The organism is Kribbella sp. NPDC059898, assembly GCF_042730855.1.
Taxonomy (GTDB): Bacteria; Actinomycetota; Actinomycetes; order Propionibacteriales; family Kribbellaceae; genus Kribbella.
In genome coordinates, this window is sequence record NZ_JBHWKR010000002.1 from 639,993 (window position 1) to 866,145 (window position 226,153).

Here is a 226,153-nt window from a genome sequence, read left to right on the forward strand (position 1 = left end):
GTCGTCGACGTGGAGTTGCCCTAGAAGCCATGCCCTGGAGCAACGAGCACCCATACTTCTCGAACTGTCGGTGCGGCGTTGCAGACTGGGATTGTGACTGTAGCTGTCGAGCCGTACCGGGAGCGTCCCGCGCGCGTCGCCGGGGCTGAGCTGTGGACGCGGACGGCCGAGGGTGGGGAGTTCCGGATCCTGCCCGACGGCTGCATGGACCTGTTGCTGATGGACGACGGCCTGTATGTCGCCGGCCCGGACAACCGGGCGTGGACCGGGAGCGCGCCGCGGGGCACGCGGTACGCCGGGGTCCGGTTCGCGCCGGGTGCCGCGCCGGGGTTCCTCGGCGTACCGGCCCGTGAGCTGCTCAATGAGCGGGTCCTGCTCTCCGACCTGTGGTCGCCGGCCAAGGCGCACCGGCTGCTCGACCGGATCCGCTCGGCGCCCGACCGTGCGGACGCGCTCGACCTGGAAGTGGCCCGGCTCGCCGAGGGACCCGCGGACGGGCTGACCGCGCAGGTATTGAACAGCGTCCGCAGCGGTCTGCTCCGCGGCAGCGCCGGCGTGTCCCGCCTGGCCGGGACGATCGGCCTGAGCGAACGGCAACTGCACCGCCGCTGCCTGGACGCCTTCGGTTACGGTCCGAAGCTCCTCGATCGCGTGCTGTGGATGAACGTCGCCCTCGACCACGCCCGCACCGGCGTCCCGCTCGCCGACGTCGCGATGATCACCGGGTACGCCGACCAGGCGCACCTGACTCGCGATGTGAAAGCCCTGACCGGACTGCCCCCGAAGATCCTGATCGGCTGACACACTGCTCGGCATGACCGAGGTCGGTACGACGGCGTTGCGGCACAACCCGCTGAACGCGGTGACGGCGAACGTCGAGCGGGTGACGTACACCGACGGGCGCACCGCCGTACGGAAGGAACTCAGGCGGCCGGCCGACGAGACCGGTCCGTGGGCGGCGTCGACCGATCCGCGGCACTGGAACTACTGGCGCCGCGAACTCGAGGTCTACCGCGACGACGAACTCCGCGCCCGGCTCGCCGACGCCGGCCTGGTCCTCCCGTACGCCGAGGTGGATGAGCGACCGGACGGCGCCGAGATCCTGATGGAGGACATCGCCGGTACGCCGGGCACGCACTTCAGCCTCGCCGAACACGCCGTACTCGCCAGAGCCTGCGGCCGTTGGCAGGCGCTGCCCGCGACCGAACGCCCGTGGACGTCGACCGGCTTCCTCCGCGACTACTCGACAACCCGCGTCGTCCCGTGGCACCTGATGACCGACGACGACGCCTGGCAGCAGCCGCTCGTCCGCGACAACTGGCCGCCCGAACTCCGGCAGGCCTGGACGGCGCTGCTGGTGCACCGCGACAGCCTGCTGAAGCTCGTCGAGTCGCTCCCCCGCGCCCGCTGTCACCTGGACTTCTGGGTGTCGAACGTGATCCAGCGCCCGACCGGCGAACTCGCGCTGTTCGACTGGTCGTTCGTCGGCGACGGCGCGCTCGGCGAGGACATCGGCAACTACGTCCCGGACGCGGTGTTCGACCTGTTCTGGCCGGCCGAACGGATGCCCGAACTCGCCGAGACCTGCATCACCAACTACCTCGACGGCCTGCACGAGGCGGGCTGGCGCGGCGACCCGGACCAGGTCCGGCTCGCGGTGATGGCGTCCGGCGTGAAGTACGCGTGGCTGCTGCCCGGTCTGCTCGGCCGCGCGTCCGACGCGACCCACAGCGCCTACCACCGGCAGGCCGACAGCCGGCACCTCTTCCAGCAGCGCGGCCAGGCGTTGCTGTTCGTCGCGAACTGGTGCGCCGAGGCGCTCAGCCGAGCACAACGGTGAACCCGCCCGGCGGTACCACCGCCCGCGCCGGATTGCCTTGGGCAACCAATCGCCCGGACGCGTCGTAGCTCCAGGCCTTCCGGCCCGGGACGGTGACGGTGCGGGCGGTGGTGTCCACGCTGACCAGCAGCGTGGCGGTGCCGATCCGCAGACTGCTGATCATCGGGACGAGGAGCAGCGCATCAACGTCGGCGGTTCCGTCGGCCACGAGTGCGGTTGCGCCGGCCGGCAACGGCTTCGGCAGGGTCAGCGGCCGGAGTGCGCCCGGTGCCGCGGAGATGCCTTGCGGACCGCCGCGCGGGTCGAGAGTCCCCAGAGCTGTGCTGCCGGAGCGCCACCCGGTCCGAGTCCGGTTTTCGGTCACGTTGACGACCGGCAGGACGAGGCGCGGCTGGGCGGCCGCTGCCAGTGTCCAGGTCGCGGTCCCGTCGAGGGCCAGGTAGGAACCGTTGCTCCATTGGGATTCACCGGTCCACGCCGACGGCGGCGTGACGACCCGGCCACCGGTCGCCGACTCCGCCTTCACGACCCGGAGACCGTCGTACGACGGGACGCCGGACAGCCGGGCGATGTCCGGAGCAGCGTCGAGGGCGAGCATCGAGAGCTGACCGTGGATCGTGGACTCGGCGCCGGAGTTCCGGTTGATCGCGCCGTCGCCGGAGATGCCGTCGTACGTGCGGCCGGTAGCGGCGTCGTACATCGCTTCGCCGGCGTGGTTCGCGCCGAAGTACCACGCGGCGACGAAGGCGGCCAGGTGGTGCTGCCCGAGGGCGAGGACCGCCTGCAGACGGGCGTCGACGCCGTACGCGATCTGGGAGCGGTCGATCGGGACGGGGAGCCAGCCGTTGTCGGGTCCGCCGGCCGTGAGCAGCAGCGGCGTGAAGCCGGCGACGTCGCCGACCGCGGCGGGCAGCAGATCGGGCCGACCGAGGGCCGCCGCGGCCGCGGCGACCGCGGACGGCATCTGTGCGCCCCACGCGTGCCAGTCCGAGATCGACTCGGCCCACGGCAGCAGCGCGCGGAACGGCCACTCCCGGGTCGAACCCGCGCTCAGCTTCGCGATGCCTTCCGCGAAGCGCGCCAGAGCACGGCGCGCCGACGTCGAGCCGCCGGCCCGCACGTACGCCGCCAGCCCGAGCACCGCCTCCGACGTCGCGTCCGCGCCGTTGACGATCAGCCAGGCCGGGAGGCGGCGTCCGTCGACGATGTTGTAGTCGCCGTACCGCACCAGCACCTGGCGTTCGAGCGCTGCGATCGCCAGCTCGAGCCGCTCGCGCAGGAAGCTCGCGAAAACGCTGTCCGTGTGACGGAAGACGTCGTACCCCTCGCCCAGCGCCCAGGCCGTACGAGCCAGCCAGTACGACGGCCCGGAGTCGGACGGGTCCGGGAGCTCGACCGGCTCGGCGCTTGGGTTGAGCGTCCCGTCCGGCTGCATCCAGAGCACGACGTTGCCGTTCGGCGACTGCAGGAACGTGAGCGCCCGCAGGAGTCCCTGCGCCGCGTCGAGCGACGCCGTACGGCGAAACTGCTGCCAGTGCCGCAGATAGACCACGGCAGCCCGCGCGATGTCGTCCGCGTTGAAGGCGCCCTGTCCGTAGGTGTTCGTCGTGGGGTTGTACGTTCCGCCGCCCACCCGCCGGTACGACCCGTCGGCCTGGTGCTCGGCGTACGTCCACAGCACGCCGATCGGTCCGGAACCGAAGGTGGAGTGACCGGCCGCCGCAGGTGGGGTGACCGTGGCGCGCAGGAAGTCGAGGTGGGCGAGGTTCGAGAGCCGCCCGGCCGCCGCCGCGGGAACGGTCACAGCCGATGCGGCTGCGAGGGCGGCGGCGCCGCCGAGGACGGTGCGGCGGGACGGCTTCATGATGTCCGGTCCAATCTGGCGACGCCGATGGCGGCGTCGGCCATGCCGTAGAAGACGTAGTGCTGACCGTCGATCTCCTCGATCGCCGTCGGGAAGACGACGTTTCCTACCGTTCCGACCTTTTCCGCCTCGGTTTCCGGGACCATCAGCGGCTCGGCGGTCCGGGCCACGACACGCGTGACGTCCGCGGCGTCCAGGATCAGCGCGCCGGCGGCGTACTCGACCTTCTGGGTGGTCGGGTCGAAGCCCTCCGGCTGCTCGCCGGTGACGCCGTGGTGGATGACGAGCCAGCCCTCGGGGATCCGCAGCGGCGCCGGACCGGCGCCGATCTTGAGCTCCTCGAACGGGTACTCCGACATCGCGACCAGCCGGTGGTGCCGCAGGTGGACGAGGTTCCGTACGTCGGCCTCGACATCCGCCACCGGTACGAACGACACCCAGATGCCGGGCCGGTCGTCGGTGATCCCGGCCGGGAGGTGCACGCCCTCGCCTTCGCGGAACCAGCCGAGGTCCCACATCGGCCGATGCAGCATCGCATACGACGGAACGCCGTCCGGACCGGGCACCGGCTCCGGGAAGAAGACGGTGTCCTTGTTCGGAAACAGGTTCAGGTCGGTGTCGAGCTCGGGCTGGTACTCGAAGTGCAACGGGCCCAGCCGCCGCCACTCCCGCAGGTCGGACGACACCGCGAGCGCGGGCTTCGGACCGAGCGGACCGTAGGCGACATACGTCATCACGTGCAGGCCGAGCGACGGTACGTACGTCACGCGAGGATCCTCGACGCCGGCGTTGTTCGTGCCGCGCTCCCACCCCTCGTCCGGTGCGAGCACGACGCCTTCCCGCCGTACGCCGGCCGGCACCCCGTCGTCGAGCACCACGGCGGCCAGCCCGACCCGCGATACGTTGCCGGGAGCAACGAGCCGCGGCAGCAGGTACAGCTGCCCGTCGGGCGTGTGCCCGGTGGCCGGGTTCAGCACCCCTTCCGCCTCGAGTTCGTTGCCCGGCTCCGCCGTCATCAGTACGCCGACGCGGGTGAGGGTGTAGGGAACAGTCACAGGAAGCCCTTCTGGAATTAGCCTTTGACGCCGGAGGACAGGTTCGTGGAGATGAACCGGCGCTGGAACACGATGAACAGCGCGACCGCGGGCGCGGCCAGCACGCACGCACCGGCAAGGACGGCGCCGAACGGGTTCGCCGCCCGCGCCGAAACGGTGGTCAGGTAGTTGGACAGCGAGACCGCGAGCGGTTGCAGATCCTGCTGCTTGGTGATCAGGAACGGCCAGAGGAACTCGTTCCACGGCCCGATGAACGTCAGCAGCACCGCGGTGAGCAGCGCGGGCCGGACGAGCGGTACGGCGACCCGCCAGAGGATGCTCAGCTCCGACGCCCCGTCGATCCGGGCCGCGTCGAACAGCTCGGCCGGCAACTGCAGGAAGTACTGGCGGAAGACGAACACCGCCGTGGAGTTGATCAGGAACGGGAGGATCATCCCGAGGTACGAGTCGGCCAGGCCGTAGCTGCGCACGATCAGCACGTAGAGCGGGATCGTCAGCAACTGGAACGGCACGACCTGGATCAGCAGCATCAGGTTGAACACCATGCCCCGCCCGCGGAACTGCAACCGGGCCAGCGCGTAGCCGGCCAGGACGCCGAACACCAGCGTCCCGAGGATCACGCCGCCGGTGAAGATCCCGGAGTTGATCAACGACCGGCCGAGGTGGATCGAACTGTTGATCTCGGCGTAGTTGTGCCCGGTCAGGTTCGCCGGGTTCGGGAACGCACCGCCCACGGACGGGTCGGGTTCGGCCTGCAGGCTGCCGATGAGCATGTAGTAGAAGGGGAAGAGGAAAACAAAGGCTCCGACCAGCAGCGCGACGAACTTCAGCCTCACGACTCCTCCCTCCCGACGAACCGCCGTTCGAGCAGCGCCAGCAACAGCACACCGATCACCAGCAGCACGCCGATCGCCGCACCCACGTCGGGATGACCCTGCTCGATTCCGCGCTGATACATGATCAGTACTGGGGAAGCAGATGCACCGTCCGGGCCACCACCTCCGGTCAGCAAGTAGGGCTCGGTGAACAAGTTCGCCCCGGTCACCGTCGCCACCAGCACGACCAGCGTCGTCGCCGGCCGCACACCAGGAACCGTCACGTTGAGGAACGATTTCCAGCGGCCGGCGCCGTCCATCGACGCGGCCTCGTACAGGTCTTTGGAGACGTTCTGCAGCGCGGCCAGGTAGAGCAGGATGAAGAAGCCGAGCTGTTTCCAGGTGACATAGATGGCGACTGTCGGCATCGCCAGACCCGAGTTGACCAACCAGGACGGATCGGGAGCGAGCGGGCCCAGGACCGAGTTGATTAGCCCGTTCGAGTTGAAGAGGAAGAGCCAGACGCCGACGACCGCGACGGACGCGGTGACGTAGGGGACGTAGTACGACACGCGGAAGAACGTGCGCCAGCGGATCGCGGCGTTCAGGGCGTTGGCGAGGCCGAGCGACAGCACGACGGTCAGCGGGACGTTGATCACCAGGAAGATCAGCACGTTCCCGAACGCCCGTCGTACGGCGGGATCCGACAACACCGTCACATAGTTGGCGAATCCCACGAACGGCCGCTCCACCACCGCGCCGGGCGCCGCGAAGAAGTAGTCGTGGAACGACATGTACACGGCGAACCCGAGCGGATAGGCGAACACCGCGGCCAGGAACACGACGTACGGCGCGACGAACACCGTCCCGACCGGGTGCGCACCGAGGATCCGGCCGATGAGCCCACGTCTCATGACTGTTTGACGAGCTGATCGACCTTCTGGGCGGCGTCGTCGAGGGCCGCGCCGGGATCCTGCTGGCCGAAGATCACGGACTTGGAGTAGGCGTCGCGGAAGGTCTGCCAGATCGTGATCGAGTTCGGCACGTTCGGCACCTCGACGGTCCGGGAGGCCTGATCGGCGAACAGCTTGTAGTCGGGGTTCTTTGCGAAGTAGTCGGCGTACGTCGACGCGACGTCCTTGCGCAGCGGCATCTGCCCGGTCGCGGCCAGGAACTTGCCGTCCTGCTCCTTGCTGGTGGCGAACTTCAGCACGTCCGCGGCGGTCCCGCGGTTCTTGCACGCGGAGTACATCGCGACGTTCTTCGCGTCGGAGAACGTGTGAATGTCGGAGGCAGGCTTGCCGGACGAGGTCGGCACCGGTACGACACCCCAGTCGACCTTGCCCTTGTACGTCGCGATCGCCCACGGACCGACCACCGCCATCGCCGCGGTCCCGTCGACGAAGGCGTCACCGGTGTACTTCTCCTGCGAGGCGAGCTTGTCCTTGTACATCGTCCGCCAGAAGTCGACGACCTTCTTGCCCTCGTCCGAGGCGAACGTCGCCTTCCCGTCGGCCACCAGCTGCTTGCCACCGGACTCGGCCGCGTACAGCGGGTAGAAGTCGAACCAGGACTGGAAGAACTCGTTGCTCGGCGCCGGGTAGATCGCGAACTTCGCCGCCTTCGACGCGACGACCTTGCGGGACGCGGCGAGGAACTCGTCGTACGTCTGCAGCTTCGGATCCGGGATCCCCGCCTTCGCGAAGATCTTCTTGTTGTAGAAGATCATCACCGGGTTCGACTTCCACGGCAGCTGGTAGTACTTGCCGTCGGGCGACTTGTACTGCTGCGCGACGTCGCCGGACCGCTCCTCGATGTAGGAGGCGTCCAGCGGGACCAGACCGCCCTGCTTCTGGAACTGCGAGACCGACGCCGGCGAGGTGTTGAAGATCAGGCACGGCGCGTTGCCGGCCGTGATCGCGGCGCCGATCACCTCCTCGGAGGACTTCCCGGTCGGGATCTCCTGGGCGGTGATCTTCTGGTCGGCGTGCGCGGCGTTCCAGGCCGCGACCATCTGCTTGCCCCAGGCCACTTCCTCGGCGTTGTTCGAGTACCAGATCTTGATCGGCCCGCGGGCCTTGGCCGCGGCGTCGGCGTCACCAGCGCCGCCACCGCCGCTCCCGCACGCGGCGAGCGAGCCGGCCAGGGCGATGGCCAGCAGTCCAGCTTGCAACTTCATAGGTCCTCCTAGAGCGGGGGTGCTGAAGTGGAGCGTCGGACGACGAGCTCCGCGGGCGGCAGCTCGACGTCGGGTACGTCGGTCTCGCCGTCGACGACCCGGTTCAGGGTCCGGGCGGCGGCGACACCGAACTGGAACGGGTCCGCGCGGACCGTGGTCAGGCCCGGGTGGACGTACTCGGCGAGCTCGCTGTCGTCGAAGCCCGCGATGCTGAGGTCGTCCGGCACGGTCAGGCCGGCGGCCTGGGCGGCACCCAGACCCGCGATCGCCATCCGGTCGTTGGCGTAGACGATCGCGGTCGGCGGCTCCGGCAGCGCGAGCAGCCGCCGGGTCGCCGCGATCCCGCCGGCCGCGGTGAAGTCGCCGGCCTCGACCGCGACCGGTTCCAGTCCCGCGGCGACCAGGGTCTCGACGAGCGCCGTGGACCTTGCGGTCGCGTGCACGAACGCGGGCGGGCCGGCGACGTGCGCGATCCGGGTGTGCCCGAGTCCGAGCAGGTGCTCGACGACCGCGACGGTGCCCGGCCGGTCGTCGAGCACGACGGCCGGGAACGGCGACTCGCCGTCCGGACGGTTCAGCGTCACCGCCGGCAGACCGAGCTCGACCAGCAGGTCGATCCGCGGGTCGTCGTGCCGGAGGTCGGACAGGAACACCCCGTCGACCCGGGCGTCCTGTGCGAGCCGCCGGTACCCGTCCGCCTCCGCGCCGTCGGCGACCACCTGCAGGACCAGGGCCTGCCCGCGGGTCGACAGCACACTCTCGACACCCGCGATGAAGGCCGGGAAGAACGGATCCGAGGACAGCACCGCCGGGTCCCGGGTGATCACCAAGCCGAGCGCGAACGCCTTCGAGACCGACAACGAACGCGCCCGGTTGCTCGGCCGCCAGCCGAGCTCGTCGGCGGCCGCGAGGATCTTGTCCACGGTCGCCTGCGCCAGCCCAGGCCGCCCGTTGAGCGCGAACGAGACCGACCCTTTGGACACCCCGGCCCGCCGGGCAACATCCGCGATCGTCGGTCGTTTCGTCACGCCAGCGCTCCTTTAAACCGGTTTAAACAGCATTCAAACCGGTTTAAAACGACCCTGTCAAGAGGTGAGAGGACAGCAGCGCACAGCCGTCCAGGACGTTTCCGTTCGTGGCGAGTTCGACGATGTCCCCGGACGCGTCAACAGTGCCGACGACACGGCCGCCGCTGACCAGTCGCAGCGCCGGCGCACCCAGCCGCGCCTGGTACGCCGCTCTGACCCAGGCCATGGAGTGCCCCTGGAAGTCCAAGGTGGCGTGACCGTCCGGGTAGGTCGTGATCGTGCCGGGACCTCCGTTGTCGTAGGTGATCGTGGCGCCGGTGTCCAGATTGGTCAGGCTGTTGACGAGCGGCCCGGCCACGCGCGTACTGATCGAGCCGTCCGCGTTGACAGTCCGGTGCACGACGTACTCGCGGTCCTCGACCACGCCGATATGGACCGGGAAGCCGCAGACGTCCGCAGGAATGTCCGCGGGGGTATTGCCGACCGGAACGCGGTGACGACCGCCGGCCGCCTGCGCGGAGCCGGTGGTCAGCGCGATCAGCGTGGTGACGAGAAGGACGAGCTTGGATGATTGTACGAATTTCATATTATATGGATACCATATAGCCAGGCCGACCTGGTTGCGCACAGTCGCGCTGGGGAGCGGGATTCGCGCATTTGTTTGCAGTGTTCCCTTGACCGGACAGTCGGTCCGTCGCTTAACCTGGTCCGCAGTGACGCACCCAGCCGGTAGCAGGCCGATGGTCTGAAATCCGGTTTTCCGGCGCCAGGGTTGGTGAGAGAGCCCGAGGCGGGGTCGCGTCCCCGGGACCGATGGAGCAAATCGTGTCCAAACTCACCCGCCGCCTGCTCGCAGCAGCCGCGGCCATCTTGACGCCGGCCCTCGCTGTCACCGTCCCTCTCCTCAACCGGAACACCGCCGACGCGGCCGTCACGCTGCCGCCGGCCCACGCGAAGTTCGACTACCAGATCGGCGGCGCGTACACCCCGCCCGCCGGTGTCCAGGTGGTCACCCGCGACCGGACCGCCGCCCCGGCGGCCGGCCTCTACAACATCTGCTACGTCAACGCGTTCCAGGTACAGCCGGGCGAACAAGGCCAATGGGCCGCCGACCTGCTGCTCCGGGACGCGGCAGGCAACCTCGTCATCGACCAGGACTGGGGCGAACCCCTGCTCGACCTCCGGACCGCGGACAAGCGGAACCGGGTCGCCGCCAAGGTCAACGGCTGGATCGACGGCTGCGCCGCCAAGGGCTACCAGGCGATCGAGCCGGACAACTACGACAGCTACACCCGTTCGAAGAAGTTGCTCACCGCAACCCAGGCCGAGGCGTACCTGAAACTCCTGGCCACCCACGCACATGGCAAGAACCTCGCCATCGGCCAGAAGAACACGGTCGAGCTGGCCGGTGACCGGCAGACCGTCGGCCTGGACTTCGCCGTCGCCGAGGAATGCGGCCAGTACGACGAGTGCGCCGACTACGTCGATGCCTTCGGCAACAACGTGATCGTGATCGAGTACACCGACAGCGGCCGCCGGAAAGCGTGTTCGCAGTACGGCGGAACGCTGTCGATCGTGCAGCGCGATGTGGACGTGTCGGTCCCGGGCGACTCCGGGTACGTCCGCAAGACCTGCTGAAACTCCTTTTTCCGCTCCCTTTCTGGAGACCGACATGTCTCAGCATGCTCGACACCTGTCCCGTCGCGACGTCCTCCGGGCCGCGGCCGCCGCGGCGGCCGCCGGAACCCTGGCGGCGTGCGGCAAGAACGACGACCAGGGCGCCGACGCCAACGGCGTCGTCACGCTCGATCTGTGGCACGGCCAGGTGGATCTGGGGAAGGCGGCGATCGATTCGCTGATCGCCGCGTTCAACCAGAGCCACCCGAAGATCAAGGTGGTCGGCGGCGGTGGCGGGGTGACCGCGGACAGCATGCTGCAGAAGGTCACCGCGGGGCTGGCGGCGGGGTCCTACCCGGACATCGCGTACATCTTCGGGTCGGACCTCGCCAGCCTGACCAAGAGCCCGAAGGTCGCCGACCTGACCGGGAAGCTGAAGATCGACGACTACTGGCCGGCCGCGAAGGACGCGGTCAGCGTGAAGGGCAAGGTCCGGGCAGCGCCCGCGCTGCTGGACTCGCTCTGCGTGGTCTACAACAAGAAGCTGTTCAAGGCGGCCGGCGTCGCGCCGCCGAAGGACGGCTGGACCTGGGACGATTTCGTGGGCACCGCCAAGCAGTTGACCAATCCGGCGAAGGGCGTCTTCGGCACCGGCTGGCCCGGGGTCGGCGACGAGGACACGGTCTGGCGGATCTGGCCGATGATCTGGGACCTCGGCGGCGACGTGGTCAGCGGCGACGGCAAGAAGGTCGGCTTCGACTCCGTCGGCGCGCAGGCGCTCGGGACGCTGGACAGGCTGCGCACCGACAAGTCGCTGTACGTCGACCCGAAGCCGGGCAGCGAGCAGCTGTACCAGGTGTTCCTCGGCGGGCGGATGGGAATGGTTGCCACCGGCCCCTGGCAGCTCCCGGAGTTGAAGGACGCCGGGGTCGCCTACGGCGTCGTACCGCTGCCGTCGTACTCGGGGAAGCCGATCACGATTTCTGGGCCGGACACCTGGACGGTCTTCGACAACGGGAAGGCGAAGGTGCAGGCGGCGACCGAGTTCGTCAGCTGGCTGGCCGACCCGGCGCAGGACATCCAATGGGACATCAAGGGCGGCAGTCTGCCGATCACCAAAGCGACCGCGGAACTGCCCGCCTGGAAGAAGCACTCCACCGAGACGAACGGGCTCGAGGTGTTCGTGAAGGCCCTCGACACCGCGAAGGTGCGGCCGACGATCACGACGTACCCGAAGATCTCGGAGCAGGTCGGGCAGGCGATCGCGGCCGTACTGCTGGGGAAGCAGAGCCCGGAGGACGCGTTGAAGCAGGCCGTTGACCAGTGCAACCAGTTGCTGGCGGTGCCGAGCTGATGGCCAGTGTGGTCGGGACCTTCACGGTCGATCCGCGGAGCCGGGCGGCGAAGCGGCGCCGGCGCGGTGAGGGCGCGACCGGCTGGGCGTTCGTGAGTCCGTCGGTGGTGATCATCCTCGGGCTCAGCGTCGTACCCGTGCTGTGGTCGTTGCTGCTGTCGTTCCAGGTGAACGACCTGGTCTCCCCGAGCGAGTGGGTCGGGCCGGCGAACTACAAGGCGCTGCTGAAGGACCCGTCGTTCGGGTCGGCGGTCTCGCACACGCTGGTCTACACCGCGTTGTACGTACCGCTGAGTGTGGTCGCGGGGCTGGCGATCGCCATCGCGCTGGACCGGAAGATCGCGTTGATCGGGCTGTACCGGACGCTGGTGTTCGTACCGTTCGTGGTGTCGGCGGCGGCGCAGGGCGTGCTGTTCTCGTTCGTACTTGATCCGGAGTTCGGCGTCGCGAACTCGCTGCTGCACAAGTTCGGGCTGCCCGCGCAAGGGTTCTTCAGCGATCCGGGGCAGGCGTTGTACCTGCTCGTCGCTATCTCCTTGTGGAGCGGCACCGGGTTCTGCGTGATCGTCTATCTTGCCGGTCTGCAAGGGGTTTCGGGCGAGCTGGTCGAGGCCGCACGGATCGACGGCGCCGGTCGTTGGGGCGTACTGCGGCACGTGACGCTACCGGCGTTGACGCCGGTGTCGATCTTCCTGCTGCTGTTCCAGACGATCAACGCATTGCAGGTGTTCGACCTGGTGTTCGTCACCACGAAGGGCGGACCGCTCGGGTCGACGACGGTGATCGTGTACTTCATCTGGGAGAAGGCGTTCAAGACGTTCACGGCCGGGTACAGCGCGGCGGCGGCGTACACCTTGGCGGTCGCGTTGCTCGTGGTCGGGGTCGCGCTGCAGGTCTACCGGCGGCGGGTGGCGGCCCGGTGAAGCGGATCAGCGGGTGGCCCTTCAGTCGATGGCACTTCGTACTTGCGCCGTTGGCGTTGCTGTTCGCGTTGCCGCTCATCTGGCTGCTGGTCAGCTCGGTGATGAGCAACGCGGAGATCAACCGGTTTCCGCCGGCGTTGTGGCCGCACAGCATCAAGTTCGACGGGTACCGGTACGTGCTCGGAAACGCGCTGTTTCCGCGCTGGTTCCTGAATTCCTTCATCGTTTCCGCGGTCGCCGTGACCGCGAACCTGGTGCTCGGGTCGCTCGGCGGGTACGCGTTCGCCCGGATCCGGTTCGCCGGGTCGAAGGTCGTACTCGGGCTGATGCTGGCCACGATGGTGATCCCGTTCCAGCTGACGATGATCCCGACGTTCCTGGTGATGAAGCAGCTCGGGCTGATCGACACGCTCGGCGCGCTGATCGTTCCGTCGCTGGTGACGCCGCTCTCGGTGTTCCTCTTCCGGCAGTTCTTCGTCTCGCTGCCGCGCGAGCTCGAGGAGGCCGCCTGGATCGACGGCTGCGGGCGGCTGCGGATCCTCGTCTCGATCGTGCTGCCGCTGGCCCGTCCGGCGTTGAGCACGGTCGCCGTACTGACGTTCCTCGCCACCTGGAACGACCTGACCTGGCCGCTGATCGCGATCAACAGCGACTCCACGTACACCCTCCAGCTGGGACTCACGACGTTCCAGGGGCAGCACCACACCCAGTGGTCGGCCGTCATGGCCGGCAACGTCATCACGGTGCTGCCTGTCCTGCTGGGGTTCCTCCTGGCCCAGAAGGCGTTCATCCGCTCGCTGGCCTCCACCGGACTCAAAGGCTGACCCATATGAGTTTCGATCTGCTCGTGATCGGTGACGCGAACCCCGACGTGGTCGTCGGGCCCGTCGACCAGCCGATCCTCTTCGGCCAGCGGGAACGACTCGTCCCGCACGGCTCCCTCGTCCTCGGCGGCTCCGCCGCGATCATGGCCTGCGGCGCGGCCCGGCTCGGCCTGCGGGTCGCGTTCGCCGGCCGGGTCGGCGACGATCCGGCGGGCGACTTCGTCCGTACGTCGTTGTCCGATCGCGGGGTGGATGTGGAAGCGTTGGTGGTCGATCCGGCGCTGCCGACCCCGTTGACCACGATTCTCACGTCGGGGGACGATCGCGCGATCCTGACGTCCCCGGGATGTTTGCCCAGTACTGCTGCTGAGGATGTGCCGCGCAGCCTGGTGCGGTCGGTGCGGCATGTGCATGCGGGGTCGTTCTACTTGATGCCTCAGCTGGCCGCCGGGTTGGCGGGGATCTTCAAGGAGGCGAAGGCGGCTAAGGCGAGTACCTCGCTGGATCCGAACGACGATCCGGCCGGCAAGTGGGACCGGATGGTGCTCGACCCGGTGTTGCGGGTGACGGACTACTTCCTGCCCAACGCGGCCGAGGCGCTGGCCCTCACCGGGCACTCTTCGGTGGCGGACGCCGCCGGCATCCTCGCGCGCCGGATGGCCCGTCGCGGAACCCTGGTCGTGGTCAAGAACGGCCCAGACGAAGCACTGGCCCACAACGGGTCCAGGGCCATCACCGCACCGGCGTTGAAGGTCGACACGGTCGACGCCGTCGGAGCAGGTGACAGTTTCGATGCCGGCTGGGTGGCTGCCGTACTCAACGGATCCAAGCCGGACCGCGCGCTGGCGATCGCCGCCGCCTGCGGTTCGCTGTCCACCCGCGCTGCGGGCGGAACAGCCGCTCAACCGACCTGGGAAGAGGTAACAGCATGACGACGATCGTCTTCGTCGGAGCAGGAAGCGTGGTGTTCACCCAGGGGCTGTTGGCGGATCTGTTCGGTCTCGAACTGGGGGCGCTGGAGATCCGGCTGCACGACATCGATCCAGAGCGACTCGAGACGGCGGCGGCCGCAGCGACGTACATCGCTCGCGAGCTTGGTGTGACGCCGCGGATCAGCACGCACCTCGAACGGCGGGCGGCGCTGGACGGCGCGGACTTCGTGATCAACATCGTGCAGGTCGGGATGAATTCTGCCACGCACGTCGACTTCGAGATCCCGGCACGGTACGGGCTGCGGCAGACGATCGGCGACACGCTCGGCGTCGGCGGTGTGTTCCGCGCGCTCCGGACGTTCCCGGTGCTGCGCGGCCTCGCGCACGACATCAACGAGGTCTGCCCGGACGCGTGGCTGCTCAACTACACGAACCCGATGGTGATGAACGTCTGGTACCTGAAGGCGCTCGGCGTCCGGAACGTCGTCGGCCTCTGCCACTCGGTGTACTGGACGATGCAGGGCCTGTCCGAGCTGGTCGGTGTACCGTACGACGACGTCACCTACCTGGCCGCGGGCGTCAACCACCAGTCGTGGGTACTGCGTTTCGAACGCGGCCGGGAGAACCTCTACGACCGGCTGGACGAGGCGATCGCGGCCGACCCGGAACTGCTCCGGCGGGTCCGCGTCGACATGTACCGGCGCCTCGGCTTCTACCCGACCGAGACCAGCGAGCACTCGTCGGAGTACGTGCCCTGGTACCTCGGTCACACCAGCGAGGTCGAACGCCTCCGGCTGCCGGTCGGCGCGTACCTGGACATCGTCGCGGAGAACCTGGCGAGCTACGAACACACCCGGAACGCGCTGAAGTCCGGCGACCCCGTCGAGGTCGAACCCACGATGGAGTACGCCCCGCAAGTCATCCACAGCATCGTCACAGGCACCCCCCGCACCATCTACGCCAACGTCCCCAACACCGGCCTCATCCCCAACCTCCAGTCCAGGGCCATCGTCGAGGTCCCGTCTCTGGTAGATGCTTTGGGCATCCGACCCACAGCTGTCGGCGAGCTACCCGCACAGTGCGCCGCCCTCAACCGCGCGTACCTGAACGTCGCCGAGCTCACCGTCCAAGCAGCCCTCACCGAAGACCCCCGAGCAATCCGCCAGGCCGTCATGGTCGACCCCGCCACCGCCGGAACTCTCACCGTGGAACAGATCTGGGACCTCTGCAACGACCTGGTCCTTGCCCACCACAACTACCTGGACCCGTCGCTGAGAGCCGCCCTCAAGTAGTTGCCGTACGCCGAGAAACCGGTCAGTATCCCGGCCGCCGTCGGCTGACCGGTGAGGGCGCCGACACCCTGGCCCGCGTAGATCGAGGCGCTGGCCGGGTCGGCGGCGCGGGTGCCGTCAACGTAGTCCTGATGCGCCGCGTCCTGGGTCTTCAGTTCGTCCTCGTGTCCTTCCCAGGTGTCGAAGAACGTGTTGCGGAGGGCGCGGCCGCCGAACTCGTCCGGCCACCCGGCGCGGGAGGCGGCGTCGAAGACGGTGCCGTAGACGGTGTCGGTCTCGTCAGCCTCGATGATGCGTTGACGAGCGGGCTCCTTGGTCTGGGCCTCGACGCAGGTCAGGAACGCCGTACCGATCCAGCCGCCGACGGCGCCGGCCGCGAGGACGGCGGCGAGTCCGCGCGGACCGGAGATGCCGCCGCCGGCCAGGACCGGGAGGTCGGTGCGGTCGAGAATCGCCTGCAGCAGCGGCAACGTGGCGACGGCGTTGCGCCCGTGGCCGCCGGCTTCGGCGCCTCGGGCAACGATCACGTCGACGCCCGCGTCCACGGCCGCTCGGGCGTCGGCGACGGTGCCGGCCTGGGTCGCGACGACGATGCCGGCCTGCTGCAGGATGCCGACGTACGGCGCATACTCGCCGAAGCTGAGCGAGACGAGCGCGGGCTGCAACTCGAGCACCGCGTCAAGATGCTCCGGGTGGTCAGCCACCGACCAGGCCATCAGCCCGATCCCATACGGCTTCCCGCCCGCAGCGGCGATCGCACCCTCGGCCCGGATCCACTCCGCCGAAACCGCCGATCCCGCACCAAGCATCCCCAGCCCACCCGCAGCGGAGATCGCCGCCGTCAACACTCCCCCGCTGACGCCGGCCATCGGCGCTCCGACGACCGGCACACTCAGCCCGAACTTCTCCGTCAGCCACATGCACCCAGCGCACCACACGCCGCGCTCCAGACGCCATGGCGCGCGCCACACAACACAGGCGCCGTGGGGCTCCTGTGACTGATGTATGGATCGGACCGCGCGTCTGCGGCGACCCTGGCATGGCACGCCACACGCGTGTCAGAAGAGCCCGGTTCGGTTCTCAGGACAACCAGAACGGCCGGCCCCAGGAGTGGGACCGGGCGTTCGGCAGTTTTCAGAACTTGTAGACGTCCGACTGGGGGTCGCCGTGGCAGCGCTTGTACTTCTTGCCGGAGCCGCAGGGGCACGCGGCGTTCCGCGGGGTGCCGGCGTACTCGAGGGTGCCGTCCTCGACCGCGTCCTGGTGCCTCGCGACCTCGTCGTCGCCGTCGATGGTCGGCGCCGAGTACGTCAGCCGCTGCTGCCGGGGCTCGTTCGTCAGGCCCTTCGCGCGCAGCCGCGGCGCCTGCCGCGGGGTGTCCTGCGGGCGGGTGTCCTGCGGCCGGTCCTCGTCGTCGCCGGACTCACCCTTGCGGGCGAACTCCGCGACCGGCGCGTTCGGCTTCAGGATGTCCTCGATCCGGCGGCCCTCGAGGCTGTCCTCGTCGGCGATCGCGGCCTCGTTCGCGAGCTCCATCTCGGCGCGCATCGCCTCGACGTCCACCTCGACGTTGAAGACGAAGCCGACCGACTCCTCCTTGATCGACTCCATCATCGAGGCGAACATGTCGTAGCCCTCGCGCTGGTACTCGACCAGCGGGTCGCGCTGCGCCATCGCGCGCAGGCCGATGCCCTCGCGCAGGTAGTCCATCTCGTACAGGTGCTCACGCCACTTGCGGTCCAGCACGCTCAGCACGACGCGCCGCTCCAGCTCGCGCATCGCCTCCTCGCCGAGCAGCTCCTCGCGCTCCTCGTACGCCGCGTGTGCCTCGTCCAGGAACCGCTCGACCAGGAAGTCCTGGGTCAGGCCGGCCTTCTCGCCGCCGGCCTCCTCGATCAGGTCCTCCTCGGTGAGCTCGGACTTGTACAGCGTCTTCATCGCGGTGAAGAGCGCGTCCAGGTCCCAGTCCTCGGCGAAGCCGTCCGCGGTCGCGCCCTGCACGTACCCGGTGACGGTCTCGTCGAGCATGTCCTGCACCTGGTCGCGCAGGTCGGCGCCCTCGAGCACCCGGCGGCGCTCGTCGTACACGACGTGCCGCTGCCGGTTCATCACGTCGTCGTACTTGAGGATGTTCTTCCGGGTCTCGAAGTTCTGCGCCTCGACCTGGCCCTGCGCGGAGGCGATCGCCTTGGTGACGACCTTGTTCTCCAGCGGCTGGCTGTCGTCGTTGTTGCGCGACATCGCCCAGTCGACCATCTCGCGCTTGAACAGCCGCATCAGGTCGTCCTCGAGCGACAGGTAGAACCGGGACTTGCCCGGGTCGCCCTGACGGCCGGCGCGACCGCGCAGCTGGTTGTCGATCCGGCGCGACTCGTGCCGCTCGGTGCCGAGCACGTACAGGCCGCCGAGCTCGCGGACCTCGGTCTGCTCCTCCTTGACCTGCTTCTCGAACTGCTCGAGCAGCGACGGGTACTCCGACTCGTACTGCTCGATGTCCTCGGCCGGGTCGATGCCGCGGGCCCGCAGCTCCTTGTCGGCGAGGAACTCCGGGTTGCCGCCGAGGATGATGTCGGTACCACGGCCGGCCATGTTGGTGGCCACCGTGACCGCGCCCTTGCGGCCGGCCTCGGCGACGATCGCGGCCTCGCGCGCGTGCTGCTTCGCGTTCAGCACCTCGTGCTTGATGTTCTCCTTGAGCAGCTGCCGGGACAGCCGCTCGGACTTCTCCACCGACGTCGTACCGACCAGGATCGGCTGCCCGGACTTGTGCACGTCGACGATGTCCTTGACCACCGCGGCGAACTTGGCGTCCTCGGTGCGGTAGATCAGGTCCCGCTCCTCGACCCGGATCATCGGCTTGTTGGTCGGGATCGGCACCACGCCGAGCTTGTAGACCTTGGAGAACTCGTTCGCCTCGGTCATCGCCGTACCGGTCATGCCGGCCAGCTTGTCGTAGAGGCGGAAGTAGTTCTGCAGCGTGATCGTCGCGAGGGTCTGGTACTCCTCCTTGATCTCGACGCCTTCCTTGGCCTCGATCGCCTGGTGCAGGCCCTCGTTGTAGCGGCGGCCGTGCAGCGTCCGGCCGGTGTGCTCGTCGACGATCAGCACCTCGCCGCCGTCGACCACGACGTAGTCCTTGTCCAGGTGGAACAGGTCCTTGGCCTTCAGCGCGTTGTTCAGGTAGCTGATCAGCGGGGTGTTGGCCGACTCGTACAGGTTGTCGATGCCGAGCCGGTCCTCGACCTTCTCGATACCGCGCTCGAGGATCGCGACCGTGCGCTTCTTCTCGTCCACGTCGTAGTCGGCGACCCGGCGCTTGGTCTCGTCGATCTCCAGGTCGGTGACCCGCGGGTTCTTCCTCTTCAGCTCGGCCTCGTCGGCCAGCGTCCAGGCCTTCAGCGAGTTCGCGATCCGGGCCATCTCGACGTACCAGCGCTGCGAGTCCTCGGCCGGGCCGGAGATGATCAGCGGGGTCCGGGCCTCGTCGACCAGGATCGAGTCCACCTCGTCCACGATCGCGTAGTTGTGCTCGCGCTGGACGCAGTCCTCGATGCTGCCCGCCATGTTGTCGCGCAGGTAGTCGAAGCCAAACTCGTTGTTGGTGCCGTAGGTGATGTCCTTGCTGTACGCGATCCGGCGCTCGGCCGGCGACATCTCCGGCAGGATCACGCCGTAGTCGAGGCCGAGGAAGTGGTACACCCGGCCCATCCACTCGGCCTGGTACTTGGCCAGGTAGTCGTTCACCGTGACCACGTGCACGCCCTTGCCGGAGAGCGCGTTCAGGTACGTCGGCAGCGTGCCGACCAGGGTCTTGCCCTCACCGGTCTTCATCTCGGCGATGTTGCCGAGGTGCAGCGCCGCGCCGCCCATGATCTGGACGTCGTAGTGCCGCTGGTGCAGGGTCCGCTTGGCCGCCTCCCGGACCACCGCGAAGGCCTCCGGGAGCAACTGGTCGAGGGACTCCCCGTTCTTGTGCCGCTCCTTGAACTCCGCGGTCTGATCGCGCAGCTCTTCGTCGGTCATGTTGACGAAGTCGTCCTCGATGGAGTTGACCATCTTCGCGATGCCCTGCAGCTGGCGGAGGATCTTGCCCTCGCCGATCCGCAGGACCTTGTCGACAACCTTCATGGTGGGGAGTTCACTCCTTGCTGCTGAAGCCTGGGTACGGCCGAACGCCGACAGGGCACGACCGACCCCCGCGGGAGGGCGTGCGTCCCCCATCGTACGGGGCCCGGTGTGCCAAGCCACGCCCGCAGCGTGCCTTCAGCCCCACCGGACCCACGCTCGAGCGGGGCGGAAAGTTCCCAGCATGCTCTCAGTATCGGATGCGAACCCGCACCAACGCCCCGGTCAGGATCCGCGGAGAGCGTCACTCAGCGCGGGCGACAGGTCACCGCCGCCGGCCACCCGGACCTGCTCCAGCCCCAGCCAGCCGGCCAGCTGGACGAGCTCGGCGGCCAGCTCGGCGGCCGCCTCCACCGGCGCCTTCGGCTCCGCGTGTGCCGACTGGACCAGCAGTACGCCGGCCGCGCGGTCCGCCTTCAGGTCGACCCGCCCGACCAGCCGGTCGCCGAGCAGGAACGGGAGCACGTAGTACCCGTGCACGCGTTTCTCGGCCGGGACGTAGATCTCGATCCGGTACCGGAAGTCGAACAGGACCTCGGTCCGGGTGCGCTCGAACACCAGCGAGTCGAACGGGCTGACCAGGGCGCGGGTGTTCACCCGGCGCGGCAGCCGGGCGTCCTTGTGCAGGTACGCCGGGCGCTTCCAGCCCTGGATCTGCACCGGGAGCAGTTCCCCGGCCGAGACCAGGTCGTCGATCGCCCGCAAGGTCGGCTCGACCCCGGTCCGGAAGTAGTCCCGCAGGCATTGCGCGGTCGCCACTCCGTGCGCCCGGGCCGCGATCGACACCAGCCCGCGGTGCGCCTCGTCGAGCGACGGCGTCGGCGTGTCGACCACCGACCGGGGCAGCACCCGCTCGGGTACGTCGTACAGCCGCTCGAACTGCTGGTTGCGCCGGGCGACGGTGATGTCCCCGGCGAAGAACAGGAACTCGAGGGCACGCTTCACGTCGGACCAGTTCCAGCCCCAGTTGTTCCGCTCGCGCTCGACGTCGTCGTCGATCTCCCGGGCGGTCAGCGGGCCGTGCTCGCGGACGTCGGCGAGCACCTGCTTGACCAGGTCGGGACGCTCCTTCGCGATCGACCGCGGGCCGCCCCAGGCCTCCTGGGTCGCGCGGGCCATCCGCCAGCGCATCAGCGGATGCGTCTCGACCGGGATCAGCGAGGCCTCGTGCGCCCAGTACTCGACCAGGCGGCGCGGGGCCTTGCCGGCGGCGCGGTCCAGCAGATCGCGCGGGTACGGCCCGAGGCGGGAGTAGAGCGGCAGGTACTGCGTCCGGGACAGGACGTTGACCGAGTCGATCTGGATCAGCCCGATCCGGCCGAGCACCCGGGCCAGCGCCCGCGCGTCCGGCACCCCCTTCGGCCGCGGGTCCATGAACCCCTGCGCCGCGAGCGCGATCCTGCGCGCCTGCGCCGTGGAGAGTACCTGAGTCGTCATGCCGCGCATTGTGCCTGGGCGTACCGACATAACTTGAAAGTTACCCAAAGTGGGAGGTGCGCCACGGATGGTGTTCGGGGGAACCTGCCAGCAGGCCGTCCGCCCGTGCGGCCCCTATCACCCTGGAGTGAGGCATGACAGGAAAGAAGTCTGTGGTCCGCGCTGCCCTCGCGGCCGGTGTCCTGACCGCGGCGTCCCTCGGAGCGGTGGCCGTGGCCGGCACCGCGTCGGCCGCGCAGACACCCGGTGGACCCGTCAACCGGATCGTCGGCGGCACCATCGCCCATACCGCCGACGCCCCCTGGGCCATCCAGCTGTCCAACAGCGGCTCGCCCGACGCCACCGGCGAGTGGTGCGGCTCGACGCTCGTGAAGGCGAACAAGATCGTCACCGCGGCGCACTGCGCTCAGGAAGCGATGTCGACCTACACCGCGATCCAGGGTCGCGACGTGCTCACCCAGACCAGTGGCAAGACGTCGAAGATCGCGAGCATCTGGGTGGACCCGGAGTACGGCAAGTCGCCGGCGCACGACGTCGCGGTGATGACGCTGGCCACCCCGTTCGACGGGGTCGACACGCTCGCGCTGGAGACCGACAAGGCCGCGGACAAGGCCGGCGCGGCGTCGGTCGTGTACGGCTGGGGCTCGACCGAGGGCACCGGCCCGGAGGACACCTTCCAGAAGGTCGACGTACCGGTCCTGGGTGACGACTACTGCGCCAAGGCCTACGCGAGCCAGGGCTACACCCCGGACGGCGAGATCTGCGCCGGTTACGAGCAGGGCGGCAAGGACTCCTGCCAGGGCGACTCCGGCGGCCCGCTGGTCCTGAACGGCCGCCTGTTCGGCGTCGTCTCGTGGGGCGTCGGCTGCGCGGACGCCGGCAACCCGGGCGTCTACGCCGAGGTGGCGACGTACGCCGGCGAACTCCAGCAACAGATCGACAGCTGACAGCGGCGGTGCGAAGGGCCCGGGCGGGATCCGCCCGGGCCCGTTCTGTTGTGCTCCTCCCGAAGGCTCAGACGGACAGCCGGATCACGCCGTAGTCGTAACCGCGACGGCGGTAGACCACGCTCGGCTGGTTCTCGTCGGCGTCGACGAACAGGTAGAAGTCGTGCCCGACCAGTTCGAGCTCGTAGAGCGCCTGGTCCAGGGTCATCGGCTTGGCGGAGTGGGTCTTCTCGCGCATCACCAGCGGACCGTCGCCGGTGACCGTGAGGGATCCGTACTTGTGCGTCGCCACCTCGTCCTCGGCGACTGGTTCCTCCACTACGGATGTGCCGTTGAGCGGCTGCTTCGCGTTCACGTGCCGGAGGCCTTCCGGCGTCCTGCCACCGTGCACCCGGCGCCGGTCGGCCGCCTTGCGGACCTGGGTCCGCAGCCGGTCCAGACAGACGTCGAAGGCCGCCGACTTGGTCTCGCCGCACGCCTCTGCGCGGACCACCGGCCCCTTGGTGTACATGGTGAGCTCGACACGCATCGCCCGATCGTGCTGTCGCGGGTTCTTCTCCTGACTGACTTCCACCTCGCAACGCAGTACCCGGTGATCGACTTTCTCGATCCGCTCGAGTTTTTCCTCGACGTACTGCCGGAAGCGGTCACTGACCTCGCAGTGATGACCCTTGACAACGACGTCCACGGAAACCTCCATCGATCGGCGACTCTTTTACGTGTTCGGACCCCCGTACTCGTGGTGACGGGTCCCGAAACGAGAACACCCGCTGTCGAACCCGTCGGACCCCGTGGCGAGGAATCCGGCTGATCCGGACCTCCACCACTCCACTGCCCGACAAGCCCTAGCGGGTGTCATGGGCCAACGCTAGTCGGCTTCGGCGAAAACCGGTAGAGAAGTTCTCATGAACCAGACGTCCGATGCCGTGCGGTGGCGGCCAGTACGGCGCAGCCGAGCACCCGGACACCCGCCGTTTCCAAGGCTCGGGACGCTTCGGTGAGCGTGGAACCGGTGGTGATCACGTCGTCGACCAGCAGGACCGGCTGATCGATCAGCGTTTCAGCCCACGGCGAACGCGCCGCGAAAGCCCCGTCCAGGTTGGCGGTACGGCGTTCCGCGGACAGCCCGGCCTGATCGTCGGGGCGCCTGACGATCCGCAGCGCCGGCGCCGTCCGGGCGTCGATCCCCTGCCTGCACAGGGATCTGACGGCAGCCTTCGTAATCCGCCCGAGCGGGTCGTGCCCGCGCTGCCGGACCGTTGCCCGGGGCGACGGAACCGGGCACAGCCACACCGCCGTACGCTCCCCCAGCGCGGTCCGGACGGCGTCCGCGAGCAGCCGTCCGAGCGGCCGGGCGAGCGCGTACCGGGCGTGTTCCTTGTGCGCGAGCACCAGTTTCCGGAGCTGATCGGCGTACGGCGCGGCCGCGGTCGGCGGCGGCAGCCCGGCGGGTCGTGGGTCCGGCCAAGCACGGAACGGAGTCACCCCCGTCAGTAGCCTCCGGCAACCACCACAGAGAGTGACGCCGGGCCGGTCGCAGCCCGCGCAGCGCCCGCCCAGCAGCAGATCGACGAACGCGTCCCGCACCGGCACCCCACCACGGTCCGGGACCCACCGCTGCGCCCGCAAGTCCGCCGTACGGCGCCTGTGGACAACCGCGCGAGGTCAGCCCGGGTACGTCGGGGTGAAGGCCGGGTGGTCGCCGTTCACGTCGAAGTCGACCCAGAGCAGGTCCTTGGTCAGCCAGTGGATCCGGTCGTTGTCGTCCTGGATCACCGGCAGGGTGTCCTTGTTGACGTTCGAGACGACGTGCTCGGGCGCGAAGTTCGGCGACGAGCCGGGCAGCGGCTGCATTCCGGAGCCGTCGACGTTGACCGACCAGATCTGGCGGCGCGCCGTACCGCTGGCCCCGATGACGATGAAGCCCGCCTTGCTCCAGGCGGCGTCGGAGATGTTGGTGAGCTCCAGCTGCAGCGGCCGGAACGCCCCCAGCACGAGGTCCTTGCCGCCGTTCGTGGTCTGCACGGTCGCGGTCTCGACGTAGTTCTGCTTGCTGGCGGCGCTCTGCATCACCAGCAGCATCCGGACCCCGTCCGGCGCGATCCGCAGGGTGACCGGGGTGTCACCCTTGAAGTCGGTCTGCACCGGGCTGAAGGTGCCGTCCTGGTTCCGGACGCGGAGCCGCGGGTGGTCGCCGTCGGCCCGGTCCAGCACCCAGAGGTTGCCCTCCTTGTCGAAGGTCGGCGGCAGGGTCTTCCCGTCGACCTTGAAACTGGACTTCTTCTTGTCGTCCTTGCCGGGCGGGTCAAGCGAGCCGTACACGACGTCGTGCCCGTCCGCGGTGACGATCGCCCCGGCGTCCCCGAGCAGCGTGACGGCGAAGGACTGGGCCTTCGACAGCGACAACGGGCTGTTGTTCAGCGGCTGCGCGGACACGTCCGTCGAGCCGTCCTGGCCGGTGATCCGCTGCGGCAGCCCCTTGAGCAGGCCGTACAGCTTGGTCATCGCCGCGCCCGGCACCTGCGGGTCGAACGTGTTGAAGGTGGGGAACGGCAGCACCTCGGGCTCGTCGGGGAGCAGCGGTGCGCCGCCGACGGTGATCTTGGCCCGCAGGTTGAGCTGGTTCAGCGTCCAGACGATCTGTGCCGCCAGCAGCTGCCGGTCCTGGTCGCGCAGCGAGCCGGCCGTGTCGTTCAGCGCCACGTTGGCGACACCCAGGTCGACCGGGACCGACACCTGGACCTCGGTGCCGGGCGGCGCAGCGGAGACCACCCCGTTGCCGAGCCGGCTCGTCGGGCCCTTCAGCAGCTCCTGGATGATCTGGGTCGCGGCCTGTCCGGAGGGCAGGTTCTGCGGCAGGTAGACCGGATCCGGGACCAGCACGTCCTTGGTCTGGTTGAAGAAGTACAGGTTGCGGGCGGCCAGTTTCAGGTCCACCTGGTTGCTCCCCAGGTAGGCGCCCGGCGGGACCGAGTCGACGCGCAGCTGGTCGCTGACCTTCTTCAGCTTGAAGAAGAAGTCGGCCTTGGCGCCCGCCGGTGCCGGGATCCACTCGCCGCGGTCGTTGATCGTGGCGATCTTCTTCGCGGTCAGCTGGATGCCGTCGCCCTTGCGGGTGAGCGAGTCGGGCTGCTGGTCGTACACGACGGTCTGCGACTCGGGCTTCCAGCTGCCGGCCGCGGCCGGGGTCATGTACTGGCGGGCCACGTCGTACGCCTGGGAGTCCGACATCGCCTCCAGGAAGCCGCTGACGATCGACATGTCGCCGACGTTCGCCCGCGGCGGCTTCGCCTCGACGCCGACGCCGCCCAGATCGGGGGCGGACCCGGCACGCTCGCCCTGCCTGATCGTGCCCTTGGTCGGCACGGTCGCGCAGCCGCCGAGCAGAGTGACCGCCAGCAGCAGCACGAGCAGCCTGCGCCTCACCGGTCGTCACCGCCGTTCAGTTTCTGGTACGGCGCGCCCACGTCGACCAGCTCCGCGATCACCCGGCTGGCGTCCGGCGGGCGGGGCGGCAGCGGCGACCCGGTCAGCGCCACGTCGGGCCGGCGCGGCAGGGTCAGCCGGAAGTACGCGCCTTCGCCCGGCGAGCCCCACGCGTCCAGCCGGCCGCCGTGCAGCCGGGCGTCCTCGAGTGCGATCGACAGGCCGAGGCCGGTGCCGCCGGTGGTCCGGGCCCGCGCCGGGTCGGCCCGCCAGAACCGGCTGAACACCATCTCCGCCTCCTCGGCCCGGAACCCGACCCCGTGGTCGCGGACGGCCACCGCCGCGGCGTCGTCGTCGTACGCCGTGCTGATCCTGATCGGCAGGCCCTCGCTGTGCTCGATGGCGTTGCCGATCAGGTTCCTGAGGATCCGCTCGATCCGGCGGGAGTCGACGTTGGCCCGGCACGGCGCCTTCATGTCCAGCTCGACCGGGCAGCCCTTGCGTTCGAGCAGGGTCTCGTGGTTCTCCAGGACGCGGTTGACGATGTCGCGCAGGTCCACGTCCTCCAGGTCCAGCGCGGCCGCGCCGGCGTCGAACCTGCTGATCTCCAGCAGGTCGGCCAGCAGCTCCTCGAACCGGTTGAGCTCGTTCTGCAGCAGCTCCACCGAGCGGCGGCTGATCGGGTCGAACTGGTCGCGACTCTCGTGCAGCAGGTCGGCGGCCATCCGGACCGTGGTGAGCGGGGTGCGCAGCTCGTGCGACACGTCCGACACGAACCGGCGCTGCAGCCGGGACAGCTCCTCCAGGCGGCGGATCTGCCGCTGCAGGTTGGACGCCATCTTGTTGAACGAGACCGCCAGCCGGGCCAGGTCGTCCGTACCGCGGACCTGCATCCGCTCTTCGAGCTTGCCGGCCGCCAGCCGCTCGGCGATCCGCCGGGCCATCCGAACCGGCGTAACGACCTGCCGGGTGACCAGCCAGGCGATAGCACCGAGCAGAACGATCAGCAGCAGGCCCGCGGTCACAAGAGCGCGCTGCACGACGTCCAAGGTCTCCTGCTGCGCCGTGAGCGGGAAGAGGAAGTAGATGGAGTACTTGTCACCGGTGGAGTCGATCCGGATCTGGGAACCGATCACCAGGCCCGGAACGCTCGGGCTGTCCCGGTAGTTGATCTGCGTGTACGTGTCCCACAGCTTGTCGCCGTCGCTGACCACGGACGACGCCAGCGCCGGCGGAATCGAGTCACTGTCGACCAGGCCGGTGTAGCGGATCGCGTTCGACGCGGCCTGGTCGGTCGGGACCAGGAGTACGTCGTACAGGCCCGGGCGGTTGGAGCCGAGGACCAGCTCGGACAGCTGCTGGTTGACGGTGTTCCGGTTCGCGGCGTCGATCGAGGCGGACAGCTGCTGCAGCTGCGCCCGTACCTCTGCCTGCGCGCTGTCCCGGCGGGACTCCAGGACACCGTCGGTGACCTGGCTCATCATCACCCAGCCGACCAGGATCAGGACCAGCGTCGACATCAGCAGGGTGCCGGTGACGATCCGGGCCTGGATCGAGCGGCGCCAGATGTCCGGCCAGTGCTTCGGGTGGGTACGCCAGAGCGGCTGCGGCTGGGCAGACCAATCCGCCGCGGCGACCGGGAGCTCCAGCTCGGTCCCGCGGGACTCGGCCACCTCTGGCTCGGCCGGGGCCTGCTGCCCGGTGCCCGGTCCGGTGCTCTGCCCGGACTCGGTCACCGCGGCGGCCACCGGCTCGTCGGGGGCCGTCTGCGACTCTTGGCCGCGACCGTACTCGATCAGTCCGCACCAGCCTTGTATCCGACACCGCGGACCGTGACCACGATCTCCGGGTGCTCAGGGTCCTTCTCGATCTTGGAGCGCAGCCGCTGCACGTGCACGTTCACCAGCCGGGTGTCGGCGGCGTGCCGGTACCCCCAGACCTGCTCCAGCAGCACCTCGCGGGTGAACACCTGCCAGGGCTTCGACGCCAGGCAGACCAGCAGGTCGAACTCCAGCGGCGTCAGCTGGATCGTCTCGCCGGCCCGCTTCACCGAGTGGCCGGCGACGTCGATGGTCAGGTCGCCGATCGCCAGCGACTCCGGGCCGGGCTCGTCCATCCGGCGCAGCCGGGCCCGGATCCGGGCCACCAGCTCCTTCGGCTTGAACGGCTTCACCACGTAGTCGTCGGCACCCGACTCCAGCCCGAGCACCACGTCCACGGTGTCGCTCTTCGCGGTCAGCATCACGATCGGTACGCCGGACTCGGCCCGGATCGCCCGGCAGACGTCGATCCCGTCCATCCCGGGCAGCATCAGGTCGAGCAGCAGCAGGTCCGGTTTGAACTCGCGGAACGCCGGTACCGCTTTGTCACCGGTCGCGCACAGATAGGTGTCGTAGCCCTCGTTGCGCAGCACGATGCTGAGCATCTCCGACAACGCGGTGTCGTCGTCGACGATGAGGACCCGGCCTCGCATCGTCCGGTTACCGTCTGCCACGCCCATAGCTCCTTGCCGTCCGCTTGCCGACCGATCGGAATGCGCGCGGCGGGTGCCAGGCCGTACGCACTACGGATAGTGTCCCATTCCCGCGGTAGTGCACACGCCGGATCGCCGTGTGACCCCGAGTTGGGCTGTGATCATCCGGGATCATGGTGCACGTTCGGGGTCCACCACAACTCGTCAGGCAGGGAGGAGGGTCCGCCGATGGCCGATCAGAACATGACTCTGCACGACGACGTGGCCTCGGAACCGCTGCGGCCCTGGCTGCCCGCGGACCTGCTGGACAACGCGGCGCGGACCATTTCCGACAACAAGACGATCATGCTGGGCCTGCCGGTGCTGGCCGGGATCGCGTTGCTGGCGTTGCAGGCCGTGCTGACCGAGGTCGCCGTACCAGGAGGCCTGGCCGGGTTCTTCCGGGCGAACGACCCGTTCGGACAGGCCGGTGCGGCGTTGCTGCTGACGTACGGCGTCCAGGTGGTGCTGTTCTCGGTGGTGTCGAGCATGCTGGCCGGGATCATCGCCCTGGCCGCCGTACGGAGCCAGCTGGCGCACCGAGCCGGGCCACGGGAGCTGATGCGGCTGGTGCGGCCTGCGCTGCCTGCACTCGCCGCTGTCGGTCTGATGCAGTCCCTGTCGTTCGTCCTGCTCATCGGCGGCTGGGGCCTCGCGGTGCTCGGTATCGGCTCCGGTGCGGACGCGGCGATCTCTTCCGACGTCGCGGGCGCCGTGGCGTTGGTGATGATGCTGGTGGGCGGGGTGCTGGTGCTGATCTTCGGTATCCGGCTGGTGCTGGCCGGGACCGTCGTACTGATGGAGGGGCGGCACTCACCGGACATCGGGCTCTACATTCCCGAACGGGTGGGTGTCTGGGGTGCGCTGCGGCGGTCGTGGCGGCTGGTGCGCGGGAAGTTCTGGCGGGTGTTCGGGATCCTGCTGTTCGGCGGGCTGGTGGTGAACATCATCAGTTACGCCCTGCAGTTCGGGGTCACCTCGTTGACGCTCACGGTCGGCAACTGGGCCGGGCCGGACGGCAGTACCGGCGCCACGGTGGTGACGATCGTGCTCGGCGTCGCGGTCGGTACGGCGTCGCTGATGGCGGTGATCGCGAGCCTCGCGTTCATGTCCGCCGTCCAGGCGCTGATCTACCTGGACCTGCGGGTCCGGCGGGAAGGCCTCGACCTGTGGATGCGTCCGGCGCTGCGATCCGGGGAGAGCGTGTGATCCTCTTCCCGCTGGAACCGCCGGTCGACGTCGACCGGGACCAGGCCGCCCGCGAGGCGGCCGAGGAGCTGTCAAAGTCGACGTACCGGGATTCGAGTTCGTTGATCAGCAAGGCACTCGGCAAGGTCGTCGACTGGATCAAGGACCTGCTGGACAGCCTCAACGGCACCTCTCCGAACGGCCACGCCGGTCTGGCCGTCCTGATCTGTCTGCTGCTCCTTGTGGTCGTTGTGGTGCTCTGGCGAGCCGGTGTGCTGCGGACCAGCAAGAAGGTGAAGTCGCAGGCCGTTTTCGACACGGCCAGGCCGCAGACCGCGGCGGAGTACCGTGCCCAGGCCGAACGGGAGGCCGCGGCCGGTGACCTCGCGTTGGCGATCCGCAGCCGGTTCCGGGCGTGTGTGGCCGAGCTGACCGAGCGGACCGTCCTCGACGAGCGGGCCGGACGTACGGCGTACGAGGTGGTCACGGACGCGGCCAAGGCAGCGCCCGTACTGCGGGACGTGCTGCAGCCGGCCGCACAGGTGTTCACGGAGGTTGTCTACGGCAACCGTCCTGGCACACCGGAGCGGTACGCCGCTGTCGTGACGGCTGACAACGCCGCACGGACCGCACGGGTGGCCGTATGAGTACGTCGGAGGCACGGGGCGTCGTTGAGAGCTGGCGGGCGTTGCGGACGCCCTTGCTGGTGACAGGTCTCATCGTGCTGGCCGCGATCGTCGTACTGATCGCCACCTCGTCGCAGACCACAGGAACGTTCAGCCCGGACTCCACGAAGACTGACGGAGCACGTGCGCTGTCGGCGTTGCTGAAGAAGCACAACGTCGACGTACACGGCACTGAGTCACTGGACGACGCCACGCAGCCAGGTGATGGCAAGACGCTGCTGGTGGGGCCGTCCGGGTTCCTGGATCCTTCTGACTGGCAGCGGATCGCTCAGGCGGAGTGGAGCCATGTCGTGCTGATCCGGCCCAGCAGCCAGGCATTGCAGGCACTCGCACCAGGTGTTCAGCTGAGCGGCGACTCGATCTCGTCCGGTAGCCGCCAGCCCGGCTGCAGCCTGCCGGCCGCGGTCAAGGCCGGTACGGCGACGGTCAGCGGGCCGACGTACAGCGCGCCGGACGCGGCGACCGGCTGCTACGGCGACGGTATCTACAACACGGTGGTGCGGTTGCAGCTCGGCGACCGGATCATCGACGTGGTTGGTACGGCGCAGTCGTTCACCAACGACCAGCTGGCCGACGACGGCAACGCGGCGCTGGCGCTCAACCTGATCGGCACCCACAAGGACCTGACGTGGTACTTGCCGCAGTACCAGTCCCACGGCGTCACGCCAGGACAGGGCGGTCCGCCGGTGATTCCGCCGTATGTCCGCTACATCGGCTGGGCGTTGGCGCTCACTGTGCTGGTGGTGGCGATCTGGCGCGGGCGGCGGCTCGGCCCTGTCGTGGCTGAGCGGCTGCCGGTGATCGTGCACGCAGCCGAGACCACGGAGGGCCGGGCGCGGCTCTACCGGCGTTCAAGAGCCCGTGACCGTGCTGCGGCCGCTCTTCGCGAGTCAGCGCTCGGCCAACTGCACAAGGCGCACGGCATCCCCCGGCGGGCCGATCCGTCGGCTGTGGTCGCCACGGTCTCCGCACGGACCAACCGGGATCCGGCCATGCTGTACGAACTGCTCTACGGCCTCCCGCCGCTCACCGACGCCGCTCTGATGTCCTTGTCCCAGGAACTCGACGTACTGACGCAGGAGGTACGACACCCGTGACGACTACCGAGGTCACCGCTGACCAGGCCCGGCAGGCGCTGGTCGCGCTCCGGACCGAGATCGGCAAGGCGGTGGTCGGACAGGACACCGCAGTGACCGCACTGGTGCTCGCCCTGCTCTGCCGCGGCCACGTGCTGCTGGAAGGCGTTCCTGGTACGGCAAAGACGCTGATGGTGCGGGCTCTGTCGACAGCGATGCGCCTGGAAACCAAGCGTGTGCAGTTCACTCCCGACCTGATGCCGGGTGACGTGACCGGCTCGCTGGTGTACGACGCGAAGACGTCGGAGTTCGAGTTCCGCCGCGGCCCGGTGTTCACGAACATCCTGCTGGCCGACGAGATCAACCGGACGCCACCGAAGACCCAGGCCGCGCTGTTGGAGGCCATGGAGGAGCGGCAGGTCACCGTGGACGGCGAACCGCGCAAGCTGCCGGTCCCGTTCGTCGTGGCCGCCACCCAGAACCCTGTGGAGTACGAGGGCACCTACCCGCTGCCGGAGGCGCAGCTGGACCGGTTCCTGCTCAAGGTGACGCTGGACATCCCGCCCCGCGACGCGGAGATCGCCGTACTCGCTCGGCACGCGCAAGGCTTCGACCCGCGCGATCTTGAAGGCGCAGGCCTCCGTCCGGTCGCAGGACCGGAGGACCTGCTGGCCGGTCAGAACGCCGTACGCCAGGTTGCGGTCCGGCAGGACGTCCTGGCGTACGTCGTGGACCTGTGCCGCGCAACGCGTCAGTCACCGTCCCTGCAGCTCGGGGTGTCGCCGCGTGGAGCCACCGCGCTGCTGGCGGTCTCCCGTGCGTGGGCTTGGCTGTCCGGCCGGGACTACGTGATTCCTGATGACGTGAAGGCGATGGCGCGTCCTTGTCTGCGGCACCGGGTGCAGGTGCGCCCGGAGGCTGAACTGGAGGGTGTCAGCGCCGACGCCGTCCTTGAGAGCGTCCTGGCAACAGTCCCGGTCCCACGCTGATGGTTCTTACCGGCCGGGCCGCCCTGTTGGCAGCAGCTGGGGTTGTGTTTGTCGCCCTGGTGATGCCGTCGTGGGCCGGGATCGGTGTGGTCGTCGGAGCCGTGCTTCTGGTGTGTCTTGTGGACATCTTGCTGGCCGGGTCTCCCCGGCGGCTGCAGTTCAGCCGGGACGGCGACAACGCCGTACGGCTGGGTGAGCAGGCTGTCGTGACCATGCTGGTCACCAACCCGGGCCGCCGGGTGCGGGGGCTCCTGCGGGACGCGTGGCCGCCGTCTGCGGGCGTACTGGATCCGCCGCACAAGCTGGACCTGCCGTCGGGTGAACGGCGTCGCGTGACGACCCACCTGGTGCCGACACGGCGCGGCGACCGGCAGGCGAGCCGGGTGACGGTGCGAGCCATCGGACCATTGGGGTTCGCGGGACGGCAGGGGTCGCACCAGGTGCCGTGGACGGTGCGGGCGTTGCCGCCGTTCAAGAGTCGTAAGCACCTGCCGTCGCGGCTGGCACGGTTGCGGGAGCTGGACGGGCGTACGGCGTTGCTCGTGCGCGGGCAGGGGACGGAGTTCGACTCGCTGCGGGACTACGTACCGGGTGACGACGTACGCAGCATCGACTGGCGGGCCACGGCGCGGCGCGGGAACGTCGTACTGCGGACCTGGCGGCCGGAACGGGACCGGCAGGTCGCGATCGTGATCGACTCCGGCCGGCTGTCCGCGGGCCGGGTCGGCGACGCGCCGCGGCTGGACCACGCGATGGACGCCGCCCTCCTGCTGGCCGCACTCGCCACCCGCGCGGGCGACCGGGTCTCCTTGCTGGCCTGCGATTCCGCCGTACGGGCGGACGTACGCCGGCCCGCCCCGGAGGACGTGCTGCCGTCGTTCGTGAACGCGCTGGCGAACGTCGAGGCCGAACTCGTCCAGACCGACTTCCGGATCGTCGTCTCGCAGGTCCTCGAACGTCTCGGCCAGCGCTCGCTGGTCGTGCTGCTGACCGGGCTCGACCCAGCCGCGATCGAGGAGTCGCTGCTGCCGGTCATCGGCCCGCTGCTGCGGCGGCACGTCGTACTGCTCGCGTCCGTCGCCGACCCGCGGCTGACCGAACTGGAGTCGACCCGCGGGGACCTTGTCGAGGTGTACGGCGCCGCGTCCGCGGCCCGCACCCGGCTGGACCGAGAGCGGCTGACGGCCACGCTCACCCGCGCCGGCGTCACCGTGCTGGACGAACCACCAGAAAAGATCGCCCCGGCCCTGGCCGACACCTACCTAACCCTCAAGAAGGCCGGCCGGCTGTGAGGGTTGCCTCGAAGACGGCGCGGTTGGCTGTGACAAAAGCGTGTTCGCTGTAGGACCAGGCGATGCGTTCTGGTCCGGCGTCGCACGGTCTGTCCAGCCAGAACTGCACGTTGTCCAGTTGGCTCTGTAGAACTGCGTCGATGAGTTGGGTGGTGTCGTCCAAGCCGTAGGCGTTCGCCAGGACGGCGACCTGGTGGGCTTGGCGGGTGGGGTCGGCGTGTTTGGAGGCGATGCACCAGGTCCAGGCGGCGTAGCCGAGGTCTTCGAGTGGGTTGCCGGGGGCGGCCAGGTCGAAGTCGAACAAGGCCGTGGGCAGGCCGTCGGTGAAGACGAAGTTGGTGGGTGCGGGGTCGTGGTGGCAGACGACCTGGTGGTCGCCGGCCAGGTGCGAGTCTCGGGTGGCGTCGTGGAAGGCGCGCAGGATCGCGGCGGCCGCGGCTATTTGTTGGTCGTCCCACCGTTGATACCTGGACGGTACGTCGCCCTCGAGGTAGGTGAGGATGTCGCGGCCGTGCTCGTCCTGGCCGAGGTAGTTCGGCGTGAAATCCTTGTCCGCAAGGAGTTCCAGGAGCTCGGCGGTGAAGGATGAGCGCTCCGACGCGGGCCGGCGTACCGTGTCGCCGACCCGCACCACGCCGGGCGTCAGACGGCCGCCCGCGAGAGGTTGCTCGATCACTGCATCGTCGGCCGAGCCTGGAGGAAGGTCCAGCGGTGCCCTTCGAGATCCTCCGCCTCGTAGCAGCGGTACCCGTGCTGATGGATCTCCGAGAGGATCTTTGCGCCACTCTCCTGACTGTGCGCGAAGTGCGCATCCAGGTCGTCGACATACACCCAGATCCCGTGATCCAGCTGGGCCGTCCGCTTCTCGGTCAGCTTGAACAGCAGGATCCCGCGGCTGCCGACCTGCAGCTCGATCCAGGCCGGATCCGTCCCCTCGGCCGGGATCCGGTCCCACGAGTCGAGGTCGAACACGGTGTGCAGCCAGCGCGCCGCGGCGGCCGGATCCTCGTAGTACAAGGCGATCGCGAGCCGGTCCAGCTCCCGCGGAACGCTCGGCGCGGTGTCCCGCCGGGCGACCCACGCGGGCAGCCAGGAGATGACGTTCGGCCAGAAGTAGAACGCCTTCTCGCCACCCTGGACCAGTGACTGTACGACGGTGACGCGGCAGCCCTCGGCGCTCTCCGCGAAGTCGATCCGGATCTCGGTGTCGTCGACCGAGCTGCGGTACGCGAACAGCTCGCCGGGCTCCCAGTCGGTGATCCGGCCCAGCTCGAGGACGTCGTCCGGCGGCGCGTAGACCTCGAGGATGCGGCCGCCGACACCGGGCTCGATCCGCATCGCGGTGGCGCGCGCGGCGTCGAAGAAGTTGATCGGGCCGCGGACCCACCACAGGTCGATCTCTTCGGTGAACACCTTGAACGCGGTCGCGGGATCGACGGGGACCTCGACGGCGACGGTTGCGGATGGTTCAGTCATCGGACTTCTCCTTCTGCTCGACGTGTCGTTTGAAGGCGCCCAGCTGGTCGCGCCAGTGCGCCTGGACCTGGTCGAGCCAGGCCTGTACGGCGACGACGGGCTCGGGGTTGAGCCGGAACACGCGGACCCGCGCATCGTCGGGGACGCGCTCGTCGGCGACCAGGCCGGCGGCCAGCAGGATCTTCAGATGCCGGCTCATCGCCGGCGAGGAGGTCCCGGTCGCGGCAGCCAGCTGGCCGGCGCGTTGCGGGCCATCGCCCAGCAGTTGCACCACGTGCCGTCGCGTCGGATCAGCCAGTACCTCGAAGAACCGATCCACCTGATCTTGCGCCATACGGCAATAGTTCTATCAGCTGTTAACTATTGTCAACTGCTGGAACCAAATGACAGGCGACCTGAGTGTCCGTGGTGGTCGGGAGGATCGGGAGAGGGGTGGTGGTGCAGGCAGCTGAGCCGGTGCCGGCGGCGACCAGTTGGCAGCGGGGGTGGAAGCGGCAGCCGGTGGGGATGCGGGTGGGGTCGGGCGGTTCGCCGGTGAGGACGATGCGGGCCGGGGACTCCGGGAGGACGCTCAGCAAGGCCTTCGTGTACGGGTGCTGCGGGTTGGTGAGGACGTCTTCGGTACGGCCAGACTCGACGATCCGGCCGAGGTACATGACGGCGACCCGGTCGGCGATGTTCCAGGCCAGCCCGAGGTCGTGCGTCACGACCAGCGCGGACAGCCCGAGCTCGTCCCGCAGCTTCAGCAGCAACGCCAGGATCTCACCGCGCACCGAGGCGTCCAGCGACGCGACCGGCTCGTCCGCGATCAGCACCTTCGGCTCCAACGCCAACGCCCCCGCAATCACCACCCGTTGCCGCTGCCCACCCGACAACTCGTGCGGATACCGCTGAAAGAACCGCTCAGGCGGCCGCAATCCAGCCTGCGCCAGCGCGGAGGTCACGACGGATTCCTCGTCAGACAAGCCGTGGATACGAGGCCCTTCGGCTACTGCTTCATAGACGGTATGGCGGGGGTTGAGGGAACCCATGGGGTCTTGGAGAACGAGCTGGACCTGCCGGCGGAAGGCGCGGAGGGCGCGGGTGGAGTAGTTGAGGGGCGTGCCGTCGTACGTGATGTGGCCGGTGGTGGGGCGTTCGAGGCCGAGGAGGGTGCGGGCGAGGGTGGTCTTGCCGCACCCGGACTCGCCGACCAGCGCGACGATCTCGCCCGCACCGACGGACAGGTTCACACCGTCGACGGCCCGCGCCCGGCGCCCGCCGCGACCGGGGAACTCGACCTGCAGATCAGTTGCCTCGAGCAAGAGTCACTCCCCCACCAGGACACAGGCGGCCGCCCGGTCACCCGACACCAGCAGTTGTACGTCGGTACTCGCGCACTCCTCGACCGCGACCGGGCAGCGCGGATGGAACGCACACCCGCCCGGCAGCCGCTGCGGATCCGGCGGATCACCGGCCAGCCCGCGCGGGGCCAGCCGCGACGCCGGATCCCCGACCGTCGGGAACGCGGCCGCCAGCGCCTGGCTGTACGGATGCCTGAACTCCCCTTCCGCCGGCCCCACCTCGACCAGGCGGCCGGCGTACATCACCGCCAACCGGTCGCAGACGTCGGCGAGCACCGAGAGGTCGTGCGAGATCATCAGCAGCGAGATCCCGTGTTCGGCGATCAGCTGCCGGATCAGCGTCAGCACCTGCGCCTGCACCATCAGGTCGAGCGCGGTCGTCGGCTCGTCCGCGATGATCAGCTGCGGCGCACAGGCCAGCGCCATCGCGATCATCACGCGTTGCCGCTGGCCGCCGCTCAACTCGTGCGGGTAACTGCGCGCCCGCCAGGACGGCAGGCCGACCTGACCGAGCAGTTCCTTCACGCGGGCGTCGGCCGCCGCGCCGGAGGCCAGCTTGTGTACCAGCAGCGGTTCGGCGATCTGGTCGCCGATCCGGCGTACCGGGTTGAGGCCGTGTTGTGCGCCCTGGAACACGATCGACGCGGACGACCAGCGGACCGCGCGCAGCAGGCCCCATTTCATCGTGAATACGTCCTCGCCGTCGAGCAGCACCCGTCCGCCGACGACCGCCGACCGCGGCAGCAGCCGGAGCAGAGCCAATGCCACGGAGGATTTCCCGGAGCCCGACTCGCCTGCCAGTCCGAGGGCTTCTCCGGCGGCCAAATCCAAGGAAACCCCACGCACCGCGGGAACCTCACCGAGTGCGCCGCCTGATTCGGCACGCCCCGTTCGCCCAGAACTGATTCGGTAGGTGACGGAGAGCTCGTCAAGTGTGAGCATCAGGCGGCTCCGGTGCGTAGGCGTGGGTTGAGCACGGTCTCCAGAGCTCTTCCACACAAGGTGAAGGCCATCACCACGGTGACGATGCACAGGCCTGGCACGAGGATGTACCACCACGCACCGGCGGTCGCGGCGCCCCAGTCGTAGGAGCCGCGCAGCATCGTGCCCCACGAGGTCTTGTTCGCGCTGACGCCGAGGAACGCCAGCGTCGACTCGGTGACGATCGCGCTCGCGACCTCCAGCGTGGTGCTTGCCAGCAGCAACGGTGCGACGTTCGGCAGCACGTGCCGGGTCGCGATGTGCCAGTGCCCGGCCCCGAGCGCCAGTGACCTCTCGATGTACGGGCGGGCCTCGACGGCCAGCGTCTGCGCCCGGATCAGCCGCGCGGTCGACGGCCACGAGGTGACGCCGATCGCCACGATGATCGTCGCGGTCGAGCCGCCGAGGATCGCCGCGAGGACCAGCGCCGTCACCAGCGACGGCAGTACCAGGAACCAGTCCGTTACGCGCAGGATCACCGCGCCGGTCCAGCCGCGGAAATGCCCGGCCGCGATCCCGAGCACGGTCCCGATCACCATGCTCAGCAGCGCCGCGAGGAACCCGATCAGCAGCGACGTCCGCGAACCCCACCAGATCATCAGCAGCACCGAGCGCCCCGACTCGTCGGTGCCGAGCGGATGGTCGAGGCTCGGCGGCGCCAGCTTCGCGCCGGTCCCGCTGACGACGTTCGTCACGCCGGCGTCGATGAACAGCGGCGCGACCAGCGCCAGCAGGACCGCCGCGCCGAGGATCACCAGCCCGGCAACCCCGGCGCGGCGTTTCCGGAAGTCGTTCCAGAAGTTTCCGAAAGCCCGTCTCCGCCGTACCCACGCGACGCTAGTCATGCGGACCGCACCCTCGGGTCGAGGACGTGATAGACCACGTCGGCCAGCGTGTTCATCACGATCACGGAAACGGTGATGAGCAGGAAAGTGCCCTGCATCAAGGTGAAGTCCGGCACCCGGATCGCCTCGTAGAACAGCTGCCCGAGCCCCGGCCAGCTGAAGATCGCCTCCACCGTCACGGCACCTCCGACGACGAAACCGATCCGCAGGAACACCAGCGTCACGGTCGGCAGCAGCGCGTTCGGAACGGCGTGTTTCCGGCGTACGTCGTCATCGCGCAACCCCTTCGCCCGCGCCGTGGTGATGTAGTCCTGGCCGACCTCGTCGATCACCGACGACCGCATCACCAGCAGGTACTGCGCGTACACCACCGCGACCAGCGTGAGGCACGGCAAGACCATGTGCTGCCCGACGTCCAGCACGCCGGCGAACCCGTCCGGCTTGTCCACGCTCGAACTGCCGCGGGTCGGGAAGATCCCCGGGATCGGGCCGATGCCGGCGGCGAACACCATCAGCAGCAACAGCCCGAGCCAGAACGTCGGCACCGACCACAGCACCAGGGAAATCGCTGTCGAGATCTTGTCGAAACGGCTTCCCGGCTTCCAGCCGGCGCGGGCACCCTGCCACAGGCCGAGGCTGACCGCGATCACCAGCGCCGTACCGGCGAGCAGCAGCGTCGAGCCGAGCCGCTCGCCGATCAGATCGAGGACCGGGCGCTTGTACTCGTACGAAACGCCCAGGTCCAGGCGCAGTGTCTGCCCGATGAAGTGCAGGAACTGCTCCGGCACCGGCTTGTCCAGGCCGAGTCGCGCACGCTCCAGGTCCAGCTGCTCGGGCGTCATGTTCCGGCCCTGCGCGAGCGCGCGCACCGGGTCGCCCGGCAGCAGCCGGAACAGGAAGAACGTCGCGACGATCACCATCGCGATACTGAGCAGCGCCCCACCCGCCTTGGTCGCCGCGTACCGCAGCAGACCGTGGCGGGCCGGTGACTGCTCCAACTCCTCCGCAACAGTCGTCATTCGCGCTCGTCGGCCGCGCCACGGCGGCGCATCAGGAAGAACCCGGCGGCCGCGAGTACGACGATCCCGCCGGCGATGCCCGCGATCAGCCCGGCGTTCGATCCGCCGCCGGACTTGGCGTCCGTCGACACCGCCTCCAGCGTGTAGAACGGCCAGTACCCGGAGCCGCCGTACAGCAGGCCCTTGTCCTCGGGGATCGGCGTGATACTGGCGATCCGGTCCTTGCGGTAGCCCTCGAGGTCGTTCGGGTAGTACAGCGCGATCACCGGCGCGTCGACGTACAGCCGCTCCTCCATCTTCTTGATGATGCCGGCGCGTTTCGTCCGGTCGAGTTCCTTCTGCTGCTGGAGGTACAGGCTCTCGTACGTCGGGTCGCAGTAGAACGACTCGGTCCCGCCGCCCTCACCGGTCGCGGTCGGCCGCCGGCTGCACAGGTGCGTGGCGAGCACCTCCTCCGGGTCCGGGTTCACCGACCAGCCGCTGATCGCGATGTCGAACAGCGCGGTCGTCCCGGTCTCCTCGGTGAACTTGCTGGAGTCCAGGCGCTTCGTGGTCAGTGTGATGCCGATGTCCTTGAACCAGCCGGTCAGGTACTCGGCGAGCTTGTCCTCGATCGGGGTATCGGTGTGGATGCTGAACCGGAACTGCAGTTTCCGTGACCCGTCCGGCATCGTCCGGACGCCGTCCGGGCCCTTCTTGTAGCCGGCGTCGTCGAGGATCTTGTTCGCCTTGGCGGGGTCGAACGTGACCTTCTCGGCGCCGCTCGCCTCCCAGAAGAAGTCCTTGTACAGCGGCGGGATGATCGACCCGTCGGCCGGTTTCGCCAGCCCGCCCTGCACCTCGTCGACCAGTTTCTGCTTGTCGATCGCGTAGTGCAGCGCGGTCCGGACCCGCGGGTCCTTCAGCGCCGGATGCCCGTCGCCGATCGGCTTGTTGTCGCTGGTGGTCGCACCGTGATTGATCTGCAGGTACGCCGCCCGCCGGCCCTGGGTGTTCCACTGGACGATGTTGTCGTCGCCCTTCAGCGACTCGAAGTCCGGCGGGTTCAGCCGGCCGATCAGGTCGATGTCGCCCTTCTTCAGACCGACGATCGACGCGGCCGGGTTGTCGTAGAAGATGATCTGCAGCTCGTCGATCTTCGGCCGCCCGCGCCAGTAGTCCGGGTTCGCCTCCAGCCGGACGAACTGGTCCTTCTTGTGCTCGACCGCGACGTACGGCCCGCTCCCGACGGTCGGGTACGTCTCCCCGTCGTACTTCGAGATGTCCTTGATCTTCTCCCACACGTGCTTCGGCATGATCGGCACCGGGTTGTCGAGCATCGACGCCTGCGGGGTCTTGAGCTTGATGGTCAGCTCCTGGCCGTTCGCGGTGACGCTCCGGAAGTTCTCCACCGCCGGCCCGTTCCCGGTCTTCGCGCCGTCGTCGGTCATCATCTTGTTGAACGTCCAGGCCGCGTCGTCCGCCGTGATCGGCTGCCCGTCCGACCACTTCGCCTCGCGGATCTTGAAGGTCCAGGTGAGCCCGTCCGGCGACGTCGTCCAGGACTCCGCGAGATCCGGGCTCGGCTGCAGCGTCTTCGAGTCCGGCACCGTCAGGAACCCGTAGATCAGCCGCTGGATCGACCCGGTCACCAGCCGCACGGCCAGGAACGGGTTCATCGAGTCGACCGACTGGGTCACGCCGATCTTGATCACTGTCTTCTGCCCGGGCTCGGCCGCAACCGCCGTACCCGGTCCTACCGCCAGCAGACACAACGCCGCCAGCACCGCCAGCCACTTCCGCATTCGGGCCACCCACCTTCCCCAGCCGGTGTTGGTGTTTGGGGAAGAACTCTCACCAGCAAGCGCTGTCCTGTCAACGAGATACCAATCTTTGTCACACGTAAGTAATCTTCTTTCCACTTGACTACACGATCGTGTAGTAGTTTGCTGTTGTGTGTAGGGAGAGGAGCTGGGATGGATCGGCGGGCTGAGGACCTGACGGCGCGGGCCAGGATTCGGGACGCGGCGATCAGGCTGTTCGGGGAACGCGGGATCGAGGGCGCGTCGATCCGCGACATCGCGGCCGCGGCGGGCGTCTCGTCGGGGCTGGTGCGGCACCACTTCGGGTCGAAGGAGTCGTTGCGCGCGGCCTGCGACCGGTACGCGAAGGAGCGGATGCTGCAGATCGGGGCCGAGCTCACGCAGGACCACGATCTGAGCGGACTCGATCCGCTGGCGCTGCACCCGGTCGCGTTCCCGCTGCAGCTGTACATCGTCCGGTCGATGATGGACGGCTCCGAGACGGCGACCGCGCTGTTCCTCGAGGGGGTGGACGCGGTCGAGGAATGGACCATGGCGTACGGGATCGAACCGAAGGACCGCCGCGGGTACGCCGCGGCGCTGGCGGCGATCAAGCTCAGCGTGTTCGTGTTCCGCGACCACGTCTCGAAGGCGATCGGCGAGGACATCACCACGCTGGACGGTTACAACCGGATCGGGCAGGCCCTGATGGAGGTCTTCACGATCCCCCTGCTCACCCAGGAACAAGTCGACACCATGCGGAAACAGGAGAAGTGATCATGCCGGCTGCGATCAGCACGGAAGGTCTGGTCAAGCGGTTCGGGCGGACCCACGCCCTGGACGGTCTCGATCTCACGGTGCGAACCGGTGAGGTGCACGGATTCCTCGGCCCGAACGGCGCGGGGAAGACCACCACCATTCGCATCCTGCTCGGAATGACCCGTGCCGACGGCGGTACGGCGACGGTCCTGGACGGCGACCCGTGGTCGGACGCGACCGCCCTGCACCGGCGGCTCGCGTACGTACCTGGCGACGTGACGCTGTGGCCGAACCTGTCCGGCGGCGAGGCGATCGACCTGCTCGGCCGGATGCGCGGCGGGGTGGACAAGAAGCGCAAGGCCGAGCTGCTCGAACGGTTCGACCTGGACCCGCGGAAGAGGGCGCGCGCGTACTCGAAGGGCAACCGGCAGAAGGTCGCGCTGGTCGCCGCGTTCGCCTCGGACGTCGAGCTGCTGCTGCTCGACGAGCCGACCTCCGGCCTGGATCCGCTGATGGAGGAGGTGTTCCGCGAGGTCGTGCAGGAGCTCAGCGACCGCGAGGGCCGCACCGTGCTGCTGTCCAGCCACATCCTGTCCGAGGTCGAGGCGCTGTGCGACCGGGTGACGATCATCCGCGCCGGGCGGGCCGTCGAGAGCGGCACGCTCAACGAGCTGCGGCACCTCACCCGGACGTCGATCCAGGCGGAGCTGGCCGGCCCGATGGACGGTCTCGCGCAGCTCAGCGGCGTCCACGACCTGCAGGTGGACGACGGGCGGGTCCGGTTCGACGTCGACACCGACGAGATCAACCCGGTCCTGCGCCGGCTGACCGAGATCGGCGTACGGAGTCTGGTCAGTCAACCGCCGTCGCTCGAGGAGCTGTTCCTCAGGCTGTACGAACCCGAGGCCGTGAAATGACGTCGCTCGCGGGAACCGGCGGCCTGATCCGGCTGATCCTGCGGCGCGACCGGATCGTGCTGCCGCTGTGGATCGTGCTGCTGGTCGCGATCTCGGTCAGCTACGTGAAGCAGTACGGCGACCTGTTCCCGACGCCGGACGGGCGGATCAAGTACGCGAGCAACGCGGGCTTCATCACCTTGTACGGCGAGCTTTCCGGGCCGTCGCTCGGCGAGTTCGTCACCTGGCGGCTCGGGTTCGTGCCGGTGATGGTCGGGCTGATCAGCCTGCTGACGATCATCCGGCACACCCGCGTCGAGGAGGAGACCGGGCGCCGCGAGTTGCTCGGGGCAACCGTTGTCGGACGGCACGCGCAGCTCGCGGCCGCGCTGGCCGTGGTCCTCGGCGCGAACGTCGCGCTCGCCGTACTGCTTGCCCTCGGCATGCACAGCCAGCACCTGCCGCTCGCCGGATCGGTTGCCATCGGCATCGAGTACGCCGGCACCGGGTGGCTGTTCGCGGGCGTCGGCGCGGTCGCGGCACAGCTGACCGCGAGCGCGGGAACGGCCCGTGGGATTGCGATCGGTGTGCTCGGGGCGGCCTATGTGCTCCGGGCCGCGGGTGATACCAGTGCGCATACGGACGGTCCGCTCGCGTGGTTGTCGTACATTTCAGCGATCGGTTGGGCACAGCAGATTCATCCGTACGCCCAGAACCGCTGGTGGTTGGGGGCCGTCATCGCGGCCGTGACCGTACTGCTGGTGGCTGTGGCGGTGAGTCTTGCCGTACGGCGGGATGTCGGCGCGGGGCTGTTCCCGGATCGGCTCGGTCCGGCGGACGGGACGATCGGGTCACCGCTCGGGCTGGCCTGGCGGCTGCACCGCGGGCTGCTGGTGGCGTGGACGGCCGGATTCGCCTTGCTGGGCCTGCTGTTCGGCGGGGTCGCCAAGGGTGTCGGCGACATGATGCGCGACGATCCGACCATCCAGGAGATGTTCCGGCGGATGGGCGGCGCGGCCGGGCTGATCGACTCGTTCCTGGCCGGCGTGATGGTGCTGGTCGGCCTGATCGCGTCGGCGTACGCCGTTCAGGCCACGCTGCGGATGCGGGTCGAGGAGAGCGGCGGGCGGGTCGAGCCGCTGGTGGCGACCGCGACCAGCCGCTGGCAGTGGGCCGCGAGCCACCTCGTCTTCAGCCTGCTCGGTCCGGCCGTCGCGCTGCTCGCGGCGGGGGTCATGCAGGGACTGGCGTACGGCCTCGCGATCGGCGACGTCGGCGGGCAATTGCCGCGGATGATCGGTGCCGCGCTCGTCCAGTTGCCGGCGGTGTGGGTGCTGGCCGCGATCACGATCGCGATCTTCGGGTTCTTCCCGCAGGCGTCGATGGCGTCCTGGGCCGGCCCGGCGGTGTGCATCCTGATCGGGCTGGTCAGCGCCGGTGTCGCGACCGCGCAGTGGATCCGCGACCTCTCGCCGTTCAGCCACCTCCCGTCGCTACCAGGCGGATCGGTCTCGGCCGGCCCCCTCGTCGTACTGCTGGCGATCGCCCTCCTGGTCAGCCTCGCGGGCCTGATCGGCCTACGCCGCCGCGACCTACCTGCCTGACCTTGTCGAGAACGCCCGGCCGACTCCGACGTACCGACATGAAGCGAGCTATCCACGACAGCACAGCCCTCCCGCCGGTCGTCGACCGTACGACGTTCACCGCGGACCTCGAAGAACTGCGCGTCCGCGAGAAGGCACACACTCGCGCAGCAGACGAAATCGCCGCGCACCGACGGCGGCTCCCGATGGTCGAGGTCGACGCGAACCTCACCGTGACCGGTCCGGACGGGCCGGTCACCCTGCTCGACGCGTTCGACGGCCGCAAGCAGCTGCTCGCGTACTACTACATGTGGCACACCGGCCACCGGGCCGCCGAACAGTGCCCGGGCTGCACGTGGTGTGCCGGCCAGATCCAGGAGATTTCGTACCTGCAGTCCCGCGACATCACGTTCGCCGTCTTCTGCCAGGGTCCGTACACCGAGAGCCGTGCGTACTACGACTTCATGGGTTGGAAGATGCCCTGGTACTCCGCCCTCGGCTCCCTGGAGCAGCTACTCGTCGGCCGCACCATCGGGCAGATGTACCTGACCGCCTACGTCCGCCAGGGCGACCGCGTCTACGAGACGTACTGGACGACGATGCGTGGCGTCGAGGTGATGGACAACAACTACGCCCTGATGGATCTGACGATCTACGGCCGCCAGGAACCGTACGAGGACTCGCCGGCCGGCTGGCCGAAGCAGTGGGCCGAACCGCCGCAGTCCCCGAAGGTGATCGACGGCCGTCCGATCGCCCAGTGGTCCCGGATCGCGGCCGGCCGCTCGGACGACCTGACCTGAGTCAGGCGGAGACCGGGGCGGTTGCTTCGCGGTCGGACTCGTCGATGTCGCCGTACTCGCCGTGGTGGTGGGCGTGGCGGCCGAAGGTCCAGACGTACGCGAAGAACGCGAGTTCGACGACGATGCCGATCGTGACGCGGACCGGGGCGGGGAGGAACGGGGTGACGAACGCTTCGATCAGGCCGGTGACCAGGAGGACTGCGGCGAGGCCGATCGCCATGCCGACGGTGGCGCGGCCGGTCTGGGCGACGGACTGCATGCGGGTGCGCGGACCGGGGACGATCCAGGACCAGCCGAGGCGCAGGCCGGCGGCTGTCGCGATGAAGACCGCTGTCAGCTCCAGCAGGCCGTGCGGCGTGATCAGGCTGAAGAACAGGCCGCCCTTGTCGTTCGCGATCATCAGCCCGGCGCTCAGGCCGAGGTTCATCGCGTTGTCCCACAGGATGAAGACAGATGGGACGAGGAGGATGCCAAGGGCCAGTACGGCGGCGCTGATGGTCGCGTTGTTGATCCACACGCGCAAGGCGAAGTCCTGCGCGGGGTTGTCCGAGTAGTACGACTGGAAGTCGTGGTTAACGAGCTGCTTGATCTCTTCCGGCGTAGCGATCGAGCTGACCACCTCCGGATGTGCCAGCACCCGCCAGGCCGTCCAGGCTGCTACCAGGTAGAAGAGCAGGCCAATGGTGATCCACCAGCGTCTGGACGCATACAGCGCAGCCGGGAAGCTCACGAGGAAGTACTTCGAAATGTCCCGCCAGACGGGAGCCTGTGCTCCGGTCACCGCACCACGGGCGTCCGCTATGAGCCCGGACAGGCGGCCGATCGACACAGGGTCCGCACCGGCTGCTCTGAGCGCGGCCAGGTGCGTGCCGACGCGTTGGTAGAGCACTACGAGCTCTTCGGCCTCAGCACCGGTCAGACGGCGCTGGCGACGGGTCAGGAGCGCGAGTCGGTCCCATTGCGGCTGATGCACCGACACAAACGCTTCTACGTCCACAGCCACCTCCTCCACCCGTCTGATGGCAGACTAACCGGACCGAGTGTCTACGCAGGAGGGGGGCGACGTACGTGTCTCAGCTGGTCACCGGTGAAGCCGTCGTCCTCCAGGTGCGGATCGCCCGGATGCCGACGCGGGCGCTGGCGTGCGCGATCGACGTACTGCTCCAGGGCATCGTGCTCGTCGTACTGGTCGGTCTGCTGGCCGGGTTCCTGTTCGGTACGCGCACCAGTGAGGCGCTGGCGGTCGCGCTGATCTTCATCACCGTGCTGCTGGTGCTGATCGGCTACCGGGTCGTGATGGAGACCCTGACCCGCGGGCGGACGATCGGGAAGATGGTGCTGGGGCTGAAGGTGGTCCGCGACGACGGCAGCTCGATCCGCTTCCGGCACGCGCTGGTACGGACTCTGATGTGGCTGTTCGTGGACTTCGCGCCGTGGTTCGCGGCGAGTCCCGGGATCGTCGCGAGCCTGATGAACAAGCAGGGCAAGCGGATCGGGGACATGGTCGCCGGTACGGTCGTGATCCGCGAACGGCAACAGCCGATGGCGTCACCGCCGCTGTTCGTCCCGGGTCCACTGGTGCAGTGGGCGCAGTCGCTCGAGTTGTCGCGGCTGTCCGACGACCTGGCGAACACGGCCCGCGACTACCTCGCGCGGTACACCGAGCTCCTCCCCGGCCCGCAGTACGCCCTCGGCGAGGCCTTGGCCGCCCGGGTAGCCGCCGCGACCGCGCCCCAGCCCCCACACCCGATCATCGCGCCCGCCTACCTGTCCGCCGTACTGGCCGAACGCCGCCGCCGCGAACTCCACCGCCTCTCGACCCAACGCACCGGCCCCTTCACCACGTACGCCGTCCCGCCAGGGCCGTTCGCGCCCCCGAACCCGTACGGGCTGATGCCGCCACCAGCTCCGCCTGGGCTGTTCGCGCCGCCCGCTCCCCCCGCACATTCCCGGCCTGCCGCGGTGAACGCGCAGGGCTGGGCTGCGCCGGGCAGCAACGAGAACTGAAAAACACCCCCGCACCAAGCAAAGGCACGGGGGTGTTTCAGGATCTCAGTAGCGGTAGGCCTCCGCCTTGTACGGGCCCTCGATCGGTACGCCGAGGTACGCGGACTGCTCCTTCGTCAGCTCGGTCAGCTTCACGCCGAGCGCGTCGAGGTGCAGCCGGGCGACCATCTCGTCGAGGTGCTTCGGCAGCACGTACACCTCGGTCGGGTAGTCGGCCGTCTTCACGAACAGCTCGATCTGCGCGAGCACCTGGTTGGTGAACGAGTTCGACATCACGAACGACGGGTGCCCGGTCGCGTTGCCCAGGTTCAGCAGCCGCCCCTCGGACAGCACGATGATCGTGTGACCGTCGGCGAACCGGAACTCGTCGACCTGCGGCTTGATGTTGACCCGCTCGATCCCCGGCACCTTGTACAGCCCGGCCATGTCGATCTCGTTGTCGAAGTGGCCGATGTTGCCGACGATCGCCTGGTGCTTCATCGCGGCCATGTGGTCGGCGGTGATGACGTCCTTGTTGCCGGTCGTGGTGACGAAGAAGTCGGCGATCCCGACCACGTCCTCGACCGTCGTCACCTCGTACCCGTCCATCGCGGCCTGCAGCGCGCAGATCGGGTCGATCTCGGTGACGATCACCCGGGCGCCCTGACCGCGCAGCGACTCGGCGCAGCCCTTGCCGACGTCGCCGTACCCGCAGACGACCGCGACCTTGCCGCCGATCAGGACGTCGGTGGCGCGGTTGATGCCGTCGATCAGCGAGTGCCGGACGCCGTATTTGTTGTCGAACTTCGACTTGGTGACCGAGTCGTTGACGTTGATCGCCGGGAACAGCAGCGCGCCGGCCTTGTGCATCTCGTACAGCCGGTGCACGCCGGTGGTGGTCTCCTCGGTGACACCCTTGATGCCCTGGCCGATGGTCGTCCACTTCGACGGCGACTCGGCGAGCGTGCGGGTGAGCAGCTTCAGGACGACGCCGTACTCCTCGGAGTCCGCGGTCGCCGGGTCCGGTACGGCGCCCGCCTTCTCGAACTCGGTGCCCTTGTGGACGAGCATGGTGGCGTCGCCGCCGTCGTCGAGGATCATGTTCGGACCTTCACCGCCCGGCCAGGTCAGCGCCTGCTCGGTGCACCACCAGTACTCCTCCAGCGTCTCGCCCTTCCAGGCGAACACCGGGACACCGGCCGGGGACTCCGCGGTCCCGCTGCCGACGACGACCGCGGCGGCCGCGTGGTCCTGGGTGGAGAAGATGTTGCACGAGACCCAGCGCACCTCGGCGCCGAGCGCGGTCAGCGTCTCGATCAGCACCGCGGTCTGGATCGTCATGTGCAGCGAGCCCATGATCCGCGCGCCGGCCAGCGGCTTGCTGTCGCCGTACTGCTGGCGCATCGCCATCAGGCCGGGCATCTCGTGCTCGGCCAGCCGGATCTCCTTGCGCCCGAACTCGGCGAGCCCGAGGTCCGCCACCTTGTAGTCGAAGGTCATGCCGCTCCCCTGATGCTGTGGTTGATACCTGCCCGAGCCTAGAGGGCCGAGGCGCGCGGTTTGATCGCTCGCAGCGCGTTTTTGACACCGAAATGTCAGGATTGATGCTATGCGCATCACCGAGGCCGCTCGCCAGTTGGGTACCACTCCGCGCATGCTGCGCTACCGGGAGGCCCTCGGGCTGCTCCCGCGCTCGCGATCCGAGCACACCGCGCAGCGCCAGTACGACGACCGTGACCTGGCCGCCGTACAACTCGCGCTCGATCTCGAACGCCGGTACGACGTGACGCCGGCGGCGCTCGCGTTCGCGCTGAGAGCGCTCGCGGAACCGTCCGTGGCCGCGGACATCCGCAACCTCGGCTACCGCACCGGCCGGCTCAGCGCCCCGCCCAGCCAGGCCGAGATCGACCGCGAACGCGCCCTCAGATGGCTCGGCCGCAGCGGAGTCCTGCCGCCCAGGCCCCGCTAGCCGAACGTCAGTGCGAAGGGGCTTCCGGTACGGCGGGGCGGGGGTCGGTGACGTGGTTCTCGACGTACACGTCGGGCTCGAGGTAGATGTGCACCGCCATCGGCTCGGCGGCCCGGACGGCGCGCTCGGCGGCGTCGATGGTCTCGGCGACGACGGCCGCGTCGGAGGTCGGCTCGACGCCGAGCTTCGCGGCGACCAGCACCTCCTCCGGGCCGAGGTGCAGGGTCTTGATGTGGATCAGCCGCTGCACGCCGGGGGTGTTCTCGATCGCGTCGACGATCCGCTGCTGGGCCTCGCGGGTCGCGGACTCGCCGAGCAGCAGCGACTTCATCTCGACCGCCAGGAAGATCGCCACGCAGACCAGCAGCGCGCCGATCGCCATCGACCCCAGGCCGTCGAACACACCGTTGCCGGTGGCAAGCGTCAGGATGACGCCGAGCAGCGCCAGCACCAGGCCGGTGAGCGCGGCGAAGTCCTCGAGCAGGATCACCGGCAGCTCCGGCGCCCGCGCGTTCCGGATGAACCGGACCCAGGACACCTTCCCGCGCAGCTTGTTCGACTCACGCACCGCGGTCCGGAACGACAGCCCTTCCATCACGATGCCGAGCAGCAGCACGACCACCGGGACCCACTGCCAGCTGTCGATCCCGTGCGGATCGTGGACCTTGTGGTACCCCTCGTACAGCGCGAACAGACCGCCGACGCTGAACAGCACGATCGACACCACGAACGAGTAGACGTAGCGCTCCCGGCCGAAGCCGAACTGGTGCAGCTCGTCTGCGGCCCGCCTGGCCCGCTTGCTGCCGAGCAGCAACAGGCCCTGGTTGCCGGAGTCGGCCAGCGAGTGGATCGCTTCGGCGAGCATCGAGGCCGACTGGGTCAGCGCCCAGGCGGCGAACTTCGTCACCGCGATGCCGAGGTTGGCCGCCAGAGCCGCGACAACGGCCTTGTTCCCGCCACCAGCCATGGTTGTTCAGATCCTCCGTCAATCAGGATGCGGACACGACGAACGCCGTGCCGGAACCACGCAGGGTACAGGGTCCTTCGGGTCCGGAAAGGAACGCGGACTGACCTGCGGACAACGTCACAGCAGATTCTTTGCCGGCAGCATCGACGGTGCCGTCCACACAGCAGACGATCCGCGGCCCGGCGCCGTCCACCGTCCGCTCGTCGGCGTCCAGGTCGATCCGGCGGACCGCGAAATACGGACATCCGGTCTCGTACCGACCGTCGGTCGTCGCGGTCAGCACCGGGTCGGCCAGCGGCTCGAAGTCCACCACCGAGACCAGCTCCGGTACGTCGATGTGCTTGGGCGTGAGGCCGCCGCGCAACACGTTGTCGGAGTTCGCCATCACCTCGAACCCGAGGCCGTTCAGGTACGCGTGCACGTTGCCGGCCGGCAGGTACACCGCGTCGAACCGCTGCAGGCGCACCCGGTTCAGCAACAGGGCCGCGAGTACGCCGGGGTCGTCCGGGAAGTCCGCGCACAACTTGGCGAGCGTCTCTCGCTCCAGGGCAAAGTCGCCCGGTCGTGCAACAGCCGCACCGAGCGCCGTGACCAGCGGACGGATCGCGTCCCGGTCGCGGCTCATGAAATCGGTGAACGCCGCGCGCAGCTTGCCGTTCCGCAGCAGGTCGGTGAGCTCCCCGAATCCTTCGGGTGCCAATGCGTCGAGCAGTGCGACGGTCCGCTCCAGCGGCCGGAAACCGACCAGTGCGTCGAATGGCTCGAGCGCGATCAGGATCTCCGGCTTCGGCCAGGCGTCCTTGTAGTTGCGGTCCGCGGCGTCCCGCGGGATCCCCGCCGCCTCGTCCCGCTGGTACCCGTCGATCGCCTGCTCCCGCGAGGGATGCGCCTGGATCGACAGCGGCCGCGCGGCCGCGAGCAGCTTCGCCAAGAACGGGAACCGGCCGTCGAACCGCTCGGCCGTCTCCTCCCCCAGCACCGCCGCCGGGTCGAACGACACCGCGTCGTACAGCGTGTCCCCGGACGGGAGCACCGACGGAGCGGACTCGTGCGCACCCATCCACAGCTCGGCCTGCGGCTCGCCGGTCGGCGCGACGCCGAGCAGCTTCGGCAACGCGGTCGGCGAACCCCACGCGTAGTCGCGGATCGTGTTCTGCAGCGGGACTACCACGCCGGGTCCTCCGAGGGGATTCCCGGCTCGGCCGGATCGTCCACGGTCGCCGTCCCGTAGCGGCCGAGGCCGATCCCGAGGTACGCCGCGGCGTACCGGCCCTGCTGGGTCAGAGCGGCGTACCGCGCGACGTCCGTACCGTTGGCCTGCGTGATCGTGTGCACGCGGACGTCGTGCGCCTGCGCCTTCGACTCCAGCTTGCGGCGATGCTCGGCAACGCCCGCCTCTTCGATCCCGTCGTCCAGGATGATCAGCGCCGGCCGCAGCTCGGCCGGCTTGTCGAACGGATCCGCGAACAGGTCACGCGGCGGCTGGTTGAGCACCGGCAGCAGGTGTCCCGCGTCGGCAGCGAGCGCGGGCCGGCCACTCGCCAGCCGGAGCGCCTCGACCACACGTCGAGCTGCCCGGGCCGCGAGGACCGAACCACCCCAGACCAGCGGCAGCGCGTCCGCCAGCACCAGCGCGAGGTCCTTCGCCGGATTCGACGACACGTCGTTGTTGGGCGAGCTCTCGATCGCGACGTCGTCCAGCAACGCCGCCACAGCCTTGTGGTCCACCTCGGGGCCAAGCTCCATCTGGTGCAGGGCCTGCAGCACCGCGACCGCGGCGGCCAACTGGTCGTCCGACTGGGACGGCAGCCGGATCGCATGGCGCAGGCCGGCCGAGGCGATCGCTACCGGAGAGTCCTCCGGCGCAGCCACCATCAACCCGCAACCACGTCGGACTGCCTCGCCCGCGGCCGACACCGCGTCCGTGTCCTCGGCCGCACCGCCGAGAACGATCACCAGGTCCAGCGGACCTGCCCAGCCGGGCAGCCCCGGTCCGGGCCAGGCAAGGAACGGAACCGGGCAGACCGGCTCCAGGACGGCCCGGACCAGCCGGGCGTCCCGTCCCGCCGCGACCACGGCCCGCGGCCGGAAGCCGTCGGACTCCACGGTGGACAGCACGTCCGCGGACGCTTCCAGCTCGGCCCGGATCCGCGCACCGGCCATGGCCAGCCGGCGCAGCAGGTGGTCCGCCGCCGCGAGTGCGGCCGGATCGTCCAGCCGGGTGTCGTCGAAGATGCTCATCAGTTGCTCGCGGGCTCGGTCTCCGCACGGGTGTCCCGGGCCTCGTCGATGAGCAGCACCGGGATGTCGTCACGCACCGGGTACGCCAGCGCGCAGGCCGCGTTGGTGCAGATCAGCTCGTTCGCCTCGTCGTCCACCCGGAACTCCGAGCGGCACTTCGGGCAGACCAGGATGCTCAGCAGGTCCGGGTCCAGATTGACTGCCATTCAGTTCTCCCTCGAACCGGTGATCAGGGCCAGTACTTCGTCGCGGACGCGCTCCATGCCGGCGCGGTCCGCGGCCTCGACGTTCAGCCGCAGCAACGGCTCCGTGTTCGACGCACGGACGTTGAACCACCACTGTCCCGCCGACACCGTCAACCCGTCCAGATGGTCGACGGTCACGCCGTCGACGCCAGAATACGTATCCTCGATCGCCGCGACCGTCTCCGCCGCGTCCGCGACCTTGTTGTTGATCTCGCCGGAGGCGACGTACCGCTCGTACTCCGCGAACAACTCGCTGGCGGGCTGGTCCTGCTCACCCACAGCGGCGAGGACGTGGAGGGCGGCCAGCATGCCGGTGTCGGCGCGCCAGAAGTCGCGGAAGTAGTAGTGCGCGGAGTGCTCGCCGCCGAACACCGCGTCGGTCTCGGCCATCTTCTGCTTGATGTTCGAGTGCCCGACCCGGGTGCGGACCGGGACGCCGCCGTGCTCGGCGATCAGCTCCGGAACCGCCTTCGAGGTGATCAGGTTGTGCAGGATCGTCGCGCCGGGGTGCTTCGCGAGCTCCCGGACAGCGACCGCGGCGGTGATCGCGCTCGGCGAGATCGGGTCGCCCTTCTCGTCCACCACGAAGCAGCGGTCCGCGTCGCCGTCGAACGCGAGGCCGAGGTCGGCGCCGGTCTCCCGGACCTTCGCCTGCAGGTCGACCAGGTTCTTCGGGTCCAGCGGGTTGGCCTCGTGGTTCGGGAAGTTGCCGTCGAGCTCGAAGTACATCGGGATGATCGTCACGGGGCCGTTCGCGAAGACCGCCGGAACGGTGTGGCCGCCCATGCCGTTGCCGGCGTCGACGACCACGGTCAGCGGGCGGATGCCGCTCAGGTTCACCAGGTCGTGCAGGTGGTCGGCGTACGCGGTGAGCAGGTCCCTGTGCCTGACGTGCCCGGGGGTCGCGCCGGTCGCCGGGGGCTCGGTGAGGGCCTTCGCGACCAGGTCGGCGATGTCCCGCAGCCCCGAGTCGCTGCCCACCGGGGCGGCGCCGGCGCGGCACATCTTGATGCCGTTGTACTGCGCCGGGTTGTGGCTCGCGGTGAACATCGCGCCGGGCAGGTCGAGCCGCCCGGACGCGAAGTACAGCTGGTCGGTGGACGCGAGGCCGATGTCGATCACGTCCGCCCCGGTCGATGTCACCCCTTCGGCGAACGCCGCCGCCAGCGCCGGGCTGGACGGCCGCATGTCGTACCCGATCACCACGGCCCCGGGCCCCGCGAGCACATCCAGCACCTCGACGAACGCAGCCCCCGCGGCCCGGGCAACCGCCTCGTCCAGCTGCTCGGGCACAACCCCCCGCACGTCATAAGCCTTGAAGATCCCCGCAACATCAACCATGCACGGACCCTATCCGGCCCACCGACCAAGCTGTAGTTCAGGCCTTCTCGAACCAGCCGGGGGTCCCGCGGTGGTGGACCGTCGGGAGCTGGCGTGGGACCACCGGGGCGGCCCATTGGGTGGCGTTGGCGAGGATCTGCTGAACCTCCGGCTGGTGGTACGTCGGGTACTCCTGGTCGCCGGGGCGGAAGTAGAAGACCCGGCCCTGGCCGCGGCGGTAGCAGCAGCCGGAGCGGAAGACCTCGCCGCCGGAGAACGAGCTGACGAAGACCAGCTCGTCCGGCTGCGGGATGTCGAACAGCTCGCCGTACATCTCCTCGCGCTCGATCACCAGCGGGTGCGGGACACCCTGCGCGATCGGGTGCCCGGCGGCGACCGTCCAGATCAGCTCGCGGTCGTTCTCCGCGCGCCAGTCCAGCGAGCACGTCGTACCCATCAGCTTGATGAAGATCTTCGAGAAGTGCGCGGAGTGCAGCGCGATCAGGCCCATCCCGGACAGCACGTGCTGCTGGACACGGTCCACGATCGCGTCGTCGACGTCGCCGTGCGCCGCGTGACCCCACCAGGTGAGTACGTCGGTGTCGGCGAGCACCTCCTCGGTCAGACCGTGCTCCGGGTCCTGCAGCGTGGCCGTGCGTACGACGACCTCGGCACCCAGCCGTTCGCGCAGCGCCGCCGCGATCGTCCCGTGCATGGTGTCCGGGTAGATCTTCCGGACGGTCTCGTCGCGGCCCTCGTGGACGTTCTCGCCCCAGACGGTGACGCGAATCGGGTCAGTCATGGAGAACCACCTCTCGGCCCGCCTTCGCGGACGCGTAGCAAGCGTCGATGATCTCGGTCCGGAGCAGCGCCTCGGACCCGTTCTGGCCTTCCCACTCACCGCTGCGCACGATCCGGACGAACTCCCGCACCACCGCGCGGTGCCCCAGCCCGGCCCCGGTCGCCGGCTTCACCTCGGCCGGTACGCCGGCCACATCGGTGAAGATCCGCAGCGTGTCCTCGGTGGTGTAGTTCTTCACCTCGATCTTCGCGCCGCCCTCGGTGCCGAACAGCTCGATCCCGAAGTTGTCGCCCGGCGCCCGGTAGGTCGCCCAGCTGGTCTCCAGCTGCAGCGCGCCGCCGCCCTTCAGCCGCAGGTACGCCGTGGCCAGGTCCTCGACCTCGAACTTCGACCCGAGGGTGTCGACGGTCGGGCGGTCCGGCGTACTCGCGCTGCCCTTCCCGCGCGGCCCGAGCTCCGCGAACGTGTCCGCGGACACCGTGGTGATCTCGGGCTCGCCGAGCAGGTGCAGCGCCATGTCGAGGATGTGGACGCCGAGGTCGATCAGCGGCCCGCCGCCGGACAGCTCCCGGTTCGTGAACCAGCCGCCCATGCCGGGGATGCCGTTGCGGCGCATCCAGTGCGCCTTCGCGTAGTAGATCCGGCCGAGCTGACCCTCGTCGATCTGGTGCTTGAGCGCCGCCACGTCACCGCGCTCGCGGTGGTTGAACACCACCTTCAGCACCCGGCCGGCCTGCTTCGAGGCCTCGACCATCGCGGAGCCTTCGGCGACCGTCCGCGCGAGCGGCTTCTCGGACAGCACGTGCAGACCCTTGGCGAGCGCGGCCAGCGCGATCGGGGCATGCAGCTGCGTCGGCGTACCGATGCTGACCGCCTCCAGCCCCGGCGTCTCCAGCAGGTCTTCCCACTTCTCGTACAGGTGCGGTACGGCGTGTTTCTCGCCGAGGCTGGTCAGCGTGTCCTTCTCCAGGCCCGCCAGCGCAATCACCTCGACGTCCGGCAACTCGGAGAACGCCTCCAGCGCGGTCCGGCCGGCGAAACCCAGTCCGACGACCCCGACCCGCAGTTTTTGATCGTTCACACCCACGATCCTCTCCCGATGACAACGAAGGACACAACTGCTTCCCACACTACGGAACAGGTTTCAACACCGGTCAACCCGGTTGTTCTAACGGACAGGTAACGGACTCAGTCGCCGTCGGGGTCGAAGTCCGGGTCGATCTGCTCGGGAGACAGCGCCAGTACGTCGGCCAGCTCCAGCACCAGCGCCGACCGGACCAGCCAGGACAGGCTGCTGCCGGACCGTTCCGCGCGGAGCTCGATCGGGCGCCGGAACACCACGATCCGGTACGGCTCGTGCGACGTACCGCCGGTGGCGTGGGTGAGCGGGATCTCGGTGGCGTCGAGCTCCAGGTTCGGGACGTCCTCGATCGCGAACTCGACCCGGGCGATCACCTGCGGCAGCCGCTTCTCCAGCCGGGTCACCTCGATCGCGACCACCTCGTCGAACTGGGCGGCGGCGGACCGCTGCAGCGGCAGGCCACGCGGCGCGAACTTGCTCGGCCGGCTGATCGGGCCGAGCATTCCGCGGCCGTGGCGGTCTATGTGCCTGCGATGACGGCGAGCCTCGGTCACGCGCTCAGCCTAGTGGGCGTAATGTCTGGTCGTGAGCATCGCCAGGATCTGTTCGCGCGCCGGATGTCGGAAGCCGGCCGTGTCGACGCTCACCTACGTGTACGCCGACTCGACCTGTGTCCTCGGTCCGCTGGCCACGTACGCCGAGCCGCACTGCTACGACCTGTGCGCCGACCACGCCGACCGCCTCACCGCGCCGAACGGGTGGGAGGTCATCCGGCTCGCTCCGGACCCGGCCGCGGCCGGCCCGTCATCGGACGACCTCGAGGCGCTCGCGAACGCGGTCCGCGAGGCGGCCCGCCCACTCCCGCCGCGCGGCGAACCCCGCGCCGGCACTCCCGGCGCCCCGGTCGAGATCGCCCGCCGCGGCCACCTCCGAATGCTCCAGGACCCCGGCGCCAACACCACCGAAGGCTGACCGCGCCGGCTCGCTAGCGGAGCGCGGCGCTCACGTCCGGTTGGGCGCCGAGCTGGGCCCGGAACACCAGTGACGTCGACAACGGCCATGCGGCCACCTGCGGTACGTCGTCCTTCGCGGGCTTCGGCGCCGGCATCAGCGTGACGCCCGCGACCACGGTCCCCCGGGTCTGCTGCACCATCAGGTACGTCGGCCGCGGCTGCGCCGGGAACGAGATCGGCGTGGTCGCCCCGTTCAGCACGTCGAGCGCCCGCGTGACCAGCGCCCGCCCGGCCGCATCCCGCAGCTCGAACTTCACGCTCCCGGTCTTCCCCGGCGCGGTCACCTGCAGCACGACCGGCTGCTTGTGCGCCGGCAGCACCAGGTACGCCGGACCCGTCAGCGCCTCGGCGGACCCGATCGACGAGAACTCGGTCTGGCTCGCGTCGGTGGCCCGCATCGCCGCGGTCACCGGCTGGTCGGACGTGATCGTGATCGCGCTCGCGTCGCCGTTCAGCACCTTGTCGAGCGAGATCGACCGGACCGAACCGGCGGGCACCGAGACGGTCTCCAGACCGGCCGGCTTGAACGGGCCGTTCGGGCCGTTGATCGTCAGGCCGGCGGTCGCCTGCAGGTCGGTCGGGTTCGCGATCGAGAGGATCCGGCCGCCGCCACCGGGCGCGACCGCGGGCACGAACACCATGGTCGCGGGCGCGGCCGAGGTGTTCAGCCAGTCGACACCGACCGGTGTGTTCCCGGCCGAGGCGTTCGACCGGACCGCGGCGGCGACCCGGCCGCCGGTCGACTCGACGTGCAGCGCGATGTCGCGGAGGTTCGCCGCGATCTGCCGGAGGTAGAGCGTCGCCGTACCGCGGGCCGGTACCACGATGCCGCGGGCGGCGGGCAGGTCGGCGGCACCGGACCGGGAGTACACGCTGACGTTGACCTCGGCGTTGATGCTGTCCAGGTTCGTCATCACGAGCGCGTCGCGGCGATCGCTCGCCCCGGAGGCGCCGACGAACCAGAAGTCCGATCCGGGCAGCTGGCACGGCACGCTCGCCATGCCGCGGTTGACCTCGCCGTCCGGCGCGGTCGTCGTACTCGTGCCAACCGTCCCGGCGGCCAGCGGACCGGTGCCCTTGATCGACAGCGGCGCCGGGCTGACCGCCACCGGGCTCGAGCCGATGGTGCCGCGTTTGAGCAGCGATCCGACCGGGTCGGAGGTGGCCGGCAGCGGCGCGATCGACAACGGCGCAGCGGTCCCGGGCGCGGTCGCCGTACCTTCGGGCAACGTCGGGGAGACCGCGTTCACGACGCTGGTCATCTTGCCGCCGGGCGCGAGCGCCGGGCAGGCGAGCGCCGTCCGGTTCACGACGGCCCGCGCGGGCTCCGCGGCGGCCGCCTCCACGCGGGTGTCGGCCTTCCCCGGGTGCGTGACGACTCCGAGCCCGGCCAGCACGGCCATGGCGGCGACGACGGCCGCGATCCGGAGGCGCGGGTCGGACAGCAACCGGCTCACCGGGGGTCCCTCCTCGCGTGCGTGCCTTGCGGTACGGCGACGGTCCGGCGGACCGTCGGCAGGCAGAAGATCAGCGCGATGATCCAGCCGATCAGCCCGAGGATGCGCCACAGCGAATGCGTCTGGTCGACGATCGGCGTCTTGCCCTCGATCTTCGAGCGGTCCACCAGCCAGGAGGCGTCGCCGTCGTTCGCGCTGGCCCGGGTCAGGCCGGGCAGCGAGTCGAGCGTCGACTGCAGCGTCGGGTCCACCGGGCCCGGCAGGTACACGTAGTCGATCGCGAGGCCGGCCAACTGGCGGCCTTCCTCGCCGCTACCGCCGCCGCCGAGGGTCGCGAGCACGTCGGTGATCGGCTTGGTCTGCGCCGGGGTCGGCGCCGCCTCGAGCGCGCCCATCCGCGGGCCACCGTTCTTGACCAGCGAGAACCGCATCTGACCGCCGGCCGCCTTGCGCACCACCAGGATCGACTGGTTGTTCGGCGGTGCCTGCGAATCAGCCAGGTACGCCGGGAGGTCCTGGGCGGGGCCGCGCCACAGCGGACCGTCCGCACCGCGCACCAGCCAGAAGCCCGCGGTCACGATCGTCGTCACCAGCGCGAGCCCGAGCACGCCCCGGACGATGAGCTCCCGCGACTTCCCGACCGAGTCCCAGGCGACTGTGACCGAGACGATCCAGCCGGCCGTCATCAGGAACATCAACGGCCCGCTGCCGCCACCGAGCCGGCTCGCGACCAGCGTCCCGGCCAGACCGGCCAGCGCGGCGAACCAGCCGAGCAGCTCGTACCGCTGGCGGGACTCCCGCAGCAGGCCGACCAGCGCGACCACGATCAGCGGCACGGCGAACCACCACGGCGTCGGCGCACCGATCGGCGTGCCGGTCAGCAGGTGCGGCAGGCTGTCGCCCGGGCCGATCGCGGCGGTCGGCGGACCGCCCGCCTCCTGACCGAGCTTCGACGGGTGCCGCACCAGGTCGATCGTCCACGGCAGCACGAGCAGCAGCCCGAGCACGACCGAGAACACCAACTGCCGGCCCTGCCGCCGCCAGCCGAGGCCGAGCACCGCGCCCAACACCAGCACGACCGCGATCAGCAGACCGAGCGCCGGCGTGAACGCGAACAACACGGCGAGACAAGCGCCGGCGAACCAAGCGGCCCGCCAACTGCCCTGCACAACCACGCGCCGCCGCCGGGCGACGGTGTGCACAGCGGCACCGAGCAGCGGCAGCACGATCGCCGCCACACACGTCCCGAGCCGCCCCTGCGAGATCGCGCCGTTCGTGAAAACAGCCAGCCCGTACGCCGATGCGCCCCACGCGCGGGCCACGCGGTCGACGACGAAGGACCGCAGCAACGCCCACGCCGCGAGACCGGCCAGCGGAACCGCGCCGAGCAGCAAGATGTTCGTCGCGCCGCCCGGGCCGAACAGGACCGTGGAGAATGCCCACATCTGCCCCAGCCACGCCGGCGGGGTGACGCCGGGCGGGGCGGACGCGGCCGCGTGCCACAGCGCCGCCAGGTTGTCCTGCGCCGGGAGCAGCAGGTGCGAACGGAGGGCACCGCCACCGATCAGCCCGCGCGCCGCGACGATCGCACCGAGCGCGAGCACCACCCACGCGACCAGGAACGGCCGCCGGATCAGCTGCCGGCGCCAGCGCGGCTGGTCGACCGCGACGCGCGCGGTCGACTTCGCCCGGCGGGCCGTGGTGACGACCTGTTCCTCGGGCTCGTCCGCCCAGGCCTCGCGGATCCGCTCGGAGATCGTGCTGGTGGTCTCCTCCAGGTTGTGCCGCAGTGCGTGCACGGACCGGGAGAACAGGCCCTTGATGTCGTCGTACGGGACCTGGTTGAGATTGCGGCGGCTCTTGCGGGCGCTGGTCCAGCCGCCGGCGAGCAAGGTGCCGAGTAGGGCGGTCCATTCGTCGACCGCGCCGGAAGGCGTCTTGCCGACGACGAACCAGATCGACCGCAGCACGGTGCCGAACAGGAAGCGCAGGATCAGCAGCGGAAGCAGCTTGCCAGGGGCGTTCGCGAGAACGGTGTAGTACGCATGGGCACGGTCGAGCTGGTACGCGTGCCGCCGGGTGCCGGCCAGAGCCCGCTCGCCGGTGGCCGCGGCCTGGGCGTGGTAGACGACCGCGTCCGGCGCGACGCCGACCTGGTACCCGGCGCGGCTCGCACGCCAGCCGAAGTCGATGTCGTCGCGGAACATCGGCAGCCGCGGGTCGAACCCGTGCAGCGCCTCCCAGACGTCGCGGCGGACCAGCATGCCGGCCGAGCTGACCGCGAGCACGTTCCGCGGCTGGTCGTGCTGGCCCTGGTCGAGCTCGCCGTTCTCGATGCCGGTGTCGCGGCGGCCGCCGAGCGACGTGGTGACGCCGACCTCGAGCAGCTCACGGTCCCGCGGCCAGAGCCGCAGTTTCGGGCCCCAGACTCCGGTCTCCGGCGAGATAGTGGCCTGGAGCAACAACTTCTCCAGGGCCTTCGGGGCCGGCGCACAGTCGTCGTGCAGCAGCCACAGCCACTCCACCACGGGCACCTGGCCGTCGTCGCCGTACGGACCGACCGCGCTCGGGATCGGCGCGAAACCGTGCGTTTCCAGGCCGCGCGCGACCGCGACGCCGAAACCGGTCCGCGCGGACACGCTGACCACGGGCTCGACGCCGGGCATCGCGGCCAGCAGTTCGGCGGTCTCGTCGGTGGAGCCGGTGTCGACCGCGATCAGCCGGTCCGGACGCGGGTTCAGCGCCCACAGCGACTCGGACAGGCGCGGCAGCCAGGCCGCGCCCTCATGCCCGACCACCACCGCGGTGACGACATGCCGGACCCGCGGACGGCGCATGTGGCCACCAGTGTGATCGGTCGGGAAGTCGACGGAGTCGAAGAATTCCCAACCGGCCGGAGCTTCTTGTTCCATGCGGAGCTGTGACACCTCGATGCTTGCGGACGGTCACCGCGACCGCAGGTCCCGGCGAGGACTCACCATACAGCCGCTCTCGGAGTGTCGGGAAAGCCGCAGCTACAGCCTGTGGAAAAGCCGCGGGCCCCGGACGACGATCGTCCAGGGCCTCGCGGAAGTCTCTGCTGTTGCTGTTGTCCTCAGCCGCCGCTCAGACGGCCTTCTTCTTCAGCTTGCGGCGCTCCCGCTCCGACAGACCGCCCCAGATTCCGAAGCGCTCGTCGTTCTGCAGCGCGTACTCGAGGCATTCGCCCCGGACGTCGCAGCCGAGGCACACCTTCTTGGCCTCGCGGGTGGAACCGCCCTTCTCCGGGAAGAAAGCCTCTGGATCAGTCTGGGCGCACAGCGCCCGTTCCTGCCAGTTCGGCTCCTCCTCGATCGCCTCACCGTCGACAATCGCCATCAGGCCCTCTGTCACGGTACGACCTCCTCGACCCTGTTCGTTCCCCTGTACATGTGGGTTTGCGGTCCACATGCCTGACCTCGTCCGTCCTGCGCTCTGCAACGGTCCCCGATACCGAGTGTCCTAACGAACGACACGGTTGAAATTACATTCCTGCAATGCACGAAAGTCAAGCCGTGCTCTGCTATTGGGATCATCCGCAACACGCCCGCAAAAGAACGAGAGGCCTGCAGATACAGGCCTCTCGCGCCGGGTACCCCCGGTCGAACCACGTCATACCGCAATTTTCCGGGCAGCACCGGTAAGGGCTTGCTGCGCTGATCGGCTGACCGATCAGGAAGGCTGCGACCACCAGCCCTGCTGACCCTGACCAGGCTGGTTCGGGTCGTTCTTGTCACCCTCGACGCGCTGGTCGACGCGGGTCTCGTCGGCCGATTCGGCCGGCTGCGCGGGCTCTGCGGCCGCCGGCTGCTCGGCCGGCTTGTCGTCGGCCTGCCAGGACTGCTCCTGCTGCCAGGCCTGCTGACCCTGCTTGGCTTCGGGCTGTGCGTCCGTGCCCTCGGCCGCCTGACCCCACTCCTGCGCGGGCTGGGCCTGCTGGCCGTAGTCCTGGCCGCTCCACTGCTGGCCGTGCTGCTGACCGGCGTCGGCGCCCCACTGCTGCTGCTGCTCCTGCGGCCACTGCTGGCCCTGCTCCTGGCCGCTCCACTGCTGCTGGCCTTCGGAGTTCCATGCCTGCGTGGGCTCGGCAGCTGCCTGGCCCTCGGCCGGCCACGCCTGCTCCGGCTGGCCGGAGTGCTGTGCGGCGTGCTGACCGGCCTGCGGGTCAGTGTGCTGACCGTGCTGCGCCTCGGCCTCGCCGGCGGACCAGGCCTGCGGCTGCTCGCCTTGGTTCCAGCCCTGCTCCTGCGGCCACTGCTGCTGGTCGCCCTGACCGGCCGCGTAACCACCAGCGGCACCGGCCGCCGCGTAACCGCCGTACTGCTGCTGGCCCTGGTCGTACTGCTGACCGCCGTACTGGCCCTGCTGGTCCTGACCGTAGCCCTGCTGCTGTGCGTAGCCCTGCTGGCCGTACTGCGCCTGCTGCCCGCCGAACTGCGGCTGGCCCGGCTGCTGCTGGAACTGACCCGCCTTGGGCGCCTTCACCGGCGCCGGCAGCGCCTGGAACGTCTTCAGGGCGTAGAGCCCGACACCGCCGTACAGCGCGAGACCGCCGAGCGACGCGATGAAGCCGACGATCTTCTCGCCGGCCGTGCCGCCGCCGTTGAACTGCGCGAACGTCGCGATCAGTCCGATCAGCAGGAACAGGCCGGTGATGACCAGCGCCGCCAGCGTGACGATCCGGGCGTTCGGCGTGCGCTCACCCTCGTTGACCAGCCAGACCGCGGCGACCAGCGCCGGGATCAGCGCGATCGTGGTGACCGACGGCGGGACGATGAAGCTGTGCACGCCCGCGGACGCGGCCACGAAGCCGATGCCGCCGACGAACAGCTGGAAGAGCGCTGCCACTGCGAGCAGGCCGGTGAATGCGAGCAGGATGTACGCGACCGGCTCTCTGAGCTTCTTGGTTGCGTCGGTGACCACGAGGGGCTCCTCGGATGTTGGGGGGCCGTACAACTGAGCTGTGCGGATCTGATGACTCACCGCAGCATAGTCGTGCGGTGGGCCGACGCATTGACGACTCGGGCAGACTCTTCCCATGCAAGTTCGCACCCACATGCCCAAGCGATACACCGTGCTGGCCGGTGGCATCGGCGGTTCCGCCTTCCTGCGCGGTCTGCTCACCGCCCGTCCCGACGCGGAGATCACCGTCGTCGGGAACACCGCGGACGACATCACCCTGTTCGGCCTGCGGGTCTGTCCCGACCTCGACACCGTCATGTACACCCTCGGCGGCGGCATCTCGGAGGAGCGCAAGTGGGGTCGTGAGGACGAGACCTGGGTGATCAAGGAGGAGCTCGCGGCGTACGGCGTGGAGCCCACCTGGTTCGGGCTCGGCGACCGCGACATCGCGACCCACCTGGTGCGGACGCAGATGCTGGACGCCGGGTACAGCCTGACCGCGGTGACCGAGGCGCTCTGCGCCCGCTGGAAGCTCCCGGTCCGGCTGCTGCCGATGAGCGACGACCGGATCGAGACCCACGTGGTCGTCGACGACCCGGAGCAGCCCGGACGCCGCAAGGCCATCCACTTCCAGGAGTACTGGGTCCGCTACCAGGCAGGCATCCCGGCGCACCAGATCGTTGCCGTCGGCCAGGACAAGGCGAAGCCCGCGCCCGGCGTACTCGACGCGATCGCGGACTGCGACGTACTGATCGTGCCGCCGTCCAACCCGGTCGTCTCGGTCGGCACGATCCTCGGCGTACCGGGGATCCGGGAGGCCGTGCGGGCGACCGCCGCGCCGGTCATCGGGCTGTCGCCGATCATCGGTACCGGCCCGGTTCGCGGGATGGCCGACAAGGTGCTGGCCACGGTCGGCGTCGCGGCCACCGCGTCGGCGGTCGCCCGGTACTACGGCTCCCGCGCGTCCGGCGGCGTACTCGACGGCTGGCTGATCGACACCTCGGACGCGATCCAGGCGGATTCGATCGCCGGAGCCGGAATTCACGTCCAGGCAGTGCCGTTGTGGATGACGGACGAGACCACCACCGCCGCGATGGCTGACGCGGCACTGACCCTCGCGGAGGCCGTACGGCGATGAGGAAGCACCTGGAGATCTTCCCGGTGACCGGACTGCCGGAGGTGGCGGCCGGGGCGGACCTGGCGGCCCTGATCGCGGAAGGCACCGACCTGCGCGACGGCGACGTGGTCTCGGTGACGTCGAAGATCGTCAGCAAGGCGGAGGGCCGGCTCACGTACGGCACCCGGCGCGAGGCGGTCGACGCCGAGCTGGTCCGGGTGGTCGCGCAACGCGGCGACACCCGGATCGTGCAGACCCGGCACGGCCTGGTGATGGCGGCGGCCGGCACGGATACGTCCAACACGGCCCCCGGCACGGTTCTGCTGCTGCCGGTCGACCCGGACGCGTCGGCCCGGGTTCTGCGGTCGGCCTTGAAGGAGCGGTTCGACGTCAATGTCGGCATCGTCGTCACGGACACCCTCGGCCGCCCCTGGCGGAACGGGCAGACCGACGTGGCCATCGGCGCCGCCGGGGTGCGCGTGGTCGAGGACCTCCGCGGTACGACGGACAGCCACGGCAACGTCCTCGCGGTCACCGAGCCCGCCCTCGCGGACGAGATCGCCGGCGCCAGCGAGCTGGTGAAAGGCAAGGCCGACGGCGTACCGGTCGCCGTACTGCGTGGACTCGAGGACGCCGTACTGCCGGTAGGCGAGGACGGGCCCGGGGCGCGGGCGCTGGTGCGGGACGCGGAGCACGACATGTTCAGCCTTGGGACCCGGGAGGCGGCCCGGGCCGCCGTACTCGACCGGCGACCGCCTGCCGGGCCGCGGGAGCTTGATCCGGTGCTGTTGTCGGACCTGGTCGTTGACGGCGTGGAGTTGACGGCGGGTGACAACGCTGTCACGGTGTCCGGCGCGGACCCGGTCACGGTCGGAGTCGTCGCCGAGCGGGTCGCCGTACTGCTGCATGCCGAGGGCTACGGGGTCGCGGTGCAGACCGGGCCGGGCGCCGCGGCGACGGTCACGTTCGGCTCACGGTCGAAGTAGTTTTCTAGGCAACTTCTTAGGGTCACCTCGTACACTGCCATCGCACGGCGGCGCGGTGGCCGCCCTTAGCCGGGAAGACCAACACTGTGGGTAAAGCGTCGTCGCAGAAACAGTCGCGCCGCCAGATGATCGAGAAGATGCAGCGCGAGCAGGCCGCCTCGGACCGCCGCCGCACCATCATCATCGTGATCTGCTCGATCGTCGTCGGACTCGCCATCATCGCCTACCCGGCGATCAAGCTCGTCCAGGACTCCCGGACCAAGAACCAGGCCCTCACCGACTTCGGCGTCGCGGCCGGCTCCGCCTCGTGCGACCCGGCCACCAACGACACCGCCGGCGGCACCCAGGACCACCGCCCCGACGGCGAGAAGATCGCGTACTCCGTCTCCCCGCCGTCCTCCGGCCCGCACTACGCGGTCTGGGCGCCGTTCGACAAGAAGTTCTACTCGATGAGCGACCGCCCGCCGGTGGAGAACCTGGTGCACAACCTGGAGCACGGGTACACGATCCTCTGGTACCGCGACACCCTGCCGAAGGACCAGATCGACAAGATCGAGAAGATCGCCAAGTCGAAGCTGCCTGACGCCTCGCTGAACAAGTTCATCGCGGCGCCCTACAAGCAGTCCGAGGGCAAGGGCTGGCCGGACGGCAAGAACCTGGCCTTCGCCCACTGGAGCGGCCCCGGCACCGACCAAAAGTCCTTCGGCCACCGCCAGTTCTGCGGCTCCGTCAGCGGCGAGGCCCTCAAACAGTTCATCGAAAAATACCCAGCCACCGACGCCCAAGAACCCAACGGCGGCTGAGGATCCACAGCTCGCCGAACGCCCCCGAGAGACTCCTTCTCTCGGGGGCGTTCACGTTGGACAAAATTTGCAACAAGCTGCAAATACAGTCGCCCGCACCCAAGGGGAGATCGGTCCCCCAGGGGCGAAATGTTGACGTATACACGTCTGCATCCCCGACAATCCATTCCTGAACACCGCTCTCGCCGGCCGCTTCAGGCGTTCTTCGGCGAGGTGATCATCGTGATTGCGCCACCCAACCTCCTCGGTCAGCCCCAGCGAGGCGTTGCCGACTACCAGGCCGAGGAAGGGCACCTCACCCTCGCACCGGGCTGGAAATGGCCCACGGCAGTCGCCTACGCGACCGTCGGGCCCGATGGGCGAAGCATGGTGTACCAGTCCGGGTTCGCAACAACGCAAGCCGACCACTATTGGTACTGTTCATGGGAAACTGATTGGTTACGTCAGCGACTGAGCCGCACGGAACGAGTTGACGTGCGAAAGCAACTGGAGTCCGTCCGGCGGACTCACATGTATGTCAATGACATCATCGCCGTCGACCGCCCACTGTTCGATCACTAGTTGAAACCGTGTCCCGGGGAAGACCGGCAATCGATGACGTTTTCTGGACAGGAGTGATTGAAATATCCGCCGGGAGTCAGTTCGATGATCTCGTATCTTTGGAGTAATGGCGCCGGCGTGCTCGCCGGTTGTGTCGTCGTTCTCGCCGGGGCCATTGCGGCTTCGGTGGGACGGCGACGTGGGCGCGCGGAGGGGGTGTGGGCCGGAGGAATCGCGGTGAGCGTCCTCGGGATTCTGGCCGTCACACTCGGGCGTTACGGGCTGCCTTCCGGTGTCTGCCTCGCTTGCGGGTTCCGCTGGACGCCTGGGGGCTGGAACCGGTTCTCGACGGACTTCGGGTTCAGCGAGGAGATCTGGCTCAACGTCGCGCTTTTCGTACCTGCCGGCGTTCTGCTGTCGCTGCGCCTCCGGCAGGTCGTGGTTGTGGCGGTCGGACTGACCGCGCTCAGCGCGGCAATCGAGGCAGTGCAGGGCGTCCTGGGTCTGGGAACGGCCGACGTCTCAGATCTGTGTGCCAACTCGTTGGGCGCCTATCTGGGTGTGCTGGTAGGCAGCATCGCCGGCCTCGCAATGTCGAGGGCCTGGCGCCGGCGACAGCTCGTCGTTCAGGTTGGCCTGCTCGTGGTCCTGGCCGGCTTCTTCGCCGCAACGATCCCAGGTCAGGCCGCATCCCGGCAGCACGACGAGATCGCCAGCCTGGAGAGGATGTTCGCACAGACAACGCTGACCGACTATGAACACTGGTCGACAGCCAACCGTCTCGGTCCGATGGTCTTCAACATCGGAAGCCGCTACAGCGACGGCGCCTCGACGACTGCCACAACGGCGATAGTTCGGTATCCGACTTCCTTCATGGGAGTTCGTCAGTGCGTGTTCTCAACCTGGACGGCACATGACTTCAGCGTACGAAGCGCGCACGGTTCCTCGTGCACGACTTTCATGGGGTAGCCGGCACTCCTGCGCCGACCTCCGATGATGTCACTGCGGAGGCCGCGTCCCAGACCGCGGGCGTGTTTCGAGTGGATCGCCCGATCATCGCGCTGTGGAATCAGAACTCCCGGACTCCCTGGAGCTCTGCCCACCGGCCTGACGCGCAGCCCCCCGCGGGCGCGGACCCATTCGATCTCGCATCCAGTCTGGCCAAGGTATCTGCCTCGACAGGCAAGCCCTCCCCGCCACTTCTCCGCGAGGTGGTCATCCGGTGCCTCGACGGTGTGCTACCTATCGAACAGATCGCCAGGTCATCACGTCGTCGTATCAGGGCTCCCGGACTCGAGTTGCGCCTGCTTGTCAGCATGCCCAGCGCGTTCAGCCGCCGCCCGTGCCCGGCTCTTCTCCAGTTGGACCCGATCCTTGTCGTCCAACGTAGCCAGTATCTCGGCATCGATCGGTATCGGCTCCTGGGCCAGCCGGAACTCGAGGCTCCCATACGTCACACCGGCGATGGGAAGCTCGATCCCGCTCTGCCCCTGCCAGAACTCGCCGCCCCGCTCGAATACCTCCACCATCGGCTCGTACGGGTCATCCAGCTCGGGGAACCGCTCCCTCGGACGGTCGCCCAGGGAAACCCAGCGGAACATGTCGGTCACCACGTCACGGACCACCAGTTGTAACTTGTGCCCGACCGCTGTCTCCAACTCCTCAAGCCAGACCGGATCGGTTTCCACGGACGGATCGAACAGCAGCGCGAGATTGGCGAACGGCCACCGCTCGGTCACGCCCAACGAGTTCGCCCACACGGCCTTGCGCCGGAAAAACTCACTCGCCAGATGCCGACGTGACGTCTCGTGTAGCTTCTCGGCTTCGTCGTCATCCCACCTAGCAGCCTTCAACCGAGCCAGAAGCCGCTCACACGCCGCCCTGTCTGTCACAACCCCAGTCCTTCCTTGGCCAAGCGAACCACCGCGTCGAGGTTCGACAAGTCGTCTGCCACCCGCACATCACCTCTCGGTATCAACAGTTTCTCCCAGTGCGCCAGCAGGTCCTTCTTTATCGACTGCAGACTCCGTGGTGCGACGGTGTGCGCCGCCGGATACTCCCGCGCGACCTTGTGCCCGCACGCGTCCCACGCGTCCGGATCAGCAAGCAGGTAAGGCAACCCGGCCTCCATCAGTTTCGCCTCCACATACTCGTGCGCCAGCAGGGACCACATCTCTGCCCTTTCGTCGGCGGCCAGTGCCGCGCCTGACGCGACTCGTTCCCACAGCGGAGCGACCTGCCGGAGCGGCGTGAAGTGACCGTGTCTGACGACACCGGGGTTTACCGCGACGTCATGTGTACGGACGAACAAGTTCTCCTTGGCCACCTCGACCACCTCGCGAGGAAATCCGCTGTTGTCGGCGACGGCGTCCACGTCGTCGGTCTCTCGGATCCGGCGGTACGTCTCCATGTCCTGTGGATCGGCATCCTCGACGAACTCATGCTCGCGCGCCTCGCCGCCTTCGATGGAACGATCCGGCTCAGACTCGCTAGCCGGCGGCTCGGTGTGGCGGTCGCCGCTGTCGCCGCCGGCGCCCCTGTCCGCGACCATCTCAGCCTCGACAGTCCGTCGTCCGTCATGAGAAGTATCTGTCCGTTCGTCGTGCAGCGAGCGCGACTTGGCGGCGTCCGGATCGGTCGGAGGGTCTTGTCCGGCGTCCGCGGGCTGGTCCGGCTCAGGGTCGCCGATGTGATCGCGGCGGCCCGACGGAGTGTTGGCGTCGTCCACCGGCTTCGGCTTCGTGGGCGGCTCCTCGATCGGATTGACAGACTGGCTCGCCGCGTCCGGATCAGAGTCGTCCAGTGGCGGTTGGTCGTCTGGGTCCTCGTCCCGCGCGCTGGTGTCTTCGCGGCCCCAGCCGGCGCGCGCGAAGACCGGATCGTCGAGCATCTTCTGGCGCAGTTTGGCTGGTACGTGGGGGAGTTCCTCGGACATCGGGTCTACCGCGGTATCGACGGCATCGGAATCGGCGCGGCGCGTCTCGTCGTCTTCGGGCTTCGCGTCTCGGTGCCCTGATTTGTTCAGTCGGCCCGGTTCCGGGTCGCGTGGTGAGGTGTACGGCAGCCTTGCGATGGTGTCGTCGGCTGCGAGTTGGCGGCGTACTTCCAAGGGATATCGGTCTGCCCAGTCCGGCAACGGCTCGTCCGTCGAGTGGTCCGACGACGAGTCGCCTACCTGACGGTCAGCTCGATCCACTCCGCGTTCCGCACCAGAACCCGGACGCTGCTCGGAATCCGAGCGGTCCGATGAAGGGGTGGGGTCCGAGCGTGCATCCACAGGAGGGGTGGGATCGTTGCGAGAGTCCGCGTGCCGGTCGCGATCTGACCGGGAATCCGAGGCCCTGTCGCGATCCGGATGGGAGTCGGCGAAGCGGCCGGGATCCGGGCTGGAGTCCACCGGCCGGGCGGAATTGGCTTCGGAGTCCGCGGGTCTGACCGCGTCCGGGCGGCTGTGTTCGCGATTGGGTTCGCGGCCTCGCAGTTCGCCCACGATCCGTCCTCCCCGAAACGACCGGCACCAGGCAGCACGGTACTGCACACCGTGACGGAGCAGACACAGTTCGTCGCGGATGGGAGGAGATGATGCGGGTCGCGCTTGCACAAGGTCGTGGGCACCGGGGGCGAACGGCGTGCCGTCGCAACCCAAAGACCGGTCGTACGGCCGCCATGGGTGGTCCGGGCATGTGTCGGTGAACACCCTATGGTGACTGGCGACAGGGTATGACTTGTTCCTAGTCCCCATAGCTTGTGCTCTGTCCCCCCGAGGTATCGCCAGTTCGCGGGATGACCAACCTCGCGCGCAGAAGCTGCAGTTCGCGATCGACGCGGACCGCCCGCCGCCGCGTGCCGCCGGGCGGATGTTCCTAGACGCCACCTGCGCCGCCCCCCAGCATGACGAACCACGCCCGCCAGGCAGTCAATCGCGAGCGGCCGCTCGCAACTCGCCCGCGGCAGCGGGCAACACGCCGGCGCTAAGCCGGTGGGGTGGGTGGGAGCGCGCGTAGCGGGTGCAGGAGGGAGCGGCAGCGACCGGAGCACCTGCGGAGCACGCCGGGGGGGATCACCTCCCCTAGTCACCTCACCCGCCCGTCGGGCGCACCGCATCCGCCACCCACCACCACTGGGCTCAGGCAACACCCGCGCCAAGCAGTCGCCTGCGAGCGGCAGCTCGCAATCCGGCCGCGGCGGCGGGCAACAAGCCGGCGCTAAGCCGGTGGGGTGGATGGGAGCGCGCCTAGCGGGTGCGGGAGGAGGCGGAGCGACCGGAGCAGCTGCGGAGCACGCGTGGGGCGAACCACATCCCCTGTCAGCCCTTCAACCCCACGAACCACAGCCCCTGTCAGCCCTTCAACCCCACGAACCACAGCCCCTGTCAGCCCTTCAACCCCACGAACCACAGCCCCTGTCAGCTCTACAACCCCACGAATCACGGCGCCTGTCGGCTCTTTAACTCAGATGTAGTTGGCGTGGTCTGATTGGACTTGGGCTACTAGTTCCTTGACGCGTTCGCCGTCGGAGAGGGGGCAGACCATGGTCACGTCCTGGGTGTGGACGATGATGTGGCTGCGGAGGCCGACCGTGGCGACCAGGTGGTCGGGGTCGTCGGTGACGATGATGTTGTCGTGGGAGTCGAGGAGGCAGCTGAGGGTGGTGCTGTCGGTGCGGTTGCCGTTGGGGTCGGCGTCGTACGTGTCGGCCAGCGCCGCCCACGACCCGACGTCCAGCCAGTGCACGGGCATCGGTACGACGACCACGTCCGCGTCGACCTTGCCCTGGGAGGCGGGCTCCATCACGGCGTAGTCGACGCTGATCTTGCGCAGGTTCGGGTAGACCTCGGCGAGAGTGGACTCGCGGGCCGGGGTGTCCCACACCGCGGCGACGTCGCGGAGCCGGGCGGCTGATTCCGGCAGCAGGGTGTCGAGCACGTTCAGGACCGTCGACGCGCGCCACACGAACATCCCGGAGTTCCACCAGAACCGTCCGGTGGCGAGGTATTGCTCGGCGGTCGCGCGGTCCGGCTTCTCGCGGAAGCGGTCGACGACGTACGCCGCGGTGCCTTCGATCGGCTCGCCGCGTTCGATGTAGCCGAGGCCGGTGTGCGGGTGGGTGGGCTCGATGCCGAACGTGACCAGCGACCGGGCGCGTGCCTCGACGACCTCGAAGCCCTGCTCGATCGCGGTGCGGAACTGGTCCTCGGGGCTGATCAGGTGGTCGGAGCCGACGAACGCGACGATCGCGTCCGGGTCGTTCCGGGCGACGACGGCGGAGGCGAGGCCGATCGCGTTCGCGGTGTCGCGGCGGGCGGGTTCGCCGATGATGTTGTGCGGGCCGAGCTCGGGGAGTTCCTTGCGTACGACGTCAGTGATCGCGCCCACCGTACACACGTAGATGTTCTCCGGAGCGACCAGCCCGAGCAGACGGTTGTACGCCACCCGCAGCAGCGACTGCCCGGCCGCCAGCGGCAGCACCTGCTTCGGCCTGTCGTCTCTGGACATCGGCCACAACCGTGTCCCTGAACCACCCGCCAGGATCACCACGTTTCGCATGCAGAGACCCTACCGGTCGTCACCAGGCGGCAGACGCAGGTGCTGGAGGTCCGGCGGGACGGGCGTACCGGCGGGCTGCCAGAACAGTTCGGCCTCCCCGTCGATCCCGGTCGCTGGCGCGTCGGTGAGGCGGAAGCGGTCGCGCAACCGCCCGTAGAAATCGGTCGGCCGCAGCCGCACCAGCCGCAACCGCCGCGGTGATCCGTACACCCCGATCCAGTCCCCCGGGTCGAGTACGCCGCGCAGCTGCCCGTCGATGCTCACCGCCGCCTGCCCGGAGTGCGGCAGCACCCGCAGCGCGATCGGCTCGTCCGGTGCGGCGACGACCGTACGGTTGAACGTCATGTGCGGCGCGACCGGGGTGAACACGATCGCGTCGGTGTTCGGCGACAGGATCGGCCCGCCGGCCGCGAAGCTGTACGCCGTGGACCCGGTCGGTGTCGCCACGATCACCGCGTCCGCGGAGTACGACGCCAGCAACCGCCCGGACAGGTACACGCCCAACGCAACCTGGTGGTCCCGCGCGAGCTTCTCCACCACGACGTCGTTCAGCGCGGTGACGTCGAGCGCCATCCCCCAGCCGTCGCCCTCGGCGACCTCGTGCCGGACCGGGGGCGGCGGCAGCGCCGGGCCGTGGCCGTACCGGAGCAGCGACTCGATGCCGTGCGGGATCTCCAACGGCCGCGACGCCCGCATCGTCAGCGTCATCCGTTCCTCGTACGTCGCTCCGCCGTGGTGCACCGCTTCGAGCGCGGCCTCCACGTCCTTGCAGGCGACCTCGGTCAGGAACCCGACCTTGCCCAGGTCGACCCCGAGTACGGCGGCGTTGTTCTTCGCCGCGATCCGCGCGCCGCGCAGGAACGTGCCGTCGCCGCCGAGCGTGACGACCAGGTCCGGGTCACCGGCGTGGTGCAGTTCCTCGGTCCCGGACCGGCGTTCCTCGTGGTCCTTCCAGACGTCGATGTCGGTACAGCCGATGCCGTGCGCGGTCGCCCAGCGCCGCACCGTCTCCGCGGTCTGCACCGCGACCGGCCGACCCTGGTGAACCACCAACCCAAGCCGCGAAATCGCCACACCACACGGTAACCCGGCTATTCGGCGGCCCTGACAATCGGATCGGTCTCGTCGTCGAACTCGCCGATCACCTCCTCGAGCAGGTCCTCCAGTGCGACCACGCCGATCGCCTGCTCGCCGCCGCAGACCACCGCGAGCTGCGAACGCGCGTCGCGCATGGTCCGGATCGCCTTCGCCACCGGGGTGTTGTCGCCGAGTTCGAGCGCCGCCATCATCAGGTCCGACGCCCGGCTCCCGGTGTCGCCGGCGGTGGTCGCGCGGGCCGCGTCGCGGACGTGCACGATGCCGCAGATGGACGTACCGGAAACGACAGCCAGGCGGGAGTGGCCTTCGCGGCGGCTGGTCAGTTCGACCTCGCGGGCGGACGCGGTCGCCGGGACCGTGGACAGCTCCGCGATCGGCGTCATCACCTGGCCGACCGTGGTGTTCTGCAACGCGAGCATCGCGGTCAGCAGTTCGTGTTCGGGTTCCTCGAGCGTCCCGTGTTCGCGGGAGGACTCGATCAGCAGCCGCAGCTCGTCCGGCCCGTGCGCGTTGGCGATCTCGTTCTGCGGAGTGACGCCGACCAGCCGGACGCACAGGTTCGCGATCCAGTTCAGCACGCTGAGCAGCGGCCGAAACACGTACGTGAACCCGCGGAACGGCAGCGCCAGGATCAGCGCGGACCGCTCCGGGTCGCTGATCGCCCACGACTTCGGCGCCATCTCGCCGAGCAGCACGTGCAGCAGGCCGATCCCGCCGACCGCGATGATCAGCGCGACCACATGCCCGACACCCTCCGGAATGTGGGCCAGCTCGAACAGCGGATGCAGCAGGTGCGCCACCGCCGGCTCACTCAGCGAACCGAGCCCCAGCGTGCACAACGTGATCCCGAGCTGCGCGCCCGCGAGCATCAACGACAACTCGCTGACCCCGGCGATCGCGGCCCGGGCCGACCGGCTGCCGGACGCCGCCGCTTCCTCGAGCCGGTGCCGCTTCGACGCCACCAACGCGAACTCGGCCGCGACGAAGAACCCGTTCAACGCCAGCAGTACGGCGGAAATGACGAGCGCCCACGTCGTACTCATGCCACCCGCTCCATCAGCACGATGCCCGGCACCCGGCGCTCGATCGTCTGCACAGTAAGCCGTACGGACTCGATCGGCAGCGGCTTCCCGTCGTGGTCGATCCGCTGCGGCAGCTCCACGACCAGCGAGTCACCGACGTCCGGGATCCGGCCGAGCCGCGCCATCACCAGCCCGGACACGGTCTCGTAGTCGTCGCTCTCCGGCAGCGGTACGCCGGTGGCCTCCGCGACCTCGTCGAGCCGCCAGCGCGCCGGCACCACCCACGAGCCGTCGCCGCCCTGCACCAGCCCGGTCTCCGGCAGGTCGTCCTCGTCGCGGATCTCGCCGACCAGTTCCTCCGCGATGTCCTCCAGCGACACGATGCCCGCGAACCCGCCGTACTCGTCGACGACGATCGCCAGCTGCCGGCGCGCGGTCCGGAGCCGCTCCAGTACGGCGGGCAGCGGCAAGGTCGTCGGTACGGCGACCGGCTGGGTGGCCAGCGAGCCGACCCCGATCGTGGCGCGATCGGCCGGTTCGAGCTCGACCACGTCGCCGATCGCGACCACGCCGATCACCTCGTCGACCGACTCGCCGACCACCGGGAACCGGCTGTGCCCGGTGTCCTGCAGCTCCACCACCCGGGTCAGCGGCTCGTCGCGGTGCACGGTGACGACGTCGACCCGCGGCACCATCGCCTCGCCGGCGGTCCGGCCGCGGAAGTCCAGGCCGCGGTCCAGCAGCCGCATGGTGTCCTCGTCCAGCAGGCCCTGCTCGTACGACGTCTCGATGATCCGGTCCAGCTCCTGCGGGGTCGCGCCCTGCGGCAGCTCCTCGACCGGCTCGATCCCGACCCGGCGGAGGATCCGGTTCGACGCCGAGTCGAACAGGTGGATCACCGGCCCGGCGACCGCCAGGTACAGCAGCGTCGAACGGGACAGCCGCAGCGCGATCGCCTCCGCGCGGGCGATCGCCAGGTTCTTCGGGGCCAGCTCGCCCAGCACCATCTGGATGACCGTTGCCAGCAGCAACGCCAGGATCACCGAGACGGACAGGCTGACGGACTCCGGTACGCCGGCCGCGCCGAGCAGGTGCTCGAGCCCCGCACCGAGGTACGGCTCCGCGAAGTACCCGGCGAGCAGCGCGGTGATCGTGATCCCGACCTGCGCGCCGGACAGCACGAACGACAACCGCGCGGTGACCTTCAGCGCCCGGGCGGCCGCCGGGTCACCGCCGTCGGCCAGCGTCTTCAGGCGGCTCCGGTCGACGGCGACGTACGCGAACTCCTGGGACACGAAGTAGCCCGTGGCAACGGTCAGCACCAGGATCAGGCCCAGGCCGGCCAGGATCAACATGACAGAACAATATGAGAACTCGAGCGGCCGCAGTACTGCGGGGTCGGTGAATGAGCCGTTACCGAGGGGTGGACGGTTTCCACGGGACGACTTCACCGTCGCGGACGAGTTCGCCGTACTGGCTGGGGGTCACGTGGTCGGCGAGGATCAGGTCGGCCAGTGGACGGACTGCTTCGGCCGGGGACTTTGCCTGGCTGAAGTCCTCGAACCAGGGGCGGGAGGCGCGGGTGTCGACCAGGCCCGGGCAGACCGAGGCGACCAGGGTGCCGGAGGCTAGGTCGTCCTCGCGGCGTTCGGCGGCGACGGCGCGGACCGCGGCGACCTGGGCGACCTTGGACGGGAGGTTGATCCATTCCGGCCAGCCGTGCGCGGTCGCCGTACCGTCGTGGACCGCCGTCCGCCATTCCTCGACGACCTTCTCGATGTCGTCGAGCGACGCGCCGTCGAAGCGTTCCCAGAGGTGCTCGGGGAGCTGCTCCAGGGTCGCGAGCGAGCTGGCGACCACGATCAGTCGTCCGCCCGGACGCAGGATCGGCCCGAACGACCGCAGCATGTACTGCGCACCCAGGTTCGCCACGTCCACGAACTCGTCGACCTGCTCGACCGGCGCCTTCCCCGGCTCCAACGGCCCGACCGCGTTGGACACCACGATGTCGACCGCCCCGAGCTCGTCCGCCAACCGCTGCACGGCGTCCCCGTCGGTCACGTCGAGCACCCGCCCCTCGACCCGGGCCTTCCCTTCCACTTGTGCAGCCGCGGCCGCGACTCTTTCCGAATTCCTTCCGGTGAGGAGGACGAGGTCCTCCGGGTTCATCCGGTGGGCGAGTTCTTCTACAAGTGCGTAGCCGATGCCTTGGTTGGCGCCGGTGACCAGTGCGATTCTCATGCGGCCACCGTAGGTCCGCGGGAGGTATGACTCCAGCGAAAGTTCGGCACAGGTGGTATGCGTAGATGTCATGGACTTCACCGATGTCTCGCCGGTCGCGTTGCGGGTGTTCCGGGAGGTGGCGGAGCGGGGTACGTTCACCGCCGCCGCGGTCGCGCTCGGGTACACCCAGTCGGCCGTGTCGCGGCAGATCGCCACCCTCGAGCGCGCCGCGGGCAACCAACTGCTGGAACGGCGGCGGGAAGGCGTCGTACTGACGGCGGCCGGGCAGGTGGTGCTGCGGAGCGGTGCGGTCGTGCTCGACCAGCTGGACGCGGCGGCGCGGGAGCTGGCCGGGTTGCCGGTCGCGGGCGGGACGGTGCGGCTCGGGTGGTTCCCGAGCGCCGGGGCGGTTTTGTTGCCGCGGGCAATCAGCGCGGTACGGCGTACGCATCCGGCGGTGACCGTGACGACGCGGGAGGGGTCCACGCCGGCGCTGGTCCGGGCGTTGCGGGCCGGGACCATCGACCTCGCCGTGATCGCGTCGGCGCCGCCGTTCCGGCCGCCGGACGCGGAGACACCGGCGCTGAAGCTGGAGACGCTGGCCGAGCGGAGCCTGATGCTGGCGGTGCCGACCGGGCATCCGCTGGCCGCGTACGACGGGGTCGACGTCGGCGAGTTGCGCGGTCAGCGGTGGATCGCGGGGCCGGCGTCGAGCGGGGAGTTGCTGATGGGGGTGTGGCCGGGGCTGGACGAGCGGCCGGTGGTCGCGCATACGGTGCGGGACTGGTTCGCGAAGCTGCAACTGGTGGCTGCCGGGGCGGGCATCACCACGATCTCCGCGTCGATGGCGCCCGCGGTGCCATCAGGTGTTCGGGTGCTCACAGTCCGCGGCGGGCCTCAAGAACTCCGCAGAACGATCCTCGCCCGCCTCCCCGGCCGCATGACGGAGCCGGTCGCCCTGCTAGCGGGCGCTCTCCGAGCCGCCACCGCCGAGCTCACCCTCAGCTGAATCCACAGGTTGAGCAGGAGCCGGGGCGGGAGCCGCTGCCTGCGGCTGCGCCGGAGCGGGCGCCTGAGTGGCTGGCTGGGTTTGCACAGGTACCTGTGGCTGGGCTGAGTTCTGAGTGACCTGGGCGGGGGTTTCGTCGTCGCCTTGGCGGGCCTTTTCGAACTCCTTCATCGCCTTGGCGGCGTTCCGCGTCAGCTCCGGCAGCTTCTTCGCGCCGAACAGCAGTACGACGATGACCAGGATGACGATCCATTCGCCGCCTTCCGGCAGCGCGAGCACTGGCACCATGACGAACCCTTCTCTCCGCTCATTCACTTCCAACGTACGCCGGTCCGCGAACCGTAGGGTGGGCCATATGTCACAAGTCCTGCCCGAGCTGTTCGCGGCCGCGGTCCGCCGGGACGGCGCCCGGCCGTTCCTCACCTACTACGACGACGTGTCCGGCGAGCGGATCGAGCTCAGCGCGGTGACCACCGCGAACTGGGTCGCGAAGACCGCGAACCTGCTTACCGACGAGTACGACGCCGAGTCCGGCGACACCGTCGCGATCGGCCTCCCGCCGCACTGGCTCGGCGTGGTCTGGGCGCTGTCCACCTGGTCCGCCGGCGCCGCCCTCACCAGCGGCACCGGAACGATCGCGATCACCGGCCCCGACCTCACGATCCGCGGCGAGCGCGAGACCGTGGCGTCGGCCCTCCTCCCCCTCGGCGGCCGCTTCCGCGAACCGTTGCCGGACGGCGTGCACGACTACGGCGCCGAGGTCTACAACCACCCCGACGTCTTCTCCCCGTACGACGCCCCCACGCCCGCGTCCCCGGCGTACGACGACCTCACCCACGAGCAGCTCATCGGTACGGCGGACCCGGTCGCGGACCGGATCCTCGTCACGCGGACGCTCACGGACCGGGACGGTCTGGGCCTGCTGGTCGGGGTGATCGCCGGAGGTGGTTCGATCGTGCTCTGCCGCAACCTGGACGCCGCGAAACTCCAGCGCCGGGTCGCGGACGAGAAGGTCGACCGAATCCTGGAGGGGTAGTGCGACGGTTCGAGGGCAAGGTAGCGCTGGTCACGGCGGCGGCGCAGGGGATCGGGTCGGCGGTCGCGCGCCGGCTGGCCGACGAGGGGGCGTCGGTGGTGGTCACCGACCTCCAGGAGGACAAGATCGCCGAGGTCGCGGACAGCATCGGCGAGCAGGCGCTGCCGGTGCGCGTCGACGTCACGAATCGCGACGACGTCGACGCGGCGGTCGCGGCCGCGGTGGCGAAGTTCGGCCGGCTGGACGTCGTGGTGAACAACGCGGGCGGCTGCATCGTCCGCTCCGTCCCGGAGGACGCGACCGCCGAGGAGTTCCACGCGCAGCTGGACCTGACGCTGGTCGGTGCCTCGCGCTGCATCCAGGCCGCGCTCCCGCAGCTGGTGAAGCACCGCGGCAACGTGGTCACGATCAGCTCGGTCAACGGCCTCGCCGCGTTCGGCAACATCGAGTACGCGGCCGCGAAGGCGGGCCAGATCGCGCTGAGCGTCAACTACGCCGCGCGGTACGGCGAGCTCGGCGTCCGCTTCAATGTCGTTGCCCCCGGCACCATCCGGACGCCGAACTGGGACAGCCAGCCGGACACCCTGGAGCGGTTCAGCAAGATGTACCCACTGGGCCGGGTCGGCGAGCCGGAGGACATCGCCGCCGCCGTCGCGTTCCTGGCCTCCGACGACGCCTCCTGGATCACCGGCCACACCCTCCCGGTGGAGGGCGGGGTCCTGACCGGCCCGGGCGGGATGAACCTGGGCCCCTCAGGATTCTTCAAGAAGGAGTACTAGCGCGGCCAGGCTTCCCACGCGGTCGCGAACATCTGGTCGACCGTGTAGGTGTTCTGCCAGCCGAGGTCGCGCGCCGCGAGGTCGCCGTTCGCCACCACGCGGGATGGGTCGCCGGGCCGGCGCGGGCCTTCGGACGGGGTGAAGTCGATCCCGGTCACGCGGCGGGCGGCGTCCATGATCTGGCGGACCGACGTACCGGTGCCGCTGCCCAGGTTGTAGACGCGTTCGAGGGTCTTGCCGGCCTCGAGCGCGCGGGCGGCCGCGACGTGGGCGCGCGCCAGGTCGGCGACGTGCACGTAGTCCTTCACCGACGTACCGTCCGGGGTCGGGTGGTCGGTGCCGTAGATCTGCGGCGTCTTGCCCTGGGTCAGCAGGTCGCAGACGATCGGGAACAGGTTGTACGGGCTGGCGTCGTAGACCGTCGGGTCCCCGGAGCCGACCACGTTGAAGTACCGCAGCGAGGTGTGCCGCAGGTCGGTGGCGGCCGCCTGGTCGCGGAGCAGCCACTCGCCGATCAGCTTCGACTCGCCGTACGGCGACTGCGGATCCGGCGCGGTGTCCTCGGTGACCACCTCGTCGCGCGGCGTCCCGTACACGCCGGCGCTGGACGAGAACACGAGGTTGCGCACGGACTTCTCCGCCATCGCCTCGAGCAGCGACACCATCGCGGTCACGTTCTGTGTATACGTATGCAACGGCCGTTCCACCGACACCCCGGCGTACTTGAACCCGGCCAGGTGGACGACGCCCTCGACGCCGTCCAGCGCCTCCCGGACCGCCGTACCGTCGAGCAGGTTCGCCCGGACGAACCGCACGCCGTCCGGGACGAACTCGGCCTTCCCGCTCGACAGGTCGTCGATCACGACCACGTCGATCCCGTCGTCGCGGAACGCCCGCACCACATGCGCTCCGATGTACCCAGCACCACCAGTCACGAGCCACGTCATGTCTCAGATCCTGCCACCCGTACCCCGGCAGGCCCCGCGAAACGGGCCGAACCTGTACCAACTAGCAGACAACTGCCAGCCAGAAGTAAGCCAGCTCGGTCCATTCCACCGACCGCCCGACGTCGGCGGCGAGCTGTTCCCGGGTCGGGAAGTTCTTCAGCACCTCGAAGGTCCGCCCGTCGGACAGCTGCCGTGTCTGGTACGTGTCCCCGTGCGCGGTCGTCCGCGTGATCGGATGGTTGCTGCCTTCCACGTACCGGTTGTCCGCGAGGATCACCACCCCGCCCGGCTCGACCCGGTCCAGCAGGCCGTGCGCGAACCGCCGTACGTCGGCCCGCGGCACGTGCGACCAGAAGAACCCGGCGAAGATCGCGTCGAACCGCCCCTCGACCGCGCCGAGGTCGTAGGCGTCCGCCGTCCGGAACCGTACGTCGGCGTCGCCGTACGACCGGGCCCGCGCCCGCTCCAGTGGCTCGGAGTTGAAGTCCGTCGCGACCACGGACCGTGCCGTGGTCGCGAGCGCGGTCGTCCAGTAACCGGTGCCGGCGGCAACTTCCAGCACCGAACGGCCTTCGACGAGCGGGGGCAGGAGGGCCCGCAACCGGGCGATGTCCTCCTGCCGTTCCGGCTTCTCGTACACCGCGTCGTACTCGCCGGCCCGCTCGCGGTAGTACTCGGTCAGGTCATCCACGGATGCGGAGTTTCGGGGTCAGCAGGAACGCACCGGCGTACAGCAGCGCGGCGATGATCAGCAGGCCGTGGAACCCGATCACCAGCGCGGCGTACTCGAGACAGCCGCCGAGCATCGCGCCGAGCAGATTCGCGCCGAACGACGCGGTGCCGTCCGCGGTGTCGGTGAACCGCTTCGCGAAGATCACGTTCGCCGCGAAGATCGGGAGGAACGCGATCAGGACGGCGACCAGTGCGCGCAGCCCGACCGGCATCCCGAGCAGCCAGCTGTCCGGGAACACCCAGGACAGCGCGAGCCCGCCGAACAGCACCGCGAACATCACCTTCACCGGTGGCGTCTTGAACCGCCTCGTCACTTCGACCGCGGCGAGCACCGCCACCAGCACACCGGCGAACACGATCGCGTTCACGACCCACGTCGTACCGAACAGCAACGCGAACCCGGTGATGCTCTTCGTCTCCAGCAACATGAAGCCGGCGCCGAGCAGGAACAGGTCCGCGTACGGACGCATCCGCCTGAACGACGACCCGCCGCCGGCGATGCCCACGCCGACGAGGCCGGCGATCAGGATCAGCCCGAGCGTGACGAGGTACAGCGACGGGATCCGGTCCGTGAACAGGTACAGGAACGGGCGGTTGTCGGTCGCGGGCGGCGGCGTCGTCGAGGTCGCGCCGGCCCACTCGGAGCCGCACGTCTGGTCCTGCTCGGTGAGGCCGACCGTGACCACCGCCTGCTGCAGACCGTCGCCGATCTTGTCCACACACGGCTTGTGCCCGAACGCCGTCTGCGCGGTCAAGGCGAGCCGGTCGATCAGCCAGGTCTCGCGGTAGTAGTTGTACATCGCGAACGCGCCGCCCGGGTTCAGGTGGTCGCGCGCCGACTCGAACGCCTGCTTGGTGAACAGGTAGCTCTCCAGCCGCAGCGAGCTCGCCCCGTTGACCAGGGTCAGCGAGTCCGGCAGCGCCAGCAGGATCAGGTCGTACTTCTTGTTGGTCCGGGACAGGTACGCGCGCCCGTCGTCGATGTGCGACGTCACCCGCGGGTCCTGGTAGGGGCGGTCCGGGTTCAGCTGCTTGCCGAGGTCACGGATCCGCGGGTCGATCTCGACCGCGTCCACGTGCGCCGCGCCCTTCTTCAGCGCGATCGCGACGTCCGACCCGGAGCCGGCGCCGATGATCAGCACGTTGTTCGGCTTCTTGCCGGCGGTCGCGCGCTCGTACGGCAGGCCGTACTGCGGCTCCCACTGCAGCCGGGCGTCCGCGGGGATCGCCTGCTGGTGCGGTACACCGTTCACCGTGATGGTGAGCAGCGGGACGTTCTCCCACGTGTACTGCTTGGTCTTCACCTTGTAGTACGGCGACCAGCTGAGGTCGGGCCGCGTCGACTCGTGGAACAGCACACCGAGCATCACGAGCAGCGGCGCCAGCACGAGCCCGGCGCTCACGGCGGTGGCGACGAGCCGCGTGCCGGACGCGGTCCGCGGGATCATCAGCGCGGCGAACACGATCGTGACGATCAGGCCCCACCAGATCGGCGGCGCGCCCAGGAACGACAGCGCGGTGAACGAGACGATCCCGACCAGACTGCCGACCAGGTCGAAGCGGTACGCCGTCAACCGCGGCAGCTCGGCGAAACAGCGGCCGACGAGCTCGGCCGGACCGGCCAGCACCACGGCGGCCGCGATGAAGATGATCGGCAGGATCACCCAGACCGGCGGGCCGGTGGTGTTCAGGCTGGTGAAGTAGATGACGCTGGACGAGCTGCCCCGGTCGACCGTGACGGGCTTCCAGGCGATCACCAGGACCAGCAGGCCGAGCATGATCGGCGAGTAGTACGGGAGCCGCTTCGCGCGGCTGGAGCGCAGTACGCCGATCCCGATGCCGAGGAACGAGCCGAGCAGGACGAAGTTCGAGAAGTAGCTCAGGTGGACGACGTTCGAGCCCGTCCAGCGGATCAGCGCGAGCTCGGTGAACAGCATCAGCGCACTGGACGCGACCAGCCGCGTCCGTACTCCGAGCGGGCTCGGCCAACGGGGCGGGGACACGTGGTCGGTTGCGGAGTCGACAGCCATGCGGGGCGACGTTACCGGATATCGAAGTGGCGTGCGTCACCCCGCAGGCAAACTTTTACCGACGCCTGGCCGGCTTCGGCAGTTCACACCCGGACTTGTTCAGGTCGATCGCCCGGTCGGCGGTCAGGCAGGTGTACAGCCACCAGGTCTGCTCGCCGTACGCCGCGCCCTGGTCGACGGTGACGTTTCCGTTCGCGTCCACCTCGCACGGGTTGTTCACCGTGCAGCGCTCGCCGTCCTCGTTGCCGGTGTTGTTGATGCCGATCATCTCGCCGGTGGTGGTGCTCACCACGGGCGATCCCGACGTACCGCCGATGGTCTCGCAGCCGGGCTGCTGGTACTTGATCGAGTTCTGCCAGGTCCAGTCGCCCTCGCGGAGCTGCGGGATCGTGGCCTGCACCGAGCAGGTGTAGATCCGCTTCCAGTAACCGGACACGACCGCCATCCCGGCGCCGTCGGCCGGGGCCTGCTTGGCGAGGGTCAGCGGGGTGACGTTCAGCCGGCTCTTGATCGAGGCGTAGGTCTCGTTGACCTGGTACACGATCAGGTCGGTCTTGGTCATCGTGCCGAACAGGATCTTGTCGGCGCGGACCGTGCCGGCCCGGCTGGAGTCCGGGTTCAGCAGCGTGATCGAACGGGTCGAGGCCTTGTTCACCAGGACCTGGCCGGGCTGCAGGAACCCGCCTTCGTAGCAGTGCCCGTTGGTGAGTACGAGGGCCTTGTCTGTGTCGACGGACTCGGCGTACCGGACGAGCGAGGCGGAGCAGTTGCTCAGCGCGGCGATGCCGGAGAAGTCGGCGCCAGGGGCGGCGGCTTGGGCCGCGCTGGTACCGAGGACGGTGGTGGTCAGGACCGCGGTAGCGGCCAGGACTGTGCGGAAGAGTTTCATGGGGGCGGTTTCCTCACTGTTTGTGCTTAGAGGACTTCGTAACGCATCGATCGGCCGCCGACCATCACAGCTGTGTGAAGCAGGGTGAGAACACGGGTTTTCCTGCGCTGTGTGAGGAGACTGCTACTCTTCGTCTCCGGATCCGCCCGGGTGCGAACCATCACAGCCACCGGCACGTCGTACCAAGTGATGAGAAGCAACCAGGTACCGTCGGGAAAAGTGTAAGACCGCCCGAACTGCGTTGAATTTTTTGGGAACGGAAGGACGTCATGCCGCAGGAGAAGCCAGACCTGCGCAGTCTCCGCGAGCCGGTCCGGTTCAAGCGGGCGCTGACACTGCTGTTGATGACGCTGATCCTGCCGGGATCGGCCCAGATCGTCGCGGGGTCGAAGAAGGCCGGCCGCTGGGCCTGGCGAGTGGTCGCCGGGCTGATCGCGATCATCGTGTTCCTGGTCGTGCTGGCGCTGATCTGGCGGTCGGGGACGATCAACATCCTGGCCAGACCGGGCACGCTCCGGCTGGTGCAGATCCTGCTGATCCTGCTCGCCCTCGGCTGGGCCGCGCTGTTCGTGGACGCCTACCGGATCAGCCAGCCGCTGATGCTGGAGCGCAACCACCGGCTGATCACCAGCATCCTCGACGGCGCGCTGATCTTCGTCGTGGTCGGTGCGCTGATCTACGCGAGTGTGATCGTGAACACCCAGCGCGACTTCGTCGCCAGCGTGTTCGGCAACACCAAGTCCTCGAAGGCCGACAAGGGCCGCTACAACGTGCTGCTGATGGGCGGCGACTCCGGCGCGGACCGGGTCGGCACCCGGCCGGACAGCATGACCGTGGCGAGCGTCGACGCGAACACCGGCCGGACCGTCCTGATCGGCCTGCCGCGGAACCTCGCGAAGGTGCCGTTCCCGGCCGGTACGCCGCTGGCCAAGCAGTTCCCGGACGGTTTCCACTGGAAGAACTGCGGTATCGAGTGCCTGCTGAACGGCGTCTACACGTACGCCGCCAACCACAAGGACCTGTTCCCCGGCAACCCCAACCCCGGTGAGACCGCGACCGCGCAGGCGGTCGAGGCGGTCACCGGGCTGAAGATCAACTACTACGTGCTGATCGACCTGACCGGTTTCCGCGACCTGATCAACGCGGTCGGCGGGATCACCCTGGACATCGGCAAGCGGGTGCCGATCGGCGGCGAGACGTCCCCGATCAAGGGCTACATCGAGCCGGGCAAGAACGTCCACCTGGACGGCTACCACGCGCTCTGGTTCGCCCGCTCGCGCGCCGAGTCCTCGGACTACGACCGGATGGCGCGGCAGAAGTGCGTGATGTCCGCGATGCTGAATCAGCTGTCGCCGCAGACCGTGCTGACCAAGTTCCAGAGCATCGCGTCGGCCAGTAAGGAAGTCGTCAAGACCAGCATCCCGGCCGGCGAACTCGGAACCTTCATGGATCTCGCGCTGGACGCGAAGAAGCTCCCGGTGTCAAGCTTCTCCGCGGTCCCGCCGTTGATCACGACGAGTAACCCGGACTTCGCGGTGATCCGGACCAAGGTCGCGGAGGCGATCGCGAAGTCCGAATCGCTGGACAACGACGGCCCAGGAGGAGACGGTAAGACTTCGACCACTCCGCGTAGTACCGCCACCACGACTCCGAGCCACACCAGCACCAAGAAGCCGAGCAAGAAGCCCACAAGCTCACCGACTACACCCGCCGCCGGCGTCGACGACGTCGCATCGATCTGTAAGGCCTGACCTGATATGCCGCTGTCCCACTGGCCACCCGTGTCCGTCGTGATGCCCGTGCTGAACGAGGAACGCCATCTTGAGGAGGCGGTCGGCCGCGTCCTCGACCAGGACTACCCGGGTGAGCTCGAGGTCGTCCTCGCGATCGGCCCGAGCAAGGACCGGACCGAGGAGATCGCGGACAAGCTGGCTGAGAAGGACAAGCGGATCAGCATCGTGCCGAACCCGACCGGCAAGACGCCGGCCGCGCTGAACGTCGGGATCGCGCACGCCAAGCACGACATCCTGGTCCGGGTCGACGGCCACGGCGCGCTCACCGACGGGTACATCACCCGCGCGGTCGAGGTGCTGGACGAGAGCGGCGCGGACAACGTCGGCGGCGTGATGGCCGCCGAGGGCCGGACCCCGACCGAGATGGCGGTCGCCTGCGCGTACCGCTCCCGGCTCGGCCTGGGCGCCTCGACGTTCCACCAGGGCGGCAAGGCCGGCCCGGCCGACACCGTGTACCTCGGGGTGTTCCGGCGGGGCGCGCTGGAGCGGGTCGGCGGCTTCGACGAGACCATGCACCGCGCCCAGGACTGGGAGCTGAACTACCGGATCCGGAAGACCGGCGGGCTGATCTGGTTCAGCCCGGACCTGTCGGTGACGTACCGGCCGCGGTCCTCGCTGTCCGCGGTCGCGCAGCAGTTCTTCCACACCGGCCAGTGGCGCCGCGAGGTGATCCGCCGGCACCCGGAGACCGCCAGCAAGCGGTACCTGGCGCCGCCGGTCGCCGTGATCGGCCTGGTCGTCGGCACGATCCTCGGCATCATCGGCCTGGCCACCGGTGTCAGCTGGCTCGACATCGGCTTCCTGGCCCCGCTGGGGTACGCGCTGCTGCTGATCTTCGGCTCGGCGATGGAGGGCCGCTACCTGCCCTGGAAGGCGCTGTTCTGGATGCCGCTGGTCTGCGCGACCATGCACGTCTCCTGGGGTCTCGGCTTCCTGGTCGGCCTCCGCGAACGCCCGAAGGCCGCCTAACCCGCCCTGGTGGACTTGATGTAGGCGGCGACGACCTCGTCGACCGGACCGTCGAGCTTCAGTACGCCGGCATCCAGCCACAGCGCCCGGTTGCAGGTCTCCTGCACCACGTCCAGGCTGTGGCTGACCAGGAACACCGTGCCGGCCTGGTCGCGGAGCTCCTTGATCTTGCGCTCCGACCGGACCCGGAACTCGGCGTCGCCGGTGGCCAGCGCCTCGTCGACGAGCAGGATGTCGTGCGTCTTCGCGGACGCGATCGCGAACTTCAGCCGCGCCTGCATACCGGTCGAGTACGTCGACATCGGCAGGTCGATGAAGTCGCCGATCCCGGAGAAGTCCACGATCTCGGCGTACCGGCGTTGGGTCTCGGCCGGGGACATGCCCATCGCGAGGCAGCCGAGCACCACGTTCCGCTCGCCGGTGAGGTCGTTCATCATCGCCGCGTTGACGCCGAGCAGCGACGGCTGCCCGCCGGTGTAGACGACGCCGGACGCGGGCGGCAGCAGGCCCGCGATCGCGCGCAGCATCGTCGACTTGCCGGAGCCGTTGCGGCCGATCACGCCGATCGCGTCGCCCTTGTACGCGGTGAAGCTGACGTTCTTGACCGCGTGCACCTCGCGGATCGTCGGCCGGTCCTGGCGGTTGACGATCCGCCGCAGCGCGGTCGCCGCCGTACCCTTGCCGCCCTGGCCGGCGATCACCTTGTAGATGATGTCGACCCGGTCGGCGATGACCGTCGGTGCAGTCCCTGAATCAGCCACGGCCATAACGGTCCTCCGCCCGCCAGAAGTACCAGAGCCCGCCGGCCAGCATCACGAACGCCCAGACGATCGCGATCGTCCACGCGTTCGGCAGCTGGTTGCGCTGGTGCTCCTGGAGCAGCGATCGCCGGACGATGTCGATGTACGCCGAGATCGGGTTGAACGCCAGCACCTGGACCACCCAGCTCGGGGCGTGCAGCTGGGACAGCTTGTACGGCAGCGAGAAGAAGATCCCGGACGCGTACAGCCAGGTGCGGGTGATGAACGGCAGCAGCTGGCTGATGTCGGTCACGAACGTCCCGATCCGCGCGAACACCAGCGTGATGCCGATGTTGAACATCACCTGCAGCAGCATCGCCGGGACGATCAGGAACCAGCGCCACGCGGGACCGTCGGTGAAACCCACGACCACGAACAGCAGGCCCAGTGAGATGAGCATCTGGTTCAGCTCGTTCAGCACGTAGGCGAGCGGCAACGTGGCGCGCGGGAAGTGCAGGGTGCGGATCAGTGACAGGTTCAGCGCCAGCGAGCGGGACCCTTCGGTCATGCAGCGCTGGGTGAACGTGAACACGAAGACACCGCTGAGCAGGAACGCGACGTAGTTCTGGATCCCGTTCCTCGTCCCGAGCAGCACACCGAAGGCGAGGTAGTACACGCCGGCGTTGAGCAGCGGGGTGAGGATCTGCCAGATCGAGCCGAGGCGGGCCCCGGCGTACATGGCGTAGGTGCGTGCGGTGGCGTAACTGACGACGAACTTACGACGGCTCCACAGCTCGCGCAGGTACGAGCGAAGTGGCGGGCGAACAGAGCTCTTGGTGAGTCCGTAGCGTTCGGCGAGCGCTGCCGGGTCGGTCACCCCGGGCTGCCCTGTCGGCACTGCGGTTGGCATTGCGCCAATGTACTGCGGTCCGTGACGGGGTCGTGACGCAGGTCAGCCGACTAAGCGGGCTTTCAGCTTGCTGAGGTCGTTTTCAGTAAGACCACCGTGCCGCAGGTATGCCTCCGGCCCGCCGTACCGGGTGTCCAGATGGCGCAGAATCGCGACGATCGACTCCGCCCGGGTGTCCCGGAACTCGATCATTTCCGGGTGTTTCGAGGCATCCGGCTCGTCCGCCAACTGCTCCTCCAGCCACCCCGCGAGCCGCGACTGGGTGAGGTAGTAGTCGGCGACGATCTCGTCCTCCGGCACGCCGGCGACGCTCAGCGCCAGCGCGACCACCATGCCGGTGCGGTCCTTGCCGCCGTGGCAGTGCACGACGACCGCGCCGTCCGGCTCGTCCGCGATCGCCCGCACCGCGGCCGCGAACAACTCGGGCCGCTGGTCGAGCATCCAGATGCAGGCCTCGACGATGGTCGGCTGCCCGTGCTCCGGGTCCGCCGGATCCTGCAGCGACTGCCGCACCGCGAGCGGCGTACCGGTGAACGGCGTCGGGAACGCCGCCACTTCACCGTCACCACGGAGATCCAGGATCCGCCGTACGCCGGACCGCCGTACCGCCTCGACACCGTTCGCGGTCAGGTACTGCAGGCTGTCGGAGCGGATCAGTACGCCGGCCTTCACCACGCGCCCGTCAGCCGTCGGCAACCCGCCGACGTCGCGGACGTTCCGGCAACCGGGCCAGTCGAGGTCCATGGTCAGCGGTCCTGGGGGCGGTCCGGGTTCTGACCGGGGTTGTAGGGCGGCGGTGCCGGGAAGGTGTGGGACTGCGGCGGCTGCTGCGGGTAGTTCCCGGGCGGCGGGTAGTTGCCGGGGGCACCTGGTTGGGTCGGGAAGGTGTTGGTGGGGCGGCGGCTGCGGTTCTTGCGGACCAGACCGATGGCGAGGAACGTCGCGCCGAGCCCGATGAAGATCAGCAGCGAGAAGACCGTGCCGAAGATCGACAGCACGAAGGCACCGATCGACGACTTCGGCCCGGCGGCGTACGTCGCACTGGTCTCACTGTCCGTGCACGAGATGCTGTAGTCACCCGCCGGTACGGTCGACGTCGACCGCGCCACGACGTACCAGGTGTCGCCGTTGATCGTGATCGTCTCGGACCCGCCCGGCTTCTTCGTCGGTACGTCGTTGCCGTTCGCGTCCTTCACCGTGCACGGCGGGGCCAGCACCGGGACGGACGAGTAGATCGTCAGCCCCTCCTTCTTCAGGTGCACCGTGCCGCCCTCGATCGGCTGCGGCGAATGCGGCGCGGTGACGACGATCCGCCAGACGAAGAACGCGGTCAGCGCCGCGCCGACCACGAAGCACACGATCGCGAGCGTGGGCAGGATCGACTTCTTCGGCGCCGCGGACATCCCGGGTTGGGTCATGGCTGCACGGTATCGGGTCTCAGGGCACACCGAGCAAGCGAAGACCCGCCGCCGTCGCGGCCGCGGCCACCACGACCAGGACGAACGGCGCCTTCCGCCAGGCGAGCACCCCGCCGACCAGCACCCCGGCGGGCCGGGCGATCCCGGCCGGGCCGTGCCCCTGGGTGAGCGCCGCGGTCGCGACCAGCGCGGTCAGCAGCACGATCGCCGCGGCGGCGAGCAGTTGCTGCGCCTTCTCCGGGATCTCGAACCGGCTCCGCAGCGCCGGCCCGGCGAACCGCAGCGAAAAGGTGCCCACGGCAAGTACTCCGATACCCACCAGCAGCAACGGTGTGTTCGTCATCGGGCCACCTCCAGTGCGGGCTTGTCCGCGCGGTAGAACAACAGGCCCACGAGCGCGAGCAGAACGGGCAGACCGGCGGGCAGGAACGGCGTCGCCGCGAGCGCGACCACCCCGCCGACGAGGGCAGCGGTCCGGGTACGGCGATCGCGCAAGGCGGGCAGCACCAGCGCCAGCAGTACCGCCGGGAACGCCGCATCCAGCCCGAACACGTCGGTGTCGGTGATCACCGAACCGGCCAGCCCGCCGATCACCACGCCGACGTTCCAGCAGACGAAGATCCCGAGCCCGCCCGCCCAGTACGCCGCACGGCGCTGGGCCGGCTCGTCCTGCCCCATCGCGAACGCGACGTTCTCGTCGGTCATCACGTGGCTGCCCGGCCAGCGCCGCCAGCCGCCGCCGATCACGTCGCTGACCGCCAGACCGAACGCGACGTGCCGGCTGTTCACCAGCAGGCCGGCGATCATCGCGGCGATCGGGCTGCCGCCGGCCGCCACGATCCCGACGAACAGGAACTGCGACGCACCGGCGAACACCACGATCGACAGCAGGATCGGTACCCACAACGGCAGCCCCCCGCCGACGCTGATCGCGCCGTACGAGAGCCCCACCACACCGTCGGCCAGACAGACCAGCGCGATGTCGCGGGCAAGTCCCTGATCGAGTGTTCGCCAAATCGAACGCATGGGCATTATGGTGAACACCGCGCCGCCCGTTCGTCAAGCCGAACAAACTGACCGATGGAGCGAACATCGATGGACAGCAAGGCACCACTGGACGTGATCGCCGCCTCCCTGCGCCGGCACCGGGCCCGGGCCGGCCTGTCACTGACCGAGGTCGCCAAGCGGGCCGGCGTCGCCAAGTCCACGCTGTCCCAGCTGGAGTCCGGCACCGGCAACCCGAGCGTGGAGACGCTGTGGGCGCTGGCGGTCGCGCTGGACACCCCGTTCGCCGCGCTGCTCGACCCGCCGCGCCCCAAGGTCCAGATCATCCGGGCCGGCGAAGGCCCGGCGATCTACTCCGACCACGCCGACTACAGCGCCACCCTGGTCGCCTCCAGCCCACCGCACGCACGCCGCGACCTGTACCGGATCGTCGCCTCCCCCGGCCCCGGCCGCCGGTCCGACCCGCACATGCCCGGCGTCGTCGAACACGTCATCCTCGGCTCCGGCCGGGCCCTCGTCGGCCCCACCGACGACCCGGTCGAACTGCTCCCCGGCGACTACGTCGCCTACCCGGGCGACCTCCCGCACATCTTCCAGGCCCTCGAGCCCAACACCGCCGCCACCCTGGTCTCGGAGCACGTCTAGAGACGCTCATTTACGAGCAGCTGGAACGTTAACCGCTCATCTCTGGACATCCGTCTGCATCTCTGCGCATCATCGTCGCGAGAGCTCTCTGTTCGAAGTCCCGCCCCACTTCGCATGGAGGTAGCACCCCGATGAGACTCAAGACCTTGCTCACGTGCGCCCTGCTCGGCCTGGCCGCGGCCGTCGTACCGGCCTCGCAGGCTGCCGCGACCGGCGTCACCCCGGGCACCTATGTCAACTACACGTTCGACACCGCGTCGCTCACCTCGACCGAGTTCCGGATGACGGTCGACAGCTCCCCCGGCCGCGCGAACGTCTACTGGGCCAACCAGTTCGGGTTCACCGGCGGCAGCGTCAGCGGGTACACCGGCATGCAACTGCACCGCGACGGCGGCGGCATGTTCCTGTACTCGCTCTGGAACTCGACCGCCTGGAAGGCCGGTGACACCGGCACCTACTGCATCAAGTTCCAGGAGGACGGCACGGGTGGAAGCTGCCGCCTCGACAAGGCACCGACGTCCGGCCACACCTACGCCTTCGCAGTCGCGAGCGAGGGCAGCGGCTGGTACGGCGTGACCGTCCGCGACCTGACCGCCGGGACGTCGTTCAAGCTCGGCAGCCTGCAGACCGGCGCCAGCAACACGATCAGTACGTCGGGAATGGTCAGCTGGACCGAGTACTTCGACTGGAACAACGACAAGGCCACCTGCGGCGACGAGCCGTACTCGAAGCTGACGATGAGCGCACCGACCAGTGGCAGCCTGACCGCGCACTTCACCGGCTCGTCGGAGAGCAGCGGCTGCGCGGCCGACAGCCAGGTCACGCTGAACGGCTCGACCGCCGTCCAGGAGAACGGCATCGGCAACTCCGCGTCCGGCGACATCCGTGGCAGCGGCGGCTGCCTGGACGTGTCGGGATCCGACGGTACGACGATCCTGCTGTACAGCTGCACCGGCGGCGACAACCAGAACTGGGTGCATGCCGAGAACACCACGTTTCACGCACAGTTCGGCTGCCTGGACGCGAGTGCCACACAAGCCGGTGCCGTCATCCTCTACGGCTGCCACGGCGGGACCAACCAGCAGTGGACGCAGCCCGGCGATGGCACGATCCGCACCGGTGGCCGCTGCCTGACCGCACCGGTTGCCCTGGGCAATCCGGTGACTGTTGCCACCTGCAACAACTCGGCCGGTCAGCGCTGGACGTTCTGAGAACGGGAACGGGGCGCCCTGCACCAGGGCGCCCCGTCGTACCGACTCGACTCAGAGTTTGCGGCCGACCGCGCCGACGATGCACTCCTCGACCTGGTTCAGCGGCTTCATCCGCGGGCCGTCCGGCCACCAGTTGTCGCAGAGCACCAGCCCCGGCTCGACCAGCTCCTGGCCCGGGAAGAACGTCATCAGCTCCGCGCGGGTGCGGAACCGGCCACTGCCCATCGGGCTGTGGATGAACTTGTCCTCCATCCGCTGGGCGACCTCGGTGTGCTCGGGAGTCTCCGGGTCGTAGAAGTGCGAAATCACCGTGTACGACCCGGGCACCACCGCGTCGACGTACTTCTGCATGATCTGCGCGCCCTCGTCGCCGATGTAGTGGTGCAGCGTGCCGGCCTGCATCACCGCGATCGGCTGGGAGAAGTCGAGGAACTTGCGGACCTCGGGGTTGCTGAGCACCTCGTCCGGGTCGAAGATGTCCGCGCTGACGAACAGGGTGTTCTCATTCTCCTCGAGCAGCGCGCGGCCGTGCGCCAGCACCACCGGGTCGTTGTCGATGTAGAGCACCTTGGCCTCGGGCTGGATCCGCTGCACGACCTGATGGGTGTTCTCGGCGGTCGGCAGACCGGATCCGCAGTCCAGGTACTGCGTGATACCCGCCTGGCCGGCCAGGAACCGGCACGAGCGGATCAGGAAGCTCCGGTTCGACCAGGCCAGGTCCTGGGCCTGCGGCGCGGCGGCCTGGACCCCGCGCAGCACCTCGCGGTCGACCTCGAAGTTGTCCTTGCCGCCCAGGAAGGCGTCGTACACCCGGGCGATGCTGGCCCGGCTGGTGTCGACGCCGACCGGGATCGAACTTGGCGCTTTGGTGGCATCAACCATCGGTTGAACCTCGCAGAGAGTGATCGGGAAGTCTGTGCGACAGACTCTACCGAGAGTACGGCGCGCTGAACACATCGTGTCGGCGCGTGCGTATGGACATAGTCACGACCCGTTATGAAATGATCAACTGCTGCACACCGAATCACTGCTGCTGGGAGGCGAGAGGTGACCGAGCCGGCGGCGTACGGCGGACCGACCGCCCTGCGCATCATGCTCGGCGCGTACCTGCGCCGGCTGCGTGAGGCCGCGGGTGTGACGCGGACCGACGCCGGCTGGGCGATCCGCGGGTCGGAGTCCAAGATCAGCCGCCTGGAGCTCGGCCGGGTCGGCTTCAAGGTCCGCGACGTCGACGACCTGCTGTCGCTGTACAAACTCGACGACCCGGAGGAGCGCGAGCGGCTGCTGACGCTCGCCCGGGAGGCGAACAACCCCGGCTGGTGGCAGCGGTACGACGACCTGACGCCGCAGTGGTTCCACTCGTACCTCGGCCTGGAGATGGCGGCCGACCTGATCCGTACGTTCGAGCTGCAGTTCGTGCCCGGACTGCTGCAGACGCCGGACTACGCGCGGGCCGTGATCCAGATGGCCCGGAAGGACCTGCCGTTGCCGAAGGCCGAGGTCGATCGCCTGGTGTCGTTGCGGATGAGCCGCCAGGACGTGCTGACGCGGCAACGACCCGCGCGGCTGTGGGCGGTCCTGGACGAAGGCGTACTGCGGCGCCCGATCGGCGGGAAGGACGTGCTGCGGACACAACTGGAGTACCTGCTGGACGCGTCCCGGCGGCACAACGTGACGCTGCAGATCATCCCGTTCGAGCGGGGCGGGTACACGGCGACCGGCGGCGCGTTCACGCTGCTGCGGTACAACGACGCCGACCTGCCGGACATCGTCTACATCGAGCACCTGAGCAGCGCGGTCTACCTGGACAAGCGCGAGGAGCTGGACACGTACGCCGTCACGATGGACGCCGTATCGATCACCGCCGCCCAGCCCCGTGAGACCGAACGCCTGCTCCGGCGCGCGATCGAGCAGGTCGACGACCTCTAACAGGGTTGCGCGCTCTAACGGGGTTGCGCGCCGGGGCCGGCGCGGAAGGCGACCTCGCGCGGGGTCGGATGGTGGCCGCCCTCGCATTGCAGTACGACGTTGACGCGTTCGCCGCAGTCGCCGCGGTGCCGGGGCTCGATCGGCGGGCCGGCGTCCAGCGGGAGGTACTGGTCGGCCCACTGCACCATCGCGACCAGCACCGGGTAAAGGTCCATGCCGGCCTGGGTCAGCCGGTACTCCGAGCGTTCGCGCTGGCCGGGCAGGCGGTACGGGTGGCGGCGGATCAGGCCGCGCTCGATCAGTGCGGCGAGGCGTTCGGTCAGCATCTGCCGCGGGATGCCCGCGCGGGCCCGGATGTCCTCGAACCGGCGGACGCCGACGAAGAGCTCCCGCAGGACGTGAAAAGTCCACTTGTCGCCGAGGATGTCCATCGTCCGGGAGATCGTGCAGTTCTCCGTGGACCAGTTCATCGCCTCCGGCATCTGTTCGTTCACCGCCGTGTCCATGTGACCGATGATAAGTCCGCTTGACAGACTCAGCCAAGCCAGCAACGCTGAATCCGTGAACCAGACTCAGACGAGACCGCCGCTCGTCCGCCGCGCCGGCGAACCCGACGCGGACGAGCTGGCCAGGATGCTGACCGGGCTGACCGACCTCAGCCGCTACTTCCGCTTCCAGACCGCGATCGGCTCGCCACCGCGATCCGCCTTACTGCTGCGGATGCTCTGCCCCGCCGGCGCCGCGTTCGTCGCGACCCGCGGTCCGGCGATCGTCGGGCACGCCATGTGGGCCTGGGCCCCGGGCGCGACGACCGCGGAGCTCGCGGCGGTGATCGCGGAGGACGAGCAGCGCCGCGGGCTCGGCGTACGGATGCTGTCGATCGCCGCCGCGGACGCGATCGCTTCGGGAGCGACGCATTTCCTCTTCGTGGTCAGCGCCGCCAACGAGCGCTCGGTGCGGATGGTACGGCGGCGCTGGCCGGACGCGACGGTCGAACGGGACGGGTCGTTGCTGAGCTTCGTCGCGCCGGCCCGGCTACCGGACCAGCCGGAAGAACGCGCGGATGTCGTCCACCAGCAGGTCGGGAGCCTCGAGCGCGGCGAAGTGCCCGCCGCGGGCGAACTCCGACCAGTGGACGATGTTGTGCCGGCGGTCTAGCACGCGGCGAATCGCCGGATCGGTCGGAAACACGGCGATTCCGGTCGGTACGCCCGGCCGGAGGTCGTCGACGGCGCCACGATTCTCGTAGTACAGGTTGGCCGACGTCGCGCTCGTGTTGGTGAACCAGTAGATCGACACATCGGTCAGCAGATGATCGAGGTCGACCGCGTCCTCGGGCAGTGCGCGGACCGGGTCGGTCCACTCCCAGAACTTCTCCAGGATCCACGCGAGCTGCCCGACCGGTGAGTCGCTCAGTCCGAAGGACACAGTTTGCGGACGGGTTCCCTGCAGGTCGGCGTACCCGGTGCCGACCGCGCGCAGGCGCTCCGCGGCCGCGAGCCGTTCGCGTTCGGCGTCGGTCACCACGTCGCCCGGCCGCACCTCCGGGAAGGCCAGTCCGCCGTTGATGTGCACGCCGGCCACGTGATCCGGATCGAGTTGCCCGACGAGCGGCGACACCACCGACCCGGTGTCACCCCCTTGCGCGCCGTACCGCTCGTACCCGAGCCGCTGCATCAGCCGCACCCACGCCTGGGCGATCCGCTTGTGGTCCCACCCGTCCGTCAACGGCACCGAGAACCCGTGCCCCGGGACGGACGGCGCCACCACGTGGAACGCGTCCCGCGGATCCCCGCCGTACGTCGCTGGATCGGTGAGCGGCCCGAGTACGTCGAGGAACTCCGCGACCGATCCGGGCCAGCCGTGCGTCAGCAGCAACGGCAGCGCGTCCGGCTCGGGCGATCGCACGTGCAGGAAGTGCACGGTCTGCCCGTCGAGCTCGGTCATGTACTGCGGAAACGCGTTCAGCCGCGCCTCCCACACCCGCCAGTCGTACGCCGCCCACCGCTCGGCCACGCGGCGCACGTACTCGACCGGCACCCCGCGCTCCCAGCTACCGGGTAGTTGCCGAGGCCAACGAACCCGGGCCAGCCGCTCCCGCAGCCCGGCTACCTCGTCGTCCGGCACCGCGATCCGGAACTCAGAGATCATGCGCCCGCTCGTGCAACGGCTCGTACAGCCCGACCTCGCCCCCACCCGGCAACCGGAACGCCGTCAGCACACCCCACCGCTGCCGCTCCACCGGGCGGACGAACTCCACACCCCGAGCTGTCAGCTCACTCATCGTCTCCTCGAGGTCGTCGCACATCAGCAGCAACTCATGCGCCGCCGCCTCCGCCGGATGCACCGCGACCTCGGCAGGCGGCAGCTTGAAGATCAGCCAGCCGTGACCGGCGTCGACGGACGGATACTCCAGCACATCCCGGAAGAACGCGCGATCCGCGTCCGCGTCAGTGCTGTAGACAATCACATGCGCACCGTTGATCATCTACAGCACTGTAGTCGCGTACTCAGTCCTCGACGACGATGGCGAGCGCCGGGCAGACCGCGGCGGCCTGGTGGATGTCGGCGGCGAGGTCCGTCGGCGGGTTCTCGTTCAGCAGTACGACGATGCCGTCCTCGTCGCGCTGGTCGAACACGTCGGCGGCGGCCGTCACGCACTGGCCGGAGGCGACGCACTTGTCCTGGTCGATGATGACCTTCATCGGGGTTCTCCCTGAGAATTGTTAACTGCACCACGTCACGGGAAGCGAGTAGACGCCGTACACGGCGCCGTCGTGCTTGAACGGGATCTCCTCCAGCCCGACCGCCCGGCGCAACGTCGGGATCCGGCGGTACAGCGTGCTGTACACGACCTGCAGCTCCAGCCGCGCCAACGGTTGCCCGAGGCATTGATGTACGCCGAACCCGAACGCCACATGCCGCCGCGCGTCCCGGCTCAGGTCCAGCGCGTCCGGGTCCGTGAACACCGACGGGTCCCGGTTGCCGATGTCGTTCGGCAGGATCACGCCGTCGCCGGCCTTCAGCACCTGACCGTGCAGCTCGATGTCCTCGAGCACCGCGCGCCGGCGCCCGTTGTGGGTGATGTTCAGGTAGCGCAGCAGCTCCTCGACCGCGCCCGCCACCACCTTCGGGTCGTCGGTCTCCCGCAGTACGGCGAGCTGGTCCGGGTGCTCCAGCAGCGCGAGGGTGCCGAGGGCAATCATGTTCGCGGTCGTCTCGTGCCCGGCGAGCAGCAGCAGGACACCCATGCCGGCCGCGTCCTGCCGGGTCAGCTCGCCCGCCTTCACCCGCTCGGTCAGCCCGGACAGGAGGTCGTCGGCCGGGTTCTCCAGCTTCTCGCCGACCAGGTTGTCCAGGTACTTCGCCAGGTTGCCGTGCGCGGCCGCCCGTTCCTCCGGGGTCGCGGACATCCGGATCAGGTTCTTGCTGTTCTGCTGGAAGAAGTCGTGGTCGGCGTACGGGACGCCGAGCAACCGGCAGATCACCAGCGACGGCACCGGCAGCGCGAACGCCTCCACCAGGTCGACCGGGTTCGGTCCGGCCAGCAGCTCGTCGATCAGGCCGTCGACGATCTGCTGGACGCCGGGACGCATCGCCTCGATCCGCTTGATCATGAACGGCGCGGTCACCATCCGGCGCAGCCGCGCGTGCTCCGGGTCGTCCATCAGGATGAACCCGATGCCGACCCCGTCGTCGTTGCGCGGCGGCGCACCGGTCGGGCTCGGGTAGCCGGGTTGCCGGATGTCGGAGCTCAGTCGCGGATCGGAGAGCAGCGTGCGCTGGTCGTCGTACCGCGTCACCAGCCACGCGTCCTTGCCGAAGATGTTCACCTTGGTGAGCGGTGCTTCCTGTTGCAGCTCACGCAGTCGCGGCGGCGGATCGAACGGACAACCTGTTGCCCGGGTCATCGGATAGACAGGTGTGGTCATATGCGTCCTTCCCTAGCGAGGTTTCGGTCGCGGTGCGCACGGGTCTGTTTCGGTGCGTTCCAGCCGAGGACGCCGACGATCCGGCCGGCGTCGCGGTAGTGCGCGACGAACCGTTCGCCGATGGTGCCCTCGGCAACTGTCAGGTCCGCGGACGGGCGTCCGTGGACCTGGAGCTTGGTGCCGAACTGGTCGGTCCAGAAGTACGGGATCGGGCGGTACGCCTGATGTTCGCCGAGGATGTTGGCGGCTACGCAGAGCGCCTGTTCGGTGGCGTTCGTCCGGTTCTCCAGGCGCACGAGCGCGTCGTCGTGGCGCCAGCGCGCGACATCACCCGCGGCAAACACCCCGTCCGCGGCACGGCAGTACTCGTCACACACGACACCGTTCTCGAGCGTCAGCCCACTACCTTCCAGCCACCCGGTGGCCGGCGTCGCCCCCAACGCAACCACCACCACATCGGCCGGCAACACCTCCCCACCCACCAGCCGTACGCCGCTCACCCGCCCGTCCACGTCTTCCAACCCGTCCACCGCACACCCCAGCCGAAGCTCAACCCCTTCAGCCGTGTGCAGCTCCCCCAACACCTTCCCGACCACTACACCGAGCTGCGCCCCCATCAACACACCCTGCGGCCCAGCCAACGTCACAGCGAGCCCAAGCCTGCAAACAGTCGCCGCAACCTCCGCCCCCAACACCCCATCCCCCACCACCACAACCCGCAACCCCACGCCGTCTCCACCCACACCACCCAGGCGCAGGTCCCTCCTCCAACCGCCGCTTGGGGTGAGTGCTTTGCGCAGGGCGGCTGCGTCGTCGAGGGTGCGTAGTACATGGACCCCTTCGAGGGGTGGGTCTGGGAGGTGACGGGGTTGCAGGCCGGTGGCGATCACCACGTGGTCGGCTGTCAGCGAGCGGCCGGTGGTGGTGTGGACCGTGTGGTCGGACAACGAGACCGCGGGGTCGCCGAGGACGAACTCCGCGTCGAGGGCGGTGAGCATCGTGCCGGGGCGCAACCAAGTGCGGCTCTCGTCCCAGTCCCCCAGCAGGAACTGCTTCGACAACGGAGGGCGGTCGTACGGCGGGTGGTACTCGGCGCCCAGCACCGTGATCCGGTCCCGGAAACCCTTGCGCCGCAGGGCTTCCACGGTCGTCAGCCCGGCCGCGGAAGCACCCACCACGAGCACGCTCACGAAGTCACCGGCGCCGTCAGCAGCCCGACGATCCCGTCGATCAACCCGCCGGCCATCTCCTCCCACGTCGCCCGCGCCGTCGGCCGTCCCTCGGCGCGCGCCAGCTCGAACTCCGCGGTCATCTGGATGATCAGGTGCCGCGCCATGTCGCCGCGCTCGATCCGCACCGCCGGCGGCAGGTCCGCGAGATGCTCGGCCAGCCCGTCGATCACCCGCGTCAGCGACGGCGAGTTCCGCGACTCCAGCAGCTGGATCTCCCGCAGCGCAGGGTCGTTCATCAGCTGCGCGCTGAACCGCGCCAGCCAGCTCTGCGTCCCCAGGCTCGCCATGTGGTCGGTCGCCGACCGCACCAGGATCGTCACCCAGTCCCGGACGTCGGGTTCCGCGCCGAGCTCCGCGAGCAGTTCCCGCCGCCGCTCCTCGACCGGCTCGGCGTGCTTGCGCACGATCGCCCGGACCAGGTCGGTCTTGGTCCCGAAGTGGTACCCGACCGCGGTGTTGTTGCCCTGCCCGGCCGCCTCGCTGATCTGCCGGTTCGACACCTCGTGGACGCCGCGCTCGGCGAACATCCGCTCCGCCGTCACCAGGATCAGCTCCCGGGTCGCGTTCACCCGCGCCGCCCGGACCTCTTTCGCCATCATCACCAAATCACCCTTACCTCCCGCAGCCCGCCGACGAGCAGCCCCTCGACCAGGGGCAGTTCCGCGGACGGCACAGCCAGCGCCAACGTCGGCAACCGACGCAACAACACTTCCAGTACGACCTGCAACTCGGTCCGCGCCAGCGACTGCCCGATGCAGGAGTGCGGCCCGGCGCCGAACGCGAGATGCACGTTCGGGCTCCGGGTCAGGTCCATGCCCGCGGCGTCGGCGAAGATCCGCTCGTCCCGGTTCGCCGACGCCATGCTGCACACCGCGGTGGTCCCCGCGGGCAGCACGCCGTGGGACAGTTCGAGCTCCTCGCTGACGTACCGGATCATCCCGAACCCGGCGTTCGCGTCGTACCGCAACGCTTCCTCGACCGCCGTCCGGACGAGGGCCGGGTCGGCGAGCAGCTGCTCCCAGCGGGTGCGGTCGGCGAGCAGCATCGCCAGCATCTTGCCGATCATGTTCGTGGTGGTCTCGTGCCCGGCGATCAGCAGGCCCATCCCGGTGGAGACGAGCGCGTCGTCGGTCAGCTTCTCGCCGGCCGCGTCGGTGCCGGTGATCAGATCGCTGAGCAGGTCGGTGCCCGGCGCGGCGCGCTTCGCCTCGATGTGCCCGGTCAGGTACGCCGCGAACTCGGTGTGCGCGGCCTCCATGTCGGCGGCCGAGTACCGGCTGAGGTTCAGGAACGTGTCGGACCAGTACGAGAACCGCTCCCGGTCGGACGCCGGTACGCCGAGCAGCTCGCAGATCACCCACACCGGCAGCGGGAACCCGAGCGCGGCCTTGAGATCCGCGGGCTGTCCGCCCGCGACCATGCCGTCGACGAGCTGGTCGGCCATCGCCTCGATCGACGGCCGGAGCGCCGCCATCCGCTTGGCGGTGAACCACTTGGTGATCATCCGCCGCCAGCGCTGATGCCCGTCCCCGGACTGCGGTACGCCGGGACGCCGCCGGTCGAACACGCCCGTACCTTCCGCGGAGACCCGCGCGGAACCCTCCGCCGTCCGGCTGAACCGGGCATCCGACAGCACCTGGCGGACGTCGTCGTACCGGGTGAGCAGGGCCGCCTCGTCACCGCTCGGCAGCTGGACGTGCGCGACCGGGCGCTGCTGCCGGAGCCGCTCCCATTCGGGCGGCGGTTCGATCGCGTCGACGGGCGGGATCGGGTACTGGACGAGCTGCTCACGGTCGGTCACAGGCCATCACCTCCGAGTGGTTGTTCCTCCAGCTTGCCTCGCCGGCTTGTTTAAGTCAACTGCCTGACTTAGTCTATTGGTTGCAGAAACCAACTATCTAGTTCCAGCCTCAGGAGGCTGCTGATGTCCGCTGCTCCATCCGTGCGCACCGGGGCCGTCGTGCCGGTGCTCGCCTCGGCCGGTATCACGGTCGCGCTGATGCAGACCCTGGTGATCCCGCTGGTCCCCGAGCTGCCGCGGCTGCTGCACGCCTCGGCCGCCGGGACCGCGTGGGCGATCACCGCAACGCTGCTCGCGGCCGCGGTCGCGACGCCGATCATGGGCCGGCTCGGCGACATGTACGGCAAGCGCCGGATGCTGCTGATCAGCGTCGGCATGCTGGTCCTCGGCTCGGTCGTCGCCGCGCTGAGCAGCTCGCTGGTCCCGATGATCGCCGGCCGGGCGCTGCAGGGCCTGGCGGCCGGCGTGATCCCGCTCGGCATCAGCATCATGCGCGACGAGCTGCCGGCCGAGAAGGTCGGTACGGCGGTCGCGCAGATGAGCGCCTCGCTCGGTGTCGGCGGTGCGCTCGGCCTGCCTGCGGCCGCGCTGCTGGCCGAGAACTTCAACTGGCACACGCTGTTCTGGGTGTCGGCCGGTCTCGGCGTGATCGTCTTCGGGCTGGTGCTGCGCTTCGTCCCGGAGTCGTCGGTCCGCTCGGGCGGGCGGTTCGACCTGCTCGGCGGGCTGGGGTTGTCGACCGGCCTGATCTCGTTGCTGCTGGCCATCTCCCAGGGATCGAGCTGGGGCTGGACCGGTGGCCGGACGCTCGGCCTGTTCGCGCTCGCGGTCGTGGCGCTGCTCGCCTGGGGCTGGTGGGAACGCCGTACCGCCGAGCCGCTCGTCGACCTGCGGACCACCGCGCGGCCGCAGGTGCTGCTGACCAACCTGGCGTCGATGGTGTTCGGGTTCGCGATGTTCGCGATGTCGCTGGTCCTGCCGCAGCTGCTGCAGATGCCGAAGGCCACCGGTTTCGGGCTCGGTCAGTCGATGCTCGCGTCCGGTCTGGTGATGGGCCCGTCCGGCCTGGTCATGCTGGTCGCGGCGCCGTTCTCGGCGAAGATCTCCAGCACCCGCGGCCCGAAGGTGACGCTGATGCTGGGCGCGCTCGTGGTCGCCGCCGGGTACGGCGTGGGCAGCGTGCTGATGAGCTCCGTCTGGGAGCTCGTCCTGGTGTCGCTGCTGATCGGCGCCGGGATCGGCCTGGCGTACGGCGCGATGCCCGCGCTGATCATGTCCGCCGTACCGGTCTCGGAGACCGCGGCGGCGAACAGCTTCAACACGCTGATGCGGTCGATCGGTACGTCGGTGTCCAGTGCGGTGGCCGGCGTGATCCTGGCCAACCTGACGATCAGCCTGGGCGGCTACACCCTGCCTTCGCAGAGTGGCTTCCGGGTCGTCCTGCTGATCGGCGCCGGCGCCGCGCTCACCGCACTGGTCGTCGCGTCCTTCATCCCCGCCCGCCGCGCCGCTGAGCAGACCACAGCCCCGGCGCCGGCCGTCGCGGAGCGGTCAGTCGAGGACCGGGTCGGGCTCGCGGACAGCTGACGCGTGGACGGCGGCGTGGTCGACGTCGCTGTGCGTCAGCGCCAGGTAGGCGACGAGCACAGCGAACAGCAGCAACCCGACCAGGGTGACGGGGCCAAGACCCCAGCCGACGCCGCCGTACCGGCTGTCCTTGCCGAGCCAGTCGGCGATCGACGCACCCAGCGGCCGGGTCAGCACGTACGACGCCCAGAACGCGATCGTGACGTTGAGCCCCAGCTTCCACAGCCCGAACGGTACGACGATGAGCACCCCGAACAGCACGATCGACCAGGTGAACCCGAGCCCAAAGTCGATCGCGGTGGCGTCGCCGACGGCCGTACCGAGACCGAACGTGAGCAGGACGACGCCCCAGTAGAAGCGCTCGCGCCGGGCGGTGGTGATCGAGTGCACCGAGATGGTGCCCTCGCTCCGCCGCCACCAGGTCAGCAGGCCGCAGAGCAGCCCGAGGTAGACGATCGAGTCGAACCAGTACGGCGTACCGAGCGCGACGTGCGGCCCGTCCGCGATCATCGTGCCGAACAGTGCGACGCCGAGCACGGTGACCCAGTAGCGCACGGGATGGTAGGCGTTGGCCTTCAGCTGCAGGTAGATGGCGGTGGAGAAGGTACCGAGCCCGATGACGGCGGCCAGCGGGATGCTGACGGTGCCGAGGTAGTCCGACGCGGTCTCGCCGATTCCGGTGGTCAGCAGCTTGACCACCCAGAACATCACGAACACCGCGGGGACCTTCGGGGCCGGGAAAACTCGTGGTCGCATGGCCCCGAAGGCTAGGCGGAACTCGCTGAGAGCTAGCTGATTCCGGCGAGGAAGTCGAGCGTGCGCTGCATCAGCAGCTTGGCCGCGTCCGCGTCGTACCCGGGCAGTGAGGAGTCCGCGAACAGGTGCTCCTTGCCGGGGTAGAGGAACAGCTCGACGGTCTCGACGGAGGCAGTGAGCGCGCGGGCCGCGTCGATGTCACCGCCCTCCTCGGCGAAGAACGGGTCCTCCTCCATCGCGTGGATCTGCGCCGGCACGCCCTGCGGCCAGGCGCCGAACTCCTCGGCCGGCAGGCACGAGTAGTAGAACAGTCCGCCCACCGCGCCGGCGCGGGTCTGGGTGAGTTGCTGGGCGGGCACCACGCCGAGCGAGAACCCGGCGTACACGACGTTCGCCGGGAGGTCCTGTGCGGCTGCGACGCCGCGCTCCGCGATCACGCCGAAGCCCGTTGTCCGGGCGTAGTCCATGCCCTCGTCGAGGGTGGCGTAGGTGTTGCCCTCGTAGAGGTCCGGCGTGTGGACGGTGTGCCCCGCCTGCCGGAGCTCTTCGGCGAACGCCTTCACCCCGTCGGTCAGCCCCTGCGAGTGGTGGTAAAGCACGACCTCGGCCATCATCAGCTCCAATGATCCAAATATCTCGAACAATCGGCGATGCTAGTCTATTCGAACCATGTCAAGCAATAAGCCGGTCCCCGACTACGAGCTGGCGGACACCGTCGAGCTGACAACCGCGGAGCAGGTGCGGGCGATCAGCGACCCGCTGCGGACCACGATCCTGGGGCTGTTGCACGAGCGGGCGGCGACCGTGACCGAGCTGGCCACGGCGGTCGGCCGGCCGAAGAGTACGGTCGCGCACCATGTGAAGGTGCTGACCGACGCGGGCATCCTGCGCGTGGTCCGGACCCGGCGGGTGCGGGCGATCGAGGAACGGTTCTACGGGCGCGCGGCGCGGATGTTCTTCGTCGGACTCGGCCGGCAGGGCGCGGACGGGCAGCTGCCGCACGACTTCAACGACTTCGAGGTCGCGGCCCAGGAGTCCAAACCGGCGTACGACGCGGGCGAGCTGCGCTCGTTCATCCGGCACGCCCGGATCCCGGACGAGCGGGCCGCCGAGTTCTGGCAGCAGGTGGACGCGTTGATCCACACGTTCGACCAGCTCCCGCGGGCGGGCGGTACGACGTATGGCTTCACCGTCGGGCTCTACCCGATCGGCGACTACCCGACGCTGCCGCCGGCCGAGGGCGAGGACTGACCTTCCGCAGCGATCCGGTCGAGCAGGCCGATCAGCCGGTCGAGCACGTCCCGGACGACGGCGTACTCCTCCGCGCCGAACTCCTGCTCGAACCGCTCCTCGAGGTCCGCCAGGTACTCGAAACCGTCCCAGGCAACGTCCATCCCGTGGTCGGAGTAGGTCACAACCTTCGCCCTGCCGTCGTCCGGGTCGGCCTTCATCTCCAGCAGGTCGAGCGCGACCATGTCGCGGATCACCTCGCCCATCGACTGCCGGGTGATCCCGGCCCGCGCCGCCATGTCCGCCGCCCGGGCACCCTCGCCGTGCAGGGTGCCGAACACCGAGTTGTGCGCCATCTTGACCTCGTCGTGCCCGTCGGCGTGCGCCTTCCGCACCATCTCCGCCTGCAGGGCGCGATTGGCCCGGTCGACCAGCGCGATCAGCGGCTTGTGCTTCGGACGGCGCCTCTGAGCTCTTGACATACCGTAAGGATACCTTCCAATATTTTGACAGGAATCCTTACGGTATCAGGGAGGGTCCGATGGATCCCAGGGAGCTTCACCCAGTGGTGGCCCGGCTGTTCGCGCGGGGGCGCGGGCGGTCGACGCGGGTCGCGATCGAGCAGGAGTACGTCGTCGCGGCGGCCGACGGCTCCGTGCCGCCGATTGCCAGGGTGCGGCGGGCGACGGAGGGAGCGCCCGCCGCGCCGTACGTCAGCTTCGAACCCGGCGGGCAGCTCGAACTGAGCCTGCCGCCGGCGCTCGACCCGGTCCGCGACCTGCGCCTGCTGACCGCCGGCCTGCGGCGCCGGCTGGGCGGGATCACGCTGCGGCCGATCCCGGTCGATCCGCGCGAGGACGTGCCGCTGCAGCTGACCTCGCCGCGGTACGTCGCGATGCAGCGGCACTTCGACCGCATCGGGCCGGCCGGTCGCGTGATGATGCGCCGGACGGCGTCCACGCAGTTCTGCCTGGACTGGTGGCCGGGTCGCGCCGGCCTCGAGCAGTGGCGGGTCCTCAATCTGGTCGGCCCGTCGTTGGCCGCACGTTTCAACCGCAGCTCGCGGCTCGCCGTCTGGCAGGCGGTCGATCCGGCGCGGACGGCGTTCGACGACCGGCTGCTGTACGGCGACGACCCGGTGGCGGCGTACACGGCCTTCGCCGCGGGCGCCACGGCCTTCGTCGACGGCCCGGCCGCGCATCTCAGCACGTTGTTCCCGCCGGTCCGTCCGCGCGGGACCTACCTCGAGGTCCGCTACCTCGACGCGCAGGAACCGCACATGGTCGAGCAGATCGTCGGAACTCTCCGGAAACTCATGTACGACGACGTTCTCCGGCGCGATGTACTCCGCGGAACCCCTTGCACAGAAGGGATGTGGCGCGATGAACGGCGTACTGTTCGTCACCGATCCGCTACCCGGCTTGCAGGCTGAGATCGACGCGAGCATCGGCCTGATGGCCGCGACCCAGGACCTCGACCTCGACGTCTGGTGCTGCGAGCCGGAGGACCTCGAGTTCACGGACGGGCGGCTGCGTGTGCGGGGCCGCCGGATCCGGCTGCGCCCCCGGGTGCCGGGCGACGACCACCGGTGGATCGTCGACCCGCAGTGGTACGACGACCTCGGTACGGCGGTCGTCGACGTCGCGTCGTTCGCGGTCGTGCACCTCCGGATCGACCCGCCCGTCGACGCCCGCTACCTGCACACGACGTACCTGCTGGACCTCGCCGAGACCCACGTCGTGAACCGCCCGGCAGGCATCCGCGCGCTGCACGAGAAGCTGATCGCGCTGCATCACCCCGAACTCTGCCCGCCGACCGACGTCGGCGCGGATCCGCAAGCCCTGCGGGCGTTCGTGACGCGGGTCGGTACGGCGGTCGTGAAGCCGGTCGACGGGTTCGCGGGGAACGGGGTCTGGCTGGTCCGCGACGACCACAGCGCGATCGCGCTGCTCGAGTCGGCGACGTACGGCGGCCGCCGCCAGGTGATCGCGCAGCAGTACCTGCCTGCGGTTGCGCAGGGCAACAAACGGCTGTTCCTGCTGGACGGCGAGCTCGTCGGCGCGGTCCTGCGCCGCCCGGCCGCCGGCGACTTCCGGATCGGCCCGCCGGTGGCCACGGCCGAGGCCGACGAGCACGACCGCGCGATCGTCGCCGCCCTCGGACCGGAACTTCGCGAGCACGGCCTGGTCATCGCGGGCGTCGACGTGATCGACGGCCGGCTGATCGAGGTCAACGTCACCTGTCCCGGCGGCATGCACAAGACCGACGCGCTGCTCGGGACGAGTCTGAGTCACACCATCGTGAGCCACCTGTTCGAAGGAGCACTGTTATGAGCACCATCACCGTGATCTGCGTTGCCCTGCTGGGCATCCTGCTGTTCCTGCTCGGCGCCAACGTGACCCGCAACCGCGCGCTCCGTGGCGCCGGCAACCAGCTGCCGACCGACCCCGCCGACCGGTTGCTGATCGCGGTCCGCGCGCACGGCAACGCGGCCGAGTACATCCCCACCATCATCGTGCTCCTGCTGGTCTGCTCGACGCTCTCGCACAGTTGGGTGATCGACGCCCTGGCGATCGCGGCGGTCTTCGTCCGGTTCACGCACGCGCTGGGCATGCTGCGCTCGCCGACGCTCGCGAACCACGGCCCGCTCCGCGATATCGGTGCCATGGGCACCTATCTGGTCGGGCTCGCGCTCGGTGTCACCGTGCTCGTGACGCTCTGACCGCGGTCGGCGTACTGCCGGTGAGCTGCCGGAACACCCGCGCGAAGTGCTGGCTGGAGCTGAAGCCGAGGCTCAGTGCGAGCGCGGTGACCGTGACGTCGCTCGACTCCAGCAACTGGCGGGCGCGGTCGATACGGCGTTCGTTGAGGTAGCGGTGCGGCGGCTGGCCGAGCTCGGCCGCGAACAGCTCGGCCAGGTACGCCGGCGCGAGCCCGGCACGGTCCGCCAGCTCCGTCAACGTCCAGCGTTCGTGGAACTCCTGGTCCAGCAGCCGTTTCACCGTCCGTACGGCGGGATGCATCGGCAGCTGCGGTCCGGCGGACGGCGCGAGCGACCGGGAGAACGCGAGCACCAGGTGATCGACGGCGAGCGTCAGCCCGGTGTCGGCGTACTCGTACCGGGTCGTGAGCTCCCGAACCAGCTGCGCGAACGCGTACGTGAGCTCGCCGGCTTCCCGATGGACGACGCCTGACGGCATCGCGAGACCGGGATGCCGGCGGCGTACGACCTCGAGGTCGACGGCGGCGAAGAAGAAGTGGTGATTCCCGGAGCGGCCGGCGAGGTGGTGCGTGACCCCGGGCGGTACGGCGAACAGGTGGCCCGGGTGCAGCGCGTAGCTTTCACCGCCCGCGACCCAGTGCGTCGTGCCGTGCTGCTGCAAGTAGATCTCCCAGACGGGATGCTCGTGCGGCTCGATCAGGAACTGCTCGGGCACCCACTGCTCACCCGCGTGCAGCAGGCCGCTGGCCGGGGCGAAGCCTTCGGCGTGGAAGCCGGCGCGGAGCCCGTCGGGGCGGAACAGGGACACCTGAAGATTGTGTCCATCCAGCTGAACATCGGCAACGCCTATCCGGTGTGCTCCTTCCTACCGTGGTGTCCATGGACGCTGACGACATTGCCTTCTATCAGGAGCACGGGTACTGGATCTCGCCGGTGATCGTGCCACCCGACGTACTGGACGCGGCCGAGCGCGGGATGGAGCGGTTCTACGCGAACGACCACGACCACGTGCTGCCCCGGATCAGGGCGACGCGGGGCTGGCAGCCGGAGGACGGCGACGTACTGCGGAAGAACGACTACTCGTCGCTGCGTGTCGACGAGCTGGCCGCGCTGGTGCACCATCCGGCGATCGCGGAGGCGGCCGCCGCGTTGTCCGGGGCGGACGGGATCCGGCTGTGGCACGACCAGCTGCTGTACAAGCCGCCAGGCGGGTCGGCGGCGAAGGTGGGGTGGCACACGGACCGGCAGTACTGGCAGTCGTGTACGTCGGACAACATGCTGACGGCGTGGGTCGGGTTCCACGACGTCGACGAGGTGAACGGGGCGGTCGCGTTCATGCCGGGCAGCCACCGCTGGTCGGTGACCGGGCTGGACTTCTTCTCGCAGGACGCCGCCGGACTGGAGGCGTCGATCGTCGAGCAGGGCTTCGACCCGGCTCCCGTCGTACCGCGGATGAAGCGTGGCCAGGTCAGCTTCCACCACTGCCGGACGGTGCACGGCAGCTCGGCGAACCTCAGTACGGCGCCGCGCCGGTCGATCGCGATCCACCTGCAGCCGTCGGACAACCGCTGGCGCCCCGGCTCCGGGCATCCGAACGACGACCTCGTCCGCCGGAACCCGGACCCCGACTACTCGGACCCCGCGATCCAGCCGCAGCTCTGGCCGCTGGTCTAGCTCCAGGACCGGGCACTCCCGGTGACCGGCGTGCAGGCGGTGCACGTCCCGTCTGGGCCTCATTGGCTGCGGATTCCGGGAATTTCCGGAATCTGGCGTCATGGATCGGCGGGGCGAGCGTCTCAGGGCGTACGGGTCACCTATCGGCCAGGTAGGCGACCACGATCGGTAGCCAAACGGGGATCTGCCATGTTGATCGACAAGCTGCGTAAACCGCTGCCCGCACCGACCGCTCCGGAACCGGAGCAGCCGGTATCAGATCCGGTCCCCGGACGCGGGCGACATCGGCTGAGCGGGCCCAGCAACGACACCGTTTTCCGGCCGCTGCTGCAGTCGCTGGCCGCCGGATCCGACCCGGTTCCCCACGCGGCCGCGGCGGGACGGCGGCTCGCCGAGAGGGAGGTCCCGCTGACGGTGGCCCTCGACGTACTGCGGACGACGTACCGGACGATCGGCGAGGATCCGTCGTTCGAGGCGATCCGGATCCTCTGCCAGAGCTGGACCGAGTGCACGCTGACGTACCTGCACGCGTCGTCCTGCGAGGACCACGGCACCGGGCTCGCCACCACGCCGCACCTGCGGACCCGGCTGACCGAGCTGTACCGGATCGCCGAGCGCCAGGGCTGGTACCTCCCCGACACCCACATCCTGGTGCTCGCCGAACCGGTCGCCGCACAGCCGTGCGACTCCCAGCTCGCGAACCTCGGCGGCGCGATCCGTACCGCGTTCCGCGACCCCGAGGTGGTCGCCCGGCTGGGCGCCGTCCGGGTCGCCGCGATCGTGAACGTCGACGACCACTTCACCGAACACCTCGGCACCCTGCGCTCGCTGATCGGCTACTGGCCGGACAACGGCGAGCCGAGCACGGCCGGCACACCCCGGACCAAGGTCTGGTCCGAACGGCTCCCCACGCTGTCGGACTGGTCCGACAGCTTCGTCAACGACCTCGCACTGGGCTGACCACTGGACCGCCCGCACCGGCGGCGGGCGGGTCCAGTGGTGTCGCTCAGCGCGAAGGGGCGAAAGCCGTGCCCCGGTAGACGTCACCCGCGGCGGCGGACCGCAGTACGCGGTAGGTCTGCCCGCCCGGCTGCGTCGTGGCGCCGAGCTGGTCGGTGACGGTGACGACCTTGTTCGGATTCGCGCCCGGGTCGGTCACGCCGCCCACAGTGCTGGTGACGCCGTACAGGCTGACGCTCCCGTCGGCGTTGACCTTGCCGGTGATGTTGCGGACGCCGTCGACGGCCGGCTGCCAAGGCAGGCCAGTCGCTGCGTTCGTACCTGCCGGCAGGCCCGCGACGGAGTACGGCCGTCCGAGACCAAGGCCGTTCTGCAGCGTGTAGTCGTAGGTCCAGGTCCCGTTGACGAGTGACCACTTCTGGATGCCGGCAAGGGTCTGGGCGGCCGCACCGGTGTAGACGCCGTTCGAGTACGTGTCGTCACCGTTGCCGGCGTCCGCGACGTACAGCGTGGTGTCGTTCGCGAACCACATCGCGCCGAACGCGGTCGTGTTCTCCGGGCCGCCGACCTCAGGCGTGGCGACCGACTTGGCGAGCGCCGTCGGGAAGCCCTTGAGGATGCACATGTTCGGAGCGATCTCACCGGTCGCGGCGTTGTACTGCCGCGCGGCAGTCGGTGCGGGGGCACCCGGTACCGGTACTCCGGCGCCGTTCGGGCACGCGGAGCCCGTCGTGTCGACGAAGTACACCGTGTCGACGCCGTTGGAGCCGGAACCCTTGGTGTAGTAGACGACCCCGTTGTGTACGGCGACAGCGCCGAAGTTGGTGTCCTTGCCGAGCTTGTCGGCCTTCTTCACGCCGGGCAGCTGCAGCACGCTGAACCCGCCGAGCGGCGTCGGCTGACCCACCGTCTGCTCGGCCTCGGACTCGCGGGCCGGTGTGACCAGCTGCGCCCCGGTGCCGTAGATCGTGCCCGGCACGCTCGTGCCCTCGCCGTTGTTGGAGTTGCCGGCCGCGTAGTACAGGCCGGTCGCGGCGTCGTAGATCGCGGCCCTGCCGTTGTCACCGGAGTAGGCGTTGGTCTGGGTGACGAAGAACTGTCCCTTGGCGTTGACCTCGCCGATGCCGCGATACACGGACTGGGCGTCGGGATTGGTCGGGTCGATCACGCCGGGTGTGTTGCCGTTCGACGCGTCGAGCGTGTTCGGCGCGGCGACGTATCCCATGACGGTCAGCCGCGAGCCGTCGGTCGACAGGTTCAGCGCGCCCTCGGACTTCGAGGAGAAGCTGCCGGTCAGTACGTCGTGGCCGCGGCTGCTCGGGCCGGGCCGGCCGGTCGGCGCCTCGACGGACGCGACCGTCGTACCGGCGGCGTCGAGCTGGTCGAGGGAGATCGGCGCGGTGACGCCGAAGTTGCCGTCAACGGTGACGTTGTCCCACACCTGCGCGAACGAGCCGTCAGCGATGGCGGTCGCGCCGGTAGGCAGTACCTGGCCCGGCGCGAGCATGCCGGGGGTGCCGACGTAGTGGAGCCGGCTGACCACCAGGGCGCCCGGAGTGAAGCCGGTGCGAGGCGCGGCGTCGGCCGGTCGGGCAGCGCACAGCAGGCCGGCCAGCGCGAGTGTGGAGACTGCCAAGGCGGTCCGGCGACCGCGCAACGTGGGTCGGGGCATCGATCCTCATCTCGTCCTGAGGAACCCCACCGGTCCCTCGACAGCACGCCACCCACCACCGGCCAATACCACGGACCACCTGAACGACCCGCGGGTGAACGCTCCCCCAACAGCCAGGACCGGTCCCTCAGGAATGCGTTTTCTAAGGGAGCTCTAAAGCTGGCCGAAACCACAGCTGAAGCCAACTTGGTCCTCTTGTCCCCACGGTGCCGGTTCTCGTCCGGCACGCTCGGTGACGAAAGGAAATCACGATGATGAAACGCACCCGGCTGATCGCGGCCGCGGTAACGCTGGCCGCACTGGCCACCACCGGTACCGCGTCGGCAGCGACGTCCGGATCCGGCGCCGCACCCGGGGCCGCGAAATCCGATACGACGACCAAGGTCGAGGGCAAGGCCAAGCCGGCTTCGGACGCCGACTTCGCCGCGATGGCCGCGAAGCTCGGCGTGACGACCGACCGGCTCACCGCCGCGCTGATCGCGGCCAAGCGGTCGCTGGCCAACGCGCAAAACGTCACGCCGCAGGCCTTCGTCGCGGCCGTCGCGACCAACCTGGGGATCCCGGCCTCGCGGGTCAAAACCGTCCTGGAACCGATGCTCCTCAAGCCCGGCGACAGCAACCGCGACAAGGGCAAGAAGGGTGCGGACGACCCGCGCAAGTCGCCGTTCACGACCGACGCCGCGGCGGCACGGTTGGCCGCCACGCTCGGGTGCAGCAAGGCCAAGGCCAAGGCCGCCCTGCTGAAGCTGGTATCGGCTCAGCGCGGCATCGAACCGGCGTCGCAGGCCTTCCGGGACATCGCCAAGTCGCTGGGGGTGAGCGCCGAGCGGCTTGACAACGCGTTGAGAGATCTGAAGCAATCGATGGCCAAACGCTGACAACTGCCGGCGTCCTCATCACAACCTCATGACCGACGGCGAGGATGGCTGACCATGCGGATACTTGTCGTGGACGACGACCCGGCCGTGCGCCGGTCCTTGGAGCACGCGCTCGGCCGCGACGGGTACGACGTGGCATCCGCGGTCGACGGGGTGTCAGCCCTTGCCCAGCACGGCGTGTTCCGCCCGGACGCGGTGGTGCTCGACGTTCTCATGCCCGAACCGAACGGGCTCGAGGTATGCCGGACACTGCGTTCGGGCGGGTACGACACACCGATCCTGATGCTCACCGCCCGGGACCTGGTCACCGACCGGGTCGCCGGGCTCGACGCGGGCGCCGACGACTACCTGGCCAAGCCGTTCGCCCTGGACGAATTGCGGGCGCGGCTTCGAGCCCTGTTGCGGCGCAGTGGCGCCAAGGCCGAGGTACTGCACTTCAGTGACGTCTCCTTGGACTTGAGCGGCCGCCGCGCCGCCAGAGCCGGCCGGTGGCTGGAGCTGACCAAGACAGAGCTGTCCCTGCTGGAGCTCTTCCTGCGCAATCCCCACAAGGTGCTGAGCCGGACCCAGATCTTCGAGTCCGTCTGGGGCTACGACTTCGGCCCGGAGTCGAACGCGCTGTGGGTCTACATCAGCTACCTGCGCGGCAAGCTCGAGGCCGGCGATGCCAGCAGACTGATCCAGACGGTGCGCGGCCTGGGGTACGTCCTGCGCGAGGAGCCATGAACCTACGCACGCGGCTGGCCATCGCCGGAGGAGCCATCGTCGCGGGTGCCTTGGTACTCGTGTCGACGGTCCTGTACCCAGCCGTGGAATCCAGCCTCCGCGGCCAGATCGACAACTCCCTGGTCACGGCGGCGGGCCAGGCACCGGAGGTGGCGAGAGCCATCAAGGAGAAGTACCGGGACAAGTCGGGCGTCGAGCCGGAGTTCCCGGCCGTTCCGCTCGGGATCGGGAGCACCCAACTGCAAATCGTGCCGCCCCCGGTCCAGGCCGGGCCGTCGACGAAGTTCGTCGACGTCACCGCCCACGACGTCGCGGTCGCCAACGGAACCGCTCCCGCCTACTTCCGGAACGCGGTCTACGACGGCATCGCGTACCGCATCTATACCGCCCCGATGGCAGACTCAGGCGGCGCGCTGGTGCGGACGGCGATCCCGCAGTCCGACCCGGCGCCGACCCTGCGCGAACTCGCCTGGCTGCTCGCCGCGTCGACGGTCGGCGCCGCACTCCTGGCAGCGCTTGCCGCCCGCCTGGTCGCACGCCGCGTACTACGCCCCGTACGCCGGCTCACCGAGACCGTCGAGCTGATCCGCACGACCGGCGACCTGGCCATCCCGATCCCCGCCGAGAGCCAGGACGAGATCGGCCGGCTCGGCTCCGCCTTCGCCGGGATGACCGCCGCCCTGGACGCGTCCGTCGGCGCCCAGCGCCGCCTGGTGGCCGACGCCTCGCACGAACTGCGCACACCGCTCACGAGTCTGACGGTCAACCTCGCGCTGCTGGCGGAGGACGTGTCCGACCGGCAGGCCCCACTCCTGGCTGCCGAAGCACTCGAACAGGCCGGCGAACTCAAGCGGCTGACCAACGACCTGGTCGACCTGGCGCGCTACGGTCAGCCGGCCTTTCATACCGAAGACGTCCGTCTGGATCTCGTCGCCGAGAGCGTCGCGGCGCGCGCGGCACGTCGGGCGGCACACCTTGAATTCGGACTTACCTGCGCGCCGACCGTGGTTCACGGCGACCCTGACGCCCTGGAACGCGCCGTCGCGAACCTGGTCGACAACGCCGTGAAATGGAGCCCCCCGGGCGCCCGCGTCCAGATCACCGTCAAGGACGGCGTTCTCGACGTCGCGGACGGCGGGCCGGGGATCCCGGACAGCGACCTGGAATTCGTGTTCGATCGCTTCTACCGTTCACCCGCCGCCCGCGCACATCCCGGATCCGGACTCGGCCTGGCCATCGTCCGGCAGGTCGCCGAAGCCCACGGTGGAACAGCCGAAGTCGTCCCGTGCCCTCGCGGTGCACTGCTGCGCCTCACCCTCCCGACGTGCGGCGAACAGACTGTCCGCTAGTCCGACAGCTTCGTCAACGACCTCGCGATGGGCTGAGCCCGCTCACCAGCGCGGTCAGCCCGACCGCGAACTCGTGGTCCGGCCCAAGCGCCTGAACCTCCGCGGCAAGCCTGAACAGGCGCTCGGCCCCCGGCGGCACGTCGGCCGGCTTCGGGAAGGTGATCTCGTTGCCGTTGGCGGCGGTCTGCTGCTCCAGGGTGGCGCCGATCGTGTAGCGCGAGACCGCGACGTACGCCAGGATCGCGTCGGCGCCGGTGAAGCCGTGCTGCTCCAGGAACGACACCTGGGCGATCGCGTTGCCGAGCTTCGGTGCGCGTGGACCGGCGACGGCGAGCAGCCGGGCGCCGTCGCGGACGCCGAGCATCGCCCGGCGCAGGCTGTGCGCGTTGCGGATCAGGAACGCCCGCCAGTCCTCGTCCGCGCGCGGGAGCCGGTCGGTGTGCCCGCGTTCCAGGACCTCGGCGGCGACCGCGCTGAGCAGTGCGTTCTTGTCCTCGAAGTGGTGGTACAGCGCCGGCTGCCGGACGCCGAGCCGGGCCGCGATCGCGTGCAGCGACAACTTGTCCAGCCCGCGCTCGTCCAGCACCGCGATCGCAGCCGCCACGATCGCGGCCCGGTCCGTCCGTCGCTGCTGAGGCACCACCGCACCGTACCCGCGCGAACGCCCGGGACGCGAAACTTATCAGTGATAAGCTTCAGCCGCCCACGTACCGTGACGAAGGAGTGACCGATGGCCGACGGGGACGCCTGGACCGGAGTCGTCGTGAAGAAGTCCCGCGCGATGTACGACGGCGCGAACCTCTACCGCAAACTCGAAGTACAGCTGGACGGCGGCGAGGTCCGCGACGTCAAGGTGAAGCGCGACCTGTGGAAGTCCCTCGAGGTCGGCGACCGGGTCACGAAGGCGTCCGGCGCCGACCCCGAACGCGGCTGACCGTCGTGTCCTGCCCGCGGGCGGGTCGGGCAGGACACGACGACAGCATCAGTGCTTGACTCTGCGCTTCCGGCTGATCAGCAGGAACGCACCGCCGGCGGCCAGCAGGACCCCGGCCAGGATGAACACCAGCGGTGACACCTCGGCCCCGGTCGAGGCCAGCGGCCCGCCCGGCTTCTGCGGCGGCTGACTCGGCGACGGCACCACGGTGGGCGTCGCACTCGGCGTGGCCGACGGGCTCGGCGACGGCGACACGGTCGGAGTCACGGTCGGAGTCACCGTCGGGGTCGGTGTCGGGGTGGGCGTAGGTGTCGTCGGCGGCACCGGCGCCGGGATGTAGACCCCGGCGTCGATCGTGTGGTCGACCCCGCCCGGCGTACTCGGCGCCGTCACCTCGGTGGACGCCTTGCAGAGCTGCCCGCTCGTCGGCGGCGTGGGGTTCGAGTCGTGCGCCCGATCGGTCCCCGCGACCGGCAGCGTGAACCGCAGGTCCGTCGCCGGTGGTTGCTTCGGCACGTTGCTCGTGTCCGCCGTACACACGTCGAACTCCACGGTGTACTTCGCTCCCGGCGTCAGCTCGTACTCCGCCCCGACCCCGCCGAAGTAGAACTCGCCGGCCGGGTCGGTCTTCGTGGTCGCGACCCGCTTCCCGGACGCGTCCAGCAGGTTCACGGTCGCGCCCGCGAGCGGCACTTCGTCCTCGTGGTACGGGTCCTGGATGCCGTTGTGGTCGCCGTCGAACCAGACGATGTTGCCGATCTGGATCGGCGCGTTCGCCGCGGCGTACGCGACGTCACCAAGACCGCCGGCCTTGCCGAAGCTGTTGGTCGGACCCACGAACTGGTACCCGTGCGCCGGGTTCTCCTGCCCCGGGCCGACGCCCGTGTCCACGTTGTAGAAACCGGCCCCGTTCGAGCTGACGTCCCGCGCCGGGTCGAGCTCGGTGCTGATCACCCACTGTTGCTGCGGGATGTACGCCACCGAACCCTGCGACGCCTCCTGGTGCAACCCGTTGCCCGAGCGGTTCGGGTCGTAGAAGTCGCCGTGGAAGTACTCCTTGACGTCACCCGTCTCCCGGCCGTTGGTCTCGAAGGTGCCGTGGTTCGGGCAGATTCCGGTGCCCTCCCAGTCGTACCCGCCGCCCGGCTTCGCGCAGGCCATGTTGATGTCGCCGCCGGACATGCCGGCCTCGATCGTGTCGTTCAGCGGCCGCGGGTCCATCCCGCTACCGATAACGTCCATGAACCGGTCGCGGAAGCCGAGGATCATCGACCCGTTCCGGGTGAAGGCCAGCGTGGCCAGCTCCGGCTGCGGGTTGACGTACAGGCTGGCGTTGATCGAGCGGCTCTCCCAGTTCAGCAGGCTGGTGTCCCACGGGTTCCAGTGGTTCGTGGTCGGCGTGGTCCATCCCTGCAGGACCTGGCCGCGCTCGAATCCGAGACCCTGCGTGAGGACCGGCGTGAACGTCGTACCGTCGTAGCTGTAGACGACCGCCTTCAGGTCATCCCGCTGCTTGGTGCTCTCCGCCGAGCACACGCCACCGACGTACAGCTCGGCGTCGTGGGTGGTCAGCGCGAACGGGCGCCAATCGGTCGCGGAGGCACAGCCCGGGTCGGGAATCCGTACGGACTTCGCCGGCAGCGGCGCGTCCGCACCGGTGGCGTCGAAGCTGACGAGTTGCCGGCTGCGCAGGTTCACGGCGTACAGCGTCTTGCCGTCCTCGGACAGCGCGAGGCCGCCGATGCTCTCCTTGCCCGGCGCGTCCGTGAACAGCGGGTCCTTGCGCATGTCGCCCGGGCCGTGCGGCGTCAGCGCGGCGCCGGTGACCTTTGCGAACAGGGTCGGCGTACCGGAGCCGTCGAGCGGGGTTGTGTAGATCGCGTCGCCGCCCTCCGGGCCGTACTCGGTGTAGCGCTTCGCGAACGCGGCCTGGAACATCCGCTTGCGGTACTTGTCGTACGCCAGGCCCCACGTGGTGCCGACCTGGGACTGCGTGTTGACCACCTTCGGACAGGCCAGTTGGTCGGGGCAGGTGCCGCGCGCGTCCTGGCCGAACGACACCAGCGCGCGGGCGTTCGGGTCCGGTGCGCTGCCGTCGGCGTTCACGGCAGGACTCTGGACCGGCACGTAGTACTTCGCGTCCGGCAGCGTGTAGTCCGCCGGGTTCCAGACCGCGGTGATCACCGCGTCCGCCTTGCCGTTCCGGACGTCCACGAACGACGTGAAGCTGTCGAAGTGGTTGTCCTTCGTCGACGCGGGCGCCGCCCGCAGGTACCCGTCGTACGACGCCGGGATCGACACGTCCACGCGGTACTGACCACCGGCCAGCGTGGACGACGGCGGTACGACGACCTTGCCGGTCGCGTCCGTCGTACCCCGGACGTGGTGTCCCGCGGTGTCGGTGACCTCGACGGCCATGCCCTGCTGTGGTGTGTCCATCGCGGCGTTGATCACGCCGGTCCCGAAGAAGTCCCGCAGCACCTGGACGGTCAGTGTGCCGTCGTCCTGCTGCACGGCGGCGGCACCTGCCGCACCGCTCGCCGAAACCATCGCGCCTGCAGCGCCGCCGGCCAGTAGGAGGCCGGACAGCCCTGCACGCAACAGCCGTCTTGTCATAGTTGTTGCTGTCCCCTTTTGGTTGGTGCACTCAAATCGACTCAGCCAACCAGAACACCGCGCGCCGTGACCGTCCGTATCGGGTGAATTACTGGGTGAATCTGCCGGGCTGTTAGCGTCCGGCACCATGCACATCCTGCGAAGCCGCGTCCTGATCGCGGCAGCTGCCGTCGCCTGCGCCGCGGTGGCCACCGTCCTGGTCGTCGTCAGCTCGAAGTCAGACGCGTCGGCGCCGCGGGCGCTCACCGCGGACGAGGCGAACCGGCTCGCCATCACCCGATTCCGCAACTACGAGACCGGCGGGCGCGCGGTCCGGATCACCGTGCCGGACACCGCCGGCGGGCTCACCGTGACGGCGTCGGTCGACTTCCGGTCGAAGCGCGCGTACGGCGAACTCCGCGGGGCGGGCCGCAACTCGTCCAGCGACGGCGTGATCCGCTGGACACCGACGCAGTTGTCCGCCGCGTCCAAGACCGTGGGGTGGACCAACCGTCCGCTGCAGACGACGGGCAGCACCCTCGACACCGCGCTCCGGATCACGCTGGGCCTCGCGTCCGACCGCCCCGACAACGCTCAACTGCTTCCACAGAACGGCGCCCGCCAACTGGGCCAGGAAACGATCAACGGCCATCGAACCGACGTGATGCTCGGCCCGGCCGCCCGCGACCGCCCCGACACCGAGGGCACCGTGAAGTACTGGATCGCCGAAGACGGCACGATGTACCGCGTCCAGCTGGCCGTCGCCTCCGAACCACAACCAGTAGTCATCGACTTCGACACCCAGCCGTACACCCCACCCAAGTAGTCAACTGACCTGGGTCAGGGTGCGGTCGGCGAGGAGGGTTGATGCCGGGGCTGTGATCCGGGTGAGGTCCGGTAGGGGTGGGGTGGATGGGACGGTTGTGGAGCCGGTGGTTGTGGGGTTGGGGAGTTGGGGTTGGGTGGGCGGGGGTGCGACTTCGCTGAACGGGATGCCGCTTGGTGGGGTTGGGGCGGTCCAGGTGCCGGATGGGGATGTGCGGCCGGGGTGTGGGCAGGGGGCGGTTGTTGTCAGGCCGGCGGGGATTGTGTGGGCGGTGGGGGCGGTCAGGCAGTTGTCGTGGCCCTTGGTGGCGGTGGGGAAGGTCCAGCCGACGTCCACGGTGTTGCCCGCGAGGATGTTTCCGGTGATTTGGTTGGCGTTCGCGGGGATGTCCTGGGTTGCGGTGAGAATGACGCCGGCGTTGATGTTGCCGGTGATTCGGTTGTGCACAAGCTGGTTGTTGCTGCCGCCGTCGATGCCGACGCCGATGCCCCAGCCGCCGTCCGCCTGCTCCGGCGTGGCCGGCTGTTGATTGGCCGCGATCAGGTTGCCAGCGACAACAGCACCCTGCTGCGGGAGCAGCTTCTCCTGGTGATCGGACCCGGTCGTGAGCCCGACCCGGTTACCGACGATGCGATTGCGGACGAAGTACATCTCGCCGCTCGCGTTCGTCCCCTCGATCCCGACCGCGTTGTACTCCGCGACGTTGTCCTGCACCACGACCTGGCACGGCTTGCACTGCCCCACGTAGATCCCGGAGTCAGCCCCGCCGGACGTGTACGAGTCGCGGATCACGCCGTTCCGCGCCGAGAACGCGTAGATCCCGTACAGACCGTTCCGCGTCGACGTCACATGCGACACGAGGAACGAGTCCAGGAACCGCACCGGCTCGTCCCCCGTGTCGTACCCGCCCTGCCCCGGCTGTGCATCCGCCGCCTTCACCGAACCGGTCACGAGTACGCCGTTCTGCGTGTTGCCGCGGACCGTCAGATTCTCGACCGCGACGCCGGGCGCGGTGACCACGATGCCGTTCGGCTGCCGCAGTTCGCCGTCGATGACGACCTTGTCCCGCGACTCCCCGCGCAGCGTGACGTGCGCGGTCGTGATCCGTACCGACTCGTGGTACGTGCCGGGCGCGACCAGGACCAGATCCCCTTGCTGTGCGACCGATACCGCGGCCGAGATCGTCGGCGCGTCGGCCGGCACCCGGATCGTCACGTGCTCGCCCGCGGGCCGCCGTACCTGATCTGCTTCTGCTCCGCTGCACCCCGCGAGGGCCAGGACTCCCGCAACGACGACCACCGCACGCAACATGGCCGAAAGTGTGACACGAAGGACCGATTCGCGAGTACTCCGGGTGATGTGGCACTCTCGCTCCGTGACCCGAGCCGACGACCGCCCGTCACGCCGCACGCTCCTCGGCGCCGCCTCCGCCGCCGTCCTCACCGCCGGCTGCTCCACAACCACCGACCAGCCGACTCCCGCACAGGCCGCCGCAACGGCAGCCGCGCCGGTGCCGCCGACCGGCAAGCACCAGGCAGGCATCACCACACCCCAGACCGCCCAACCCCACCTGCTGGCGGTCGTCGCCGACGTCGTCCCCTCCGTGGCAATCGTCCGGTTGCTTGCGGAGCTCGGCGAGACGATCGTCGCGCTGACCACCGGCACCGCACCCCGCCTGCTCGGCCTCCCGCCGGGCGATCTCACCGTGACGGTCGGCATCGGCCCACGCCTGGTGCGAATGGCCGGCCGCACCCTCCCCGGCGCCACCGACCTGCCACCCTTCGCCCACGAACAGATCCCCGCACCAGCACGCGGCGGCGACGTACTCCTGCAACTCTGCGCCACCGACCCCCTCGTCCTCTCGGTAGCAGCGGCCGCCCTGCTGGAAACGACCGGCCTCCGCGAACGCTGGCGCCAGTCCGCCCACCGCGGCCCCGCGGTCAAGGTGACCGACAACCTCACCGCACCCCGCAACCAACTCGGCTTCATCGACGGCATCGTCGGCCCCCACACCGACCCCGAGCAGAGCCTCAACCTCTGGCTCGACGAACCCCGGGTAGCCGGCGGCACCATCGCCGTACTCCGCCGAATGGAACTCGACCTGCCCCGCTTCGCAGGGCTGTCGACCGCCGACCAGGAAGCGGTCATGGGCCGCCACCGCGACACCGGCGTCCCGCTGTCCGGCGGAGTTATTGCCGACGGCCCCGATCTCGGCGCGAAGACCCCCGACGGCCGCTACCTCGTGCCGGCCAACGCCCACGCCCGCCGCGCGCACGCAGCCGTCGTCGGCGTACGCATGATGCTCCGTCGTTCGTACAGCATCGACGATCCGGCGCCCGGCCTGCTCTTCATCAGCTTCCAGAACGACCTGCGCACCTTCACCGCAACCCTCACCCACATGCAGAACGGCGACGCCCTGCTGCCGTTCACCAAAACGACCGCCAGCGGTACTTTCCTGATCCTCCCCGGCTTCGATCAACAACACCCACTGGGCAGCACCTTGTTCTAGCCAGAAGCCATCAACCGCTAACAGGTGCTGCGGCTGTGAAGGAGGAGCTAACAGGTGCTGCGGCTGTGAAGGGAAGAGCTGACACGTACTGCCGCTGTGGGAGAAGAGCTGTCAGGTGCTCGGCCGTGAAAGGAAGAGCTGACACGTACTGCCGCTGTGGGAGAAGAGCTGTCAGGTGCTCGGCCGTGAAGGGAAGAGCTGACAGGTGGCACTGGTCGTAGTCGTAGCGGTGTAGGTGAAGGCGCCGGCGTCACCGCGAATCCTGTCCCGCATCAACTTCCGCGACCTCGCCCATCTCGGCGAACTTCCGACACCACCCAGCGACCCGACTGGACGGATCTTTCTAGATTCTCCTTGAAAACAAGGGAAACCACTTTGAAAACTGTCGGAGGTCGTGGCTAGAGTTGTCGGCATGGACATTCTCGGCGGACGCACGGTGGTTGCTATAGGCAACCACGAGGTGATGCCTGCCCTCGACGACGTCAACGCCGAGATCATCCGCCTGCAAGCCGTCCGCCTCCAACTCATCGCCCGCGCTGAGACCGACGGTCTGGCCCAGGAGCTCGGCGCCCGCGACACCGTCGAACTCCTCACCCTCCGCCACCGCCGCGACCGCACCGAGGCCTGGCGCGACGTCCACCTCGCCCGCGCGCTGCCCAAATACCGCGCCGTCGACGCCGCCCTCACCGACGGCATCCAGTGCGCCGACGGCACCGTCCACCAGATGCAGACCGGCCACGCGGCCGCGATCATCACCGAACTCGAACGCGTCCGCGGTCGCGTCCCGACCGAAGACCTGGACGTCGCCGAGCAGCAACTGGTCGGCCTCACGGCCCACCTCACCCCCAAGGAACTGCGCACCGCCGCCAAACAGCTGTGCGACCGGATCGACGCCGACGGCCCCGAACCCGAAGAACACAAAGCCAACGCCCGCGAATCGTTGACGTTGACCACCGCCGAGAACGGCGTCAAGTTCCGCGGCTACCTCGCCAACGACAACGCCGAGCTGCTGCGGGCGATCGTCCACGCCGGTGCCCGCCCGCACAAGACCGTCGACGGCGAACACGACCCCCGGCCGCGGGACAAGCGTCAGGCCGACGCCTTGACGACCGCGCTGACGGTGGCCGCGAATGCCTGGGACACCGACACCGCCGGCCACGGCGCGAAGGCGAACATCACGGTGACGATCGACCTCGACGACCTCCGCTCAGCGACCGCGACCGCGCACGCGACGGGCCAGACGGTGTACGGCGACGACCTGTCCGCCGCCACCATCCGGCGCCTGGCGTGCGACGCGAACATCATCCCGCTGGTCCTGGGCTCGAACTCCCAGCCGCTGGACGTCGGCCGCAGCGAACGCCTCGTCACCAGACCCATCCGGCACGCCCTGATCGCCCGGGACCGGGGCTGTGTGGTGTGTGCGGCGCCGCCGGTGATGTGTGACGCCCATCATCTGACGCACTGGGTCGACGGCGGAGCGACCGCTGTCGACAACATGGCGTTGCTGTGCCGACGGCACCACGTGGATCTGCACAACGACCGCTGGACCATCACCATCACCAACGGCAAGGTCCACGTAGCCCGCCCCGCCTGGGCCGACCCGATCTCTGCACAGCCCGGCACACCCTCCACCTGCGACGCCACAGGCGCCACGCAAGGCCTAACCCGCCCCGCCTGGGCAAGCCCAACCTCACCACAACCCGCCTCGGCCGCGTCTGCCGCGTTTGCCGCGTCTGCCGCGTCTGCGTGTCCTAACCCGCCGCCACCCACCCAGCCGCCACCCACCGAACCGCCGCCCACCGAACCGCCGGCCGAGATTTCCGCCGCGCCCGCACCACCGGGCGCCGGATCAGCGTCCCCGGCGCGCCCCGCCTGTAGCTCTTCACCAACCGACCCGGCCGAGCCATCCGGCGACCCCCAGGGCGACACAGCCCTGCCCATCGCACGGACCAGCCGCTGGAAAGCCGACGAAGCAACCCTGTCCGCCGCAGCCCGCTTCGCCGTATGGGGCGAGCACACCACCGAGCACACCACCGAGCCCGCCACCGGCCCACCACTCTTCGTCAACGCGTGAGCTACCAACCCATTCACCGCGCCGGACCATGCGGCGAACGCTGGCGAGGTACGGGAACGCGGCGTCCGGTACGACGTTCAGCATCGCCAGCATCGCCAGCAACGGCGCCGTACGGCGCCGCACCTGACTCGCGTCCCTGGCTTCCACAGTTCGCCCAGCTCCAGTGGCCACTGCCACACGGCCCGAACCAGCCGCCGCTTACACCGACCACATGAACGAAGCGCTGGCCGCACTCTCCCGCCCAAGGCCGCAGGAAGTGCAGGCAGGACGCTCCCCGGCCGGCTGGAGGAAAGCGCGGCGCGGACGCTCCCTGCGAGCGGGACAGAGTGGTGGTTGCGTGCTCGTCTGCGGGGCCTGGCGAGGACGTTGGTCAAATGCGTCCCTGTGGGGGCTGGCGGGGGCGTTGGATGTGGTGGGCCCCCGGCTCCTGCTACGCCCACCTCCAGCACCTCCAGTGCTGGCGCCTCCGGAGAGCAGCCGCACTCGCCTCGATCGATGCGCGGACCTGCTGAGTCGCGGACGATGCTCGGGGTATCGTCGCCTGCCCAGCGGGGTGGCGGACTCCGCAGGCAGTATCTCGTCCAGAACCATTGGGGCTAGAGCAGGCCGAGCGAGTACGCGCGCAACACCGCATCCTCCCGGCTCGACGCGCCGAGCTTGCGATACACGCTCTTCACCTGTGACCGCACCGTGTTCACCGAAACCACCAGTTTCCCGGCGATTTCCGGCGTACTGCCGCCTGCGTCCAGCTCGCCGAGTACGGCGTGTTCCCGACTGGTCAGCTCCACCAGGTCGAGCCGCTCCGGGAACACCCCTGGCGCCCGCGCGAGCCGGTCCCGGGCCGCATCGGTCAACGGGAAGTCCTTGATTTCCTGGACTTCCGCGCGATCCGCCGGCGACAGCGACGCCAGCGACAACACCTCGTCCGGCGTCCGCAGCCGATCGGTCAGCTCCGCCGCCGCCCGCGCCTCCCGCACATCCCCGGTCCGCAACGCCGCGATCGCCTTCAGCAACAGCAGTTGCCGAAGATCCCGGTACGACGTGACGTTGCCCCACGACAACCGCGACGCCAGCGCGCGGACGGCGGCGTACTCGCCGTTGAGGAACCGGATCCGCGCGGCCGAAAGCGTCAGCCATGGTTCGTGAAGACCCGTTTCCTTGATCAGCCGCAACGCCCGGGTCCCCTGGCCGGTCGCGATCAGCAGGTCGATCCACGCGCGCCGCAGGACCTGCGCGGCCGCGGTCAGTTCGGTGAGTTCCGGTGCGTGGCTGAGGCGGAGCGTGCCGAGATGCGCGAGGGTCGCCGCCTGGTCGCCACGGTGCAGCCCGTGCGCGAACACCAGCGCCGCCACGAACGGCCAGACCTCGATCCGGCGCGTGCCGTCGCCGACGATCTCGAGAAGGCCGGCCAGTGCGCCGTCGTCGTATCGGTCCAGCGCGTCCCAGCCCTCGGCGATCGAACCGCCAATGGTGAGCAGGTACCGGACCCGCTGGGACGGCGCCTCGAACTCCCGCATCCGCCCCAACCACTGCTGCGCGGGACCGGTGTGGCCGAGATTCGCGAAGATCATCGCGAGGTTCGCGGACGCGTTCAGCGCGGTGGCAGCCGTCGCGGGTTCGAGCGTGGCGAGCTCGTACGCGTGCCGGTACAGCTCGACCGCGGCCGGCAGGTCGTCCATCAACGTCCGGGTCAGCCCACGCTGCAGCGGCAACCACCCCGGCCGCCACGAACCGTCGGCCCCCGGCAGCGGACTGAGCTGCGCGGCGCGCGCACTGAGCCGCTGCCCGAGTTCCTCCGCCTCGACGCACCGCCCCTGCTCCCGCAGCGCGATCATCGCCGCGACCCCGACCGTCGTCAGCGTCGCCGCCGACGTCTCCCGGTCGATGTCCATCGACGCCGCCAGCCGCGTCCCGAGCTCCGTGTAGTGCCGCAGGTACGGCCGCAACTCGAGAGCATCCGGCTGCGTCGCCGCGTAGTAGACGCTCAACCACGACAGCATCAGCCGAGGCCGAGCCCGCAACTCGTCGTCGGGAACCAACGTCAGCACGCCGAGCAGCCGCGCCGCCAGTTCCCCGTCCACCGAGAGCAGATGCTGGTCACAAACGACCTGCAACGCGTCCCAGTCCCGTTCCTCCCCGATCCTTGCCAACTCCCCCAGAGCAATCACCGAGGGATCATATTCGCTCTCAGGGAGTAGTCGCCTAGCTGATGCCCTTCAGCAGTTGGCGGGCCATCACGATGCGCTGGACCTGGTTGGTGCCTTCGTAGATTTGGGTGATCTTGGCGTCGCGCATCATGCGTTCGACCGGGTAGTCGTGGGTGTAGCCGTAGCCGCCGAGGAGTTGGACGGCGTCGGTGGTGACGGCCATCGCGGTGTCGGAGGCGAAGCACTTGGCGGCGGCGCCGAAGTAGGTGAGGTCCTTGTCGTTGCGCTCGGACCTGGCGGCCGCGGCGTACGTGAGCTGGCGGGCCGCCTCGATCTTCATACCCATGTCGGCGAGCATGAACTGCAGGCCCTGGAACTCCGAGATCGCCTTGCCGAACTGCTTGCGCTCCTGGACGTAGCCGAGCGCGTAGTCGAGCGCGCCCTGCGCGATGCCGAGCGCCTGCGCGGCGATCGTCACCCGGGTGTGGTCCAGGGTCTGCATCGCGGTCGCGAAGCCGGTGCCCTCGGCGCCAATCAGCCGGGAGGCCGGGATCCGGACGTTGTCGAAGTACACCTCGCGGGTCGGCGAGCCCTTGATGCCGAGCTTCTTCTCCGGTGCGCCGAACGACACGCCCTCGTCGGCCTTCTCGACCACGAACGCGCTGATGCCCTTTGAGCGGGCGGACGGATCCGTCACCGCGAACACCGTGTAGAAGTCGGAGACGCCGGCGTTGGTGATCCAGCGCTTGACGCCGTTCAGGACGTACGCGTCGCCGTCGCGGACCGCGCGGGTCTTCATCGAGGCCGCGTCCGAGCCGGCCTCCGGTTCCGACAGGCAGTACGAGAACATCGAGTCGCCGGCGGCCACCGGCGGCAGGTAGCGCTGCTTCACCTCGTCCGAGGCGGACAGCAGCAGCGGCAGCGAGCCGAGCTTGTTCACGGCCGGGATCAGCGACGTCGACGCGCACGCGCGGGCGACCTCCTCGATCACGATCACCGTGGCGAGTGCGTCCGCGCCGGCCCCGCCGTACTGCTCCGGGATGTGCGGCGCGTGGAAGTCGGACGCCTTCAGCGCGTCGTACGACGCCTTCGGGAACTCGGCCAGCTCGTCCACGTCCCCGGCGTGCGGGGCGACCTTGGCGTCGCAGACGTCGCGGACGGCCTCGCGGATCGCCTGGTGCTCCTCGGACAGCGCGTACAGCTCGAATGAGTTACTCACGAGTTGCACTGTACGACGAACAACCCGGGCGTGGGGTGCGTCGTACGCCGAAAGTGAGCAAGTACGCACTCTGCAGACATGAGCCGGTCACCGGCTGATAACCAGGATGGGTAGAGTCCCGGACATGAGTGAAGCGACCTCCCGCCCCCTGCGGATCGCCGTGATCGGCACCAACTACCTCGGCGCGAACACCGCCGCCGGGATGGCCGAGTTCGGTTTCGACGTGATCGGGGTCGAGATCGACGAGCACCGGCTGAAGCTGCTGAACGACGGCAAGGCCCCGCTGTACGAACCCGGTCTGGACCCGCTGCTGAAGAAGCACGTGGACTCCGGCCGGCTGCGGTTCACCAAGGACTACAGCGAGATCGCCGACTGGGCCGACGTGCACTTCGTCTGTGTCGGTACGCCGCAACTCGAGGGCAGCGAGGCGGCCGACCTGGCCCAGGTGCACTCGGTCGTCGACATGCTCGCGCCGCTGCTGACCCGGCCGGCGCTGGTGGTCGGCCGCTCCACGGTCCCGGTCGGTACGTCGAAGATCGTCGAGACCCGCTTCCACGCCGAGGCCCCGGCCGGTCGCGGGGTCGAGATCGCCTGGCAGCCGGAGTTCCTCCGCGAGGCGCACGGCGTCGAGGACACGCTGCACCCGGACCGGCTGGTCTTCGGTGTGCAATCAGCCGCGGCCGAAACGAAGCTGCGCGAGGTGTTCGCGACGCCGATCGGCGAAGGTTCACCGGTGGTCGTCTGCAATCTGCCGACCGCGGAGCTGGTGAAGGCGGGCGCGAACGCGTTCCTGGCCACGAAGATCTCGTTCATCAACGCGCTCGCCGAGATGGCCGACGCGACCGGCGCCGACGTCACCCAGCTGGCCGACGCGCTCGGGTACGACAAGCGGATCGGCCGCGGCATGCTGAACGCCGGCCCCGGGTACGGCGGCGGCTGCCTGCCGAAGGACCTGCGCGCGTTCATGCACCGGGCCGGTGAGCTCGGCGTCGAGGAGGTCATCACGCTGCTCCGCGAGGTCGACGACATCAACCAGCACCGGCGCGCCCGGATCGTTGACCTGACCCACGAGATGCTCGGCGGCGAGTGGTCCGGCAAGAACGTCACGGTGCTCGGCGCCGCGTTCAAGGCCGGTACCGACGACGTCCGCGACTCGCCCGCGCTCGACGTGGCCGGCCGGATCCAGCTGCACGGCGCGAACGTCACGGTCTACGACCCGGAGGCGATGGAGAACGCCCGCCGCGTCCGCCCGACCCTGCGCTACGCCCAGTCCGCCGTCGACGCCTGCCGTGACGCCCACGCCGTACTGCACCTGACCGAGTGGCCCGAGTTCCGCGAACTCGACCCGGCCACCCTGAAGGACGTCGTCAGCACCCCGGTCGTCGTCGACGCCCGCCTCAACCTGAACGCCGAAGCCTGGCGCACCGCCGGCTGGACCTACCGAGCCCCCGGCAAGCCCTAGGCGACAGTCGCCGCGCGGACGACTGGGCGGGTCACCACGACCAGGCCGGTGATGGCTGCCAGCACCGAGATCCCCAGGCAGACACCGGTGATGCCCAGGCCGCGTACGTCGGCCAGGCCGCCCAGCAGCGGGTTCATCACCATCAGCGCGACGCTCTGGATGAGTACGACGATGGACTGCAGCCGGGACTGGAACTCACGCTCCACCGAGTTCATCAGCAACGGCAGGACGTGGCCGGTGAACGTCCCGACACCAACACCGCTGACAACACCCGCGGCGAACGTCAGCGGCAACGGATCGAACACCGACAGGCCGAGCAGCCCGACAGCCGCGAGCAACAGGCCGCACGCCGCGACGATGCCCGGCCGCGGGAACGCGCCCCGCATCAGGATCCGGAGCGCGATGACCCCGACGCCGAGACTGCGGCTGGCGATCAGCAGGCCGGCGGTCGCGGCGTTCCAGCCGTGGGCCCGTGCGAGCAGTGGAAACAAGAGGGCATCGAGCGGCATCAGCAGACCGGCCGCGACGAACATCGTGATCAGCAACGCGCGGGTCAACGGCCGCCCGAAGGCCACCCGGATCCCGGCGCCGATCGAGTGCAGCATCCCGGTCGGTACCCGGCCCGTCGGCGCGATCGTCTTCCGCAGCACGAGCAGTACGACGCACATCACGCCGAACGTCAACGCGTCGAAGCCGCCGGCCGCCTTCAGCCCCGACCAGCTGACCAGCAGACCGCCGACCGCCGTACCCGTGACCGCGAACACCACACCCGTCACCTGGAAGCTCGCGAGCGCGCGCGGCACCTGCTGCGGCGGGACGAGCAGCCGCGGCATCGCCCGGGACGACGGCAGGAAGAACGCGTCGATGGATCCCACCACCAGCGCCAGGATCACCAGCAGCCAGACCGGTTCGCCCACGGCCGCCGACGCCGGAACGAGCGCGGCCGTCACCAGGAACATCGCCGTACAACTGGCGAGGAGGACCCGGGGTGCGCCGTAGCGGTCGCCGACGGCGCCGCCGATCAGCAGGAGGGCGGCACGGGGGGCGGCGGCGAGCAGCAGGATGAGGCCGGCGACGCTGCCGCCGTGCCGGGTGGCGGACCAGCCGATGCCGAAGCTCATCGTCAGGTCACCGAGGAGGGACACGGCAGCGCCGAACAGCCAGATCCAGTAGCGGACCGGAATGCGCTGCGTGTCCGATTCAGTGGGCGGAGTCACGATCGACGACCTTAGACGACAACCAATGGGATCTCACGACTACCCGCCCCCGACCTGTGGAAACCAGTCCAGACCTCAACCTTTACGCAGCTCTGCCGCCCCGTCACGCACCGTACTGCCCTTCCCCCGTGCCAGCTCCGCGAGCGACTCCTGGAACGCGATCATCCGGTCCCGCAGCACCTCGTCGGAGGCGGCCAGGATCCGGACCGCCAGCAGCCCCGCATTCCGAGCGTTCCCGATCGAGACGGTCGCAACCGGAACTCCGGCCGGCATCTGCACGATCGACAGCAGCGAGTCCATCCCGTCCAGGTACTTCAGCGGCACCGGTACGCCGATCACCGGCAACGGAGTCACCGACGCGAGCATCCCCGGCAGGTGCGCCGCACCGCCCGCACCGGCGATCAGCACCTTGAGGCCGCGCTCGTGGGCTGACCGTCCGTAGTCGATCATCTCGGTCGGCATCCGGTGCGCCGAGATCACGTCTGCCTCAAAGGGCACATCGAACTCGGCGCACACCTCGGCCGCCGCCTTCATCGTCGGCCAGTCGCTGTCCGACCCCATCACGATCCCGATCATGTACGTCCTCTACTCGTCGATGGTTCCGGTCAGGTACGCCGCGGCGTGCCGGGCGCGTTCCAGGGTCTCGTCGAGGTCGTCGCCGTACGCCGTGACGTGGCCGACCTTGCGGCCCGGCTGCACCGACTTCCCGTAGAAGTGCACCTTCAGCCCCGGGTCGCGGGCCAGGCAGTGCAGCAGCCCGCGGTGCATGTCCTCGACGTCGCCGCCGAGCACGTTGACCATCACCGTGTACGGCGCCCGCGCGGCCGGCGAGCCGAGCGGCAGGTCGAGCACCGCCCGCAGGTGGTTCTCGAACTGGGAGGTGACCGCGCCGTCGATCGACCAGTGCCCGGTGTTGTGCGGGCGCATCGCGAGCTCGTTGACCAGCAGCCGGCCGTCGCGGGCCTCGAACATCTCGACCGCGAGGACGCCGACGACGCCGAGCTCGCCGGCGATCCGGAGCGCGGTCTGCTGCGCCTGCGCGGCCTTCGCCGGGTCCAGCCCGGGGGCCGGCGCGGTGACCTCGACGCAGATCCCGTCGCGCTGCACGGACTCGACGATCGGGTACGCGACCGCCTGGCCGTGCGGCGAGCGGGCCACGATCGCGGACAGTTCGCGGACGAAGTCCACCTTCTCCTCGGCGAGGATCGGTACGCCGCTGCCGAACGCGGTCGCGACCTGCGGGTCGTCCGGCCCGTCGACGAACCAGACGCCCTTGCCGTCGTACCCGCCGCGGGTGGTCTTCAGGATGATCGGGAACCCGCCGACCCGTTTCGCGAAGTCCGCGACGTCGGCCGCCGTCGCGACCACCTGGTGCGCGGGCGCCGGCGCGTCGAACGTGTCCAGCCGGGCGCGCATCACGGCCTTGTCCTGGGCGTGCACGAGCGCGTCCGGGCCGGGGTACACCTTCATGCCGTCCGCTTCGAGCGCGTGCAGCAGGTCGGTCGGCACATGTTCGTGGTCGAACGTCACCACGTCGCACTCGGCCGCGAACCGGCGTACCGTCTCGGGGTCCTTGTAGTCGCCGACCGGCGCGTCCGCGACGGCCTGGGCGGCCGAGACGGCGGGGCCTTCGGCGAGCACGCGGAGCTGGATACCGAGCGCGACGGCCGTTTCCTGGGTCATCCGGGCCAGCTGGCCGCCGCCGATCATGCCGACCACGGGTGTACCGACGGGGAGATCCTTGCGATCGAACTTCACGGTTGTGAGCCTAACCCGGCCGATTTCGGCCTCGCCCCCTGGCCGGGTACCGTGGGAAGCTGCCCTGCCGTCGCGGTGTGATCACAGAAGGTTCCGAACCCCGTTGAAGCTCGTCACCAAGCTGTACCACCAGTTCCAGCACCTGGTGCACGAAGTGGCCAAGTTCGGTCTGGTCGGCGTGCTCGGTCTGGTCGTGGACCTGCCGATCTACAACTGGCTCGTGTTCGACAACCCGACGGTCCTCGGGGCCTCCGGGATCGGCATGCTGCACCACAAGCCGCTGACCGCGAAGCTGATCTCGACCACGGTGGCCACGGTCGCGACGTACTTCGGGAACCGGTACTGGACGTGGCGGCACCGCGAGCGCTCCGGTCTGCACCGGGAGTACGTGCTGTTCTTCGTGCTGAACGGGATCGGCCTGCTGATCGCGGCCGGCTGTCTGGCCTTCTCGCGGTACGCGCTCGACCTGCACAGCTGGCTGTCGGACAACATCGCCGCGAACTTCGTCGGTCTCGGACTCGGCACGCTGTTCCGGTTCTGGTCGTACCGGAAGTTCGTCTTCAAGGAAGAGATCGCGCTCGAAGAGGTCGAGCACACCCCGGCACCGGACTCCCCGGCGGAGCTCGACGGGGAGTCCACGGGCGACCTGCCCGTCGTGCGCTGAGCTACTCCCCGTTCAGGGGCGCGCCCGGGTCCTTCAGCCGGGCGTAGATGGTGTCGGCGAAGGTCGCGGGGACCTTGCCGAGCGACTGGATCACGGTGGTCGTCCCGGTGAAGCGGCCGACGGCGTAGAGGTAGGCCGAGTCGGTGTCCTTGTCGATCCCGAGCAGGACCGTGCCGTAGACGCCGCACTTCTGCGTGAGCAGCGTCTCGAAGCCCTGCCAGGTCCTGCTCCGGACCTGCTTGACGACCGGTTTCATCGGTGCGCTGGTCGGGATGTGGATCGTGTAGAGCGCGCCGCCCCGCGTGTTGGCGACGAACGTGTCGTACGTCGCGGCCTTGCTGACCAGCGCCATCGACTTCACCGCCGCGAACCCGGGCGCGGAGCCGGCGCTCCGCCAGACGCCCTTCGAGCTGACGGTCCAGCGGAACAGCACGCCGTCGCTTCGCAGGCCGTAGACGGTCCACCGGGAGATATTGCCCTGGTTCGGGGCCTGGTACTCGGCTTCCTCCACCATCGTGAACTTCCCCCAGCCGCCGCCGATCCGCCGCAATCCCGCCGGCGGACTGTTGACGACTCCGTCGCCGTGCGCGCTGTAGACCGCCTGGTAGAGCGCGTCACCGACGATGACGTAGCCGTAGACGTCGTATTCGGAGCCGTCCGGGCCTTGGTCGATCAGGATCGACATCGTCGAGGCCATCACCTTCACCTGGCCGGGCGCGAACGCACCCCTGCCGAGCGCCGCCGAGGTGGCGCGCGGCGGCGTGGTCGACACGACCGCCACGGAGTTGTGGTCCCCCGCGGCCGTGATCGACGAGGCGCTCAGCCCGCAGCTGGCCGCCGTCGTGGCAGCGGCGGTCGCCGGCACCAGCGTTGCGGTGACCAGGACGGCCGCCGCGATCGTTCCGAGTGGTTTGATCATTGACCCACCCCCTTTATCTGCCTTGATGATCGCGCGAGGGCGATGGTTGTATGCGGGCATGAGTGAGATCGAGGTGCGGACGGCCGTCGCGGCCGAGATGGATGCGGTACGGGCGATCTTCGGTGGGGCGATGATGTTCGACCCCGGGGCCGAGAGCGACCTCGACCGGCAGTTGTCCGAGGTCGAGCGGACGCTGGTGGCGACCGACGGTACGGAGGTCGTCGGGACGGTGACCGCGCGGACCCGGGACCTCTCGGTGCCCGGTGCGGTGGTCGGCGCCGCGCACGTGACCGGCGTCGGCGTCCGGGCGACGCACCGGCGGCGCGGCGTGATGTCCCGGCTGATCGGGCAGCAGCTGCGCGACGTACCGGAGGCGATCGCTGCGCTGTGGGCGAGCGAGTCGGCGATCTACGGGCGGTTCGGGTACGCCGCGACCGCCCGCGAGGTGGGCTACGAGATCGACCTGCATCGTGTTGGTCCCACCAACGACCGGATCCGGCCGGGCGCGCTCGGCGTACTGACCGTCGACGAGGCGCTGAAGGAGCTTCCGGCGGTCCTGCGCCGGCTGCAGGAGCAGCGGCCCGGCATCTCCGGGCGCTCGGAAGCGCGGTGGCAGAAACGCCTGCTGGACAAGCCGGAGGAGCGCAACGGGCGGACAGCGCGGCAGATCCTGGTGCACCGCGACGAGACCGGCGCGATCGACGGGTACGCCTTGTACCGCGGCAAGATGAACTGGCTCCCGGTCGGCCCGGCGAACGAGGTCCTGCTCGAGGAGCTCGTCGCGCCGGACGCCACGGCGTACCGGGAACTCTGGCAGTACCTGCTGACGATGGACCTGAGCGCGAAGCTCATGTACGGGCACGCCGCGCTGGACGAGCCGGTCCAGCAGCTCGTCACCACGCCGACCGCGCTCGACCGGCGGGTGAGCGAGTCGCTGTGGCTGCGGGTGACCGACGTACCGCGGGCCCTGCAGCAGCGGCAGTACGCCGTACCGGTCGACGTCGTGCTCGACGTACGGGACGAGCTGATCGAGGCGAACACCGGGCGGTTCCGGCTGACCGCCGACGGGTCCTCGGTGACCTGCGAGCGGACCGACGACCCGGCCGACCTCAGCCTGTCGGTGACCGAGCTCGGCGCGGTCTACCTCGGCGACCGTGCGCTGGCCGAGTTCGCCGCCACCGGACGCGTCGTCGAGCACACGCCGGGCGCATTGCATCGGACGACCGCGGCGTTCCGCTGGCCGGTCGCGCCGGTGAGCCTGGAGATCTTCTAGCGGTCGTCGTCGGAGCTGAAGATCGTGTCGCTGTCGTCCGCGCGGGCCTGCTTCGGCGGCTGCACCGGCGGACGGCGGCGCATATGCTCCGGCGGCTCCTCGTCGTCCAGGATGCCGTCGCCCATCTTGCCGTCCGGCCCGCCGAACAGCAGGTCGGACATCTGCAGGTGGACGTGCTCGACGTGCGGTACGTCGGGCAGGACCACCTGACCGCGCTCGCCGGCCGACTCGATGTGCAGCGTGCCGCAGCCGAGCATCCGGTCGATCAGGCCGTGCTCGTAGGACACGTCGTTGATCCGCATCAGCGGGATGTCCCGCCCGGTCCGGGTGAGCACGCCGTGCCGGGTGATCAGCCGCCGGTTCGTGATTGTGTACGTCGAGAAGAACCAGTCCAGGAACGGCCGGACCGTGAACGCGGCGACGATCACCACACCGACCGCCAGGATCGCGATCCGGGCCGGCTGCTGCAGCGACCCGTTCGGCACGATCGCGGCCAGGAAGCCGCCGAGCCCGGCCACCACCAGCAGCAGGAAGACCGGCCCGATCAGCGCCTTCCAGTGCGTCCGGGTGCTGACGACGACGTACTCGTCCTCACCCAACAACTTCGCCGAGATCGCCATACCCCCAGTCTCACAGGTCGCGGGTTCGGTTGTCCCGTCCCGACACGATCGGCTTCCAAAGATGGTTCAACACTTCACAAGATGCATACTGTGAGCCAGTATGCGCGAGGGGTTATCAGCTGGGGGGACGAGAGGAAGCCGTGATGGCAGTCTTGTCGATACTCGACCGGGAGCACACCGTCGCACCGCCGGGGTACAGCCGCTGGCTGATCCCGCCGGCCGCACTGGCCGTTCATCTCTGTATCGGTCAGGCGTACGCGACCAGCGTCTACAAGACCTCGATGGTCAAACATTTCGGCAGCAGTCAGACGGCGGTCGGCGTGGTGTTCAGCATCGCGATCGTGATGCTCGGGCTGTCCGCCGCGGTCGGCGGCACATGGGTGGAGCGCAACGGCCCGCGGAAGGCGATGTTCGTCGCGGCCTGCTTCTGGGCGTCCGGCTTCCTGGTCGGCGCGCTCGGCATCGGCACCGGCCAGCTCTGGCTGGTCTACCTCGGGTACGGCGTGATCGGCGGCATCGGCCTCGGGATCGGGTACATCTCCCCCGTCTCCACGCTGATCAAGTGGTTCCCGGATCGGCCCGGGCTGGCGACCGGCCTGGCGATCATGGGCTTCGGCGGCGGTGCCCTGGTGGCCAGCCCGCTGTCCCGGCAACTGCTCAGCCTCTACGACTCCAGCTACGACCCGAACGTCAGTACGTCGGTCGCGGGCGGCGGTGCGCTCGTCGGGCTGTTCCTGACGCTGGGCGCCGGGTACTTCGTGATCATGATGTTCGGCGTCTTCAACATCCGGGTGCCGGCCGACGGCTGGGCGCCGGACGGGTTCGACGCGACCGCCGTGCAGCAGAAGGCGCTCGTGACCAGCGGGAACGTGTCGGCGGCGAACGCGATCAGGACGCCGCAGTTCTGGTTCCTGTGGGTGGTGCTGTTCTGCAACGTCACCGCGGGGATCGGCATCCTCGAGCAGGCCAGCCCGATGATCCAGGACTTCTTCCGCGGCACCGGCGGCAAGTCGACGGTCGCCGTGGCGGCAGCGGCCGGGTTCGTCGGGTTGCTCTCGATCTTCAACATGGGCGGCCGGTTCGGCTGGTCGACGACGTCGGACGTGATCGGGCGGAAGCCGATCTACGCGCTGTACCTCGGCGCCGGGATCATCGCGTACCTCCTGCTCGGGACGGTCGGGCACACCAGCACCGTGGTCTTCGTGCTGCTCGCCGCGATCATCATCTCCTTCTACGGCGGCGGTTTCGCGACCGCGCCGGCGTACCTGCGGGATCTCTTCGGGACGTACCAGGTCGGCGCGATCCACGGGCGGCTGCTGACCGCGTGGTCCGCGGCCGGGATCGCCGGGCCGCTGATCGTCAACGGTTTCCTCGACCACGAGGGCAAACCCGGCACGCTGACCGCGTCGGCGTACCGGCCCGCGCTGTTCACGATGGTCGGCGTACTCGCGCTCGGCTTCGTCGCGAACCTGCTGATCCGCCCGGTCGCCGAACGGTTCCACGAGAAGTCCTCGTCCAGGGTAGAGGCGGCATCATGAACCAGAGCGCACGCCTGGTGGTCTCCTGGCTCCTAGTCGCAGTACTCCTCGGCTACGGCATCATCGAGACCCTCATCACCGCGGTGAAGATCTTCAAGTAGAGCGAAAACGATCAAGTAGTACAACGCGAGCGGCGGCACGATAGGTGGCATGACCACCGACGTGCTCGCCGCTTTCGTCTCGGTCCTGGCCGACGTCCTGGAGGACCAGGACGCGACACCACCCGAGCTGGCGGCGCGGATGCGGTTGTCGCGGTCGCACCTGGACCGGATGGTTCAGGCGGCCGCGGGCGAGCGGCCGGCGCGCTTGCGGCGCCGGATCCTGCTCGAGCGGGCGGCGTACCGGCTGCTGACCGGCGGCGGGAGCATCCTCGACGTCGCGGTCGAGGCAGGGTACGGGTCGCACGAGGCGTTCACGCGAGCCTTCGCCCGGGCGTACGGCGTGCCGCCGGCGCACTGGCGTGGGCGGCCGGACCGGATCCGGCTGGCGGCGCCGAGCGGTCTCCACTTCCACCCGCCGAACGGGTTGCGGGTGCCGGCCAGGGACGAGGTGAGTTCGATGGATCTGGTGTGCTCGATGATCGACCACCATGTGTGGCTGCTCGGGCAGATGCTCAGCCAGGCAGCGCGGCTGGAGGACGAGCAGCTGGACCGGCCGATCGAGATCTCGGTCGAGGGCATCGACGCCGAGCCGACGCTGCGGTCGTTGCTGTCCCGGCTGGTCGGGCAGCTCGGGATGTGGCACGCGAACCTGGCGGGGCAGGAGTACGACTTCGCCGTCGAGCAGGGCGAGAGCGTGCAGAGCATGCGCCGACGGCTGGACGTGGTGGGGCCCGCGTTCGCGGGTGAGGTCGGAGAGCTGTGTACGGCGAACCGGCTGGACGAGCTGATTGTCTGCCCGGGCGACAGCGTCGAGGTGTACACGGCGGGCGGGATGATCGCGCACGTGCTGACGTTCGCGGCGTACCGCCGGACGCTGGTCGCCGGCGCACTGCACGACGCCGGCTGCGACGACCTGGACAGCGGCGACCCGATCCGGTGGATCAGCTGATGACCGGCGTGCTGGTGGCGGTCAACGTGGTGCACGAACTGATCCGCGGGCCGACGCGCTGGACCGCGATCGACAAGCGGCCGGTGGACGGGCCGGTTTCCGTTGGTGTGCTGGGTCTGGACGGCGACCGGCAGTGCGACACGCGGTACCACGGCGGCCCGGACAAGGCGCTCTACGCGTACGCCGCGGAGGACGCGGAGTGGTGGGCCGCGGAACTCGGGCGGGAGATTCCGCCGGGCTTGTTCGGGGAGAACCTCACGACCCGGGGCCTGGACATCACCGGCGCGGCGATCGGTGAGCGCTGGCGGATCGGCGAGGTGCTGGTGGAGGTGCGGTCACCTCGGACACCGTGCGGAAACCTGTCCGGGCGGATGGGCATCAAACGCTTCCACCAACGCTTTGCTCGCGTCGGCCGGGTCGGCGTCTACCTGAAGGTGCTGGAGACCGGCTCCGTCCAAGCCGGTGACCCCATCAAGCTCGACGCAAGTGCGTGACATCCCCCGCAGCCAACGGTCGAGGGCCATCAGCTGTGTCGACTATGAGCCGACCATCGTCCGCCAGGTCGCGCGCCGTTCCTTCGAGGAAGGTGCCGTCGGGGAGTTCTACGCGTACTGGTTGTCCGAGGGTGGCGGAGAGTTCGCGGTATTCAGGAAGCACTACGGCGGGGTCCCCGGCCGCGTTGACCCATGACTGGTAGCGGGAGGCGAGTTCTCGTAGTACTGCGGCCAGGATGGTGGCTCGGTCGGTTGTGGTGGCGTGTTCTAGGGCTAGGGACGTGGCGGCCGCTTGGGGCTTCTCGTCTTCGCGGAGGGTGACGTTCAGACCGATGCCTACTACGGCAGCCGGGCCTTCGATGCGTTCGAGCAGGATGCCCGCCAGTTTGCGGTTCTCCACCAGTACGTCGTTGGGCCACTTCACCTGGGCAGGCACCTCAGCAACCCGCCGTACGGCGGCCGCGACCGCAAGAGGTACCAGCAGGCCCAGCCACGGCCACCGTGCCGCGTCAACACTCGTTGGGCGCAGCAGGGCCGACATCAGCAAGGCAGAACGCGGCGGTGTGGTCCACGTACGGCCCAGCCGCCCGCGACCGGACGACTGGTACTCGGCAGCGACAACCAGCCCCTCAGGCTGACCACTTGCGGCAGCAGCCGCCACAACAGCGTTCGTTGACGGTGTCTCGGCGACAACGTCGATCTGCGTCCAGAACGAACCAGGACGCACCAACCGCCCCCGCAGGAACTTCTCGTCCAGCGGGGGCCGCTCCAGGTCGCTGAAACTCATCCGGTGTTCTGCAGACCTGCGGCAACACCGGAAACGGTCAGCAACAGCAGCCGTCGGGTCCGGACGATCTGCTGCTCGTCCAGCGAGTCATCGGTCCGCAGCGTCCGCAACGCCCGCAACTGCAGGTAGCTGAGCGCGTCGACGTACGGGTTGCGCAGCTCGACCGCACGGCCCAGCACGCGCCGCCCTTGCAGCAGGCGCTCCTGGTCGAGCACCTTGAGCACCCACTCGGTGGTCAACGCGTGCTCGTCCAGCATCTGCTGGGTCAGCTCAGGCCGGTCGCCCAGCTCCAGATAGCGGCCGAGGATGCGCCGGTCCGTCTTGGCCAGCGACATCTCCGCGTTCTCCAGCATCACCTGGAACAACGGCCAGTTCTGGTTCGCGTCCCGCAGCAGATCCACGTCGCCGACCGCCGCCAGCGCCGTACCGAGGCCGTACCAGCCGGGCGCGTTCACCCGGGCCTGCGACCATGCGAACACCCACGGGATCGCCCGCAGGTCCTCCAGCGACGACACCGCGACACCACGCCGCGCCGGCCGCGAACCCAACGGCAGCTGCCCCAGCTCCTCCAGCGGGGTCACGGTGCTGAACCACTCCGCGAAGCCGTCCGCCTTCACCAGCCGGTGGTACGCCGTCCGCGCCGCCTCGTCGAGCGTCTTCTCGACCACCGCGAACCGGTCGGCCGCCGCCGCGGCCCGCTCCTCGACGGCCGGCGTCGACGCCAGCAGGGTCGCCGCGGTCACCTGCTCGATGTGCCGCTGCGCGATCGGCGCGTTGCCGTACCGCGCCGGGATCGCCTCGCCCTGCTCGGTGAGCTTGAACCGCCCTGCCACCGACCCGGGAGCCTGCGCGAGTACGGCGCGGTTCGCGGGGCCGCCGCCCCGCCCGAGGGCGCCGCCGCGGCCGTGGAACAGGGTCAGCCGGATCGCGTTCCGCTGCGCCCACGCGGTGATCCGCGCCTGCGCGTCGTACAGCGCCAGCGTCGCCGACACGGGGCCGACGTCCTTCGCGGAGTCGGAGTACCCGAGCATCACCTCGAAGCGCCGGTCGTTCGCGGTCAGCCGGTGGCGTACCCGGGTCAGCTGGATCGCGTTGTCCAGCACCTCGACCGAGTTCTGCAAGTCCTCACCGGTCTCGAACAGCGGTACGACGTCCAGCTCGATCGGGCGCCCGTCGAGCGCGGCGTCGGCCAGCTCGTACACGGCCGCCAGGTCCCCGGCGTTCCGCGTGAACGACACGACGTACCGTCGGCAGGCCTCCGGACCGAAGCGCTGCTGGATCTGCGCGATCACCCGGAGGGTGGCGAGCACCTCCTCGGTCTGGTCGGACAGCTCGCCGCCGCCGAGGACCTCCTCGAGCGCCTTCGCGTGCACCGAGGAGTGCTGGCGGATCTCCAGCTCGGCCAGGTGGAAGCCGAACGAGTTCACCTGCCAGATGAGCTGCTGCAATTCGCCGAACGCCTGCCGCGGCGCGCCGGCCGTCACCAGCGAGTCCTGCAGGACCTTGAGCTCGTGCAGGAAGTCGGCGGACCGCGGGTACCCGAAGTCGGCGTCGCGGGAACGCGTCGCGGCCAGGCGGCGGGCGGCGAGCAGTAGCAGCTGCCGGTGCGGCTCGGCCGGCGAACGGGTCTCGATGTCCGCGATCAGCTCCGGGTTGACGGCGCGGGCGTCCTCCAGGATCCGGCGTACCGGCGCGGACGGCGGCGTGGTCGCGGCGTCCAGCGTCAGCGACCGGCCGAGCGCCTCGGTGGCCCGCTCCAGCGCCTGCAGCACGTGGTCGGCCTGGATCTGCATCGCCTCGCGGGTGATCGCGGCGGTGACGTTCGGGTTGCCGTCCCGGTCGCCGCCGATCCACGAACCCAGGTGGACGAACGGCGCCACCACCGGGGTCCGGGTCCCGGCCGCGTCACCGGCCAGTGCGTCGTCCAGGCGGCGGTACACGTTGCCGACGACGTCGAACAGGGTCTCCTCGAAGACCGCCATCGCCGACCGGACCTCGTCCAGCGGCGTGGGCCGGCTGGTGCGGAGTTGCGACGTACGCCAGAGGATGTCGACCTGCTCGACCAGCCGGCGCCGGTTCTCCGCCAGATCGCTGTCACCGGCGCGCGGGTCGTGGCGCTCGTCCAGCAGCGACGTGATCCGGCGGATCGTCGCCAGTACGGCGCGGCGCCGGGCCTCGGTCGGGTGCGCGGTCAGCACCGGGCGGAACTCCAGCCCGTTCAGCAACGCCCGCGCCTGCTGCTCGCCGCTGTCGCGGGTGATCTGCTCGACGGCCTGCGCCAGCTCGGACACCACGGCCTCGCTGCCGGCCCGGTCCCGCTCGCGGAGCACCCGGGCGCGGTGCAGCTCCTCGCTCAGGTTCGTCAGGTGGAAGTAGCAGGTGAACGCCCGGGCCACGTCCTCGGCCCGCTCGTGCGGCCACGACGCGACCAGCTCCTCGGCGGCGGCGCCGTCACCGGCGATGGTCAGCTCACGCAGCTTCTCGACGTCGTCGAGCAGCGGCTGACCGGCGTACTCGACGAGCACCTTGCCGAGGATCTCGCCGAGCAGGCGGACGTCGGCCCTGAGTTCTTCAGGCACCTCGAACCGCGCGCGGGTACGGGTCTCACTACCGGTCTCGGTCACGTTCGCCCACCCTATCGGCGGACGCCCGTCCATGCTGCCGAGTCCGCCCACTGGAAGCCGATCGTGACCGTGTGTTCAGCTACTTCACAGTATGTCGATCAAACGTTGGGGAAACCGCCCGCGACGACGCGGGAAACGGTCTCGGCAAGTTCGGCCGGGGTGCGGTCGGTGGCGTCGTTGACGAGCATCCGGGCGCAGGTCTCGGTCATCGCGGCGAGCAGTTCGGCGAGCACCGGCAGCTCCGCGTCGGGGTCGGAGATGTCCGGGAGCGACTTCGTCAACGTCAGCCGGAGACTCTCGACCAGGAACGCGCGGGCCGCCCGGACCCGCTCCGCGACGACGGGCGCGGCGCCGTACTGCGCCCCGAACACGATCCGCCAGGACTGCGGCTGCTTCGCGACCGCGGTCAGGAACGCCGTCAGGCCGTCGCGGACGTGCTGCTCCGGCGTACCGACGCTGGGGTCCGGGGGCAGCGCGCCGACGATCGTGATCACCAGGTGCTGCTCCTCGCGAGCGAGCAGCGCCAGGAGGAGCTCGTCACGGTTCGCGAAGGAGTCGTACACGACGGGCTTGGTGACACCCGCGGCATCGGCGACGGCCTGCATCGACGTACCGGAATATCCCTTGGCCGCGAACACCTCCAGCGCCGCGTCCAGGATCAGGGGCCGCCGCCGCTCCGGCCCGAGGTGCGGCGCCCGCCGGCGTTTCTCGACCTCCCCGACCACTTGACAAAGCTACAACACCGTAGGAAATTCCTACAGTCTGGTAGGGAAGCGCGCCGGACACGCTTCCGGCGACCGCGCCGAAGGGCGTCCGGAGAGCTTCCCGTACGAACTGCCGCGGGGGTGGTCGATGACCGAACGAGGCAGTGCCCGCTGGCTCGAGTCCGAGGGTGTGACCGCCCTGGACGCGAGCGAGCTCGCTCGACTGGTCGACCGGACGTCGGAGCGGGAGCTCCGGCATCGACTCATCGGGGGAGTACGAGAGATCGCGTTGCGCGAGATCTTTCGGCGGATGCCGGAGTACCTCCGACCCGCCCGGGCCGCCGGATTCGACGCTGTCATCAGCTGGCAGATCACCGGCGCGGGCGGGGCCGGCCGCCAGGTCGACGAATACTGGCTCCACGTCCACGACGGCCGCTGCACCCCGGTCCCCCCGCAACCCACTCCCCCCGACATCGCGATCCGCACCGACCCCACCACCCTGCTCCGCATCGTCACCGGCAACGAGGACCCCGTCCTCGCCCTCCTCAAACAACGCCTCTCGGTCCGCGGCGACCTCGCCCAAGCCGCCCGCCTCCCCAAACTCTTCACCACCGGCCCCACCTGAGCCGGCTACGGCTCCCAGAGTTCCCCGCCGTCGAGCATGTCGATGATCGACATCAACAGCCCGCTCAGCTCGAGCGCCGCATCCCGCTCGTCCACCGTCGGCGCGGCGTAGGCGATCCGGCTCATCTCCTCGATCCCGGCCTCCGCCCGGGCCCGCCGCTCGGCGGGCGTACCTTCCAGCCTGGAGGCTCGCAGCATCACGTCGGACGCCTGCTGCACCGGAACGCTTTCCGGTGTCCGAGCCGCCAGGACGAGGTCGTCCATCACCGTCAGGTGGCGGATCGCCTTGGCCCGCTGTGCCTCGCCATCAACGGTCGCGGCCTGCTCCCGCAACTGGTCGACAGCCTGCGCGAGCGCCTCGGGGTCGGTGATCGATCGGCCCCAGGCGTGGACGATGCGGCGGCGTTCAGCGTCGAACTCGGCGTACTCCACGGGTCGATCCTTGCAGTTGGCCGGTCCGCGCGGGTCAGCTTCCGGAGTGCGGCCTGTCTATCTGCTCGGAGTGTCGGTGGCACGTCCGGCCGACTGCTCGGTCCCCTGGGGACCACCACGCCGCGCCGAGGTCGCCTGCCCCTGAGGCACCCGCGTTGCTCCAGCCGCCGGCGCCTGATGGTCAAGCACCGCCCGCAACGCAGCCACATCCTGCCCCGGAGCCGCCGAACCCCCACCAGCCCCGGCAGCCCCCGCCGGCCCTCCCCACGAACCACCCTGCTGCCCTTGCTGCCACCCCTGCCCCTGCGGCTGCTGGTACTGCGCCTGCGGCGGTTGCTGGTACTGCGCCTGCGGCTGGTGGGACTGCGGCCACTGCTGCTGAGCCTGTGGCTGCTGGTACTGCGCCTGCGCCTGCGCCTGCGCCTGCGCCTGCGGCTGCTGCGGCTGCGGCCACTGCTGCCGACCGTGCGCCTGCTGCGCCTGCGGTTGCTGCCACTGTTGTTGAGCCTGTGGCTGCTGGTACTGCGCCTGCGGCGGCTGGGGCCGCTGCCATTGCTGCTGGGCCTGTGGCTGAGCAGGCTGTTGGTATTGCGGCTGAGGTTGCTGTGGCTGTGGTTGCGCGGACTGTTGCCACCATTGCTGGGCCTGCGGGGTCTGGCCAGCAGTCGGCTGTTGGCGAGGCTGACCCTGCTGTGAGTACGGCGACTGCTGCGGCTGTGCCTGACCGTGGGGCTGTTGCGGACGCGGTGCGGTTTGTGGCTGTTGCTGCCACTGCCCAGGCTGCGAGTACTGCTGAGGCTGTTGGTACTGCGGCTGCGCCGACTGCTGGTGCTGCGGCTGAGCCTGTGGCTGGGCGGGCTGCTGCCACCACTGCTGCCCCTGCGGACTCTGCCCTGCACCCGGCTGTTGGTTTGCCTGACCCTGCTGTGTGTACGGCGACTGCTGCGGCTGCTGCCACTGCGCAGGCTGCTGCGGCTGAGTCGGCTGCTGGTACTGCGGTTGGGTCGGCTGCTGGTACTGCGGCTGAGTCGGCTGTTGATGCTGTGCTTGGGGTTGGGTTTGGGGTGGTTGGTTCCACCACTGGGCCTGAGGGGGCTGCCCGGCGCTGGGCCGCTGCGGTTGTGCCTGCATGGGCGCCTGTTGTGGTTGCGGCTGCTGCGAGTACGGCGATTGCCGCGGCTGCTGCCACTGGGCAGGTTGCTGCGGCACTGGCTGCTGGTACTGCGGCTGCACCGGCTGCTGGTGCTGACCCGGCTGCTGGTGCTGGCCCGGCTGCTGGTGCTGACCCGGCTGCTGGTGCTGGCCCGGCTGTTGGTGCTGGCCCGGCTGTTGGGGCTGGGTCGGCTGTTGGGGCTGCGCTTGCGGCTGAGTATTGGGGGACTGGTGCCACCACTGGCCTTGCGGCGACTGCCCTGCGCTTGGCCGCTGCGGTTGGGTCTGCCCGGGCCCTTGCTGCGGATACGGAGACTGCTGCGGCTGCTGCCACTGCGCAGGCTGCTGCGGCTGCTGATACTGCGACTGGCCCGGCTGTTGGGGATGGGGCGGTTGTTGTTGCGGTGTCTGTGGCTGTGGCTGGACAGGCTGGTTCCACCACTGTGCCTGCTGGGTTTGTCCAGGACCTTGTTGCTGCTGATGCTGGCCAGGGGTCTGCTGCGGTGGGCGCGGTGGTGTCTGCGGTTGCTGGTGGGCTTGGAATGGTGGGTATTGCGGCCTCGGTGGAATCTGCGGCTGAGCTTGCTGGTTCGGTGGTTGAAGCGGTCTCGGCGGCAACGGCTGAAGCCTCGGGAACTGCTGCTGAGGCTGCTGCTGGGCCTGCTGCTGGACGCGGGGGATTTCTACCGTGGGGTGTTCGCGGTTGGCCGTTTGTTGGAGTTGCTGGGTTTGTTGCTGGGCCAACTGGTTGCGGTACTGCGTTTCCGTGGCGTGGACCGTGGCGACGGCCGAGTCGGCGATGTCGAGGCCCCGGGCGCGGGAGAGCGTGCGGAGGTTGGGGGCGGTGCTGCCGTTGAGGTCGCGGAGGGCGCCGAAGTCCTTGTCGATCTGTTCTGCCAACTGTCGGCGTACCGCTTCCTGCTCGTTGGCGGGTACGAGGTTGGGCAGGTCCGAGCTGTCGAACAGGGCGTCGGCGGCGGCGCGCCCCTTCGACATCGGTGGCTGACTCGCCATCCGGCGCAGCACCTCGTCGCCGGAGAGGTTCGCCTCGCTCCCGAGCTGGTCGGCGAATGCCCGGGCAGCAGGCTCGTACGCCGGGTACGAGTGCGGCGCCCGCACGGCTTTGACCTGCGTGGCCAGGTCGGGCGGCAGGGTCCGGTCGGCGATCGTGTCGAGCTGCGCCTGGCTCCAGGCCTCGGTGACGCCCTCCTCCAGCGGCCGGTACTCCATCGGTCCGAGGTCGGCCGTCCACCGGGCGTGCGTGAAGTCCTCCGGCCCGGCCAGGTGGTTGAACTCGTGGGCGACCGTCTTGAGCGCGTTCCGCCGATCGCTCCACTGCTCTGGGGTGGCGGGCTCACCACGGGTGGCGTACATCTCCTGCAGTGGCTGGACCACCAGCGTGCGGTTGAGTTCGATCGTGCCGTTGCTGTACGCCGCACCGCGAAGCCCCGGATCGTCGGTGAAGTTCAGCCGTCCGTTCCACAACGACGTACGCGAGCCTGACTCGACGGCCACCGCGTCCCGGACGCGCTCCCACAGCCCATTGTCGAGGTCCGGGATCTGACTGTCCGCGCTGCGGACGACCCGCTCAGCCATCTAGTCCCCCAGCAGTCCGCGATCAGCCATCTCGATGATCTGCGCGAGGGTCTCGTTCATCTCGAGCGCCGCGTCCCGCTCGCCGACGGTCGGGGCGGCGTACGCGATCCGGGCGATCTCGGCCATCCCGGCCGCGGCGCGGGCCCGCCGCTCGGCGGCCGTACCCTCCGGAGCTGAGGCCCGGATCATCAAGTTGGACGCCTCTCGCACCGGAATGCTCTCGGGGGTGCGGGCCTCGTGCACGAGGTCGTCCATCGGCTTCAGGTAGCGGATCGCTTTCGCGCGGTCGGCCTCGCCGTCGACGGTCGGCGCCAACTCCCGCAGCCGGTCGACGGCCGCGGCCAGCTCCTCCGGGTCCGTGATCTCGGCTCCCCAGGCGCGCACGATACGACGGCGCTCGGCGTCGAAGTCCCCGTACTCCATCCGGTCATCATCGCATGCTCATCGATCCCGGACCTGCGCCTCGGGCCCGCCCGACCCGGTGGAGCGGGCCGCGGGCGCGGACGACGGAGCAGTGATCCGGCCCGGCGGCACCACCGCCCGGTCGACGGCGAACCTGGCCACGTCTTCGTGTCCGGGTCCCCGGTCGTCGCCGACCGGCGCCGCACGCTCGTCGTACGTTCTGACGATCACGGCCAGTGGCTCGTTCATCTCCAGTACTGCGTCGCGGTCGCCGCGGGTCGGCGCCGAGGCCGCGATCCGGGTGATCTCGGCCATGCCGGCCGCGGCCCGGGTGCGCTGCTCGGCAGGCGTACCCTCCGGGGCGGTTGAGCGCTGCAGTATCTCGGAGGCCCGCCGGACGTACTCGTTCTCCGGCTCCGCGGCCTCGGCGAGTAGGCCGTCCAGGGCGGTCAGCTGTTCCGAGGCCCGGGTGCGGTCGGCGTCGGCGGAGAGTGTCGCCGCCTGTTCCCGCAGGCGCTCGACAGCCGCCTCCAGTTGCGCAGCGTCGGTGATCTCCCGCCCTACCGAGCGAATGATCCGTCGGCGTTCCGTGTCGAACTCGGCATACTCCACGCCTCAATCCTGACAGCCGAAGGGTCAGCGCTCGTAGGACTGCGCGGGTTTGACCGGAACCTGGGATCCTGCCGACATCCGCGGCTGGGTTGCGCTGGGGACGGCCTGGGGCTGTGGGAGGGCGGGGTCGGTGGCGAAGCGGGTGGTGCTGAGGTCCGGCGCGGGTGCGGGTGGGTGGTGTTCGAAGGTGCGGATGGCGGCGAGGGTGCGGTCGCCGAGGGCGGCGCCGTAGGAGGTGGCTTCGCGGGGGATGTCGCGGGTGGTGGATTGCCAGGTAGCCAGGTGGTCGGGGAGTTCGTCGAAGGCCTCGGTGAGCACTGTGGTGGTGGCCTGTACGGCGGCGGGGCGGCTGGCGGTGGGGATGGTGGAGCTTGCCACCATCGTTTCCGCGGCGGAGGCCGACACGGTGGCGGGGGACGTCAGGTCGGCGTCGGTGAGGGAGGTGTCGATGCGCGTGTGGTGTTCGACCCTCATGACCAGCCGCTCAGCCACCACCACCCGAACCTCGGCAAGCCCCGGCGCGGTGCCCGCGGCCCGGCCGGCAACACTCGCTGCCGGTTCGCGTAGTTGCCGGACCGCGTCCGCCAACTGTTCGGGTTCGGTGATCTCGGTGCCCCAGGCACGGATGATCCGTCGGCGTTCCGCGTCGAAGTCGGCGTACTCCACGCCGCAATCGTGTCACCCGAGGGGTTCGCGTCAGCGGTCCAGTGCGGGGCGCTTCTGGTCGGGGGTGGTGGTGGGACGGTTGGTGGTGGTAGCCGGGTCGGACTGCCGGCCGTGCGGATGGCTGAGGGCGGGGTCCGCGGAGGCGAAGCGCGACATCGGGTCCTGCTGGGCGGCGACCACTTCGGCCTGTGCCATGCCCGGGTTCTCCGCGTAGGTTCCGGCCATCGACACGGCGACCTTGCCGATGGTGGTGCCGTAGTCCGATGCCGCCGTACCGTGCTCCAGAACCGTCGGCAGGTCCGCGAACTGGAGGTTGGCCTCGTCGGCGACGCGGCGGATCGCGAACGGGCGTTCGGCCTGCGGTACGCCGGCCGCCGCCATCAGCTGCCCCGCAGCCGCGTCGGCCATCCGGACCGGGTTCTCACCGGCCATCTGGCGAAGCGTCTCGCCCTTCTCGAGGCCGGCCTGGTCGTCGATCACGGCCGCGAACGCGCGGGCCGCCGGGGCGAGGCGCTGATCCGGTGCGGGCGGTTGCGCCTGCCGTACCTGGGTCGCCAGCTCGTACGGCAGCACCCGGTCGGCGACCGCGGACAGCTCGTCCTCGGCGAACGCCGTACCGACGGCCTCCTCGAGAGTCGCGTACCGCGGCGCGACCTGTGCGGCGGCGAGCTCGTGCCGCGCGTCGTAGTCCTCCGGAACGGCCCAGCGCGCGTACGACGACGCCGCCGCCTGCAGCCCAGCCCGGGCGACCGCCGCATCAGCCTTGCCGAGCGGATGGAGGTGGCTGCTCTCGAGCAGCTCACCGAGCGCCACCGCCTGTTCGCGGGTGAGGCGCAGAGTGGTGTCGGGGGTCTGTCCGAGCTCCGGCTCGAGCCGGCCGTCCCACCGGGAGTTGGGTGCGTCGGTGAGCTCGCCGACAGCGGTCTGGACCTGGCGGCACAGATCGTGGACCGACTCCGGGCGCGGCACCGTGGCCGGCCGCCCGACCTCGTCGAAGAACCGCTGCAGGTGGGCGATCTCCTCGGTCGCGTCCCGGCTGGCCGTCGTGATCGCGGCCGAGCCGAACTCCGCCGTCCGCTGCCGGTCGGCGAGTACGGCGGCGATCTCCGGGCCGGGCCGCTGCCGCTCGTGGTTCTCGAACTGGGCCTCGAGGTGATCGGCGATCCCCAGGGTGAGCGCGTTGCGCTCCGGCGCGGGCAGCGCGGCGAAGCCGGGCCTGGACTGCAACAGCATCCGCGCCGCCGCGGTCGCGTGGGCGCCGCGGCCGGCGGCGACCAGCTCGGCCACCACGGCGCGCGCCGGCCGTCCGGTCCGCGCGCTGATCGCCACCGCGGCCGCGTGGGCGGCGAGCAGGTCGCCCTCGAGCGCCGGCGGCGGGAAGATGCCGAGATCGTCGGGCCGCCCGCCCGGCCGGAGCCCGGCGACGAACCCCGGCACCTCGTACCGCGCGTACAGCCGGCTGTTGGCGGTCTCGTACCGCGCCTGGCCGTAGGAGTACAGCGGCTCCTGGACCGGCTCCCGCGGCTGCAGCACACCGGCACAGCTCGCGATCGTCTCGGTCACCGCCGCCCGGATCTCGGCCCGCTGGTCCGCCTCGCCGGCCCGCGGCGTGAGCCGGACCGGGAGGTCGAGGTTGGCCGCGAGCGCCCGTAGCCGCCGCTGGTCGGACCGGATCACCCGCCGCGTGATCTGGTCGCCGACCGCGATCGACCGGCTGCCGGTGTCCGCCTCGACGAGCTCGTTGATTTTCCGGATCAGAGCACTGACCTGCGCGTCCGCCACGCCGGAAACCTACCGGCCGGACGGGTTCAGCTCACGGCTGCGGCGGAGGTCACAGGCGGTACGGCGTACTGGCGCGTAGGCTGCCCGTTCATGGGAGAGACCGTGAACATCCACACCACCGCCGGGAAGATCGCGGACCTCGAGCACCGGCTCGACGAGGCCGTGCACGCCGGGTCGGAGCGGGCGGTGGAGAAGCAGCACGCGCGCGGGAAGAAGACGGCCCGCGAGCGGATCGAGCTGCTGTTGGACGAGGGCTCCTTCTCCGAGCTGGACGAGTTCGCGCGGCACCGGTCGACGAGCTTCGGGCTGGAGTCGAACCGGCCGTACGGCGACGGCGTGGTGACCGGGTTCGGCACCATCGACGGGCGCCAGGTGTGCGTGTTCGCGCAGGACTTCACCGTGTTCGGCGGCAGCCTGGGCGAGGTCTTCGGCGAGAAGATCGTCAAGGTGATGGATCTCGCGATGAAGATCGGCTGCCCGCTGATCGGCATCAACGACTCGGGCGGCGCCCGGATCCAGGAGGGCGTGGTCTCCCTCGGCCTGTACGGCGAGATCTTCCGTCGCAACGTCCGCGCCTCCGGGGTGATCCCGCAGATCAGCCTGATCATGGGCCCGTGCGCGGGCGGCGCGGTGTACTCCCCCGCGGTCACCGACTTCACCGTGATGGTCGACGAGTCGTCGTACATGTTCATCACCGGCCCGGACGTGATCAAGACCGTCACCGGCGAGGACGTCACCCAGGAGGAGCTCGGCGGCGCCCGGACCCACAACACCAAGTCCGGCAACGCGCACTACCTCGGCTCCGACGAGGAGGACGCGATCGAGTGGGTGAAGGCACTCGTCGGCCACCTCCCGCAGAACAACCTCGAGGATCCCCCGGTGTACGACGCGCCCGCGGACCTCGAGCTCTCCGACACCGACCGTGCCCTCGACACGCTCGTACCCGATTCGCCGAACCAGCCGTACGACATGCACACCGCGATCGAGGCGGTCGTCGACGACGGCGACTTCCTCGAGGTGCAGACCCTGTTCGCGCCGAACCTGATCGTCGGCTTCGGCCGGGTCGAAGGCCGCCCGGTCGGTGTGGTCGCGAACCAGCCGATGCAGTTCGCCGGCACGCTCGACATCGACGCGTCCGAGAAGGCGGCCCGGTTCGTCCGGACCTGCGACGCGTTCAACCTGCCGATCCTCACGTTCGTCGACGTACCGGGGTTCCTGCCCGGCACCGACCAGGAGTGGAACGGCATCATCCGCCGCGGCGCCAAGCTGATCTACGCGTACGCCGAGGCGACCGTGCCGATGATCACCGTGATCACCCGGAAGGCCTACGGCGGCGCGTACGACGTGATGGGGTCGAAGCATCTCGGCGCCGACATGAACATCGCCTGGCCGACCGCGCAGATCGCGGTGATGGGCGCCCAGGGCGCGGTGAACATCCTGCACCGCCGCGAACTGGCCGCCGCCGACGACGTCGAGACCCGCCGCCAGGAGCTGATCACCGAGTACGAGGACCACCTGGCGAATCCGTACATCGCGGCCGAACGCGGCTACATCGACGCCGTGATCAAGCCGAGCGAGACCCGCGCCGAGATCATCCGCGCCCTCCGCCTGCTGCGCACCAAACGCGACACCCTGCCCCCGAAGAAGCATGGGAACATCCCGCTGTGAAGGTACTCAAAGGAAACCCGACACCCGAGGAACTGGCCGCGCTCGTCACCGTGATCGCGGCCCGCGCCGCGGCCCCACAACCCGCGCCCGGCACCGACCGCGCGAGCAACTGGGCGACGTACTGGCGCAACACCCGCACCCCGTTCCACCCCGGCCCCGGCCAGTGGCGGGCGTCCGCGCACCCCTGAGCCGTCAGCGTCGGCGGAAGCGGACCACGGGGTACGTCGGGGCGTTGCCGGTGTTGCGGACCGGGCCGGGGAAGGCGGTGGCGCCGTCGAGGACGAGGCCGTGGCGGGCGGCGACCGCGGTCAGGTGGGCGAGGGAGTCCTGGGAGCGGGTGCCGTCGGGGCCGCGGGTGTCGGCGTACCGGCTGGCGTCGGACTTCTCGGTGGTGGTGATGAAGACGCCGTCGGTGCGCAGCACGCGGGCGACCTCGGCGATCACCGGTTCGCTGTCGTCGAGCAGATGCAGGAGCCAGACCGCGACGACGGCGTCGCACCGGCGGTCGGCGACCGGCAGTCGGGCGGCGTCCGCGGCGGCGACGTGCCCCGGCAGGCGGACGTTCGCACGCCTCAGCATCGCGGTGGACAGGTCGAACCCGTGCACCAGGTTGCCAAGAGCAACAAGCTCAGCGCCGACAATCCCAGTCCCCACAGCAAGTTCCAGCACGCGGCTGCCCTTCGGCAGCAGCTCGTCGATCGCGTACGCCGCGGCCTGGGCGCGTGTGGTTCCGCCTCGGGTTTCGTCGTAGGTGGAGGCGACGGATTCGTCGTACGTGTAGGGCTGCTGGGCGTTCCAGAGGGCCGGCCAGGAGATGCCTACCTGGATCAGGAGTTCGCGGAGCAGTGGCAGGGAGAGGCCGACGACGTTGTGGTAGTCGCCCTCGATCGCGGTCACGAACGGTCCGCCGAGGCCGTCGACGGTGAACGCGCCGGCCACCACGAGCGGTTCGCCGGTGGCGACGTACGCGTCGATCTCCTCGTCGGTGAGGTCCGCGAACCGGACCGTCGTCGAGGACAGTTCGCGCAGCTCCTGCTTGGACGTCGTGTCGATCAGGCAGTGCCCGGTGTGCAGTACGCCGCTCCGCCCGCGCATCATCCGCCAGCGCTCGCGGGCCACCTCCGGCGTCTCGGGCTTCCCGTACGGCGTACCGTCGAACTCCAGCACCGAGTCGCACCCGAGCACCGTCGCGTGGTCGGTCAGCCCGGCGACCACCGCACGCGCCTTCAGCGTCGCGAGCAGGCGTGCGAGTTCGCCCGGGTTCTCCGCGGTGATGTGGTCCTCGTCGACACCGGAGACGATCACCTCCGGCTCGATCCCCGCGCTGCGCAGCGTCTTCAGCCGGGCCGGCGAGGCCGACGCCAGCACGAACCGGATGCTCACAGCTTCGCCAGCGCCCGGCGCAGCGGGTCGAGGCCGATCGACCCGAGGTTCAGCGCGTCCCGGTGGAACTCACGCAGGTCGAACGCGGCACCCTTGCGCTGCTTGGCCTCCTCGCGCGCCTGCAGCCACATCCGCTCGCCGACCTTGTACGACGGGGCCTGTCCCGGCCAGCCGAGGTACCGGTTCAGCTCGGCCTGCAGGAACTCGGTCTCCATCCGGCAGTGCGCGCGCAGGAACTCGAACCCGAGCGCGGCGTTCCAGCGCTCTCCAGGCCGCCAGCCGAACGGGTTGTCCCGCGGCACCTCCAGCTCCAGGTGCATGCCGATGTCGACGATCACCCGCGCGGCCCGGAAGCCCTGCGCGTCCAGCATCCCGAACCGGGCACCGGCGTCCTCGAGGTACCCGAGCTCCTCCATCAGCCGCTCGGCGTACAGCGCCCAGCCCTCGCCGTGCCCGGAGACCCAGCAGGCGATCCGCTGCCAGCGGTTCAGCAGGTCGGTCCGCAGCATGGTCTGCGCGACCTGGAGGTGATGCCCCGGCACGCCCTCGTGGTAGACGGTGGTGACCTCGCGCCAGGTGGCGAACTTCTCGACGCCGTTCGGCACCGCCCACCACATCCGGCCCGGCCGGGTGGTCAGGTCCTCGCTCGGCTGCGTGTAGTAGATCGAGCCGTCCGAGGTCGGCGCGATCATGCACTGCAGCGTGCGGATCTCGTCGGCGATGTCGAAGTGCGTGCCGCCGAGCTCCGCGACGGCCGCGTCGGACAGCTGCTGCATCCAGTCCCGGAACGCGTCCTTGCCCTGGATGGTCCGCGCCGGGTCGTTGTCCAGCAGCGCGGCGGTGGCCTCGATGTTGCGCTCGCCGCCGTTCAGCCCGGCGGCGATGTCCTGCATGTCGTTCTCGATCCGGGCCAGCTCCTGCCAGCCCCACGCGTACGTCTCCTCGAGGTCGACCTTCGCGCCGAGGAAGTTGCGCGAGGCCAGCTCGTACACCTCACGCCCGCAGGCGTCCCGCTCCGGCGCCCGCGGCGCGAGCTCGGCGGTCAGCCAGGCGCCGAACTGCTCGAACGCCTTCCGCGCCGAGGCGGCCGCGGCCTCGACCGTCGGCTTGACGGGACCGGACGGCGCCTGCGCGGCGAGGCCGGCGAAGAAGTCGTCGCCGTCGGCACCGGTCCAGCTGGCGATCCGGTCGGCCAGGCCGGTCACTTGGCGGACCGCGGACACCCGGCCCTGGTCGGCCTGCTCGAGCAGCGTGTCGCGGTACCCGTCGAGCGTCGTACCGATCTGGTTCAGCCGGATCGCGACCACCTCCCAGTCCTGCTGGGTTGCCGTCGGCATCAGGTCGAACACCTGCCGGAGCGCGGCCGGCACCGACGAGATCGCGTTCAGCTGGTGCTGCGGTACGCCGGCCTCGTACGTCTCGAGCTGCAGCCCGAACCGCTCCACGAACGCGTCCTTGGCGACCTCCTCGCGCGGGCTCGACGGCTCGAGCGCGCGGGCCTCGGCGAGCGACCGCCGGGTCAGGTCGATCCGGGCGGCGAACCCGTCCGGGGTGAAGTCCGGCAGCTCGTGGTCGTGGCCGGCGATGCCCATCTCGGTGGCGCCGATCGGGTCGAGTACGACGTCCTGCTCGAGGTGCCGCTCGGCCAGCTGGTCGATCGGGCTGTTCGGTGTGCTCACAGGCCGACCCTACCCGTCAGGGGTCGCTCGAACTGACCCGTTTACCGGCGGATACTGTGGCGGTCGCACTGCCTGCACGAGGGACGAGAGGAACGGCGCGTTGAGCCAGCCACCCTATGGGCCGCCGGGCCAGAACCCGCCGTACCAGCAGAACCCGCAGTACCAGCAGCCAGGCCCGCCGCCTCCGCCGCCGGGCCAGTACGGACCGCCGGGTCAATACGGACAGCCGGGTCAGTACGGACAGCCGCCGCAGTACGGCGCTCCGCAGTACACGCCGCAGTACGGACAGCCGCAGCAGGGCCCCGGCTTCGGCTGGGGACCGAACCTCGGGCCCGGCCCGGGGCCCGGCTGGCAGCCGCCGCGGCGGAAGAAGTCCAAGGCCCCGCTGATCGCGATCCTCGCGCTGGTGGCCGTGGGCATCGTCGGCGGAACGCTGATCAGCCTGCTGCGGCAGGCGTCCCACGACGTCACCACGCCGCCGGTGACGCCCAGCCGCTACACCCCGAAGCCGACCGCCTCCCCGACCGGGCGGCCGACCTCGACCTCGACCGGGTCACCCACGCAGGCGTCCAACGCGACCATCGTCGCGAAGAACGCGATCTACACCGTCGGCCAGATGGCGTCGGTGGGCTGCACGGAGCCGAAGGTCCGGCCGACGAACGCGAAGAACGCGGCCGCCTACTGGACCGCGGTCAAGCCGTGCCTGGACAAGTCCTGGAAGCCGCTGGTCGAGAAGGCCGGGTACACGTTCGAGTCGCCGACGATGGCGTTCTGGTCCGGGACGACGGTGACGAACCCGTGCGGTGACGGCGCGATCAACGTGCCGTTCTACTGCTCGGCGAACAACATCCTGTACATGAAGGTCGACGTGTTCGTGCAGGCCTACACCGAGTACCCCGGTGATCCGATCGCGCAGGCGTACGCGCGGATGTGGTACACCCGGTCGATCGCCCACGAGTTCGGGCACGGCGTACAGAACATGACCGGCATCCTGCAGGCCGCCAGCAAGCTGCGGTACGAGCAGACCGACTACGCCGGCCAGACCCGGATGACCCGGCGGATGGAGCTGCAGGCGAACTGCTTCGCCGGCGTGTTCCTGGCGGTGAACAAGGCCAGCTACCCGATCAACGGCAACATGCTGTACGTCTGGAACAAGTACGTCGTCACCGCCGGCGACAAGCCCGAGGAAGGCGACCACGGCAGCGTGGCCAGTCAGGGCCGGTTCATGGGCCAGTCGTTCAAGACCGGGAACCCGGCCAGCTGCAACACATTCTCGGCGTCACCGGCGAACGTCAGCTGACAGCTCCGGCGGCGCTACCTGCTGCCAGGAGTCGAGCAGGATGTCGTGCAGCTCGCCGGCATCCTCCAGCGCGGCGAGGCGGGCTCGAACCCAGTTCGAGCCCGCTTCGTGTTTCGGCACCCAGAACTTCTCCGGCTCCGCGGCGATCAGCTCGTCCCGCTCCAGCCGCGGGCAGCGGACCGCGAACGACGACCGGTCGTCCGGGACCGTGACGAACATCCGCCCCGCGACGTCGAACGTCGGGTGCCCCCAGCGCTGCTTCTCCACGGTCTCCGGGAAGGACAGCGCGATCCGTCGTACGTCGTCTGCGTCGAGCACGGTCACACTGTAGAACGCCGGCGGCCCGGGAGCAGGAGGCCGATGACCGCACCGGCCGCGACCACCGCGGCGCCGGTCCAGACCGCGGGGACGAGCCCGTCGACGTACTGCGCCGGCGACCCGTACGAACCGGCCGACGCGAACACCGACGCGAGTACGGCGACCCCCATCGCGACCCCGACCTCGCGGATGGTGTTGTTCGTCCCGGAGGCCACGCCCCGGTCCGCCTCGGACGCGCTGTCCATCACCACGCTCGCCGACGGCGCGAACGTCAGCCCCATGCCGACCCCGGCCAGCACGAACGGCGCCACCATGTCGCCGTACTGCGTGGTCGCCGTGGTGATCAGTGCGATCCAGCCAAGCGCCGTCGCGAGCAGGAACTGCCCGGTCACGATCAGCGTCCGCGCGCCGACCCGGTCGACGATCAGGCCCGCGATCGGCGCGACCACGAGCGGCGCCGCGGTCCACGGCAACGTCCGTACGCCGGACTGGAACGGCGTGAACCCCTGCACGACCTGGAAGTACTGCGCCAGCAGGAACACCGACCCGAACACCCCGACCGCGAACGTGAACGCCAGGACGTTCACCACGCTGAACGCCCGCACCGAGAACAACCGCAGCGGCAGCATCGGGGCCGCCGTACGACGCTCCCAGCCGAGGAACGCCGCGAGCAGGACGCCACCCGCGATCAACGTGCCGAGGACGCCGGCCGAGGTCCATCCGTCGTCGGCTCCGTGCACGACGCCCCAGACGACGGACAGTACGCCGGCCGTCGCCAGGACCAGCCCGAGCGGGTCGAGGCGTCGCGACGTACCGGTGGACTCGGTCAGGACGCGGGCCGCGAGCAGTACGGCGACGACGCCGACCGGGACGTTCAGCCAGAAGATCCACTGCCAGTTCAGGCCGTCCACGACCGCGCCGCCGACGACCGGGCCGACGGCCACGCCGAGTCCGGAGATGCCGCCCCAGATGCCGATCGCGGCACTGCGCTGCCGCTCCGGTACGGCGTCCGCGAGCAACGTCAGCGACAGCGGCATCACGGCCGCGGCGCCGATGCCCTGGATCGCCCGCGCGCCGGTCAGCATCCACGGCTCGGTGGCCAGCGCGCAGACCGCCGACGCCAGCGTGAACAGCGTGATCCCGGCCAGGAACATCCGCCGCCGGCCGAGCCGGTCGCCGATGGCGGCCGCGGTCAGCAGCAACGCGGCGAACGCCAGCGTGTAGGCGTTCACGAACCACTGAAGGTCGGACAGCGACGCGTTCAGTTCGTGCTTGATCACCGGGAGTGCGTTGGTCACCACCAGGTTGTCCAGCGTGACCATGAACGTCGGGATCCCCACCGCCGCGAGCACCCAACCGAACCCGCGGGCCGTTCGCACCTCTTGCCTCTCACCGAGAGCGGTCGATGTCATCTCGTACCCCTTGTTGTAATTGACTGATAACAAGCTTGATCACGAGAGTATGCATTGACTGATAACATGTCAACCGACGAGAGGGGAACGGGTGACTCCGAAGGTGCGGCTGACGGCGAAGGAACGCGGCGACGAGGTCCTGCGGGCGGCGGTGCGGGCGTTCGCCGCGTCCGGGTACGAAGGCACCAAGACCGACGAGATCGCCCGGCTGGCGGGGGTCTCCCAGCCGTATGTGATCCGGCTGTTCGGGACCAAGCAGCAGCTGTTCCTGGCCGCAGTCCGTTCGGTGTGCGACCGGATCGAGGAGATCTTCCGCGAGGCCGCCGCCGACTCACCGGAGTTGGGCGCGCTGGGCCGCAACTACGGACGCCTGCTGGCCGAACGCGAACTCCTGCTGGTCCTCCTGCACGGCTTCTCCGCCAGCGGCGACCCTGCCATCGGCGACTGCGTCCGCGAACGCTTCGGCAGCATCTACACGCTGATCCGCGACCTCACCGGCGCCACCCCACAACAGGCCCGCGAGTTCCTCTCCGCGGGCATGCTGATGACCGTCATGTCCGCCATGCAGGTCCTCGGCCCCGACTCGATCCCGATGCCCTGGGCAGCCGAGCTCGCGCGGACCTTCGACTAGTCGCGGTTGAGTTTCTGGCCGGCGGTGAGCCAGATGGTGGCGGCGGTCAGGGCGATGGCGGCGGACGTGACGGCGAGCGAGCCGGAGAGGTTGGCGTGGTGGATGAGCGCGGCGATGCCGGCGATCAGCCCGGTCAGCACGACGGCTGTTGCCGCGGGCAACCACCAGCGTTGCAGGGCGGAGCGGTGGACGCGGGCGTACGACGGGAGCTGGGCGGCGAACGCGGACGCCAGGTGCAGGATCACTAGGGCGGCCGCGGTGAGGACCAGGCTCCAGCTGACCGTGGCCGGTGCGCGCATCAGCCAGCCGAGCGCGATCACCAGCATGAACGTCAGCCCGGCGAACGAGTCCGGTACGACGACGGCGAGGAGCAGTAGCGGTACGCCGACGTACGGAACGATGTCCAGCTGGTCCCACGGTTGCACCGCCGGCACTACCAAGGCAATCGCCCCGGTCAGCGCGATCACCAACCGAGTGAGCAGCACGGTACGTCCGGCCGCGCGCAGTTGCGCGAGCCAGAGGCTGATCCGCTCGTCCGCACTCATGAGCGGATCCTCGGTGCGGCCGACAGTCGCGCGGCGTCCCGCAGTACCTCGTCCAGCGTCCCGGACCCCTGCCACGGAACGGTCGGTACGCCGAGGTCGCTGAGCCGGTCGAGGTCGCGTCGCCGTTCGAGCAGCCGCAGGCGCCACGCGAGCGGCCAGGACCGTATGTCGTGGGCGTCGACGTCGATGATCGACGCGACGTCCGGCGGCAGCGTGTCGATCGCGATCACCGTGCAGCCGGAGTGCACGAGCGTGACGATGTAGCCGAGCATGGTCTGGCGCAGCAGCGGGCTGAGCACCAGGACGAGGCTGTCCGAGCGCACCCGGTTCCGCCGGGCGAGCTGTTCCTCGTCCTGCTGCCGGCCGCGCCGGTCCGCGTGCACCAGGGTGTCCAGGATCCGCCGCAGATGACCACGCCCGCTGCCGGACCGGACGCCGCGGAACAGGCTGCCGGTGTCGATCAGCCGCACCCGGTCGCCGTTGCGCAGGTAGTGCTCGGCGATCGCGGCGGCCGCCCGGACGGCGGTGTCCAGGCTCGACGACCGCCCGTCGATCCCTTCGCTGATCCCGATCTCGCCGCCGGTGTCGACCATGATCACGACCTCGGTGTCCCGGTCCGACCAGGTCGACGTGACGTGCAGCTCCTGCGTCCGCGCCGACACCGCCCAGTTGATCCGGCGCAACCGGTCACCGGTCCGGAACGGCCGTACGCCGGACAGCTCCGTCCCCTCGCCCGGCCGCCGCGACCGGTGCAGCCCGACCAGCCCGGCCGGCCGCGGTACGGCGTCCACCGCCTCGAACCCTTCCCGCAACGGCAGCGTCGTCACCGCCTGCGGCTCCGCCGAGGTCACCTGCACCCGGTACGCCCCGAGCACCGACGTCGCGGTCACCGTTGGCCGCTCCAACGACCGCAGCCCCCAGCGCTTCGACCGGACGCCGACCTCCAGCGTCACCTCGCCGTTCGCGACGGGTTCCGCGATCGCGGCTTGCGGGGGGTCGTACCGGAACCACAACGTCCGCGGCAGCGCCGCCACCACCAGGTCGATGTCCGGATCAACGTCCTCCGGGACCCGCAGCCGGTACGTCGTACCCTGCCCTTCGAACAGCACCTCCGCGTCCAGCTCGGTGTGGACGTCGGGGCTCGCGTGCGGCCGGAAATACCGCCCCCAGCCGGCCAGGAACGCGATCGGCAACCCGAACACGGCCGCGTCGGGACGCCGCAGCAGCACCGCGACACCGAGCAGCACCGCGGCGACACAGACCGCCCGGATCTGCGCGTGGGTAGGACGCCACCTCATCGCACTACGGCGACGGTGGGCGGCGCGGGCACCGATCCCAGCACGGTCCGTACGACGGTCGCGCCGGTCACCTCGTGCAGCCAGAGCTCCGGCCGTACGGTGATCCGGTGCGCCAGCGCGGCCACGGCGACCGCCTTCACGTCCTCCGGTACGACGTAGTCCCGGCCCTGGATCACAGCGTACGCGCGTGCCGTCAGCAGCAGCGCCAACGATCCACGCGGCGATGCCCCGACCAGGACCTGCGAGTCACGACGGGTCGCGGTCGCGAGGTCCACGCAGTACTGGCCGACCGTGTCGTCGACCGTCACGGTCTCGACGGCCTGTTGCGCGGCGAGCAGCCCCGCCGCGTCGGTGACCGCGTCGACGGACTGGTCCTCGCGACGGCGGCTCATCCGGCGGCGCAGTACCTCCCACTCCTCCGCCGGGCTCGGATACCCGAAGCCGATCCGGAGCATGAACCGGTCGAGCTGCGCCTCGGGCAGCGGGTACGTGCCCTCGTACTCCACCGGGTTCGCGGTCGCGAGCACGTGGAACGGCGTCGGCAGCGGGAACGTCTGGCCCTCGACGGTGACCTGGTGCTCCTGCATCGACTCCAGCAGCGCGGCCTGCGTCTTCGGCGGCGTCCGGTTGATCTCGTCGGCGAGCAGCAGGCCGGTGAAGATCGGGCCCGGCCGGAAGACGAACTCGGACTCCTTCTGGTCGTACACGAACGCGCCGGTCACGTCCGACGGCAGCAGGTCCGGCGTGAACTGCACCCGCCGGAACTCCAGCCCGAGCGCCTGCGCGAACGACCGCGCGGCCAGCGTCTTCGCCAGGCCCGGGTAGTCCTCGAGCAGCACGTGCCCGCCGGCCAGAATGCCCGCCAGCACCAGCTCGAGCGCCTCGCCCTTGCCGACCACAGCCTGGCCGACCCGGTCCAGCACCTGCCGGCTCAGCGCGGAAACCTCTCCGAGCGTCAGCTCCTCAGTCACTATCCCTCACAGGTTCTCGATGGTGTGGATCGCGCCCTCGATCTCGTCGAGGGACGCGGTGCGTTTGTCGTCGCCGGTGATCAGCACCCAGAGCCGGTCGCCGAGCAACTCGCGGGCCCGGTCCGGCTCGAGCCCGGGGTCGATGCCGTGCCGGTGCACCAGGCGGTCGGTGGCCAGCTCGAGCAGCAGCGGGCGGATCCGGCGGGCGAAGGTCTGCGAGCCTTCACCGGCCCGCCGTTCGCGGCTCGACTCCTGCAGCCAGGTGGCGAGGAACTGGGTCCGGTTGTCGCTGTTCCGGATCCGGAGCGCGGCCAGCCGGTCGTCGTGCCGGCCGGGCCAGCTGGTCTCTACGACCTCCGGCATCAGCAGGCGGATCGCGAGCGTGACCAGCCCGACGCCGAGCGCCGCCACCACGAACCACAGCGGGCGGGGCGCCATCCCCGCGGCGCCGAAGATCCCGACGAGGATCAGGCTCGCCAGCACGGCGATGCCGAGGTGCTGGATCAGCATCTTGTTCGGCAGCCGCCGCTTCTTGACCTCGGGCGGCGGACCTTTCTCCTCCAGCGCAGACCAGCGGTAGGTCACGGGGCCTCCGCGGGGTCGCTCGGAGCGTGGGCGAGTTCTTCGCGGAGCCGGAGCAGGGCGGCGCGGGCGGTCGTGCGGGCCTCCTCGGTCGAGCCGTGGGTGGAGTACCGCGCCTCGCGGTACAGCCGCCCGAGCCGGATCAGCTCCGGCTCGGAGATCCCGCCGACGCCGAGCACCCGGACGGTGAACTCGGCCGGTGTCTCCGACGGTTCCCGCGCCGCGCCCGCCGACGCGGCCGCCTCCTCGAGCGCGACCCAGCACGCGATCACCGCGTCGGACGCCGTACCGCTGTCGATCTGCGCGAGACCGGTGTCGACCGCCTCGGCCAGCCGCTCGGCCTTGACCCGCTCCCAGTTCTCGTCCGCGGGCTCCGCCTTCGGCAACCGGATCCGGCGGACCACGCGGACGATCACCAGCACGATGAACACCAGCACCGCCGCGATGATCAGGTACACGATCGCCTGCCAGAGTCCGAGCAGCCATCCGGGTGTCTCGTGCTGCGGCAGCATCCGCGGCGACGGCGTGCCCTGGGACGGCGGCGTCTGGGTGACGATCCGGGTCGGCAGCGGACGCGGGCTGGACTTCAGCGTGCTCTGACTGACCGGACGCACCGGCCCGCTCGCCGACGCCAGCACGACGAACCCCGCCACCACGATCCCTACGAACACCACGACAGCCGCCGCGAGCGCACCCCTACGCTGCGTCTGCATCTGGGCAGGTTACCCCTTCAGAAGCCCGTGTCGAGGAACGGAAGCCAGGTTGTGGAAAACGCTTGCGAGGTTGCGGCCAGTGCGCCCGGGGTGTGTTCGGCGACCAGGCCCGCACGGCCGAGTCGTTCGAGTGACGGCCGGCCGAGGTACACAGCACCCAGATCGCGTACGTCGAGCGTGAGGTCGGCGTCCCGCTGCACCTGCTCGCAGGACGCGCCGTCCGTACCGCCGGACAGGTACCAGCGGCCCGCGTTCCACGGCAGGAACTCGTCGACCACCTCGATCACCACGTCGAGGTCCCGCGCGTACGTCCGCCCTGCCAGCGCGCGGCCGACGTCGACCGGCCGCAGCCACAGCCCGTCCCGGGTGATCGCGCCCGGCGCCCGCGGGTCGAGCAGCAGGTCCAGCAGCGGGTCGTCCGACGCGAGCAGCTCGCAGTGCGTCTCGCTGAGCAGGTCCGGCTCGAGCAGGTAGCGCCAGAGCGCGGCGTGCGCCGCCAAGTCGACAGCGTGCACCCGCAGTACGTCGACGTACCCCTTCTGCGCGCGCTTCGTCCGGTAGTGCGCGTAGCCGACGAGCTCACCGTCCCGCTCGGCGACGACGCACCGGATCCTCGATGCGTTCGCGATGTCGCTGACCACGGTCGGGCTGATCGTGTACTGCTGCCACTTCTCGTTGTGCTGGAACATCCCGGGCCGCTCGAGCGCGAGCTTGTTCCGCAGCTCCGCGCAGCGCGCCAGGCTCTCGTGCGCGTCGACGTACCGGATCCGTACGTCGTCGATGCCCGCCACCGGGCGCAGCCCACGGGACGCCTTCGGTACGACGATCTCCTGGTGGTCGGACGCCAGCCCGTACCCGAACCGCGGGTAGATCACCGGCTCGCTCGCGGTCAGCGTCGCCAGCGGCTCGCCTGCCTCGTGTACGTCGGTCAGCTGCGCGCGCATCAGGTCCCGCAGGATCCCGCGCCGCCGGTGCGTCGGCCGTACGCCCACCATCGTCACGCCCGCGGACGGCAACTGCCCACCCGGCACCGTCATCAGCTGCGAGAACGTCCCGGTATGCCCGACCAGCTGACCGTCCTCACTCGCGACGATGCTCCGCTCCTGCTCCCAAATTCCCCGCTCGGACTCGTACTGCTCGTCCGTCCACGGCGCGGAGAACGCCATGTCCAGCAGCTCCAGCAACTCGGCCCACTCGCCCGTGAACTTCCCGATCTCGATCGCCATGTTCCTTGCCTACCAGAAGATCGCGGCCCGCGGCCTGTTGTTTTCGGACACGCCGTACCGATGGACTGATGAAAACCGTTTTCATATAATGTGTCCATGACCGCCCGAGCGAAGACTCCGTTGTCCTTGTTGGTGGGGCTTTCCGCGACCCTGCGGGAGCCTGTCCTGGAGGCGATGACCGACGCGACCACCGTGGTCGTGGAGGTGGACCAGGACGAGCTCCCCGGTCGCGGCGTGCTGGCCTGGCAAGTGCGTGACCGGTCCGGGCCGATCGACGCGGGTGAGTTCAGCGTCGGCGACGACTGCGGGGCGTGCCAACTGATCGAGTCGCTGGTGCCGTTGCTGGAGACGCTCGTCGAGCGCGCGCACTGGGACCACATCGTGCTCTCGGCGCCGCCGGCGATGGAGGCGCGGCCGCTGGTCAGCACGCTCGTCTCCGTGCTGCCGGAGATCGTCGTCGACACGGTCACCTGCGTGGTTGACGCCGTACTGCTGGTCGCGCAACTCTCCGGCGACGAGTTGCTCGCCGAGCGCGGCCTGGCGCTCGGGCTGCCGGATCGGCGCAACGTCGCGGAGCTGACCGCCCGCCAGATCGAGTACGCCGACGTGTGCGTGCTGGCGAACGCGCATCGCAGTACGGCGCCCGAACGGCTGGAGCATCTGCTCGGGCATCTGAACCCGCGGACGGAGGTCGTGACGGCGGGCGCTTCCGGCGTACCGGACGGTCCGGTCGCGCGGACCGGGCGGTTCGACTTCGACGCCGCCGAGGCGTGGGCCGGTGAGCTGGCGACGTCGGACCGGGTGCAGCCGAGCGACGACGGCGTGACGACGGTGCTGTGGCGGTCGACGCGGCCGCTGCATCCGGCCCGGCTGAACGACGCGCTCGAGGACATCGTCGACGGCGTCGTCCGCAGCCGCGGCGTGGTCTGGCTGGCGAACCGCCCGACGCAGCGGGTGCGCTGGGAGTCGGCCGGCTACAGCGCGTCGCTCGGGATGCTCGGCGAATGGTCGGACACCGAGCACCTGGCCGAATGCACGGTGGTCGCCACCGGCATGGGCCTCGACCCGGCCCGGCTGCAGGCCGTCCTCGACGCCTGCCTGCTCACCGAGTCCGAGCTCGCCAGCCTCGACTGGAGCGACCTCGAGGACCCGTTCGACGGAGTGTTCTAACCGAGCAGCGGGAGGCGCTTGGCGTGCGGGCCGAGCATGTCGTGGTCGGACTCGTCCAACGGCACCCGGCCGGTGGCCTTCAGCACGTACGTCGTCGTGTCCCAGGCGATCACGTCCCACGCCTCCGGGCCGAACAGCCCGTCCAGCGTGCGCGCGGTGACCTGCAGCGCCTCGGGGTCCGGCTCCGGCGCGGCCGGCAGGCCGACGGTCAGGTCGAGATGATGGACCGTTGCCTCAAGCACCAATGTGGCGACGAAGTCGGTGGCGCGCAGGACGTGGCCCTGGGTCTCCACCCGGTGGCCCTTCGTCGCCAGCCCGACGGACGCCGCGCGGACGGCCGCCTCGGACAGCTCCCGCCAGTGCTGCACGAGCATCGCAGGCTTCCGGTACGCCGATGCGACGGTCCGCACGAAACTCGTGTCGCCCTGCTGTGGTACGTCGGTCCAGTAGCTGACGAAGTCCCGGTCCGGCTCGGCCACGGCCGGGCTGGCGAACGCCGTCAGCGCCCGCTCGGCGTCGTACAGCAGATGGACCAGCAGCGGACCGACGGGCATCCCCGGGCAGCGGGTCTCACGCGCGAAGTCCGCGTCGTTCAGCCCCTGCACGGTCTCGGTCAGCCGCCCGTACGCCCGCCCGAGCGTCGCCGCCAGCCCCAGCGGCAACGCGCCGCGCTCGGGTGCCCTCATCCCGCCCTCCTCGATGTGCTCTGTCAGAACTTAACCCGAGAAGCCACCGAGGTGTTCCGAACCTGCCCCACTCACCCGCGCAGGCAGCCGATCGCCGCGACCGGCGGATCGCCAGGCCATCACAATCGCGGCTTCGCCGCGGCCGTGAGCGGGAACCGCCAGGGTTTGGTGGATTGTGATGGCGTGGAGATCCGCCTGCTACGACCGGGCCGTCTCCAGGTGTGCCGCGGCGATCGCCTCGAGGTGGCTGAGGTCGGACGCCACCGTGGCGAAGGTGTACCCCTGGGCCAGGCGCCGCTTGGCCGACTCGCCGTCGAAGGTGTGGATGCCGGCCGCGACACCTGCCTCGCGGGCCGTCCGCGCGATCAGCTCGAGCGCCTCCTCGAACGGCCCGTCCACGTCGGGGTCCCCCGGGAACCGCGCGCCCAGGGCGAGGCTCAGGTCCGACGGCCCGACGTACACGCCGTCCAGACCGGGCGTCGCGCAGATCTCCGCGACGTTCTCCAGCCCCAGCGCCGTCTCGATCATCGCCAGTACGACGGTCGCGTCGTTGCTGTCCGCCGGCACCGGACCGATCCGCAGTGCGGCCCGCATCGGCCCGAACGACCGCGCCCCGGCCGGCGGGTACTTCGCCGCCCGGACCGCCCGTGCCACGTCCGCCGCGGTGTCGATCAGCGGCACGATCACCCCGATCGCCCCGGCGTCCAGCGCGCGCCCGATCGGCGTCGGGTCGTTCGCCTCCACCCGGACCAGCCCGACCGACGGCCGCGGCCCGATCGACGACCCCGCGTCGATCGCGAGCAGCCCGGTCACCAGGCCCTGGTACCCGATCAGCCCGTGCTGCGCGTCGAGCACCACGTAGTCGTACCCGAGCCGCCCGATCCGCTCGGCGGCGGCCGGCGAGTCCAACGTGATCCAGTACCCCACCAGCTGCTCACGCGCCCGGACCTTCAACGCGAAATCGTTTGCACTCATGCTCCGGACACTATCTACACCGGCGGTACGCCGTGCCTGCGGTGCGAGAACGTCCGGTCCTTGGACTGGGCCGCGGCGAGCCGGGCGATCAGGTCGGCGCGCAGGTTCTCCGGCTCGACGATCGCGTCGATCACCAGGTCCGCGGCCAGCCGCAGGATGTCGATGTCGGTCTCGTACTCCTCGCGGAGCTTCGCGACGTACTCGACCCGTTCGCCCTCGTCCGCGATCTCCTGGATCTTGTTGTAGTACACGGCGTTGATCGCCGCCTCCGGACCCATCACCGCGATCTTCGCCGTCGGCAGCGCGATGCAGGCGTCCGGCGAGAAGCCCGGCCCACACATCGCGTACAACCCGGCGCCGTACGCCTTCCGGACGATCACCGACACCGTCGGCACGGTCGCCTCGGACACCGCGGTGATCATCTTCGCGCCGTGCCGGATGATCCCGGCCCGCTCCACTTCGCTGCCGATCATGAACCCCGGTACGTCGCACAGGTACACCAGCGGCACGTTGAACGCGTCGCACAGCCAGATGAACCGCGCGGCCTTGTCGGCGGAGTCGACGAACAGTACGCCGCCCTTCACCGCCGGCTGGTTCGCGACGATCCCGACCACCTGCCCCGCGAGCAGCCCGAACCCGACCACCAGCTCCGGCGCGTACGCCGGCTTGATCTCGAAGAACGTGTCCGCGTCGAGGACCGCGTCGATCACGTCGTGGATGTCGAACCCGATGCTCTCCTCGGCCGGCACCAGGTCCCGGGTGAAGTCGCGGCCCGCGTCCGAGGCGTCGTACGACGGTGGCCGCGAGCGCCACGAGCCCGGCAGGTAGGAGAAGTACTGCTTGGCGAGCTCGATCGCCTCGGTGTCGTCGGACGCGAGCAGGTCGCCGCAGCCGGAGACGCTGGTGTGCATCCGGGCGCCGCCCATCTCCTCCAGCGTCACCTTCTCGCCGACGACCATCTCGGCCATCCGGGGCGAGCCGAGGTACATCGACGCGTTGCCGTCGACCATGATCACGATGTCGCAGAACGCCGGGATGTACGCGCCACCGGCCGCGGACGGGCCGAACAGGCAGCAGATCTGCGGCACCTTGCCGGACAGCGCGACCTGGTTGTGGAAGATCCGCCCGGCGCCGCGGCGGCCCGGGAACAGCTCGACCTGGTCGGTGATCCGGGCGCCGGCCGAGTCGATCAGCCAGAAGATCGGCAGCTCGTCGCGGAGCGCGACCTCGGTGACCCGGACGATCTTCTCGACCGTCCGGGCGCCCCACGAGCCGGCCTTGACCGTCGGGTCGTTGGCGACCAGCAGCGCGGGCCGGCCGTCGACGAGCGCGCGGCCGGTGACCACGCCGTCCGCGGGCAGGCCCGGGTTCAGCGCGTTCGCGAGCTGCGCGTCCTCGACGAAGCTGCCCTCGTCGACGAGCAGCGCGATCCGGTCGCGGACGTACAGCTTGTGCTGGCTCTTGAGTTTCGCCGCCGCCTTCTCGGGCGGCGCCAGGGTTGCCTCGCGGGCGACCTTGACCTCGGTCCAGTGATCGTGGGTCATGCGGCCATCATTCCACCGGGAGCCCGAGGCCCCGGGCGATCAGCATCCGCTGGACCTCCGACGTACCCTCGCCGATCTCCAGGATCTTGGCGTCGCGGTAGAACCGGGTGACCGGGTACTCCTCCATGAAGCCGTAGCCGCCGAAGACCTGGGTCGCGATCCGGGTCGCGGTGACCGCGGACTCGGTCGCGTACAGCTTCGCGACGGCGGCGGCCTGCTTGAACTCGGCCATCGGGGCGCCGGCGTCCTTCAGCGCGGCCGCCCGGTAGACCAGCAGCGCGGCGGCGTCGGCCATCACCTTGAGGTCGGCGATCTGGAACGCGACCCCTTGCTTGCGGCCGATCGGTACGCCGAACGTCTGCCGCTCACCGGCGTACTGCGTGGACATCTCCAGGCAGGCCCGGATACAGCCGAGCGCGACCGCGCCGATCGCCACCCGCCCGTCGTCGAGCGTCGCGAGGAACTGGCCGAACCCCTTGCCGCGCCGGCCGAGCAGGTTCGCCTCGGGGACGCGGCAGTTCACGAACGACAGCGGGTGCGTGTCGGACGCGTGCCAGCCGAGCTTGTCGTACGCCGCCTCCGCGGTGAACCCCGGCGTACCGGCCGGAACGATGATCGTGGAGATCTCCGGCTTGCCGTCCACGCGCTCACCGGTGCGGGCGGTGACCGTGACGACGGACGTGATGGACGAGCCGGAGTTCGTGATGAACTGCTTCGAGCCGTCGATCACCCACTCGCCGTTGTCGAGCACGGCGCGGGTCTTGGTCGCGCCGGCGTCCGACCCGGACTCCGGCTCGGTCAGCCCGAACCCGGCCAGCTTGTCGCCCGCGACCAGGTCCGGCAGCCAGGTCGCCTTCTGCTCGTCGGTGCCGAACGTCAGGATCGGGTTGATCCCGAGCCCGACCGCGGCCTCCAGCGTGATCCCCATCGACTGGTCGACCCGGGAGATCTCCTCGATCGCCACACACAGACTGGTGAAGTCGCCGCCGGCCCCGCCGTACTCCTCCGGCGCCGTCAGCCCGAACAGCCCGAGCTTTCCCATCCTGTGCACGACCTCGACCGGAAAGTAGTGCTTCCGGTCCCACTCGGCCGCGTGCGGCGCGATCTCCGCCTCGGCGAAGTCACGAACGCTGCGCCGGAACTCCTGATGCTCCGCGGACAACTCGTACATGCGGCACTCCTTCGTGCTTGACGCTTACGTAAACGTAAAGCACGCTAGGCAGCATGCACAATAGCCGGGTGCCCGAGACCTGGTCGATCGCGGAACTGGCGGCCGAGTACGACGTCACCCTGCGCACGATCCGCTTCTACGAGGACCGCGGCCTGCTCACCCCCGAACGCCGCGGCACCACCCGCGTCTACCACCCCCGCGACCGCATCCGCCTCGCCCTCATCCTGCGCGGCAAACGCCTCGGCTTCTCCCTCGACGAGATCGCCAAGATCGTCGACATGTACGACGCCGAACCCGGCGAGGAAGGCCAACTCGTCTACCTCCTCGACCAAATCACCCACCGCCGCCAAGAACTCGAACAACGCCGCCGCGACATCGAAGAAACCCTCCAAGACCTAGCCGAAGTAGAAGCCCGCTGCCACACCGACCTACAGGCTCTTCGCAACGGCAAGCCCTGACCTACCGCTCGAGCCGTACCAGCCCCGTGCGGTCAGCCTCGCCTCGCGAGCAGTCGAACGCAGCGCGGTCGACAAAGAACTGCGCCGGATCCTCGGCAGCAGTCCGGCGGAGCGTCCAGGGCTCACCCGGCGAGGCGTGGACCAGCGTCGCCACCCGGGACCGGTACTGCTGCTCGAAGCCGGCAATCATGAGCTCGGCGGCGGCCGCAGGCTCCTCGTCCGACTCCGAGAACGGGTAGCCCATCGGGTCGTCGAACCACGGCGCCAACTCGTCGCCACCCGCCGCACGCCACCGCGCGACCAGCCCCCGGAACGCAGCCTCCCGACGTACCGCGGACCCGGCCGCGAGAACGTCCGATCCCGCGCCCGAGAACACCCGAGCGAACGACCGGACCGGGACCAGGTGCGTCTCGCTGAGCGCCCACACCGACCGGGTCAGCAGCAACGCGGCGCGTAGCAGGTCCGCCGCCTCGAGCGCCGCCCCGCGCAGCATCGGCCCCGGCCACCGCGACCGCTCGGTCGGCGCCAGCTGCCCCGTCTCACCCCGCGGCCACGCGCGATGGTCGACCCAGAACCTGATCTCCGGGCCAACTACGTACCCTCCGACACCGATCGAGATCCTGGGCGCCCCGCGCTCCCCGGAGAACTCGATCCCGTGGCGATCCCTGGCATCCAACCGGAGCGCCTCGACCCCGGAGCACCGGACGTAGATGTCGGGCAGGGCGTACGAGATCTCGGTCCACTCCGTGACGATCGACATCCGGCATTCCAGCCGTCCTCCGAGCGCTCGATCGTCAGCCCGGACACCTCGGCCGAGGCCAGGTTGAACCGGGCGGACAGCCCCTCGGCGAGCTCCGGTGTCAGGCGCGGCAGTTCGACAGGCTGCGACCGCCAGTTGCGGTACGCCGTGCCGTCGCGAGCGATGGCCGTCCGAACCCAAGGGCGCCGAGCGCAGGCAGCGCGGACGAAGGAGCGGATGGTGTTGTCCCAGCTGTCCGCGATCCGGTTCAGCCGCAGCCGATCGAACGTGCGCGCATCGGCCGCGATCTCGCCGATCTCGACGAACGACTGGTCGAGCTGCGCCGCCCAGGCCGCACATACCTCAGCCAAGGCCGGGCAGGCGGCGGCGCCAGCTGAGGGGGCCGACCTGGACGCGCTGTTCCGACGAGCCGCTCCACGTCACCGGAAGGGCGTGCGCCTGCAGCACCCCAGCCACTTGATGGCCGACAGCGGTGACGCGGTCGTTCCATTCGGGCTCTGGGGCGTCAAACGCGCCGTACGCCAGGAGCAGGTGCGCGGCGTCCTCGGCGAGGCGTTCGGCGTCCTGGGAGTGGAAGAAGACGTAGCCGACGGAAGGGCGATCGGACGGACGCTCGTCGTGGATCTCAGTGGAGCCGCAGGTCTGGCAGCAGGTGAAGTTCATCCGCGCGACGACGCCCGCGGCGTCGAGTTCGGCGAACGCCGCGGCGACGCTGTCGGCGTCGGTTCGCTCCGGCCAGTCTTCCTGCTCAGCCAGCCGCGCACGCCACAGCTCGTCGACGAGTTGCTCGACCTGTCGGCCCGTCAGCAGTTCCTCGTCCTCGACGTACTCCGTCGCCGCTTCGATCACCTCGGCGCGGCTCATGAACCCAGGCACGATCCAGGCCCGAATCTGCTCCCGAGCACCCTCCAGGCTCTCCGGGTCGCCGGTCGCCTTCAGCAAGTCGTCATAGATCCCCACCCGTGCAGACTAGCTGTCAGAAGGCGTCTTTCAGCTTTCCAGGATCTGTTTTGCGCGGTCGAGGGCGGCTACTTCGGAGTTCATGGATTGTTGGACGGGTTTGGTCATCAGGAGTTTCTTCAGGCCGGTCAGTTCGGCTGAGAGTTTGAAGGTGACTTCGGTGCCTTCGTCGACGGGGGCGAAGTGGTAGTCGCCGGTGGGGCGGACTGGGCCGGCGGTTACTTCGAAGGCCAGGTGGGTGTCTGGTTCGTACGCCGTGACGCGGTAGTCGGACGGGATGGCGCGGCCGCCGGGGCCGGTGATGCGCTGGTGGTAGGTCATGCCGGGGCCGATCGGGCCGGTGCGGGTGATCTCCTTGACGGCGGGGCGCCACTGGGGGTCGTTCTCGCCGTCGGCGAAGTACGCGAACACGTCTGCCGGTTGCCGGTTGATCCGGACCGTGTGGACAGCCTCAGGCATCATGCCCCCCAAAGAACGCTAGTCGGCCTTGCGCCGTCCGAACAACCAGTAGGCGATCGGTGCCGCGCCGACCGAGTTGAACACCGTCAGGAACACCGCCCACACGGGCTTCGGTCCCCGTACCTGAGCGGACGGGCGGCGGGCCAGGTCCGCCAGCGCGACGGCCTTGAGCACCGTCTCAGCCACCGCCCCGACCACGATCAGCCGCTGCTTCCCGGGGCTCAGCTCGTCCCACTTCGGTCTCCCGTTCACCCCTCCACGATGCTCCCCCGGCACCCGACAAGCAAGCACTGTCACACCCTCAGGCAGTCGTCGTGCCGTACCTGTCCGACGGCCGCGGTGGCTTCGTCGTACCGGAGCAGGGCGAGAGTTGCCAGGCGGGGATCGGGGGCCAGCGGCGGGGTGACTGGACGGAGGCCGGCGTGGCGGTGGACGAGGGTGTTGAAGAAGCCGGGGGCCAGGAGGTACGTCGCGATCGCGACGCGGCCGCGTGTTCGGTCCAGTACGGCGGGGAGGCGGTCGCCGGAGCCGGAGATGTACCCGACGTGGACCGGGCGGTCGACGCGGTGGGCGAGCAGGGCGGCGGTGGTATCGCAGTCCGCGTGGGCGCGCGGGTCGGACGAACCTGCAGCGGCCAGGACGATCTGGTCGACGTTCGAGAGGTCGCCGAGGCGGTCGGCCAGGATTTCCACGAGCACGGGGTCAGGCCCGAGGGCGGCGGCCGCGTGGACGCGTCCCGGGTAGCGCCGGGCCTCGGCGGCGACGTCGACGTACACGTGGTAGCCGGAGCTGAGGAGGAGCGGTACGACGACCGCCTCGTCCACGTCCCTGGTGATGCGGTGGACAAGCGCCGGCAGCGCGGGCGTGACGAGGTCGACGAAGCCGAGCGAGACCGGAAGCCCCGGGCGCTGCCGCGCCAACTGCCGCACCAACTCGTGGACAACCGCAATCCCTGCAGGATCAGCCGTTCCGTGCGCAACCGCGACAAGGTCCGTCATGTGGGGACTCCGGCTGGCTCGACGGCCAGGCGGTAGCCGCGGCGGACGACCGTGCGGACGAGCTCGGGGCGGCCTATCGCGGTGCGGAGGCGGTTGACGGTGACTTCCACCGCGTGCACGTCCTCCGCACCTGGCAGCACCGCCAGCAGCTCCGGTCGCGACACCACGTCCCCACCAGCGGCCACCAACGCGGCAAGCACAGCCCGCGGCCCGGGACCCAACGGCAGTACGACGCCGTCCAGCACCGCCGCCCCGCCGCGAATCACCAACTGACCGAACTCCGTCTCGATCGACCGCAGGTTGTCGTCCGTGAGCCGATCCGTGACGATCCGGATCAACGCCCCCAACCGGAACCGGTCAGGCACCAACGGCTCCAGCCCCAGCGCCACGAATGGCCCCGCCGTCACCGGCCCCACGCACGCGTTGAGCACCCGCCCGGTCCGCAGCGCCGCCACCAACTCGTCGTACTGCCCGTTCAGCGCCGCCGCATCCAGCATCGCCTGCGCACCTGGCGCCGACGTGTGGACGACGGCATCGACGGTCCCCCCGCACACCTGCGAGATCATCCGCTCGACCACCACCGGATCCGGCGCCGGCCCCCACCGGTAAACCTCCAGTCCGCGCACCGAGGCACCCGCCGACCGCAGCGCGTCCTGCAGGGCGGGATCCGACAGCCCGTGCAGCTGTACGACGATCTTCCGCCCGCCGACGCCCTGCGCCCGGAGCCATTCGACGACCTCGGCCGTGGTCTCGGACCGCGCCGACCAGTGCTCGACCAGCCCGGCCGCCCGGATCGCGCCGCGCGCCTTCGGGCCGCGGGCCAGGATCCGCGCCTGCTCCAGCGTGCCGAGCAGCTCCGCCGCGAGCCCCGCGGTGTCGGCCGCCTCGACCCACCCGCGGAAGCCGACCGCGGTGGTGACGACCACGTCGTGCGGCGGGTTCGCGATCACCCGCCGGGTCGCCTCGAGCAGCGCGCGGTCGTCGGCGACCGGCACGATCTGCAGCGTCGGCGCGTGCAGCACCTTCGCGCCGCGCCGCTCGAACGACGCGATCAGGTCCTCCGCGCGCCGGTGCGCGGTGACCGCGATCGCGCAGCCGTTCAGCGGCCCGGTCCGAACGCTCACCGCGACCGTACCAAACCGTTTGGTACGGTCTCCTCGCCGCCGCGGACGACGACCTGGCCGTCGACGACGTCCACCGGATACACCGGCAGCGACACGTCCGGGTCGTCCAGGCAGCCGCCGGTGCGCAGGTCGAAGACCTGCTTGAACATCGGCGACGCCACCGTCGGTACGTCGCCGCGGCTGCCGACGATGCCCCGCGACATCACGTTCGCCCCGCTGTACGGGTCCTGGTTGCCGATGGCAAACACCTTCCCGTCGTGGGTGCGGAACAGCGCGATCTGTACGTCGCCGAGCAGGGCGGCGACGCCGCGCTCCGGCAACAGTACGTCGAAGGCGCAGATTCTCATCGGCGTACCTCCAATCGGGGGCCGGCCAGCAGCACCGGCTCCAGTTGCCCGCGTTCGGCCGGGGTGGCCGGACGCGGCTGGTTGCGCTCGACGACGTACCGCAGGTCCGCGTCGGGCTGGTCGGGTGCGTTCACGAACGACACGAACCGGGCGAGCTTGTCCGGGTCGTCCAGCGTCGCGCGCCACTCGTCGACGTACGAGTCGACGTGCCGCGCCATCGCGGCGTCCAGGTCGGCGGCGATGCCGAGGCTGTCGTTCAGGACCACGTCCCGTACCTGGTCGAGGCCGATCTCCCGCATCCACACCGCCGTGCGCTGCAAGCGGTCCCCGGTCCGGATGTAGTACATGAGGAAACGGTCCACGGTCCGGAACAGCTCCTCGTCGGTCAGGTCGGAGGCGAGCAGCTCCGCGTGCCGGGGCGTCATCCCGCCGTTGCCGCCGACGTACAGGTTCCAGCCCTTCTCGGTCGCGATCACGCCGACGTCCTTGCCGCGCGCCTCGGCGCATTCGCGGGCACAGCCGGAGACGCCGAGCTTGAGCTTGTGCGGCGAGCGCAGCCCGCGGTACCGGAGCTCCAGCGCGATCGCCATCCCGACGGAGTCCTGGACGCCGTACCGGCACCAGGTCGAGCCGACGCACGACTTCACGGTCCGCAACGCCTTGCCGTACGCGTGCCCGGACTCGAAGCCCGCGTCCACCAGCCGCTTCCAGATCGCCGGCAACTGCTCGATCCGGGCCCCGAACAGGTCGACCCGCTGCCCACCGGTGATCTTCGTGTACAGCCCGAAGTCACGCGCCACCTCGCCGATCGTGATCAGCCCCTCCGGTGTGATCTCGCCACCGGGGATCCGCGGTACGACGGAGTACGTGCCGTCCTTCTGCATGTTCGCCATCACGTGGTCGTTGGTGTCCTGCAGCGTCGCGCGCTCGCCGTCCAGGACGTGTCCGGCCGGGTCGATGCTGGCCAGGATCGACGCCACCACAGGCTTGCAGATGTCGCAGCCTCGACCGGTGCCGTGCCGCTCGACGATCTCGCTGAACGTGCGCAGCTCGGTAATGCGGACCGCGTCGAACAGCTCGGCACGAGACAGCGCGAAGTGTTCGCACAGCGCCTTGCTGACCTCGACGCCGGCCTTCGTCAGCTCGGTGTTCAGGAGGTTCTTGACGATCGGCAGGCAGGATCCACACGACGTCCCGGCCTTGGTCTTGCCGCACACGGACTTGATGTCGGTGCAGCCCTCGTCCTTCACCGCACAACGGATCGTGCCCGCGGACACGTTGTTGCACGAGCAGACCGGTGCGTCGTCGGGCAGCTCGAGCTGAGCCGGTGCGGCGCCTTCGGGGAGCAGGAACGCGGCCGGGTCGGCGCCGAGCTCGCGACCGACCATCGGGCGGAGTCCGGAGTACGCCGACGCGTCGCCGACCAGGATGCCGCCGAGCAGCGTACGGGCGTCGTCGGACAGCACGAGCTTCTTGTACACACCGGCCACCGGGTCGGCGTACACGATGTCCAGCGCGCCTTCCGTCGTACCGAAGGCGTCGCCGAAGCTCGCGACGTCGACGCCGAGCAGCTTCAGCTTCGTGGACGTGTCGGCGCCGGGGAACGTCGCCGCGCCGCCGAGCAACCGGTCCGCGACGATCTCGGCCATCGTGTACCCGGGCGCGATCAGGCCCCACACGCGGCCCTCGATGCACGCGACCTCGCCGATCGCCCAGACGCCCGGGACCGACGTACGGCAGGCCTCGTCGACGACCACGCCGCCGCGCTCGCCGATCTCCAGGCCGGCCTCCCGGCCGAGCTCGTCGCGCGGGCGGACGCCGGTCGCGAACACCACCACGTCCGCCGGCAGATCGGGGCCGTCGGCAACAGCCATCGCGCGGGCCGCACCCTGGGAGGTGAGTTTCACCCGCTGGCAGGCGGTTTCGGTGAGTACTTCGACGTCGAGACCGGCGATCAACCGGGACAGCGCGGCACCGCCGCCTTCGTCGACCTGCAACGGCATCAGCCGCGGCGCGAACTCGACCACCTTCGTCGCCGCGCCCAGCGCCCGGAGCGCGCCGGCCGCTTCGAGGCCGAGGAGACCGCCACCTACGACGACGCCGCTGACCTGTTTTCCTTCGGCCTTCAGGCGCTCGACGTAGACGCGGAGGGCGGCGACGTCGTCGATCGTGCGGTAGACGAAACAGCCCTGGGCGTCGTTGTTCTTCACCGGCGGGACGAAGGCGGACGAACCGGTCGCCAGGACGAGTTCGTCGTACGCCACCTGCTCGCCGCGGGCCGTGGTGACGGTCTTCGCGGTGGTGTCGATCGCAGTGATCCGTACGCCCTTGCGGAGGTTCACCGCCGGGTCGTCCCACAGGTCCGGGTCGCCGAGCGACAGGTCGTGCGGGTCGCGGCCGGAGAAGTAGCTGGTGAGGGCGACCCGGTCGTACGGGAGCCGCGGCTCCTCGGCGTACACGGTGATCCGGTACTCGACGTCGGTGTCGCGCTGCCGGAGCGCCTCGACCAGGCGGTGCGCGACCATCCCCCCGCCGACCACCACCACATGCTTGGCCTTGTTCAGCTCTGCCATCGTCGCCCTCCTGCTCGGGACTGGTTCGGTCTCGCCGCGCCGGAAGCGGTCGAGCAGTTCGCCGACGGCGCCGGTGCAGCTCCCGCACCCGGTCGTCGCCCGCGTGGTGGCGGCGATGCCGGCGACACTGTCGGCACCCCCACGCCAGGCCGCCTCGATCGCGACCCTGGTGACGCCGTTGCACCTGCACACGGTCGGCACCCGCTTCTTCGGTACTTCGTTGGCCCCACCAAGCAACCCGTCCGCCACAACGGGCGTCCCCCGATCCGCCAGCAACACCAACTCGGCGGCCACCTCCGGAGCCCCCACCACCACCGCAGCCCGCACCACCCCGTCCCGCAGCACGGCCCGCACATACCGCGCCTCATCCTCCAGACGCACCACCTCCCCCACCGCGTCCTTGTCCCCCATCACAAGCACGTCCAACCCACCAGCAGTAACCCTCACAACCTCAACTCCAGATGAGTGCGGGGACGCCGCCGACACACCCCCCGCCGCGGGGGCGGCTGCGGCCGCGCGCAGGTGGATCGCCAGGAGTTCTGCGTGTTCCCACGCGGACGCGACCGTTCCTGTCACGCCGTGTGGCGGTTCGGCGCAGTCGCCGATGGCGTGGGTGGTGGGGTCATTCGGGGCGGTGAAGGTTTCGTCTACGACGATGCCGGTGCGGACGGTCAAGCCGGTGGCCAGTTCGGTGCGCGGCTGGACGCCGCAGGCGACCACGAGCAGGTCGCCGAAAATCTGGCGGCCGTTCTCCAGCTGCAAGGCGTGGAAACGGTCGTCCTTCAGCTGAGTCCGGGCGAGCTGTGTGTTGAGCAGCACCTCCACACCGAGCCGGCGTACCGCCCGCGTCAGCCGCCGACCGGCGGACGGGCGGATCGTCTTGTCCAGCAGGGTTTCACCGTCGTGGACCAACGTGACCGCGACCCCGCGCTCCCGCAATGCACAGGCGGTCTCCACGCCCAGCACCCCACCGCCGACCACAACAGCCCGCCGCGCCGCACCAGCCGCCGCGACCACCGCGCGCGCGTCCTCCACGGACCGCAACACCAGCCCGCCCTCGACCCCGGCAGGCACCACCGGCACCGCCCCGGTCGCGAACACCACCCGGTCGTACGCGTACTCCACACCGTCATCCCCGACAACAACCCGCCGTACCCGATCGACGGCGACCGCACTTACCACAGGCTCGTTGCCAACAGCAACCTCAGCCCGCCCGGCCACGTACTCCGTCAGCCGCGACCGGTTGTACGACGGCTCGTCCCCCAGCACGGTCACGTCGTACGACGGCAACAACTCCGCCAGCCGCCGCCCCGCCATCCCGCCGCCGATGATCACTACCCTCATGCCGGCACCCCCGTAGCGCCGAGCTCGGCCGCCGTCAGCCGCACCGCGCACGCCTTGAACTCCGGCATCCGCGACACCGGGTCCAACGCGTCGTTCGTGAGCTCGTTGACCGCCTCCGCCCCACCGAAATGGAACGGTACGAAAACAGTATCCGGCCGTACGTCGGACGTGATCCGGGCGGGCAGCACCATCGACCCACGCGCGGTCCGCAACCGCACCGGACGCCCATCACCGATCCCAAGCTGCGCCGCCACCCGCGGATGGATCTCCGCGAACACCTCCGGCTCGGCGGCCGCCAACTCCGGCACCCGCCGCGTCTGCGCCCCGCTCTGGTAGTGCTGCAACAACCGCCCGGTCACCAGATACAGCGGCGCGTCTCCGTTGAGGTCATCCGCGACCGGCCGGTGGTCGACCGGTACGACGTGCGCCCGCCCGTCCGGCGTCGCGAACCCGTCGGCGAACAACCGCGGCGTCCCCGGATGCCCCTCGGCCGGCACCGGCCAGAACAGCTCCTCGCCCGCGTCCAGCCGCTCCCAGGTGATCCCCGAGTAGTCGGCCTTCCCGCCCGCACTCGCCCGCCGCAACTCCTCGAACACCTCGGCCGGATCCGTCGAAAACCCCGCTACACCAAGCCTTTCGGCGATCCCCGCGAACACCGCCAGATCACTCCGCACCTCCCCCGGCGCAGCCACCGCGGCCCGCCGCCGCAGTACCCGCCCCTCCAACGACGTCATCGTCCCGTCCTCCTCAGCCCACTGGGTGACGGGAAACACCACGTCCGCCAGCAACGCAGTCTCGGACGGCACCACATCCGCCACCACCAGCAGTTCCAGAGAGGTCAGCCGGTCCCGCACCGAGGAGAGATTCGGCGCCGACACCAGCAGATTGCTGCCATGTACGAACAACGCCCGCGGCCCACCCGCCGTACCGAGCGAGTCGATCAGCTCAACCGCACTCTGCCCGGCCCGAGGCAAATCCTCCTCAGCAATACCCCAGACCTCAGCAACATGCGTACGCGCGGCCAGGTCCTCAATGCTCCGATAGCCAGGCAGCTGATCCGCCTTCTGCCCGTGCTCCCGCCCACCCTGTCCGTTCCCCTGCCCGGTAATACACCCGTACCCACTCCCCACCCGTCCAGGCAGCCCGAGCGCCAACGCAAGGTTGATACAAGCGGTCACCGTGTCCGTGCCCTTACTGTGCTGCTCGGCCCCACGCCCCGTCAGGATGAACGCACCCGCGCCACCGTGCACCGGGGCAGCCGCCGCCAGCACCCGTGCTGCCCGCCGGATCGTGGCGGCGGGTACACCAGTTACCCGCTCGGCCCGCTCAGGCCACCAAGAAGCGGTCGAACGAATCAACAAGTCGGGGTCATCGACCCGAGCGCCCAGGAATGTGGTGTCTGCGAGGTTCTCCTGTAGGACTACATGGGTTAGGGCGAGGAGCAGGGCTAGGTCTGTGCCGGGGGTTGGCTGTAGGTGGATGCCGTTGCTGTTGTCGGTCAGGCCTGCGGTGGCTGAGTGGCGCGGGTCGACGACCAGAAGTCCACCCGCGTCCCTCGCGCCCTGCAGGTGGGCGACCGCCGGCGGCATCGTTTCCGCGAGGTTGCTGCCCACCAGCAGTACGGCGCCCGCGCCGCCGAGATCCGCGAGCGGGAACGGCAGGCCCCGGTCGATCCCGAACGCCCGGTTCGTCGCGGCCGCCGCGGACGACATACAGAACCGTCCGTTGTAGTCCACGTTCGCCGTCCGCAGCGCGACCCGTGCGAACTTCCCGAGCGCGTACGCCTTCTCGTTGGTCAGACCACCGCCGCCGAACACCGCCACCGAGTCGGAACCGTGCGCGGCCTGCAACACCTTGATCCGATCAGCCACGAAATCCAGCGCGGCAGACCAAGTGGTCTCTTCCAGTTCGCCAGCGGCATTGCGGACGAGGGGCACGGTGAGCCGGTCCGGCACCGTGAGTACGTCGGGAGCCGTCCACCCCTTGCGGCACAGCCCGCCCCGATTGGTGGGGAAGTCGCGCGGCCGCACCTCCACCGCACCCGGCCGGTCGACCGGGTGCAGCGTGGTCGCGCACTGCAGCGCGCAGTACGGGCAGTGGGTCGGGACTGCTGTCATACACGCTCCTGGCTGAGCGGGCCGCCCTTGCGCAGGTAGCAGAAGTACGTCACGACCAGGCACACCACGTAGAACCCGCAGAACACGTAGAGCGCCGGGATCAGCGACCCGAAGTGGCTCGTCGACGTCGCGAAGCCCCGCGGTACCAGGAACCCGCCGTACGCACCGACCGCCGACGCGATCCCGATGCACGCGGCCGCCTCGCGCCGCGCCCGGCCCGGGTCGCCGGCCGTGGTCAGCCGGAACACCGCCGGAATCATCCGGTACGTCGACCCGTTCGCGATCCCGCTGGCCACGAACAGCACCAGGAAACTCGCGAGGAACGCCGCAAAGCTCTCCGCCTTGAGAGCGAAGATCGCGGAGACGATGCCCAACCCCATCACCACGAACGAGCAGACGGTCACCCACGCGCCGCCGACCCGGTCGGCCAGCTTGCCGCCGAACGGCCGCGCGACCGACCCGACCAGCGCGCCCAGGAACGCGTAGTGCGCCGGCGTGACCTCCGGGAACGTGGTCTTGATCAGCAGCGGGAACGCCGCCCCGAACCCGATGAACGACCCGAAGGTCCCGATGTAGAGGAACGAGATCACCCAGGTGTGCGGCCGCTTCGCCGCGGCGACCGACGTACGGAACGACGAGTTCGCCACCGACAGGTTGGCCATCGCTTTCCAGGCCCAGACCGCGGCCAGCACGATCAGCGGCAGCCACATCAGGCCGGAGCGGTTCAGCGTCAGGCCGGCCCCGGCGACGATCACGATCGGCACCACGAGCTGGACGACCGCGACGCCGAGGTTCCCGCCGGCCGCGTTCACGCCGAGTGCGAAACCCTTCTCCTTCTCCGGGTAGAAGAAGGAAATGTTCGTCATGCTGCTGGCAAAGTTCCCGCCGCCGACACCCGCGGTGGCCGCGACCAGCGCCATCAGCCAGAACGGCGTGTCGGGCCGCGTCATGAAGTACGACAACCCGGCAGTCGGGATCAGCAGCAGCAGCGCCGACACCGTGGTCCAGTTCCGCCCGCCGAACCGCGGTACGGCGAACGTGTACGGCAGCCGCAGCGTCGCGCCGACCAGGCTCGGCAGCGCGACCAGCCAGAACAGCTGGTCCGTGCTGTAGCTGAAACCGGCCTTCGGCATCGACACCACGACGATGCTCCAGAGCTGCCACACCGAGAAGCCGAGAAACTCGGCGAAGATCGAGGGCCAGAGGTTCCGGCGGGCGACCGCACGGCCCTTCCCGGCCCAGAACTTGGCGTCCTCAGGATCCCAGACATCGATCCAGCGCCCGCGCCGCGGGGCCTCGACCGTGCCGACCGCGCCACTTGCCTCGCGGGTGGCGACAGCCGCTTGTCCTGCCTCGAGCGTCATCGCAAGTCTCCGATCATCCGACCTCATCGATTAGGCCTGGACGTTATGACCGGGGTGTTTCCGCGTAGTCATCTTGTTGTTACGCCGCCGAAACGGCTCCCGCACACCTCTCGGTGGGGACTGAGAGATCCCGGTACTGTGCCGGGTGTGAAGCAGCGGTGGATGTGGAGGGCGGGGATCGCCGCCGTACTGATCGTCTGGCTCGTGCTGGGCGCCGTCGGCGGGCCTGCCGTCGGCAAGCTCAGCGAGGTCCAGCAGAACGACAACGCCAACTTCCTCCCGAAGAAGGCCGAGTCCACCCAGGTCGCGAACGAGGCGGCCAAGTTCGTCGACTCCAAGGCCTTGCCGTACTTCGTCCTGATCGAGCGCGACACCCCGATCACGACCGCGGACCAGGCCAAGGTGACCGCGTTCGTGGCCGGTATCCCGGCGCTCGGCCTCGGGGACGGCAAGAAGCTCGGCGACTACCTGGTCGCCCCGGTCGGGACCGCGCGGCCGTCCGACGACCACAAGGCGCTGCTGCTCACCGTGCAGGTGGACGGCAACCGCGCCGACGAGGTCGTCGGCCAGGGCGAGACCGTGCTGTACGCCGTGGCGAAGGCGCTCCGGGCCGAGATCAAGGACTCGCTGACGCCGACCGGGCTGCAGGTGTACGTCACCGGCCCGGGCGGGGTGTTCGCGGACTTCGTGGTCGCGTTCAGCGGGATCGACGGGATCCTGCTCGGCGTCGCGCTCGCGGTCGTGTTCGTGATCCTGCTGATCGTGTACCGCAGCCCGATCCTGCCGATCGCCGTCCTGCTGACCGCGGTGTTCGGGCTCGCCCTGGCCGCCTCGGTCGTGTACCCGCTGGCGAAGCACGGCGTACTGCAGCTGAACGGGCAGAGCCAGGGCATCCTGTTCATCCTGGTCGTCGGCGCGTCGACGGACTACGCGCTGCTGCTCGTCTCCCGTTACAAAGAGGAACTGCACGACTACGAGAGCAAGTACCAGGCGATGCGGGTGGCGTGGCGGGCGGCGATCGAGCCGATCGCGGCCAGCGCGGCGACCGTCATCCTCGGGCTGCTCTGCCTGCTGCTGTCGCGGCTCGGCAGCACGAAGGGGCTCGGCCCGGTCGGTGCGTTCGGGATCGCCGGTGCGTTCATCGCGGCGATGACGTTCCTGCCGGCGATCCTGCTCGCGTTCGGGCGGCGGATCTTCTGGCCGTCGATCCCGCGCGTCGATCACGTGCACTCCCGCGACCAGGTCGGCGGGCGCCGGCTCTGGGGCCGGGTGTCCGGGCTGGTCGGGCGGCGGTCGCGGCGGGTGTGGGCGATCAGTGCGCTGGCGCTGCTCGCCTGCGCGGCGTTCCTGCCCACGTTCAAGGCGAGCGGTACGTCGCAGGAGGACCTGTTCCTGAACAAGGTCGAGTCGGTCACCGGCCAGCAGCAGCTCGCCAAGCACTTCGACGCCGGCGCCGGCACGCCGGTCGAGATCCTGACCCCGGTCGCGCTGGCGGACCGGGTGGTCCGGGCCGCGATGAAGGTCGACGGTGTCGGCGCCGCCTCCGCCTCGGTCGCTCCCGGCGTACCGCCGAAGGTTGTCGACGGCAAGGTCATGGTCCAGGCGACGCTGAAGATCCCGGCCGACTCGCCGGACGCCACCAAGATCGTGAAGCACCTGCGGGCGGACCTCGACTCGATCAGCCCGGAGATTCTGGTCGGCGGCAACACCGCGATCAACCTGGATGTCCTGGACGCGGCGCAGCGCGACCTCAAGGTGATCATCCCGACGATCCTCGCGGTGATCTTCGTCGTCCTGATGCTGCTGCTCCGCTCGCTGGTCGCCGCCGTCCTGCTGGTGATCGCGAACGTGCTGTCGTTCGGCGCCACGGTCGGGGTCAGCGCGCTGATGTTCAACCACGTGTTCAAGTTCCCGGGCGCGGATCCGGGGATCCCGCTGTACGCGTTCGTGTTCCTGGTTGCCCTGGGCATCGACTACTCGATCTTCTTGATGACCCGGGTCCGCGAGGAGTCCCAGGAACAGGGCACCAGACCTGGCATCCTGGTCGGCCTCGCCGTCACCGGCGGCGTGATCACCTCGGCCGGCGTGGTCCTGGCGGCGACGTTCTCGGCGCTGGCGGTGCTGCCGATCCTGTTCCTGGTCCAGATCGCGTTCATGGTCGCGTTCGGCGTACTCCTCGACACCACCGTCGTACGCTCGCTGCTCGTCCCGTCCCTGGCCCACGACATCGGCAAGAAGGTCTGGTGGCCCAGCAAACTCGCGTCCTAGGCTGCTGGGCATGGAGACGTTCGAGGGCAGCATCCAGGTGAACGACGGCGGCGGCGCCTGGCTGGAAGTCCCGGCAGCCGTCGTCACCGCGTTGGGCGGCGGCGGCCGGATTCCGGTGCGGGCGACGTTCGACGGGGTCGCTTATCGCGGGTCGATCGCGTCGATGGGCGGGTGTATGGCGCTGGGGATCCTGAAGACCATCCGCGCGGAGCTGGGCAAGGGCGACGGGGATCGGGTGACCGTGACCGTCGAGCGCGACGCCGGCGAGCGGACGGTCGAGGTACCGGAGGATCTCGCGGCGGCGCTCGCCGAGGCCGGGGTGCGGGAGGCGTTCGACGGGTTGAGCTTCAGCCATCGGCGGGAGCACGTGAACGCGATCAACGACGCGAAGAAGCCCGAGACCCGGCAACGCCGGATCGCCAAGGCGGTGGAGATGGTCACGCCTTCCTGAGCGACGCCAGTTCGGTGCGGTTGGCGACGCCGAGTTTGGTGTAGACGTGGGCCAGGTGGGTCTTGACGGTGCCGCGGCTCATGAACAGGCGTTCGCCGATCTCCGGGTTGCTGAGGCCCTCGACCGCCAGCGCGACGACCTGCTCCTCGGTCGGGGTGAGGCTGGCCCAGCCCGACGACGGCCGGCCGCGGGTTCCTCTGGTACGGCGGGCATACGCGACGGCCTCGTCCACCGTGAGTGCCGCCTCGTCCGACAGCGGCAGCTCAGGATGATCGGCCGGTACGCCGAGGCCGATCTGCTCGCGCGCCGCCGCCGCAGCGCGCGCCAGGCGGGCGCCGTCCGCCGGGCGGTTGGTGTGATTCGCCAGCAGGGCAAGGGATTCCAGGCTGTCGATGACGTACGTCCGCAGACCGTGGTCGACGCGGATCGTCAACGCCTGATGGATCAGCTCGGCCGCCTTGTCCGGGTGCTCGGCGATCGTGTTCCGGCCGAGCTGGTCCAACGCGTCGGACAGCGGACGCGGGAGGTCGTACGAGCGCGCCAGGTCAACGGCCCGTTCGAGCAGCTCGGTCGGGTCCTGCCCCAGGGCACGCTGAGCGGCGGCAACCGTCGGCAGCAGCATCGCGGGCGCGAACGTCCCGGCGAGCGGGCTGTCCGGCGCGGTCTCCCGGCCGAGCCACCGTACGGCAGCGTCGTACTCGCCGGTCCAGAGCGAGATCAGACTCATCACCTGTCCGAGATTCGGTACGACGGACCCCGCGGTCTCGGCCAGTTCGAGCAGCGGCCGCATCAACGCGCGCGCCTCGTCGGCCCGGTCCACCCGTACCAGCACGGAGGCCAGCTGCGCGCGGGCCGAGCCGACGCGGTGGAAGTCGGCCAGCGGTTCGGCTGCCGCGAGAGCGCGTTCGGCGAGCTCGACGGCCTTGAGCGGTTCGCCCGTCGACATCAGGCTCTCGGACCAGGTGGTGAGGACGGTCGACGCGATGCCGCGTTCGCCGCTGCTGATCAGCCCGGCGGCCGCACGATCCAGCAACGGATGGAGGTCCTCGTGGCGGTCCCACAACGCGAGCAGCACACACTGCAGGCCGACGTTCGCGTTCCGGGCGTGCTCGTTGCCGATGCCGTCGGCCAACCGCACGCCCTCGACCGTCAGGTCCCACGCCTTCTGCAGGTCGGTGAAGAACTCGCCGACGGCAACCATCGCGAGGAACAGCGAGCGCAACCGGTCGTCACCCAACTCGGTCGCCAGGTCGAGCCCGCGCCCGGCCGCGTCGTACCCGAACGGATCGACGGTGTCGGCAACGGTCGCGTACCCGTAGTACAAGCGGGCCTGCAGCAATGTCCGGTCGTCCGGGGCGCGGTCGATCGCGCGCCGGAGGTAGCCGATGCCCTCAGTGCCGGTCGCCTGCAGGTTCCACAGCCAACGGAGCGCCGCGGCGAGCCGGCGGCCGCGGTCCGGGTCGTCGGCGGCCAACCCGTGTTCGAGCGCCGTACGGAAGTTCTCCCGGTCGGGCTCGATCAGCGCCCGCCAGGCGTCCCGATCGCTGTCCAGCAAGGGTTCCGCGGCCTCGGCGACCTGCAGGTAGTGGTCGAGATGCCGATCCCGTACGTCGTCAGTCTCCCGAGCGGCGGCGTACTCGCGGATCGTCTCGAGCAAGCGGTACCGCCCGTCCTCCGCAACGACAAGCGATTTGTCGACAAGCCGCGCGAGGACACTCGGTACGGCGCCACTCACCGCCGCCGCGGCCTCGAGCGTGAACCCGCCCGCGAACGCCGCCAGCCGCCGGAACACCTGCCGGTCGTCCTCGGCCAGCAAGTCGTAGCTCCAGTCGATCGACGCCGCCAGCGTTCGCTGCCGCGCCGCGACGCCCCGGACGTTCTTGGTCAACAGCCCGAACCGGTCCTCCAGCCCGGCCTCGATCTGCATCGGCATCAACGTCCGGCCCCACGCGGCGGCGAGCTCCAGCGCCAGCGGAATCCCGTCCAGCCGTTCACAGATCGCCCGTACGGCGCGCTCGACCTCCGGCGTACCCGCTGCCGCGTCCGAGCGTTCCAGGAAGAGGACTCGGGCTTCCTCAGGTGAGAGGGCGGGGACCCGCCAGACGGCTTCGCCCGGGAGATCGAGGGGTTCGCGGCTCGTGGCGAGGATCGTGAGTTCAGGACAACCGGTCTGCAGCGCGGTGACGAACTCGGCCACGCCGTCGATGATCTGCTCACAGTTGTCCAGACAGATCAGCGCCTGCCTGTGCCGCAACTGACCGATCAGCAGCCGATCACCCGGCTCGACCAGCAGACCGACCGCTGCCGCGACCGCCTCGGGGATCTGAGCGCTGTCGGTCACGGCCGACAGGTCGACCCACCAGACGCCGTCCGCCCACCGTTCTGCCAACTGCGCGGCGGTCTGAGCGGCCAGGCGGGTCTTCCCGCTGCCACCCGGCCCGGTGAGTGTGACGAGCCGGCTCCCGGCAAGCTGCGTCCTGAGTGCGGCGACCTGCGTCGTACGGCCGACGAAGCTGGTGAACATCACCGGCAGGTTGTTCGGTACGAGGTCGAGCGACCGCAGCGGCTCCGCGGTCGACGTGAGCTCGAAGATCCGCTCGGCCGACCCCAGATCCCGCAAGCGATGGATCCCGAGATCGATGACGCCGTCGACCAGCGCCGCAGTTGTTGCGGTGAGCAACGTTTGACCGGGGTTGGCGATCGCCAGCAGCTGCTCGGCATGCCGGACGGCCGGTCCGACCGCGGTCGCTGTGTGGACGGCGATCCGGAGCAGGTCGCCCGCCGGCACCAGCGCGGCCGCTTCGCGCAGTGCCCCGGCGGCCTCGATCGCGTCATCCACGGCGTCGTACACGAGCACCGGCCACCCGGCGTCCCGCCGTACCAGCTGCTCCCCCGGCAGTTCGGCGGCCAGCCCCGCCAGCCGGGCGTACGCCGGTGCGCTGGCGGCACCGGCGTACGACGCGGTCAGTACTGTTACCCCACCCATGCGCGCCAGTCTGCCATCGGACGGTTTCGGGTCGCCGTTGTCGACTGTATACGTTACCCTCCGGAAGCAGGGGGGTCGACAGAGTGAGGAGCCTGATGACGGACACCGCACCCACCGACCACGGACACTTCGCGCTACCGACCAAGAACCTGCCCGCACCCCAGGTCCGCGATCTTCCCGAACCGCCCGCGAACACCTGGAAGATCATCGGCCCCGGCATGGTCGGCGCCGGCGTCGGGCTGGCCTCCGGCGAGTTCATCCTCTGGCCGTACATCTCCAGCCAGGTCGGCCTGGTGTTCCTCTGGGGCGCCGTCGTCGGCGTGGTCGTGCAGTGGTTCCTGAACATGGAGATCGAGCGGTACACGCTGGCCACTGGTGAGACAGCGTTGACCGGCTTCAACCGGTACGGCAAGCACTGGGGCCTGTTCTTCGCGATCATGACGTACTTCGCGAACCTCTGGCCGGGCTGGGCGACCAGCTCCGCGAGCATGCTCACGTACCTGTTCGGCGGCGGCGACCCGCGCTGGATCGCGATCGTGATGCTGCTGGTGATCGGCGCGATCCTGACCTTCGCGCCGGTCGTCTACGTGATGCTGGAACGGCTGATCGCGGTGAAGATCGCGGCCGTCGCGCTGCTCGTCGTGCTCGCGCTGGTGTTCGCGATCCGCGGGAAGACGTACTCCGCGCTAGGGCACGCGGTCACCCAGCCGCAGTTCCCGGCCGAGCAGCTCGGGTTCGCGCTCGTGATGGGCGCGATCGCGTACGCCGGGGCCGGCGGCGGGCAGAACCTCGTGCAGAGCAACTGGATCCGCGACAAGGGCTTCGGGATGGGCGTACACGTCCCGCGGCTGACGTCACCGGTGACCGGAGCGACCGAGGCCGACCCGAACGCCAACGGCTACACGTTCCCGCCCGACGACGCGAACCTCGCCCGCTGGCGGCGCTGGTGGCGGTTCGCGAACATCGAGCAGGCCTCGACGTTCGTGGCCATCACCGTGGTCACGATCGCGTTCACGTCGATGCTCGCGCACGCCACGCTCTTCGGCAACGCCGGCGTACAGAACAGCATCAGCTTCCTGAAGATCGAGGGTACGACGCTGCAGACGGTCGTCGGCGGCTGGTTCGGGTACCTGTTCTGGGCGGTCGGCGCGTTCTCGCTGTTCGCCGCGGCGGCCGGGATCGTCGACTACACGTCCCGGCTCGCCTCCGACATGATCAAGGCCCGGTACCTGCGGACGTCGACGATCACCGAGTCCAAGCTCTACTTCTGGCTGGTCTGGGGACTCGTTGCCTTCGGCATCATCGTGCTGCTGGCCGGCCTCACCCAGCCATTGGTTCTGCTGGTCATCTCGGCCTGCACCGCGGGCACCATGATGTTCGTCTATTCCGGCCTGCTCTGGTGGATGAACTCCAGGGCACTCCCCGACGCCATCCGCATCACCACGTCCCGGACCGCCGTACTCCTCTTCTCGTTCCTGGCCTTCGGTTTCCTGGCGGTCTTCACCGCCATCGACCAGCTCAAGAAGCTCTGAGGAACGCGACGACAGCTTCCTCCGCGGCGGTCCGCCGTACCATCGGCACGCCCTCGCGGACCTTCCGGTAGACGTCGACGGCTGCCTCCAGCGCGCGCAGGCAGTCGTCGGCGTCGGCGGTCGCGATCGTGGCGCGGAGCTCCGGCACCAGTTCGGGCGCCAGCGTCTCGAAGCGCCGTACGCCGGCGGGCCGCGACGTACGGCCCCACGTCGCCAGCGGCGCGATCGCCAGCCCGCGCAGCGCGCCGAGGGCCTCGATCGCCTCGAACAGTTCGCCGCGGGCGATCTTCACCGCCGTGTAGTGCACCCACGGCCAGAACCGGTCCTCGATCCACTGCGGATCCGGCTGCGGCCACGCGGCCTCGGAGTCCGCCCGCACCTTGTCCACGGTGTCGTCCCGCTGCCACAACACCACGCCGTCCTCGACCCGCGTCCGCAGCCCGTCCGGCGTGACGAACTTGAGGTCCACATGCACCAACGGCGGCCCGAACAGCGCGATCAGCAGCCGCGGCTCACCGACATGCTCACCGCTGAAGCTCGACAGCAACGGCCCGACCCGCGCCGCGAACTCCTTCGCCTCGGCGAGGCACGCCGGCTGCCCTTCCGCCGTACACACGAGCACCAGATCAAGATCCGAGTACTCGTCACTGATGCCCGAGGCAACCGACCCGCCGGCAACCACCGCCAGCACCCGCGGATCCTTCGCCGCCTCACGCAGTACGCCGTCCGCCACTTGCCGGAGATGCTCCGGAATCATGCCCACCAGTCCTCCCAGGATCAGGTCAGCAGACCACCATCCCACGCCACCCGGATCCCGGGCGAACGAATTACCCTTCGAGCAGAGCGCGGACCTCCGCGGCCTGCTTGAGGCCGTGCCGGGTGTAGAGCCGCAACGCCAGCCGCCATTGCTCCCGAGCGGACGCGCGCTCGTCGAGGCCGTCCAGTGCGCTCCCCAGCACGTGGCGGATCCGGGCCTCCAGCTCCCAACTGCTGCCTACCAGCTCCAGCGCGGCTTCGAGGTCCGTGACGGCCGCCGCGAACTCCCCGGTCTGTACCTCGGTCGATCCGAGCTGCCACAGCAGGTCGACCATCGCGAACGGCACGGCTTCCCTCCGGAGCGGCTCGATGGCGTCTCTGAGCCAGCGAGCGGCCTCGGTCGCGCGACCGCTGTCCCGCAGCGACCGGGCGACCGTGCCGGAGACCCAGTACAGCTCTTCCGGCGCGGCCTTCCGGATCAACGTGTCGGCGAGTTCGAACTGCCGGTCCTGCTCGCCCGGATCGTTGCCGCGGCCTGCCAGCACCCCGAGTCCGAGCCGCGCCTCCGATTCGCCGAAGACATCACCGAGCTCGACGGCCAACCGGAGACCCGCCTCGGTCCGGGCGCGGCTCTCGTCGAGCCGGCCGACGCGTTCCAGGAAGGATCCGAGCCCGGTCAGGCTGAACAGCAGATGCTGCTGATAGCCGTGTGCCGCGGCCTCGGTCACCGAGGTCGTCATCGCCTCGATCGCCGCACCGAACTCGGACAACGTGCCGTAGTGATGCGCCAGGTCGTGACTGAGCATGGCAACGGCCTGCGGCGGAGCGAGCTCCGGCGACGCCGCCAGCAGCTTCATCGCGAGTTCTCCCGTCCGGACACCGTCCAGGTCCCGCCGGCGGTTGTTCCAGAAGCCGACCATCCCGACGGCGATGCGGATCAGCAGGACCAGTTCCTCCCGGATCCCCCGCTGGACGACGCGGTCGGCGGCTGTGATGATCTCGTCCGCCTCCAGATCCAGCCAGCGCAGGGCGGCCGGGCTGTCGAGATCTTCGGTCCCTTCGGTCCAGCTCTGTTCGAACCAGTCGGCCGACAGTGCGCCGACGCCGTTGCGCGTCCTGGCGCGCCAGGCGAAGCCGGCATACAACGACAGCACCCGGAGCCTGGCCGCCCGGCGCTCCGCTTCCGGTACGTCGGCAGCCATCTCGCGGGCGTACGCCCGGACCAGATCGTGGAACCGGTAGCGGAACACGTCGACGGTCTCCAGCAGATGCAGATCGACCAGCGTCTCCAGTACCACACCGATCTCGGCGACCGGCCGGCCGGCGATCCGGGCCGCGACCCGGACGTCGAACTCGTCACCGTCGTACAGACCGAGCAGCCGGAACACGTCGGCCGCCTCCCGGTCGCGCACAGCCAGCGCGGACAACGACATCGCGATACTCGCCCGAACCCCAGCACGGGCGGCGGCCCCGCCGGCCGGAGCGGCGGTTGCGGCGGTTGCGTCGGTTGCGGCGGTTGCGTCGGTTGCGTCGGTTGCGTCGGTTGCGTCGGTGAGGATGTCGAGCCGGCTGGTCTCGTCGGTCAACCGCCGGCGCAGCAGCCCGACCGTCCAGTCCGGCTCGTTCGCGAGCCGGGTCCCGGCGATCCGCAGCGCCAGTGGCAATGCCCCACAGAGCTTGACGACGTCGGCGGCCGCCACGGGATCGGCGGCGATCCGCTCCGGTCCGGCGACGGCCGCCAGCAGAGCCAGCGCCTCAGCCTCCGGCAGCACGTCGAGGAGCAAGTGCCGTGCTCCGGGCACGGCGGTCAGGACCCGGCGGCTGGTGATCACGACGGCACAGGTCGACGTACCCGGCAGCAGGCCGACGATCTGCTCGGTACCGGCGACGTTGTCCAGCACCAGCAGCAGGCGCCGGCCGGCGCAGGCCGACCGGAAGAGCGCCGCGGCGTCGTCGACCGACCCGGGGACGTGGTCGAGCCGCACATCCAGCGCCTGCAGCAGTGCGGTGACCGCCTCGAGCGGCCGCATCGGCTCGCCCGGCCCGAAGCCGCGCAGATTCAGATAGAGCAGGCCGTCCGGGAAGCGTTCGGCCACTGCGTGTGCCGCGTGGACCGCGAGGGCTGTCTTGCCGACACCGCCCATGCCCGCGATCGCCGAAATCACCAGCACCCCAGGTGCGTCCCCACCCCCGGACAGCAGCTCGGTGACCGACGTGACCTGCTCGGTCCGCCCGACGAAATCGGCGACGTCGTCGGGCATCCGGTACGGCGACTCGCCGGCCGCCTTGTTCGGCCGCGGAACGGCTGCCGACAGCTCGGCGACCTGCTCTGCGTCGAGCCCCAGACCGCGGGACAGGAGTTGGACCGTGAACTGGCGAGGACGTTTGCGGCGCCCGGCTTCCAGAGTCTTGACCGCTTCGACACTGACCCCGGACGCCTCGGCCAGCTTCTCCTGGGAAAGGCCGGCGGCCCGGCGGAAGTCCCGCAGTACGGCTCCGAACTCAGACACGGGGTCCGTAGGCCTCCGGGGCGCCGTTGGCGGTGGTGAAGAGGGAGTAGACGGAGGTGGTCGCGGTGAGGAACAGGCGGTTGCGTTTCGGGCCGCCCCAGGTGAGGTTGCTGACGGTTTCGGGGACCAGGAGTTTGCCGAGCAGGGTGCCGTCGGAGTGGTAGACGTGGACGCCGTCGGCGGCCGAGGCCCAGATCCGGCCCTGGGTGTCGAGGCGGATGCCGTCGAAAACGCCGTTGCCGCACTCGGCGAACAGTTCACCGCCGCTCAGCTTGTCGCCGTCGACGGCGAAGACGCGGATCGTCGCCTCCTCGGAGTCGGTGATGTACAGCAACGACTCGTCGAGCGAGAAGGCCAGGCCGTTCGGGCGGTCGAAGTCGTCGGCGACGCGGGTCAGGGCGCCGTCCGGCGAGACCCGGTAGACGTGACAGCCGCCGGTCTCGATCTCGCCCTTGTACCCCTCGTAGTCGGAGTCGATGCCGTACGCCGGGTCCGTGAACCAGACGGATCCGTCGCGCTTCACGACGACGTCGTTCGGGCTGTTCAGGCGCTTGCCGTCGTACTCGTGGGCGAGCACGGTGATGCCGCCGTGGTGCTCGGTGCGGGTCACCCGCCGGTTGCCGTGCTCGCAGCTCACCAGCCGGCCCTCGGTGTCGCGGGTGTGGCCGTTGGTGTTGCCGGCCGGCTGCCGGAAGACGGAGACCTGGTACGACGTCTCGTCCCAGCGCAGGATGCGGTCGTTCGGGATGTCGCTCCAGAGCAGGTAGCGGCCGGCCGCGGAGTACACCGGGCCCTCCAGCCAGCGGCCGCCGGTCCACAACCGTTCGAGCCGGCTGTCGCCGCGGATGCACGCGAACCGGTCGTCCAGCTTCTCCCAGACCGCCGGAGCGGTGCCTGCCAACGGCTCGAGAATTCCGGTCATCTCGTCTCCTCCTGGTTGGACCTCTGGGACGGAAGGATATGCGTGGCGCCGCATGCGGGGGCTTCAGGTCCGGTGCCGCCCAAGTGACCGTGGAGACATCCTCTTGAAGCTTGACACCGTGCGTGAAGAGAAGGCGATCGAGAACCTGACCAGCAGGCTCGCCTCGACCTTCGCCGACATCCATACTCCCGAAGACATCGAGACCGCGATCCGCACCGCCCGCGAGTCCTTCGCCGGCGACCCGGTCCGCGACTATGTACCGATCCTGATCGAACGAATGGTCAAGGAAGAGCTCACCCCCAGGCCCGAGGCCGAGCCGGAGACCGACGGCCCCTCGAAGTGGACCAGACCGCCCTCCGGTACGCCGGTTGCCGCCGGTACTCCGCGCCGCCGGATCCCGATCGCCCTCCCGGCCGCCGTCGCCGGCGTGCTCGTCGTGGCGACGGTCGCGACCGTGATCGTGGTCCGCAACGGGAACGACGCGCAGGCGAACTCCGGTCTCATCACGGTCAGCGGCGTGATCGGCTCCGAGAAGCGCGCGTACTTCGAGGACCCCGACGTCAAGGCCGCGCTCGCCAAGCACGGGTTCGAGGTGCAGGTCGACACCGCCGGGTCGCGGGAGATCGCCACCTCGGTCGACCTCGGCAAGTACGACTTCGCCTTCCCGTCCAGCAGTACGGCGGCGGAGCGGATCCTGCAGCCGACGGCCGGCCGCCCGGCCGTGAGCGGCAAGAAGTACTCGGTGTTCTCGTCGCCGATGGCGATCGCGACGTTCCAGCCGATCGTCGACCTGCTGTGGGCCAGCGGGATCGCCCGCAAGGTCAACGGCACCTGGTACTTCGACGTCCGCAAGTACGTCGACCTCGCGAAGGCGAACTGGCGCTGGACGAACATCCGCGGCAACACGACGTACCCGGTGAACAAGCGGATCCTGATCACCACCACCGATCCGCGCACCTCGAACTCGGCGGCGATGTTCCTGTCGATCGTCAGTTACGTTGCCAACCACAACACTGTGGTCGCGACCGAGGCGGACGAGAAGAAGGTACTGCCGCTGGTCGCGCCGTTGTTCGTGAACCAGGGCTACACCGACAACTCCAGCGAAGGCCCGTTCGACGACTACCTGTCGCTCGGCATGGGCAAGTCGCCGATGGTGAACATCTACGAGGCGCAGTTCGTCGAGGCCGCGGTGGAACACAAGCTCAAGCCGGGCATGGTGCTGATGTACCCGTCGCCGACCGTGCAGTCCAAGCACACGCTCGTCTCACTGAACGCGAACGGCGAGAAGCTCGGCGAACTGCTCTCCACCGACCCCGACCTGCAGCAGCTCGCGGCCGGGCACGGTTTCCGGACCGCGGACGAGACCCAGTTCGCGAACGTCGTCAACCAGCGCAACATCCCGGTCGCGAGCGACGTGATCGACGTCGCGGACACCCCGACGTACGACACCCTCGAGCGGCTGCTGGACGCGGTGTCGAAGTCCTACCGCTGAACGTTCGTCAGCCAGGACCACAGCGTCGTGGTCGCGGTGACGAACAACCGGTTGCCCTTCGGGCCGCCGAACGTCAGGTTGGACACGACATCCGGTAGCAGCAGCTTGCCGATCAGCGTGCCGTCCGGGTCGAAGCAGTGCACGCCTTCGTGCGTCGCCGCCCAGACCCGGCCGGCGCTGTCCAGCCGGATGCCGTCGAACATGCCCGCCGTACAGGGTGCGAACACCTCGCCGCCGGTCAGCTTGTCCCCGTCGACGTCGAAGCGGCGGATGTGCTTGCCCGGTGTGTCCACGACGTACAGCTGCGATTCGTCGCGGGAGAAGGCGAGACCGTTCGGCCGGATGAAGTCGTCCGCGACCACGGTCAGCGTGCCGTCCGGGTCGATCCGGTAGACGTGGCAGCCGTCGAGCTCCTGCGTGGCGGCGTACCCCTCGTAGTTCGACGTGATCCCGTACGGCGGGTCCGTGAACCAGATCGACCCGTCGCTGCGCTCGACCACGTCGTTCGGGCTGTTGAGCCGGCGACCCTCGAAGTGCGAGGCGAGGACGGTCAGACTGCCGTCGTACTCCGTCCGGACGACGTGACGGTCGCCCTGCGAGCAGCTGATCAGCCGTCCGGCGCGGTCGATGGTGTTGCCGTTCACGTAGCCGGACGGCTGCCGGAACACGCTGACCTGCCCGGACAGCTCGTCCCAGCGGAGCATCCGGTCGTTCGGGATGTCACTGAACACCAGGCAGCGCCAGGCAGCGGAGTACGCCGGCCCTTCGAGCCAGCGGCCGCCGTCGTACAGGCATTCGAGGTACTCGTCACCCGCGACGGTCCGGAAACGGTCGTCGAGAACCACCAGCTCGGCCCGGAGCCGCGGCGGCGCGGCGTTGATCGTGACAGTCATGTTCCGAATGTAGTCTTGTCGATGACCGGTTGAACAGAACGAGATTTGGTTTGTGACGCAGATGACCATAGATGATGTTGACCGCCGGCTGATCGCGGCGCTGCAGGAGGATGCCGGACAGTCGTACGCCGCACTCGGCGAAGCGGTCGGGCTGTCGGCCGGGTCCGCGCACGAGCGGGTCCGGAAACTGAAGACCGCGGGCGTGATCCGGCGGACGACCGTCGACGTCGACCCGGCCGCGGTCGGCCTCGGCGTGCTGGCGTTCGTCCTGCTGGAATCCGGCGCCTGGATGGGCGACGAGCCGACGATGGCCGCGTTGCGGAAGATCCCGGCGGTCGAGGAGGCACACGTCATCGCCGGTCCGGCGTCGGTGCTGGTGAAGGTGCGAACGGCAACCACCGAGGACCTGCAGGCGACCCTCCGCGCGCTCCACCAGGTGGACGGCGTGACCAGTACGCAGACAGTTGTGGTGCTGGAGACGTTCTTCGAGAAACGACCCAGCGTGGTGTGACCAACACCCTGCACCCCTGACGGCTGGTTGACCCTAGACTCGGGCCAGCCGAAGGGAGTCAGCTGTGTCCGACAGCAAGCAGATCACCAAGGTGCTGGTCGCGAACCGGGGCGAGATCGCCGTCCGGGTCGTCCGGGCCGCCGCCGACGCGGGGATCGCCAGCGTCGCCGTGTACGCCGACCAGGACCGGGACGCACTGTTCGTCCGGCTCGCCGACGAGGCGTACGCGCTCGACGGGTCGACGCCGGCCGACTCCTACCTGAACATCGGCAAGATCCTGGACGTCGCGGCCCGCTCCGGCGCGGACGCGGTGCACCCGGGCTACGGCTTCCTGGCCGAGAACGCCGGCTTCGCGCAGGCGGTCCTGGACGCCGGCCTGATCTGGATCGGCCCGCCGCCGTCGGCGATCGACTCGCTCGGCGACAAGGTCAAGGCCCGGCACATCGCGGAACGCGTCGGCGCCCCGCAGGTCCCCGGTACGCCGGACCCGGTCGCGGACGCGTCCGAGGTGGTCGCGTTCGCGGAGCAGTACGGCCTGCCGATCGCGATCAAGGCGGCGTACGGCGGTGGCGGCCGCGGCATGAAGGTCGCCCGCGGCATGGACGAGATCCCGGAGTTGTTCGAGTCGGCCACCCGCGAGGCGGTGAGCGCCTTCGGCCGTGGCGAGTGCTTCGTCGAGCGGTACCTGGACAAGCCGCGGCACGTCGAGACGCAGTGCCTGGCCGATGCCCACGGCAACGTTGTGGTGGTGTCGACGCGGGACTGCTCGCTCCAGCGCCGCTACCAGAAGCTGGTCGAGGAAGCTCCCGCACCCTTCCTCACCGACGACCAACTGTCGGTGCTGTACTCGTCGTCGAAGAAGATCCTGCGCGAGGCCGGGTACGTCGGCGCCGGGACGTGCGAGTTCCTGGTCGGGCAGGACGGGCTGATCTCGTTCCTCGAGGTGAACACCCGGCTGCAGGTCGAGCACCCGGTCTCCGAGGAGGTCACCGGCCTGGACCTGGTGCGGGAGATGTTCCGGATCGCGCAGGGCGAGGCCTTGGGGTACGACGACCCCGAGGTGTCGGGGCACTCGATCGAGTTCCGGATCAACGCCGAGGACGGCGGGCGCGGGTTCCTCCCGGCGCCGGGTACGTTGCTGCGCTGGCATGCCCCGTCGGGTCCCGGCGTACGGCTGGACGGCGGGTACGACCAGGGCGAGACCGTGCCGGGTGCGTTCGACTCGCTGGTCGCGAAGCTGATCGTCACCGGGCGGGACCGGACGCAGGCGCTGGAGCGGTCGCGGCGGGCGCTGCGCGAGTTCGTGGTCGAGGGCATGCCGACGGTGATCCCGTTCCACGCCTCGGTGGTGTCCGATCCGGCGTTCGTCGGTACGGACGGGTTCCAGGTGCACACGCGGTGGATCGAGACCGAGTACGACAACCAGCTCACGCCGTACGACGGCCCGACGGCCGAGGCGCCGGAGGACGCCGAGCGGGAGAAGGTGACGGTCGAGGTCGGCGGCAAGCGGATCGAGGTCGTCCTGCCGGGCGGCCTCGGTGGGATCGCCCCCGCGGCCGCGGCCGGGAAGAAGAAGCCGGCCCGGCGGGTGGGCGGTACGAAGAGCTCCGCGGCGTCGGGTGATTCGCTGACGTCACCGATGCAGGGCACGATCGTGAAGATCGCCGTCGACGAGGGCGCGACCGTCGCCGAGGGCGACCTGATCGTGGTCCTCGAGGCGATGAAGATGGAACAACCCCTGAACGCCCACAAATCCGGCACCATCACCGGCCTGACCGCCGAGGTAGGCGCCACCGTCGCAGCCGGCGCCACCATCTGCGAAATCAAGGACTGACCCGGACCCGGCCCAGGACGGCTCTGGTGACGGCTCTGATGACGCCGTGGGTGACGGGCGTGGGCGACGCCGTGGGTGACGCCGCCGGTGCTGCGGCGTCCGGTCCGGTGCCGAGATCGACGCGGTCGCGTTCGCCTGTGAGGATCCGGACGGGCTCGGCCAGGGCCTGATCATCAAGCAGCAGGGTCGGGGCTCGTACGTGCGGTCGCTCCATCCCCCGACCCGACGCGTGATCGGCCACCTCTACAACGAACGTCCGCAGTCCTCACCGTTCGCTGCTGTCACGGCAGCCGGTGGGCAGCGGCCGGAGTGGGACTACACCTCCCGCAAGACCACCGCCACGAAGGTGATCGCCGACCGGCTGGGCATCGCGCCGGGCGATCCGGTGATGCGCACGTTCTACCGGTTCATGGCCGACGACGAGACGGTGAGCTATCCACGTCGTTCGAGCCGTTGGCGATCACCGAGGGCACCGAGATCGAGCAGCCGGAGTCCGGGCCGATGACCGGCGTGGTGCCGCGCTTCGACTTGATCGGGCTGCACATCACGCACGTGAAGGAAGACGTGACCGGCCGGGCCGCCCGGCCGTACGAGGCAGAGACCCTGTCGGTGCCGCAGGGCGTGCCGGTGCTGGTGATCGAACGTACCTACTACGTTGAGGACCGGCCGGTGGAGACGGCCGACATTGTGGTGTCTTCGGCGCGGTACCTACTGTCGTACCGGCTGGAGATCCCGGGCCGGGCGTGACCTAATGCTGAGCTGCGACGTAGTCGCTGCAAGCCATCTCGTCGGCGTGACCAACATCGAGGTCCGCACGCACGGCACGACCCTCTACAACAGCATTTACAGAGTCGACAACGACATGCTGGTGAACACCCACATATGGGGCGTCAACGCATTCAGCCCACCGATCTGGCACCTACGGCAGAACACAGCCGAGGCAATGGGGCTCTTCGCAGTTGCGGGTGTGGTGCCGGATAGCGGTTTCGGCTGCGCTGATCTGTTCACGTTCTGCCGGCTCGACATGCTCGGCCTCGGGGGCAGCGGGTAGCGGGCAGTTGCCAAGTCGTTCGGCGCGGTGTCGCCTTCGCGATCAGCACAAGGACCGTGGACACACCAGGCTGCCGTCCGCCGGGGCTCAGGTCAGATGGTGATGAAGGCCGGCGGATCGGTTGCGGGGGTGGTCGGTGCGTGCTCGCCCCAGACCGCGAAGCGAGCCGCGGCGGTCAGGGTCGCGTCGTCGGCCTTCCAGCGGCTGGTCCGGGCGGCGGGCACGGGTGTAGTGCCGCAGGGGTCGTCTGGCGGCTGGTTGGGTCCGGCCTGTCGGGGTCTGCTGTCGGGTGTGGTGTCGGGTCTGCTGTCGGGTCTGCTGTCGGGGTGCTCAGGCGAGGCAGCCACCGCACCTGGTGGCTCGGGTGCGGGAGTGATGCCGCCGGATGGCTGATCAGCTCGGACGGTGGTTGCAGCGGCTGGCCAGGCTGAGCGGGCATCGGTACATCGCACGGGATAGGCGCCCGTAGGTTGGGCAGGCTCCGCCCTGCGGGTCGCGCGAGGAAGTCGCCCATAGATGGGGTGGGCTTCGCGCTTGCTGGTTGCGGTGGGTATGTGGCCGCGGGTCGGGTGGGGTCGGCGGCTGCGGGTCGGATTTGTGTGGCGGCGGGTTGGGCGAGGTGAGGGGCTGGCGGCTGGGCGGCGCATACGGCGGTGGGGTCGGCCCAGGCTGGGCGGGCCACGTGGACCTTGCCGTCGGTGATGGAGATGCGCCAGCGGCCGTTGTGCAGGTCCACGTGATGACGACGGCACAAGAGGGTCAGGTTGTTGAGGGCTGTGGGTCCGCCGTCCAGCCAGGACGTCAAATGGTGGGCGTCACACATCACCGGCGGCGCCGCACACACCACACAGCCCCGGTCCCGGGCCACCAGCGCGTGCCGGATGTGCCTGGTGACCAGACGTTCACGGCGCCCGACGTCCAGCGGTTCGGAGTTCGACCCGAGGACGAGCGGGATGACGTTCGCGTCGCAGGCCAGGCGCCGGATGGTGGCCGCGGACAGATCGTCGCCATACACCGTCTGACCGGTCGCGTGGGCGGTGGCTGACTTCAGGTCGTCGAGGTCGATCGTGACGGTGAGGTTGGCCTTCGCGCCGTGGCCCGCGGTGTCGGTGTCCCACGCGTTCGACGCGACCGTCAACGCGGCGGTCAGGGCGTCGGCCTGACGCTTGTCCCGCGGACGGGGGTCATGCTCACCGTCGACGGTCTTGTGCGGGCGGGCACCGGCATGCACGATCGCGCGGAGCAGTTCGGCGTTCTCGTTGGCGAGGTAGCCGCGGATCTTCACCCCGTTCTCCGCGGTGCTCAGGGTGAGGGATTCGCGGTCGTAGGCTTTGTGTTCTTCGGGTTCGGGGCCGTCGGCGTCGATCCGGTCGCACAGGTGCTTGGCGGCGGCCCGCAGCTCCTGGGGAGTGTGGGTGGGAACGAGCCCGACCAGTTGCTGCTCGGTGACGTCGAGAGTTTCGACCGGGACGCGGTCACGGACGCGTTCGAGTTCGGTGATGATCGCGGCCGCGTGGCCGGTCTGCATCTGGTGGAACGTGCCGTCGGCCGACTCGATGCCGTCGGTGAGGGCGGTGTTCACGGCCTGGTACTTGGGCAGGGCGCGGGCCACGCGGAGGTCGCGCGAGACCTCGGCACGGTCACGGCGGTGGCGGACGGTGAGGAGTTCGACGGTGTCGCGGGCACCGACTTCCTCGGCCAGGCCGTCGGTCTCGGAGCGGGCGATGAGTTGCAACTCGACGGATCGCAGGCGGGCGATCTCGGCACGGACCTTGTCCAGGGCAGGCAGCACCTCGTGGTTGCCGATAGCAACCACTATGCGTCCGCCGAGTATGTCCATGCCGATGACTGTAGCTGGCGGGCCGGACAGTTTCAAAGCCGGGATGCCCTTATTTTTAAGGAGAATTTGTTATCCACAGATATGCGACCAGCTGGCGGTTGTGGTCCTCGGTCGGCTGTGGAAATCTCTGGCTACCGGGCCAGGAGGTCGGATGCGGGTCTCCGATGCCAGGAGTTCTCACCCCGCCCGTCCAGAAGACCTCTACCCTGTCTCGACACCAGCACGCTAACGGGCACTACACCCTCAACTGCGAAGCCGGCAATGGCCGCGACCTACCGCGAGTCGTTCGACGCCGTGTGGGACCAAGCCACCCCGGTAGCGTGAGTAGCGTGGGACGCACCGACTATTACGACGACCCCGACGCGCCAGAGCCGGACTCCCTGGTCGTTGCAGCATCCGCGGTCATCACCGACGACGACGGACGGATTCTCCTGATCCGTCGAGCCGACTCCGGAAACTGGGCCTTGCCCGGTGGCGCACTCGATCTCGGAGAGTCCATCAGCGACTGCGCCGTGCGCGAGGTTCGTGAGGAGACCGGACTCGATGTTGAGGTCACCGGAATGGTCGGCATCTACACCGATCCACGCCACGTCATCGCATACTCCGATGGCGAGGTCAGGCAGCAGTTCAACGGCTGCCTCACCGCACGCACCGTCGGCGGATCGCTCATGCGCTCAGACGAGTCCACCGACATCGATTACATCGATCCAGCTCGGTTGACTGCTTTGCCGATCCACCCCACGCAGTTCCTGCGGCTGACGCACTTTCTCGGACCCAGTCGCAGGCAGCCGTATCTCGGCTGACTCCCCCACGCTGGCTCGGCCCGCGTCTTCGCGCCCTTCCTCGGCCCTGTCCGCGGTACGTCGACGGCCGCGCAGCACACGGGAGAGCAGACCTCCGCACAACGACCGCCGGGCGTCGGACGCCCGCTGGCGGTCCACTGCAGGCTTGAAACAGCCGCCGCGACACGGCGACCTTTCCACCCACACCACGCACCACGCTCCGCCGGCACCCCCGCCCGGCAACCATCCGACGCGCACCCGCCGAAGGCGGTGACGGGCAGCCGGCGCGAAGGGGTGTCCATTTGCGGTGTTCTTTCACCTTGGGCGTGGCATAGTGCGCTGGTTGGGTTGGACGTGAGGAGCGGGGTATGTGGCGGGATCGGGCTCGGTACTGGTTCGACAGCACCATGTCGCGGGGCACGCCGGCGTTGATTGCCTGGTTGGGGCTTGCGTCGGCGGTGCTGGTGCTGGTGATGTCGCTGCTGGCGATCTGGCTGGTGCCGAGGGACGTCGTTCAGCACGGGGGCTGGGCGGACATGTTCTGGGTGACGCTGATGCGGGCGATCGACACGGGTACGGTCGCCGGCGACAGTGGGAGCCCGCTGTTCCTGTTCCTGATGCTGCTGATCACGATCGGCGGGATCTTCGTCGTGAGTGCGTTCATCGGAGTCATCACCACCGGCTTGGACGCGAAGATCGAGGATCTGCGGAAGGGGCGATCGCGGGTCGTCGAACGCGGGCACACGGTTGTGCTCGGGTGGTCGGAGCAGGTGTTCACGGTGGTCGCCGAGCTGGTGCAGGCGAACCAGGACCAGCGCCGTACCTGTGTCGCGATCCTTGCCGACAAAGACAAGGTGGAGATGGAGGACGAGCTCCGCGCGCGGATCGGTGACCACGGAAAGACCGTGGTGGTGTGCCGGACCGGGAATCCGTTGCGCCCGGCCGATCTCGATCTGGTGAACCTGTCCGCGGCCAGTTCGGTGATGGTGTTGCCGCCGGCCACGGAGGACGCGGACATTCAGGTGATCAAGATCCTGCTGGCGCTCGGTGAACGCGCCCGGCAGGCCGACGGGCCCCATGTGGTGGCGGCCTTGCGGGAGTCCGACAACCTGGCGGCGGCGCAGCTCGCCGGTGGGCCGCGGGCGGAGCTGATCGGCGCGGACGACCTCGCCGTCCGGCTGATCGTGCAGGCGCATCGGCAGTCCGGGTTGTCGGCGGTGTGCATGGAGTTGCTGTCGTTCAGCGGCAACGAGTTCTACCTGCGCTGCGATCCGGCCGCCGTCGGGCTGCCGTTCGGGGAGGTCAGCCGGACGTACGACCGGGGCGTCCTGGTGGGCATCCGGTACGTCGACGGGCGCGTCGTACTGAACCCGTCCGTCGACCTCGTGATCGCGGCCGACGACGAACTGGTCCTGCTCGCCGAGGACGAGGCGATGATCCGCCGCTCCACGGCGCCGGCGCGGATCGTCGAGGACGCGATCGCGGTCTGCACCGAACCCGAGTCGTGCCCCGCCCGGACCCTGATGATCGGCTGGAACAAGCGCGCCCCGAAGATCCTCGACCTGCTCGACGACTTCGCCACCTGCGGCTCGCACCTGCAGATCGCCGGCACCGACGAGCCCCGGCCCGCGACGTACCGGAACCTGACGATCGGTACGACGACCTGCGACCCGACGAACCGCGCCGCTCTGGAAGCGCTGGACGTCGGCAGCTACCAGCACGTGATCATCCTGGCCGCGGACAACCTCGACGAGCAGCAGGCGGACGCCCGGACGTTGCTGACCCTGCTGCACATCCGCGACCTCGAGCAGCGGCTGAACGCGCCGTACTCGATCGTCAGCGAGATCAACGACGACGCGAACCGGGAGATCGCGCAGGTCACCGAGGCCGACGACTTCGTGGTCAGCGAGAAGCTCATCAGCCTGCTGCTCACCCAGCTCAGCCAGAACCTGCACCTCGCCGAGATCTTCACCGAGTTGCTCGGGCCGGAGGGCGCGGAGATCTACCTGAAGCCGGCCGCGGACTACGTCGTACCGGGGGCCGTCGCGAACTTCGCGACCGTGGCGGAGGCCGCCCGCCGCCGGGGCGAGACGGCGATCGGGTATCGGGTCGCGAGCGGGTTCCACCGGCCGCCGACGTACGGCGTCGCGCTGAACCCGCCGCGGGACGCCGAGCTGACGCTGACAGCTAACGATCGGGTAATCGTGCTCGCAGACCTCGGATTGACAGACAGTTCTCAGGTTGACGCTGTAGGTTCCGTCCAGGCATCCGGTTGAGGAGGGTTACTGCATGTCCAAGAAGACCCACCAGCAGCAGCTGGCGGCGCGCAAGGCGAAGCGGCAGGCCGAGCGGGACGCGGAGCACCGGCGGCAACGCCGGAACCTCGCGGTCACCGTGGCGGCGGTCGTGACGGTGGTCGTGGTCGTCGTCGGGGCGTTCGTGGTCTTCGGAGGCGGTGACGACAAGCCGGCGGCCACGCCGTCGGTGGCCGCGGAGAACAAGCCGGCCAGTATCCCGACCGCGATGTTCCCGGCGCCGAAGCGGGCCAAGCCGCTGGCCGCCGAGGTGAACTGCCAGTACAAGAAGAGCGCCGAGCCGGCCGCGAAGAAGGTGAACCTGCCGGCCGACGGCAAGACGAAGGCGTCCGGTACGTCGAAGGTCAGCCTGGACACGTCGATCGGCGACCTGCAGCTGACCCTGGACAGCGCGCTCGCGCCGTGCGCGGTGAAGAACTTCTTGAGCCTGGTCGGGCAGAAGTACTTCGACAACACGAAGTGCCACCGGCTGACCGTCGGCGAAGGACTGCAGGTGCTGCAGTGCGGCGACCCGACCGGGACCGGCTCCGGCGGGCCGGGGTACAGCTTCGCCGACGAGGTCTACCCGACGTTGAAGTACGGCCGCGGGATGCTGGCGATGGCGAACTCCGGGCCGAACACCAACGGCAGCCAGTTCTTCATCGTGTACGGCGACGCCTCCGGGCTGACCGCGCAGTACACGGCGTTCGGGACGATCGACGAGCCGAGCCTGAAGCTGATCGACAAGGTCGCGGAGGCCGGCGTCACGCCCCAGAACAGCCCGCAGGACGGGACGCCGGTCACTCCGGTCGACATCAAGACCGCGACGGCCGCTGCCTAGGCGAGCAGGCCGTAACGGGACCTGGGCCACGCCAGCAGGGCGTGGACCTGGGTGATACCGGACTGCTGCAGGAGCTCCACCGTGCCCACGCGGAACTTGTACAGGTTGGTCGCGGGGTCACGGGTGGTGTTCCAGTTGTCGTCGGCGTACGACTGCATCGCCTTGCGGTACCGCGGATCGGGGCTGACCGAGTCCAGGATCAGCAGGTTCTTGAACCAGATCGAGTTGAACGCGGCGCCTTGTTTCGCGAGCATCTCGGGCGTGTTGTAGAACGCCAGCGAAGCGTTCGCGACCGACTTCGCGTCGCGCAGGTACCGCGCGTCACCCGTTGCCTTGAACAACAGCACCCCGGCGCCGAGCATCACACCCTGGTTGTAGCTCCACTGCGTCTTCTCGACGTTCCCGGCCAGGTCGATGTGGTCCCAGTACAGGCCGTTCGGCGCCAGCATGCAGGTCTGCGCCCACTGGTACATCTTCTTGGCCCACGTCAGGTACGACGCGTCGTGGGTCAGCAGGTACAGGTGCGCGCCGAGCTCCGCGCCCGGTCCGTTCGACACCGTGTTGCGGTCCTGGCTCCACGGCGCCTGCGTCCAGTACACGCCGCCCGCGCACGGGTGCGACGGGTCCGTGTCCCAGCCGTGCACGACCAGCGCGAAGATGTCCTTGGCACGCGCGAGCGCGGCAGCGTCGCCGGTCCGCTTGTACCGCTGGATCATGTTCAGGCCGATCCACTCGTTGTCGTCGTAGAACTTGTCGCCGCCCTGCCCGTTCGGCGGCCGGACGTACGAGTCGTAGCCGGTCGGCGTGGTCCCCGAGTTCCAGTAGAACTCGTATGCCGCGACCCGGCGGTCCGCCTCCGCGGCACCGGCACGGCCCGCGCCGGGCACCCCGGCCAGGTCCTCGGCCGCGATCGCCGCCTGCGAGTACGGCCAGACGTACGAGTACGCGTTGGACTGGGTGTTCGGGTACTCCTCGAGCAGCAGCCCGCGGCCGGCGTCGAAGTACGTGTTGATGGCGTCGTACGACGCCCTGGCCCGCGCGGCGGCGACGGGATCGGTCCCGAGCGCGTCCCCGGCACTGGCCGTGGACATGTTCAGCGCTCCGAGCGTCGCGACCGCGAGCACTCCTGCGGCCAGCCGTGTTGATATACCAAGCTTTCTGCGCATCGACCTGCTCCTCCTGGGCGGTGGTTGACAGCGATGTCACGTTCTAACCGGCGCATGGAGGGCCCGTCAATGGTTCAGCCACCGGCTCTTCGGCCGGCGTAGTTGGCATATCAGGTCAGCGGGCCGGGAAGCTGATCCAGGACGAGCGCAGGTGCAGGCCGATCCGGACCTGGTCGGCGGTCAGTACCCGGGACCCGCGGGACCCGACGGCTTGCACGGTGAGCGCCCGCCCGCCGCCCGGGCCGACCCCGGTCCGCTTCAGCACCCGGACGTACCGGATCGACCCGACGTCGAACACCGCCTGCAGCTCGGCCGCGCTCCGGGTCACCCGCCAGGTGACGTTCGGGTTCCCGTTCCGCGGGTACGCGTCCCAGCCGTCCACCTTGGTCACCTGGTACGGCGCGTCGCCGGCCGCCGTGGCCCCGCCGTTCGACGACGAGAACTCCGCGATGATCGGCTTGCCGCCGTAGAGCCGGATCTGCCCGGCGGTGGCCGCGATCGCGTTGTTCGTCGACGTCACCTCGTCGTCGTACCCGCCGTAGACCTGGCAGGAGATGGTGTCGCACAGGTCGTACGCCCTCGAGCTCGCGCGGCTCCGGTGGTAGACCGAATAGGTGCGCGCGGCAACGGCCTGGGCCTGGAGCGCGGCCGGTCGCCAGCTGGTCACGGCTTCCCGCGGTACGACGCCGCGCAGGTAATACTCGAGCGGCAACACGTTCACGGTGTCCAGGTGCGGCCCGGACACGTCGATCGCCCGCAGCGCGCCGCGGTACCGTCGTACCGCGCCGCTCGGCAGCACCAGCCCGATCACCGAGGCGCCCTCGAACTGCGCCATCCCGGTGAACGTCTTGTACAGCGTCCATTTCTTGGTCGTCGCGTCGTACGAGCTGAGCTTGGTGCCGTGCTCGCCGTTCGGGTCGATCGACCACTCGTCGATGGTCGATGCCTTAGGCAACGGATAGACCTTGCCGGTGGCGATCGAGCGAACCGCGAGCCCGTTCACCGCGCCGACCCGGACGCCGTCGGTGGTGTCGGCGCTGATCCGCACCCGGATGCTGCCGGTCGCCTTCCCGGTAGTCGTCCCCGGGTAGTAGAAATCGAGGATCTGCTTCACCGACTTCCCCGCCAGCGCGGCCCCCTGGGCGCCGTACTGCGACAGTCCGCGCCCGTGCCCGAAGCCGCGCCCCGTGATCGCGGTGTCCGGCACGGCAGCGGCCGGTGTGATCTCGCGAGCGTGTGCGGTCGTGCTCACCACTGTCGACGACAGTACGACCGCCGCGATCACACGTTTTCTCATAGCTCTCTCCCGTAGACGACCTGCACCTGGCGGACGCGGCGGTCCCAGACCAGCCAGCCGCGCTGGAACTTCTGCCGGACCCCGCCGTGCACCTGGTACGCGTCGGTGATCGGCAACCCGAGCCGCGCACTCCCCGCCCCAAGCCGCCGGTACCGGGTCCGGAACGCGCCGGCGGTCGAATGCGGGCCGGTGGCAACGGAGTAGAAGACGTCCCGGGTGGCGAAGTACGTCGCCCGCCCGGTCCGCGTCGGGTGCTCGCCCCAGAACGGCTGCCCGATGTTCCGGAAGCCGATTTTCCTCGCGTAACGGTAGATCGGGGTCGCGAAACTGCCGCCCATCAAGGCGTTCACCCGCTGCCGCAACCAAGGGAGCTTCTTGTACAGCTCGGTCCCCGGACAGTCCGTCGCCTTCGTGTCCCGGTGCCCGGACACCGTGTGCAGACTCTTCCCGTCGAGCCGGATCGTTGCCGAGGGCGACCGGTAGTTGGCGTCCAGCTTCCAGGCGAGCACCCGGGCCGTCGACTCGAGCATCGCCGCCGGCGGCGCGGTCTCGTCGAAGTTCCCGATCACCGCGACTCCGAACGAGTTCGCGTTGTACGACGCGGTGTGCGCGCCGAGCACCGGCAGCTGCGCGCCGCCCGCGCGGCCCTCGAAGATCCGGCCGAACCGGTCGACGAGGAAGTTGTACCCGAGGTCGCACCAACCGCGGCTCTTCACGTGATACGCGTACATCGCCCGCACCATCCCCGCGACGTCCGTCCGGCTGTAGTCGTTGCGGTCCGCGGTGTGGTGCACGAACGCCCCCAGCACGGTCGTCGTGTACTTCGGCCGCGCGCACGACGCCCCGTTGTACGTCCGCAGCCGCTCGTCGGCGCCCCACCGGCGCCGGCTGACCATCAACGGCATCGGGTACGGCGACGCACTCGACGTCACGCCGACGTCGCCCGGCTCGTCCGCGTCGGTGCTGAGCACACCGGGCCGGATCAGCACCACCTTCGCCCCGGAAACCGGCGTACCGGTGTCACTGGTCGCACTGGCCTGGACGCCGGTCGCATTTCCTACCCATAACGGTTCGGTGCCGGCCCGCAGAATTCCTTCGGCATCCGATGGATCGGGCCCGTGGTCGTCCTCGACCGGTAACGATTGCCAATCGGTCCATTTCCCGTCCTGCTGCACCCGGACCTTGGCGGTCACGTTCCGCACACCTTCCGGCCAGGTGATGCCGACCATTCCATACGGTTCGGTACGGGCCTGGACGGAGGGTCCGTCCAGCGGAATCTCCTGGTAGGACGAGTCGCTGGAGGGAGGTTGCGGTACCAGTACGGTCGCGGTGAGCACGAGGGGAATCAGTCGCGCGGTCTTGCCCATGGACGGCCTTCCGGCGGGGGTGGGACAGACGCTGGGCGGCGCGCTCCTCGATTATGCGTCGCCGGTGACCGCTTTCCCGGGATTGCGTCACCCTGCGTGGCGGCCGCCGCCTTGAGGCATTCGATAGGGTTGCCGGAAAGGACCCCCGAGAGAGGCCCGTCATGGAATTCATCCTGATCATCGCGGTCGTGGTGATCGCGGTGCTGGCGTACAACTCCTATCGCCGGACCCAGCTGCAGAACAAGAAGCAGCACGAAATCACCGCCGCCGAGCTCGAGGCGGTCAAGCGGACCGCCGACGAGGACATCACCCGCTTCGGCGAGGAGCTGCAGGACCTCGACCTGGAGATGGTCGGCAAGGACCTCGGTGACGGCGCGCGGCAGGACTACCAGCGCGCCCTGGACTCCTACGAGTCCGCGAAGCAGGCGGTCGGTCAGGTGACCCAGGCCGACCAGATCAAGCACGTGATCGAGATCCTCGAGGACGGCCGGTACGCCGCCGCGTGCGTGAAGGCCCGGGTGAACGGCCAGCCGCTGCCGCAGCGCCGCCCGGCCTGCTTCTTCAACCCGCAGCACGGCCCGTCGGTCGTCGACGTCATGTGGTCGCCGCCGGGCGGCGCGCCGCGCGAGGTGCCGGCCTGCGCGGCCGATGCGGAGCGGGTCCGGGCCGGCGCGGAGCCGGACGTCCGCAAGGTCATGGTCGGCCCGCAGCGGGTGCCGTACTGGGAGGCCGGCCCGGCGTATTCGCCGTACGCGCAGGGTCTGTTCGGCGGCGTCGGCGGCGTCCTGACCGGCATGTTCATCGGCACCGCGCTCGGCGGCATGTTCTCGGGCGGCGGCTACGGCGACTACGCCGACGGCTACCAGGACGGCATGGCCGACGGCGGCGACGGTGGCGGTGACGGTGGCGGGGACAACGGCGACTTCGGCGACGGAGGCGGCGACGGCGGGGACGGCGGCGGTTTCGACTTCGGCGACTTCGGCGGCGGAGACTTCGGCGGCGACTTCTAGGATCACAACGAGGCCCCCGGTGACCGCACGGTCACCGGGGGCCTCGTCATCAGGTCACTCTCCGGACAGGGGTGCGACGCCCTCCGGCGTGGTCAGCGAGTAGACCGGGTCCTTGAACGTGCCCGGAACCTTGCCGAGCCCCTTGATCACGGTCGCAGTGCCATTGGCGTGACCAACGGCGTACAGGTACGCCGCACCGGTGTCCTTGTCGATCGCGGTCAGCAGCGTGCCCTGGCTGCCGCACTTCTCCGCGACCAGCGACTCGAACGTCTGCCAGGTCGACGTACGGACCTTCTTCACGATCGGCTTGATCGGCGCCGTCCGCGGGATCCGGATCGTGTACAGCGCACCGCCGCGGGTGTTGGCCAGGAACGTGTCGTACGTCTGGGTCTCACTGATCAGCGCCATCGTCTTGACCGCGGAGAAGCCGGTCGCGACGTCACCGTGCCAGACACCCTTCGCGTCCTTCCGCCAGCGGTGCAGGTACCCCGGCCCGTTCTCGAAGCCGTACCGTGCGGTCGCGGTCACAGTCGACCCCGGCGCCTGCTGCCAGAACGACTCCTCGACGAAGTTGAAATAGCCCCATCCGGGCCCGACCTTCTTCAGACCGGTCGGCGGCACACCGGACATGGTCGAGTAGTACGCCGAGTACAGCGTGTCGTTCAGGATGGCGAGACCGGTCGTGGTCGCACCGGCCGGTACGTCGAGGGACTCGGTCCAGGTCGAGGCCGCCTTGGCAACCCCGGCCGTGAACAGGTGTGGGCCTTTCACGGTCTTCGCGGTCACCGGGGACGTTGCGGTCACCTGGGTGCCGGAGATGTCGCCGGCGCTCGTGATCCCGGTGACGTTCATGGTGCACGCGGCCGTGGCCGACACGGTGGCGGCGTTCGCCGACCCGGTGGTCGTCGTCGCCAGGCCGCCGAGCAGTACGGCAGAAGCCACGGTGGCGGCTGTGCGCTTGAGTTTCATAAGGGAACTACTCTCCGTTTCGGTTGGGGGCGTCGTCGAGCACCCAGCGAGCGATCACCGGGTCCTTGTAGGTGCCGGGGACCTTGCCCAGGCCTTTGATGACGACGGCGCCGTGGCTGACCGCGTACAGGTACGCGGTGCCGGTGTCCTTGTCGATGGCGGTCAGGAGCGTGCTCTGGGTGCCGCAGCGCTCGGCGATGAGCGTCTCGAAGCCCTGCCAGGTCGAGCTCCGGATCTTCTTCACCGTCGGCTGCAGCCGGGTGTCGGCCGGGATGTGGATCGTGTAGAGCGCGCCGCCGCGGGTGGTGGCCAGGAACGTGTCGTACGTCTTGGTCTCGCTGATCAGCGTCATCGCCTTCACGGACGCGAAACCGGGGTACTGGCGGACGTTCTTCCAGCTCGTCCAGCGGAACAGCACGCCGTCGTTGCGCAGCCCGTACCGCGCGATCCGGGTCGCCGGCGAGCCGTACGTCGCCTGCTCGAACATCGTGAACCGGTCCCACCCGCCGCCGACCGGGTTCTGGTAGTCGTACAGCTCCCCGGTCATCTCGTCGTACCCCCAGGACACCTGGTACAGCCGGGGGCCGATCACGACCCACCCGTCGTTCGAGCCGGAGTCCCAGCGCCAGCTGGAGGTGAGCCGGACGGTGCCGGGCGCGAACAGGTGCGGGCCGGTGGTGGTCTTCGCGGTCGGCGGCGACGTCGCGGCGATGGTCGTGTTCGGCGCGTCGCCGCGGCTCGTCACCGGTTCGAGCTGGACCTTGCAGGTCGGGGTCGGAGCAGACGTCGGGGCGGCGTGGGCCGGCACGGTCGCGAAGGCGCCGAGCAGTACGGCGGTCGCGGCGGTGGCACGTTTCAGGCTCTTCACACCCTGCACGATGCGGTCTCGACCGGAAAAGTTACCCGCAACTTTCCGGGCGGCGATGGTATCGAGATGAGCGAGACACCTTCCCGAAAGGACCTGTCCGACATGAGCCTGACCCGAACCTCCGCGGTCGCGGCGTCCGCCGTACTGCTGGGTGCGCTGGCGACCGGGCCGGCGGCCGCGGCACCTGCCGCCACCACCACGGCCTGCACGATGACCGTTGGATCCGTCACGGCCGGCGGCGACATCGGCTACTCGAACATCACCGCCGGGTCGCCGATCACCGCGAAGCAGTACACGGGGGTCCATATGTTCACCCCTGGCATCACCAGGCTGAGCACGACCTGGGTGCGGAACCCGAAGTCGTCGGGCGGCGACCTCGCGTCCGCCGAGGTGATGCTGAACACGAACCTGTACAGCGCGTGGTACGGCACCGACAAGACCGGGAAGCCGATCTCCGGCTTCAGCAACTCCGGCAAGAACTACCAGGGCTACACGTACGACGAGAACGCCTCGGACCGCTCCGACGGTGTCGTCGACTACACGTACCGGCTGCGCAGCGACGGCGCGCTGTACCGGCTGCAGTGGCACTGGACGGACTTCCCGTACACCACCAACACCCGCTTCAACGGCTTCTCCGCCGTGAAGACGATGGCGCTGATCAGCGCGACCTCGACGTACGACACCTTCCTGGCGAACACCCGGGCCGGGGCGCTCTACACGATCCACATCCCGCACGCGGCCGGCAAACAGCCGATCGTGAAGAAGATCCGTACGTCGACCTGGCAGACCTTCGAGTCCCTGGTCGCCCAGCGGTGCGGCGCCCAGAGCACGCTGCTGACCGCCATCGACAAGGACACCGGCACCGCGTACCTGTACGCCGTCAGCCACGGCGCCACGGTCATCAAGGGCCTGGGCAAGGTCCCAGGCACCTACAAGGACCCCGTCTACTACCTGTACACCTCGACGAGCGTTCCCCCGCTGTACGGCGAGTAGATCAGTTGCGGAGGTGGAGCCGGCGCGCCGCCTCCGCGACCGATCCGGAGATCGACGGGTAGACCGTGAACGACTGGGCCACCTGGTCGACTGTGAGACGGGTGCCGACGGCCAGCGAGATCGGGTGGATCAGCTCGCTGGCCCGCGGCGCCACCACCACGCCGCCGACCACGATGCCGGTGTTCGGCAGGCAGAACAGCTTCACGAAACCGTCCCGGACGCCCTGCATCTTGGCGCGGGCGTTGTCGGACAGCGGCACCTTGACGACCAGCGCCGTACTGCCGCCGGCGTCCACGACCGCCTGGGTGAGGCCGACGGTGGCGATCTCCGGGGCGGTGAACACGTTCGCGGACACCGTTGACTGGTCCAACGGTGTGACGGCGTCGCCGAGGGCGTGCGCCATCGCGATCCGGCCTTGCATCGCGGCCACCGAGGCCAGCATCAGTACGCCGGTGCAGTCGCCGGCCGCGTACACCCCGCGGGCCGTCGTCCGGGACACCCGGTCGACCTGCACGAACCCGCCGTCGGTCAGCGACACGCCCGACTCGACCAGATTCATGTCGTCGGTGTTCGGCAAGGACCCGACCGCGAGCAGCGCGTGCGACCCCTCGACCTTCCGGCCGTCGGTCAGCGTCACCACGACCCCGTCGCCGGACCGCTTCACCGACTCGGCCCGGGACTTGCTCAGCACGGTCAGCCCGCGGCGCTTGAACACGTCCTCCAGCACGGCGGCCGCGTCGGCGTCCTCCCCCGGCAGCACCCGGTCCCGGGACGACACCAGTACGACGTCGCTGCCGAGCGCGTCGTACGCGCTGGCGAACTCCGCGCCGGTGACACCGGACCCGACCACGATCAGCCGCTCGGGCAGCTCCTCGAGCTCGTAGACCTGCTCCCAGGTGAGGATCCGCTCGCCGTCCGGCTCGGAGCCCTTGAGGATGCGCGGCCTTGCCCCGGTGGCGATCAGCACGACGTCGGCGTCCAGCCGCTCGTCGCCGACCACGACCGTCTCGGGGCCGTCCATCCGGCCGCGGCCCTGGATCACCCGCACCTTGTCCCGGTCCAGCCGGCGGCTGATCCCGGAGGACTGGGCGGCGGCCAGCGCCTTCACCCGTTTGTTGACGACGGAGAGATCGACACGCACGGAGTTCGCGGGATCGTCGTCGCCGTCGTCCAGCCTTACTCCCAGCTCGCCGGCCTCCTCCACCTCGGTCATCACCTCCGCGGTGGCGATCAGGGTTTTGCTGGGTACACAGTCGGTGAGCACGGCAGAACCGCCGATCCCGTCGGAATCGACGACCGTCACCTCCGCCCCTAACTGGGCGGCCGCACTGGCCGCTTCGTACCCGCCTGGACCGCCTCCGATGATCACAACTCGCGCCACGGGAGGCCATTGTTCCGTATCCTGTTTTTCCGTGACCCTGTACGCCGCGTTTGCGTCGAATCTGGACCCGAACCTGATGGCTGAGCGGTGCCCGTACTCGCCCCTGCGCGGGACCGGGTGGATCGCCGGCTGGCGCCTCACCTTCGGCGGCGAGGAGCTCGGCTGGGAGGGCGCGATGGCGACCGTGGTCGAGGACCCGGCCGACGCCGCCAACCAGGTCTTCGTCGCGCTGTACGACGTGCACCCGAAGGACGTCGAGCGGCTCGACGAGTGGGAATGGATCGACCAGGACGTCTACAGCAAGATCCAGGTCCGGGTGCAGACCCTGGACGGCGAGCAGCTGGCCTGGATGTACGTGCTGAACGCGTACGAGGGCGGCCTCCCGTCGGCCCGCTACCTGGGCATCCTCGCCGAGGCCGCCGAGGCGGCCGGCGCCCCCGACGACTACGTGGCGGACATCCGGTCCAGGCCATGTCAGTCGTCGGGTCATTAGAGTGCCCATGTGACAGATGACCTGAAGGCAGCCGCCGAGGCCTGGCTGCGTGAGGACCCCGACCCCGACACCCGCGCGGAGCTCACCCAGCTCCTGGACGCCGGGGCCACCGACGAGCTGGCCGACCGCTTCTCCGGCACCCTGGAGTTCGGTACGGCGGGACTCCGCGGAGCCGTCGGCGCCGGACCGAACCGGATGAACCGGGTGGTCGTGATCCGCGCCGCCGCCGGACTCGCGGCGTACCTGAAGGCGAAGGGCCTGACCGACGGCCCGGTGCTGATCGGGTACGACGCCCGGCACAAGTCGGACGTGTTCGCGCGGGACACCGCGGCGGTGATCCGCGGCGCCGGGCTGGACGCCGTACTGCTGGACCGGCCGGCCCCGACGCCGGTGGTCGCGTTCGGGATCCGGCACCTGCACGCGGTCGCCGGCGTGGTCGTGACCGCGTCCCACAACCCGCCGCAGGACAACGGCTACAAGGTCTACCTGGGCGACGGCTCGCAGATCGTGCCGCCCGCGGACGCCGGGATCGCGGCCGCCATCGCCGCGGTCGGCCCGCTGGCCGAGGTGCCGCGCGGCGACGACTGGCAGACCGCCGGGGACGACCTGCTGGACGCCTACCTGGACCGGATCGCCCAGCTCGTCCCCGCGGACGCGCCGCGGGACCTGAAGGTCGCCTACACGCCGCTGCACGGTGTCGGCCGGACCCTGGTCGAGGCGGCCGTCGCCCGCGCCGGGTTCGCCGTACCGCAGGTGGTCGCGACCCAGGCCGATCCGGACCCGGACTTCCCGACCGTCTCGTTCCCGAACCCGGAGGAGCCGGGCGCGATCGACGCCGCCCTGGACCTGGCCCGCGCGATCGACGCGGACATCGCGGTCGCGAACGACCCGGACGCGGACCGGTGCGCGGTCGCCGTACCGGATGCCGGCGGGTGGCGGATGCTGCGCGGCGACGAGCTCGGCAGCCTCCTCGGAGAGTTCCTGCTGCCCGGGTCAGCGGGGGTGGCGGCGTGTTCGATCGTGTCCTCGTCGCTGCTCGGCAAGATCGCGGCGTCGTACGGCGTCCGGTACGTCGAGACGCTGACCGGGTTCAAGTGGATCGGCCGGGTCCCGGAGCTGGCGTTCGGGTACGAGGAGGCGCTCGGGTACTGCGTGGACCCGGACGCGGTGAAGGACAAGGACGGCGTGTCGACGCTGGTCCGGGTACTGCAGCTCGCGGCCCAGGCGAAGGCGGCCGGGCGGACGCTGGTGGACCTGCTGGACGACCTCGCGGTCAAGCACGGCCTGCACGCGACCGACCAGCTGTCGGCGCGGGTGGACGACCTGGCGCTGATCGCGCGGGCGATGGACCGGTTGCGCGCGACACCGCCGACGACGCTCGGGGCGTACAGCGTGCAGCGGATCGACGACCTCGGCCAGGGGTCCGAGTCGTTGCCCCCGACGGACGGGCTGCGCTACACGCTGTCCGACGGCGCACGCGTGGTCGTACGCCCGTCGGGTACCGAGCCGAAGCTCAAGTGCTACCTCGAGGTGGTCGTGCCGGTGACCACGGACGTGGCCGCGGCACGGGTCGAGGCAGCGGGCGCGTTGGCAGCCATCAAGACGGACCTGGCTGCCGCGGCAGGTATCTAGGAGCACCTGGCGGGTGGCTCCGAGAGGTCAGCGGGCAGCTGCGGCTGTCTCGGCCTGCTCGGCGTGCAGAGAGCTCTGCAGCGACGAGTGCAGGATGCGGAGCGTGCTGGTGGACTGCATCAGCGCGTCCCGCTCGTCCGGGTTCCGGTTCGCCAGCGCGGAGATGTCGTTGATGGCCGCCTCGATCCGGGCGATCCGGTCGGCGACCGTGCCCTCCTGACTGCTGGCCTTGCGGATCGCGTCCGACGTGACCGTCCAGACGTCCTCCTTGTCGTTGGTCCGCCGGGACATGTCCACCATCTGGCTGAGCGCCGCGAGGTCGTGGTCGACCTGGGTGCGCTCGACCGGCGTGGTGATCCCGACCGTCGCCTGGCGCAGCCGGGTGACATGCCCGGACAGCTCCGACCAGGTGGACCGGCCGCTCTTGATCTTGTCCAGCACCTTCGCGTACTCGGTGTTGAACTCGTCGTAGTTCACTGTGACTCCTGCCGTTCGACGATCGACTCAGAACTCTAGGGCCTCTGCGCCACGAACAAGTAACCACACGATCGCAGATCGTGCAGGTGTCGCCAAAACGCAACAGCCGCCCGGTACGCCAACGCGTACCGGGCGGCTGAGTTACGTGCTGCGAGTCGTCAGCTCACGTCTGGATCAGGCGACGTAGGCGGACGAGGCGCGGAAGGTGTTGCAGTTGCCCGCGACGGTGTAGCTGTGCCGGGCGTTGAAGCCGGAGGTCGTCCAGAACGCGTGGTTCTTCAGCGAACCGTGGTCCCGCGCGCCGCCCGGCTGGTCACCGCTGTGGCTGATGATCCAGTTGTACTGGGTCATGAAGCCGGCGCTGAACGGGTAGTTGCGCTTGTTCGCGCCGTCCACGGCACCGCCCAGGCAGGACGCCTGCAGCTCACGACGCCGGCTCTCCTCGAGCCGCCCGGCGTAGGTGCTGATGGCTGCCGTCCGCTGGAAGGACGAGCTCAGGATGCCGGTCATCCACTGCACGTGGTGGCCGTACTCGTGCGACAGCGTGAACGTCGCGTACGCCCGCGCGAAGGTCGGGCTCTGCTGGTTCCAGTAGTTGATGATCTGGTACGCGGGGATGTAGATGGTCTGCGTACCGTTGTATCCGCAGAAGAACGCGGTGTCGGTCACGACGCCGCAGTACGAGTTGACCGAGCGGCTGTTGTGCACAACCAGCTTCGGGGCAACCTTGTAGTTCGCGCCGGCCTGCTTCAGCGGCAGCGCCCAGGAGCCGTACAGGCACTTGAACAGGTTGTTCTCGTAGGCCACGACGCCCGCGAACGTGCGCAGGGAGACGTTCAGCTCCTTGCACTTCGACGTCGGGATCGCACCGGTCTTGTACAGGCGGTTGTACTGCACGACGTTCGTCGCCGACGACTTCGTCGTCAGTCCGTCACCGGCAGGCGGGTTGCCGATCGCGTACGCCGTGCCGTCGATCGGCGCGGAAGGCGTCGCGGTCGCGGCCGTGGCGGCCGTGGTCGCCGTGCTGGAGGTCTGCGCGGCCTGGGCGTTCGGCAGTGCCAGGGCGGCGAGGCCGGCCAGGGCACCGACCGCGGCCACGCCACGCAGGGTGTAGCGGGAGAGGTTGACCATGAGCTCCACTCTCGATGTGTCTATTGGGACCTGTTGAGCCAATCCTGGAGTGCACAGGGGTTCACCAGGGCTTGAACACGGGCTCTGACGCAGCGATTCACGCCACAGTTCCGCTGAATTGCTTCTCAGCCGGCAAGTTTCGCACCCAGGAATCGCAGTTGGTCAGGCAGCATGCGCCGCCAGTAGCCGCCGGTGTGCAGACCTGGCTGTTGCCCGCCGTCCGCCTGCAGCTCGGTGCGCAGATCGTGGGCGGCTCCTGCGAACGGATCGTCCCGCCCACAGTCGATGCGGACCGCCACCCCCTGGAAACTGGTTGCCCTACCTAGCACCTGGTTGCTGTCGAAGTCCGTCTCGCTGTCGAACGCGCCCGCCTGCACGTCGGCGTACCGGTGCCAGAGCGCCGGGCTCATCGCGCCGACCGCGACCGGCCGGACCTTGCGCTGCAGCACCTGGAGCAGAGCGCCGTACCCGCCCATCGACCAGCCGAGGACGCCGTACCGGCCGGTCGTCAAACCACGGGCCGCGAGCAACGGAAACAGCTCCTGCTCGATCATCGCGCCCGGGTCGGTGCCGTCGGCGCGGCGGTGCCAGTAGCTGTCCGGCCCGCCGTCGACGGTCGCGATCGCGTACGCCGGCGTACCGGAGCGGACCGCAGCGGTCAGGTAGCGGTCCATGCTGAGGTCGTTGACCGCCGCGCGGTGGTCGCCGCCGCGGCCGTGCAGAGCGAGGACGACCGGCAGCCGGGCGCCGGCGGCGTACCCGTCCGGGTAGACGACGCTGTAACCGACCTCGGTACGGCGGGCCCGGGACGCGAAGGTCCCGGACACGACCGGACCAGCGGGTACGTCGGGGACCACGCCGTCCGGGCCGGTGAGCCCGAGCAGTTCGTGGACCCGGCCGCGGCCGGGGACGGCACCCGTCTCCAGGGCTGTGACTCCGGCGACGGCGGCGACTGCGGCGGCCGCACCGGTACGGAGGAACGTCCTGCGTGTCAGCACGGATCAGCGCAGGATGCCTGCGACGACGGCGCTCACGGCCAGGACGACGAGCGCGATCAGCTCCGGGCGGGCCCAGGCGGTGACCACGTCACCCTGTGACTTCCCGGCGTACTGCTCGATGTGGCTCTCGATCCGGTTGACCACGATGTCGGCCTTCGAGATCGAGTTGTCCGCGGCGAGCTTCCGGCCGCCGACCCGTTGCTTGCGAAGATCGCGCATGACCAGTTGGACGCCGGGCGCCCGGTAACGGTTCGCGTCGGTGTGCACCCGGAGCAGGTCGGTGACGTCGGCACCGGTCACCTTCGACCACGGGATCCGGTGGTCGCGCAGGTGGTTGCGGAGCAGCAGGTGCTCCGGGTCCAGCGTCACCGACGGCCGCATCAGGCCGACGTACGCCAGGATCATGAAGATCCCGATGATGCTGCCGACCAGCACCCCGGTCGCGGTCCGCCACTCCAGGATCACGTCGAGCAGCCCGAGACCCCCGATCACCAGCACGATGGTCCCGGTGATCCGGTTCGACGCGGACAGGTACTGCTCGCTCTCCGGCGATTTCGACTTCACCAGCACAACGTAACCGGCCCTCAGAATCGGCACTAGACTGCCGTGGGTGACCACACTCGACAGCGGGCTCGACAAGGACGTCGACACCTTGGCCGACGTGACCTCGTCCGAGGACCGGCTGCGCCGGTTCCTGCTCGGGCTGCCGGGCGTCGACCAGGTCGGCGCGGAGGCCCGTGCCGCCACCCTCAGCACCCGGTCGATCAAGACCACCGCCAAGCAGTACGCGCTGGACCTGGCGATCTCGATGATCGACCTGACCACGCTCGAGGGCCAGGACACCCCCGGCAAGGTGCGGGCCCTGTGCGCGAAGGCGAAACGGCCCGACCCGGCCGACCCGAGCGCCCCGCAGGTCGCCGCGGTCTGTGTGTACCCGGACCTGGTCGCGACCGCGAAGCGCGAGCTGGAGGGCTCCGGGATCAACGTCGCGAGCGTCGCCACCGCCTTCCCCAGCGGGCGTTCCAGCCTGGCGATCAAGGTCCAGGACACCAAGGACGCGGTCGCGTCCGGTGCCGACGAGGTCGACATGGTGATCGACCGCGGCGCCTTCCTGTCCGGGCGGTACGCGATGGTCTTCGACGAGATCGCCGCGATCCGCGAGGCCGCGGGTGACGCGCATCTCAAGGTGATCCTGGAGACCGGCGAGCTGGTCACCTACGACAACGTCCGGCGGGCGTCCTGGCTGGCGATGCTGGCCGGCGCGGACTTCATCAAGACCTCCACCGGCAAGGTGTCCCCCGCGGCCACGCTGCCGGTCACGCTGGTGATGCTGGAGGCGGTCCGTGACTACCACGAGGCCACCGGGCTGCACATCGGCGTCAAGCCGGCCGGCGGCATCCGGACCTCCAAGGACGCCATCAAGTACCTGGTCACCGTCAACGAGACGGCCGGACCGGACTGGCTGGACCCGGAGCTCTTCCGCTTCGGTGCCTCCAGCCTGCTGAACGACCTGCTGATGCAACGCACCAAGCTGGCCACCGGGCACTACCCGGGCCCCGACTACTTCACCTTGGACTGACAGGCATGAGCAGATTCGAGTACGCACCCGCACCGGAATCGCGGGCCATCGTCGACATCAGGTCGTCGTACGGGCTGTTCATCAACGGCCAGTTCACCGACGCGACGGACGGCAAGCCGTTCAAGACCGTGTCTCCCGCTTCGGAAGAGGTGCTGGCCGAGGTCAGCGAGGCCGGGCCGGCCGACGTCGACAAGGCGGTGCGCGCGGCACGGAGGGCGTTCGACAAGGTCTGGGGCCCGATGGCGGGTCGCGACCGGGCGAAGTACCTGTTCCGGATCGCGCGGCTGATCCAGGAGCGCTCCCGCGAGCTCGCAGTGCTGGAGTCGCTGGACAACGGCAAGCCGATCCGCGAGTCCCGCGACGTCGACATCCCGCTGGTGGCCGCGCACTTCTTCTACTACGCGGGCTGGGCCGACAAGCTCGAGTACGCCGGTGTCGGTGACGACCCGCAGCCGTGGGGTGTCGCGGGCCAGGTGATCCCGTGGAACTTCCCCATGCTGATGCTGGCGTGGAAGATCGCGCCGGCGCTTGCCGCGGGCAACACCGTCGTACTGAAGCCGGCCGAGACCACCCCGCTGACCGCGCTCGCGTTCGCGGAGATCTGCCAGCAGGCGGACCTGCCGCCGGGTGTGGTCAACATCGTCACCGGTGCGGGCCGTACCGGTCAGGCGCTGGTCGAGCACCCGGACGTCGACAAGGTCGCGTTCACCGGGTCGACCGCGGTCGGCCGCGCGATCGCGAAGTCGGTCGCGGGGACGCACAAGGCGGTCACGCTGGAGCTCGGCGGCAAGGCGGCGAACATCGTCTTCGAGGACGCCCCGATCGACCAGACCATCGAGGGCATCGTCAACGGCATCTTCTTCAACCAGGGCCACGTCTGCTGCGCGGGCTCGCGGCTGCTGGTCCAGGAGAGCGTGTACGACGAGGTGCTCGGCCGGCTGAAGCGCCGGATGGAGACGCTGCGCGTCGGCGACCCGCTGGACAAGAACACCGACATCGGCGCGATCAACTCGGCCGCCCAGCTCGCGAAGATCCGCGAGCTGTCGCAGATCGGCGAGGACGAGGGCGCCGAGCGCTGGTCGCCGGAGTGCGAGCTGCCGCCGCAGGGCTACTGGTTCCCGCCGACCGTGTTCACCGGCGTCTCGCAGGCGCACCGGATCGCCCGCGAGGAGATCTTCGGACCGGTGCTGTCGGTGCTGACGTTCCGGACCCCGGCCGAGGCGGTCGAGAAGGCGAACAACACCCCGTTCGGGCTGTCCGCGGGGATCTGGACCGACAAGGGCTCGCGGATCCTCTGGATGGCGAACCAGCTGCGCGCCGGCGTGGTCTGGGCGAACACGTTCAACCGCTTCGACCCGACCTCGCCGTTCGGCGGCTACAAGGAGTCGGGCTACGGCCGCGAGGGCGGCCGCCACGGTCTGGAGGCCTACCTTGCCCACTAAGGAAACCCCGAGGCTCGAGGTGCGAAAGACCTACAAGCTGTACATCGGCGGCGCCTTCCCACGCAGCGAATCGGGCCGGTCGTACGTCGTGAACAATGCCAAGGGCAAGTTCCTCGCGAACGCGTCGCAGGCCTCCCGCAAGGACGCCCGGGACGCGGTCGTCGCGGCCCGGAAGGCGTTCAACGGCTGGCACGCGCGGACGGCGTACAACCGCGGCCAGGTGCTGTACCGGATCGCCGAGGTGATGGAGGGGCGGCACCAGCAGTTCAGCGCCGAGGTCGCCGCCGGCGAAGGCCTGTCGATCTCGAAGGCGCGCGCCGTCGTGGACGAGTCGATCGACCGCTGGGTCTGGTACGCCGGGTGGGCCGACAAGATCGCCCAGGTGGTCGGCTCGTCGAACCCGGTGGCCGGCCCGTACTTCGACTTCTCGTTGCCTGAGGCAACCGGTGTGGTCGCGGTGCTGGCCCCGCAGGACTCGTCGCTGCTCGGTCTCACCAGCGTGATCGCGCCCGCGATCGTGTCCGGCAACACGGTGGTCGCGGTGTCGTCGTACGAGCGCCCGCTGCCGGCCGTGACGCTGGGCGAGGTGATGGCGACGTCCGACGTACCGGGCGGCGTGGTGAACCTGCTGACCGGGTCCGCGTCCGAGATCGGGCCGTGGCTGGCGTCGCACCAGGACGTGAACGCGATCGACCTGTGCGGCAGCTCGTCGGCGGACGAGGCGCGCGACCTCGAGATCGCCGCGGCCGGCAACCTCAAGCGGGTACGCCGTCCCGCCGAGGAGGACTGGTCCGCGGACCAGGGGCTCTCGCGGCTCACGCAGTACCTCGAGCTGAAGACCGTGTGGCACCCGATCGGAGTCTGAGTTGTGCTGAAGGAAGGTGACCGGGTCGCGATCGTCTCGCCGTCCCGGGGACTGCCGGAGATCTTTCCGGGGCCGTACGAGCTCGGGCTGCGCCGGTTGCGGGAGGACTTCGGGCTGGAGCCGGTCGAGTACCCGACGACGCGCCGGATGGGCAGCACCCCCACGGAACGGGCGGCGGATCTGCACGCGGCCTGGTCGGATCCGTCGATCCGGGCCGTGATCGCGACGATCGGCGGGGACGACCAGATCACTGTCCTGAAGCATCTCGACCCGGCCGTGTTCCAGGCCGACCCGAAGCCGTTCTTCGGGTACAGCGACAACACGAACCTGCACAACTTCCTTTATTCACTGGGGTTGCCGGGATACTACGGCGGCAGCGTGATGGTGCAGTTCGGCCGCGGCGGCGCGATGCACCCGGACACCGAACGGTCGTTGCGCGCGGCACTGTTCACCGGCGGCGAGTTCGACCTGACGCCGGCGACCGGGTGGACGGACCTCGACCACGACTGGAACGTCCCGGCGAACCTGGAGACCGAGCCGGAGCTGTTCCCCGGCACCGGCTGGCTGTGGAGCGGCACCCGCGAGGTGACCGGGAAACTCTGGGGCGGCTGCCTCGAGATCCTCGACTTCCAGCTGTCGGCGAACCGCTGGATGCTGCCGACCTCGTCGTACGGCGGCGTCCTGTTCGGCGAAACCAGCGAGGAGATGCCGTCCGCGGAGACGGTCTACCGGATCCTCCGCACCATGGGCGAACGTGGCTTGCTCGAACGCTTCGACGCCGTCCTGTGGGGCCGCCCGAAGTCCCGCTCACTGTTCCAGGAACTGCCGCCGGAACAGTCGGTCGCCTACGTCACCGACCAGTACCTCGCGGTCGACCGAGCCCTCACGGAGTACAACCCGGACGCGGTCCTCGTGAAGGGCCTCGACATCGGCCACACCGACCCCATGCTCACGCTGCCGTACGGCGGCCAGGTCCGGATCGACCCCGCCGCCCAGCGGATCACCGTCACCTACTGAACTGTTGTTCTGGTCATCTCCCGAAGAGGAACCATCCCCCGGCACCCGCCGCGACGAACACCACGGGGAGGGCCAGCAGGAACCACCGGCGTCTCCGGCGACGGCGGCGTACCGGTGGATCGGTGGCGACCGTGGTGTCCAGGTCGTCCTCGGTGATGGTGGTCCGCTCGCCGGCCCGGACCGGCGCCTCCTGCTCGAGGCGGTAGGCCTCGGCCTCCAGGCGGTCGGCCAGGGTGTCGGCGCGGTCCCAGCGATCGTCGACCCGGTACGCGAGCGCCCGCGCGAAGACGTCGTCGAGCTGGCCGACCGAGTCGTGCAGCAGCGGGCGGAGGGTCTGCGGCGGGAGGTCCGGGTCGCGGTTCAGGACGTCGCCGATCGAGGACGCGGAGTACGGCGGATGGCCGGTGAGCAGCGCGTACGTGACCGCGCCGACCGCGTAGATGTCGGCGCGTTCGTCGAAGCCGCCGTTCCCGCGGCCCTGCTCGGGCGCCATGTACGACGGCGTACCGACGGCCTGGGTGAGGCCGGACGCCTCCGCGGCGCGCTTCGCCAGGCCGAGGTCGGCGAGCACGATCCGGTGCGTGCCGCCGCCGGCCTCGTCGCCGGGGCGGAGCAGCAGGTTCGCCGGGGTGACGTCGCGGTGTACGACGCCTTCACCGTGCAGTGCGGCCACCGCGCGGGCGAGGTCGGCACCCCACCAGAGCGCGTCGACCGCGTCCAGCCGGCCGTGTCGCAGGACGTCGGCCAGCGTGCCGCCGCCGACGTAGTCCATCACGAAGTACGGACGGCCGTCGTCGAGCTTGCCCAGGTCGAACACCCGGACCACGCGGTCGCTGGAGATCCGGCGCATCAGGCGTGCCTCGGACAGGAAGCGTTCGCGCACGTCGGCGCGCGACGCCCAGTTGTCCGCCAGCACCTTGACGGCGACGTCGACGTCCAGGTCGTCGTCGTACCCCCGCCAGACGGTCGCGAACGCACCCGCGCCGATCTTGTCCCGTAACCGGTACCGCCCGATGACATCCATCCCCGCTATTGTCGGTCACAAACCAGTCCAAAAGGGGGAGCATGACGGAGGAACTGGAAGAACTCGGTGCCCGTGCCGCGGCCGGGGACCAGACGGTGCTTCCACAACTTCTGCAGGCGATCCGTCCGCAGGTGCAGCGCCGGGTGGCCAAGTTCCTGCCGTACCGGGAGGACGCCGAGGAGGCGGTCCAGGACACGCTGCTCCAGGTGGCGAACAAGGTGCACACGTTCCGCGGCACCGGGAGCTTCGCCGGCTGGGTGACGATCGTGGCCACCAACCAGGCGCGCCAGACCTACCGCACGCTGAAGCGCCGCTCGGTCGAACAGTCCGCCGAGGTCCTCCCCGAGTCCGTCGACCCCCGCACCACCTCGGTCATCGCCGGCTCCCGCCTCGACCTCCTCGAAGCCCTGGAAGCCCTCGAGTCCAGCCACCCCCAACTCGTCCAGCCCCTGGTCCTCCGCGACCTCGGCGCCCTCTCGTACGCCGAGATCGCCGACGAACTGGACGTCCCGCTCGGCACGGTCAAGGCCCGCATCCACCAGGCCCGCAAAGCCGTCGCCGAACGCCTCACCGTCCGCTGAGGCTGCTACCCCCTCCGCGCCGTCGTCGCGGCCAGGGCGGCGACGGCGCGTACTTCCTCGTGCGGACTGGTTTCGAGGATCGTGGTGATGAGCGGGAGGTCCGCGGGTTCGGCGAGGGTGGTGAGGACGTTGAGGGCGCTCACGTGGTCGAAGCCGGCGGTGATGTCGGCACTCGCCTCGACCGGTGGGTGGGTGAGGATGTCGAGGGCTACCTGCCGTACGTCGGCGGCCAGTGGCTCGAGCGGGTTGCCGCCGCTGAGTTGGGTGTACGCCGCGGCGACCTGGTACATGTTCAGCGCGCGGCACACCGTCGGCACGTTCGGGCTGTGCAGCAAGGCCTCGAACGCCTGCAGGGGAATGTCCGCACTCATGCCTGAACGCTAGCCGCTGCGTGCAGGTGCTCCGCCAGCAGGTGCGCCGCCTCCGGAGCGTCGGCCGCGTAGCAGACCAGGTGATGCCGGGTCGACCACGCGTCCTGCAGCGGGCAGATGTCCACCTCGGCACTCGGGTCGACAGCCCGACGCGGTACGACGGCCAACCCGGCGCCGGCCGTCGCCAGGGTGATCAGTGCGTGCAAGGTCGGGACCAGCGTGCGGTACCGCGGCGCCGGGGCGTGCGGGCCGAGCCGGTCGTCCATCCACTGGCTGAGCGGCGAGTTCCGGTCGAGCCCGACCAGCGGGTGCTCCGCGACCTCGGCGTACGCGATCGAGGCCCGCCCCGACAGCGTGCCGCCCGCCTGGCCGATCACGACCAGCGAGTCGTCGGCGAGCGGTTCGGTGCGCAGCGGGGTCGGCTCGTCGTCGAGGATCACGCCGAGATCGGCCTCGCCGGCCGCGAGCAGGCGGACCATCCGGACGGTACGCCGCTCGCTCACGTTCACGTCGTACTCCGGATGGTCGCGGAGGAACGTGGCGAGCGCGAGCGGGACCAGCTGGTGCATCGCGGACCCGCCTGCGACCAGGCGGATCGGGGCCGAGCTCGGGACGGCGTACGACGCGACCGCGCTGTCCAGGCGGGTCGTCTCGGCCAGCACCTCGCGGGCGTGCCGGGCCAGCGTGGCGCCTGCCGGGGTCAGCCGGACGCCGCGCCGCTCACGCACCAGCAGCGGTACGCCGGCCTGCGCTTCGAGCGCTCTGACCCGCGCGCTGGCCGAAGGCAGACTGAGGTGCATCAGCCGCGCTCCGGCGGTGATCGAGCCTTCCGCCGCTACGTGTGTGAACAGCCGGAGATCGTCCAGGTCGTACCGCATATCGTCAGCCTACGTCTCAGACTGAGGCTGGCTACGGGGATCGCGCATTGTGGAGTGTCCGTGGAACCCGGATCCTCGAAGGGTGCTGCTGATCCTCCTGGCCGGTGTCGCGGCCGGTGCCCTGAACGCCGTCGGCGGCGGCGGGAGCTTCGTGGCCCTCGCCGCGCTGGTCGGCACCGGCATGCCGCCGGTGACCGCGAACGCGACCACGACCGTCGCGCTGCTGCCCGGGAACGCGACCAGCGCCTGGGTCTACCGCCGCGAGCTCGAAGGCTTCCAGCGGCCCTCGCCCGGCCGGCTCACCCTGGCCAGCGTCGCGGGCGGGGCGCTCGGCGCGGGCCTGCTACTGGTTCTGCCCTCGGCGTCGTTCGACACGGCTGTGCCCTGGTTGCTGGCGTTCGCGACGCTGGTTCT

At 69.6% G+C, this 226,153-nt stretch carries 216 protein-coding genes and 1 pseudogene (2 of these 217 only partly in view); 86 read left to right on the plus strand and 131 right to left on the minus strand.

From position 1 onward, the window contains the following. The 3 genes from ACFV9C_RS08600 to ACFV9C_RS08610 form a co-directional block, all read left to right on the plus strand. Window positions 1–24, plus strand: the 3' portion of a protein-coding gene (locus tag ACFV9C_RS08600) for a VanW family protein (RefSeq protein WP_380191782.1). Its footprint begins 906 nt before the window's first position; the window shows 24 of its 930 coding nt (coding positions 907–930); the start codon falls outside the window, past its left edge; its stop codon occupies window positions 22–24. A 69-nt stretch (window positions 25–93) separates the two neighbouring features. Then, complete coding sequence (locus tag ACFV9C_RS08605) at window positions 94–801, plus strand: helix-turn-helix domain-containing protein (RefSeq protein WP_380191783.1); 708 nt, start codon at window positions 94–96, stop codon at window positions 799–801. 13 nt (window positions 802–814) lie between these two features. Then, window positions 815–1,840: an aminoglycoside phosphotransferase gene (locus tag ACFV9C_RS08610; RefSeq protein WP_380191785.1), complete on the plus strand. Its 1,026-nt coding sequence runs from the start codon at window positions 815–817 to the stop codon at window positions 1,838–1,840. Here the strand turns inward: ACFV9C_RS08610 and ACFV9C_RS08615 are convergent. From ACFV9C_RS08615 to ACFV9C_RS08645, 7 genes are read right to left on the minus strand one after another with little or no spacing between them, the layout of a single operon-like run. Next, window positions 1,821–3,704: a hypothetical protein gene (locus ACFV9C_RS08615; RefSeq protein WP_380191787.1), complete on the minus strand. Its 1,884-nt coding sequence runs from the start codon at window positions 3,702–3,704 to the stop codon at window positions 1,821–1,823. The genes ACFV9C_RS08610 and ACFV9C_RS08615 overlap by 20 nt on opposite strands. Then, complete coding sequence (locus tag ACFV9C_RS08620) at window positions 3,701–4,759, minus strand: glycosidase (protein WP_380191789.1); 1,059 nt, start codon at window positions 4,757–4,759, stop codon at window positions 3,701–3,703. The genes ACFV9C_RS08615 and ACFV9C_RS08620 overlap by 4 nt, the downstream gene beginning before the upstream one ends. 17 nt (window positions 4,760–4,776) lie before the next feature. Next, on the minus strand, window positions 4,777–5,595 hold the full coding sequence (locus ACFV9C_RS08625) for a carbohydrate ABC transporter permease (RefSeq protein ID WP_380191791.1): 819 nt from the start codon (window positions 5,593–5,595) through the stop codon (window positions 4,777–4,779). Next, window positions 5,592–6,488, minus strand: coding sequence for a carbohydrate ABC transporter permease (locus ACFV9C_RS08630; protein ID WP_380191793.1), 897 nt, complete (start codon window positions 6,486–6,488; stop codon window positions 5,592–5,594). The genes ACFV9C_RS08625 and ACFV9C_RS08630 overlap by 4 nt, the downstream gene beginning before the upstream one ends. Beyond that, window positions 6,485–7,753 carry an extracellular solute-binding protein gene (locus tag ACFV9C_RS08635; protein ID WP_380191795.1) on the minus strand — a complete coding sequence of 423 codons (1,269 nt, stop codon included), beginning with the start codon at window positions 7,751–7,753 and terminating at the stop codon, window positions 6,485–6,487. The genes ACFV9C_RS08630 and ACFV9C_RS08635 overlap by 4 nt, the downstream gene beginning before the upstream one ends. A gap of 8 nt (window positions 7,754–7,761) precedes the next feature. Beyond that, window positions 7,762–8,781 carry a LacI family DNA-binding transcriptional regulator gene (locus tag ACFV9C_RS08640; protein ID WP_380191797.1) on the minus strand — a complete coding sequence of 340 codons (1,020 nt, stop codon included), beginning with the start codon at window positions 8,779–8,781 and terminating at the stop codon, window positions 7,762–7,764. Between the two features lie 43 nt (window positions 8,782–8,824). Then, window positions 8,825–9,367, minus strand: a complete 543-nt coding sequence (locus tag ACFV9C_RS08645) for a hypothetical protein (RefSeq protein ID WP_380191798.1) — start codon at window positions 9,365–9,367, stop codon at window positions 8,825–8,827. Window positions 9,368–9,606: 239 nt separating this feature from the next. Between ACFV9C_RS08645 and ACFV9C_RS08650 the strand changes: the two genes are divergently transcribed. From ACFV9C_RS08650 to ACFV9C_RS08675, 6 genes are read left to right on the plus strand one after another with little or no spacing between them, the layout of a single operon-like run. Then, a complete protein-coding gene (locus tag ACFV9C_RS08650; protein WP_380191800.1) occupies window positions 9,607–10,419 on the plus strand; it encodes an endo alpha-1,4 polygalactosaminidase in 813 nt (270 codons plus the stop codon). A 34-nt stretch (window positions 10,420–10,453) separates the two neighbouring features. Continuing rightward, window positions 10,454–11,752 carry an ABC transporter substrate-binding protein gene (locus tag ACFV9C_RS08655; protein WP_380191802.1) on the plus strand — a complete coding sequence of 433 codons (1,299 nt, stop codon included), beginning with the start codon at window positions 10,454–10,456 and terminating at the stop codon, window positions 11,750–11,752. Next, window positions 11,752–12,675: a carbohydrate ABC transporter permease gene (locus ACFV9C_RS08660; RefSeq protein WP_380191803.1), complete on the plus strand. Its 924-nt coding sequence runs from the start codon at window positions 11,752–11,754 to the stop codon at window positions 12,673–12,675. The genes ACFV9C_RS08655 and ACFV9C_RS08660 overlap by 1 nt, the downstream gene beginning before the upstream one ends. Continuing rightward, window positions 12,672–13,499 (plus strand): carbohydrate ABC transporter permease, encoded by an 828-nt coding sequence (locus ACFV9C_RS08665; RefSeq protein WP_380191805.1) that lies wholly within the window; start codon window positions 12,672–12,674, stop codon window positions 13,497–13,499. Before ACFV9C_RS08660 ends, ACFV9C_RS08665 begins: the two co-directional genes overlap by 4 nt. Before the next feature lie 5 nt (window positions 13,500–13,504). Next, the gene (locus ACFV9C_RS08670; protein ID WP_380191807.1) at window positions 13,505–14,431 is read left to right on the plus strand and encodes a carbohydrate kinase family protein; all 927 of its coding nucleotides are present in this window, start codon (window positions 13,505–13,507) and stop codon (window positions 14,429–14,431) included. Continuing rightward, the gene (locus ACFV9C_RS08675) at window positions 14,428–15,723 is read left to right on the plus strand and encodes an alpha-glucosidase/alpha-galactosidase (RefSeq protein ID WP_380191809.1); all 1,296 of its coding nucleotides are present in this window, start codon (window positions 14,428–14,430) and stop codon (window positions 15,721–15,723) included. The genes ACFV9C_RS08670 and ACFV9C_RS08675 overlap by 4 nt, the downstream gene beginning before the upstream one ends. Here the strand turns inward: ACFV9C_RS08675 and ACFV9C_RS08680 are convergent. The 3 genes from ACFV9C_RS08680 to ACFV9C_RS08690 all read right to left on the minus strand — a co-directional run bounded on the left by ACFV9C_RS08680 (window position 15,687) and on the right by ACFV9C_RS08690 (window position 21,285). Beyond that, on the minus strand, window positions 15,687–16,643 hold the full coding sequence (locus ACFV9C_RS08680; RefSeq protein ID WP_380191811.1) for an NAD(P)H-dependent flavin oxidoreductase: 957 nt from the start codon (window positions 16,641–16,643) through the stop codon (window positions 15,687–15,689). The two genes, ACFV9C_RS08675 and ACFV9C_RS08680, sit on opposite strands and share 37 nt — an antisense overlap. A 214-nt stretch (window positions 16,644–16,857) precedes the next feature. Further along, window positions 16,858–19,851: a preprotein translocase subunit SecA gene (gene secA, locus ACFV9C_RS08685; protein ID WP_380191813.1), complete on the minus strand. Its 2,994-nt coding sequence runs from the start codon at window positions 19,849–19,851 to the stop codon at window positions 16,858–16,860. 222 nt (window positions 19,852–20,073) lie between these two features. Further along, entirely contained in the window at window positions 20,074–21,285 is a 1,212-nt protein-coding gene (locus ACFV9C_RS08690; protein ID WP_380191815.1) for a winged helix-turn-helix domain-containing protein, read from the minus strand. Between the two features lie 134 nt (window positions 21,286–21,419). Between ACFV9C_RS08690 and ACFV9C_RS08695 the strand changes: the two genes are divergently transcribed. Beyond that, on the plus strand, window positions 21,420–22,232 hold the full coding sequence (locus tag ACFV9C_RS08695; protein WP_380191817.1) for a S1 family peptidase: 813 nt from the start codon (window positions 21,420–21,422) through the stop codon (window positions 22,230–22,232). 67 nt (window positions 22,233–22,299) lie between these two features. Here ACFV9C_RS08695 and hpf read toward each other — a convergent pair whose 3' ends face one another. From hpf to mtrA, 5 genes are all read right to left on the minus strand, one after another. Further along, on the minus strand, window positions 22,300–22,920 hold the full coding sequence (gene hpf, locus ACFV9C_RS08700; RefSeq protein ID WP_380191819.1) for a ribosome hibernation-promoting factor, HPF/YfiA family: 621 nt from the start codon (window positions 22,918–22,920) through the stop codon (window positions 22,300–22,302). A gap of 215 nt (window positions 22,921–23,135) precedes the next feature. Next, window positions 23,136–23,825 carry a ComF family protein gene (locus tag ACFV9C_RS08705; protein ID WP_380191822.1) on the minus strand — a complete coding sequence of 230 codons (690 nt, stop codon included), beginning with the start codon at window positions 23,823–23,825 and terminating at the stop codon, window positions 23,136–23,138. Window positions 23,826–23,897: 72 nt separating this feature from the next. Next, window positions 23,898–25,658, minus strand: coding sequence for an LpqB family beta-propeller domain-containing protein (locus tag ACFV9C_RS08710; RefSeq protein WP_380191824.1), 1,761 nt, complete (start codon window positions 25,656–25,658; stop codon window positions 23,898–23,900). After that, window positions 25,655–27,394, minus strand: coding sequence for an MtrAB system histidine kinase MtrB (gene mtrB / locus ACFV9C_RS08715; RefSeq protein ID WP_380191826.1), 1,740 nt, complete (start codon window positions 27,392–27,394; stop codon window positions 25,655–25,657). Before mtrB ends, ACFV9C_RS08710 begins: the two co-directional genes overlap by 4 nt. A gap of 59 nt (window positions 27,395–27,453) precedes the next feature. Beyond that, the gene (gene mtrA, locus ACFV9C_RS08720) at window positions 27,454–28,131 is read right to left on the minus strand and encodes an MtrAB system response regulator MtrA (RefSeq protein ID WP_380192308.1); all 678 of its coding nucleotides are present in this window, start codon (window positions 28,129–28,131) and stop codon (window positions 27,454–27,456) included. Window positions 28,132–28,359: 228 nt separating this feature from the next. Here mtrA and ACFV9C_RS08725 point away from each other — a divergent pair, with 228 nt between their 5' ends. The 5 genes from ACFV9C_RS08725 to ACFV9C_RS08745 are packed head-to-tail and all read left to right on the plus strand — an operon-like array spanning window position 28,360 to window position 33,401. Next, complete coding sequence (locus ACFV9C_RS08725; protein WP_380191828.1) at window positions 28,360–29,379, plus strand: hypothetical protein; 1,020 nt, start codon at window positions 28,360–28,362, stop codon at window positions 29,377–29,379. After that, on the plus strand, window positions 29,376–30,005 hold the full coding sequence (locus ACFV9C_RS08730; protein WP_380191830.1) for a DUF4129 domain-containing protein: 630 nt from the start codon (window positions 29,376–29,378) through the stop codon (window positions 30,003–30,005). The genes ACFV9C_RS08725 and ACFV9C_RS08730 overlap by 4 nt, the downstream gene beginning before the upstream one ends. Then, a complete protein-coding gene (locus tag ACFV9C_RS08735; RefSeq protein WP_380191831.1) occupies window positions 30,002–31,141 on the plus strand; it encodes a DUF4350 domain-containing protein in 1,140 nt (379 codons plus the stop codon). Before ACFV9C_RS08730 ends, ACFV9C_RS08735 begins: the two co-directional genes overlap by 4 nt. Beyond that, on the plus strand, window positions 31,138–32,109 hold the full coding sequence (locus tag ACFV9C_RS08740; protein WP_380191832.1) for an AAA family ATPase: 972 nt from the start codon (window positions 31,138–31,140) through the stop codon (window positions 32,107–32,109). The genes ACFV9C_RS08735 and ACFV9C_RS08740 overlap by 4 nt, the downstream gene beginning before the upstream one ends. A gap of 44 nt (window positions 32,110–32,153) precedes the next feature. Next, window positions 32,154–33,401, plus strand: a complete 1,248-nt coding sequence (locus tag ACFV9C_RS08745) for a DUF58 domain-containing protein (RefSeq protein WP_380191834.1) — start codon at window positions 32,154–32,156, stop codon at window positions 33,399–33,401. Here ACFV9C_RS08745 and ACFV9C_RS08750 read toward each other — a convergent pair. From ACFV9C_RS08750 to ACFV9C_RS08785, 8 genes are read right to left on the minus strand one after another with little or no spacing between them, the layout of a single operon-like run. Further along, complete coding sequence (locus tag ACFV9C_RS08750; RefSeq protein ID WP_380191836.1) at window positions 33,379–34,077, minus strand: aminoglycoside phosphotransferase family protein; 699 nt, start codon at window positions 34,075–34,077, stop codon at window positions 33,379–33,381. The genes ACFV9C_RS08745 and ACFV9C_RS08750 overlap by 23 nt on opposite strands. Beyond that, window positions 34,074–34,877 (minus strand): VOC family protein, encoded by an 804-nt coding sequence (locus tag ACFV9C_RS08755; protein ID WP_380191840.1) that lies wholly within the window; start codon window positions 34,875–34,877, stop codon window positions 34,074–34,076. Before ACFV9C_RS08755 ends, ACFV9C_RS08750 begins: the two co-directional genes overlap by 4 nt. After that, window positions 34,870–35,211 carry an ArsR/SmtB family transcription factor gene (locus ACFV9C_RS08760; RefSeq protein ID WP_380191842.1) on the minus strand — a complete coding sequence of 114 codons (342 nt, stop codon included), beginning with the start codon at window positions 35,209–35,211 and terminating at the stop codon, window positions 34,870–34,872. The genes ACFV9C_RS08755 and ACFV9C_RS08760 overlap by 8 nt, the downstream gene beginning before the upstream one ends. 22 nt (window positions 35,212–35,233) lie before the next feature. Continuing rightward, window positions 35,234–36,181 carry an ABC transporter ATP-binding protein gene (locus tag ACFV9C_RS08765; RefSeq protein ID WP_380191844.1) on the minus strand — a complete coding sequence of 316 codons (948 nt, stop codon included), beginning with the start codon at window positions 36,179–36,181 and terminating at the stop codon, window positions 35,234–35,236. A gap of 3 nt (window positions 36,182–36,184) precedes the next feature. Beyond that, the gene (locus ACFV9C_RS08770) at window positions 36,185–37,162 is read right to left on the minus strand and encodes an ABC transporter ATP-binding protein (protein ID WP_380191846.1); all 978 of its coding nucleotides are present in this window, start codon (window positions 37,160–37,162) and stop codon (window positions 36,185–36,187) included. Then, entirely contained in the window at window positions 37,162–38,046 is an 885-nt protein-coding gene (locus ACFV9C_RS08775) for an ABC transporter permease (protein WP_380191848.1), read from the minus strand. Before ACFV9C_RS08775 ends, ACFV9C_RS08770 begins: the two co-directional genes overlap by 1 nt. Next, the gene (locus ACFV9C_RS08780) at window positions 38,043–39,065 is read right to left on the minus strand and encodes an ABC transporter permease (protein ID WP_380191849.1); all 1,023 of its coding nucleotides are present in this window, start codon (window positions 39,063–39,065) and stop codon (window positions 38,043–38,045) included. Before ACFV9C_RS08780 ends, ACFV9C_RS08775 begins: the two co-directional genes overlap by 4 nt. Further along, complete coding sequence (locus ACFV9C_RS08785; RefSeq protein ID WP_380191850.1) at window positions 39,062–40,849, minus strand: ABC transporter substrate-binding protein; 1,788 nt, start codon at window positions 40,847–40,849, stop codon at window positions 39,062–39,064. Before ACFV9C_RS08785 ends, ACFV9C_RS08780 begins: the two co-directional genes overlap by 4 nt. A 171-nt stretch (window positions 40,850–41,020) precedes the next feature. Between ACFV9C_RS08785 and ACFV9C_RS08790 the strand changes: the two genes are divergently transcribed. From ACFV9C_RS08790 to ACFV9C_RS08805, 4 genes are read left to right on the plus strand one after another with little or no spacing between them, the layout of a single operon-like run. Then, window positions 41,021–41,623 carry a TetR/AcrR family transcriptional regulator gene (locus ACFV9C_RS08790; RefSeq protein WP_380191851.1) on the plus strand — a complete coding sequence of 201 codons (603 nt, stop codon included), beginning with the start codon at window positions 41,021–41,023 and terminating at the stop codon, window positions 41,621–41,623. Window positions 41,624–41,625: 2 nt separating this feature from the next. Next, a complete protein-coding gene (locus ACFV9C_RS08795; RefSeq protein WP_380191853.1) occupies window positions 41,626–42,522 on the plus strand; it encodes an ATP-binding cassette domain-containing protein in 897 nt (298 codons plus the stop codon). Further along, window positions 42,519–44,105 carry an ABC transporter permease gene (locus ACFV9C_RS08800; RefSeq protein ID WP_380191855.1) on the plus strand — a complete coding sequence of 529 codons (1,587 nt, stop codon included), beginning with the start codon at window positions 42,519–42,521 and terminating at the stop codon, window positions 44,103–44,105. The genes ACFV9C_RS08795 and ACFV9C_RS08800 overlap by 4 nt, the downstream gene beginning before the upstream one ends. 38 nt (window positions 44,106–44,143) lie before the next feature. Next, window positions 44,144–44,884 carry a DUF899 family protein gene (locus tag ACFV9C_RS08805; protein WP_380191856.1) on the plus strand — a complete coding sequence of 247 codons (741 nt, stop codon included), beginning with the start codon at window positions 44,144–44,146 and terminating at the stop codon, window positions 44,882–44,884. 1 nt (window position 44,885) lies between these two features. On the opposite strand, the gene ACFV9C_RS08810 is transcribed toward ACFV9C_RS08805, so the two are convergent. Next, window positions 44,886–45,881: a stage II sporulation protein M gene (locus tag ACFV9C_RS08810; RefSeq protein WP_380191858.1), complete on the minus strand. Its 996-nt coding sequence runs from the start codon at window positions 45,879–45,881 to the stop codon at window positions 44,886–44,888. Window positions 45,882–45,952: 71 nt separating this feature from the next. Here ACFV9C_RS08810 and ACFV9C_RS08815 point away from each other — a divergent pair, with 71 nt between their 5' ends. After that, window positions 45,953–46,891, plus strand: a complete 939-nt coding sequence (locus ACFV9C_RS08815; protein ID WP_380191859.1) for an RDD family protein — start codon at window positions 45,953–45,955, stop codon at window positions 46,889–46,891. A 45-nt stretch (window positions 46,892–46,936) separates the two neighbouring features. Here the strand turns inward: ACFV9C_RS08815 and ahcY are convergent, their stop codons facing one another. Further along, complete coding sequence (ahcY, locus tag ACFV9C_RS08820) at window positions 46,937–48,370, minus strand: adenosylhomocysteinase (protein WP_380191861.1); 1,434 nt, start codon at window positions 48,368–48,370, stop codon at window positions 46,937–46,939. 109 nt (window positions 48,371–48,479) lie between these two features. Between ahcY and ACFV9C_RS08825 the strand changes: the two genes are divergently transcribed. Then, window positions 48,480–48,839 (plus strand): MerR family transcriptional regulator, encoded by a 360-nt coding sequence (locus ACFV9C_RS08825; RefSeq protein WP_380191863.1) that lies wholly within the window; start codon window positions 48,480–48,482, stop codon window positions 48,837–48,839. A gap of 7 nt (window positions 48,840–48,846) precedes the next feature. Here ACFV9C_RS08825 and ACFV9C_RS08830 read toward each other — a convergent pair whose 3' ends face one another. From ACFV9C_RS08830 to ACFV9C_RS08865, 8 genes are all read right to left on the minus strand, one after another. Beyond that, complete coding sequence (locus ACFV9C_RS08830) at window positions 48,847–49,806, minus strand: cation diffusion facilitator family transporter (protein WP_380191865.1); 960 nt, start codon at window positions 49,804–49,806, stop codon at window positions 48,847–48,849. Window positions 49,807–49,828: 22 nt separating this feature from the next. Then, window positions 49,829–50,977 carry a mannose-6-phosphate isomerase, class I gene (manA, locus tag ACFV9C_RS08835; protein WP_380191867.1) on the minus strand — a complete coding sequence of 383 codons (1,149 nt, stop codon included), beginning with the start codon at window positions 50,975–50,977 and terminating at the stop codon, window positions 49,829–49,831. Beyond that, entirely contained in the window at window positions 50,971–52,047 is a 1,077-nt protein-coding gene (locus tag ACFV9C_RS08840; RefSeq protein ID WP_380191869.1) for an SIS domain-containing protein, read from the minus strand. Before ACFV9C_RS08840 ends, manA begins: the two co-directional genes overlap by 7 nt. After that, window positions 52,047–52,253: a Trm112 family protein gene (locus ACFV9C_RS08845; RefSeq protein WP_380191871.1), complete on the minus strand. Its 207-nt coding sequence runs from the start codon at window positions 52,251–52,253 to the stop codon at window positions 52,047–52,049. The genes ACFV9C_RS08840 and ACFV9C_RS08845 overlap by 1 nt, the downstream gene beginning before the upstream one ends. Continuing rightward, a complete protein-coding gene (locus ACFV9C_RS08850; protein WP_380191873.1) occupies window positions 52,254–53,633 on the minus strand; it encodes a phosphomannomutase/phosphoglucomutase in 1,380 nt (459 codons plus the stop codon). Between the two features lie 37 nt (window positions 53,634–53,670). Further along, window positions 53,671–54,414, minus strand: coding sequence for a ThuA domain-containing protein (locus ACFV9C_RS08855; RefSeq protein ID WP_380191875.1), 744 nt, complete (start codon window positions 54,412–54,414; stop codon window positions 53,671–53,673). Beyond that, window positions 54,407–55,495 carry a Gfo/Idh/MocA family protein gene (locus tag ACFV9C_RS08860; RefSeq protein ID WP_380191876.1) on the minus strand — a complete coding sequence of 363 codons (1,089 nt, stop codon included), beginning with the start codon at window positions 55,493–55,495 and terminating at the stop codon, window positions 54,407–54,409. Before ACFV9C_RS08860 ends, ACFV9C_RS08855 begins: the two co-directional genes overlap by 8 nt. Before the next feature lie 107 nt (window positions 55,496–55,602). Next, complete coding sequence (locus tag ACFV9C_RS08865; protein WP_380191878.1) at window positions 55,603–56,049, minus strand: metallopeptidase family protein; 447 nt, start codon at window positions 56,047–56,049, stop codon at window positions 55,603–55,605. Window positions 56,050–56,080: 31 nt separating this feature from the next. On the opposite strand from ACFV9C_RS08865, the gene ACFV9C_RS08870 reads away from it, so the two are divergent. Continuing rightward, a complete protein-coding gene (locus ACFV9C_RS08870; protein WP_380191880.1) occupies window positions 56,081–56,467 on the plus strand; it encodes a DUF3499 domain-containing protein in 387 nt (128 codons plus the stop codon). A 13-nt stretch (window positions 56,468–56,480) separates the two neighbouring features. On the opposite strand, the gene ACFV9C_RS08875 is transcribed toward ACFV9C_RS08870, so the two are convergent. From ACFV9C_RS08875 to ACFV9C_RS08890, 4 genes are all read right to left on the minus strand, one after another. Continuing rightward, the gene (locus ACFV9C_RS08875) at window positions 56,481–57,965 is read right to left on the minus strand and encodes a DUF5719 family protein (protein WP_380191882.1); all 1,485 of its coding nucleotides are present in this window, start codon (window positions 57,963–57,965) and stop codon (window positions 56,481–56,483) included. Beyond that, window positions 57,962–60,877: a glycosyltransferase gene (locus tag ACFV9C_RS08880; RefSeq protein WP_380191884.1), complete on the minus strand. Its 2,916-nt coding sequence runs from the start codon at window positions 60,875–60,877 to the stop codon at window positions 57,962–57,964. The genes ACFV9C_RS08875 and ACFV9C_RS08880 overlap by 4 nt, the downstream gene beginning before the upstream one ends. A 193-nt stretch (window positions 60,878–61,070) precedes the next feature. Further along, window positions 61,071–61,322: a WhiB family transcriptional regulator gene (locus ACFV9C_RS08885; RefSeq protein ID WP_020389877.1), complete on the minus strand. Its 252-nt coding sequence runs from the start codon at window positions 61,320–61,322 to the stop codon at window positions 61,071–61,073. Window positions 61,323–61,655: 333 nt separating this feature from the next. After that, window positions 61,656–62,906, minus strand: a complete 1,251-nt coding sequence (locus ACFV9C_RS08890; protein WP_380191886.1) for a hypothetical protein — start codon at window positions 62,904–62,906, stop codon at window positions 61,656–61,658. Between the two features lie 115 nt (window positions 62,907–63,021). Here ACFV9C_RS08890 and cofD point away from each other — a divergent pair, with 115 nt between their 5' ends. The 5 genes from cofD to ACFV9C_RS08915 all read left to right on the plus strand — a co-directional run bounded on the left by cofD (window position 63,022) and on the right by ACFV9C_RS08915 (window position 67,300). Further along, entirely contained in the window at window positions 63,022–64,023 is a 1,002-nt protein-coding gene (gene cofD, locus ACFV9C_RS08895) for a 2-phospho-L-lactate transferase (protein WP_380191887.1), read from the plus strand. Continuing rightward, complete coding sequence (locus ACFV9C_RS08900; RefSeq protein ID WP_380191889.1) at window positions 64,020–64,988, plus strand: coenzyme F420-0:L-glutamate ligase; 969 nt, start codon at window positions 64,020–64,022, stop codon at window positions 64,986–64,988. The genes cofD and ACFV9C_RS08900 overlap by 4 nt, the downstream gene beginning before the upstream one ends. 125 nt (window positions 64,989–65,113) lie before the next feature. Then, window positions 65,114–65,791: a DUF3105 domain-containing protein gene (locus ACFV9C_RS08905; RefSeq protein WP_380191890.1), complete on the plus strand. Its 678-nt coding sequence runs from the start codon at window positions 65,114–65,116 to the stop codon at window positions 65,789–65,791. Between the two features lie 213 nt (window positions 65,792–66,004). Next, complete coding sequence (locus ACFV9C_RS08910; RefSeq protein WP_380191892.1) at window positions 66,005–66,352, plus strand: hypothetical protein; 348 nt, start codon at window positions 66,005–66,007, stop codon at window positions 66,350–66,352. An 84-nt stretch (window positions 66,353–66,436) separates the two neighbouring features. Next, window positions 66,437–67,300: a VanZ family protein gene (locus tag ACFV9C_RS08915; RefSeq protein WP_380191894.1), complete on the plus strand. Its 864-nt coding sequence runs from the start codon at window positions 66,437–66,439 to the stop codon at window positions 67,298–67,300. A gap of 296 nt (window positions 67,301–67,596) precedes the next feature. Here ACFV9C_RS08915 and ACFV9C_RS08920 read toward each other — a convergent pair whose 3' ends face one another. The 7 genes from ACFV9C_RS08920 to ACFV9C_RS08950 form a co-directional block, all read right to left on the minus strand. Then, entirely contained in the window at window positions 67,597–68,223 is a 627-nt protein-coding gene (locus ACFV9C_RS08920) for a hypothetical protein (protein WP_380191896.1), read from the minus strand. Next, window positions 68,220–69,440 (minus strand): hypothetical protein, encoded by a 1,221-nt coding sequence (locus ACFV9C_RS08925; RefSeq protein WP_380191898.1) that lies wholly within the window; start codon window positions 69,438–69,440, stop codon window positions 68,220–68,222. The genes ACFV9C_RS08920 and ACFV9C_RS08925 overlap by 4 nt, the downstream gene beginning before the upstream one ends. Window positions 69,441–70,782: 1,342 nt before the next feature. Beyond that, the gene (locus tag ACFV9C_RS08930) at window positions 70,783–71,877 is read right to left on the minus strand and encodes a mannose-1-phosphate guanylyltransferase (RefSeq protein WP_380191900.1); all 1,095 of its coding nucleotides are present in this window, start codon (window positions 71,875–71,877) and stop codon (window positions 70,783–70,785) included. A gap of 9 nt (window positions 71,878–71,886) precedes the next feature. Further along, a complete protein-coding gene (locus ACFV9C_RS08935; protein WP_380191902.1) occupies window positions 71,887–72,927 on the minus strand; it encodes an NAD(+)/NADH kinase in 1,041 nt (346 codons plus the stop codon). A 41-nt stretch (window positions 72,928–72,968) separates the two neighbouring features. Continuing rightward, a complete protein-coding gene (locus tag ACFV9C_RS08940) occupies window positions 72,969–74,018 on the minus strand; it encodes a hemolysin family protein (RefSeq protein ID WP_380191904.1) in 1,050 nt (349 codons plus the stop codon). Further along, a complete protein-coding gene (locus ACFV9C_RS08945; RefSeq protein ID WP_380191906.1) occupies window positions 74,015–75,352 on the minus strand; it encodes a hemolysin family protein in 1,338 nt (445 codons plus the stop codon). The genes ACFV9C_RS08940 and ACFV9C_RS08945 overlap by 4 nt, the downstream gene beginning before the upstream one ends. A 58-nt stretch (window positions 75,353–75,410) precedes the next feature. Continuing rightward, window positions 75,411–76,238: an SDR family NAD(P)-dependent oxidoreductase gene (locus tag ACFV9C_RS08950; protein ID WP_380191908.1), complete on the minus strand. Its 828-nt coding sequence runs from the start codon at window positions 76,236–76,238 to the stop codon at window positions 75,411–75,413. Window positions 76,239–76,308: 70 nt separating this feature from the next. Between ACFV9C_RS08950 and ACFV9C_RS08955 the strand changes: the two genes are divergently transcribed. Continuing rightward, window positions 76,309–77,229: a LysR family transcriptional regulator gene (locus tag ACFV9C_RS08955; RefSeq protein WP_380191910.1), complete on the plus strand. Its 921-nt coding sequence runs from the start codon at window positions 76,309–76,311 to the stop codon at window positions 77,227–77,229. Here the strand turns inward: ACFV9C_RS08955 and ACFV9C_RS08960 are convergent. Next, on the minus strand, window positions 77,182–77,517 hold the full coding sequence (locus tag ACFV9C_RS08960) for a twin-arginine translocase TatA/TatE family subunit (RefSeq protein WP_380191912.1): 336 nt from the start codon (window positions 77,515–77,517) through the stop codon (window positions 77,182–77,184). The two genes, ACFV9C_RS08955 and ACFV9C_RS08960, sit on opposite strands and share 48 nt — an antisense overlap. A 67-nt stretch (window positions 77,518–77,584) precedes the next feature. On the opposite strand from ACFV9C_RS08960, the gene ACFV9C_RS08965 reads away from it, so the two are divergent. Next, window positions 77,585–78,265, plus strand: coding sequence for a TIGR03089 family protein (locus ACFV9C_RS08965; protein WP_380191914.1), 681 nt, complete (start codon window positions 77,585–77,587; stop codon window positions 78,263–78,265). Continuing rightward, window positions 78,265–79,044, plus strand: coding sequence for an SDR family NAD(P)-dependent oxidoreductase (locus ACFV9C_RS08970; protein WP_380191916.1), 780 nt, complete (start codon window positions 78,265–78,267; stop codon window positions 79,042–79,044). Before ACFV9C_RS08965 ends, ACFV9C_RS08970 begins: the two co-directional genes overlap by 1 nt. Here ACFV9C_RS08970 and galE read toward each other — a convergent pair. The 4 genes from galE to ACFV9C_RS08990 all read right to left on the minus strand — a co-directional run bounded on the left by galE (window position 79,041) and on the right by ACFV9C_RS08990 (window position 83,642). Then, window positions 79,041–79,991 (minus strand): UDP-glucose 4-epimerase GalE, encoded by a 951-nt coding sequence (gene galE / locus ACFV9C_RS08975; protein ID WP_380191918.1) that lies wholly within the window; start codon window positions 79,989–79,991, stop codon window positions 79,041–79,043. The two genes, ACFV9C_RS08970 and galE, sit on opposite strands and share 4 nt — an antisense overlap. Window positions 79,992–80,052: 61 nt before the next feature. Next, window positions 80,053–80,682, minus strand: coding sequence for a class I SAM-dependent methyltransferase (locus ACFV9C_RS08980; protein WP_380191920.1), 630 nt, complete (start codon window positions 80,680–80,682; stop codon window positions 80,053–80,055). Next, entirely contained in the window at window positions 80,675–82,753 is a 2,079-nt protein-coding gene (locus ACFV9C_RS08985) for a spermidine synthase (RefSeq protein ID WP_380191922.1), read from the minus strand. Before ACFV9C_RS08985 ends, ACFV9C_RS08980 begins: the two co-directional genes overlap by 8 nt. A gap of 55 nt (window positions 82,754–82,808) precedes the next feature. Beyond that, window positions 82,809–83,642, minus strand: coding sequence for a serine protease (locus ACFV9C_RS08990; RefSeq protein WP_380191924.1), 834 nt, complete (start codon window positions 83,640–83,642; stop codon window positions 82,809–82,811). Window positions 83,643–83,911: 269 nt separating this feature from the next. On the opposite strand from ACFV9C_RS08990, the gene ACFV9C_RS08995 reads away from it, so the two are divergent. Together ACFV9C_RS08995 and ACFV9C_RS09000 are read left to right on the plus strand one after the other, a co-directional pair. Further along, window positions 83,912–85,393 carry an LCP family protein gene (locus ACFV9C_RS08995; RefSeq protein ID WP_380191926.1) on the plus strand — a complete coding sequence of 494 codons (1,482 nt, stop codon included), beginning with the start codon at window positions 83,912–83,914 and terminating at the stop codon, window positions 85,391–85,393. A 6-nt stretch (window positions 85,394–85,399) separates the two neighbouring features. Next, window positions 85,400–86,404 carry a glycosyltransferase family 2 protein gene (locus tag ACFV9C_RS09000; protein ID WP_380191928.1) on the plus strand — a complete coding sequence of 335 codons (1,005 nt, stop codon included), beginning with the start codon at window positions 85,400–85,402 and terminating at the stop codon, window positions 86,402–86,404. On the opposite strand, the gene ACFV9C_RS09005 is transcribed toward ACFV9C_RS09000, so the two are convergent. From ACFV9C_RS09005 to ACFV9C_RS09030, 6 genes are read right to left on the minus strand one after another with little or no spacing between them, the layout of a single operon-like run. Further along, window positions 86,401–87,165: an ABC transporter ATP-binding protein gene (locus ACFV9C_RS09005; RefSeq protein ID WP_380191930.1), complete on the minus strand. Its 765-nt coding sequence runs from the start codon at window positions 87,163–87,165 to the stop codon at window positions 86,401–86,403. The genes ACFV9C_RS09000 and ACFV9C_RS09005 overlap by 4 nt on opposite strands. Beyond that, window positions 87,158–88,054 (minus strand): ABC transporter permease, encoded by an 897-nt coding sequence (locus tag ACFV9C_RS09010; protein WP_380191931.1) that lies wholly within the window; start codon window positions 88,052–88,054, stop codon window positions 87,158–87,160. The genes ACFV9C_RS09005 and ACFV9C_RS09010 overlap by 8 nt, the downstream gene beginning before the upstream one ends. A gap of 42 nt (window positions 88,055–88,096) precedes the next feature. Further along, the gene (locus ACFV9C_RS09015; protein WP_380191932.1) at window positions 88,097–88,798 is read right to left on the minus strand and encodes a tyrosine-protein phosphatase; all 702 of its coding nucleotides are present in this window, start codon (window positions 88,796–88,798) and stop codon (window positions 88,097–88,099) included. Between the two features lie 2 nt (window positions 88,799–88,800). Beyond that, window positions 88,801–89,472 (minus strand): DUF3824 domain-containing protein, encoded by a 672-nt coding sequence (locus ACFV9C_RS09020; protein WP_380191934.1) that lies wholly within the window; start codon window positions 89,470–89,472, stop codon window positions 88,801–88,803. A 19-nt stretch (window positions 89,473–89,491) separates the two neighbouring features. After that, a complete protein-coding gene (locus ACFV9C_RS09025; protein ID WP_380191936.1) occupies window positions 89,492–89,815 on the minus strand; it encodes an AzlD domain-containing protein in 324 nt (107 codons plus the stop codon). After that, on the minus strand, window positions 89,812–90,498 hold the full coding sequence (locus ACFV9C_RS09030) for an AzlC family ABC transporter permease (RefSeq protein ID WP_380191938.1): 687 nt from the start codon (window positions 90,496–90,498) through the stop codon (window positions 89,812–89,814). The genes ACFV9C_RS09025 and ACFV9C_RS09030 overlap by 4 nt, the downstream gene beginning before the upstream one ends. A gap of 54 nt (window positions 90,499–90,552) precedes the next feature. Between ACFV9C_RS09030 and ACFV9C_RS09035 the strand changes: the two genes are divergently transcribed. Together ACFV9C_RS09035 and ACFV9C_RS09040 are read left to right on the plus strand one after the other, a co-directional pair. Beyond that, window positions 90,553–91,122 (plus strand): helix-turn-helix domain-containing protein, encoded by a 570-nt coding sequence (locus tag ACFV9C_RS09035; RefSeq protein ID WP_380191939.1) that lies wholly within the window; start codon window positions 90,553–90,555, stop codon window positions 91,120–91,122. 131 nt (window positions 91,123–91,253) lie between these two features. Next, window positions 91,254–92,333: a ricin-type beta-trefoil lectin domain protein gene (locus ACFV9C_RS09040; protein ID WP_380191940.1), complete on the plus strand. Its 1,080-nt coding sequence runs from the start codon at window positions 91,254–91,256 to the stop codon at window positions 92,331–92,333. 51 nt (window positions 92,334–92,384) lie between these two features. Here the strand turns inward: ACFV9C_RS09040 and ACFV9C_RS09045 are convergent, their stop codons facing one another. Continuing rightward, window positions 92,385–93,215 carry an SAM-dependent methyltransferase gene (locus tag ACFV9C_RS09045; protein ID WP_380191942.1) on the minus strand — a complete coding sequence of 277 codons (831 nt, stop codon included), beginning with the start codon at window positions 93,213–93,215 and terminating at the stop codon, window positions 92,385–92,387. 165 nt (window positions 93,216–93,380) lie between these two features. Between ACFV9C_RS09045 and ACFV9C_RS09050 the strand changes: the two genes are divergently transcribed. Beyond that, complete coding sequence (locus ACFV9C_RS09050; RefSeq protein WP_380191944.1) at window positions 93,381–94,262, plus strand: helix-turn-helix domain-containing protein; 882 nt, start codon at window positions 93,381–93,383, stop codon at window positions 94,260–94,262. Between the two features lie 14 nt (window positions 94,263–94,276). Here the strand turns inward: ACFV9C_RS09050 and ACFV9C_RS09055 are convergent, their stop codons facing one another. After that, window positions 94,277–94,768, minus strand: coding sequence for a winged helix-turn-helix transcriptional regulator (locus tag ACFV9C_RS09055; RefSeq protein ID WP_380191946.1), 492 nt, complete (start codon window positions 94,766–94,768; stop codon window positions 94,277–94,279). A 214-nt stretch (window positions 94,769–94,982) separates the two neighbouring features. On the opposite strand from ACFV9C_RS09055, the pseudogene ACFV9C_RS09060 reads away from it, so the two are divergent. After that, window positions 94,983–95,219, plus strand: a pseudogene (locus tag ACFV9C_RS09060) (GNAT family N-acetyltransferase); the annotation flags it as partial. A gap of 78 nt (window positions 95,220–95,297) precedes the next feature. Here ACFV9C_RS09060 and ACFV9C_RS09065 read toward each other — a convergent pair. From ACFV9C_RS09065 to ACFV9C_RS09095, 7 genes are read right to left on the minus strand one after another with little or no spacing between them, the layout of a single operon-like run. After that, window positions 95,298–96,413: an epoxide hydrolase family protein gene (locus ACFV9C_RS09065; RefSeq protein ID WP_380191948.1), complete on the minus strand. Its 1,116-nt coding sequence runs from the start codon at window positions 96,411–96,413 to the stop codon at window positions 95,298–95,300. Beyond that, a complete protein-coding gene (locus ACFV9C_RS09070; protein WP_380191950.1) occupies window positions 96,403–96,750 on the minus strand; it encodes a VOC family protein in 348 nt (115 codons plus the stop codon). Before ACFV9C_RS09070 ends, ACFV9C_RS09065 begins: the two co-directional genes overlap by 11 nt. Window positions 96,751–96,772: 22 nt before the next feature. Next, the gene (locus ACFV9C_RS09075; protein WP_380191952.1) at window positions 96,773–96,967 is read right to left on the minus strand and encodes a ferredoxin; all 195 of its coding nucleotides are present in this window, start codon (window positions 96,965–96,967) and stop codon (window positions 96,773–96,775) included. A gap of 21 nt (window positions 96,968–96,988) precedes the next feature. Further along, window positions 96,989–98,194, minus strand: a complete 1,206-nt coding sequence (locus ACFV9C_RS09080) for a cytochrome P450 (protein WP_380191954.1) — start codon at window positions 98,192–98,194, stop codon at window positions 96,989–96,991. Further along, on the minus strand, window positions 98,191–99,384 hold the full coding sequence (locus tag ACFV9C_RS09085; RefSeq protein ID WP_380191956.1) for an NAD(P)/FAD-dependent oxidoreductase: 1,194 nt from the start codon (window positions 99,382–99,384) through the stop codon (window positions 98,191–98,193). Before ACFV9C_RS09085 ends, ACFV9C_RS09080 begins: the two co-directional genes overlap by 4 nt. Further along, window positions 99,381–100,025: a TetR/AcrR family transcriptional regulator gene (locus ACFV9C_RS09090; RefSeq protein WP_380191957.1), complete on the minus strand. Its 645-nt coding sequence runs from the start codon at window positions 100,023–100,025 to the stop codon at window positions 99,381–99,383. Before ACFV9C_RS09090 ends, ACFV9C_RS09085 begins: the two co-directional genes overlap by 4 nt. Continuing rightward, on the minus strand, window positions 100,025–101,227 hold the full coding sequence (locus ACFV9C_RS09095; protein WP_380191959.1) for a cytochrome P450: 1,203 nt from the start codon (window positions 101,225–101,227) through the stop codon (window positions 100,025–100,027). The genes ACFV9C_RS09090 and ACFV9C_RS09095 overlap by 1 nt, the downstream gene beginning before the upstream one ends. 123 nt (window positions 101,228–101,350) lie before the next feature. On the opposite strand from ACFV9C_RS09095, the gene ACFV9C_RS09100 reads away from it, so the two are divergent. Next, a complete protein-coding gene (locus ACFV9C_RS09100; protein WP_380191960.1) occupies window positions 101,351–102,814 on the plus strand; it encodes an MFS transporter in 1,464 nt (487 codons plus the stop codon). Here the strand turns inward: ACFV9C_RS09100 and ACFV9C_RS09105 are convergent. Both ACFV9C_RS09105 and ACFV9C_RS09110 read right to left on the minus strand, forming a co-directional pair. Beyond that, window positions 102,779–103,570, minus strand: a complete 792-nt coding sequence (locus tag ACFV9C_RS09105; RefSeq protein WP_380191962.1) for a hypothetical protein — start codon at window positions 103,568–103,570, stop codon at window positions 102,779–102,781. The two genes, ACFV9C_RS09100 and ACFV9C_RS09105, sit on opposite strands and share 36 nt — an antisense overlap. A gap of 32 nt (window positions 103,571–103,602) precedes the next feature. Beyond that, window positions 103,603–104,181, minus strand: a complete 579-nt coding sequence (locus tag ACFV9C_RS09110) for a dienelactone hydrolase family protein (RefSeq protein ID WP_380191964.1) — start codon at window positions 104,179–104,181, stop codon at window positions 103,603–103,605. A gap of 58 nt (window positions 104,182–104,239) precedes the next feature. On the opposite strand from ACFV9C_RS09110, the gene ACFV9C_RS09115 reads away from it, so the two are divergent. Then, window positions 104,240–104,821, plus strand: a complete 582-nt coding sequence (locus ACFV9C_RS09115; protein WP_380191965.1) for an ArsR/SmtB family transcription factor — start codon at window positions 104,240–104,242, stop codon at window positions 104,819–104,821. On the opposite strand, the gene ACFV9C_RS09120 is transcribed toward ACFV9C_RS09115, so the two are convergent. Beyond that, window positions 104,785–105,282 carry a MarR family winged helix-turn-helix transcriptional regulator gene (locus ACFV9C_RS09120; RefSeq protein ID WP_380191967.1) on the minus strand — a complete coding sequence of 166 codons (498 nt, stop codon included), beginning with the start codon at window positions 105,280–105,282 and terminating at the stop codon, window positions 104,785–104,787. The two genes, ACFV9C_RS09115 and ACFV9C_RS09120, sit on opposite strands and share 37 nt — an antisense overlap. Window positions 105,283–105,341: 59 nt before the next feature. Here ACFV9C_RS09120 and ACFV9C_RS09125 point away from each other — a divergent pair, with 59 nt between their 5' ends. Genes ACFV9C_RS09125 through ACFV9C_RS09135 form a run of 3 tightly spaced genes read left to right on the plus strand, consistent with a single transcriptional unit; the run spans window position 105,342 to window position 107,522 of the window. After that, on the plus strand, window positions 105,342–106,232 hold the full coding sequence (locus tag ACFV9C_RS09125; protein WP_380191969.1) for a glutamate-cysteine ligase family protein: 891 nt from the start codon (window positions 105,342–105,344) through the stop codon (window positions 106,230–106,232). Continuing rightward, window positions 106,183–107,133 carry a hypothetical protein gene (locus ACFV9C_RS09130; protein ID WP_380191970.1) on the plus strand — a complete coding sequence of 317 codons (951 nt, stop codon included), beginning with the start codon at window positions 106,183–106,185 and terminating at the stop codon, window positions 107,131–107,133. Before ACFV9C_RS09125 ends, ACFV9C_RS09130 begins: the two co-directional genes overlap by 50 nt. Then, a complete protein-coding gene (locus ACFV9C_RS09135) occupies window positions 107,130–107,522 on the plus strand; it encodes an MAPEG family protein (RefSeq protein ID WP_380191971.1) in 393 nt (130 codons plus the stop codon). The genes ACFV9C_RS09130 and ACFV9C_RS09135 overlap by 4 nt, the downstream gene beginning before the upstream one ends. On the opposite strand, the gene ACFV9C_RS09140 is transcribed toward ACFV9C_RS09135, so the two are convergent. Next, window positions 107,500–108,330, minus strand: a complete 831-nt coding sequence (locus ACFV9C_RS09140; RefSeq protein ID WP_380191972.1) for a helix-turn-helix domain-containing protein — start codon at window positions 108,328–108,330, stop codon at window positions 107,500–107,502. The genes ACFV9C_RS09135 and ACFV9C_RS09140 overlap by 23 nt on opposite strands. Window positions 108,331–108,401: 71 nt before the next feature. Between ACFV9C_RS09140 and ACFV9C_RS09145 the strand changes: the two genes are divergently transcribed. Further along, window positions 108,402–109,196 carry a phytanoyl-CoA dioxygenase family protein gene (locus ACFV9C_RS09145; protein WP_380191974.1) on the plus strand — a complete coding sequence of 265 codons (795 nt, stop codon included), beginning with the start codon at window positions 108,402–108,404 and terminating at the stop codon, window positions 109,194–109,196. A gap of 189 nt (window positions 109,197–109,385) precedes the next feature. Next, complete coding sequence (locus tag ACFV9C_RS09150) at window positions 109,386–110,156, plus strand: hypothetical protein (protein WP_380191976.1); 771 nt, start codon at window positions 109,386–109,388, stop codon at window positions 110,154–110,156. Window positions 110,157–110,202: 46 nt separating this feature from the next. Here ACFV9C_RS09150 and ACFV9C_RS09155 read toward each other — a convergent pair whose 3' ends face one another. After that, window positions 110,203–111,828, minus strand: a complete 1,626-nt coding sequence (locus tag ACFV9C_RS09155; RefSeq protein WP_380191977.1) for a hypothetical protein — start codon at window positions 111,826–111,828, stop codon at window positions 110,203–110,205. Between the two features lie 251 nt (window positions 111,829–112,079). Between ACFV9C_RS09155 and ACFV9C_RS09160 the strand changes: the two genes are divergently transcribed. From ACFV9C_RS09160 to ACFV9C_RS09170, 3 genes are read left to right on the plus strand one after another with little or no spacing between them, the layout of a single operon-like run. Then, complete coding sequence (locus ACFV9C_RS09160) at window positions 112,080–112,706, plus strand: hypothetical protein (RefSeq protein WP_380191979.1); 627 nt, start codon at window positions 112,080–112,082, stop codon at window positions 112,704–112,706. Window positions 112,707–112,760: 54 nt separating this feature from the next. Continuing rightward, window positions 112,761–113,432 carry a response regulator transcription factor gene (locus tag ACFV9C_RS09165; RefSeq protein ID WP_380191980.1) on the plus strand — a complete coding sequence of 224 codons (672 nt, stop codon included), beginning with the start codon at window positions 112,761–112,763 and terminating at the stop codon, window positions 113,430–113,432. Continuing rightward, window positions 113,429–114,781 (plus strand): ATP-binding protein, encoded by a 1,353-nt coding sequence (locus ACFV9C_RS09170; protein ID WP_380191982.1) that lies wholly within the window; start codon window positions 113,429–113,431, stop codon window positions 114,779–114,781. The genes ACFV9C_RS09165 and ACFV9C_RS09170 overlap by 4 nt, the downstream gene beginning before the upstream one ends. Before the next feature lie 13 nt (window positions 114,782–114,794). On the opposite strand, the gene ACFV9C_RS09175 is transcribed toward ACFV9C_RS09170, so the two are convergent. Continuing rightward, entirely contained in the window at window positions 114,795–115,421 is a 627-nt protein-coding gene (locus ACFV9C_RS09175) for a TetR/AcrR family transcriptional regulator C-terminal domain-containing protein (protein ID WP_380191984.1), read from the minus strand. Between the two features lie 90 nt (window positions 115,422–115,511). Here ACFV9C_RS09175 and ACFV9C_RS09180 point away from each other — a divergent pair, with 90 nt between their 5' ends. Then, window positions 115,512–115,715: a hypothetical protein gene (locus tag ACFV9C_RS09180; protein ID WP_380191985.1), complete on the plus strand. Its 204-nt coding sequence runs from the start codon at window positions 115,512–115,514 to the stop codon at window positions 115,713–115,715. A gap of 48 nt (window positions 115,716–115,763) precedes the next feature. Here ACFV9C_RS09180 and ACFV9C_RS09185 read toward each other — a convergent pair whose 3' ends face one another. Then, a complete protein-coding gene (locus tag ACFV9C_RS09185) occupies window positions 115,764–118,331 on the minus strand; it encodes an SdrD B-like domain-containing protein (protein WP_380191987.1) in 2,568 nt (855 codons plus the stop codon). A gap of 127 nt (window positions 118,332–118,458) precedes the next feature. Here ACFV9C_RS09185 and ACFV9C_RS09190 point away from each other — a divergent pair, with 127 nt between their 5' ends. Further along, the gene (locus ACFV9C_RS09190) at window positions 118,459–119,136 is read left to right on the plus strand and encodes a hypothetical protein (protein WP_380191989.1); all 678 of its coding nucleotides are present in this window, start codon (window positions 118,459–118,461) and stop codon (window positions 119,134–119,136) included. Here ACFV9C_RS09190 and ACFV9C_RS09195 read toward each other — a convergent pair whose 3' ends face one another. Beyond that, window positions 119,137–120,447, minus strand: coding sequence for a right-handed parallel beta-helix repeat-containing protein (locus tag ACFV9C_RS09195; protein WP_380191991.1), 1,311 nt, complete (start codon window positions 120,445–120,447; stop codon window positions 119,137–119,139). 64 nt (window positions 120,448–120,511) lie between these two features. Between ACFV9C_RS09195 and ACFV9C_RS09200 the strand changes: the two genes are divergently transcribed. Both ACFV9C_RS09200 and ACFV9C_RS09205 read left to right on the plus strand, forming a co-directional pair. Beyond that, window positions 120,512–121,645, plus strand: coding sequence for a Dyp-type peroxidase (locus tag ACFV9C_RS09200; RefSeq protein ID WP_380191992.1), 1,134 nt, complete (start codon window positions 120,512–120,514; stop codon window positions 121,643–121,645). Window positions 121,646–122,057: 412 nt separating this feature from the next. Beyond that, window positions 122,058–123,719, plus strand: coding sequence for a DUF222 domain-containing protein (locus ACFV9C_RS09205; protein ID WP_380191994.1), 1,662 nt, complete (start codon window positions 122,058–122,060; stop codon window positions 123,717–123,719). 596 nt (window positions 123,720–124,315) lie between these two features. Here the strand turns inward: ACFV9C_RS09205 and ACFV9C_RS09210 are convergent. Both ACFV9C_RS09210 and ACFV9C_RS09215 read right to left on the minus strand, forming a co-directional pair. Then, window positions 124,316–125,887, minus strand: coding sequence for a LuxR C-terminal-related transcriptional regulator (locus ACFV9C_RS09210; protein WP_380191995.1), 1,572 nt, complete (start codon window positions 125,885–125,887; stop codon window positions 124,316–124,318). Between the two features lie 34 nt (window positions 125,888–125,921). Continuing rightward, window positions 125,922–127,085 (minus strand): acyl-CoA dehydrogenase family protein, encoded by a 1,164-nt coding sequence (locus tag ACFV9C_RS09215; protein ID WP_380191997.1) that lies wholly within the window; start codon window positions 127,083–127,085, stop codon window positions 125,922–125,924. Between the two features lie 124 nt (window positions 127,086–127,209). Between ACFV9C_RS09215 and ACFV9C_RS09220 the strand changes: the two genes are divergently transcribed. Further along, window positions 127,210–128,547, plus strand: coding sequence for a UDP-glucose dehydrogenase family protein (locus ACFV9C_RS09220; protein WP_380191998.1), 1,338 nt, complete (start codon window positions 127,210–127,212; stop codon window positions 128,545–128,547). On the opposite strand, the gene ACFV9C_RS09225 is transcribed toward ACFV9C_RS09220, so the two are convergent. The 3 genes from ACFV9C_RS09225 to ACFV9C_RS09235 all read right to left on the minus strand — a co-directional run bounded on the left by ACFV9C_RS09225 (window position 128,544) and on the right by ACFV9C_RS09235 (window position 131,522). Beyond that, complete coding sequence (locus ACFV9C_RS09225; RefSeq protein ID WP_380192000.1) at window positions 128,544–129,764, minus strand: MFS transporter; 1,221 nt, start codon at window positions 129,762–129,764, stop codon at window positions 128,544–128,546. The genes ACFV9C_RS09220 and ACFV9C_RS09225 overlap by 4 nt on opposite strands. Window positions 129,765–129,839: 75 nt before the next feature. After that, window positions 129,840–130,340, minus strand: a complete 501-nt coding sequence (gene purE / locus ACFV9C_RS09230) for a 5-(carboxyamino)imidazole ribonucleotide mutase (protein ID WP_380192002.1) — start codon at window positions 130,338–130,340, stop codon at window positions 129,840–129,842. 9 nt (window positions 130,341–130,349) lie between these two features. Beyond that, window positions 130,350–131,522 carry a 5-(carboxyamino)imidazole ribonucleotide synthase gene (locus ACFV9C_RS09235; protein WP_380192004.1) on the minus strand — a complete coding sequence of 391 codons (1,173 nt, stop codon included), beginning with the start codon at window positions 131,520–131,522 and terminating at the stop codon, window positions 130,350–130,352. A gap of 103 nt (window positions 131,523–131,625) precedes the next feature. Here ACFV9C_RS09235 and ACFV9C_RS09240 point away from each other — a divergent pair, with 103 nt between their 5' ends. Next, entirely contained in the window at window positions 131,626–132,186 is a 561-nt protein-coding gene (locus tag ACFV9C_RS09240; protein ID WP_380192006.1) for a GtrA family protein, read from the plus strand. A gap of 1 nt (window position 132,187) precedes the next feature. Here ACFV9C_RS09240 and ACFV9C_RS09245 read toward each other — a convergent pair whose 3' ends face one another. Beyond that, complete coding sequence (locus ACFV9C_RS09245; protein WP_380192008.1) at window positions 132,188–133,105, minus strand: hypothetical protein; 918 nt, start codon at window positions 133,103–133,105, stop codon at window positions 132,188–132,190. 58 nt (window positions 133,106–133,163) lie between these two features. Between ACFV9C_RS09245 and ACFV9C_RS09250 the strand changes: the two genes are divergently transcribed. Beyond that, window positions 133,164–134,378 (plus strand): GNAT family N-acetyltransferase, encoded by a 1,215-nt coding sequence (locus ACFV9C_RS09250; protein ID WP_380192009.1) that lies wholly within the window; start codon window positions 133,164–133,166, stop codon window positions 134,376–134,378. Here the strand turns inward: ACFV9C_RS09250 and ACFV9C_RS09255 are convergent. After that, window positions 134,375–134,998 (minus strand): PH domain-containing protein, encoded by a 624-nt coding sequence (locus ACFV9C_RS09255; protein ID WP_380192010.1) that lies wholly within the window; start codon window positions 134,996–134,998, stop codon window positions 134,375–134,377. The genes ACFV9C_RS09250 and ACFV9C_RS09255 overlap by 4 nt on opposite strands. A 143-nt stretch (window positions 134,999–135,141) precedes the next feature. Here ACFV9C_RS09255 and ACFV9C_RS09260 point away from each other — a divergent pair, with 143 nt between their 5' ends. From ACFV9C_RS09260 to ACFV9C_RS09270, 3 genes are all read left to right on the plus strand, one after another. Beyond that, entirely contained in the window at window positions 135,142–136,536 is a 1,395-nt protein-coding gene (locus ACFV9C_RS09260) for an OFA family MFS transporter (protein ID WP_380192011.1), read from the plus strand. Between the two features lie 150 nt (window positions 136,537–136,686). Continuing rightward, a complete protein-coding gene (locus tag ACFV9C_RS09265; RefSeq protein WP_380192013.1) occupies window positions 136,687–137,586 on the plus strand; it encodes a helix-turn-helix domain-containing protein in 900 nt (299 codons plus the stop codon). After that, window positions 137,586–138,080 carry an MOSC domain-containing protein gene (locus ACFV9C_RS09270; RefSeq protein ID WP_380192015.1) on the plus strand — a complete coding sequence of 165 codons (495 nt, stop codon included), beginning with the start codon at window positions 137,586–137,588 and terminating at the stop codon, window positions 138,078–138,080. Before ACFV9C_RS09265 ends, ACFV9C_RS09270 begins: the two co-directional genes overlap by 1 nt. On the opposite strand, the gene ACFV9C_RS09275 is transcribed toward ACFV9C_RS09270, so the two are convergent. The 3 genes from ACFV9C_RS09275 to ACFV9C_RS09285 form a co-directional block, all read right to left on the minus strand. Next, complete coding sequence (locus ACFV9C_RS09275) at window positions 138,058–138,867, minus strand: biotin--[acetyl-CoA-carboxylase] ligase (RefSeq protein ID WP_380192017.1); 810 nt, start codon at window positions 138,865–138,867, stop codon at window positions 138,058–138,060. The two genes, ACFV9C_RS09270 and ACFV9C_RS09275, sit on opposite strands and share 23 nt — an antisense overlap. Continuing rightward, window positions 138,864–141,491, minus strand: a complete 2,628-nt coding sequence (locus tag ACFV9C_RS09280) for a phosphoenolpyruvate carboxylase (RefSeq protein WP_380192019.1) — start codon at window positions 141,489–141,491, stop codon at window positions 138,864–138,866. Before ACFV9C_RS09280 ends, ACFV9C_RS09275 begins: the two co-directional genes overlap by 4 nt. A gap of 98 nt (window positions 141,492–141,589) precedes the next feature. Next, complete coding sequence (locus ACFV9C_RS09285) at window positions 141,590–142,216, minus strand: TetR/AcrR family transcriptional regulator (protein ID WP_380192021.1); 627 nt, start codon at window positions 142,214–142,216, stop codon at window positions 141,590–141,592. 127 nt (window positions 142,217–142,343) lie between these two features. On the opposite strand from ACFV9C_RS09285, the gene ACFV9C_RS09290 reads away from it, so the two are divergent. Continuing rightward, window positions 142,344–142,820, plus strand: coding sequence for an SCP2 sterol-binding domain-containing protein (locus tag ACFV9C_RS09290; RefSeq protein ID WP_380192023.1), 477 nt, complete (start codon window positions 142,344–142,346; stop codon window positions 142,818–142,820). 5 nt (window positions 142,821–142,825) lie between these two features. On the opposite strand, the gene ACFV9C_RS09295 is transcribed toward ACFV9C_RS09290, so the two are convergent. Beyond that, entirely contained in the window at window positions 142,826–143,251 is a 426-nt protein-coding gene (locus ACFV9C_RS09295) for a hypothetical protein (RefSeq protein ID WP_380192025.1), read from the minus strand. A 285-nt stretch (window positions 143,252–143,536) separates the two neighbouring features. Here ACFV9C_RS09295 and ACFV9C_RS09300 point away from each other — a divergent pair, with 285 nt between their 5' ends. Further along, on the plus strand, window positions 143,537–143,947 hold the full coding sequence (locus ACFV9C_RS09300; RefSeq protein ID WP_380192026.1) for a hypothetical protein: 411 nt from the start codon (window positions 143,537–143,539) through the stop codon (window positions 143,945–143,947). 546 nt (window positions 143,948–144,493) lie between these two features. After that, entirely contained in the window at window positions 144,494–145,906 is a 1,413-nt protein-coding gene (locus ACFV9C_RS09305; protein WP_380192028.1) for a hypothetical protein, read from the plus strand. 93 nt (window positions 145,907–145,999) lie between these two features. Here ACFV9C_RS09305 and ACFV9C_RS09310 read toward each other — a convergent pair whose 3' ends face one another. Genes ACFV9C_RS09310 through ACFV9C_RS09325 form a run of 4 tightly spaced genes read right to left on the minus strand, consistent with a single transcriptional unit; the run spans window position 146,000 to window position 149,461 of the window. After that, window positions 146,000–146,422: a hypothetical protein gene (locus ACFV9C_RS09310; RefSeq protein WP_380192030.1), complete on the minus strand. Its 423-nt coding sequence runs from the start codon at window positions 146,420–146,422 to the stop codon at window positions 146,000–146,002. Window positions 146,423–146,440: 18 nt separating this feature from the next. Next, window positions 146,441–147,013, minus strand: a complete 573-nt coding sequence (locus ACFV9C_RS09315) for a hypothetical protein (protein ID WP_380192032.1) — start codon at window positions 147,011–147,013, stop codon at window positions 146,441–146,443. A 24-nt stretch (window positions 147,014–147,037) separates the two neighbouring features. After that, the gene (locus ACFV9C_RS09320) at window positions 147,038–147,679 is read right to left on the minus strand and encodes a hypothetical protein (RefSeq protein WP_380192034.1); all 642 of its coding nucleotides are present in this window, start codon (window positions 147,677–147,679) and stop codon (window positions 147,038–147,040) included. A 30-nt stretch (window positions 147,680–147,709) separates the two neighbouring features. Next, on the minus strand, window positions 147,710–149,461 hold the full coding sequence (locus tag ACFV9C_RS09325) for a hypothetical protein (RefSeq protein WP_380192036.1): 1,752 nt from the start codon (window positions 149,459–149,461) through the stop codon (window positions 147,710–147,712). Between the two features lie 90 nt (window positions 149,462–149,551). Here ACFV9C_RS09325 and ACFV9C_RS09330 point away from each other — a divergent pair, with 90 nt between their 5' ends. Continuing rightward, window positions 149,552–151,129 carry an acyl-CoA carboxylase subunit beta gene (locus ACFV9C_RS09330; RefSeq protein ID WP_380192037.1) on the plus strand — a complete coding sequence of 526 codons (1,578 nt, stop codon included), beginning with the start codon at window positions 149,552–149,554 and terminating at the stop codon, window positions 151,127–151,129. After that, window positions 151,126–151,317, plus strand: coding sequence for an acyl-CoA carboxylase subunit epsilon (locus tag ACFV9C_RS09335; protein ID WP_380192039.1), 192 nt, complete (start codon window positions 151,126–151,128; stop codon window positions 151,315–151,317). Before ACFV9C_RS09330 ends, ACFV9C_RS09335 begins: the two co-directional genes overlap by 4 nt. Window positions 151,318–151,321: 4 nt before the next feature. Here ACFV9C_RS09335 and ACFV9C_RS09340 read toward each other — a convergent pair whose 3' ends face one another. Beyond that, entirely contained in the window at window positions 151,322–152,512 is a 1,191-nt protein-coding gene (locus ACFV9C_RS09340) for a Maf family nucleotide pyrophosphatase (RefSeq protein ID WP_380192041.1), read from the minus strand. Further along, window positions 152,509–154,191: a DUF885 domain-containing protein gene (locus tag ACFV9C_RS09345; protein ID WP_380192043.1), complete on the minus strand. Its 1,683-nt coding sequence runs from the start codon at window positions 154,189–154,191 to the stop codon at window positions 152,509–152,511. The genes ACFV9C_RS09340 and ACFV9C_RS09345 overlap by 4 nt, the downstream gene beginning before the upstream one ends. A 100-nt stretch (window positions 154,192–154,291) precedes the next feature. Between ACFV9C_RS09345 and ACFV9C_RS09350 the strand changes: the two genes are divergently transcribed. Then, window positions 154,292–155,491 carry a neutral zinc metallopeptidase gene (locus ACFV9C_RS09350; protein WP_380192045.1) on the plus strand — a complete coding sequence of 400 codons (1,200 nt, stop codon included), beginning with the start codon at window positions 154,292–154,294 and terminating at the stop codon, window positions 155,489–155,491. Here the strand turns inward: ACFV9C_RS09350 and ACFV9C_RS09355 are convergent. Both ACFV9C_RS09355 and ACFV9C_RS09360 read right to left on the minus strand, forming a co-directional pair. Continuing rightward, window positions 155,471–155,809: an MmcQ/YjbR family DNA-binding protein gene (locus ACFV9C_RS09355; RefSeq protein WP_380192047.1), complete on the minus strand. Its 339-nt coding sequence runs from the start codon at window positions 155,807–155,809 to the stop codon at window positions 155,471–155,473. The genes ACFV9C_RS09350 and ACFV9C_RS09355 overlap by 21 nt on opposite strands. A 2-nt stretch (window positions 155,810–155,811) precedes the next feature. Then, a complete protein-coding gene (locus ACFV9C_RS09360; RefSeq protein ID WP_380192048.1) occupies window positions 155,812–157,221 on the minus strand; it encodes an MFS transporter in 1,410 nt (469 codons plus the stop codon). 91 nt (window positions 157,222–157,312) lie between these two features. On the opposite strand from ACFV9C_RS09360, the gene ACFV9C_RS09365 reads away from it, so the two are divergent. Then, on the plus strand, window positions 157,313–157,852 hold the full coding sequence (locus ACFV9C_RS09365) for a TetR/AcrR family transcriptional regulator (protein ID WP_380192049.1): 540 nt from the start codon (window positions 157,313–157,315) through the stop codon (window positions 157,850–157,852). Here ACFV9C_RS09365 and ACFV9C_RS09370 read toward each other — a convergent pair. From ACFV9C_RS09370 to ACFV9C_RS09395, 6 genes are read right to left on the minus strand one after another with little or no spacing between them, the layout of a single operon-like run. After that, the gene (locus tag ACFV9C_RS09370; RefSeq protein WP_380192050.1) at window positions 157,849–158,397 is read right to left on the minus strand and encodes a hypothetical protein; all 549 of its coding nucleotides are present in this window, start codon (window positions 158,395–158,397) and stop codon (window positions 157,849–157,851) included. The genes ACFV9C_RS09365 and ACFV9C_RS09370 overlap by 4 nt on opposite strands. Continuing rightward, window positions 158,394–159,695, minus strand: coding sequence for a DUF58 domain-containing protein (locus tag ACFV9C_RS09375; RefSeq protein WP_380192051.1), 1,302 nt, complete (start codon window positions 159,693–159,695; stop codon window positions 158,394–158,396). Before ACFV9C_RS09375 ends, ACFV9C_RS09370 begins: the two co-directional genes overlap by 4 nt. Next, window positions 159,692–160,666: an AAA family ATPase gene (locus ACFV9C_RS09380; RefSeq protein WP_380192053.1), complete on the minus strand. Its 975-nt coding sequence runs from the start codon at window positions 160,664–160,666 to the stop codon at window positions 159,692–159,694. Before ACFV9C_RS09380 ends, ACFV9C_RS09375 begins: the two co-directional genes overlap by 4 nt. A 6-nt stretch (window positions 160,667–160,672) precedes the next feature. Then, window positions 160,673–161,251 (minus strand): hypothetical protein, encoded by a 579-nt coding sequence (locus ACFV9C_RS09385; protein WP_380192055.1) that lies wholly within the window; start codon window positions 161,249–161,251, stop codon window positions 160,673–160,675. Then, on the minus strand, window positions 161,248–161,961 hold the full coding sequence (locus tag ACFV9C_RS09390) for a DUF4129 domain-containing protein (protein WP_380192056.1): 714 nt from the start codon (window positions 161,959–161,961) through the stop codon (window positions 161,248–161,250). Before ACFV9C_RS09390 ends, ACFV9C_RS09385 begins: the two co-directional genes overlap by 4 nt. A 17-nt stretch (window positions 161,962–161,978) precedes the next feature. Further along, window positions 161,979–163,187, minus strand: a complete 1,209-nt coding sequence (locus tag ACFV9C_RS09395) for a GNAT family N-acetyltransferase (protein WP_380192058.1) — start codon at window positions 163,185–163,187, stop codon at window positions 161,979–161,981. Window positions 163,188–163,283: 96 nt separating this feature from the next. Here ACFV9C_RS09395 and ACFV9C_RS09400 point away from each other — a divergent pair, with 96 nt between their 5' ends. Then, window positions 163,284–164,357: a CobW family GTP-binding protein gene (locus ACFV9C_RS09400; protein WP_380192060.1), complete on the plus strand. Its 1,074-nt coding sequence runs from the start codon at window positions 163,284–163,286 to the stop codon at window positions 164,355–164,357. On the opposite strand, the gene ACFV9C_RS09405 is transcribed toward ACFV9C_RS09400, so the two are convergent. From ACFV9C_RS09405 to ACFV9C_RS09420, 4 genes are all read right to left on the minus strand, one after another. Then, complete coding sequence (locus ACFV9C_RS09405; RefSeq protein ID WP_380192062.1) at window positions 164,354–165,043, minus strand: maleylpyruvate isomerase N-terminal domain-containing protein; 690 nt, start codon at window positions 165,041–165,043, stop codon at window positions 164,354–164,356. The genes ACFV9C_RS09400 and ACFV9C_RS09405 overlap by 4 nt on opposite strands. Window positions 165,044–165,241: 198 nt before the next feature. Further along, window positions 165,242–166,018 carry an HpcH/HpaI aldolase/citrate lyase family protein gene (locus ACFV9C_RS09410; RefSeq protein ID WP_380192064.1) on the minus strand — a complete coding sequence of 259 codons (777 nt, stop codon included), beginning with the start codon at window positions 166,016–166,018 and terminating at the stop codon, window positions 165,242–165,244. Window positions 166,019–166,032: 14 nt separating this feature from the next. Continuing rightward, the gene (locus tag ACFV9C_RS09415; protein WP_380192066.1) at window positions 166,033–167,562 is read right to left on the minus strand and encodes an acyl-CoA carboxylase subunit beta; all 1,530 of its coding nucleotides are present in this window, start codon (window positions 167,560–167,562) and stop codon (window positions 166,033–166,035) included. A gap of 7 nt (window positions 167,563–167,569) precedes the next feature. Further along, window positions 167,570–168,733 carry an acyl-CoA dehydrogenase family protein gene (locus ACFV9C_RS09420; RefSeq protein ID WP_380192068.1) on the minus strand — a complete coding sequence of 388 codons (1,164 nt, stop codon included), beginning with the start codon at window positions 168,731–168,733 and terminating at the stop codon, window positions 167,570–167,572. Window positions 168,734–168,801: 68 nt separating this feature from the next. On the opposite strand from ACFV9C_RS09420, the gene ACFV9C_RS09425 reads away from it, so the two are divergent. Beyond that, window positions 168,802–169,191: a MerR family DNA-binding transcriptional regulator gene (locus ACFV9C_RS09425; protein WP_380192070.1), complete on the plus strand. Its 390-nt coding sequence runs from the start codon at window positions 168,802–168,804 to the stop codon at window positions 169,189–169,191. Window position 169,192: 1 nt separating this feature from the next. On the opposite strand, the gene ACFV9C_RS09430 is transcribed toward ACFV9C_RS09425, so the two are convergent. From ACFV9C_RS09430 to ACFV9C_RS09475, 10 genes are all read right to left on the minus strand, one after another. Next, a complete protein-coding gene (locus ACFV9C_RS09430) occupies window positions 169,193–169,951 on the minus strand; it encodes a hypothetical protein (RefSeq protein ID WP_380192072.1) in 759 nt (252 codons plus the stop codon). A 342-nt stretch (window positions 169,952–170,293) separates the two neighbouring features. Beyond that, window positions 170,294–170,911 (minus strand): DUF6891 domain-containing protein, encoded by a 618-nt coding sequence (locus tag ACFV9C_RS09435; RefSeq protein ID WP_380192073.1) that lies wholly within the window; start codon window positions 170,909–170,911, stop codon window positions 170,294–170,296. Window positions 170,912–170,941: 30 nt separating this feature from the next. Next, the gene (locus ACFV9C_RS09440; RefSeq protein WP_380192075.1) at window positions 170,942–171,370 is read right to left on the minus strand and encodes an SRPBCC family protein; all 429 of its coding nucleotides are present in this window, start codon (window positions 171,368–171,370) and stop codon (window positions 170,942–170,944) included. 18 nt (window positions 171,371–171,388) lie between these two features. After that, entirely contained in the window at window positions 171,389–171,622 is a 234-nt protein-coding gene (locus tag ACFV9C_RS09445; RefSeq protein ID WP_380192076.1) for a DUF5652 family protein, read from the minus strand. 41 nt (window positions 171,623–171,663) lie between these two features. Continuing rightward, window positions 171,664–172,368: a sirohydrochlorin chelatase gene (locus ACFV9C_RS09450; protein ID WP_380192078.1), complete on the minus strand. Its 705-nt coding sequence runs from the start codon at window positions 172,366–172,368 to the stop codon at window positions 171,664–171,666. Further along, window positions 172,365–173,492, minus strand: coding sequence for a uroporphyrinogen-III synthase (locus tag ACFV9C_RS09455; protein ID WP_380192079.1), 1,128 nt, complete (start codon window positions 173,490–173,492; stop codon window positions 172,365–172,367). Before ACFV9C_RS09455 ends, ACFV9C_RS09450 begins: the two co-directional genes overlap by 4 nt. Beyond that, complete coding sequence (nirD, locus tag ACFV9C_RS09460) at window positions 173,489–173,839, minus strand: nitrite reductase small subunit NirD (RefSeq protein WP_380192081.1); 351 nt, start codon at window positions 173,837–173,839, stop codon at window positions 173,489–173,491. The genes ACFV9C_RS09455 and nirD overlap by 4 nt, the downstream gene beginning before the upstream one ends. Beyond that, window positions 173,836–177,756 carry a nitrite reductase large subunit NirB gene (nirB, locus tag ACFV9C_RS09465; RefSeq protein ID WP_380192083.1) on the minus strand — a complete coding sequence of 1,307 codons (3,921 nt, stop codon included), beginning with the start codon at window positions 177,754–177,756 and terminating at the stop codon, window positions 173,836–173,838. The genes nirD and nirB overlap by 4 nt, the downstream gene beginning before the upstream one ends. Then, window positions 177,753–179,873 carry a molybdopterin oxidoreductase family protein gene (locus ACFV9C_RS09470; RefSeq protein ID WP_380192085.1) on the minus strand — a complete coding sequence of 707 codons (2,121 nt, stop codon included), beginning with the start codon at window positions 179,871–179,873 and terminating at the stop codon, window positions 177,753–177,755. Before ACFV9C_RS09470 ends, nirB begins: the two co-directional genes overlap by 4 nt. Then, on the minus strand, window positions 179,870–181,237 hold the full coding sequence (locus tag ACFV9C_RS09475; RefSeq protein WP_380192087.1) for an MFS transporter: 1,368 nt from the start codon (window positions 181,235–181,237) through the stop codon (window positions 179,870–179,872). Before ACFV9C_RS09475 ends, ACFV9C_RS09470 begins: the two co-directional genes overlap by 4 nt. 147 nt (window positions 181,238–181,384) lie before the next feature. Here ACFV9C_RS09475 and ACFV9C_RS09480 point away from each other — a divergent pair, with 147 nt between their 5' ends. Together ACFV9C_RS09480 and ACFV9C_RS09485 are read left to right on the plus strand one after the other, a co-directional pair. Continuing rightward, a complete protein-coding gene (locus tag ACFV9C_RS09480) occupies window positions 181,385–183,505 on the plus strand; it encodes an MMPL family transporter (protein WP_380192089.1) in 2,121 nt (706 codons plus the stop codon). 10 nt (window positions 183,506–183,515) lie between these two features. Then, a complete protein-coding gene (locus ACFV9C_RS09485) occupies window positions 183,516–183,956 on the plus strand; it encodes a YdeI/OmpD-associated family protein (protein WP_380192090.1) in 441 nt (146 codons plus the stop codon). Here the strand turns inward: ACFV9C_RS09485 and ACFV9C_RS09490 are convergent. Then, window positions 183,943–186,942 carry a LuxR C-terminal-related transcriptional regulator gene (locus ACFV9C_RS09490; RefSeq protein WP_380192092.1) on the minus strand — a complete coding sequence of 1,000 codons (3,000 nt, stop codon included), beginning with the start codon at window positions 186,940–186,942 and terminating at the stop codon, window positions 183,943–183,945. The two genes, ACFV9C_RS09485 and ACFV9C_RS09490, sit on opposite strands and share 14 nt — an antisense overlap. A 95-nt stretch (window positions 186,943–187,037) precedes the next feature. Between ACFV9C_RS09490 and ACFV9C_RS09495 the strand changes: the two genes are divergently transcribed. Beyond that, window positions 187,038–188,474, plus strand: a complete 1,437-nt coding sequence (locus tag ACFV9C_RS09495) for an Nramp family divalent metal transporter (RefSeq protein ID WP_380192094.1) — start codon at window positions 187,038–187,040, stop codon at window positions 188,472–188,474. Here the strand turns inward: ACFV9C_RS09495 and ACFV9C_RS09500 are convergent. The 3 genes from ACFV9C_RS09500 to ACFV9C_RS09510 all read right to left on the minus strand — a co-directional run bounded on the left by ACFV9C_RS09500 (window position 188,461) and on the right by ACFV9C_RS09510 (window position 192,662). Then, entirely contained in the window at window positions 188,461–189,231 is a 771-nt protein-coding gene (locus tag ACFV9C_RS09500; RefSeq protein WP_380192096.1) for an aminoglycoside 6-adenylyltransferase, read from the minus strand. The two genes, ACFV9C_RS09495 and ACFV9C_RS09500, sit on opposite strands and share 14 nt — an antisense overlap. A 70-nt stretch (window positions 189,232–189,301) precedes the next feature. Further along, the gene (locus tag ACFV9C_RS09505; protein WP_380192098.1) at window positions 189,302–191,740 is read right to left on the minus strand and encodes a helix-turn-helix domain-containing protein; all 2,439 of its coding nucleotides are present in this window, start codon (window positions 191,738–191,740) and stop codon (window positions 189,302–189,304) included. After that, on the minus strand, window positions 191,733–192,662 hold the full coding sequence (locus ACFV9C_RS09510) for an SMP-30/gluconolactonase/LRE family protein (protein ID WP_380192100.1): 930 nt from the start codon (window positions 192,660–192,662) through the stop codon (window positions 191,733–191,735). Before ACFV9C_RS09510 ends, ACFV9C_RS09505 begins: the two co-directional genes overlap by 8 nt. A 118-nt stretch (window positions 192,663–192,780) precedes the next feature. Between ACFV9C_RS09510 and ACFV9C_RS09515 the strand changes: the two genes are divergently transcribed. Further along, window positions 192,781–194,154: a three-helix bundle dimerization domain-containing protein gene (locus ACFV9C_RS09515; RefSeq protein WP_380192102.1), complete on the plus strand. Its 1,374-nt coding sequence runs from the start codon at window positions 192,781–192,783 to the stop codon at window positions 194,152–194,154. On the opposite strand, the gene ACFV9C_RS09520 is transcribed toward ACFV9C_RS09515, so the two are convergent. Then, on the minus strand, window positions 194,145–195,047 hold the full coding sequence (locus ACFV9C_RS09520) for an SMP-30/gluconolactonase/LRE family protein (RefSeq protein ID WP_380192104.1): 903 nt from the start codon (window positions 195,045–195,047) through the stop codon (window positions 194,145–194,147). The two genes, ACFV9C_RS09515 and ACFV9C_RS09520, sit on opposite strands and share 10 nt — an antisense overlap. Before the next feature lie 61 nt (window positions 195,048–195,108). On the opposite strand from ACFV9C_RS09520, the gene ACFV9C_RS09525 reads away from it, so the two are divergent. Together ACFV9C_RS09525 and ACFV9C_RS09530 are read left to right on the plus strand one after the other, a co-directional pair. Continuing rightward, a complete protein-coding gene (locus ACFV9C_RS09525) occupies window positions 195,109–195,558 on the plus strand; it encodes an Lrp/AsnC family transcriptional regulator (RefSeq protein WP_380192310.1) in 450 nt (149 codons plus the stop codon). 64 nt (window positions 195,559–195,622) lie between these two features. Beyond that, window positions 195,623–197,392: an acetyl/propionyl/methylcrotonyl-CoA carboxylase subunit alpha gene (locus tag ACFV9C_RS09530; protein ID WP_380192106.1), complete on the plus strand. Its 1,770-nt coding sequence runs from the start codon at window positions 195,623–195,625 to the stop codon at window positions 197,390–197,392. Here the strand turns inward: ACFV9C_RS09530 and ACFV9C_RS09535 are convergent. Beyond that, window positions 197,382–197,606 carry a hypothetical protein gene (locus ACFV9C_RS09535; RefSeq protein ID WP_380192108.1) on the minus strand — a complete coding sequence of 75 codons (225 nt, stop codon included), beginning with the start codon at window positions 197,604–197,606 and terminating at the stop codon, window positions 197,382–197,384. The two genes, ACFV9C_RS09530 and ACFV9C_RS09535, sit on opposite strands and share 11 nt — an antisense overlap. A gap of 239 nt (window positions 197,607–197,845) precedes the next feature. On the opposite strand from ACFV9C_RS09535, the gene ACFV9C_RS09540 reads away from it, so the two are divergent. Together ACFV9C_RS09540 and ACFV9C_RS09545 are read left to right on the plus strand one after the other, a co-directional pair. After that, a complete protein-coding gene (locus ACFV9C_RS09540; RefSeq protein ID WP_380192110.1) occupies window positions 197,846–198,139 on the plus strand; it encodes a UTRA domain-containing protein in 294 nt (97 codons plus the stop codon). Window positions 198,140–198,185: 46 nt separating this feature from the next. Continuing rightward, window positions 198,186–198,443 carry a hypothetical protein gene (locus ACFV9C_RS09545; RefSeq protein WP_380192111.1) on the plus strand — a complete coding sequence of 86 codons (258 nt, stop codon included), beginning with the start codon at window positions 198,186–198,188 and terminating at the stop codon, window positions 198,441–198,443. A gap of 175 nt (window positions 198,444–198,618) precedes the next feature. Here the strand turns inward: ACFV9C_RS09545 and ACFV9C_RS09550 are convergent, their stop codons facing one another. After that, entirely contained in the window at window positions 198,619–200,283 is a 1,665-nt protein-coding gene (locus ACFV9C_RS09550; protein WP_380192113.1) for a DUF222 domain-containing protein, read from the minus strand. A 329-nt stretch (window positions 200,284–200,612) separates the two neighbouring features. Here ACFV9C_RS09550 and ACFV9C_RS09555 point away from each other — a divergent pair, with 329 nt between their 5' ends. The 3 genes from ACFV9C_RS09555 to ACFV9C_RS09565 all read left to right on the plus strand — a co-directional run bounded on the left by ACFV9C_RS09555 (window position 200,613) and on the right by ACFV9C_RS09565 (window position 204,200). Next, window positions 200,613–201,086, plus strand: coding sequence for an NUDIX hydrolase (locus ACFV9C_RS09555; RefSeq protein WP_380192115.1), 474 nt, complete (start codon window positions 200,613–200,615; stop codon window positions 201,084–201,086). A 347-nt stretch (window positions 201,087–201,433) separates the two neighbouring features. Next, a complete protein-coding gene (locus tag ACFV9C_RS09560) occupies window positions 201,434–203,341 on the plus strand; it encodes a hypothetical protein (protein WP_380192116.1) in 1,908 nt (635 codons plus the stop codon). 13 nt (window positions 203,342–203,354) lie between these two features. Further along, window positions 203,355–204,200: a peptidylprolyl isomerase gene (locus ACFV9C_RS09565; protein WP_380192117.1), complete on the plus strand. Its 846-nt coding sequence runs from the start codon at window positions 203,355–203,357 to the stop codon at window positions 204,198–204,200. Here the strand turns inward: ACFV9C_RS09565 and ACFV9C_RS09570 are convergent. The 3 genes from ACFV9C_RS09570 to ACFV9C_RS09580 all read right to left on the minus strand — a co-directional run bounded on the left by ACFV9C_RS09570 (window position 204,197) and on the right by ACFV9C_RS09580 (window position 208,030). Continuing rightward, complete coding sequence (locus ACFV9C_RS09570; protein WP_380192118.1) at window positions 204,197–205,366, minus strand: glycoside hydrolase family 76 protein; 1,170 nt, start codon at window positions 205,364–205,366, stop codon at window positions 204,197–204,199. The two genes, ACFV9C_RS09565 and ACFV9C_RS09570, sit on opposite strands and share 4 nt — an antisense overlap. A gap of 115 nt (window positions 205,367–205,481) precedes the next feature. Further along, window positions 205,482–206,663: a SpoIID/LytB domain-containing protein gene (locus tag ACFV9C_RS09575; protein WP_380192119.1), complete on the minus strand. Its 1,182-nt coding sequence runs from the start codon at window positions 206,661–206,663 to the stop codon at window positions 205,482–205,484. Further along, window positions 206,660–208,030 carry an N-acetylmuramoyl-L-alanine amidase gene (locus tag ACFV9C_RS09580; RefSeq protein ID WP_380192120.1) on the minus strand — a complete coding sequence of 457 codons (1,371 nt, stop codon included), beginning with the start codon at window positions 208,028–208,030 and terminating at the stop codon, window positions 206,660–206,662. Before ACFV9C_RS09580 ends, ACFV9C_RS09575 begins: the two co-directional genes overlap by 4 nt. 161 nt (window positions 208,031–208,191) lie before the next feature. On the opposite strand from ACFV9C_RS09580, the gene ACFV9C_RS09585 reads away from it, so the two are divergent. Continuing rightward, a complete protein-coding gene (locus ACFV9C_RS09585; protein ID WP_380192121.1) occupies window positions 208,192–209,040 on the plus strand; it encodes a hypothetical protein in 849 nt (282 codons plus the stop codon). 54 nt (window positions 209,041–209,094) lie between these two features. On the opposite strand, the gene ACFV9C_RS09590 is transcribed toward ACFV9C_RS09585, so the two are convergent. Together ACFV9C_RS09590 and ACFV9C_RS09595 are read right to left on the minus strand one after the other, a co-directional pair. Then, window positions 209,095–210,009: a hypothetical protein gene (locus ACFV9C_RS09590; RefSeq protein WP_380192122.1), complete on the minus strand. Its 915-nt coding sequence runs from the start codon at window positions 210,007–210,009 to the stop codon at window positions 209,095–209,097. Window positions 210,010–210,016: 7 nt separating this feature from the next. After that, entirely contained in the window at window positions 210,017–210,877 is an 861-nt protein-coding gene (locus tag ACFV9C_RS09595) for a hypothetical protein (protein WP_380192123.1), read from the minus strand. A gap of 66 nt (window positions 210,878–210,943) precedes the next feature. Between ACFV9C_RS09595 and ACFV9C_RS09600 the strand changes: the two genes are divergently transcribed. After that, complete coding sequence (locus ACFV9C_RS09600; protein WP_380192124.1) at window positions 210,944–211,870, plus strand: hypothetical protein; 927 nt, start codon at window positions 210,944–210,946, stop codon at window positions 211,868–211,870. 1 nt (window position 211,871) lies between these two features. Here ACFV9C_RS09600 and ACFV9C_RS09605 read toward each other — a convergent pair whose 3' ends face one another. Next, window positions 211,872–213,251 (minus strand): NAD(P)H-quinone dehydrogenase, encoded by a 1,380-nt coding sequence (locus ACFV9C_RS09605; RefSeq protein WP_380192125.1) that lies wholly within the window; start codon window positions 213,249–213,251, stop codon window positions 211,872–211,874. Between the two features lie 31 nt (window positions 213,252–213,282). On the opposite strand from ACFV9C_RS09605, the gene ACFV9C_RS09610 reads away from it, so the two are divergent. After that, entirely contained in the window at window positions 213,283–213,744 is a 462-nt protein-coding gene (locus ACFV9C_RS09610; RefSeq protein ID WP_380192126.1) for a gamma-glutamylcyclotransferase, read from the plus strand. 9 nt (window positions 213,745–213,753) lie between these two features. Further along, complete coding sequence (locus tag ACFV9C_RS09615; protein ID WP_380192127.1) at window positions 213,754–215,376, plus strand: phospho-sugar mutase; 1,623 nt, start codon at window positions 213,754–213,756, stop codon at window positions 215,374–215,376. Window positions 215,377–215,403: 27 nt separating this feature from the next. Here the strand turns inward: ACFV9C_RS09615 and ACFV9C_RS09620 are convergent, their stop codons facing one another. The 4 genes from ACFV9C_RS09620 to ACFV9C_RS09635 form a co-directional block, all read right to left on the minus strand. After that, window positions 215,404–215,853, minus strand: coding sequence for a hypothetical protein (locus ACFV9C_RS09620; RefSeq protein WP_380192129.1), 450 nt, complete (start codon window positions 215,851–215,853; stop codon window positions 215,404–215,406). 174 nt (window positions 215,854–216,027) lie between these two features. Continuing rightward, window positions 216,028–216,984, minus strand: coding sequence for a neutral zinc metallopeptidase (locus ACFV9C_RS09625; RefSeq protein WP_380192131.1), 957 nt, complete (start codon window positions 216,982–216,984; stop codon window positions 216,028–216,030). 125 nt (window positions 216,985–217,109) lie between these two features. Further along, complete coding sequence (locus ACFV9C_RS09630) at window positions 217,110–217,982, minus strand: alpha/beta hydrolase (protein ID WP_380192132.1); 873 nt, start codon at window positions 217,980–217,982, stop codon at window positions 217,110–217,112. Window positions 217,983–217,985: 3 nt separating this feature from the next. Then, a complete protein-coding gene (locus tag ACFV9C_RS09635) occupies window positions 217,986–218,546 on the minus strand; it encodes a PH domain-containing protein (RefSeq protein WP_380192134.1) in 561 nt (186 codons plus the stop codon). A 46-nt stretch (window positions 218,547–218,592) separates the two neighbouring features. Here ACFV9C_RS09635 and deoC point away from each other — a divergent pair, with 46 nt between their 5' ends. Genes deoC through ACFV9C_RS09655 form a run of 4 tightly spaced genes read left to right on the plus strand, consistent with a single transcriptional unit; the run spans window position 218,593 to window position 222,885 of the window. Then, window positions 218,593–219,561: a deoxyribose-phosphate aldolase gene (gene deoC, locus ACFV9C_RS09640; protein ID WP_380192136.1), complete on the plus strand. Its 969-nt coding sequence runs from the start codon at window positions 218,593–218,595 to the stop codon at window positions 219,559–219,561. Between the two features lie 5 nt (window positions 219,562–219,566). After that, window positions 219,567–221,003, plus strand: a complete 1,437-nt coding sequence (locus tag ACFV9C_RS09645) for an aldehyde dehydrogenase family protein (RefSeq protein WP_380192138.1) — start codon at window positions 219,567–219,569, stop codon at window positions 221,001–221,003. Between the two features lie 19 nt (window positions 221,004–221,022). Next, on the plus strand, window positions 221,023–221,868 hold the full coding sequence (locus ACFV9C_RS09650; RefSeq protein ID WP_380192139.1) for an aldehyde dehydrogenase family protein: 846 nt from the start codon (window positions 221,023–221,025) through the stop codon (window positions 221,866–221,868). A 3-nt stretch (window positions 221,869–221,871) separates the two neighbouring features. Continuing rightward, window positions 221,872–222,885, plus strand: coding sequence for a S66 peptidase family protein (locus ACFV9C_RS09655; protein WP_380192141.1), 1,014 nt, complete (start codon window positions 221,872–221,874; stop codon window positions 222,883–222,885). A 13-nt stretch (window positions 222,886–222,898) separates the two neighbouring features. Here the strand turns inward: ACFV9C_RS09655 and ACFV9C_RS09660 are convergent, their stop codons facing one another. Next, the gene (locus ACFV9C_RS09660) at window positions 222,899–223,909 is read right to left on the minus strand and encodes a serine/threonine-protein kinase (RefSeq protein ID WP_380192143.1); all 1,011 of its coding nucleotides are present in this window, start codon (window positions 223,907–223,909) and stop codon (window positions 222,899–222,901) included. A gap of 41 nt (window positions 223,910–223,950) precedes the next feature. On the opposite strand from ACFV9C_RS09660, the gene ACFV9C_RS09665 reads away from it, so the two are divergent. Beyond that, window positions 223,951–224,490, plus strand: coding sequence for an RNA polymerase sigma factor (locus tag ACFV9C_RS09665; RefSeq protein WP_380192145.1), 540 nt, complete (start codon window positions 223,951–223,953; stop codon window positions 224,488–224,490). 5 nt (window positions 224,491–224,495) lie between these two features. Here the strand turns inward: ACFV9C_RS09665 and ACFV9C_RS09670 are convergent, their stop codons facing one another. Together ACFV9C_RS09670 and ACFV9C_RS09675 are read right to left on the minus strand one after the other, a co-directional pair. Then, the gene (locus ACFV9C_RS09670; RefSeq protein WP_380192147.1) at window positions 224,496–224,861 is read right to left on the minus strand and encodes a hypothetical protein; all 366 of its coding nucleotides are present in this window, start codon (window positions 224,859–224,861) and stop codon (window positions 224,496–224,498) included. Then, complete coding sequence (locus ACFV9C_RS09675; protein WP_380192149.1) at window positions 224,858–225,739, minus strand: LysR family transcriptional regulator; 882 nt, start codon at window positions 225,737–225,739, stop codon at window positions 224,858–224,860. The genes ACFV9C_RS09670 and ACFV9C_RS09675 overlap by 4 nt, the downstream gene beginning before the upstream one ends. Window positions 225,740–225,821: 82 nt before the next feature. Here ACFV9C_RS09675 and ACFV9C_RS09680 point away from each other — a divergent pair, with 82 nt between their 5' ends. Beyond that, window positions 225,822–226,153, plus strand: the 5' end (the start) of a protein-coding gene (locus ACFV9C_RS09680) for a sulfite exporter TauE/SafE family protein (protein ID WP_380192151.1). The gene runs 412 nt beyond the window's last position; the window shows 332 of its 744 coding nt (coding positions 1–332); it begins with the start codon at window positions 225,822–225,824; the stop codon falls past the right edge of the window.

Bases quoted from the DNA above. Each gene is read 5' to 3' on its own strand.
- ACFV9C_RS09185 (WP_380191987.1), bottom strand. From the start codon at position 118,331: ATGACAAGACGGCTGTTGCGTGCAGGGCTGTCCGGCCTCCTACTGGCC.
- ACFV9C_RS09040 (WP_380191940.1), top strand. From the start codon at position 91,254: ATGAGACTCAAGACCTTGCTCACGTGCGCCCTGCTCGGCCTGGCCGCG.
- cofD (WP_380191887.1), top strand. From the start codon at position 63,022: ATGCAAGTTCGCACCCACATGCCCAAGCGATACACCGTGCTGGCCGGT.
- ACFV9C_RS09265 (WP_380192013.1), top strand. From the start codon at position 136,687: ATGACCACCGACGTGCTCGCCGCTTTCGTCTCGGTCCTGGCCGACGTC.
- ACFV9C_RS09535 (WP_380192108.1), bottom strand. From the start codon at position 197,606: ATGGAGCGACCGCACGTACGAGCCCCGACCCTGCTGCTTGATGATCAG.
- ACFV9C_RS09430 (WP_380192072.1), bottom strand. From the start codon at position 169,951: ATGTCGATCGTCACGGAGTGGACCGAGATCTCGTACGCCCTGCCCGAC.
- ACFV9C_RS09580 (WP_380192120.1), bottom strand. From the start codon at position 208,030: ATGGGCAAGACCGCGCGACTGATTCCCCTCGTGCTCACCGCGACCGTA.
- ACFV9C_RS08825 (WP_380191863.1), top strand. From the start codon at position 48,480: ATGCGCATCACCGAGGCCGCTCGCCAGTTGGGTACCACTCCGCGCATG.
- ACFV9C_RS08615 (WP_380191787.1), bottom strand. From the start codon at position 3,704: ATGAAGCCGTCCCGCCGCACCGTCCTCGGCGGCGCCGCCGCCCTCGCA.
- ACFV9C_RS09260 (WP_380192011.1), top strand. From the start codon at position 135,142: ATGGCAGTCTTGTCGATACTCGACCGGGAGCACACCGTCGCACCGCCG.
- ACFV9C_RS08945 (WP_380191906.1), bottom strand. From the start codon at position 75,352: ATGTTGATCCTGGCCGGCCTGGGCCTGATCCTGGTGCTGACCGTTGCC.
- ACFV9C_RS08655 (WP_380191802.1), top strand. From the start codon at position 10,454: ATGTCTCAGCATGCTCGACACCTGTCCCGTCGCGACGTCCTCCGGGCC.
- ACFV9C_RS09155 (WP_380191977.1), bottom strand. From the start codon at position 111,828: ATGCCCCGACCCACGTTGCGCGGTCGCCGGACCGCCTTGGCAGTCTCC.
- ACFV9C_RS09145 (WP_380191974.1), top strand. From the start codon at position 108,402: ATGGACGCTGACGACATTGCCTTCTATCAGGAGCACGGGTACTGGATC.
- ACFV9C_RS08855 (WP_380191875.1), bottom strand. From the start codon at position 54,414: ATGACTGACCCGATTCGCGTCACCGTCTGGGGCGAGAACGTCCACGAG.
- ACFV9C_RS09475 (WP_380192087.1), bottom strand. From the start codon at position 181,237: ATGACGCTCGAGGCAGGACAAGCGGCTGTCGCCACCCGCGAGGCAAGT.
- ACFV9C_RS08790 (WP_380191851.1), top strand. From the start codon at position 41,021: ATGGATCGGCGGGCTGAGGACCTGACGGCGCGGGCCAGGATTCGGGAC.
- ACFV9C_RS08900 (WP_380191889.1), top strand. From the start codon at position 64,020: ATGAGGAAGCACCTGGAGATCTTCCCGGTGACCGGACTGCCGGAGGTG.
- ACFV9C_RS09065 (WP_380191948.1), bottom strand. From the start codon at position 96,413: ATGATCTCTGAGTTCCGGATCGCGGTGCCGGACGACGAGGTAGCCGGG.
- ACFV9C_RS09665 (WP_380192145.1), top strand. From the start codon at position 223,951: ATGACGGAGGAACTGGAAGAACTCGGTGCCCGTGCCGCGGCCGGGGAC.
- ACFV9C_RS09135 (WP_380191971.1), top strand. From the start codon at position 107,130: ATGAGCACCATCACCGTGATCTGCGTTGCCCTGCTGGGCATCCTGCTG.
- ACFV9C_RS08950 (WP_380191908.1), bottom strand. From the start codon at position 76,238: ATGAGAATCGCACTGGTCACCGGCGCCAACCAAGGCATCGGCTACGCA.
- ACFV9C_RS08830 (WP_380191865.1), bottom strand. From the start codon at position 49,806: ATGGCTGGTGGCGGGAACAAGGCCGTTGTCGCGGCTCTGGCGGCCAAC.
- ACFV9C_RS08775 (WP_380191848.1), bottom strand. From the start codon at position 38,046: ATGACTAGCGTCGCGTGGGTACGGCGGAGACGGGCTTTCGGAAACTTC.
- ACFV9C_RS08690 (WP_380191815.1), bottom strand. From the start codon at position 21,285: ATGACGACTCAGGTACTCTCCACGGCGCAGGCGCGCAGGATCGCGCTC.
- ACFV9C_RS09470 (WP_380192085.1), bottom strand. From the start codon at position 179,873: ATGACAGCAGTCCCGACCCACTGCCCGTACTGCGCGCTGCAGTGCGCG.
- ACFV9C_RS09330 (WP_380192037.1), top strand. From the start codon at position 149,552: ATGGGAGAGACCGTGAACATCCACACCACCGCCGGGAAGATCGCGGAC.
- ACFV9C_RS09015 (WP_380191932.1), bottom strand. From the start codon at position 88,798: ATGGACCTCGACTGGCCCGGTTGCCGGAACGTCCGCGACGTCGGCGGG.
- ACFV9C_RS09250 (WP_380192009.1), top strand. From the start codon at position 133,164: ATGAGTGAGATCGAGGTGCGGACGGCCGTCGCGGCCGAGATGGATGCG.
- ACFV9C_RS09370 (WP_380192050.1), bottom strand. From the start codon at position 158,397: ATGAGTGCGGACGAGCGGATCAGCCTCTGGCTCGCGCAACTGCGCGCG.
- ACFV9C_RS08770 (WP_380191846.1), bottom strand. From the start codon at position 37,162: ATGCTCACACTTGACGAGCTCTCCGTCACCTACCGAATCAGTTCTGGG.
- ACFV9C_RS08725 (WP_380191828.1), top strand. From the start codon at position 28,360: ATGGCCGATCAGAACATGACTCTGCACGACGACGTGGCCTCGGAACCG.
- ACFV9C_RS08915 (WP_380191894.1), top strand. From the start codon at position 66,437: ATGATCTCGTATCTTTGGAGTAATGGCGCCGGCGTGCTCGCCGGTTGT.
- ACFV9C_RS09080 (WP_380191954.1), bottom strand. From the start codon at position 98,194: ATGACCACACCTGTCTATCCGATGACCCGGGCAACAGGTTGTCCGTTC.
- ACFV9C_RS09570 (WP_380192118.1), bottom strand. From the start codon at position 205,366: ATGCGCAGAAAGCTTGGTATATCAACACGGCTGGCCGCAGGAGTGCTC.
- ACFV9C_RS09090 (WP_380191957.1), bottom strand. From the start codon at position 100,025: ATGATGGCGAAAGAGGTCCGGGCGGCGCGGGTGAACGCGACCCGGGAG.
- nirB (WP_380192083.1), bottom strand. From the start codon at position 177,756: ATGAGGGTAGTGATCATCGGCGGCGGGATGGCGGGGCGGCGGCTGGCG.
- ACFV9C_RS08885 (WP_020389877.1), bottom strand. From the start codon at position 61,322: ATGGCGATTGTCGACGGTGAGGCGATCGAGGAGGAGCCGAACTGGCAG.
- ACFV9C_RS09075 (WP_380191952.1), bottom strand. From the start codon at position 96,967: ATGAAGGTCATCATCGACCAGGACAAGTGCGTCGCCTCCGGCCAGTGC.
- ACFV9C_RS08845 (WP_380191871.1), bottom strand. From the start codon at position 52,253: ATGGCAGTCAATCTGGACCCGGACCTGCTGAGCATCCTGGTCTGCCCG.
- ACFV9C_RS08880 (WP_380191884.1), bottom strand. From the start codon at position 60,877: ATGGAACAAGAAGCTCCGGCCGGTTGGGAATTCTTCGACTCCGTCGAC.
- ACFV9C_RS08695 (WP_380191817.1), top strand. From the start codon at position 21,420: ATGACAGGAAAGAAGTCTGTGGTCCGCGCTGCCCTCGCGGCCGGTGTC.
- ACFV9C_RS09360 (WP_380192048.1), bottom strand. From the start codon at position 157,221: ATGACATCGACCGCTCTCGGTGAGAGGCAAGAGGTGCGAACGGCCCGC.
- ACFV9C_RS09550 (WP_380192113.1), bottom strand. From the start codon at position 200,283: ATGGACATACTCGGCGGACGCATAGTGGTTGCTATCGGCAACCACGAG.
- ACFV9C_RS09525 (WP_380192310.1), top strand. From the start codon at position 195,109: ATGACCATAGATGATGTTGACCGCCGGCTGATCGCGGCGCTGCAGGAG.
- ACFV9C_RS09245 (WP_380192008.1), bottom strand. From the start codon at position 133,105: ATGATCAAACCACTCGGAACGATCGCGGCGGCCGTCCTGGTCACCGCA.
- ACFV9C_RS08660 (WP_380191803.1), top strand. From the start codon at position 11,752: ATGGCCAGTGTGGTCGGGACCTTCACGGTCGATCCGCGGAGCCGGGCG.
- ACFV9C_RS09190 (WP_380191989.1), top strand. From the start codon at position 118,459: ATGCACATCCTGCGAAGCCGCGTCCTGATCGCGGCAGCTGCCGTCGCC.
- ACFV9C_RS08965 (WP_380191914.1), top strand. From the start codon at position 77,585: ATGTCACAAGTCCTGCCCGAGCTGTTCGCGGCCGCGGTCCGCCGGGAC.
- ACFV9C_RS08760 (WP_380191842.1), bottom strand. From the start codon at position 35,211: ATGGCGCAAGATCAGGTGGATCGGTTCTTCGAGGTACTGGCTGATCCG.
- ACFV9C_RS08795 (WP_380191853.1), top strand. From the start codon at position 41,626: ATGCCGGCTGCGATCAGCACGGAAGGTCTGGTCAAGCGGTTCGGGCGG.
- ACFV9C_RS09130 (WP_380191970.1), top strand. From the start codon at position 106,183: ATGAACGGCGTACTGTTCGTCACCGATCCGCTACCCGGCTTGCAGGCT.
- ACFV9C_RS09100 (WP_380191960.1), top strand. From the start codon at position 101,351: ATGTCCGCTGCTCCATCCGTGCGCACCGGGGCCGTCGTGCCGGTGCTC.
- ACFV9C_RS09110 (WP_380191964.1), bottom strand. From the start codon at position 104,181: ATGGCCGAGGTCGTGCTTTACCACCACTCGCAGGGGCTGACCGACGGG.
- ACFV9C_RS09675 (WP_380192149.1), bottom strand. From the start codon at position 225,739: ATGCGGTACGACCTGGACGATCTCCGGCTGTTCACACACGTAGCGGCG.
- ACFV9C_RS09035 (WP_380191939.1), top strand. From the start codon at position 90,553: ATGGAGCGAACATCGATGGACAGCAAGGCACCACTGGACGTGATCGCC.
- ACFV9C_RS09390 (WP_380192056.1), bottom strand. From the start codon at position 161,961: ATGCAGACGCAGCGTAGGGGTGCGCTCGCGGCGGCTGTCGTGGTGTTC.
- ACFV9C_RS09010 (WP_380191931.1), bottom strand. From the start codon at position 88,054: ATGCCAACCGCAGTGCCGACAGGGCAGCCCGGGGTGACCGACCCGGCA.
- ACFV9C_RS09105 (WP_380191962.1), bottom strand. From the start codon at position 103,570: ATGCGACCACGAGTTTTCCCGGCCCCGAAGGTCCCCGCGGTGTTCGTG.
- ACFV9C_RS09025 (WP_380191936.1), bottom strand. From the start codon at position 89,815: ATGACGAACACACCGTTGCTGCTGGTGGGTATCGGAGTACTTGCCGTG.
- ACFV9C_RS09125 (WP_380191969.1), top strand. From the start codon at position 105,342: ATGGATCCCAGGGAGCTTCACCCAGTGGTGGCCCGGCTGTTCGCGCGG.
- ACFV9C_RS08805 (WP_380191856.1), top strand. From the start codon at position 44,144: ATGAAGCGAGCTATCCACGACAGCACAGCCCTCCCGCCGGTCGTCGAC.
- ACFV9C_RS08635 (WP_380191795.1), bottom strand. From the start codon at position 7,753: ATGAAGTTGCAAGCTGGACTGCTGGCCATCGCCCTGGCCGGCTCGCTC.
- ACFV9C_RS08780 (WP_380191849.1), bottom strand. From the start codon at position 39,065: ATGACGACTGTTGCGGAGGAGTTGGAGCAGTCACCGGCCCGCCACGGT.
- ACFV9C_RS09510 (WP_380192100.1), bottom strand. From the start codon at position 192,662: ATGACCGGAATTCTCGAGCCGTTGGCAGGCACCGCTCCGGCGGTCTGG.
- ACFV9C_RS09310 (WP_380192030.1), bottom strand. From the start codon at position 146,422: ATGGAGTACGGGGACTTCGACGCCGAGCGCCGTCGTATCGTGCGCGCC.
- ACFV9C_RS09255 (WP_380192010.1), bottom strand. From the start codon at position 134,998: ATGGCGATCTCGGCGAAGTTGTTGGGTGAGGACGAGTACGTCGTCGTC.
- ACFV9C_RS09410 (WP_380192064.1), bottom strand. From the start codon at position 166,018: ATGAGTGCAAACGATTTCGCGTTGAAGGTCCGGGCGCGTGAGCAGCTG.
- ACFV9C_RS09500 (WP_380192096.1), bottom strand. From the start codon at position 189,231: ATGATTCCGGAGCATCTCCGGCAAGTGGCGGACGGCGTACTGCGTGAG.
- ACFV9C_RS09400 (WP_380192060.1), top strand. From the start codon at position 163,284: ATGACCGCCCGAGCGAAGACTCCGTTGTCCTTGTTGGTGGGGCTTTCC.
- ACFV9C_RS09590 (WP_380192122.1), bottom strand. From the start codon at position 210,009: ATGAAACTCAAGCGCACAGCCGCCACCGTGGCTTCTGCCGTACTGCTC.
- ACFV9C_RS08800 (WP_380191855.1), top strand. From the start codon at position 42,519: ATGACGTCGCTCGCGGGAACCGGCGGCCTGATCCGGCTGATCCTGCGG.
- ACFV9C_RS08610 (WP_380191785.1), top strand. From the start codon at position 815: ATGACCGAGGTCGGTACGACGGCGTTGCGGCACAACCCGCTGAACGCG.
- purE (WP_380192002.1), bottom strand. From the start codon at position 130,340: ATGATCGGGATCGTGATGGGGTCGGACAGCGACTGGCCGACGATGAAG.
- ACFV9C_RS09020 (WP_380191934.1), bottom strand. From the start codon at position 89,472: ATGACCCAACCCGGGATGTCCGCGGCGCCGAAGAAGTCGATCCTGCCC.
- ACFV9C_RS09450 (WP_380192078.1), bottom strand. From the start codon at position 172,368: ATGACGGACCTTGTCGCGGTTGCGCACGGAACGGCTGATCCTGCAGGG.
- ACFV9C_RS08850 (WP_380191873.1), bottom strand. From the start codon at position 53,633: ATGGTTGATGTTGCGGGGATCTTCAAGGCTTATGACGTGCGGGGGGTT.
- ACFV9C_RS09405 (WP_380192062.1), bottom strand. From the start codon at position 165,043: ATGAGGGCACCCGAGCGCGGCGCGTTGCCGCTGGGGCTGGCGGCGACG.
- ACFV9C_RS09070 (WP_380191950.1), bottom strand. From the start codon at position 96,750: ATGATCAACGGTGCGCATGTGATTGTCTACAGCACTGACGCGGACGCG.
- ACFV9C_RS09490 (WP_380192092.1), bottom strand. From the start codon at position 186,942: ATGGGTGGGGTAACAGTACTGACCGCGTCGTACGCCGGTGCCGCCAGC.
- ACFV9C_RS09670 (WP_380192147.1), bottom strand. From the start codon at position 224,861: ATGAGTGCGGACATTCCCCTGCAGGCGTTCGAGGCCTTGCTGCACAGC.
- ACFV9C_RS09030 (WP_380191938.1), bottom strand. From the start codon at position 90,498: ATGCGTTCGATTTGGCGAACACTCGATCAGGGACTTGCCCGCGACATC.
- ACFV9C_RS09415 (WP_380192066.1), bottom strand. From the start codon at position 167,562: ATGACCCACGATCACTGGACCGAGGTCAAGGTCGCCCGCGAGGCAACC.
- ACFV9C_RS09495 (WP_380192094.1), top strand. From the start codon at position 187,038: ATGACGGACACCGCACCCACCGACCACGGACACTTCGCGCTACCGACC.
- ahcY (WP_380191861.1), bottom strand. From the start codon at position 48,370: ATGACCTTCGACTACAAGGTGGCGGACCTCGGGCTCGCCGAGTTCGGG.
- ACFV9C_RS09660 (WP_380192143.1), bottom strand. From the start codon at position 223,909: ATGGATGTCATCGGGCGGTACCGGTTACGGGACAAGATCGGCGCGGGT.
- ACFV9C_RS09160 (WP_380191979.1), top strand. From the start codon at position 112,080: ATGATGAAACGCACCCGGCTGATCGCGGCCGCGGTAACGCTGGCCGCA.
- ACFV9C_RS09205 (WP_380191994.1), top strand. From the start codon at position 122,058: ATGGACATTCTCGGCGGACGCACGGTGGTTGCTATAGGCAACCACGAG.
- ACFV9C_RS09565 (WP_380192117.1), top strand. From the start codon at position 203,355: ATGTCCAAGAAGACCCACCAGCAGCAGCTGGCGGCGCGCAAGGCGAAG.
- ACFV9C_RS09375 (WP_380192051.1), bottom strand. From the start codon at position 159,695: ATGAGGTGGCGTCCTACCCACGCGCAGATCCGGGCGGTCTGTGTCGCC.
- ACFV9C_RS09520 (WP_380192104.1), bottom strand. From the start codon at position 195,047: ATGACTGTCACGATCAACGCCGCGCCGCCGCGGCTCCGGGCCGAGCTG.
- ACFV9C_RS08735 (WP_380191831.1), top strand. From the start codon at position 30,002: ATGAGTACGTCGGAGGCACGGGGCGTCGTTGAGAGCTGGCGGGCGTTG.
- ACFV9C_RS08670 (WP_380191807.1), top strand. From the start codon at position 13,505: ATGAGTTTCGATCTGCTCGTGATCGGTGACGCGAACCCCGACGTGGTC.
- ACFV9C_RS09170 (WP_380191982.1), top strand. From the start codon at position 113,429: ATGAACCTACGCACGCGGCTGGCCATCGCCGGAGGAGCCATCGTCGCG.
- ACFV9C_RS09560 (WP_380192116.1), top strand. From the start codon at position 201,434: ATGTGGCGGGATCGGGCTCGGTACTGGTTCGACAGCACCATGTCGCGG.
- ACFV9C_RS08985 (WP_380191922.1), bottom strand. From the start codon at position 82,753: ATGGCTGTCGACTCCGCAACCGACCACGTGTCCCCGCCCCGTTGGCCG.
- ACFV9C_RS09270 (WP_380192015.1), top strand. From the start codon at position 137,586: ATGACCGGCGTGCTGGTGGCGGTCAACGTGGTGCACGAACTGATCCGC.
- ACFV9C_RS08785 (WP_380191850.1), bottom strand. From the start codon at position 40,849: ATGCGGAAGTGGCTGGCGGTGCTGGCGGCGTTGTGTCTGCTGGCGGTA.
- ACFV9C_RS08960 (WP_380191912.1), bottom strand. From the start codon at position 77,517: ATGGTGCCAGTGCTCGCGCTGCCGGAAGGCGGCGAATGGATCGTCATC.
- ACFV9C_RS09195 (WP_380191991.1), bottom strand. From the start codon at position 120,447: ATGTTGCGTGCGGTGGTCGTCGTTGCGGGAGTCCTGGCCCTCGCGGGG.
- ACFV9C_RS08955 (WP_380191910.1), top strand. From the start codon at position 76,309: ATGGACTTCACCGATGTCTCGCCGGTCGCGTTGCGGGTGTTCCGGGAG.
- ACFV9C_RS09290 (WP_380192023.1), top strand. From the start codon at position 142,344: ATGACCGAACGAGGCAGTGCCCGCTGGCTCGAGTCCGAGGGTGTGACC.
- ACFV9C_RS08930 (WP_380191900.1), bottom strand. From the start codon at position 71,877: ATGCGAAACGTGGTGATCCTGGCGGGTGGTTCAGGGACACGGTTGTGG.
- ACFV9C_RS09575 (WP_380192119.1), bottom strand. From the start codon at position 206,663: ATGAGAAAACGTGTGATCGCGGCGGTCGTACTGTCGTCGACAGTGGTG.
- ACFV9C_RS08630 (WP_380191793.1), bottom strand. From the start codon at position 6,488: ATGAGACGTGGGCTCATCGGCCGGATCCTCGGTGCGCACCCGGTCGGG.
- ACFV9C_RS09165 (WP_380191980.1), top strand. From the start codon at position 112,761: ATGCGGATACTTGTCGTGGACGACGACCCGGCCGTGCGCCGGTCCTTG.
- ACFV9C_RS09180 (WP_380191985.1), top strand. From the start codon at position 115,512: ATGGCCGACGGGGACGCCTGGACCGGAGTCGTCGTGAAGAAGTCCCGC.
- ACFV9C_RS08905 (WP_380191890.1), top strand. From the start codon at position 65,114: ATGATCGAGAAGATGCAGCGCGAGCAGGCCGCCTCGGACCGCCGCCGC.
- ACFV9C_RS08675 (WP_380191809.1), top strand. From the start codon at position 14,428: ATGACGACGATCGTCTTCGTCGGAGCAGGAAGCGTGGTGTTCACCCAG.
- ACFV9C_RS09625 (WP_380192131.1), bottom strand. From the start codon at position 216,984: ATGGTCAACCTCTCCCGCTACACCCTGCGTGGCGTGGCCGCGGTCGGT.
- ACFV9C_RS09275 (WP_380192017.1), bottom strand. From the start codon at position 138,867: ATGAGTTTCAGCGACCTGGAGCGGCCCCCGCTGGACGAGAAGTTCCTG.
- ACFV9C_RS09045 (WP_380191942.1), bottom strand. From the start codon at position 93,215: ATGGTTGATGCCACCAAAGCGCCAAGTTCGATCCCGGTCGGCGTCGAC.
- mtrA (WP_380192308.1), bottom strand. From the start codon at position 28,131: ATGCGAGGCCGGGTCCTCATCGTCGACGACGACACCGCGTTGTCGGAG.
- ACFV9C_RS09120 (WP_380191967.1), bottom strand. From the start codon at position 105,282: ATGTCAAGAGCTCAGAGGCGCCGTCCGAAGCACAAGCCGCTGATCGCG.
- ACFV9C_RS08990 (WP_380191924.1), bottom strand. From the start codon at position 83,642: ATGAAACTCTTCCGCACAGTCCTGGCCGCTACCGCGGTCCTGACCACC.
- nirD (WP_380192081.1), bottom strand. From the start codon at position 173,839: ATGAGAATCTGCGCCTTCGACGTACTGTTGCCGGAGCGCGGCGTCGCC.
- ACFV9C_RS09150 (WP_380191976.1), top strand. From the start codon at position 109,386: ATGTTGATCGACAAGCTGCGTAAACCGCTGCCCGCACCGACCGCTCCG.
- galE (WP_380191918.1), bottom strand. From the start codon at position 79,991: ATGACGTGGCTCGTGACTGGTGGTGCTGGGTACATCGGAGCGCATGTG.
- ACFV9C_RS09220 (WP_380191998.1), top strand. From the start codon at position 127,210: ATGAGTGAAGCGACCTCCCGCCCCCTGCGGATCGCCGTGATCGGCACC.
- ACFV9C_RS09645 (WP_380192138.1), top strand. From the start codon at position 219,567: ATGAGCAGATTCGAGTACGCACCCGCACCGGAATCGCGGGCCATCGTC.
- ACFV9C_RS09420 (WP_380192068.1), bottom strand. From the start codon at position 168,733: ATGTACGAGTTGTCCGCGGAGCATCAGGAGTTCCGGCGCAGCGTTCGT.
- ACFV9C_RS08755 (WP_380191840.1), bottom strand. From the start codon at position 34,877: ATGACTGAACCATCCGCAACCGTCGCCGTCGAGGTCCCCGTCGATCCC.
- ACFV9C_RS09485 (WP_380192090.1), top strand. From the start codon at position 183,516: ATGGAGACGTTCGAGGGCAGCATCCAGGTGAACGACGGCGGCGGCGCC.
- ACFV9C_RS09440 (WP_380192075.1), bottom strand. From the start codon at position 171,370: ATGCCTGAGGCTGTCCACACGGTCCGGATCAACCGGCAACCGGCAGAC.
- ACFV9C_RS09585 (WP_380192121.1), top strand. From the start codon at position 208,192: ATGGAATTCATCCTGATCATCGCGGTCGTGGTGATCGCGGTGCTGGCG.
- ACFV9C_RS08995 (WP_380191926.1), top strand. From the start codon at position 83,912: ATGCCGCAGGAGAAGCCAGACCTGCGCAGTCTCCGCGAGCCGGTCCGG.
- ACFV9C_RS08840 (WP_380191869.1), bottom strand. From the start codon at position 52,047: ATGAGCATCTTCGACGACACCCGGCTGGACGATCCGGCCGCACTCGCG.
- ACFV9C_RS08940 (WP_380191904.1), bottom strand. From the start codon at position 74,018: ATGAGTACGACGTGGGCGCTCGTCATTTCCGCCGTACTGCTGGCGTTG.
- ACFV9C_RS09115 (WP_380191965.1), top strand. From the start codon at position 104,240: ATGTCAAGCAATAAGCCGGTCCCCGACTACGAGCTGGCGGACACCGTC.
- secA (WP_380191813.1), bottom strand. From the start codon at position 19,851: ATGAAGGTTGTCGACAAGGTCCTGCGGATCGGCGAGGGCAAGATCCTC.
- ACFV9C_RS09395 (WP_380192058.1), bottom strand. From the start codon at position 163,187: ATGGCGATCGAGATCGGGAAGTTCACGGGCGAGTGGGCCGAGTTGCTG.
- ACFV9C_RS09000 (WP_380191928.1), top strand. From the start codon at position 85,400: ATGCCGCTGTCCCACTGGCCACCCGTGTCCGTCGTGATGCCCGTGCTG.
- ACFV9C_RS08680 (WP_380191811.1), bottom strand. From the start codon at position 16,643: ATGTGGCTGACGGAGAAGTTCGGGCTGAGTGTGCCGGTCGTCGGAGCG.
- ACFV9C_RS09055 (WP_380191946.1), bottom strand. From the start codon at position 94,768: ATGGACACGGCGGTGAACGAACAGATGCCGGAGGCGATGAACTGGTCC.
- ACFV9C_RS08645 (WP_380191798.1), bottom strand. From the start codon at position 9,367: ATGAAATTCGTACAATCATCCAAGCTCGTCCTTCTCGTCACCACGCTG.
- ACFV9C_RS09600 (WP_380192124.1), top strand. From the start codon at position 210,944: ATGAGCGAGACACCTTCCCGAAAGGACCTGTCCGACATGAGCCTGACC.